Origin of the sequence: Pseudomonas sp. IT-P12 (assembly GCF_949767465.1) — a bacterium.
Taxonomy (GTDB): Bacteria; Pseudomonadota; Gammaproteobacteria; order Pseudomonadales; family Pseudomonadaceae; genus Aquipseudomonas.
Window position 1 is genome coordinate 499,505 of record NZ_CATKPY010000021.1, and the last position, 228,978, is coordinate 728,482.

The following is a 228,978-nucleotide window of genomic DNA, read 5'->3' on the forward strand; positions in this document are numbered from 1 at the left end:
CAGTGAACCCGACCCGGTTCATGCAATATGGCGAAAAGGCCTACCTGCTGCCGCGTGACGACATGACGTGGAAGCTGTATGTCGACCAATGGCTGCACCTGGCCAAGGTGACGGGCCATTATCAGAATGTGCTGGGGCAGTGGATTGCGACGCCGGAGTCCAAATAGACCGGAAGCGCTGAACTGAGCTCGTTATCCTAAACTTCCGGCTCACAGACACGATTAAATCTGTCAGGGTTACAGGTGTGGTTCAGGTGTCGAGGTTGTTCGATGTAAAAACAGAACAAAAATGCTCACCAAACACCGCCTGTTTATCCCTGATAAACTGCACGCCTCCGCCTTCCTGATTCAGATCCCCCAATGCCTCAACGCAAAGCTACACCCTCCCGCCGCTTCTCCGTCGCCCCCATGATGGACTGGACCGACCGCCACTGCCGCTATTTCCTGCGTCTGCTCTCCAGACACGCCCTGCTCTACACCGAGATGGTCACTACCGGGGCGCTGCTCAATGGTGATCACGAGCGGTTCCTGCGTCACGACGAAGCCGAGCACCCGCTGGCCCTGCAGCTCGGCGGCAGTGTGCCGCTGGACCTGGCCGCGTGCGCGCGCATGGCCCAGGCGCAGGGTTACGATGAGGTGAACCTGAATGTCGGCTGCCCGAGCGATCGGGTGCAGAACAATATGATTGGCGCGGTGTTGATGGGGCATCCGCAATTGGTCGCCGATTGCGTGAAGGCGATGCGCGACGCGGTGTCGATCCCGGTGACGGTGAAGCATCGGATCGGTATCAACGGGCGCGACAGTTACGAGCAGTTGTGTGATTTTGTCGGCACGGTTCGCGATGCCGGGTGCACGAGTTTTACCGTGCATGCGCGTATTGCGATTTTGGAAGGTTTGTCGCCGAAGGAGAACCGCGATATCCCGCCCCTGCGTTATGACGTGGCGGCGCGGCTGAAGGCGGATTTTCCGGAGCTGGAGATCATTCTGAACGGCGGGATCAAGACGCTTGAGGACTGTCGCGAACATTTGCAGACGTTCGACGGCGTGATGCTGGGCCGCGAGGCGTATCACAATCCTTACCTGATGGCCGAAGTGGATCAGCAATTGTTCGGCAGCACGGCACCGATGATCAGCCGCGCCGAAGCGCTGGCGCAGTTGCGGCCCTATATTGCGGCGCATCTCGAGGCGGGCGGCTCGATGCACCATATCACCCGGCATGTGCTGGGGTTGGGCACAGGTTTTCCGGGGGCCCGCAAGTTTCGGCAATTGCTCTCGGTGGACATTCACAAGACCAAAGAGCCTCTTGCCTTGCTGGATCAGGCGGCGCAGTTGCTGGAGGGGCGGTAACCGCACTCTCCCTGGTCATGGCTAACCGTCGCTCGCGTTGAACCTGTGCCCTGATTTGTCATCGTATCTATCGATACCGCGCCCCGCCAATCAGACAGCCGTTTCCAGGTTGTTGCCACCGGGGCCGTCGATACACACATGCGCCCTTGAGTGGCTGTCAGCGCTCGGGTAATGTCATTAGACCCACAGGACAGAGCACGCCCATGACTTCCAAGCTGGAACAACTCAAAAAATTTACCACCGTGGTTGCCGACACCGGCGACTTCGAAGCAATCGCTCGCGTCAAACCGGTGGACGCCACCACCAACCCTTCCCTGCTGCTCAAGGCGGCCGCCATTCCTGCTTACGCGGAATTGCTGAACGCCAGCGTCAGCGACTGCAAGGGTGACGTGGGCCTGGCCAGCGACCGCTTTGGCGTCGCCGTGGGCCAGGAAATCCTGAAAGTGATCCCTGGGCGCATTTCCACCGAAGTGGATGCACGCCTGTCGTTCGACACGGATGCCATGTTGAAGCGTGGGCACCGCCTGATCGAGCTGTACGAAAAAGCCGGCATCGGCCGCGACCGCGTGCTGATCAAGATTGCGTCCACCTGGGAAGGTATTCGCGCTGCCGAGATCCTGGAAAAGGAAGGCATCCAGACCAACCTGACCCTGCTGTTCTCGTTTGCCCAGGCGGCGGCGTGTGCCGATGCAGGTGTGTTCCTGATTTCGCCGTTCGTGGGCCGGATCTACGACTGGTACAAGAAGGCCAACGGCAACGACTACACCGGCGCGGACGATCCGGGCGTGCAGTCGGTAACGCGCATTTACAATTACTACAAGGCCAATGACTACAAGACCGTGGTCATGGGCGCCAGCTTCCGTAACCTGGGCCAGATCGAACACCTGGCCGGTTGCGACCGCCTGACCATCAGCCCGGACCTGATCGACAAACTGGCCGCCGACACCGGCAAGCTGGAACGCAAACTGGCGCCGGGCAATGCCGGCGAAGCGCGCTTGAGCCTGAATGAAGCGCAGTTCCGTTGGTTGTCCAACGAAGATGCCATGGCCACCGAGAAACTGGCCGAAGGCATTCGTCAGTTTGCCCGGGACCAGGAGAAACTCGAGGCACTGCTGCAGGCCAAGCTGTGATCTGATTTCCCGTCATGCAAAAAGGGCGAACCCTGGTGGGTTCGCCCTTTTTTGTGGGGATCAACTCTGTGGTGTTCTTGATACCGCCATCGCGGGCAGGTCAAGTCGTCGCACCGTCGCTCCCACACTTCATCCCCTCAGGAAATCAGTGCCGCTCCAGTGCATTGACCAGGTCATGGAACGCTTCGCGGTTGGAATCGTTCAGCCCCATCAGGATCTTGTGCGCTTCGAGCACCTTGATCCGCACCACTTCTTCGGATTGATCCTGATCCGGCAGGTCGTCCAGGCATTCCGGGCACGGCACAGGCTTGTCGACGATGTTGAACACCTGCTCGAAGCCCATGGACTGCAACAGACGGGTGATGTCTTCGTGGGTGGTGACCACGGTCGGCAGCAGGCCGACCTTTTGCCGCGACAGGATCGACAGCTTGGCCAGCAGGCCAAGGGTGGTGCTGTCGATGCTGCGGGTTTCGGTCAGGTCGATCACGATCGCGTTGAAATTCAACGCCGTGAAGATCCGCTCAATAGTCGCATCCAACGCCGAACACAGGGTCAGGCGAACTTCACCGACGAACTTCAGGACGAAGGTGCCGTCCTGCTCGGCGAACTGGATTCTACCGGTACTCATCAAAGATTCCTGCTCAACACCAACAGGGCGATATCATCCGGCATCTCCCCCAGCGTGGCCAATCCAAAAACCTGCCGCAGCCCATCCAGGGTGCCGCCCGCTGCCTTGACCCGCTGGGGCAAGGCCGCTTCTTTCTCTTTGAGTGTCGGTTCCGGCAAAAGGTCCAGAATGCCATCAGACATCAGCGTCAGGCTGAACGTCGGCGGCAGCTCCAGCACGTGGTCTTCGTAGGTGGCCTCATTGAAGAGGCCCACCGGCAGGCCACGCCCTTCCAGATAACGGACACTGTCTGGCGTGTACAACACAGGCAACGGCAAATGACCACCGATGCTATAGGTCAACAAACCTGTCTCCTCGTCGATGACTCCACCGACCATTGTGACGTGTTTACCCAGCTTACAACTGATCAGGCCTCGGTTGATATGACCAAGGACCTCGGAAGGCTTGAATTCCGGCAATGTGCCGTTGCGCTTGGACTCGAACAGCAAGCGCGTGGTCATGAACTTCAGCAGCACGGTGACAAAGGCTGAAGAAGCGCCATGCCCGGAAACGTCCGCCAGGTAGAACGCTACCCGACGCTCGTCGACCCGGAAGTAGTCGACGAAATCACCCGACAGGTACAGCGACGGGATGATCTGGTGTGCAAACTTGAATTCGTCGGTGGTCCATGGACTGACCGGCAACATGTTCATCTGCACCTGGCGACCGGCGTTCTGGTCCTCCTGGAGCAGGTTCAGGCTGGCTTCAAGCTCACGATTGGCCTTTTCCAGCTTCTCGCGGTAGCGCTGGTTTTCCAGCAGCAGGCGCGCACGATCCAGGGCCCGGCGTACGGAATGCTCGAGCACGGCCAGATCTTCGAGAGGCTTGATCAGGTAATCCGCCGCGCCCAGGCGCAGCGCCTCGACCGCGTCATTCATCACGCCGGCACCGGACACCACGATAACCGGTGTTTGCGGCGACCGCTCGGTGACCTGGCGGATGAGTTCGAGTCCGCCCATCTGTGGCATGCGCAGATCGCAGATGACCAAGTCGGGCTTGTCTTGCTCGAATACCTGAAGACCCTGCTGGCCATTGCCGGCCTGCAGGACGCTGAAACCACTGTCTTCCAAATAGGCGGCGAGGCTCGCGCGCACTACCTCGTCATCATCGATTATCAGCAGCGTGGCACTGGTTTTTGGCATGTGGGCAAACGGCGCCAGAATTAGGTTGGCGTAGCAGGCTGGGGTTGTCCCGGCTCACACTACTGGATTCGCTTTCTAGCCTCTCTGCCGCACCGCTTTCGGGCATTGACCCTACTCGCCGGCACACCAGAGGTGCCCTTCTAAGGCGCAGACGGTACTCCCATCCGCGGGGCGTTTCAAGCTCACGCCGATGGTCGCTTGACGTCTTTACTTGTCAAATCACCGGGAGTTATAAGAACAGGCAAAACCGTAACCCAATGGAAGGACGAAGCCCATGAGTCGAACCGATCGGGACTACAGCGAAAAGCGTGATTTCATCCGCATGCGAGTCGATGCCGATATCGCGCTGATTCATCAGGGAGACGAGATCGCAGCCGTCTGCGTCGACCTTTCCAGCAGTGGCATGCAGGTCGAGGCGCCTCGTTCATTTGCGGTCGGCGACCACCTCAGCGTGCGCATAGAGTCCGATCACGCTGCGCTCAAGGGCCTCGAAGCCGACACCGAGGTGGTGTGGGTAAAAGCACAGGACGGCGGTGCGCAGAAACTCGGGCTTACAATCCTGAAGATGAAATAAACAGGATCCAGAACGAAAAAGGCGGCCGATGGGCCGCCTTTCTCATGTTTACCGGTCGAAATCAGAAATCGTCTTCGACCTGGCCATCCTTCACTTTGAATTCGCGGTTCTGCAGGTACGCATTGCGAATGAAGGTGTACTTGTCGCCGCTGATCAGCTTCTCGCTGGACAGCAGACTGGCGCGGGTATCCACGATGTTCAGGGCGAAGATCGAATTACGCACCGGCACGTCGTTGATGTACCGGTAAGGGCCGGTGTAGCTGTCGACGAACCTGGCCGGCGCATCGCGCAGGGTGCTTGGGCCCAGCAGCGGCAACATGACGTAAGGACCGCTTCCTACACCCCAGTAGCCCAAGGTCTGACCGAAATCTTCGTCGCTGCGGTTCAGGCCCATGTGGGTGCCGACATCGAAGAAGCCGAGCAGGCCGAAGGTGGTGTTGAAGATCAGACGTGCAGTATCAACGCCTGCGGCAGCCGGTTTGGCTTGCAGGATGTTGTTGGCAAGGTTGGTGACATCACCCACGTTGCGATACATGTTGTGGATGCCGTCTTCGAGAAACTGCGGGGTCACGGCCTGGTAACCCTGGGCAAGCGGCTTGAGACCGTAGGTGTCGATGAAGTCGTTGAACTGGAAGATCGGACGGTTAACGCTTTCCCAAGGATCGTCTTCCGAAGCTGCCTGGGCAGCGAACGGAACCAGCATGACGCTGGCGCACACACAAAGCTGAGCTAGATGATTGCTCCAGCGCATAAAAAACTCCTTGGGGTTTGTACGGGGCGCAGGCCTCTTGGCCCGGGCATCAAGCTGCTTAGTATAAGACGGAAACGCCGCTTTAGGCAGCCTCGTGGGTGATGGCCTACGGACGATTCGCCATGACTGCCCGTGATTCACATCCCTGTCACTCAACTGTCATCGTTAACGCATAGCCTGTTTCGTTATTTCAGGGATGTTGACATGCCGCACGCCGAAGCCTTGCCTCTCGTCGCTCCGAACCTGACCGCCGTCCTGTTCGGCCTCAGCGGCTGCCTGGTGGATTTCGGCGCACGCACTCGCCAGCACGGCGTACGTGCCGAGCATGCCGAGGTGACACCGGGCGCGCTGGACAGTTTGCTCAGCCTGCAACGGCAACAGATTCCCTGTGCCTGGCTCGACGAACTCGCCCCTGCCGTCAGCCGGTCCCTGGCCGCCGCCCTGCCGGAATGGATCAAGCCATCGCAACACCCAGCAACAATCAATCCGTGGCCGGCGCCAAATGCCTGCTGGCAGGCGTTGATGGCATTGAATGTCGAGCGTCTGGATGGCTGCGTCCTGGTCAGCGGCGAACCGCGTCTGCTGCAGTCGGGCCTGAACGCCGGGCTGTGGACCATCGGGCTGGCGTCGTGCGGCTCGCTCTGTGGGCTGGCGCCCAACGAATGGCAAGCCCTGAGCCAGAAGGAGCGCGAACACCTGCGCGGCAAGGCCACGGTGCAACTTTTCAGCCTTGGGGTGCATTCGGTGATCGATCATCTGGGCGAGCTCGACACCTGCCTGGCGGACATCAGCCTGCGTCGCTGCAAAGGCGAAAAGCCCTGATCGAGATCATGCACGTTGCGCGCGAGTGGATTAATCTAAAGGTCAGCCATAGACCTTTGGCGCGCCGCTGCGGTCTATGCCAGTGCCTATCGATAAAAGGAAGAACGCCATGCCTGCCCGCGAATTGCAACAACAGCTCAACACTCTGCGCGAGCAACTGGAACAGAATCCCCCACTGACCGAAGTCGAGCGCGAAGATCTGCACGCGCTGATGCAGCAGATCGAACTTGAGCTTGAGCTCGAAACCAAAACCCAGGATTCCAGCGTTGCCGATAACGTGAACCTGGCCGTAGAACGCTTCGAAATCGAACACCCTACCCTCGCCGGCACCCTGCGCAACATCGTGCAGGCCCTGGGCAACATGGGTATCTGAAACCGCCGGATACAAAAAGCCCCGCCAATGGCGGGGCTTTTTCATGCCTGCAGGCTCGCTCCCCCAGGGTACGGTTATTGGCGAACCAGACGATGGTTTGGTAACCGTACGTCCTCGGTGCTGCGATATGGATTGATATCCAGCCCGCCACGCCGCACATAGCGCGCATACACCGTCAGCTTTTCCGGTTTCAGCAAGCGTTGCAGGTCGAGGAAAATCCGCTCCACGCATTGCTCATGGAAGTCCGAGTGCTGACGGAAACTGACGATGTACGCCAGCAGGCTTGCATGATCCAGTGCCGCACCGCGGTACTCGACCACCACGCTCCCCCAGTCGGGCTGGCTGGTGACCGGGCAATTGGATTTGAGCAGGTGACTGTGCACGCTTTCCTCGATCACGCGCGAATCATCGCAGCGCAACAACTCCGGACGCGGATGCTCATAATCGCTGACGCTGATGTCCAGGTCGTCGATGCAGGTGCCGGGCAACGCCACCACACCTTCGGCCTCGACCTCGCGCAAGCTGCGGACCCGCACGCCCACCGATTTGCCAGCAGCGGCGGACAAATCCTTGACCAGCGTCGCTTCCAGGCTGGCGGCATCGGCAAAGGGGGTCTGGTTCAAGGAGTTCAGGTACAGCTTGAACGACTTGGATTCGATGATGTTCGGTGAATCCGCAGGAATGCTGAATTCGCCAATCGCCACCACCGGTTTGCCGGAAGGCAACAGCCACGACAGCTCGAAGCAGTTCCAGAAGTCCACGCCCTTGTACGGCAGGGTTTCAGCCGTCAGTCCCAATTCCGCCCATTTTGCGGTGCGCGGGATCGGGAACAGCAAGGACGGCGTGTACGTGGCGATGTATTCGCTGGATTTGCCCAGCGGCGAGTGTTCGGCTGCGGGATGCATGGCGGAAACCTGACTGAAGAATCAGCGGATTCTACCAGCCTTTGCCCGCGCCTTAGAGTGCTTACTGACTGACAGTCAGCTTGCCGACCATGCCCGCCTGATAGTGACCCGGGATATTGCAGGCAAACTCCAGGCTGGTCGCCTGGGTGAACGTCCAGGTCAGCTCGGCAGTCTTGCCCGGCTCGACCAGCACGCTATTGGGGTCGTCGTGCTTCATTTCATGCCCCATGCCGGACATCGCACCGTGATCCATTTCCTTCATGCCGGTAGGCGTCAGCAGGCCGCTCTGCTGCATCTTGAGCATTTCCTGCTGATGTCGTGCATGCATCGCCGCGTCGCCAAGGTTGAATTCGTGCAACAACTTGCCTTTGTTCACCAGCACAAAACGAACGGTTTCACCGGCCTTGATATCTATCGCCTTGGGCGTGAACGACATGTCGCCCATCACCACTTCGACACTGCGGGTCGCCTTGGCGGCCGGGGCCGGTTGTCCGAAATCGAAACCGTGCCCCGGCGCTGCCCACAGCGGCGAACTCAACGCCAACAGACAGACCGCCATCGCTTTGCGTAAAAACATGGTCACACTCCAACAAGGTAAGGTTCAGCGTGGAAAAACCTTAGACTGCTGACGCTGCCCGCAACCTGACGAACAGATTACAACTTTGTCAGGTTGGCCTGCACCGACACCGCCCACGGTATAAAGCATCCGTCCCATTGATCCCGAGTCGCCCCATGAAACTGCTGATCGTCGAAGACCAGGCAAAAACCGGTCACTACCTGCGTCAGGGCCTGGCCGAGGCCGGATTCAACACCGAACTGGTCGCCGACGGCAGCACCGGCCAACAGTTGGCGCTGAGCGGTGACTACGCCCTGTTGATTCTCGATGTGATGCTGCCTGGCCGCGATGGCTGGCAAATCCTGCAGGCAGTGCGCAGTGCGGGCCTGGACACGCCAGTACTTTTTCTGACGGCCCGGGACGCCGTGGAGGACAGGGTCCACGGCCTGGAGCTCGGTGCCGACGATTATCTGGTCAAACCCTTCGCCTTCTCCGAACTGCTGGCCAGGGTCCGCAGCCTGTTGCGGCGCGGCAGCGCCCAACCCCAGGAAACCAGCCTGCAACTGGCGGACCTGCGCCTGGACCTGATCCGCCGCCGTGTCGAGCGCAATGGCCAGCGCATCGACCTGACCGCCAAAGAATTCTCCCTGCTGGAAATGCTCCTGCGCCGTCAGGGCGAGGTGCTGCCCAAATCGTTGATCGCCTCCCAGGTCTGGGACATGAATTTCGACAGCGACACCAATGTCATCGAGGTCGCCATCCGTCGTTTGCGTCTGAAGATCGACGACGAGTTCCCGAACAAGTTGATCCACACCGTGCGCGGCATGGGTTACGTCCTTGAAGAGCGCCCCGCCTGATGCGTCGACTGTCCTTGAGCAGCCGCCTGGCGCTGCTGTTCGCCGCCTGCACAGCCGTGGTGTCGCTGGTGGCCGGCGTGCTGTTCAGCCGCGCCAGCGAGGCGCACTTTGTCGAGCTCGACCAGCAATTGCTGGACGGCAAGCTGATGGCTTTGCGCCGGGCGCTGCCTGACCTGCAATCGAGCGGGAGCGAAGTCAGGCTGGCGGATGAACTGAGCCGTCAAGCCGACGTCTCCCTGCGCATCACCGGCAACGACGGCCAGCGCTGGTTCGACAGCTCGACGCGCCTGCCCGACAGGCTCCCGCAAACGCCAGGGTTATCCACGATCAGCCACGACGGCACCGACTACCGGGTGCTGAATGCGCCACTGTCTGTCGACCGGCCGGGCTCCCCGCAACTGACCCTGTTGCTGGACATCACCCATCACCAGCATTTCCTGCAACGCATGCAGCGCCTGATCTGGCTGACCGTCGGCCTGTCCGCCCTGGCCACCGCACTGCTCGGTGCCTGGGCGGCGCGCAGCGGGCTACGGCCGTTGCGCCGCATGAGTGCGGTCGCCCGTGGCGTTTCAGCGCAATCGCTCAATGCCCGCCTGCCCGCAGAAGACATGCCGCCAGAGCTCGCGGAAATGGCTCACCATTTCAACGCCATGCTCGGACGCCTCGACGACTCTTTTCAGCGGCTCTCGGCGTTCTCCGCCGACATCGCCCATGAACTGCGCACACCGCTGTCGAACCTGCTGACCCACACCCAGGTCACCCTCACCCGCCCTCGCCCCCTCGAAGATTATCGCGAAGCGTTGCACAGCAACCTCGAGGAGCTGCAGTGGATGGCGCAACTGGTCAACGACATGTTGTACCTGGCCAAGGCCGACCACGGTCTGTTGGCGCCCAGGCGCGAATCGCTGGAGCTGGCGGAAGAAGCGGATGTGCTGCTGGAGTTTTTTGCGCCACTGGCCGAGGACGCCCGGGTAACGGTCAGCCGTCATGGCAGTGCGCGCATCGACGGCGATCGCAGCATGTTGCGGCGGGCGCTTTCCAATCTGCTGGACAACGCCTTGCGCTTTACCCCGGCCGGGGGGGAGATTCGGGTACGCATCACCGATCAGGCCAAAGGCTTGAGCCTGACCGTCGAGAACAGCGGCGCCGGCATCGACGCAGCCAGGTTGCCGCGTTTGTTTGACCGGTTCTACCGGGCAGACCCGGCGCGACAGGAAGGCAGCAGCGAACATGCGGGACTGGGATTGGCGATCACCGAGTCGATCGTTCGAGCCCATGGCGGGCGGATTCATTGCGAATCGGAGCAGGGGTGGACCCGGTTTGTGATCACGCTACCCAGAATGGATTGACGTACACAGGACTGGCCCCTTCGTAGGCCAAGCCCGCTGCCCCATGGGGACCGAGTCGTTTACAAATGCGTATCTCGACTCGGTCAACCGTGGGAGCGGGCTTGGTCCGGCCGGCATTCCGACGAAAGCGGTCTGTCAGCTTACGAATATCGAAGGGCGTGAGCCGGTTCGACCTTCGCCGCCCGCCACGCCGGGTAAACCGTGGCCAGGAAACTCATGACGAACCCCGCCGTGCAGATCAGGGCCACATCGCCCCCCTGCAGCTGCGAAGGCAGATTGCTGACGAAGTACACATCGGAACTGAAGATGTGCTGCCCGCTCACCCGCTCGACCCAGCCAACCAGCTCACTGACGTTCAGCGCGGCGATCACGCCCAGCACGCCACCGATCAACGTGCCCACCACCCCGATCACCGTCCCCTGGACCATGAAGATCGCCATGATCTGCCGGGGCGTGGCGCCGATGGTGCGCAGGATCGCGATGTCGGCGCCCTTGTCGTTCACCACCATGATCAGCGTGGCAATGATGTTGAACGCCGCCACCGCAACGATCATCAGCAACAGCAGGCCGATCATGGTTTTTTCCATTTTCATCGCGCTGAACAGGCTGCCCTGGGTGTGCGTCCAGTCGTCAGCCTTGTAGGCCGTGCCCAAACCGCCAGCGATATCGCTGGAAACCTTCGGCGCCGCGTACAAGTCCTTCAATGCCAGGCGCACACTCTGCACCTGGTTCGGTTGCCAGTGCTGCATCTGCGCGGCGTCGGCGACGTGGATCAGTGCCATCGAGCCATCGAGCTCAGCCCCTACCTTGAATACGCCCACCACGTTCAAACGCTGCATGCGCGGGGTGATCCCGCCCGGCGCGGTGCTGACTTCCGGCACGATCAGGGTGATCTTGTCACCGACATTCAAGCGAAACCGTCGCGCCGTGATCTCGCCGATCACCACACCGAACTCGCCCGGCTTCAGGGCATCGAGACGACCCTGAACGATGTGCTGGGCAACGATCGACACCTTGCCTTCCAGCGCCGGATCCACGCCGCTGACCTGGATCGGCTGCATCGAACCTTTGTAGGACAGCATGCCTTCCAGTTCGGTGAACGGCACGGCGGCAGTCACTTCAGGGTTCTTCATCGCCGCCGCCGCCACCGGCTGCCAGTCGTCGATCGGGTTGACGCCGACGATCGTGGCGTGGGGCACCATGCCGAGGATGCGCGAACTCATTTCACGCTGGAAACCGTTCATGACCGACAACACCACGATCATCGACAGCACGCCGAGGGCGAGGCCGATCATCGAAGTCATCGAGATGAAGGAAACAAAGCGATTGCGTCGCTTGGCGCGGGTATAGCGCGTGCCGATAAAGATCGATAACGGTCTGAACATTCGCTGGGGCACCGTATAAAAATCAGCTTTAAAAAGCGGTCAGTCCCTTGAGCGCAGCAGCGCTCAAGGGATTGGGGTCAGGCAACCTTCCTGCAGGTGCAGGACACGATCCATCTGGCGCGCCAGGTTCATGTCGTGGGTCACCACCAGGAACGCCGTGCGCATCGACGTGCTGAGTTCCAGCATCAATTCCTGAATGCCTTCGGCCGTGTGGGAATCGAGGTTACCGGTCGGCTCGTCGAGCATCACCAGGCCGGGCTTGTTCACCAGCGCACGGGCGATGGCCACGCGCTGACGCTCGCCGCCGGACAACTCTGCAGGCTTGTGCTCCAGCCGATGGCCGAGCCCTACCCGCTCCAGCAACGCGGTCGCACGCTGGCGCGCCTCGGGGATTGCAGTCTTGCCGATCAGCAGCGGCATGCAGACGTTTTCCAGCGCGGTGAACTCAGGCAGCAAATGGTGGAACTGATACACGAAGCCCAGTGCACGGTTGCGCAGCAGGCCACGGTTTTTCTCGCTCAGGGCCGACAGCTCCTCACCGTCGAGCCAGACGCTGCCCTTGGTCGGCGTATCGAGGCCACCGAGCAGGTTGAGCAAGGTACTTTTGCCCGAACCCGACTTGCCGATGATCGCCACGCGCTCCCCCGGATGCAGTTCCAATTGCAAGCCACTGAGAACCTCCACCGATTCAGGGCCTTCCTCGTAGGACTTGCCCAGGTTGCGGCAGCTCAAGATTGCTTTATCACTCATGCCCGACTCACTCATAACGTAGCGCCTCCGCAGGCTGGGTGCGCGCGGCACGCCAGGCTGGATACAGGGTGGCGAGGAAACTCAGGACCAACGCGGCGGCGCAGACCATCAACACATCCTGGCTCTGCACTTGCGACGGCAGGTAATCGATGAAATACACGTCGGCGTTGAGGAATTTGTGGCCGATCAGACCTTCGAGCGCCGAGATCGCGGCGCTGACGTTCAGCGCGGCGAAGATCCCGAGGACGGCGCCGATCAACGTGCCGACCACGCCGATGACGGTGCCCTGCACCATGAAGGTCGCCATGATCGTGCGCGGCGTGGCGCCGAGGGTGCGCAGAATCGCGATGTCGCTCTTCTTATCGTTCACCACCATCACCAGCGTGGAAATGATGTTGAACGCGGCGACGGCGACGATCAGCAGCAACAGCAGGCCGATCATGGCTTTTTCCATGCGGATCGCCTGGTACAGGTTGCCGTGGGTACGCGTCCAGTCGCGGGCGTAGTAATGGTCTTCGCCCAGCTGCTGGGCGATGTTCCACGCGGTCCGTGGTGCCTGGAACAGGTCGTCGAACTTCAGGCGCAGGCCTTGCACCTGATCCGGCTTCCAGCGGTGCAGTTTCCCCAGGTCCTGCAGGTTGGTGACGCCCAGGTAACCATCGATCTCGCCGGCACCGACGTGGAAGATGCCCACCACGGTGAAGCGCTTCATGCGCGGGAACATCCCGGCCGGCGTCACGGTGACTTCCGGCGCGACGAAGGTCAGTTTGTCGCCAATGGCCGCACCGAGCTTGGCGGCCGCCTTGTCGCCGATGACGATGCCAAAGCTGCCGGGCTCGAGGTCGTCGAGCTTGCCCTGCAACATGAACTTGTCAATGATCGACACCTGCCGCTCCAGTGCCGGGTCGATGGCATTGAGCAGTACCTTGGACACCTTGCCGTTGTTGGTCAGCAGGCCCTGCATCTGGGTGAAGGGCGCCACGGCCGTCACCTGCCGGTTCTGCCGGACCTTGTCGGCCAGACCCTGCCAGTTGCTGATCGGCTCGCCGGACTCGATGGTCGCGTGGGGCACCATGCCCAGCACGCGGGTACGCATCTCATGATCGAAGCCGTTCATGACCGACAGCACCACGATCATCACGATGACGCCAAGGGCGAGACCGATCATGGAAGTCAGGGAAATGAACGACACAAAGTGATTGCGACGCTTTGCACGGGTGTAACGCGTGCCAATGAATACGAAGAGAGGTCTGAACATGTCGGGGCTTGTTCGGAGGGAAAAGGAACGTCCTTGTGGCGGGGGTCGATAACCAGCTTTACACTCAGACCACCGCCGCTACCATGGGTTCGCCATGTCGACATTAGATGAAGAAGATCGCCGCGAATACTACCGTATCGAGGACACGATCGCACTGGAAATTCGGCCCCTGTCCGCTCCCGAAGCCGCAGGCCAGGAAGTGTTGCAGGATGCTTCCCCACTCTTCAACGTGCTCAGCGAACTGCACCTGAGCGAATTCGAGTCGCAGCACCTGTTGCGCCAGATCAGCGAGCGCGATCGCAACCTCGCGGCGTTCCTCAAAGTCCAGAACAAACGCATCGATCTGCTCAGCCAGGTGATCGCCCTCACCGTGCTGGGCCAGATCGGCGAGCCACAGCCGGTGATCATCTCCGAGGGCGGCATCGACTTCCAGCACCCGACGCCGATTGCCACCGGCGCGCACCTGTCGATAAAACTGGTGCTGATGCCGCAGGCCCTCGGGTTGTTGCTGCGCGCTCGCGTGACCCATTGCGACCCCAAGGGCGACGGTTTCGACATCGGCACCGAGTTCGAGCGTCCGACCGACGCCCAGCGCCAGTTGCTCGCCCGCTACATTTTGCAGAAGCAGGCCCAGGAACGACGTCTGGCCCGCGAACAAGAATCAGGCATTTAACGTAAGGAAGAACCGTGACCCTCATCTACGGCCATCGCGGCGCCAAGGGCGAAGCACCGGAAAACACCCTGACCAGCTTTCAGGAATGCCTCAAGCACGGCGTGCGCCGCTGCGAACTGGACCTGCATCTGTCCATGGACAACGAGCTGATGGTCATCCACGACCCGACGCTCAAACGCACCACCGACCGGCGCGGCAAGGTGGTCGAGCACAGCGCCGCCGAGCTGGTGACCTACGACGCGCGCAAGGGCGGCCCGGGCTGGATCAAGCCGTGCCCGATCCCGACGCTGGAGGAATTGTTCGAGAAATGCGCCTTCGATCACTGGCAGCTGGAGGTCAAGAGCGCTTCACGTACCCGCGCCGCGACCACGGTGCTGGCGATTCGCGAGATGGCCCAGCGTTTCAACCTGCTCGACAAGGTGACGATCACCTCGAGCTCGCGGGAAGTGCTGAAAGCCGCACTGGACCTGGTGCCGGACGTATCGCGTGGGCTGGTGGCCGAGTACGCCTGGCTCGACCCGTTGAAGGTGGCGGCCAGCTATGGCTGTGAATACCTGGCGTTGAACTGGACCCTGTGTACGCCGGAACGCCTGCAAAAGGCGCAGCGTCAGGGGCTGCATGTGTCGGTGTGGACAGTCAACGAACCTGCGCTGATGCGCAGGCTCGCCGACTTCGGCGTTGACAGCCTGATTACAGACTTTCCCGGTTTGGCCACTGCCACGCTCGGGAATTGCTGAAATCGGTCTCCCCGGCCGGCTCAGGCCACCGGCCGGAGCCGCTCAAAAAAGCCGGTTGAGGCCGTCGTAAGCGGCGACCCGATAGGCTTCGGCCATGGTCGGGTAGTTGAACGTCGTGTTGACGAAGTACTTCAGCGTGTTCAGTTCGCCCGGCTGGTTCATGATCGCCTGGCCGATGTGCACGATCTCCGACGCCTGATATCCGAAGCAGTGCACGCCCAGCACTTCCAGGGTTTCGCGATGGAACAGGATCTTCAGCATGCCTTGCGGCTCGCCGGCGATCTGCGCACGCGCCATGCCCTTGAAGAACGCCTTGCCCACTTCGTACGGCACCTTGGCCTGGGTCAGTTCCTGCTCGTTCTTGCCGATCGAGCTGATCTCCGGAATGGTGTAGATGCCGGTCGGCACGTCGTTGACGAAACGCCAGCTGCCGTTCTCGACGATGCTGCCAGCAGCCGAACGGCCCTGGTCGTGGGCGGCACTGGCCAGGCTCGGCCAGCCGATCACGTCACCGGCACCGTAGATGTTCGGCACACAGGTGCGGTAGGCCTCGTCGACTTCGATCTGGCCACGGCTGTTGACCTTGACGCCGATGTTCTCCAGCCCCAGCTGATCGGTGTTACCGGTACGGCCGTTGCACCAGAGCAAGGCATCGGCCTTGATCTTCTTGCCGGACTTCAGGTGCAGGATCACGCCGTTGTCCACGCCTTCGACACGGTCGTAGTCTTCATTGTGACGAACCGTGATGTTGTTGTTGCTGAAGTGATAGCTCAGCGCCTGGGAAATTTCCGAGTCGAGGAAGCTCAGCAACTGTCCACGGTTGTCCACCAACTCCACCAGCACGCCCAGGCCGCTGAAGATCGACGCGTATTCGCAACCGATCACGCCGGCACCGTAAACGATGAGTTTGCGCGGGGTGTGGCCGAGGCTGAGGATGGTGTCGCTATCGTAGATACGCGGGTGATGGAAATCGATGTCCGCCGGGCGATAAGGACGCGATCCGGTGGCGATGATGATGTGCTTGGCCACCAGTTTTTCCACCACGCCGTTGGCGCAGACCACTTCGATGGTCTGCTCGTCGGCGAAGCTGCCGGTGCCGAAGAACACGTCGACGCGGTTGCGGGCGTAGTAGCCGGTGCGGGAAGCGACCTGTTTGGAAATGACTTTCTCGGCGCTTTTCAGCACGTCCGGGAAAGAGAACCAGCGCGGCTCGCCAATCGCCCGGAACATCGGGTTGGTGTTGAACTGCATGATCTGCCGGACCGAGTGACGCAGTGCCTTGGACGGGATGGTGCCCAAGTGGGTGCAGTTGCCGCCGACCTGGCGACGGCTGTCGACCATGGCCACCTTGCGCCCTGCCTTGGCGGCGTTCATTGCCGCGCCTTCTCCCGCCGGGCCGGAACCCAGTACCACCACGTCGTAGTTGTAGACAGCCATGCGTACTCCTCAGAACAGGCCGCGGCGCCCTCGGCACCTGCGGCTAAATCACGCCGGTCGGCGGCGTGAAGGAACAATTTGGGGCCAGTGCAGAACCCGGACACAGTCTATAGAAGCGTCATCGCCGCGCACATTAACCCTTGGTCGCGTCGTAGGCTAGTTTTGCCTGCACTACAACGCCAGTCTTCAATACGCCAATCACCCTCATCACTCGGTTTTCCCGCCACTGAGGCGATCAAAAGCGTGACTGGTGCGTGTGACGAAACCTGTATCGGCACGAATCACAAAAAATGCGCCGATATCGTGTTTTTCCGCGTAATCCCAGCCACGTTCCGGGCCGAGAATCAGCAACAGCGTCGACAGGCCATCGGCCAATAAGGCAGAAGGATTAATCACCGTGACTGCCGCGAGGGTATGTGAGACCGGTGTGCCGGTGCGGGCATCGAAGGTGTGGGAATAACGCCGACCGTCCTGCTCGAAATAGTTACGGTAGTCACCGGACGTCGAGACGCCAAAACCATCGACGGCAATGATCCGCTGCGCCACCTGCTGATCGTCCCGAGGCTCCTCCAGAGCGACATGCCAGGGTGAGCCATCGAGTTTCCTGCCCGAGGCCTTGAGCTCGCCCGTGGCTTCGGCGAGGTAGTTGCGGATGCCCATGGCTTCGAGCCTGGCAGCGATACGGTCCACCGCGTACCCCGCCGCGATGCTGTTGAAGTCGACTTCGACGGCCGCATCCTTGCACAGCTGGTCGCCTTCGATGCGCAAGTGCTGATAACCCACTCGCTGTCGTACGTCCGCCAGCGCCTGGGCGGACGGAACATTGTCCCCTCGCGCCTGGGGACCAAAGCCCCAGAGATTGAGCAATGGCTCGACCGTCAGATCGAAGGAGCCTTCGCTCTGTTCCGACAGTTGCCGACCGACACGCACCAATTCCAGGACCGGCGCGGGCATGCTCTGACAGCGATGGGCAGGCAGATCGTTGAAACGCTCGATGTCTGAATCGCTGCGGTAGGTCGACATCTGCCGATCCACCTGCGCAAGAATTTTTTCGACCTCGGCCTGGACCTCCGCCGGCTTGGGAAGATTGGCATGGCGCAGGTACTTGATCGAATACGTACTGCCCATGGTCGGGCCACCGAAAACCTCCATGGAATCACCGTTACCGCAGCCTGACAGCGCGCCAAGCAGTAAAAAGACAATGCCCTTGCACCCTTTCAACAATTCCTGCGCTCCCCACGTCGATGCCTGACACACACCCAGGCCGGGCATTATGCGACAAGACCGATCACCGCGCCTTGATCCGACAAACAACTGAAACGCTTAAGCAGCAAGCTAACTAGTTGTTGCCTAACGATCTACATACACATATTGTTACAACTCTGCTCGCCGAGGGAATTTGCCTCTGGGGTGATGGCGAGGATGCGTCTAATCCATGGACTTCCGACCAGACAGCCAAAAGTGAGTGTGTACCCATGTCCTCGAATACGGGCAAAGGCAAAGCGATTTTTCGCGTTGTCAGCGGCAATTTTCTCGAGATGTTCGACTTTATGGTCTATGGCTTCTACGCCACGGCCATTGCCAAGACCTTCTTCCCTGCCGACAGCGCTTTCGCCTCCCTGATGTTATCGCTGGCGACCTTTGGCGCCGGTTTCCTGATGCGTCCCTTGGGCGCGATTTTCCTCGGTGCCTACATCGACCGTCATGGTCGCCGGCAAGGGTTGATCATTACCCTGGCGATGATGGCGGCCGGCACCGTGCTGATTGCCTGTGTGCCGGGATACGCCACGCTGGGCGTCGCCGCGCCGCTGATCGTGCTGTTTGGCCGATTGCTGCAGGGCTTTTCCGCCGGCGTGGAACTGGGGGGTGTGTCGGTGTACCTCGCCGAGATTTCCACCCCCGGCCGCAAAGGCTTCTTTGTCAGTTGGCAGTCCGCCAGCCAGCAGGCCGCCGTGGTCTTCGCCGGGCTGCTCGGGGTCGCGCTGAACCATTGGCTCAGCCCGCAAGAGATGGGTGAATGGGGCTGGCGCGTGCCGTTCCTGATCGGCTGCATGATCGTGCCGGTGATCTTCGTGATTCGCCGTTCCCTGGAGGAAACGCCGGAATTCCAGGCGCGGAAACATCGCCCTACCCTGCGGGAAATCATCCGTTCGATCGGTCAGAACTTCGGCATTGTCATCGCCGGCATGGCCCTGGTCGTGATGACCACGGTGTCGTTCTACCTGATCACCGCCTACACGCCGACCTTTGGCAAGGCGGAACTGCACCTGTCGGACATGGACGCCTTGCTGGTGACCGTGTGCATCGGCCTGTCGAACTTCTTCTGGCTGCCGGTGATGGGTGCCGTGTCCGACAAGGTCGGACGTAAACCCCTGCTGCTGGCGGCGACCCTTCTGGCGATCCTCACCGCCTATCCGGCCCTGTCGTGGCTGGTGGCGAACCCGAGCTTCAGCCATTTGCTGATTGTCGAATTGTGGCTGTCCTTCCTGTATGGCTCGTACAACGGCGCCATGGTCGTGGCGCTGACGGAAATCATGCCAGTGGAAGTGCGGACAACCGGTTTCTCTTTGGCCTACAGCCTGGCGACCGCGACGTTCGGCGGCTTCACGCCGGCGGCCTGCACTTACCTGATCCATGTGCTAGACAACAAGGCCGCGCCGGGGATCTGGCTCAGTGGCGCGGCAGTGCTGGGATTGATTGCGACGCTGGTGCTGTTCCGGGGCAACCGCCATCAACTGCGCACAGCGCAGGCGGCAGTCGTCGGCGGCGCCTGATCGATCACGCAACCTCTGGGAGCGAGCCTGCTCGCGATGGCGCCGTCCGAATCAACGTCCGAGCCCCCTGACACGCGGCAATCGCGAGCAAGCCCCTTCCCACAGCCAAGAGTGGGAGTGGGCGTGCCCGCGAAGAGGCCTCACACACAGCGAAACTCAGCGTTCGGCCACTTTCAATGAACCACTCCACCCGCCACCCAACGCCTTGTACAACGTCACCTGATTGATCTCCCGCGCCAACTCCAGTTGCGCCCATTTCTGCTGCGCATCAAACAGCGAACGTTGCGCATCCATGGTGGAAAAATAGCTGTCCAGGCCCGCTTCGAACCGCAAGCGCGACTGGCGATAGGCTTCCTGATAATCCCCCACCAGTTTCTTCTGATACTCCACCTGGGTCAGCATCTCCTGCCGGGCATTCAAGGCATCCGCCGCCTCGCGAAAAGCGTTCTGCACGGTCGCTTCATACGCCGCCGCCTGCCCGTCGAACCGCGCATGGCTGGCATCCACCTGCGCCCGCCGCGCACCGCCGTCGATCAAGGGCAACGTCCCCGCCAACGCCACCGACCAGAACTCCGCCGGGCCACTGAGCAAACGGGAGAAATCACCGGTCAGGCTACCCAGCGCCGAGGTCAGGGAAAACGTCGGAAAGTAAGCGGTACGCGCAGCGCCGATATCGGCGTTGGCTGCCCGCAACTGCGCCTCAGCGGACATGATGTCCGGACGACGCTCCACCAGCGACGATGGCAATCCGGCCGGCACATCGAGCGTGGCCAATTGGGCACCGAGCGCACCGGTCGGCAGCAGATCGGCCGGCACCGGCTGCCCCACCAGCACACGCAAGGCATTGCGGTTCTGCGCCACCTGCATGCGATAGGTGTTGACCTGCACCGCCGCCGTATTGGTTTGCGCATCGGCCTGGTGAACGTCGATTCGCGCGCTGGAGCCGAGGTTGAAACTCTTGCGCAGCAGTTGCCCGTAACGGTACTGGGACTCGAAGGTGTTCTGCGCCAGGTCAAGCAAATGCTGATTGGCCTTGAGACTCAGCCAGGTGCTGGCCACTTCACCGATCAGCGCCAGCCGCGCCGTCTGATAGTCCGCCTCGGACGCCTCGAAGCGCGCCCCGGCGGCATTGCGCTGACTACGGATACGGCCAAACAGATCCAGTTCGTAGGACGTGAACCCGCCGGTTGCCTGAAACGTATTGGCGATACTGCCCGCACTGTCGCCGCCGTTCGGCGTCCGTACCAGCGCTGGCAATTTGCTGCGACCGGCGTAGGTGTCGATGCCAATCGTAGGAAAAAGGCCGGAGCGCGCGCTGTCGTACCCGGCCCGGGCCTCTTCGACGCTGGCGGCGAACTGCCGCAGACTGCGGTTGTTGACCAGTGCCATATCGATCAACCGGCGCAGGCGCTCATCGACCACAAAGCCGCGCCAGTCCTTGTCGAACGCCTGCTTGCCGGCACAACACTGCCCCGCTGTATCCGCGGGCCATTGCTGGTCGATCGGCGCCTCGGGTTTCTCGTAGGTCGGCTCCAGCGAACAGCCGCCGAGCAGCAGCAAAGACATGAAAAAGGAAGTCGATAAGCAACGATTCATGGCGCGCACCTAAAAGCGTTGGCCGAGCAAAGCTCGCAAGGGAGAAAGCAGTACGGACCACAGACCTGAGCGCTCGACACCCAGGTGCGGCAGAGCCTGTTTATGCGCTCGCACACTGACGGGTCGCCATCGGCGCTGGGGCACGTAGGACAATGCCTTGATGCGTGCAGGCAAACGCGGGGCCGTGCGTTTCTCACCCAGCAACGAACGTCGCAGCAAGGTGCCGAACGCCAGCGCCGGCTCGGCCTTGCTGACCACGTTGATCGTCGCGTCACTGAACAGCCGCGCGATCAGGCGCCGCCGCAAGGCTTCATCGAGCTCGGCAAACCTCAGGCCCAACCGGTCCGAACCGTGGTTGCGCATGACTTCGACCTCGAGCCAGCCCAGCTTGTCGATCCACATCTCGCCACACAGACCCGGCTTGATCGACGAGGCGAAGGCGCAACTGAACGATGCCCCGCTGAGGGAAATGTCCACCAGACGACCGGGAAGGACCTTGCCGCCAAAACGCAAGCCGGTGGCTTTGTCGAACGGAAAGCGCTCTTCGCCATGCAACCGCGGGCGATCGACACAGGCCACCAGCGTCGCGAGGTTGTAGATCAGCGCCACCACCGTCCAGAACAGGTTGAACACCATGTTGCCGTCGAACGCTGCAGCCGTACTGATGGCGATGTAGGCGCCGATCTGGGAGAACAGTGTCAGCGCGAAAAAGAACCCGAACAACTTCCAGTGAACCATGGTTTTCGTCCGGTCCAACCCCTTGGCAGTGACTTTGAAGGGACGTCCGAAAGGCCGGATCAACGCGCTGGCAAGGGTTGCGGTGACGGCCAGCGACGCAACGATCTGTGTGACTTCAGTGAAAATCGGCAAGGTGCGCCGGTCCGTGACCCACGTCCCATAACCCCAGAATGCGATCAGCGCCGGCATGCCGAACGCGAGGAAGTCCACCGGATTGGCGTAAAAACCGGCAATGCCGAAATACCAATACAACACCGGCGACACCAGCATCATCAAAATGAACGGTTTGGAAAACCAGTGCATCAGCCCGTGGATGTAGTGCAGGCGGTCATTGAACGTGTAACCGCCGCCGCGCAAGGGGCCGTCCTTGAGCAGCGCCACCTGAAGGGTGCCCAGGCACCAACGCCCGCGCTGGTTGATGTATTCGGTCAGGCCCTCGGCCGATAGGCCAATCGACAAGCGCTCGTTCAGCCAGCGTGTGACGTAGCCTTTTTGCAGCAGCCGATAGGTGGTGTAGATGTCTTCGCAGACAGAGCCTGTAGGAAAACCGCCGATTTCGTTGATCAAATCCCGCCGCACCACGAAGGATGTACCGACGCAAAATGCCGCATCCCAGCCGTCCTTTGCCGGTTGAAACACGTCGAAGAACACCCGTTGCTCATCCACCCAGCAAGCCGATGTCCCCAGGTTGTGCTGGATCGGATCGGGGTTGTAGTAAAACTGCGGCGTCTGCACCAGGCCGACTTTGGGATCGTCGAACAGGCCCAGTGTGCGCATCAGGATCGGCTGCTGCGGCGCAAAGTCGGCGTCGAGCACGAGGATGTACGGCGCATTGCTGCCCGCCGCCGACTGACGCAATCCGTTGTTCAGGTTACCCGCCTTGGCGTGGGCATTGTCCGGGCGCCGCGCATATTGCACACCGACCTCGGCACAGTAATCGCGCAGCCAGTCGCGACGCGTATCGTCGAGCACCCAGATGGTGAAGTTGGGATAGTCGATGGCCTGGGCCGCGATGATGGTCTTTTCGAGGATCTCCAGGCCTTCGTTGTAAGTAGCGATAAACACGTCTACCGCCGGTACGTCAGCCCCCTGGGCACGCAGGCGTCGCTCGCCCGCATCGGCCTGCTTGCTGTGATCGGAACGGCAGAGCATGACGACAATGGAAAACAGCGTGTAGCCGATCGCCAACATTTCGAAAAACAGGAAGGCATAGGCCCAGACCGTGGCAAACCCGGAGTGATCGTCAGGCAACGTCTCGCGAATGCGCCACGCCGCATAGTTGACCAGCAACAACGCGGTAACGGCGCCAAAACCGGCACGCGCAGCCCATTGATCCCGGTGCGTCAGGCAGGTGAACAGCACCACCACCGCCAGCGTCCAGAAGTTGATTTGCAGCAGTTGCATCGAGTCCAGTGCCTGCATGTCAGTCAGCCTCCATCGAACCGGTAAAGGGATTGACGCCCGTGGCCGCAATTGCCGCCCACGCCGTGGCGCCCAAGTGAGGCAAGTGGTAATAGAAAAAATCGTTGGTGATGGAGTCCGGGCCAATGGCCAGGCCTGTGCTGATGCGCGGTGCCGGTGTCGCGAACAGCCAGCCTTCGCTCGCTTGCTGGTCGAGCAACACGCCCCACAGCGGTCGCGCCTTGTCACTCAGGCCGTTCAATTGCGCCACCGCAGCCGCCTGCGCGGTGCCTTCGGTCCATAGACCGTCAGGGTCGCGGTTGAAGCCGTAACCGTCACCGGCGCGGTGCGCGCGATCGATAAACGAGAAGACTCGGCGCCAGTCCTTGGGGGGATCCTGCAGGGCAATCAGCGGCCAGATCTGGGCGTCCAGCCCTGAACGCACGCGATCGGAGGTCTGGCCATCCGCCCCGGTGCCGATCAGGAACCGCCCTTCCCCGGCATCCCACTGGCTGGACACGAATTGCCGGGCGATTCGCGCCTGTTGTGCTGACCCCGCATCAGGCGCCACCGCATCGAGCGCCGACCACGCCGCGGCCAGATCGACGTTATGCTCCGTGGACTTCCAGCTCTGCTGCACCTGCTGGGAGAAATACCCGTAATAGCCGCCGCTGAAGCCGGCGGGCGATTGGTCGTCGTAGGTGTGCTTCTGCGACCAGTGCAGGACTTTTCTGGTTGCCTCAAGGTAAGACGCCTCGCCGCTCTGGCGAAAAGCCTCCAGCAAGGCCAATGCCGCCCACGCCTGATTGCCGGTGGCGCTGCTGACCTGGTACGCGTCCTGGTTCCAGGCGTTCCGCTCGACGCTCCAGTAGCCCGGCAGTTTCATCGACGGCAGCCCCACCGGCCCTGCCGCGTAGGCGTTGCGCAAGCGACCGTCCTGATACTCGGGATCGTGCTGCGTGGCGAACACCAATGCGTCGGCGATCCGCCGCGCCGATTCGGCTTTGCCACAGGCAAACAATGCAATGCTGGCCAACGCGTTGTCGTACGTGAACGCCACGCCGCGCAACGCCAGGATCGGTGCAGGTTGACCGTTCAATGCCGGATAACTGGGCAACAGCACCGGCCCCGCCGGTTGCGATGTCACCGCCTGATCCAGTGCCGCGCACGTCATCGCCATCAGTTGCGGCCTGGCTTGCGCAGCCAATGCAGGAAAGGCGCCACCGATCAGCATCACGCCAGCGGCCACTCGCAAGATACCCTTCATGGTCGCGACACCTCGGCGCTGGCCCACAAGCCCGGATTGCAGGTCATGGCGCGCTGGCTCTGCGTCAGGTCCGTGGCGAACGTCCCGACCACGTACACCGAGTTCTGCTCGGCATACGGAAACGGCACGCTGTAGGTGTTGGCGCGAATGTCCGAAGTGCTGGACAGCAACTGCACCACACTGGCCTTGAGCGGTTCGGCGAGGCCGCGGATTTTCACGGTCAGCACACTGTCGCGGTCGATCTTGCTGGCCATCCGCTCCGGGAACACCGCGATCACATAGCTCTGCGCGCAATCGGTGGCGCGCAGCAAGGTCGACCCCGCCTGCACCAGCGTACCCTGCGGTGCCAACAACTCCTGCACGGTGCCGGGGGAATAGGCGACGACGTCATACCCGGACATCATGTTGACCCGGTTCTGTTCGGTTTCGATCAGTTGGTTGAGGTGGTCGAGCTCCTGTTGATAGGTCGCACGATTGCGCGCCTGATTGTCCAGGCTCAGCTTCAACGTGGTCATCTGCGCACTCAGGTCGAACATGCGCATTTGATCGGGATCCAGGTACACCTGCTGGTTGGCCGCACTGACATCACCGTCATTGATCCGCAATTGCGAACGCACCGACTCCGCCGCGCCTTGCAGCGATGCCAACTGGGCTTTGGACGAAGCGACCACCGCGCCACTCACCGCCCCCTGCACGAACAACTCGAGATTGCGTTCGACGGTTTCCCGGGCATCCATCAACCGTGCGCTGGCGGCGCTGTTTTCCGCTTTGAGTGCCCGCTGGATGAACAGTTGCCGAGTATGAAACGCGGTCTGGTATTGCTGACTGGTTTTCTCCAGTGCCTCGTAATACTGCTGATCATGTTCGGCCTGGCTGGCCGACGACGACAATTGTTGCTCCAGGGTCAGTCGACGGGTTTGCAGCGTCAGCAGGGTTTCCTGGTTCGCTCGCGGGTTCTGCACCACGGCGATCTTCTGCCCTTGAACGAAGGTCGCGCCAGGTTTGACCTCCAGTGTACTGACCACCCCGTCAATGGGCGTTGTCAGCAAAATCACCGGGGCATTCAAAATGGCCCGTGTGGCGGAAGCCGACACCAGAGGCATCAATAATGTCGACAACAACAGCCAGACGATAAACCCCAGGACGCCCAACCCCACCAGGCGCGGCAACAGTGATAACAGCCTTGAGCGTTCTTGCGCCATGTTCGACTCTCCCGATAAACCAACCGCGTAAAGCCAGGCAATAACAGGCCGTGACCGAAAGACACTTTTGGCAGGGTGAACAAAGCAAAATAACGCGCAGAGGCGGCAACTAAGCCGACACCAGTGATCTGAATTATTGTGATGTGAGCAGGAATGGGATTCCCGTCTTTTTGGAGAGTTGCTGTAACAGCGTTGCGAGCCCAAGGCAGAGCGGGCGGTGTTATTGGCGACACTAGTTTCAGGACTTTGACGTGTCAAGCGGATGTATCAAGCAATTAAATGGCGCCAAATATATAACGCAGCGTTGATTGGATCCACTTCAGTCATTGATTCGACATACATCGGCAACTGTTTATTTTAAATGGAAGTTTTTATTTTTTCAGACACCCTGAACTTTTTATTGGAATCGAGACAATGCTTAATAATTAATCGAACATATTAAAACGATATAAGTCCGAGGGTTTTGATTGCGCCATTGGGCGGGTCCGCGGCACAACCTGCTTCCGGGATCACTGGGCAGCTTGAACGAGAAAAATCGCCACCAACAAAAACGCCCCGACCGAAGTCGGGGCGTTCCTGGTGTGCAGCTAGGCGCTTAGCGTGGGAATGCAGGCGGGTTTACACCGGCCATGTCTTCCATCACGCGCACCACCTGGCAGCTGTAACCGAATTCGTTGTCGTACCAGACGTACAGTACAACGCGGTTATCCTGGGTGATGGTCGCCTCAGCATCCACTACGCCTGCGTGGCGCGAGCCAACGAAGTCGGTGGAAACCACTTCCTGGGAGCTGACGTAGTCGATCTGCTTGTGCAGGTCCGAGTGCATGGCCATCTGGCGCAGGTACTCGTTGATTTCGTCGCGAGTGGTGGCCTTTTCCAGGTTCAGGTTCAGGATGGCCATCGACACGTTCGGCGTAGGAACACGAATCGCGTTACCGGTCAGCTTGCCCTTGAGCACTGGCAGCGCCTTGGCGGCGGCGGTGGCGGCACCGGTTTCGGTGATGACCATGTTCAGCGGCGCGGCGCGGCCACGACGGCTGCCCTTGTGGAAGTTGTCGATCAGGTTCTGGTCGTTGGTGAACGAGTGAACGGTTTCGACGTGGCCGTTGACGATGCCGTACTTGTCGTTCACCGCCTTGAGCACCGGCACGATGGCGTTGGTGGTGCAGGAAGCCGCCGAGATGATCTTGTCGTCCGGGGTGATGTCGCCATGGTTGATGCCATGCACGATGTTCTTCAGCGCGCCCTTGCCAGGTGCAGTGAGGATCACGCGGGCAGCGCCCGGGCAGGCCAGGTGCTGACCCAGGCCGTCGGCGTCACGCCATACACCGGTGTTGTCGACGATCAGCGCGTTTTCGATGCCGTACTGGGTGTAGTCGACTTCGGTCGGGCTCTTGGCGTAGATCACCTGGATCAGGTTGCCGTTGGCGGTGATGGTGTTGTTGGCTTCATCAATGGTGATGGTGCCATCGAACGGGCCATGAACCGAGTCGCGGCGCAGCAGGCTGGCACGCTTGACCAGGTCATTCTCGGCACCCTTGCGGACCACGATGGCGCGCAGGCGCAGGCCGTCGCCACCACCGGTTTTCTCGATCAGGATGCGCGCCAGCAGACGGCCGATACGGCCGAAGCCGTAGAGGACAACGTCGGTGCCTTTGCGTGCGGAGGCGTTCTGCTGGCCAACCACGTCGGCCAGTTCTTCACGGACGAACTGCTCGGCCGTACGGCCATTGCCTTCGGCCTTGAACTTGGACGCCAGCTTGCCCAGGTCGACCGAAGCGGCGCCGAGCTTGAGCTCGCTCATCGCCTTGATCAGCGGGAATGTTTCGTGGACGGACAGTTCGGTGTCGTCGGACTGACGGTGACGAGCAAAGCGGTGAGCCTTGAGAATCGCGATCACCGAACGGTTGATCAGGCTGCGGCCATAGATCGAGCTCACCACGTTGTTATTGCGGTAGAGCTGACCGATAAGCGGAATCATCGCTTCTGCGAGTGCTTCACGGTCGATCCATTCACCAAGACACTGGTCGGGCTTCTGAGTCACGGGAACCTTCCACATGTAGGGGCAGAAAAAAGGGGCTACATTATGCCGCCGAGAGACCCGCGTAGCAATGCGCGCCTGTCGTGCGATCCGTAACAAATTTCCGACAGAAAAATATCAGTGCCGCCGAAGCCCAGTAAAACCGGGCCTTTCAGCGGGGTCAATTTTTTGAAGACATCGCTGTCTTGTCCGTAACCCTCCGTAACACTCGCTTGTTTTGCCACTACATAATCGGTGTTATTCATCAAAAAACCGGCGTTTTTTGTCTTTACCACTACATTTCGCCAAACCTGCGTAATAGACACAGTCAGCAACTGACAGGCGGCATCCGGGCCCGCTACAATTACCGACTTTGTCGCAACGCTTGGAGCTCAACCTTCCGTGCCCGTTCTGCGTCTACCGCATCTCCCTGCCGCCGCAGGTAAACAGCATTGGGGCAACCTGCCCGGTGCCGCCCTCAGCCTGGCCATTGCCGAGGCTGCCAGCGCCGCCAGGCGCTTTACCCTGCTGCTGACCGCCGACAGCCAAAGTGCCGAACGGCTGGAGCAGGAGCTGGGTTTCTTCGCCCCGGATTTGCCCGTGCTGCATTTCCCGGACTGGGAAACCCTGCCCTACGATCTGTTTTCACCCCACCAGGACATCATTTCCCAGCGCATCGCCGCCCTTTACCGGCTGCCTGAACTGAGCCATGGCGTGCTGGTGGTGCCGATCACTACCGCCCTGCATCGTCTGGCGCCGACCACCTTCCTGCTGGGCAGCAGCCTGGTACTGGACGTTGGCCAGAAGCTCGATGTCGAGCAGATGCGCACCCGCCTCGAAGCCACCGGCTACCGCTATGTCGATACCGTGTACGAACATGGCGAGTTCACGGTGCGCGGCTCGTTGATCGACCTGTTTCCGATGGGCAGCAAATTGCCTTATCGGATTGACCTGTTCGATGACGAAATCGAGACCTTGCGCACCTTCGACCCGGAAAACCAGCGTTCCATCGACAAGGTCGATTCGGTCAAGCTGCTGCCGGCGAAGGAGTTCCCGCTGCAAAAAGAAGCCGTGACCCGTTTCAAGGCGCGGTTTCGCGAGCGCTTCGATGTCGACTTCCGGCGCTGCCCGATCTTCCAGGACTTGAGCAGCGGGATTACCCCGGCCGGCATCGAGTACTACCTGCCGCTGTTTTTCGAGGAAACCTCGACCCTGTTCGATTACCTGCCCCAGGACACGCAAGTGTTTTCCCTGCCGGGCATCGAGCAGGCCGCGGAAAACTTCTGGAACGACGTGCGCAACCGCTATGAGGAACGTCGCGTCGATCCATCCCGTCCTTTATTGCCACCGGCCGAGTTGTTCCTGCCGGTGGAGGACTGCTTCGCGCGCCTGAAGAACTGGCCACGGGTAGTGGCCAGCCAGCAGGACGTGGAAAGCGGCGCCGGTCGCGAACGCTTCCCGGCACGGGAACTGCCAAACCTGGCGATCGAAGCCAAGGCCACCCAACCGCTGGCGGCACTGGCCGGGTTCCTCGATGAATTCCCCGGTCGCGTGCTGTTTACCGCCGAATCCGCGGGCCGTCGAGAAGTGCTGCTGGAACTGCTGGAACGCCTGAAGCTGCGACCCAAAACCGTCGACAGCTGGCCGGACTTCGTGGCGGGCAAGGAGCGCCTGGCCATTACCATTGCGCCGCTCGACGAAGGCCTGGTGCTCGAGGATCCGGCCCTGGCCTTGGTCGCCGAGAGCCCGCTGTTCGGCCAGCGCGTGATGCAGCGCCGGCGCCGCGAAAAACGCGCCGACGCCAACAACGACGCGGTGATCAAGAACCTCACCGAATTGCGCGAAGGCGCGCCGGTGGTGCATATCGATCACGGGGTCGGCCGCTACCTGGGCCTGGCAACCCTGGAGATCGACAACCAGGCTGCTGAATTCCTCGCCCTGGAATACGCCGAGGGCGCCAAGCTTTACGTGCCGGTGGCCAACCTGCACCTGATCGCGCGCTACACCGGCAGCGACGATGCCCTGGCCCCGTTGCACCGCCTCGGCTCCGAGACCTGGCAGAAAGCCAAGCGCAAGGCCGCCGAACAGGTGCGCGATGTGGCGGCGGAACTGCTCGACATCTATGCGCGCCGTGCGGCCCGCGAAGGGTATGCCTTCGCCGACCCGAAAGCCGACTACGCCACGTTCAGCGCCGGCTTCCCCTTCGAGGAGACCCCCGACCAGCAGGTCACCATCGAGGCCGTGCGTGAAGACATGCTCGCACCCAAGCCAATGGATCGCCTCGTCTGCGGCGACGTGGGCTTCGGCAAGACCGAAGTGGCGATGCGTGCGGCCTTTATCGCCGTGCACAGTGGCAAGCAAGTGGCGATCCTGGTGCCGACCACCCTGCTCGCCCAGCAACACTACAACAGCTTCCGCGACCGCTTCGCCGACTGGCCGGTGACCGTGGAGGTGATGAGCCGCTTCAAGTCGACCAAGGAAGTGAACGCGGCGGTCGCGGACCTGGCCGAAGGCAGGATCGACATTGTCATCGGCACCCACAAGCTGCTGCAGGACGACGTGAAGATCAAGAACCTGGGCCTGGTGATCATCGACGAAGAGCACCGCTTCGGTGTGCGCCAGAAAGAACAGCTCAAGGCCCTGCGCAGCGAGGTCGACATCCTCACCCTCACCGCCACGCCAATTCCGCGCACGCTGAACATGGCCGTATCGGGCATGCGTGACCTGTCGATCATTGCCACCCCACCGGCCCGGCGCCTGTCGGTGCGCACCTTCGTCATGGAGCAGAACAAGAGCACGGTCAAGGAGGCCCTGCTGCGCGAGCTGCTGCGTGGCGGTCAGGTCTACTACCTGCACAACGACGTGAAGACCATCGAGAAGTGTGCCGCCGACCTCGCCGAACTGGTGCCGGAAGCGCGGATCGGCATCGGCCACGGGCAGATGCGCGAGCGCGAGCTCGAACAGGTGATGAGCGACTTCTACCACAAGCGCTTCAACGTGCTGATCGCCTCGACCATCATCGAGACCGGCATCGACGTGCCGAGCGCCAACACCATCATCATCGAGCGCGCCGACAAATTCGGCCTGGCGCAGTTACACCAGTTGCGCGGACGGGTCGGCCGCAGCCACCACCAGGCGTATGCCTACCTGCTGACACCGCCGCGCCAGCAAATCACCCCGGACGCGGAAAAACGCCTGGAAGCGATTGCCAACACCCAGGACCTCGGCGCGGGCTTCGTGCTTGCCACCAACGACCTGGAAATCCGCGGTGCTGGCGAGTTGCTGGGCGACGGCCAAAGCGGACAGATTCAGGCCGTTGGTTTCACCCTGTACATGGAGATGCTCGAACGCGCGGTGAAGTCGATTCGCAAGGGCGAACAACCCAACCTCGATCAACCGCTGGGCGGTGGTCCCGAAGTCAATCTGCGCGTGCCCGCGTTGATTCCGGAGGACTACCTGCCTGACGTGCATGCGCGGCTGATCCTGTACAAGCGCATTGCTTCGGCCACCGATGAAGATGGCCTCAAGGACCTGCAAGTGGAAATGATCGACCGTTTCGGCCTGTTGCCGGAACCGACCAAGAACCTGATGCGCATCACCGCGTTGAAGTTGCAGGCCGAAGGGCTGGGCATCAAGAAAATCGACGGAGGCCCGCAAGGTGGCCGCATCGAGTTCGCGGCGCAGACGCCGGTCGATCCGCTGACCCTGATCAAGCTGATCCAGGGCCAGCCCAAACGCTATAAATTCGAAGGCGCCACGATGTTTAAATTCATGGTTCCGATGGAGCGCCCGGAAGAGCGCTTTAATACTGTAGAGGCGCTGCTTGAGTGCCTCATTCCGAAAACTGCTTGAAGGACGCCGCATGCGCCTGTTTCGCTCACTGACTTTGCTGCTGACCCTGGCCGCTCCGATGGCGAATGCCGATGACCTGTATCAGGTTGAAATGATTCTGGTGCGGCAGAACGCCGTGCCGGCCATTGTCAGCCGCGCAGCCCCCGAAGATTGGGATGCCGGAGCGCAGCGCATCAGCCCCGACAGCCTGCGCACGCCAAGCCTGAATGGCGAGGTTGAAAAGCTCACCGCCAGCAACGAGTACACCGTGTTGCTGCACAAGGCCTGGCAACAGACCCTTGGCGAGGAAGCGTCCAGGGTGGCGATCAGCGACGGCAAGGAACAGTTCGGCCAGTTCCCGATCGAGGGCACGTTGAGCATCAAGCAGGGGCGCTTCACCGACGTCGGCGCCGATTTCTGGGTCAACCAGTTCGACGCCGATGGCCTGGTCACCGCCAGTGAGCGCCTGAACACGGACAGCCACACCAAAAACGGACAACTGAACTTCCTCGATGCCGGGCACCTGGGCCTGCTGATCAAAATCACCTCCCTGACCGCGCCTGCGCCTCGGCCAGCCCCCGAAGAAATCCCGGACTGATTGTGCCCCTATGTCCGCGCCCCTGAGCAAACCCCTGGCACCCTCCTGGGTCAGCCGATTCAAGGAACAGAGCCTGGAGCGCGGCCGGCGATACGCGCTGGAAAATCGCGTCAGGATCATTGAGGCCGGTGATGCCACCATCACTGCCGTTTGCGAAGGTTCGGGCGGTAACGTTTACCGTCAGACCATCCACCTGCGCGAGTCGGCCAAAGCCACTCTGCTGATGGTCGATGCCACGTGCACCTGCCCGGTACGCAATAACTGCAAGCATTGCGCAGCGGTATTGCTCAAGGTGCAGGAAACCCTCGCCTACCCCGCCGCCGCGCAAGACGCCGAACTGCTGGAGAAACTCCAGGCAGTCCTGGAAAACCGCAGCCCGAAGGCGCCACCCCAGGTGCTGGTGGACAACGTGCAACCCGTTCCACGCCTGTGGCTGGCAAGCATCGAATTCAGCGCCTTCGAACCGCGCAACGGCAGGATGCAGCGCTACATCCAGCATCGTGCAGCGCTGTCCTTCAGCTACCTGGATGAATACGTCAGCGGGCAGAAAAACGCCGACGTGTTGATTCGCCAGGAAACCCAGACCTTACGGATAAAACGCCATCCGGAAGTCGAACAGGCCTACAGGGAGCAACTGCGAATCCTCGGCTTCAAAGTTGCCACCCGCCAAAGCAAGGCGCTGCCGGAAAGTGCCGGCGAACTGTATGAGATGGTCAACGACAGCGCCTGGCTGACGTTCACCCTCAATGAACTGCCGAAACTGCGCACCCAGGGTTGGGAGCTGCAGATAGACGAAGACTTCGGTTTCGACCTGACCGCGGTGGACGACTGGTACGCCACGGTCGAACAGACACCGGAGCGCGACTGGTTTGACCTGGAACTGGGAATCATCGTCAACGGCGAACGGCTGAGCCTGCTGCCGATCCTGCTGAACCTGATGCGTTCCCACACCGAAATCCTCAACCCGGAGCGCCTGGCCCGTCGACGCGATGACGAGCTGATTCTGGTGAACATTCCCCATCGCCCGAACTCCGAGCACGGCCCGCTGCAAGTCGCCCTGCCGTTCGGTCGCCTGAAGCCGGTGCTGGCGACCCTCGGTGAGTTCTACCTGCAGGAACCCGGTGAAACCACATTACGCTTGAGCAAGGCCGACGCCACACGCCTGAACCCGCTGGAGGACCTGCCGCTGCTGTGGGAAGGTGGCGAGCAGATCCGCACCTTTGCCCAGCGCCTGCGCGACGTTCGCGACTACAGCGCAACCGCCCCCGAAGGCTTGAACGCGACCTTGCGTCCCTACCAGCTGGAAGGCTTGAGCTGGATGCAGTCGCTGCGCCAACTGGAGGTCGGCGGCATACTTGCCGACGACATGGGCCTGGGCAAAACCCTGCAAACCCTGGCGCATGTGCTCAGCGAGAAAAACGCCGGACGCCTCGATCGGCCCTGCATGGTGGTGATGCCCACCAGCCTGATTCCCAACTGGCTCGACGAAGCGGCGCACTTCACGCCGCAGCTCAAGGTCCTGGCGCTGTACGGCGCCAGTCGCAAGAAGCATTTCGAGCACCTGGCCGATTACGACTTGATCCTCACCACCTACGCCCTGCTGCCCAAGGATGTCGAGCGCCTGGCCGCGCAGCCCCTGCATTTGCTGGTACTGGACGAAGCGCAGTACATCAAGAACCCGAACAGCAAGGCCGCTCACGCCGCACGAGAACTGAACGCACGCCAGCGCCTGTGCCTGAGCGGCACGCCACTGGAAAACCACCTGGGCGAGCTGTGGTCGCTGTTTCACTTCCTGTTGCCCGGCTGGCTCGGCGACGTCAAAAGCTTTAACCGCGATTACCGCGTACCCATTGAAAAACGCACCAGTGAAGTCCGACTCCAGCACCTGAACGGTCGGATCAAACCGTTCCTGCTGCGCAGGACCAAAGAGCAGGTCGCGACGGAATTGCCGCCCAAGACCGAAATCATCCACTGGGTCGAACTCAACGAAGCCCAGCGCGATGTGTACGAAACCATGCGCCTGGCGATGGACAGGAAAGTGCGCGACGAAATCACCCGCAAAGGTGTCGCGCGCAGCCAGATCATCATCCTCGAGGCCCTGCTGAAGCTGCGCCAGGTGTGTTGCGACCTGCGCCTGGTCAATGACGCCGCCCTGCCCGCGCGCGGCAGCACCTCGGGCAAGCTCGACAGCCTGATGGAAATGCTCGAGGAGTTGTTCGAGGAAGGCCGGCGGATCCTGCTGTTTTCGCAATTCACATCGATGCTGGCGTTGATCGAAGCCGAGCTGGTGAAACGCGGCATTGACTACGCACTACTGACGGGCCAGACCCGTGACCGCCGCTCCCCGGTAAAAGATTTCCAGAGCGGCAAGCGTCAGATCTTTCTGATCAGCCTGAAGGCCGGTGGTGTTGGCTTGAACCTGACCGAAGCGGACACGGTGATTCACTATGACCCTTGGTGGAACCCCGCGACGGAGAACCAGGCAACCGACCGCGCCTACCGGATTGGCCAGGAGAAACCGGTGTTCGTCTACAAGATGATTGCCCGCGGCACGGTCGAAGAGAAAATCCAGCACCTGCAAAAGGAAAAATCCGATCTCGCAGCGGGCGTGCTGGATGGGCGCAAGGCCGGGGACTGGAAGTTGCAGAGCGATGATATCGAGGCGCTGTTTGCGCCGTTACCGGACAAGCTGGAGAAACGCTGAGATTTGAGTGCTCTTCATCGCGAGCGGGCTCGCTCCCACCAGTGATCGCTGGCGCAACATCGATCCTGAGTGGGAGCGAGCCTGCTCGCGATGATCGCCACTCGGTATCAAGCCCGACTCACCCTTTGAGCACCCGCGCCAACGTCGACTTCACCTTGCCCATCCCGTCATGCAGCGCCTGCTCGATTTCGGCCATGGTGATCACCGCCGTCGATTTGCCCGCCGCCGGGTTCACCACCAGCGCCAGGCAGGCATAATCCAGTTCCAGCTCACGGGCCAATGCCGTTTCGGGCATGCCGGTCATGCCGACGATGTCGCAACCGTCGCGCTCCAGCCTGGCGATTTCAGCAACGGTTTCCAGGCGCGGCCCCTGGGTGCAGGCATAAACGCCTTGACTGCTGTAACCGACCCCCTCGGCCGCCAGTGCCGCGATCAGCTGCTGACGCAAGGGCTCGCTGTACGGGTAACTGAAATCGATGTGCGTGACCTGTTCCAGGTCATCAGCAAAATAGGTGTGCTGGCGACCGCTGGTGTAGTCGATCAACTGATGCGGCACGCAGAAATGACCGGTCCCCATTGCCGCGTGTATTCCACCGACTGCGTTGACGGCCAGAATGGCTTCGGCACCGGCCTGCTTCAGCGCCCAGAGATTGGCGCGGTAGTTGACCTGATGCGGGGGGAAACGGTGAGGATGACCGTGACGGGCGAGGAACAGCACTTCCTTGCCCGCGTACTCACCGATCTGCACCTCGGCCGACGGCGCACCGTAGGGCGTATCGACCGCCAGGGACTGGCGAATGCTCAGGCCTTCCAGTTGAGTCAGACCGGTGCCACCGATAATCGCGTAAACCGTCATAACGTACTGTCCTTATTCAATCAGTTGAGCGTCTTTGAGCGCGCCAATGGCAGCGAGCCAGCGCGGGTCTTGACGGTATTCGGTGCTGGCGTGCGATTGACCGCGCATCTGCGCAATACGCGTGGATGGCTTGACCTTCAAACGCTGGGCGGCACTCAGGGCGAGCTCGGCGGCAGCACGGTCATTGCACACCAGGCCCATGTCACAACCGGCGGTCAATGCCGCTTCGATGCGACTGGCGGCATCGCCGACCACGTGGGCACCGGCCATCGACAAGTCGTCACTGAAGATCACCCCTTCGAACTGCAACTCGCCGCGCAGGATGTCCTGCAACCAGCGACGGGAAAAACCGGCGGGCTGGGCATCGACCTGTGGATAAATCACATGAGCCGGCATGACTGCGGCCAGTTGCCGGCTCAATCGGGCAAACGGCACCAGGTCGTTGGCGCGAATCTCCTCGAGGCTGCGTTCGTCATTGGGGATCGCAACGTGGGAGTCCGCCTCGGCCCAGCCGTGGCCGGGAAAGTGCTTGCCAGTGGCGGCCATGCCCGCACTGTTCATGCCGCGGATAAACGCTCCCGCCAGCTGTGCCGCGCGCTCCGGGTTACCCTCGAACGCACGGGTGCCAACCACCGCGCTGCGCTGGTAATCCAGGTCCAGTACCGGGGCGAAACTCAGGTCGAGCCCCACGGCCAGCACTTCGGTGGCCATGATCCAGCCGCACTGTTCGGCCAGGTATTCGGCGTTCGGGTTGTCGGCGATGGCACGCATGGCCGGCAGCCGCACGAATCCCCGACGCAGGCGCTGCACCCGACCACCCTCCTGGTCCACCGCCAGCAGCAGATCAGGACGAACGGCACGGATCGCCGCGCTGAGCTCGCGCACCTGGCGTGGGTGTTCGATGTTGCGGGCAAAAATGATCAGGCCGCCCACTTCAGGCTGACGCAGTAATTGGCGATCTTCGGCCGTCAGCCAGGTACCGGCGACGTCCACCATCAACGAGCCTTGCAGGCCAGCAGTCATAGAGATTCCTTGATAACGATGAACCCGGCTCGCACGCGCCCGCTGCCTGGGGCTGTGCCCGGCAGGTCGGTGATATCAATGGGGAGCGGATTCGCAACGAGAGTCGGCATGGGCGGCTAGCTTAGCGGATGTCAGCTGCCGCGCCCACCCATGCGCGGTCAAACCTTGGCGGCGACCTGTGTCGACTTGCTACGGGGACGCAACTGCGCCGTGGCCATCGCCGCGTCGGTCACACCGGTTTCGGCACGCATGCCGGCGGCCAGGAACGGCACCATCAGGCGCATGACCTGCTCGATGGACGTGTTGACGCCGAAATCGGTCTCGGCAATGGCCCGCAAGGCCTTGATCCCCGACATGCTGAATGCTGCGGCCCCCAGCATGAAATGCACACGCCAGAACAGCTCGATTGGCGGAATGCGCGGCGCCGCTTCGTTCACCAGCATCATGTAGCGACGAAACACCTTGCCGTACATGTCCTCCAGATAACGGCGCAGGTGGCCCTGGCTCTGACTGAACGCCAGCCCCAGCAAACGCATGAAGATGGACAGGTCGTTGCCGCTGCGCGGTTGCACCACGAGGGCCTGCTCGACGAGGATTTCCAGCAATTCTTCGAGGGACGGCTTGTTTTCCGGCTTGGCCTGGCGCCGCTCCAGCTCTTTATCGAGGCTCAGGCAGAACGGCCCGAGAAACCGCGAGAATACAGCCTGGATCAGCGCTTTCTTCGAGCCGAAGTGGTAATTCACAGCCGCGAGATTGACACCGGCCTTGCTGGTGATCAAACGCAACGAGGTTTCAGCAAACCCTTTTTCCGCGAACAACTGCTCTGCAGCATCGAGAATGCGTTCAACGGTTTCCGACTGGGCCATGGCTACTCCGCCTGACAAACACTTGTTTGAAACATACGTTTCAGCCCAGGCCTTGTCAAGCCTGCCAGTTCGTTTTGGGAATGGTCAGTCAGCTATTTAATCACACATTCAGGCACGGTTAATCAGCACACGGATTGACCGTCTGGCGGCGGGCAAAAAAAGGGGCATTGCCAAGATGCTTTCACTGTATATAATCCCAGTCACTGTATAAAAAGACAGAGCGATCGATATGCTAAAGCTGACGCCACGCCAAGCAGAGATTCTGAGCTTCATCAAACGCTGTCTTGAAGACAACGGCTACCCGCCCACTCGTGCGGAAATCGCCCAGGAACTGGGCTTCAAGTCACCGAACGCGGCTGAAGAGCACCTCAAAGCGCTAGCCCGCAAGGGCGCCATCGAGATGACGCCAGGCGCTTCCCGCGGCATCCGCATCCCGGGCTTCGAAGCCAAGGCCGACGAATCCACCCTGCCGATCATTGGCCGGGTCGCGGCGGGCGCACCGATCCTCGCCCAGCAGCACGTCGAAGAGTCCTGCAACATCAATCCAGCGTTCTTCCACCCGCGAGCCGACTATCTGCTGCGGGTGCATGGCATGAGCATGAAGGACGTGGGCATCTTTGATGGCGACCTGCTGGCCGTCCACACCACCCGCGAAGCCCGCAACGGTCAGATCGTGGTGGCGCGCATCGGCGACGAAGTCACCGTCAAACGCTTCAAGCGCGACGGCAGCAAAGTCTGGCTGATTGCCGAGAACCCCGAATTCGCCCCTATCGAAGTGAACCTGAAAGATCAGGAACTGGTGATCGAAGGCTTGAGTGTCGGCGTCATTCGCCGCTAAAGGAGGCTTTATGCAGTTCCCACACACCTCACAGCAAGCCCAACTGCCGTTGTTCGAGGCATTCATGGTGCAGCCGATGGCGCCGATTCTGAAAGACGTGGTCGAGTCGCCCTGGGGCGCCGAACCCGAAGTCTTCAGCGAGCTGTCACTGCGTGGTGCGGCCGGGAGCTGCCTGAGTCTTCTGGCACCGATCCTCAGAGAGCTGAGCGAGGATCAGGATGCACGCTGGCTGACATTGATCGCCCCACCCGCCAGCCTGACACAGGCCTGGTTGCGGGACGCCGGGCTGAATCGCGAACGCATTCTGCTGCTGCAACCGCGTGGCAGCCAGAGCGCACAGCAGTTGACCTGCGAAGCCCTGCGCCTGGGTCGCAGCCATACCGTCGTCAGCTGGCTCAACCCGCTGAGCACCACGGCGCGGCAACAGCTGATCAGCGCCGCCCGAACCGGGGACGCACAAAGCCTGAATATTCGACTGGGCTAAACAAGACTGCGCCTAATGACGCATGGCTTCTCCAAGGACAGAGAAGCCGTAACGGGGCGACGAACGGGATCAGTGGAGAACCCGGGAGCCTTCATCCGTATTGAATTCACCTTCGACCAAACGACCGGCCATCTGAACGCCGACGCTCAACATCGCCTTGGCGACTTCAACATGCTGGCCTTGCAGGAACGCCTTGGCATCCTCTGAGAAATTCAAAGTAACCAGAGAACCCTCGTCCTCAGCCCTTCGCAGCTCGATTCGGCCGTCTGGTAACTCGACAATTTCTAGAAAGGACGTTGGCATAAAGGTCTGGTCTCCACGAAAGGCAGGCATTATATAGGCATCGGTCAGGCTTCGCTCAGGATCTTGACCAAATGCCACTTCGAAGAGAAATTTCTGACAGCAAGCCCTGAACGAACAGTCTCTAGCAACCGTCCTTCCCACCCTCACGCCATCAGCATTCGTTCAAACCTTCGCGAAACCGGATCGCCAGCCCCTTGAGGTTCTGCCGCCAGGTCTCCAACTCTTCACGACTGAGCTCTTCAGGCTCGTCCTCTTCATCCAGGTTAACGGCCAGAATCAACGGCTGCGTCACGTCCCCCTTGGGCTTGTGGGGAGCACGGGGTGGCTGAAACAGCGCCGCATGCGCCGACAGCAGCTTGGCCAGCCAGGTTTCCGGATTTTGCGCCAGCTCCACCATTTCGGCCATTTCAGGAATGGCGATGGTGTCCAGCACTTCCCGGGTCAACAGCATCTCGGCACGGGGCGCATTGGCCTGTGGCAAGCGATAGAAGCCGGCGATCTCATGACACAGGCCCAGCAAGGCTCCGTACAAATGGAACAACGCCGATTCGCGTCCGGCCTGGATCAGCGCGAGAGCGTTCATGGCCCGCCCCTCTTCGGCTCTGGCGAGGGCTTCAAGCGACAGGCCGGCAAAATAGATCTTCTGGTTGGTACGGGTATAGAGCTCGTGGGCCATGACGGCAGCCTCCACAACAAGGAATTGCTTCACGCAGGTCGGACAGTGTCGGGGATCAGGCAATCCCACCGCAAGCCCTTCCGCCTGCCCCGCAGGAGCGAGCGTGCAGGGCATAAAAAAGGCCCCATGCTTGCATGCGGCCTTTTCGTTACAGCGTCAATCAGGACTTCGCGGCAGGACGCTTGTCTTCAACGGTCCACTTGCCACCGTCGTAGTAGGCCTTCCAGCCAGTCGGCTTGCCGTCGACTTCGGTCTGCACATACTGCTCCTTGGTCTTGCGGCTGTAACGGATCACCGCAGGAAGACCATCCGGATCCTTCTTCGGCGCCTCACAGAGGAAATGGTACTTCGGATCGATCTCGTCCTTGTGCGGGATGATCTCGATCACCAGCGGAGCACGGGTCTCGCGGTTTTTCGGAAACTGGCTCGCTGCCAGGAACAGTCCGGAAGCACCGTCACGCAGGATATAGGTGTCGTTGACCTTTTCGCATTTCAGCTCAGGCATCTTCACCGGGTCCATTTTCGGCGGTGCCGCGTCGCCGCTCTTCAACAGCTTGCGAGTGTTCTTGCACGTCGGGTTGGTGCAGCCGAAGAACTTGCCGAAACGGCCGGTCTTGAGTTGCATCTCGCTGCCGCACTTGTCGCATTCCAGGCTCGGGCCTTCGTAGCCCTTGATGCGATAGACACCCTCTTCGATTTCGTAGCCCGCGCAATCCGGGTTGTTACCGCAGATGTGCAACTTGCGCTTCTCGTCGAGCAGATAGGCGTCCATCGCCGTGCTGCAGATCGGGCAGCGGTGCTTGCCACGCAACACCAGCGACTCCGACTCACCCTCGTCGTCCGCAGCGATTTCATCGCCCGGCACCAGGTTGACGGTGGCTTTGCAGCGTTCTTTGGGCGGCAGGCTGTAACCCGAGCAACCCAGGAATACGCCGGTCGAAGCCGTACGGATCTGCATCGGACGACCGCAGGTCGTGCACGGGATATCGGTCATCACCGGCTGGTTGGCACGCATGCCGTTTTCCGCGCTTTCGGCCACTTCGAGCTTCTTCTTGAAGTCGCCGTAGAACTCGTCCAGCACGTTTTTCCAGTCACGCTCGCCCTGGGCCACGTCATCGAGATTCTCTTCCATGCCGGCGGTAAAGCCGTAGTCCATGAGGTTGGAGAAACTCTCGGACAGACGCTCGGTGACGATGTCACCCATCTTTTCCGAATAGAAGCGACGGTTGTGCAGCGCCACGTAGCCGCGATCCTGGATGGTCGAAATGATCGCTGCGTAGGTCGAAGGACGACCGATGCCGCGCTTTTCCATTTCCTTGACCAGACTCGCTTCCGAGTAACGCGCCGGCGGCTTGGTGAAGTGTTGGGTCGGATCAAGCTTGATCAGCTTCATCACGTCGCCCTGGGCCATGTCTGGCAGCACGTCATCATCACCCGGCTTGGCGATTTGCGGCATGACGCGGGTATAACCGTCGAACTTCAGGATGCGGCCCTTGGCGCGCAATTCGAAGTCGCCGGCACCGACGGTCACCGTGGTCGACAGGTATTGGGCCGGCAGCATCTGGCAGGCGAGGAACTGGCGCCAGATCAGCTCGTAAAGACGCTCGGCGTCGCGCTCCATGCCCGACAGCTTGCTTGGCTCGGTATTGGCGTCGGACGGACGAATCGCTTCGTGAGCCTCCTGAGCGCCTTCCTTGCTGCTGTATACGTTCGGGGTTTCCGGCAGGTATTTCTTGCCGAATTCGCTTTCGATATAGGTCCGCGCCATGGCCACGGCATCGGCCGACAGGTTGGTGGAGTCGGTACGCATATACGTGATGTAGCCGGCTTCGTACAAACGCTGGGCCATCATCATGGTTTTCTTCACACCGAAGCCCAGGCGGTTGCTGGCAGCCTGTTGCAGGGTAGAAGTAATGAACGGTGCCGACGGCTTGCTGCTGGTCGGCTTGTCTTCGCGCTTGACGATGCTGTAGCTGGAGGCCTTGAGCTTTTCCAGTGCAGCCATGGCCTGGGCTTCGTTCAGCGGCTTGAACGCCTCGCCCTTCTCGCGAGCGACGTCGAAGCGCACCGTCGCGCCCTTGGCGGTACCCAGGTCAGCGTGAACTTCCCAGTACTCTTCCGGAATGAACGCGCGGATTTCACGTTCGCGCTCGACCACCAGCTTCACGGCAACCGACTGCACGCGACCGGCGGACAGACCACGGGCGATCTTGGCCCACAGCAGCGGCGACACCATGTAACCCACCACGCGGTCGAGGAAACGACGCGCCTGCTGAGCGTTGACACGGTCGATGTCCAGTTCGCCCGGCTCGGAGAAGGCTTCCTGGATCGCCTTCTTGGTGATTTCGTTGAACACCACGCGCTTGTAGCGGCTGTCATCACCACCGATGGCTTCGCGCAGGTGCCAGGCAATGGCTTCCCCCTCGCGATCCAAGTCGGTTGCGAGATAGATGGTGTCAGCATCCTTGGCGAGCCGGCGAAGCTCCTCGATGACCTTTTCCTTGCCCGGAAGGATCTCGTACTTGGCTTTCCAGCCATGATCGGGATCGACCCCCATGCGCGAAACCAGCTGATTGCGCGCTTTTTCTTTCGGCGTGAGCACCGGACCTTCACCCGCAGCCTTGCCGCGCTTGGCGGCCGGCTCTTTGCTGGCGCTAGCCGAACCGCTGGTGGGCAGGTCTCGGATATGGCCGATACTCGACTTCACCACGTATTGGTTGCCCAGATACTTGTTGATGGTCTTGGCCTTAGCCGGGGATTCCACAATGACCAGCGATTTGCCCATGGATCAGAAAATTCCTGAATTCTAGAAGTGAGAGGCGGTTGGCGCCTGACGCGGCACCGCTATATATAGTGGCTACAAGGTGAGGTCAAGCGCAGGGTTTTGCGCGCACTCAGCTCATGGCTTGGAAAAAACGCTCGGTTCGGCCTGTACCAAAGCAAAGCGTGGCACCTGTTCGCCGTCAACCTCGACCGACTCCAGGAACATGCTCAGGGGACGCACCCAAAAGCCGTAATCGCCATACAGGGCTTGGTAGAAGACCACTTCCTCTTCCGTTTCCGAATGCCGCGCAATACTGAATACACGGTACTGCGGACCTTTGTAATGTTGGTAGAGCCCTGGTTGTATCGGCATGTATTGGCCCTCACTCAAATCTTTTCAAAATAAAAACAAAATAAATTCAGAAAAACAAAAACCGGGGCACTTGGCCCCGGCTTCCATCAACGGAACGCTTAAACGCGTTCGAAGACGGTGGAGATGCCTTGGCCGAGACCAATGCACATGGTCGCTACCCCAAAGGTCCCGCCATTTTGCTTCATCACGTTCAGCAGGGTGCCGGAAATACGCGCACCGGAGCAACCGAACGGGTGACCCAGGGCGATCGCGCCGCCGTGCAGGTTAACCTTCTCATTCATCTTGTCGAGCACTTTCAAATCTTTCAGCACGGGCAGGGCCTGTGCGGCGAAAGCTTCGTTGAGTTCGAAGAAGTCGATATCGTTGATGCCAAGGCCTGCGCGCTTCAAGGCTTTTTGCGTGGCCGGTACTGGACCATAGCCCATGATCGCCGGGTCCACACCGGCCACAGCCATCGAGCGAATCACCGCCATTGGCTGGATGCCCAGGTCTTGCGCACGCTGTGCCGACATCACGATCATGCACGAAGCACCGTCGGTGATCTGCGACGAGGTACCGGCTGTCACGGTGCCGCCCTTTGGATTGAACGCCGGCTTCAACGTCGCCAGGCTTTCCAGGGTGGTTTCCGGACGAATGGTCTCGTCGTAGTCGAACAGTTTCAGGAAACCGTTCTCGTCATAGCCCTGCATCGGGATGATTTCGTCCTTGAACTTGCCTTCCACGGTCGCCTTGTGCGCGAGCTGGTGGGAACGCACGCCAAAGGCATCCTGTTGCTCGCGGGTGATGCCGTGCATCTTGCCCAGCATTTCCGCGGTCAGGCCCATCATGCCCGAGGCTTTTGCCGCGTACAGCGACATGTGCGGGTTCGGGTCGACACCGTGCATCATGCTGACGTGGCCCATGTGCTCGACGCCACCGACCACGAACACGTCACCGTTGCCGGTCATGATCGCCTGCGCAGCAGTGTGCAGCGCGCTCATCGACGAACCACACAGACGGCTGACGGTCTGGCCAGCCGAGGTGTGCGGGATCTGGGTCATCAGCGACGCCATGCGGGCGATGTTCCAGCCCTGCTCCAGGGTCTGGTTCACACAGCCCCAGATCACGTCTTCGACTTCGTTCGGGTCGACCTTGACGTTGCGTTCCAGCAATTTGCTGATCAGGTGTGCCGACATGTCTTCGGCACGGGTGTTGCGGTGCATGCCGCCCTTGGAGCGGCCCATCGGAGTACGACCGAAGTCGACAATCACGACGTCTCTAGGATTCAAGCTCATAAGTTCACTCTCACTCTAGTTGGGGGCGCTTAACCGAAGAAGCTCTGGCCGTTCTTGGCCATTTCGCGCAGCTTCGCGGTCGGGTGGTACAGCGCGCCCAAATCAGCGTACTGGTCAGCCAGGGCAACGAATGCTGCAACACCGATCGAATCGATGTAGCGCAGCGCGCCGCCACGGAATGGAGGGAAACCAATACCGTAGACCAGACCCATGTCGGCTTCGGCGGCGGTTTCGACGATGCCGTCTTCCAGGCAACGCACGGTTTCCAGGCACAGCGGGATCATCATCCAGTTGATGATGTCTTCGTCAGTGACTTCGCGCTGCTCGTAGACGATCGGCTTGAGCACTTCCAGCACCGACGGATCGGCGACCTTCTTCTGCTTGCCCTTCTTGTCGGTCTCGTAGGCGTAGAAACCCTTGCCGTTCTTCTGGCCCAGGCGTTTGGCTTCGTAGAGCACGTCGATGGCCGAACGGCGATCGTCCTTCATGCGGTCCGGGAAGCCTTCGGCCATCACGTCACGACCGTGGTGGCCGGTGTCGATGCCGACCACGTCCATCAGGTAGGCCGGGCCCATCGGCCAGCCGAACTTTTCCATGATCTTGTCGATACGGACGAAGTCCACACCGGCGCTGACCAGCTTGGCGAAACCGCCGAAGTACGGGAACAGGACGCGGTTGACCAGGAAGCCCGGGCAGTCGTTGACGACGATCGGGTTCTTGCCCATTTTCTTGGCGTAGGCAACGGTGGTGGCAATCGCCTGTTCGCTGGACTTCTCGCCACGAATCACTTCCACCAGCGGCATCATGTGCACCGGGTTGAAGAAGTGCATGCCGACGAAATTTTCCGGACGCTTGAGGGCCTTGGCCAGCAAGCTGATGGAAATGGTCGAGGTGTTGGACGCGAGGATGGTGTCCTCTTTGACCTGGCCTTCCACTTCAGCCAGTACGGCTTGCTTGACCTTCGGGTTCTCGACGACAGCCTCGACCACCAGGTCCACGTGACCGAAATCGCCGTAGGACAGGGTCGGGCGAATGCCGTTGAGCACTTCAGCCATTTTCGCGGCGGTCATGCGACCTTTATCAACGCGGCTGACCAGCAATTTGGCGGCTTCGGCCAGGCCTTGCTCGATACCGTGCTCGTTGATGTCCTTCATCAGGATCGGCGTCCCTTTGGAAGCCGACTGGTAGGCGATGCCGCCACCCATGATGCCGGCGCCCAAAACGGCAGCCTGCTTCACATCGCTGGCGATTTCGTCGTAGGCCTTGGCCTTTTTCTTCAGTTCCTGATCGTTGAGGAACAGGCCGATCAGGCTCTGCGCGGCAGAGGTCTTGGCCAGTTTGACGAAACCGGCCGCCTCGACTTCCAGTGCCTTGTCGCGACCGAAGTTCGCCGCTTTCTGGATGGTCTTGATCGCTTCGACCGGCGCCGGGTAGTTGGGACCTGCCTGGCCGGCCACAAAACCCTTGGCGGTTTCGAAAGCCATCATCTGTTCGATGGCGTTCAGTTTCAGCTTTTCCAGCTTCGGCTGACGCTTGGCCTTGTAGTCGAACTCGCCGGAAATGGCACGTTTGATCAGTTCCAGTGCAGCATCCTGCAGCTTGTCAGGCGCAACCACGGCATCGACGGCACCGACTTTCAGCGCGTCTTCGGCACGGTTTTCCTTACCGGCGGCAATCCATTCGATGGCGTTGTCGGCACCGATCAGGCGCGGCAGGCGAACGGTACCGCCAAAGCCCGGGTAGATGCCCAGCTTGACTTCCGGCAGGCCGATCTTGGCGCTGGCCGACATGACGCGGTAGTCCGCTGCCAGGCACATTTCCAGACCGCCACCCAGGGCGATGCCGTTGATCGCGGCGACGGTCGGGACGTTGAGGTCTTCGAAATCGCTGAAAATCCTGTTGGCTTCGAGGTTGCCAGCAACAAGCTCTGCATCCGGCAGCTTGAAGTTGTCGACAAATTCGGTGATGTCGGCGCCGACGATGAACACGTCCTTGCCGCTGCTGACGATCACACCCTTGATCGAAGCATCTGCCTTGATGGTGTCTACGGCCTGACGCAATTCGTTCAGGGTTAGACGATTGAACTTGTTGACGGACTCACCCTTGAGGTCGAACTTCAGTTCGACGATGCCACTTTCAAGAGCCTTAACCGTGATGGCTTTACCTTCGTAAATCATCAACTGATCTCCACGATATGGAAGCTGAACAGTACACGTCGGAAGCAGGCGAATGGCTGGGCAGGACGTTCTTCGTCGATGCTACGCCAATCCACCCGACACACCCGCCAACGCGATAGTCGGGATTCTGTAGGAGCGCTGTGCAATGCAAACGCTCAATTCATACGCCCGTTTGATTTGGGTACGCCACCTTCACGGAATTTCCGGCAATTGTCAATCGCCCAAAATGCGGGTTGAAACGCGACTTTGCAGTCATTTCTGTAGGATGAAGGCCGGCAACACGCCCCTGCATGCACACACATTCATAAGATCAATAGTTAGAAAAGTCGCCCTAATTCACCGCAGCCCGCTCCGGACAGGCTACGCTGGGGGAACCTGGAAAATTTTGAACGCTTTCGGCGAACGCCAAGCGTAAGATCAGCCCAACCGAATTACCGGCCTGCCTGGCCAACCCCGCCCGATGATGTTGTCGGGCTTTTTATTGCCTGTTCCCCGCAGACGTGGTCGCGTGGCAGGAATCAGGCTCAGGCGAGCGCCTTGAGGGTGGTATCAATGTGCTGCAAGACCTCGGCCTCGCCCTTCTCTCCCCAATACAAGGCGATCATTTGCGGGTCGGCTTCAACCTTGTAGACATTGGCAGGCAATCTTTCGAAATGATTGAGCAGCGCCTGATCGTCGCAGACCTCCTGCCACTGATTCACCCAGACCCCCGGCGCTTTCTGCCAGTAAGTCCAGCAGGCTGGCTGTTTGCCGCGGCGCGGCCGATGGTACTGCGCACAGGGGCTCGGCGGCTCCGGCTGCAGCCAATGCGGCCATTGCTGAGGCGCCAGTTGCATGGCCAATCCGATGCGGCGAGCCTCCATGCGCAGGGCGATACGCCCGCTCTGGCCACGGGAGGGTCGCAGCCATGCCAGAGGGCTCAACACCACCAACAGGATTGACACCACTATCCAGACCGTCATATGTGTACTCCCGATTCTTGATGAGCGCATTGAGTCACGTTGAAAACAATGTGCTTGAAACCAGCCATACTTACCCTTATTGCAGTTTTCAGGAGGAGCACCTTATGCCCTACTTCCACATTCTGGTCGCCGTCGACCTCACCGAAGAGTGCGATCCTGTCATCCACCGCGCTCGCGAATTGTCGGTGAACAGCGGCGCGAAACTGTCCCTGGTACACATCGTCGAACCCATGGCCATGGCCTTCGGCGGCGATGTGCCAATGGACCTTTCCCAGTTGCAACAGCAACAGTTCGATCAGGCCAAGGAACGCCTCGACCGGCTGATCCTGAAGTACCCGGAGATTTCCAAGGAGTACAGCCACCTGACCTACGGCCAACCACGCCAGGAAATCCATCACCTGGCCAAGGAGCAGGGTTGCGACCTCATTGTGGTGGGCAGCCATGGGCGACATGGCCTGGCACTGCTGCTCGGCTCTACCGCCAACGACGTGCTGCACGGGGCACCTTGCGATGTGCTGGCCGTGCGGCTGCAGAGCAAAAGCTGACACTCGCTTCCGCAAGGCCATCGGCCAGTGACCGGCACATGAAAAGCCCGGCATTCACATCAGTGAAGCCGGGCTTTTTTATCCCTGGATCAATCAGGCATCCAGTTCGGCCCAACGCTCGACCATCACGTCGAGTTCGGCTTGCAGCTGTTCAAGCTGGGCGATCACTGCAGCCGTCTCGGCAGCGGGACGCTGGTAGAAACCCGCATCGGCCATCTGGGCTTCAACGGCTGCGATCTGCTGCTCCATGGCCTCGATCTGACCGGGCAACATTTCCAGCTCACGCTGCAACTTGTAACTGAGCTTCTTCTTCGCCGCCGGCGCTTCGACCACGGCCGCCACTGGTGCCGGCTCGGCCTTGACCACCGCCGAGTTCAGGTCAGCCTTGCCGGATTTGCTTTCGGTGACGCCCAACAGACGCGGCGAGCCACCCTGACGCAGCCAGTCCTGATAACCACCGACGTATTCGCGCACCTTGCCTTCGCCTTCGAACACCAGGGTGCTGGTGACCACGTTGTCGAGGAATGCCCGGTCGTGGCTGACCATCAGCACGGTTCCGCTGAACGTCAGCAACACCTCTTCCAGCAATTCGAGCGTTTCCACATCGAGGTCGTTGGTCGGTTCGTCGAGGACCAGCAGGTTGGCCGGCTTGCTGAACAGTTTCGCCAGCAGCAGACGGGCGCGCTCGCCACCGGACAGCGCCTTGACCGGCGTACGGGCACGCTGCGGGCTGAACAGGAAGTCGCCGAGGTAGCTCAGGACGTGACGGCTCTGACCGTCGATGTCGATGAAGTCGCGACCTTCGGCGACGTTATCCACAACGGTTTTCTCCAGATCCAGCTGATGGCGCAACTGGTCGAAGTAGGCGACGTCGATCTTCGTGCCCTCTTCCACCTTGCCGCTGGTGGGTTGCAGGCCGCCGAGCATCAGTTTCAGCAGCGTGGTCTTGCCGGTGCCGTTGGCACCCAGCAGGCCGATACGGTCGCCGCGCTGCAACACCATGGAGAAATCGCGGACAAGGAACGGACCGTCCGGGTGCGCAAAACTGACGTTTTCCAGCACCATGACCTGCTTGCCGGATTTTTCCGCCGTTTCCAGCTGGATATTGGCCTTGCCGGTGCGCTCACGACGTTCGCTACGCTCGACACGCAGGGCCTTGAGGGCGCGCACACGACCTTCGTTACGGGTGCGTCGGGCCTTGATGCCCTGACGAATCCACACTTCTTCCTGGGCCAGGCGCTTGTCGAACAGCGCGTTGGCCGTGGCTTCGGCAGCCAGTTCGGCTTCCTTGTGCACGAGGAAGCTGGCGTAGTCGCCGTTCCAGTCGATCAGGCCACCGCGATCCAGTTCGAGGATGCGGGTCGCCAGGTTCTGCAGGAAGGAACGGTCGTGGGTGATGAACAGCACGGCTCCCTGGAAATCCTTCAGCGCATCTTCCAGCCAGGCGATCGCACCGATGTCCAGGTGGTTGGTCGGTTCGTCGAGCAGCAGCAGGTCCGGCTCGGACACCAGGGCCTGGGCCAGCAGGACGCGACGGCGCCACCCACCGGACAGTTCGGCGAGGGTCTTGTCGGCCGGCAGTTGCAGGCGACTGAGGGTGCTGTCGACCAGGGTCTGCAAGCGCCAGCCATCACGGGCTTCGAGGTCGTGCTGGACGTGCATGAGTTTTTCCAGATCGGCATCGGTGACGATGTTCTGGCTCAGGTGGTGGTATTCGGCGAGCAATGCACCGACACCGTCCAGACCTGCGGCCACGACATCGAAGACCGTCCGCTCGTCGGCTACCGGCAATTCCTGCGGCAATTCGCCGATCTTGAGGCCGGGTGCGCGCCAGACGGAGCCGTCATCGGGCTTCTGGTCGCCCTTGACGAGCTTCATCATGCTGGACTTGCCAGTGCCGTTGCGGCCGATGATGCACACCCGCTCACCACGGGCGATCTGCCAGGACACCTTGTCCAACAGCGGCATAGCGCCGAAAGCAAGGGACACATCGCTGAATTTGAGCAGGGTCATGAGCTTCTCCAAAAACCGGGCGCGCATTCTACCTGAATCGAGGCTTCAGAAGGCCGGCAATTTCACTTCACAGGCACTCTGCAACACAAATGTTGCGAACTGATGCCGACAGGGCCGCAAAGCTTTCGCCCGCTGCTGGCAAAAGGCTAAGCTACAGATTATTCAGTGCGGGCACGGCTCGCACTTGTCATGATTTCTCTGCCCGGATGTCTCATGCGCAGTCGCCTTTTCAGTCTTTTATCGTGCTTGCTCCTTTCTGCCACTGCCGTTCAAACAGCCCAGGCGGTGGACCTGTCCACCCAACGCCAGTATTACGATGAAGCCAAGCGCGCCCTGGCCAAGGGCGATACCGGTCCTTACATGCGCTACAGCCAGGCCCTGAGCACCTACCCGCTGGAACCCTACCTGGCCTATGACGAACTGACCGCACGCCTGAAAACGGCGAGCAACGCCGAGATCGAGAAATTCCTCGCCGAACACGGCGACCTGCCCCAGGCCAACTGGATGAAATTGCGCTGGTTGCGCTGGCTGGCCGAGCGCGGCGATTGGGCGACCTTCGTCAAGTACTACGACCCCAAGCTCAATTTCACTGAACTGGACTGCCTGAACGCCCAATACCAGATCAGCCACAACCTCAAGTCCGAAGGCTACGCCAACGCCAACAAGCTCTGGCTGACCGGTAAATCCCTACCGGCGGCCTGCGACGCCCTGTTCGGCATGTGGGCCGCCGAAGGTCAACTGACGGAACAGAAACGCTGGGAGCGCACCAAACTGGCGGCCCAGGCGCGCAACTATCCGCTGGCCAACAGCCTGGTCAACGGCCTGAGCACCCTAGCCCCACGCGGGCGCCTGCTGGTGGATGTGGCGCAAAAACCCGAACTGCTCAACCAGCCGTCGCGCTTCACCCCGGCCGACGAGCCGATGTCCGACATCGTCAGCCTCGGCCTGCGCCGCCTGGCCCGCCAGGACCCGGACAAGGCCATGGCACTGCTCGACGGTTATGCCAGCAGCATGCACTTCTCCCGCGATGAAAAGGTCGCGATCGCCCGGGAAATCGGCCTGACCCTCGCACGTCGCTTCGACAGCCGCGCCCTGGACGTGATGACCAAGTACGACCCGGAGTTGCGCGACAACACCGTGTCCGAATGGCGCTTGCGCCTGCTGTTGCGCCTGGCGCGCTGGGACGACGCCTATCAGTTGACCCGTCGCCTGCCACAGGACCTGGCCACCACCAACCGCTGGCGCTACTGGCAAGCCCGCAGCCTGGAACTGGCGCAACCGCAGAATCCGGAAGCGCTGACGCTGTACAAGAGCCTCGCCCGCGAACGTGATTTCTACGGTTTCCTCGCCGCCGACCGCTCGCAACTGCCTTACTCGCTGGTCAACAAACCGCTGGTGCTGAGCCAGGCCCTGATCAACAAGGTGCGCAATACGCCGGGCGTGCGACGCGCCCTGGAGTTCCACGCACGCGGGCAGATCGTCGACGGTCGTCGCGAGTGGTACCACGTCAGCCGGCACTTCAACCGGGACGAAATGGTCGCTCAGGCAAAACTGGCCTATGACTTGAAATGGTACTTCCCGGCGATCCGCACCATCAGCCAGGCGCAGTATTGGGACGACCTCGACATTCGCTTCCCGATGGCCCATCGCGACACCCTGGTGCGCGAGGCCAAGGTCCGTGGCCTGCACTCGAGCTGGGTGTTCGCCATTACCCGGCAGGAAAGCGCCTTCATGGACGACGCCCGCTCCAGCGTCGGCGCCAGCGGCCTGATGCAATTGATGCCAGGCACCGCCAAGGAAACCGCACGCAAGTTCAGCATTCCCCTGGCCTCGCCACAACAGGTGCTCGACCCGAACAAGAACATCCAGCTCGGCGCTGCGTACCTGAGCCAGGTGCACAGCCAGTTCAACGGCAACCGTGTCCTCGCTTCCGCCGCCTACAACGCCGGCCCGGGCCGCGTGCGCCAATGGCTGCGCGGCGCGGATCACCTGAGCTTCGACGTATGGGTCGAAAGCATCCCGTTCGACGAAACCCGCCAGTACGTACAGAACGTGCTGTCGTACTCGGTGATCTACGGCCAGAAGCTCAACTCACCGCAGCCGCTGGTGGATTGGCATGAGCGGTATTTTGATGATCAGTAAATCGGCTTGAGGCACTGACAAAAATGCCCGCATTGAGAAATGCGGGCATTTTTCATGGCGCTCAAGCTCTCACGCAGACCGAAGCGCTGCTGCGACATTCTGGCCATGCGGGGTGAGTCGGTATCGCTGAATCGGGCTACGGGGCGAGTCAGGGTCGGTCATCTCAATCAAACCCGAAACCAATGCAGGCTTGAGATAGTTGGCCCTAAAGGTCGCCTTGTGAGCCAATCCGAGCTCCGTCATCAGATCGTTAACCTTTAGCGGCGTAGCTCCATCGAGGGCACCCAGCAGCTTCGCTACTTGGTCGGTTACTTGGTCGGTTACTTGGTCGGTCAACAGTTCGCTTCTCGCCGCTTCCTGTAGCGCAAGACGCAATGCCTGCAACATGAACTCAACAAAAGGTGTCGCCTCGGCCAACTGATCAGCTGCAGACAACGCACCGTAATAGGCATCTTGCTGGTCTCGTATCACCGATTCAACTGGCAGATAAGCCAGCACCGGACGCCACTGACTGAGGATGAGCGTCTGCCATAAGCGCCCCATGCGGCCATTGCCGTCGGCGAACGGGTGGATAAACTCGAACTCATAGTGAAAGACGCAACTGATGATCAAGGGATGCCAATCAGAACTGCCAAGCCAAGCCAGCAGTTCCTCTACCAAATGAGCAACCCGACTCGGCGGCGGAGCCATATGAACCAGTTTGTCACCCCGATAGATACCCACACCGGCTTGGCGAAACCGCCCACTGTCGTCGATCAGCCCGCCCATCAGCATCTGATGCGCTGTGAGCAAGTGGGCTCGACTGTTTGGCTGCCACTCTGACATGGCCTCGTAAGCCGCGAAGGCATTACGCACTTCCTGGATTTCCCGAGGCAAACCCAGCACACGCTTCCCCGCCAGAACAGCGGTCACTTGCTGAATACTCAGTGTATTGTTCTCGATCGCCAGCGACGCCTGAATCGTGCGAATACGATTACCCCGTCGCAGCTGAGGTGTTTGCTTCCTGCTTTCTCCCGCCGACAGTTGACCAATCTGCTCACTGATCTCGGCAATCAAGGTCAACATTGCAGGGGTCAGCGTCAAAGGTGGTTGGTAACGACCCATATCCTCATCCATGTTCGCAGTGAGTTCGACATGATGCCCGAACCCGGCGTCATCGGCACCGCTGATCACGCCGCCTCATGCCCGTCATTGAACTGCAGCGCCGCCAGCCGGGCGTACAAGGCGTTGCTGGCAATCAACTCCTGGTGCGTACCCACCGCCACCAGTTTTCCCTGGTCCATCACGGCGATCCGGTCGGCGTTCTTTACCGTGGCCAGGCGGTGGGCGATGACCAGGGTGGTGCGATTTTTCATCAGGCTCGGCAGGGCTTGCTGGATCAGGTGTTCGCTCTGGGCATCGAGGGCACTGGTGGCTTCGTCGAGCAGCAGGATGGGCGCGTCAACCAGCAATGCCCGGGCAATGGCCAGGCGTTGGCGCTGACCGCCGGACAGGCCGAGGCCGGCATCACCCAGATGCGTCTGGTAGCCCTGGGGCATGGCTTCGATGAAGTCGTGGGCGTAAGCGATTTTCGCGGCGTCACGAACCTGCTCCAGGGTCGCCGTCGGGTTGCCGTAGCGAAGGTTCTCCTCGATGCTGCCGAAAAACAGCGCCGGGGATTGCGAAACCAGGGCGAAACAACGCCGCAGGTCGAGTGGGTCAAGTTGGGCCAGCGGCACACCGTCCAGCAGGATGCACCCTTCGGCCGGGTCGTAGAAACGCAGCAGCAGGTCGTAGACCGTAGACTTGCCCGCGCCGGAAGGGCCCACCAGCGCCAGGGTTTCACCGGCCTTGACGGTCAGACTCAAGCCATCGATGGCGAAGCTTTCAGGGCGCGACGGATAGGAAAAGCGCACGTCCTGCAGCACCAGATTGCCGGCGACCCGTTCGGGCAGTGTCACCAGCCCGGTCGACGGCGGCTGGATGATGTTTTCCGAACGCAGCAATTCGGCGATCCGCTCAGCGGCCCCGGCGGCGCGTTGCAGCTCGCCAATCACTTCGCTCAGGGTGCCGAACGCACTGCCGACGATCAGGCTGTAAAAGACGAACGCCGCCAGTTCGCCTGCGGAAATCCGCCCGGCCATCACGTCCATGCCGCCGACCCACAGCATCACGCCCACGGCCCCCAGCACCAGCACGATCACCAGGGTAATCAGCCAGGCGCGTTGGAAAATCCGCTTGCGGGCGGTGTTGAACGCTTCTTCCACGGTCGCGGCAAAGCGCTGCTCGTCCTGGACCTGATGGTTGTAGGCCTGCACGGTCTTGATCTGGCCCAGGGTTTCGGACACGTAGCTGCCGATGTCGGCAATTCGGTCCTGGCTCAGGCGCGAGAGGCTGCGGACCCGCCGACCGAAGATCAGGATCGGCGCGATCACCAGCGGCAAGGCAATGACGACGATGCTGGTCAGCTTGGGGTTGGTGATGAACAGCAACACGATCCCGCCGATCACCATCAACAGATTGCGCAGAAACAGCGACAACGACGAGCCGATCACCGATTGCAGCAACGTCGTGTCGGCCGTCAATCGCGACTGGATCTCGGAACTGCGATTGTTTTCGTAGAAGCCCGGATGCAGGTAAACCAGATGGTTGAACACCTGTCGGCGGATGTCGGCCACTACACGCTCACCGATCCACGACACCAGGTAAAAACGCACGAAGGTTCCGACCGCCAGGCCCAACACCAGAAGCATGAACAGGCCAATGGTCTGGTTCAGCAAATGCGCGGACTGCGTCATGAAACCCTGGTCTACCAGCAGCCGGATCCCCTGCCCCATGGACAGGGTGATGCCCGCCGTGACAATCAGCGCCAGCAAGGCTGCGAAGGATTGCCAGCGATACGGCAGGAGAAAACGACTGGCCAGGCGAATCGCGCGGCGGTGGCGGGCAGAAAGCATCAGGATGTTCCCGTTCGTGGATTATGGGACCGGCTCTACCCTGTAATGGGGGGAACTCTGTAAATCACAATGAGTCAGGTTAATTATGATCGCAATGACCACCCCCTAGGCGCTATTGGTCTAAGGCTCGGCTAGCCACACACGGTTATTTCTGGTGGACTGGCGTCGCCGCCCCGCAAAGATCGCAGGGAGTTGTCACAGCCCGGTCACCTGGCGGTTCTACAGTAAGCGCACAACCTGATGAGGAGACAGGCCATGTCCTTGCAAAACAGCAGCAGCGACAAGATTCAAGTGATCCGCACGCAACCGAACCAGTCTCTGGGTTGCTCGATCATTGACGAAAAAGGCCGCGAAGTACCAATCACCGAAGGCATGATCCAGGACGCCTGCCGCGAACTGGAAAAACGATTGGTCAAGCCTGCCAAACAAGATTGATATAGCCACCGTCTTCTGGACCCGGCCCTGATGGCCGGGTTTTTTGTGGGTGTTATCTGGAAAACACCTGGCGGGGCCGGGCCGCTCGCGACAGGCTCGCACGGTTTTCTAGATGACCGAAGCGCCCAGCGCCTCCACTATCCTGCGCAACTCAGGCGAATCCCCCTCGATCCGCACCTGCAACCCATCGATTTCCCGCCGCGATGGGTAGTGCTTGCGCAACGCGTCGAACGCCGCACGCTGTTCGCTCACGCTACCGACAAGGCTGCGGCGGAAATCCGCGTCGTCACGGCGCGGGTCGTACACGCCACGGCACACCATGGCCAGCGCCCAGGCCGGGTCGCAGTCGGCGTTCAATGTCACCTGTGACAGCCAGGGCGACGGCAACAGGTCGCTCAACTTGACCTGGGCAGGCAGTCCGAGGAAATCGCAGAACGCCTGATAGATCTGTGCCGTCCCGCGCTGTTTGCCATCGAGGCTGTAGCCGGCGATGTGCGGAGTGGCCAGTACACAGAGTTCAGCCAGCGCCACATCGACTTCGGGCTCGTTTTCCCAGACGTCCAGCACCGCTTGCAAGTCCTCGCGCTCGAGCAACACCTCACGCAGCGCAGCGTTATCCACCACCGGACCTCGGCTGGCGTTGATCAGCCAGGCGCCCGGCTTGAGCTGGTTCAGGCGGCGATCGTCAAACAGGTGCCAGGTCGATCCAGCGCCCGATCGGGTCAGCGGCGTGTGCAGACTGATGACATCGCATTGCTCGATGATGTGCTCGAGACTGACGAAATCGCCCCCCTGCGCGGCCTGCCGTGGCGGATCGCACACCAGCACATTCCAGCCCAGGCCCTGCAGCACCTTGACCAGCCGGCCACCGACTTCACCGGCACCGACCACACCGTAAGTGCGCTGGGTCAGGTCGGCGCCTTCGATGTCGGCGAGGGTCAGCAGACTGCCCAGTACATAGTCGACCACGCCACGGGCATTGCAGCCCGGAGCGCTGGACCAGGTGATGCCAGCCTGCTGGAAATAATCGAGGTCCAGGTGATCGGTGCCAATGGTGCAAGTACCGACGAAACGCACCTTGCTGCCTTCGAGAAGCGCGCGATCGACGCGGGTCACCGAACGCACCAGCAGGACATCGGCCTGCTCGACGGTGGCGCGGTCGATGGAACGCCCGGGTACCCGGCGGATTTCGCCGAAGCGGGCGAAGAACGCGTCGAGCAGCGGGATATTTTCGTCGGCAACAATCAGCATGGCAGGCTCCTTTGGCGGATCGGCAGTGTAGGCGCAGATGGCGGGTCACGCCTAGCGCGGCTCTCGGTTTTAACCGGTGGCTGCGCGCCCGACTGCTCCGACAACGGGTGAGTTCGATCCGGGGATTACAAATCGCTAACACAGGATTTTTCCTGACCGTTGCGTCAGGGCGTAGAATGCGCCGCCCAGCGCCTCAACTATTTGGACGTTTCGCCCTTGAATTCCGTGACCGACCGCCCCGCCGCTTCCCTTGCCCGCCTGGCCCGGGTCCGCCTGGAGCTGAAGAACCTGCTCGGCCTGGCGCTGCCCATCATGATTGCGCAACTGGCAACCACGGCGATGGGCTTCGTCGATGCGGTGATGGCCGGTCGTGTCGGCCCCAGAGACCTGGCGGCGGTGGCACTGGGCAACTCGATCTGGGTCCCGGTGTTCCTGTTGATGACCGGCACCCTGCTGGCCACCACGCCGAAAGTTGCCCAGCGTTTTGGCGCCGGCACCCACAGCGAAATCGGCCCGATCGTGCGCCAGGCTTTGTGGCTGGCAATTGTCGTGGGTTTGATCGCGACCACGCTGTTGCTGTGCGCCGAACCGGTACTGCACATCATGAAGGTCGACCCCGAGCTGATCGGGCCCTGCATGCAATACCTGCACGGCATCGCCAGCGGCTTACCGGCCGTCGCGCTCTACCACGTGCTGCGCTGTTTCAGCGATGGCCTGGGACGCACGCGCCCGGCCATGGTCATCGGCCTGTGTGCCCTGGCGCTGAATATCCCGCTGAACTACGTGTTCATTTATGGCCACTTCGGTGTGCCGGCCATGGGCGGTGTCGGGTGCGGCTGGGCCACGGCCATCGTGATGTGGATCATGGCGCTGGGCATGGCCGCCTGGGAACGCTGGGCGCCCGCCTATCGCTCGAGCCAGTTGTTCAGCCGTTTCGACTGGCCACAATGGTCGGTGATCAAACGCCTGCTGGCCATCGGCTTGCCGATCGGCATCGCGGTGTTCGCCGAGTCGAGCATCTTTGCCGTGATCGCGCTGTTGATCGGCAGCCTGGGCGCTACCGTGGTGGCGGGCCACCAGATCGCGCTGAACTTCAGCTCGCTGGTGTTCATGATCCCCTACTCCCTGGGCATGGCCGTGACCGTACGTGTCGGCCAGGCGCTTGGCCGCCAGGAGCCCCGTGAAGCGCGGTTCGCCGCCGGTGTCGGGATGGGCACCGCACTGGCCTATGCGTGTATTTCCGCGAGCCTGATGCTGCTGTTGCGCGAGCACATCGCGACGATCTACACCGCCGACCCGACGGTGATTCACGTGGCGGCGATGCTGATCGTGTATTCGGCGCTGTTCCAGTTTTCCGATGCGATCCAGGTCACGGCAGCCGGCGCACTGCGCGGGTACCAGGACACGCGGGTGACGATGGTCCTGACCCTGTTCGCCTACTGGGGCATCGGGTTGCCGGTAGGGTACACGCTGGGGTTGACCGACTGGTTCGGCGCGCCGAGCGGCCCGAGCGGGCTGTGGCAAGGCTTGATCGTAGGACTGAGCTGCGCGGCGCTGATGCTGACGATCCGCCTGACGCGCAGTGCGCGCCAGCGGATCCGCATCAGCCAGGGCGCGGGTCAGGCAAGTTTCTTGCGAATCCAGTAGAGGTAGGTGCCGGCCTCTTCATGCTGCGCGACCAATTCGTGGTCGAGGAATACGCAGAACTTGGGGATGTCGCGGCGGGTCGACGGGTCGGTGGCGATCACCTTGAGCAGGCCGCCGGGGGCCAGGTCACGGATGTGCTGGTGCAACATCATCACCGGCTCCGGGCAGTTGAGACCGGTGGCGTCGAGGGTGCCGTCTACCGGCGTATCAAGCAGTTCACTCATGATTTACTCCTGAAGCGGTGCGGCATTGTCGCGCAATGCCGATACATCGTCATCACTCAGCGGGCCTTGGGCTTCTTTACATCCAGCCGGCGCAAGTGGCAGGTGACCTCCTCGCGGTCGTGATACAGCTGCTTGCAGCCGATCTCGACCCGGATGCCGCGGGCCTTGAACCCATCGGCGATGCGCTCCAGCAAGCGCGTCACTTCGGCGTAGCGCTGTTTCATCGGCAACTTGAGGTTGACCACCGCTTCACGGCAATGACCTTCACCGATCCACTCTTCCAGCATCGCCGCATTGCGCGCGGGCTTCTCGACGATGTCGCAGACCATCCAGTCCACCGGTTGCCGGGGTTTGTAGGTGAAGCCATCGGCCATCAAATGTTGCACCAGGCCCGTGTCCATCAGGCTTTCGGCCATCGGGCCGTTATCGATGGCGGTCACCAGCATGCCGCGGTTGACCAGTTGCCAGGTCCAGCCACCCGGCGCGGCCCCGAGGTCGACACCGGTCATGTCGCTGTGCAGGCGCTCGTCCCACTGCTCCCGGGGGATGAAGTGGTGCCAGGCTTCTTCCAGCTTCAGGGTCGAGCGACTCGGCGCCTCACGGGGAAACTTCAGGCGTGGAATGCCCATCGGCCACATCGCCGAATTGTTCGGCTCGGCCAGGCCCAGGAACACTTCGCGACCGCTTTTGAAGGTCAGCAACAGACGTGGCTTGCTCGGGTCATCCACCAGTTTGCCCGCCGCCAACAGGGCCTTGCGCAGGTGCACCTCGAATTTCTTGCAAAAGTTCGACAGCGCCTTGCCGTCGTTGGTGTCGACCATTTCCAGCCACAGGCTGCCGCACGGGGCAACGTCCGCCAGATGCGCTAGGATCACGCTGATACGGTCGGTTTCCGGCAGATCGATGAACATCCCCCGGGCCCACTGGCGCGGGAAGATCAGATCGGCGAAACGCAGGCCGCGCATCAGGCGCTCGGCGCCCTCTTCTTCGGTACAGACGAACTCGGCATAGGCGCTGGCGGCTTTCGCCTTGGCGTAGCCGGCCACGTTGAGCCGAGCGGCGTGCTCGGAAATCTCCGAACAGACTTCACCTTCGAAGCCCGGTCGGCAATGCATGAAAAGGGTGTTCATCTTTACTCCTGGGCAGATGGCGAGACATTCAACCACTGCGCGATGCCCAGGCTTGCGTTGAAGCAAAGCCTGTCATGAAAACCGGCGCATGATAGCCGAGTTCGAGCCCCTGGACCCGGCGATTCAATGCAGCCCCCGGAATTTTGCCCGCCCATGCAAAGGACCCGGATGCAATATCCCTTGGTTTAGTGGCATCACACCATCTGACGATTGAGGCGATCCGGTCGAACCATCACGATGGTCACAGACTCTGAGTATCGTACCCACCGAGCTGCCAAAAAAAGGCAACCGGCCATTCGCCTTACGCAGCAAACAGGGCTAGGTTTAATGCTCTGCCCGTCCCCTCAGTCCGTAGCCGTGCGGACGCAAAGGAGTGATTGCAATGCCGTCCCTCGATAGCCTGAAAACCCTTAAAACCCTGCAAGTCGACGACAAGACGTACCACTATTTCAGCCTGCCCGACGCTGCAAAAAGCCTCGGTGACCTGGACAGGCTGCCGATGTCGCTGAAAGTCCTGCTGGAAAACCTGCTGCGGTGGGAGGACGAAAAAACCGTCACCGGCGCCGACCTGCGGGCAATTGCCGCCTGGCTCAAGGAACGCCGCTCGGATCGCGAAATCCAGTACCGCCCGGCGCGGGTGTTGATGCAGGACTTTACCGGCGTTCCCGCCGTGGTCGACCTGGCAGCCATGCGCGCTGCCATGGCCAAGGCCGGTGGCGATCCGCAGCGCATCAATCCGCTGTCGCCGGTGGACCTGGTGATCGACCACTCGGTGATGGTCGACAAATTTGCCAGTCCAAGCGCCTTCGAACAGAACGTCGACATCGAGATGCAGCGCAATGGCGAGCGTTATGCCTTTCTGCGCTGGGGCCAGAGTGCCTTCGACAACTTCAGCGTGGTGCCGCCGGGCACCGGCATCTGCCACCAGGTCAACCTTGAATACCTCGGCCGCACCGTCTGGACCAAGGACGAGGACGGTCGCACCTACGCCTTCCCCGATACCCTGGTGGGCACCGATTCCCACACCACCATGATCAACGGCCTCGGCGTACTGGGCTGGGGCGTCGGCGGTATCGAGGCGGAAGCGGCGATGCTCGGCCAACCGGTGTCGATGCTGATTCCGGAAGTGATCGGCTTCAAGCTCACCGGCAAGCTCAAGGAAGGCATCACCGCCACCGACCTGGTACTGACGGTCACGCAGATGCTGCGCAAGAAAGGTGTGGTCGGCAAATTCGTCGAGTTCTATGGCGATGGCCTGGCCGACCTGCCGCTGGCCGACCGCGCGACCATCGCCAACATGGCCCCGGAATACGGTGCCACCTGCGGCTTCTTCCCGGTGGATGACGTGACGCTGGACTACCTGCGCCTGTCGGGGCGCCCGCTCGACACCGTGAAGCTGGTCGAGGCCTACAGCAAGGCCCAGGGCCTGTGGCGCCTGCCGGGCCGGGAACCGGTGTTCACCGACAGTCTGGCACTGGACATGGCCAGCGTCGAAGCCAGCCTTGCCGGGCCCAAACGCCCACAGGACCGGGTCGCCCTGCCCAACGTTGCGCAGGCGTTCAGCGATTTCCTCGGCATCGCCCTCAAACCCACCAGCAAGGAAGAAGGCCGCCTCGAAAGCGAAGGCGGTGGCGGCGTGGCAGTGGGCAATGCCGACATGGCCGGCGAAGCGGATTACCAGTTCGAAGGCCAGACCCACCGGTTGAAAAACGGCGCTGTGGTGATCGCTGCCATCACCTCATGCACCAACACCTCCAACCCTAGCGTGATGATGGCCGCCGGCCTGGTGGCGAAAAAAGCCGTGGAGAAAGGCCTCAAGCGCAAACCCTGGGTGAAAAGCTCGCTGGCCCCCGGTTCCAAAGTGGTGACCGACTACTATAAGGCGGCCGGCCTGACGCCGTACCTGGATGAGCTCGGTTTCGACCTGGTGGGTTACGGCTGCACCACTTGCATCGGCAACTCCGGGCCGCTGCCCGAGCCGATCGAAAAAGCCATCCAGAGCGCCGACCTGACCGTCGCTTCGGTGCTGTCGGGCAACCGCAACTTCGAAGGCCGGGTGCACCCGCTGGTGAAAACCAACTGGCTGGCCTCCCCGCCGCTGGTCGTCGCCTACGCGCTGGCCGGCACGGTGCGCATCGATATCAGCAGCGAACCCTTGGGCGAAGACAAGGACGGCAACCTGGTCTACCTGCGGGACATCTGGCCAAGTACCCAGGAAATCGCCGACGCGGTGAACCAGGTCAACACAGCGATGTTCCACAAGGAATATGCCGAGGTGTTTGCCGGCGACGAACAATGGCAGGCGATCGAGGTACCCCAGGCGGCGACCTATGTCTGGCAGGATGATTCGACCTACATCCAGCACCCGCCGTTCTTCGACGACATCGGCGGCCCGCCGCCAGTGGTCAGGGACGTCACGGGTGCCCGGGTCCTCGCGCTGCTGGGCGACTCGGTGACCACCGACCACATCTCGCCCGCCGGCAACATCAAGTCCGACAGTCCGGCAGGGCACTACCTGCGGGAGAAAGGGGTGGAACCGCGCGACTTCAACTCCTATGGTTCCCGGCGCGGCAACCATGAAGTGATGATGCGCGGCACCTTCGCCAACATCCGCATTCGCAACGAGATGCTCGGCGGCGAGGAAGGTGGCAACACCCTTTACATCCCGACCGGGGAACGGATGGCGATCTACGACGCGGCCATGCGCTACCAGGCCAGCGGCACACCGCTGGTGGTCATTGCCGGTCAGGAATACGGGACCGGCTCCAGTCGCGACTGGGCTGCCAAGGGCACCAATCTGCTCGGGGTCAAGGCGGTCATCGCCGAAAGCTTCGAGCGCATCCACCGCTCCAACCTGGTGGGCATGGGCGTGCTGCCGCTGCAATTCAAGCTCGATCAAAACCGCAAGAGCCTGAACCTGACCGGCAAGGAAACCCTGGACATCCTTGGCCTGACCGGTGTCGAGCTGACCCCGCGCATGAACCTGACGCTGGTCATCACCCGAGAGAACGGCAGCCGCGAGAAGATCGAAGTGCTGTGCCGAATCGACACCTTGAATGAAGTCGAGTACTTCAAGTCAGGGGGGATCCTGCATTACGTACTGCGGCAATTGATTGCGTCTTGAGCAACGCCTGACGCCTGCACCGCCTTCGGGCGGTGTTTTTGTTTGCAGAGTCCCTATAATCGCCGCGCTTAACTGCCGAACGGTGATCCTCTGTGGGAGCGGGCTTGCTCGCGAAGGCGGATCGTCAGCCGACATCGACATTGACAGGAATACCGCTTTCGCGAGCAAGCCCGCTCCCACAATGTGGACTGCGCCGATTGCATCGCTACACCCACAAGGACACCCAATGCCCGCCCTGCCCTGGAGCTACCTTCTATTACTTTCCCTGGGTTACGGCCTGGCCCTGACGTATGGCCAGCTCGGCTGGCTGTCGGGGATTTCCTTGGCGTTGCTACTGATCGCCTGGTTCGCCGTACGCCAGCAACAACTGCGTTTGGGCCGCCAACTCGGGCACGCCCTGTTCATCTTCATGGCCCTCGCGCTGGCACTGCACTGGCTTCCCGGCTTCTACAACGGTCGCGGCATCAATCCGCAGCGCCTGACCGATGATGCGGTGCCGTTTTCCATGTACCTGAACCTGGACAAACCGCTGATCGGCTTCTGGCTGCTGCTGGTCTGCCCATGGATCGTTGGCCGGCGCTCACTGCGCCTGTCAGCGTACGCCACGGTGATGGGTCTGGCCGTGAGCGCCGTGCTGGCGCTGGGCGGTGCCGTGTCGCTGGGCGTGATCGAATGGGCCCCGAAATGGCCTGACCAGGCCTGGCTGTGGTTGTTCAACAACCTGTTGCTGGTGACGCTGGTGGAGGAAGCGCTGTTTCGCGGTTACATCCAGGGAGGGCTTGCCCGGGCGTTCAAACACCTGCCGCAAGGCGAACACCTGGCCCTGCTACTCGCGGCGTTGCTGTTTGGCCTGGCTCACTTGAGCGCGGGCTGGCAATGGGTGTTGCTGTCCGCCCTGGCGGGCATCGGCTACGGCCTGGCCTACCGCTTCGGCGGATTGGGGGCGGCCATTGCCACGCACTTCGGTTTGAACCTGCTGCATTTCGGCCTGTTCACCTACCCGATGCTGGCCGGCTGACGCAACGGTCACTTTGCGACGCACTGCCAAATATCAAAATATAATTTCAATTAATCGCTGGCGTTGCCGACAACCAGTGAAAGCCTTGCGGACAAAAAAAAAGCCATGCGTAACAACCAGCCCATTACTCAGAGCGAACGGACGTTCCCGGCTCAACAACGGTTGATTTCCACGACCGATACCAAGGGCGTCATCACCTACTGCAACGACGCGTTCGTCGACATCAGCGGGTATTCCCGTGATGAATTGATCCGTGCCCCCCACAACCTGGTCCGTCACCCCGACGTACCGGCCGCCGTGTTCGCCCACATGTGGGGCACGCTGAAACAGGGCCTGCCCTGGATGGGCATTGTCAAAAACCGCTGCAAAAGCGGTGACTACTACTGGGTCAACGCCTACGTCACGCCAGTCTATGAAGGCAATCAGGTCATCGGTTACGAGTCGGTACGGGTCAAACCCACCGCCGAACAGATCCAGCGCGCCAAAGCGCTTTACCAGCGCATCAACCAGGGCAAGTCGGCGATTCCATCCTCCGATAAATGGTTGCCGGTGCTGCAGGACTGGGTGCCGTTCATCCTGGTCAGCCAACTGAGCTTCATGATCGGCGCCTCGCTCAACTCCCAGTGGGGTTTTGCTCTGGCCGCCGGCCTTTCCGTGCCCCTGGGGCTGCTGGGGCTGAGCTGGCAACAGCGCGGCCTCAAGCGCTTGCTGCGCCTGGCCGAACAGACCACGTCCGATCCGCTGATCGCGCAGATGTACACCGACAGCCGTGGCGCACAGGCGCGCCTGGAGATGTCGATCCTCAGCCAGGAAGCACGCCTGCGAACCTGTCTGACCCGCCTGCAGGACACCGCCGAACACCTGACCGAGCAGGCCAGGCAATCCGACTCGCTGGCCCATGACAGTTCCACCGGCCTGGAGCGCCAGCGCGTCGAGACCGAGCAGGTGGCCACGGCGGTCAATCAGATGGCCGCCACCACTCAGGAAGTGGCCAGCCACGTACAGCGCACCGCCGACGCCACTCAGGAAGCCAATCGTCTGACCGGTCGTGGTCGCGACATTGCCGGGGAAACCCGCGATGCGATTCAGCGCCTGTCGGAGGTCGTGGGTGAAACCGGCCTGACCGTGACGCAACTGGCCAAGGACAGCGACGAAATCGGTGGCGTGGTCGATGTGATCAAGGGCATCGCCGACCAGACCAACCTGCTGGCGCTGAACGCGGCCATCGAAGCGGCGCGTGCGGGTGAGATGGGGCGCGGGTTCGCGGTGGTGGCAGACGAAGTCCGCCAACTGGCGCAGCGCACCAGCGAGTCCACCGGGCAGATCCACGCCCTGATCGCCAAGCTGCAACAAACCGCCAACTCCGCCGTGCAGACCATGGACGCTGGCCATCGTCAGGCCGAGGAAGGTGTGGCGCGGGTCCTGGAAGCAGATCAGGCACTGGTCGGGATCAGCGAGGCGGTGGCCAACATCACCGACATGACCACCCAGATCGCCGCCGCGACCGAAGAGCAAAGCTCGGTGGCCGAGGAAATCAGCCGCAACATCAGCAACATCTCACACCTGGCAGACCAGACCTCGGAACAGGCCCAGAACTCGGCGTTGCTCAGTGAAGAACTGATCAAGACCGCGAACACCCAGTATTCGCTGGTGGAGCGGTTCAACCGCTGAGGGTTGCTGTCAGTGACAAACCCGGACGGTGAAAACCTCCGGGTTTTTTATTGCCATTCTGAAAAGGTGAAGGCCTGAAGGTTGCCATCGCGAGCAGGCTCGCTCCCACAATGGTTCTGTGTTGACCGCAAATCCCCTGTGGGAGCGAGCCTGCTCGCGAAGAGGTGCCGGAAAGGCCTGCATGCCTCACCGCAGAAACGCAGCCACCCTCGCCGCCGCCGTCGCCAAATGCTGCTCATGGGTCAACCCGGAGGCCTTCAACGGCTTCAAATCATGGTCCCCCGCGGCCAGCCAGCCGATCTCGATGCCCGGTGACAGCGCATACCCCTCGACCCCCTCGCGATTGCCCAGCGCATCGCGCTCGCCCTGGACAATCAACGTGCGCGTCTTCAAGCCCGCCAGGTGATCGACCCGCGGCTTCTCGGGCTTGCCCACCGCGTAAAACGGATAACCCAGGCACACCAGCGCATCGGCTCCCAGCTCATCGGCCAAAAGACTGGCCATTCGACCGCCCATGGACTTGCCGCCGATGGCCAGGCGCCCGGCGACATGGCGTCGCACCACGGCATACACCTCACGCCAGCACTCCAGGAGTTTTGGCGCCGGGTTCGGCGGACGTTTACCGCCATCGACCCGACGCTGCGCCATGTAGGGAAACTCGAAGCGCACCACGTTGACGCCCCGTGCGGCGAGGCGCGCAGCCATGTCGTTCATCCAGTCGCTGTCCATCGGCGCACCGGCGCCATGGGCGAGTATCAGGGTCACCGGCTGCGCCGAATCCGTTGAAGAGGCCGCATTCCACAACCATCCATGTTCGTGCAGGCACCGCGCCCATTGATCCCCGTCAATACTGGCCTTGTGCTCTTTGTCCATGCTTGCCTCGCTTTTAGTCTGCCTATAACTCCAGTCGAAGGGTGCGTCTGCCTTGCGCGAACGTCTTTCCTTGGGCTGAACCGTGGATGGGGAACCATGAACACTTCTATCAGTACCGCCTACAACTACAAGGTGGTCCGCCAATTCGCCATTATGACGGTGGTGTGGGGCATCGTCGGCATGGGGCTCGGGGTTTTTCTCGCGGCTCAATTGGTCTGGCCCGAACTCAACTTCAACTTGCCGTGGACCAGTTTCGGGCGTTTGCGCCCACTGCACACCAACGCGGTGATCTTCGCCTTCGGCGGCTGCGCCCTGTTCGCCAGTTCGTTCTATTCGGTGCAGCGCACCTGCCAGACACAACTGTTTGCACCGAAAATCGCTGCATTCTGCTTTTGGGGCTGGCAACTGGTGATCCTGCTGGCGGCGATCAGCCTGCCACTGGGCTACACCAGTTCCAAGGAATACGCCGAACTGGAATGGCCGATCGACATCCTGATCACCATCGTCTGGGTTGCCTACGCCATCGTGTTCTTCGGCACGATCATGAAGCGCAACACCAAGCACATCTATGTCGGTAACTGGTTCTTCGGCGGGTTCATCCTCACCGTGGCCATCCTGCACATCGTCAACAACCTTGAGTTGCCGGTGAGCCTCACCAAGTCCTACTCGCTGTATGCCGGTGCAACCGACGCCATGGTCCAGTGGTGGTACGGCCACAACGCCGTGGGCTTCTTCCTGACCGCCGGCTTCCTGGGGATGATGTACTACTTCGTGCCGAAACAGGCCGAGCGTCCGGTGTATTCCTATCGCCTGTCGATCGTGCACTTCTGGGCACTGATCACCCTCTACATCTGGGCCGGTCCGCATCACCTGCACTACACCGCGCTGCCGGACTGGGCGCAGTCGCTGGGCATGGTGATGTCGCTGATTCTGCTGGCACCGAGCTGGGGCGGGATGATCAACGGCATGATGACCCTGTCGGGTGCCTGGCATAAGTTGCGAAGCGACCCGATCCTGCGCTTCCTCGTGGTGTCGCTGGCGTTCTACGGCATGTCGACCTTCGAAGGTCCGATGATGGCGATCAAGACCGTCAACGCCCTCTCCCACTACACCGACTGGACCATCGGCCACGTACACGCCGGGGCACTCGGCTGGGTGGCCATGATCTCCATCGGTGCGCTGTACCACATGATTCCCAAAGTCTTCGGTCGCGAGCAGATGCACAGCCTCGGCCTGATCAACGCGCACTTCTGGCTGGCGACCATCGGCACCGTGCTGTACATCGCCTCGATGTGGGTCAACGGCATTGCCCAAGGCCTGATGTGGCGCGCAGTCAACGAAGACGGCACGCTGACTTACTCCTTCGTCGAAACCCTGGTGGCCAGCCACCCAGGCTTCATCGTGCGACTGGTGGGCGGTGCGATCTTCCTCAGCGGCATGTTCCTGATGGCTTACAACACCTGGCGCACCGTGCGGGCCTCGCAGCCTGCTGACGTCGTTGCTGCCGCGCAAATGGCCTGAGGAGTCCACCATGAAACACGAAACGATTGAAAAGAACGTCGGCCTGCTGATGCTGCTGATGGTGTTCGCCGTGAGCATCGGCGGCCTGACCCAGATCGTCCCGCTGTTCTTCCAGGACGTGACCAACAAACCGGTCGAAGGCATGAAGCCCTACACCGCACTGCAACTGGAAGGCCGCGACATCTACATCCGCGAAGGTTGCGTCGGTTGCCACTCGCAGATGATCCGCCCGTTCCGCGCCGAAACCGAACGCTACGGTCACTACTCGGTCGCCGGTGAAAGCGTCTGGGACCACCCGTTCCTGTGGGGCTCCAAGCGTACCGGTCCGGACCTGGCCCGGGTCGGCGCCCGCTACTCCGATGACTGGCACCGCGCGCACCTGTACAACCCGCGCAACGTCGTGCCTGAGTCGAAGATGCCCGCCTACCCATGGCTGGTGGCCAATCAGCTCGACAGCAGCCACACCGAAGCGAAGATCAAGGCCATGCGCACCCTCGGCGTGCCTTACACCGACGCCGACATTGCCGGCGCGACCGAGTCGATCAAGGGCAAGTCGGAAATGGACGCGCTGGTCGCCTACCTGCAAGTGCTCGGCACTGCCATCAAGAGCAAGAGGTGAGCCATGGACCTGGAAATGAGTACTGGCCTGATCCGCGGCCTGGGCACGGTCGTGGTGTTCGTGGCCTTCGTCGGCCTGACGCTGTGGGTGTTCAACGGCAAGCGCAATCCGGAATTCGCCGAAGCGCGCCTGCTGCCGTTCGCCGATGAGCCACAACCTGATAGCACCCAAGAAACTGTCACAAGGAGTACCCGGTCATGACCACCTTCTGGAGTACGTGGATCTGCGTACTGACCATCGGCAGCCTGATCGGCCTGACCTGGCTGCTGATCGGCACCCGCAGGGGCGAAACCAAGGGCAGTGTCGACCAGACCATGGGCCACAGCTTCGACGGCATCGAGGAGTATGACAACCCGCTGCCGCAGTGGTGGTTCATGCTGTTCGCCGGCACGCTGGTGTTTTCCGTCGGCTACCTGATCCTTTACCCGGGCCTGGGCAACTGGAAAGGCATCCTGCCGGGCTATGAGAACGGTTGGACGGGCGCCAACGAGTGGGAAAAGGAGATGACCAAGGCAGACGCCAAGTTTGGGCCAATCTTCGCCAAATTCGCCGCCATGCCCGTGGAAGAAGTGGCCAAGGACCCGCAAGCGCTGAAAATGGGCGGCCGCCTGTTTGCCTCCAACTGCGCCGTGTGCCACGGCTCCGACGCCAAGGGCGCCTTCGGCTTCCCGAACCTGACCGACAGTGTCTGGCGCTGGGGCGGTAACGCCGACACCATCAAGACCACCATCCTCGGCGGACGCATCGCTGCGATGCCGGCCTGGGGTGAGATTCTCGGTGAAGCCGGCGTGAAAAACGTTGCCGCCTACGTGCGTCATGACCTGGCCGGCCTGCCATTGCCGGCTGACGACACCGCCGACCTGCAAGCCGGACAGCAAGCGTTCAGCACCACATGCGTAGCCTGTCACGGTGCGAACGGCCAGGGCACTGAAGCCATGGGCGCGCCGAACCTGACGCAACCGGCCGGTTTCATCTACGGCACCAGCCTGGCGCAACTGCAACAGACCATTCGCCACGGCCGCCAGGGCCACATGCCGGCGCAGAACGAACTGCTCGGCAACGACAAGGTGCAACTGCTGGCTGCCTACGTTTACAGCCTGTCCCACGGTGTGAATAAAGAGCGTTTGCAGGCTGAAGGCAAAAGCGAATAATTCCTGACCGCTCTACTGCCGCATTTTTCCGAATGCGGCAGTTCCCCGCCCCTTTTGCGACTCATTGTCGCACCCCTCCTCCCGTCCTCCTTTCGGTTACCCGGATTCGGGTCTAAGCTTCCTGCGACACGCGATGGCAAGTGCCGGCTCCAGGTCGACCCAACCGATGTGTGCGACGAATCCAGGCGATGACAGGCCGCAAAGGCTGGTAGATACCGGCTGTCGCGCCACCTGCCCCCGATCCCCTTTTCGTTGCGTTTGAACACACCTCGTTACACACGACCCGATCCCCGCCCCACTCTCGTTCGCAATGACATTTTGTCGTGGGGTATTTTTAACCCTACGTGGCGCATGGAAAGGCCGCAGAATCAGCGGTTGAAAGCATTGACCCAGGTCATGGCGCGTTGCAATGACCCCCCGCTTTCTCCATACTTGCGACCGATTTTTACTCCTAATAAAACACCCAAACCGTGGAACCTTAGAATGAGCACAGCAATCAGTCCGACTGCTTATAACTATAAGGTAGTCCGCCAGTTCGCCATCATGACGGTGGTCTGGGGGATCCTTGGCATGGGGCTCGGTGTCTTCATCGCCTCACAGCTCGTATGGCCGGAATTGAACTTCGGTCTGCCGTGGACGACTTTTGGACGCTTACGCCCGCTGCACACCAACCTGGTGATTTTTGCCTTCGGTGGTTGTGCATTGTTTGCCACTTCTTACTACGTCGTGCAGCGAACCTGCCAAACGCGACTGATTTCCGACAGCCTGGCTGCCTTCACCTTCTGGGGATGGCAAGCGGTGATCGTCGGCGCGATCATTACCTTGCCGCTGGGTTACACCACCACCAAGGAATACGCGGAACTGGAATGGCCTCTGGCTATTCTGCTGGCCATTGTCTGGGTGACCTACGGTCTGGTGTTCTTCGGCACCATCACCAAGCGCAACACCAAGCACATCTATGTGGGTAACTGGTTCTACGGTGCCTTCATCGTCGTGACGGCCATGCTGCACATCGTCAACCATGCCTCCCTGCCGGTCAGCTTCTTCAAGTCCTACTCGGCCTACTCCGGTGCGACCGACGCGATGATCCAGTGGTGGTACGGCCACAACGCCGTGGGCTTCTTCCTGACCACCGGCTTCCTGGGGATGATGTACTACTTCGTGCCGAAGCAGGCCGAACGTCCTATCTACTCCTATCGCCTGTCGATCGTGCACTTCTGGGCACTGATTACCCTGTACATCTGGGCCGGCCCGCACCACCTGCACTACACCGCGCTGCCGGACTGGGCACAATCGCTGGGCATGGCGATGTCGATCATCCTGCTGGCCCCGAGCTGGGGCGGCATGATCAACGGCATGATGACCCTGTCGGGCGCCTGGCATAAGTTGCGCACCGACCCGATCCTGCGCTTCCTCGTGGTGTCGCTGGCGTTCTACGGCATGTCGACCTTCGAAGGTCCGATGATGGCGATCAAGACCGTCAACTCGCTGTCGCACTACACCGACTGGACCATCGGCCACGTACACGCCGGGGCACTCGGCTGGGTAGCGATGATCTCGATCGGCGCCATCTACCACATGATTCCGAAACTGTTCGGCCGCACGCAGATGCACAGCGTTGGCCTGATCAACGCGCACTTCTGGCTCGCGACCATCGGCACCGTGCTGTACATCGCCTCGATGTGGGTCAACGGCATTACCCAGGGCCTGATGTGGCGTGCAATCAACGATGACGGCACCCTCACCTACTCGTTCGTCGAAGCGTTGCAAGCCAGCCACCCTGGTTTCATCGTTCGCGCCCTGGGTGGTGCGTTCTTCGCCACCGGCATGCTGTTCATGGCCTACAACGTTTTCCGTACCGTACGCGCCTCGAACCCGGTTGAAGCCAAAGCCGCCGAACAGATTGCTGTAGTTGGAGCTCACTGATGAAGCATGAAGCAGTCGAGAAGAATATTGGCCTGCTGGCCTTCTTCATGGTTATCGCCGTCAGCGTCGGCGGCCTGACCCAGATCGTTCCGCTGTTTTTCCAGGACGTCACCAACAAGCCGGTCGAAGGCATGAAGCCGCGCACCGCCCTTGAACTGGAAGGCCGCGACATCTACATCGCCAACGGTTGTGTCGGCTGCCACTCGCAGATGATCCGCCCGTTCCGTGCTGAAACCGAACGTTACGGCCACTACTCGGTCGCCGGTGAAAGCGTCTGGGACCACCCGTTCCTGTGGGGTTCCAAGCGTACCGGTCCGGACCTGGCCCGTGTCGGCGGTCGTTACTCCGATGACTGGCAACGTGCGCACCTGTACAACCCGCGCAACGTGGTGCCCGAGTCGAAAATGCCGGCCTACCCGTTCCTCGTGGAAAACAAGCTCGACGGCAAGGACACCGCGAAGAAAATGGAAGTCCTGCGTACGCTCGGCGTCCCTTACACCGACGAAGACATCGCCGGTGCCCAGGAGGCCGTGAAAGGCAAGACCGAAATGGACGCGCTGGTGGCCTATCTGCAAGGCCTGGGCACCATCATCAAAAGCAAACGGTGATCTAGATGGATATCGGGATGATTCGTGGCCTGGGCACCGTCGTCGTGATGGTGGCCTTCGTAGGTTTGGCCCTGTGGGTGTTCAGCCCCAAGCGCAAGTCGGAGTTTGAAGACGCGACCCTGCTGCCTTTCGCGGATGATCCCGAAGCCATCAAGCACGTCGAGCAAGCTTCTAGGAGTAACAAAGAATGACTACATTCTGGAGTCTGTATGTCACAGTCCTCAGTCTCGGCACGATCTTTTCCCTGACCTGGCTGCTGCTGTCCACCCGCAAGGGCCAGCGCGCCGAGCAGACCGAAGAGACCGTCGGCCACTCTTTCGACGGGATCGAGGAGTACGACAACCCGCTGCCGAAATGGTGGTTCATGCTGTTCGTGGGCACCATCGTTTTCGCACTGGGCTACCTGGTGCTGTACCCGGGCCTGGGTAACTGGAAAGGCCTGCTGCCGGGTTACAACTACCTGGATAACGAAAAGCAGACCGCGTTCGCCAACGGCCAGACCGGCTGGACCGGCGTTCACGAGTGGGAAAAGGAAATGGCCAAATCGGACGCCAAGTTTGGGCCGATCTTCGCCAAATTCGCCTCCATGCCGATCGAAGAAGTGGCCAAGGATCCGCAAGCCCTGAAGATGGGTGGCCGCCTGTTCGCCTCCAACTGCTCGGTTTGCCACGGTTCCGACGCCAAGGGCGCCTACGGTTTCCCGAACCTGACCGACGCCGACTGGCGCTGGGGCGGCGAACCGGAAACCATCAAGACCACCATCATGGGCGGACGTCACGCCGTGATGCCGGCCTGGGCTGAAGTGATCGGTGAGCAAGGCGTGGCGGATGTCGCGGCATTCGTGCTGACCAGCCTCGATGGCCGCAAGCTGCCGGAAGGCACCAAGGCTGACCCGGTTGCCGGCCAGAAACTGTTCGCTGCCAACTGCGTGGCCTGCCACGGCCCGCAAGGCAAAGGCACGCCAGCCATGGGCGCACCTGACCTGACCCACCCGGGCGCGTTCATCTACGGCTCGAGCTTCGCTCAACTGCAGCAGACCATCCGTTACGGCCGTCAGGGCCAGATGCCTGCGCAGGAACAGCTGCAAGGGAACGACAAGGTCCACCTGCTGGCCGCTTACGTCTACAGCCTGTCTCACGGCGAGAAGGCTCCGGCGCAAGACGCTCAGTAAGTCGAACGTCGGTTGTAAAAAAGGCCCCGCTATCCAGCGGGGCCTTTTTTTATCCGCTGAAAACAACCGGCGGTCGCGCACTGCTGCGGCAGTGTTGCGAGCCCCGGAGCCAGGTAGTAACGTTTCTACATAGACACTCGGGAGGCTTGCCCTTGATGGCCATTACTACTATTTCCAGCCGCGAATTCAACCAGGACACAAGTGGTGCCAAAAAAGCCACGCGCCAGGGTCCGGTTTTCATCACCGATCGAGGCAAACCGGCTCATGTACTGCTAAGCATTGAGGAGTACCAGAAACTGACCGGCCTCAACGCCGACATCGTCGATCTTCTGGTCATGCCGGAAGCGGCGGACATCGAGTTCGAAACCGAGCGCACCGTGATCTCTCACCGCCCCGTGGATTTGTCCTGATGTTCCTGCTCGACACCAACGTGATCTCTGAACTGCGCAAACCCCAGGCTGACGCCAATGTCGTCGCCTGGGCCAAAAGCATCGTCGCGCCGCGAATGTTCATCTCGGCGATTACCTTGAAGGAACTGGAGACCGGCGTTTTACGCATGGAGCGTCGCGATCCTGTACAGGGAAAGATCCTGCGCACCTGGCTCAAGCGCCGCGTCCTGCCTGCATTCGACACCCGAATTCTGCCGGTCGACGCCGCCGTGGCCCTTCGCTGTGCCAGCCTGCACGTACCCGACCGTGCCAACGAAGCCGATGCATTGATTGCCGCCACCGCACTGGTTCACGGCCTGACCGTGGTCACGCGCAACGTCGGCGACTTTCAATCCAGTGGCGTGGCATTGATCAACCCCTGGGCCGACTGACCGCCAACACTGGGAAAACCGTCCATAATTTCACCAGTCAATTGATTCAGGTCATTACACTGTCAGTTCATTTCCACCAACGTGACCAATGGTCGCACCCTTGTGATAGAGCTACAGGGGTATCATTGCGCCATTGCAACACCCCTATTTTGACCGCGGTCGGCACGTACTGACCGGGGCATTTCTCCACTGCCGTGGGATGCAACCGATGAGCAACCAGATTCCGGTACATGACGTTACGCCACCCGCAAAAGGGGACAAAAGCGTCGACCTTTATGCCTCTCGAGAAAAAATCTACAACCGCGCCTTTACCGGCCTGTTTCGCAACCTGCGCATCATCGGTGGCGCGTTCCTGTTCCTGCTTTACTTCGGCACGGTCTGGCTGAACTGGGCCGGTCACCAGGCGGTCTGGTGGAATTTGCCGGAACGCAAATTCTTCATCTTCGGCGCCACCTTCTGGCCCCAGGACTTCATCCTGCTGTCCGGCATCCTGATCGTCAGTGCCTTTGGCCTGTTCTTCATCACCGTCTATGCCGGTCGGGTCTGGTGCGGCTATTCCTGCCCGCAATTCGTCTGGACCTGGATTTTCATGTGGTGTGAAAAGGTCACCGAGGGCGACCGCAACCAGCGGATCAAACTCGACAAAATGCCCATGAGCACCAACAAGTTCCTGCGCAAGTTCACCAAGCATGCCCTGTGGATCCTGATCGGATTCGTCACCGGCATGACGTTCGTCGGCTACTTCTCGCCGATTCGCGAACTGGTCGTGGACTTCTTCACGGGCGAGGCCGATGGCTGGTCCTATTTCTGGGTCGGCTTCTTCACCCTCGCCACCTACGGCAACGCAGGTTGGCTGCGTGAACAGGTGTGCATCTACATGTGTCCGTATGCGCGCTTCCAGAGCGTGATGTTCGACAAGGACACCCTGATCATCTCCTACGACCCGCGCCGTGGCGAAAGCCGTGGACCGCGCAAGAAAGGCGCCGACTACAAGGCCCAGGGGCTGGGCGATTGCATCGACTGCACGATGTGCGTCCAGGTCTGCCCGACGGGTATCGACATCCGCGACGGCCTGCAGGTCGAATGCGTGGGCTGCGCTGCCTGCATCGATGCCTGCGACGCCATCATGGACAAAATGGACTACCCACGGGGCCTGATCAGCTACACCACCGAGCACAACCTGTCGGGGCAGAAAACCCACAAGCTGCGGCCACGCCTGATCGGCTATGCCACGGTGCTGCTGGTCATGATCGGCCTGCTGGTCGCCGCGTTCGCCACCCGTTCACTGGTGGGCTTCGACGTCAGCAAGGACCGCGTCCTCTACCGCGAGAACGCCGAGGGCCGGATCGAAAACGTCTACAGCCTGAAGATCATGAACAAGGACCAGCGTGACCACACCTACGTCCTCGAAGCCAGCGGCCTGCCGGATCTCAAGTTGCAGGGTCGGCGCGAGATCAAGGTGGTCGCGGGTGACATCGTCAGCCAGCCGGTGGAGCTGTCCATGGCCCCGGAAAAACTGCCATCGAGCACCAACGAGGTGAAATTCATCCTCAAGGACGCCGATGACGAGAGCATTCACGTTGAAGCCAAGAGCCGATTCATCGGCCCACAAATTCGTTGAGAGAAGTCATCATGCCTGCAGTAAACGCCGCAAGTCCCTGGTACAAGCACCTTTGGCCGTGGATCATCATTGCCATCCTCGCCTGCTCGGTGACGCTGACCCTGTCCATGGTGACGATTGCGGTGAACAACCCGGACAACCTGGTCAACGACAACTACTACGAGGCAGGCAAAGGCATCAACCGCTCACTGGACCGTGAACTGCTGGCGCAAACCCTGCAACTGCGCGCCAGTGTTCACCTGGACGAGGTGACCGGCGAAGTCGACCTGCGCCTGAGCGGCAACAGCCAGCCCAAATCCCTGGAACTGAACCTGATCTCGCCGACCCAGCCGGACAAGGACCGCAAGATCACCCTCACCCGCAGTGAAACCGAACAGGGCCGCTACATCGGCCAGTTGAGCGACAAGGTCGAAGGCCGTCGGTTCGTCGAATTGCTGGGTACCCAGGACGACCATATCTGGCGCATGTTCGAAGAAGAACTGGTCAGCCATGACAAGGACCTGTTGCTCGGTGACGAACCCTTGCAGGGTGCGGAAGACCTGAAGAAGTAAAAAACTGCGCTTCGCGCATCGCGAGCAGGCTCGCTCCCACAGGACTCCCATTGCACTGTGGGAGCGAGCCTGCTCGCGATGAGGCCCAACCGGACGATGTAGACTCCGCCCCATGACCACCCAACTCCCCTGCTACCACTGCGCCCTGCCCGTCCCGGCCGGCAGCCGTTTCACCGCCGTCGTGCTCGGTGAGACCCGCGAGTTCTGCTGCCCCGGTTGCCAGGCCGTGGCCCAGGCCATTGTGGCCGGGGGGCTGGAAAGCTATTACCAGCATCGCAGCGAAGCCTCGGCCAACCCCGAAGCCTTGCCGGTGCAACTGGTCGATGAACTGGCGCTGTACGACCGCGCCGACGTGCAAAAGCCGTTCGTTCGCCACGACGGTGAACTGGCCGAGACCACGCTGTTGATGGAAGGCATCAGTTGCGCGGCGTGCGGCTGGCTGATCGAGAAACACCTGCGCGGCTTGCCGGCGGTGGCGGAAGCGCGCCTGAACCTGTCCAATCATCGCCTGCACGTGCGCTGGGCCGATGGACAGTTGCCGCTGAGCCAGATGCTCGGCGAATTACGCCAGATCGGCTACGCCGCCCATCCTTACCAGCCAGACCGCGCCAGCGAACAACTGGCCAGCGAGAACCGCCTGGCCCTGCGCCAACTCGGTGTGGCCGGGTTGCTGTGGTTCCAGGCAATGATGGCGACCATGGCCACCTGGCCGGAATTCAATATCGACCTCAGCCCCGAGCTGCACACCATCCTGCGCTGGGTCGCGCTGTTCCTGACCACGCCCATCGTCTTCTACAGCTGTGCGCCGTTCTTCAAGGGGGCGATGCGCGATCTGCGCACGCGCCACCTGACCATGGACGTCTCGGTGTCGCTGGCGATTGGCTGTGCCTACATCGCTGGGATCTGGACCTCGATCACCGGTGTGGGCGAACTGTATTTCGATACCGTCGGCATGTTCGCCCTGTTCCTGCTGGCCGGGCGCTATCTGGAGCGACGCGCCCGGGAGCGCACCGCCGCCGCCACTGCACAGCTGGTCAACCTGCTGCCCGCCTCGTGCCTGCGCCTGGGTGCCGACGGGCAGAGCGAGCGCATCCTGCTCAACGAACTGCGTGTCGGCGATCAGGTGCTGGTGCACCCGGGCGCCGTTCTCCCGGCCGACGGCCGGATCCTCGACGGCCAGTCGAGCATCGACGAATCCCTGCTGACCGGTGAATACCTGCCGCAACCGCGCGCCCCGGGGGATGCGGTCACCGCCGGCACGTTGAACGTTGAAGGTGCGCTGACAGTGGAAGTCCTTGCGCTGGGCCATGACACCCGGCTGTCCGCAATCGTCCGCCTGCTGGACCGCGCCCAGTCGGAAAAACCGCGACTGGCGGAAATCGCCGACCGCGCCGCACAGTGGTTCCTGCTGGTGTCGCTGATTGCCTCGGCGATCATCGGCCTGGTCTGGTGGGAGCTGGATGCCTCGCGCGCCTTCTGGATCGTCCTGGCGATGGTCGTTGCGACGTGCCCCTGTGCCTTGTCCCTCGCCACCCCCACCGCACTCACCGCGGCCACCGGCACCTTGCACAAACTCGGCCTGCTGCTGACCCGTGGCCATGTGCTCGAAGGCCTGAACCAGATCGACACGGTGATCTTCGACAAGACCGGCACACTGACCGAAGGTCGTCTGGCACTGCGCTCGATTCGCCCGCTCGCCGCCGTGAGCAGCGATCAATGCCTGGGCCTCGCCGCTGCCCTGGAAAACCGCTCCGAACACCCGATTGCCCGTGCCTTCGGTCGCGCCCCACTGGCTGCCGAGGAAGTCCACAGCACCCCGGGACTGGGCCTGGAAGGCGTGGTCGCAGGGCAGCGACTGCGCATTGGCCAACCGGGTTTCGTCTGCGAACTCAGTGCCGCCATCACGCCGTCGATGCCCGAAGAAGCCGGCCAATGGCTGCTGTTGGGCGATGCCCGTGGACCGCTGGCGTGGTTCGTCCTCGACGACCGCTTGCGTGAAGACGCGCCGGCACTGATCAAGGCGTGCAAGGCTCGAGGTTGGCGCACGCTGCTGCTGTCCGGCGACAGCTCGCCGATGGTCGCCAGTGTCGCCGCCGAACTGGGCATCGACGAGGCCCGTGGCGGCTTGCGTCCGGACGACAAATTGCAGGTCCTGCAACAGCTGCACCAGGAAGGCCGCAAAGTGCTGATGCTCGGCGACGGGGTCAACGATGTTCCGGTGCTGGCCGCCGCCGACATCAGCGTGGCCATGGGGTCGGCCACCGACCTGGCGAAAACCAGTGCCGACGCCGTGTTGCTCTCGAACCGCCTCGACGCCCTGGTGCAAGCCTTCGGTCTGGCCCGCCGCACCCGGAAGATCATCGTCGAGAACCTGGCCTGGGCCACGCTGTACAATGGCCTCATGTTGCCGTTCGCTGCCGTCGGCTGGATCACGCCCGTGTGGGCGGCGGTCGGCATGTCCATCAGTTCGTTGGTCGTGGTGCTGAACGCCCTGCGCCTGACCCGCCTGCCACGTACGGCGGCCGTCAGCGCCACCCCAGAAACCCGCCCGCTGCCGGCCTGAGCCGCGCGGGCATGGAGCCTCACCATGCCAGCTCTCTACGTGATGATCCCGGCGGCGCTGCTGATCGTCGCCATCGCGATCTACATCTTCTTCTGGGCGGTCGACAGCGGTCAGTACGACGACCTCGACGGCCCGGCCCACAGCATCCTGTTCGATGACCAGGACCCGAACCACACCGCAGCGGTCGACGAAGCCAGCCGCCAGTCCGGCAAGCCGGACGACAAGGCGCCACCGCATGCTTGAACTGGCCCCCCTGCTGGTGTCGGCGGTGATTCTTGGCCTGTTGGGCGGCGGTCATTGCCTGGGCATGTGCGGCGGCCTGATGGGCGCGTTGACCCTGGCCATTCCAAGGGAACAACGCAGCCGGCGCTTTCGCCTGCTGCTGGCGTACAACCTCGGGCGAATCCTCAGCTACGCAACAGCCGGCCTGCTGATCGGCCTCGCGGGCTGGGCGCTGGCGAACAGCCCGGCCGCCACGTTCATGCGGGTCCTCGCCGGGTTGTTGCTGATCGCCATGGGCCTGTACCTGGCCGGCTGGTGGAGCGGCCTGACCCGCATCGAGAGCCTCGGGCGCGGCCTGTGGCGGCATATCCAGCCCGTGGCGAACAAACTGCTGCCGGTGTCGAGCCTGCCCCGCGCCCTGCTGCTGGGCGCCCTGTGGGGCTGGCTGCCGTGCGGGCTGGTTTACAGCACGCTGCTGTGGTCGGCGAGCCAGGGCAACGCGCTGGACAGCGCGCTGCTGATGCTCGCGTTCGGCCTCGGCACCTGGCCGGTGCTGCTGGCCACCGGGCTGGCCGCGGAACGGGTCACGGCGCTGCTGCGCAAGCGCAGCGTACGCATGACCGGTGGTCTGCTGGTGATCCTGTTCGGCGTCTGGACCCTGCCGGGGCCGCATCAGCATTGGCTGATGGGACACTAGCCTGCTCCCGCAGACGGCTCTGATCCTGAGCGTTGATGCAAATCAAGATGCCCCAACGCCGCACCCCATAGACTCGCAACACCGCTAGCCTATCCGGGGAATGCCCGCATGATGCTCGACGATATTCGTTGGGACACCGACCTGATCCGCCGTTACGACCTGGCGGGACCGCGCTACACCTCCTACCCAACCGCTGTACAGTTCGACGGGAACGTCGGCACCTTCGACCTGTTCCACGCGCTGCGCGAAAGCCGCAAGGCCCTGCGCCCGTTGTCGCTGTACGTGCACATCCCGTTCTGCGCAAACATTTGCTACTACTGCGCCTGCAACAAGGTCATCACCAAGGATCGCGGTCGCGCCCTGTCCTATCTGCAACGCCTGGAGCAGGAAATCCAGTTGATCGCCTGCCACCTCGACCCCGCACAGAACGTCGAGCAACTGCACTTCGGCGGCGGTACGCCGACCTTCCTCAGCCACGACGAATTGCGCCAACTGATGGCCCAACTGCGCAAGAGCTTCAATTTGCTGGACGACGACAGCGGCGACTACGGCATCGAGATCGACCCACGGGAGGCCGACTGGTCGACCATGGGCCTGCTGCGTGAACTGGGGTTCAATCGGGTCAGCATCGGCTTGCAGGACCTGGATCCCGACGTGCAACGGGCGGTCAATCGCCTGCAAAGCCTGGATGAAACCCGTGCGGTGATCGAGGCGGCGCGCACCCTGCAATTTCGCTCGATCAACATCGACCTGATCTACGGACTGCCCAGGCAGACGCCCGAACATTTCGCCCGCACGGTCGAGGAAGTCATCCACCTGCAGCCGGATCGGTTGTCGGTGTTCAACTACGCGCACCTGCCAGAGCGCTTCATGCCGCAACGCCGGATCAACGGCGATGAGTTGCCCACCCCGGCCCAGAAGCTGGAAATGCTCCAGCAGACCATCGAACAACTGACGCAAGCCGGTTACCGCTACATCGGCATGGACCACTTCGCCCTGCCCGACGACGAACTGGCGATTGCCCAGGAAGAGTCGACCCTGCAGCGCAATTTCCAGGGCTACACCACCCACGGCCATTGCGACCTGATTGGCCTCGGGGTGTCGGCGATCAGCCAGATCGGTGATCTGTACTGCCAGAACAGCAGCGACCTGAACCAGTACCAGAGCAGCCTGGCCTCTGCGCAACTGGCCACCAATCGCGGCCTGCTGTGCACCCGCGATGACCGGGTGCGCCGCGCCGTGATCCAGCAGCTGATTTGCAGTTTCGAACTGGAGTTCGCTGCGATCGAACAGGCGTTCAACCTCGACTTCCGCGGTTACTTCGGCCCGTTGTGGCCGCAATTGCAGGGTATGGCCCGGGACGGGCTGATTGAATTGAGCGATGAACGCATCACGGTACTGCCCGCCGGACGCTTACTGGTGCGTTCAGTGTGCATGGTCTTCGACGCGTACCTGGATCAGCAGAATCGTCAGCGCTTTTCCCGGGTGATCTAACGCTTGATCGCCAGGGCGGCGGTTTCAACACGTGTTCAGGGGGCGGGCTGACCTGGCTCATGGTCTTGGACAGGGACAGGTTGTCGGTGATCAACCCGCCATCGAGCGCGGAGATGGCGGCTTGCAGCGCGCTGAGTTTGGCCTGATGCCTGTTTATCCGGCACCACCGGCCACCCTTGACCGCGATGTGACAATTCGGCACACCGCTGGCCTCAATGAGTTCCGTTGGGTTACCCTTACGTCCTATGTGTGATTTCCCACAAGGATTCAAGAAATGTCCGAGCCAGTAAAACTGCGCGCTCACAACCAGGCCCATTGCAAGGATTGCAGCCTGGCTCCCCTCTGTTTACCACTTTCTCTGAATCTGGAAGACATGGATGCGCTGGACGAAATCGTTAAACGTGGCCGCCCGCTGAAAAAAGGCGAATTCCTGTTCCGCCAGGGCGACAACTTCGATTGCGTTTATGCAGTTCGCTCCGGCGCGTTGAAAACGTTCAGCCTGAGCGATGGCGGTGAAGAACAGCTCACCGGTTTCCACCTGCCGAGCGAGCTGGTCGGACTGTCGGGCATGGACACGGAAAAGCACCCGGTGTCGGCGCAGGCGCTGGAAACCACCTCGGTCTGCGAAATTCCGTTCGAACGCCTGGACGAACTGGCGCTGCAACTGCCGCAACTGCGCCGTCAACTGATGCGGGTGATGAGCCGCGAGATTCGCGACGATCAACAGATGATGTTGCTGCTGTCGAAAAAAACCGCCGACGAACGCATCGCCACCTTCCTCGTCAACCTGTCGGCGCGCTTCCGGGCCCGTGGCTTCTCGGCCAACCAGTTCCGCCTGAGCATGTCGCGCAACGAAATCGGCAACTACCTGGGCCTGGCGGTGGAAACCGTGTCGCGGGTGTTCACGCGCTTCCAGGCGAACGAACTGATCGCCGCCGAAGGCAAGGAAATCCATATCCTTGACCCGATCCAGCTCTGCGCACTCGCTGGCGGCTCGCTCGAAGGCTGATGCAACAAGGCGGCTGAGCCAAACGGTTCAGCCGTCGTTATACTGCGACGTTTGCAGCCTGCCAGGACACCTCGACGATGGTCTTCGACTCCTTCGACATCAAATCCCTGATCCGCCCGGTCATCGACTTCCCGAAACCGGGCGTCATTTTTCGCGACATCACCCCGCTGTTCCAGTCCCCCACCGCCCTGCGCATGGTGATGGACACCTTCGCCCACCGATACGTCGAGGCCGACTTCACCCACATCGGCGCCATGGACGCCCGTGGTTTCCTGATCGGTTCGGTATTGGCCTACCAGTTGAACAAGCCGCTGGTGCTGTTTCGCAAACAAGGCAAGCTGCCGGCGGACGTACTGGCGGAAGGTTACGCGACCGAATACGGCGAAGCCTTCCTGGAAGTGCACGCCGACAGCCTGTGCGAGGGCGATTCGGTGGTGATGTTCGATGACCTCATCGCCACCGGTGGCACCCTGATCGCGGCAGCCAGCCTGATTCGGCGCATGGGCGCACGGGTTCACGAAGCGGCGGCGATCATCGACCTGCCGGAGCTGGGTGGGTCCCAGCGCCTGGAAGACATGGGGATTGCGACGTTTTGCCTGACGCAGTTTGCGTTGACTGACAAGTAACGCGGCGCCCGCCTTCGCGGACAAGCCCGCTCCCACAGAAACGGTGTAAACACCACACATCCATGGGGGAGCGAGCCTGCTCGCGATTGCAACACCCCAAGCCTACAGCCCCATCTGCTTGCTGATGATCTCGTTCATCACTTCCCGTGTCCCCCCGCCAATCGAAAGAATCCGGTTGTCCCGGTACAGCCGCTCTACCAGGCTCTCGCGCATGTAACCCAGGCCACCGAGGATCTGCACGGCATCACTGGTGATGCGATCGGCCGTGTCGGTGGCAAAATTCTTGGCCATGGAAATTTCCTTGATCACACTCTGCCCCGCTGCCATTTTTGCCGCCTGCCGGTAGGTAAATTCCCTTGAGACCTCCAGGGCCGTGGCCATTTCCGCGAGGCGGTGCTTGATCACCTGGAACTTGCCGATGGGTTTGCCGAACGCTTCGCGCTGACGCGCCCATTTCAGGCTTTCCTCCAGCGCCAGCTGAGCGGTCATGTTGGCCATCAGCGCGAGGGCCAGGCGCTCGCTCTGGAAGTTACCCATGATGCAGGCAAAGCCCATGTTCTCGCCGCCGATCAGGTGGCCCACGGGCACTCGGCAATCGTCGAAGAACAACTCTGCCGTGTCCGAGGCCCACCAGCCCATTTTTTTCAGTGATCGCCCCACGGTGAAGCCGGGGGTGCCCTTCTCGATCAACAACAGGCTGATGCCGGCGAAACCTGGCTCACCGGTGCGCACCGCCACCGTGTAGACGTCGGCACGCACGCCACTGGTGATGAACGTCTTGCTGCCGCTGACCCGGTAGACATCGCCGTCACGCACGGCGCGGGTGTGCAGGTTGGCAACGTCGGACCCACCGCCGGGTTCGGTGACGGCCAGGGCGCTGATCTTTTCGCCGGACAACACCTGCGGCACGATCCGGTCGCGGAGCTCGGGTCGAGCCCATTTGAGAATCGGCGGCAGGCCGATGTCCAGCGAACCCAGCCCCGCCACCAGGCCACCCGAGCCGCAGCGCATCAACTCTTCACTGGCGGCGACCTTGGCAAACAGGTCGCCTTCATGGCTGCCACCGAAACGTTCCGGGTAGCCGATACCGAGAATCCCCGCCGCACCGGCCTTGAGGTACAGCTCACGGGGGAAACTTTCGGCTTCTTCCCATTGATCAATGTCTGGAAGAATCTCGCGCTCGACGAAACGTCTGACGCTGTCACGGACCAATTGGTGGCTGGGGTCGAAGTATTCCTGGAAGGCAGGCATCGGCAAACTCCGCGGGAGAGGTCCAGCGAAGTTAACCGAGCGCTTGCTTGGTTTTCAACAGGATTGTGTGGATCAGATGAATCGGGTTGCCCGCATCGCGAGCAGGCTCGCTCCCACAAGGGACTACACACCAGACCAATGTGGGAGCGAGCCTGCTCGCGATGACGTCAACAGCAACACCACAGAACTACAGGGAGATCGGCTTACGCCCCGCAAACGAATGCGCCAGCGTTCCGCCATCCACCAGCTCCAGCTCGCCCCCGAGCGGCACGCCATGGGCGATGCGCGAAGCGATCAGGCCTTTGCTGGAGAGCAACTGGGCGATGTAATGCGCGGTGGCTTCACCCTCGACGGTCGGATTGGTCGCGAGGATGACTTCGGTGAACGTACCCGCCTCGTCGATTCGCGCCAGTAACTGCGGAATCCCGATGGCTTCCGGACCGAGCCCATCAAGCGGCGACAGGTGGCCCTTGAGCACGAAATAACGACCACGGAAACCGGTCTGCTCCACCGCGTAAACGTCCATCGGGCCTTCCACCACGCACAGCAGGGTATCGTCGCGACGGGTGTCGGCACACTGCGGGCACAGGTCGTCTTCGGTCAGCGTGCGACACAACCGGCAGTGCCCCACCCCTTCCATGGCCTGGCTCAAGGCCGACGCCAGGCGCGCGCCGCCGCTGCGATCACGCTCGAGCAACTGCAACGCCATGCGCTGGGCGGTTTTCTGACCCACGCCAGGCAAAATTCGCAGGGCATCGATCAGTTGGCGAATCAAAGGGCTGAAGCTCATGAAGAAAAGTCCGACAAAACGACGAGACGCGGTTTATACCCGCGCCTCTGGCCAGCGTCAAATGCTCAGTCCCGTGCGACCCGTACCACCAGTTTGCCGAAGTTGCGCCCTTCCAGCAGACCGATGAACGCCTCGGGGGCATTCTCGAGACCGTCGACCACATCCTCACGGAATTTCACCTTGCCGTCGCGCACCCAGGGTGCCATGGCGCTGATGAATTCCGGCTGACGGTCACCGTAGTCATCGAACACGATGAAGCCCTGGATACGCACCCGCTTGGTCAACAGCGTGCGCTGCAGCAACGGCAAGCGATCCGGGCCCGACGGCGCTTCACTGGCGTTGTAGGAGGCGATCAGGCCGCACAGAGGAATACGCGCCTTTGGGTTGAGCAACGGCACAACCGCATCGAACACCTTGCCCCCCACATTCTCGTAATAGATGTCGACACCCTTTGGGCACGCCAGCGCCAGTTCACTGGCGAAATCCGCGCTCCGGTGATCGATGCAGGCGTCGAACCCCAGCTCCTCGACCACGTAGCGGCACTTGTCCGCGCCACCCGCGACGCCGACCACGCGCAAGCCCTTGATTTTCGCCACCTGGCCGACCACCGAACCGACCGCACCGGAGGCTGCCGCCACCACCAGGGTTTCGCCGGATTGGGGTTGACCGATGTCCATCAGGCCCATGTAGGCGGTCATGCCCGGCATGCCCAGCACACCCAATGCCATCGACGGGCTCGGCAAGCCGGACGGCACCGGGATGATGTTGCGCCCGTCGCTGATGCTGTGGCTCTGCCAGCCGGTCGCACCGACCACCAGATCGCCTTCGTGGAACTTGGGGTTCAACGAACGCTCAACCCGACTGACAGCCCCACCGGTCATCACCTCGTCGATTTCCACCGGCGCGGCGTAGGACGGCGCATCGCTCATGCGGCCACGCATGTAGGGGTCCAGCGACAGAAAAAGGGTCTTGAGCAACACCTGACCATCGGCCAGGTCTGGCAACGCTTCCCGTTCCAGGCGGAAATTCTCGGGCGTCGGCGCGCCCACCGGACGGGACGCCAGGACGATACGTTGGTTGAGGGTCAATGCTTCTGGCATGTGAGCGTCTCCTGTGATCGATGAGTTTGGCGGTATTAGTTGAGCAGACCTTCGCGGCGGTTGGGTGTTCGATGTTTCTGCCGCAGGAGCCGGGCGAGTTCATCGCGAGCAGGCTCGTTCCTGGCGGTGACAGCGTACGGATGTGGGGCGAGCCCGCTCGCGAAAGCGCTGTCGCTGTCAGCCGTTCGCCAACAGGCAAAAACAAAAATGCCAGGCGTAATGCCTGGCATTTTCTTGTCGCTCATCCAATGCGCCTCGGCGAATCAGAACGGCAGTTTCATGCCCGGTGGCAATTGCATCCCAGCGGTCATGCTGCCCATTTTTTCCTGGCTGTTGGCCTCGATTTTGCGCACGGCGTCGTTGACGGCGGCAGCGACAACCGCTTCCAGCATCTCCTTGTCGTCTTCGCTCAGGCCTTCGACCAGGCTCGGGTCGATGCTCACGCTCTTCACGTCGTGACGACCGGTCATCACCACGGTGACCATATCGCCACCGGCCTTACCGGTGACTTCGGCGTTGGCCAGTTCTTCCTGCATCTTGGCCATTTTTTCCTGCATCTGCTGCGCCTGCTTCATCAGGCCGGCCATGCCACCTTTCATCATGGTAATCACCTCAAAAGTACTTGGATAAAAACGGTGCCCGGCCACCCGGCCGAACACCTTCAGTTACTAGCCCTGACTGACCAGGGCTTCGACAGGTTCAATAGTATCGTTACGGATCACCGCGCCGAACTGCGCCATCATCTGCTGGATGAACGGATCACCGTGGATCGACTCCTCGGCCTCGCGCTGACGATCGGCACGACGTCGGGACGCCGCCTGGGCCGGGGTCTCCTGTTCGGGTTTGATCAGCTCCATGTTCAGGGTCAGCGTGCGACCGTGGAACTGGTTCAAGGCATCGTTGAGGCGGCGTTGCTGGGTCGCATTGAACAGCGCGCTGTGGGCCGGATCGAGATGCAGCAGCCAATTGTCGCCATCGATGGCGATCAGCGTGCAGTTGGCGGCGATGCTGCCGGTCATGCCGGAAATCGGCAGTTTCGGGAACAGCTCCAGCCACTGCAGGGCCAGCCCCGTGGCGGGCATCGCCGCCGGTTCGGGCTCAGGCTCGGGTGCAGGCTCGGCTGTGTGCTCGCTGGCCAGGTCGTCGAGGTAGCTGTAGGCCGAGTCCATGTCCGGTTCGATGTAGTCCTCGTCCAGCGGCGGCTCATCATCGAGGTCAAAGCCCGGTGTGGCGGCATCCACTTCAGCGGCTGTCGGTTCGGCAATCGTTGCAGCGGGCGGCTCGGCAGCATCCGGAACGACGCTGTCCGGGGTCGACGACAGGACCGGCGGCAATTCGGGTTGTTCAGCGATGGTTTCCAGAACCGGCTCGACCGCAGGCTGCTGGACGACTTCGGGCTCTACCGGGTCGTTCCACGGCAGGTCGACGACTTCCTCGACCGCGACAGGCTCAGGCTCGGCAACCGGCTCGGGCGCAGCCACCGGCGCAACCGGGACCGGGACCGGGACCGGCTCAAGTTCCGGGGCAGGAACGGCTGGGACCACCGAGGCCGACGGTGCAACTGCCGCAGCCACTACCGGCGCAACCACGGGCGCGGCAGCCACTGACTTGGCGGAATCAACTGTGGCCTGGCTGATCCCCACTGGCTTTAGCGGCTGCCTCGGCGCGTCCTCGGTATCGGCGGGCCGGAACGCCAGCATGCGCAACAGGACCATTTCAAAACCGCCCCGCGGATCCGGTGCCAGCGGCAGGTCGCGACGGCCGATCAAGCCCATCTGGTAGTAGAACTGAACGTCTTCGGCCGGCAGGGCCTGGGCCAGCGCCAGCACCCGGTCGCGGTCGCCATGGCCGTTGTCGACACCCTCGGGCAAGGCCTGGGCGATGGCGACACGGTGCAGCACGTTGAGTATTTCCGAGAGCACGCCGTTCCAGTCCGGGCCTTGTTCGGCCAGGTGGCGCACGCCTTCGAGCAGCGCCTTGGCGTCGCCCTGGATCAGCGCATGCAATACGTCGTAGACCTGGCCATGATCGAGCGTGCCGAGCATGGCCCGCACGTCGGCGGCCATGACCTTGCCTTCACCGAAGGCAATGGCCTGGTCGGTCAGGCTCATGGCGTCGCGCATCGAACCGTCGGCGGCACGACCGAGCAGCCACAGCGCATCGTCTTCGAACGGTACGTTCTCCACGCCCAGCACATGGGTCAGGTGCTCGACCACGCGTTCCGGGGTCATGTTCTTCAGGGAGAACTGCAAGCAGCGCGACAAAATCGTTGCAGGAAGTTTCTGCGGGTCGGTGGTCGCCAGGATGAACTTGACGTAGGGCGGCGGCTCTTCGAGGGTTTTCAGCAGCGCATTGAAGGAATGGCTGGACAGCATGTGCACTTCGTCGATCAGGTAGACCTTGAAGCGCCCGCGGCTCGGCGCGTACTGCACGTTATCCAGCAGTTCGCGGGTGTCCTCGACCTTGGTGCGGCTCGCGGCGTCGATCTCGATCAGGTCAACGAAGCGCCCTTCGTCGATCTCCCGGCAAACCGAACACTCGCCACACGGGCTGGAAGTGATACCGGTTTCACAGTTCAGGCACTTGGCGATAATCCGCGCAATGGTGGTCTTGCCGACCCCGCGCGTGCCGGTGAAGAGGTAGGCGTGGTGCAGCCGCTGGCTGTCCAAGGCATTGATCAGAGCCTTGAGCACATGGGTCTGGCCGACCATTTCGCGGAACGAGCGCGGACGCCATTTACGTGCAAGAACCTGATAACTCATCGAAAACCGTCGCAACCAAGGAACAGAAGCGGCTAATGCTAGCGGAGCAAGGCCAAAATTGCATCCGGCATGCTCGTCTAATCTGGCTAAGATGCACTCTTTGGGGCTTTTATCGGCTTGGGTTTCATCAGTACCGGAGCGTCTATGCGGCTGGCCTTGGGGGCACTGCTGTTGATCAGTCTGAGTAGCGCCGCCACAGAGGCGCCGTTGCGCTTCGTGGTGCCCGACAGCTGGTCCATGCCGATGGTGCAACTGGAACGCGGCCAGCCGACCCAGGGCATCCTGTATGACGCGATGCTCAGCCTCGCCACCCAGGTCGGCCTGCCAGCCGAGTTTCACGTACTGCCCAGGGCGCGGGTGCAAGGCGCGATGGAGCGTGGTGAGGTCGATGTGCGCTGTTATGCCGCGCAGACCTGGCTGCCCAATCAGTCCGGCGACTATATCTGGAGCATCCCGCTGTGGACCCAACCGGACGTGCTGGTCAGCCGGCAGGAGCCGCCGGGTGTCGTGGTCCCGGAAAACCTGCCCCACCAGACCATCGGCACGGTGCTGGGTTACAGCTACCCGACCCTGCAGCCGTTGTTCGACAGCGGTCACCTGCTGCGCGAAGACGCGCGCAGCCAGGATCAAACCCTGGAAAAGCTGCTGGCCGGGCGCTATCGCTACGCCGTGACCAACCAGTGGACGCTCGACTGGTTCAATCAACGGCAACAAGCCGAACGGCAACTGCAAGGCGTGGCGGTGTTGCAGGAGCAGAGTGTTGGCTGCTTCGTGCGCAACGACCCGGGCGTACCGGTGCAGCGCATCCTGCGTACCCTGCTGAGGATGAAGATGTCCGGGGAGATCGACGACATCATCCGGCTGTATGTCGGTAAAGCGGAAGCCCCCTAGCCATCCGTTTCACCGGTTGACCTCGCCAACTGCCATTGCGGCGGCACCACGAAGCGTTCGACCCAGCCAGGCACGTCAGCCGCCGGCATGGGGCGAGCGATGAAATAGCCCTGGGCGACATCGCACCCCAATTGCAACAGCAGCTCACCGTGCTCGATGCTCTCCAGCCCCTCGGCAATCACCTGCCGGCCAAACGCCCGGGCCAGGCCAATCACCGCCGTCGTCAAGGCCAGATCGTCATGGTCGTGCAGAATGTCGCGGATGAACGACCTGTCGATCTTGATCGTCTGCGTGCGCAGGCGCTTGAGGTAGCTCAGCGACGAGTAACCGGTGCCGAAGTCGCCCAGTGAAAACCGCACCCCGAGTGCTTGGCAGGCTTGCAGGCAAGCGCTGACGTGCTGGATGTTTTCGATGGCCACCGATTCGACGATTTCCAGGTCCAGCCTCTGCGGCGCCACCTGCGCATGCCTAGCGAGCAACTGCCCGAGGCGCTCGACGAAATCCGCGCGCTGGAAGTGCCGGGCGGCAATGTTGACGCTGATCGGCCACCGCTTGCCGGCGGCTTGCCAGCGGTCCAACTGCAGCAACACCTGATCGATCACCCACTCGCCGATGTCGATGATCAGGTCCGTCTCCTGCACCAGCGGCAAGAACTCCCGGGCCCGGACCGTACCGTTTTGCGGATGCTCCCAGCGCAGCAGCGCCTCGAAGCCTACGACTTCGCCGCTGCGCATATGGACTTTGGGCTGGTAATACAAATGCAGCTCACCGGCGAGCAACGCCTGGCGCACCCGCTCGACGGTCTGGTGCGTCGCCTTGACCTCCTGGTCGCGACCGACATCGAACAAATGAAAACGATTGCGCCCGCTCTGCTTGGCCACGTACATCGCCTGATCGGCATGGCGCAGCAAGGTTTCGGCATCCTCGTCGTCGTGTGGGAACAGCGTGACACCGATGCTGGCGCAGACCGTCAGCACCTTGTCCTGCAGCGCATAGGGCGCGGACAGGGCACCCAGGACACGATTCAGTGCGGCGCGCAGTTCCGGCAGATCGCGCACATAACGCAACACAAGCACGAACTCGTCACCCGCCAGCCGCGCCACCACATCTTCGCCGCGAACGATATCGCGCAGACGCCTGGCCACCTCGACCAGCAACAGGTCGCCACTGGCATGTCCGTAGCCATCGTTGACGGCCTTGAAGCCGTCGAGGTCGAGCATGCAAACGGCCAGCGGGATGTTTTCCTGACGGGAGAACGCCAGCGCCTGATCAAGCAGATCCGAGAGAAAGGCGCGATTGGGCAGCCCGGTCAGCACGTCATGCCCGACCCGCCACTGCAGGGAATGCAGCAGCTGGCGCTTTTCACTGATGTCGAAACGAATCGCCAGGTACCGGTGAATCCGCCCGGTAACGTCATCCAGAACCGGCACCAGGGTGCTCTCGACCCAGAACAGGCTGCCATCCTTGGCGCGATTGCAGATTTCACCCTTCCAGACATTGCCCAACGCAATGGTGCGCCACATGCCCAGGAAGAATTCGGCCGGGTGAAAACCCGAGTTGAGCACACGATGATTTTGCCCGATCAGTTCATCGCGGCTGTAGCCGGACAATGCGCAGAACTGATCGTTGACGTAAGTGATTCGGCCGGTCAGATCGGTTTCGGAAAAAATCGCGGCGGCATCCACGGCTCTGCGGTATTTCTCATCCATGAGTCAGGCTCACTGCCGACAGCGGCGATTCCGCTCGACCAGCGCACAATGGCCGGTAGAGGTGAGTTGAATCCTGTTGCGCAGCGCCACGTGATCACTCCATGAACAGCATTTGATGGCCCATTGGCAGCCGAAGATCCACTAGTCTCAAAGACCCGGACATCCGGCGACAACAGCCATTTCGGTAACTTTTTGCAAGGCTTCAAGGCAACTTGAGTCCACCGCACGCCTGTGGGAAGGAGCGCGCTTCTTGCCCTGCGCCACCAGGCCAACTTCAGAGAACCGGACACCCAATATCCCCTTGGGAGCGCCGATTCTACGAAACACATCACATTTTGCAAAGCAAGGTGATGAATCGCGCGGTTGCCTAATGCGAAAATCTATCGTTAAGTTCTTGATTCTAAATGGGAATTGAGCGATGCAAATTTTAAGTTTGGGTTCAGCCATTCGCCGTCACCGCAAGGTCGCGGGGCTTACTCAGGCTGAGCTCGGCGAAAGGACCGGTTTTGACCCCAAAACCATCAGCCGCTTCGAAACCGGCACCTACACGCCCAGCGTGGAAGCTCTGTTCCTGCTTGCCAATGTGCTGGGGGTCAAGCTCAAGGTTTTTTTCACCGACCTGGATGACGAAGACGAACAACGGGCGTACCTGTTCTCCGTCATCCATAAAGCACCCCCGAAGGACCTCGGCAAACTGATCGCCGCAGTTGACCAGGCCCTGTCCAAGTCATAGTCGCAGACATGAAAAAAGGAGGCCGACCTGTCGAATCAGGTCGGCCTCCTTTTTTCATGCGCCGCGTTTCAGATCGCAAACGACAAAATCCGCCGATGGAAACGATCCAGGGCAGAGCAAAAACGGTGTCGGGAATGATGATGAACGCGAGAGAGGGCTCGCGGGGCGTTATGGAGGCAACCCCACCAGCCACACCCCGGCACACAATGTTCCCGCTGTGGCTGCTGCCTTCCGGCTCTGACCAGGTTCACGGGTAATCGTTGCGGGGGGACCGATGGGGTCACCATAACGACGCCCGCCTGACGGCGAGCCGCGCCATTGTACCTGTCTGCGGCGAAGTTACAACCGTTCGCTGGCATTAAAAAACATGAGTCGCTTCAAGGACATGCAAAAGCGCTCGCTACGCGTCCCTGACCACCTCGTCCGCCCTGCCGCCCTCCTGCTGGATCACCAGGTGGATAAAGTGCAGCTTGGCAATCGCCTCTGGCGGCAGGACGAATGGGTAGAAATCCGGCTGGCCCATGCTGCGCGACAGTTCGTTGAGCATGCCCGCCAGTTCGATCCACGCGTTGACGAAGGACAGGAACGCTGCGCCGCCCGGATGTTGCGGGTCGTAGAGAGTGCTGGCGGGGAACGGCTGGTAGTCGAGGTCCATCTCCCGCGCGCTCATGCCGAAACCGAGGGCGGTGTCCACGGCGTCCATCATGTGCAGGTAGTGCGCCCAGGTTTCCGCCCAGTCTTCCCACGGGTGCATGGTGGCGTAGGCGCTGACGAACCGCTGCTGCCAGTCGGTCGGCGCGCCCTGCTGGTAGTGCCGGTCGAGGGCGTCGGCGTAACTCGCGCGCTCATCACCGAACACGCGGCGAAACGGCTCCAGCCACAGGCTGTCGGCGATCAATCGATCCCAGTAGTAATGACCCACTTCATGGCGAAAATGCCCGAGCAGGGTGCGATACGGCTCGTGCATGTGCACCCGGACCTGCTCGCGGTGGGCATCGTCGGCTTCCTGGATGTCGAGGGTGATCAGGCCGTTGGCGTGGCCGGTGGTCGGCAGGTTGCCTTCGAGGTCGACGCCGATGAAATCGAACGCCAGGCCGCTCTCCTCGTCCACGGTCTTGGGAATCACTGGCAAGCCCAGGCTGACCAATTGGGCGATCAGCCGCCGCTTGGCGGTCTCGACCTTGAGCCAGCGTTCGTGGTTTTGCGCAATGGATAAATCGGGAATGGTGCGGTTCAAACGACAGGCCATGCACAACGCCTCATGATCGCCGGTCGGCAACAGCCAGTTGCAGGCGGCCGGGGAATCAAGGTTGGCGCAGCGGCGAAAGGCGCCCGCCTCAGGGGCGGCGTCCAGCGTCCAGGTATCGGCCTGCGCGCCTGGCTGCAGGGAGGACAAGCGGCCGCGCTCGGGCTCATAGCCCAGTGCTGCGGAACACGCCAGGCACTGGCTGTTGCGAAAGAACAGCGATTGACCGCAGCGGCACTGCCAGATTTTGCTGTTGCGCGAGCTTTCACCCATGAAGGGCGCAGCAATGCGTGAACTGAGCTGCTCGAAAAAGCGGTACATGGCGATCTCTCCCTGGGGCTTGCCAAGACTAGATCATGATTGGCTGTGCATCGTTCCCGCTTTTTGCGTTGTGGCGAAAATCGTCTTCGCGAGCAAGCCCGCTCCCACATGAGAACCCGCCGCCTGGGCCGACTCAGTCACTGTGGGAGCGGGCTTGCTCGCGAAAGCCATCACACGGAAATATCGTGCTCACTCAGGAAAGCCACAAACGCCTCTTCATCCAGCACCTTCAACCCCAACTCATTGGCCTTGGCCAGTTTCGAACCGGCGCCCGGCCCGGCCACCACGCAATGGGTCTTGGCCGATACCGAACCGGCGACCTTGGCGCCGAGGCTTTCGAGTTTGTCCTTGGCCACGTCGCGGCTCATCAACTCCAGCGATCCGGTCAGGACCCAGGTCTGCCCTGCCAGCGGCAAACCTTCGACGACCTTCTTCTCGCTCAGCCAGTGCATGCCGAAATCGCGCAGTTGCTGCTCGGCCGCCTGGGCCTGCCGGCGATGCTCGGCCACTGCAAAAAACTCACGCACCGCGTTGGCCTGCTTTTCCGGCAAGGCCTGGCGCATGTCCAGCCAATCGGCGTTGAACACCCCTTCCAGCGAGCCGAACCGGTCCGCCAGTTTCTGCGCCCCGCCCGGTCCCACCGACGGGATGTGCAATTTGTCGAGGAACCCGCCGAGGGTGGTGCTCGCGGCAAATTCGGCGCCCAGCTCGCCCTGGTCCTGAATCTGCAAGCCATGCTTGAGCAGGTCGGCGATCACCTGGCGGTTGTGGCTGTCTTCGAAAAAGCTGTGGATCTCGTGGGCCACTTCCAGCCCCACGTCCGGCAAGTACGTGAGCACCTGCGGCAATGCCTGCTGCACCCGCTCCAGCGAGCCGAGGGAGCGCGCCAGGACCTTGGCCGTCTCCTCGCCGACATCGGGAATGCCGAGGGCGTAGATGAAGCGGGCCAGGCTCGGCCGCTTGCTGTTCTCGATGGCGCTGAGCAGCTTGTTGCTCGACACTTCGGCGAACCCCTCCAGTTCGACAATGTCTTCGAACTTCAGGGCGTACAGATCGGCCGGCGAACTCACCAGCCCTTCATCGACCAGTTGTTCGACGCTCTTGTCGCCCAGGCCTTCGATGTCCATCGCACGGCGCGAAACGAAGTGAATGATTGCCTGCTTGAGTTGCGCTCCGCAGGCCAGACGACCGACGCAGCGGTACACCGCGCCTTCGCTGACGGTCTCACGGCCCTTGCTGCGCTTGACCAGTTGCGTGCGCTCGACATGGGAACCGCAGACCGGGCAGTTTTGCGGAATCTGCACCGCCCGCGCATCCTGCGGACGACGCTCGAGGACAACCTGCACCACTTGCGGAATCACATCGCCGGCGCGGCGGATGATCACTGTGTCACCGATCATCAGGCCCAGGCGCGCCACTTCATCCATGTTGTGCAGCGTCGCATTGGCCACGGTGACGCCGGCGACCTTGACCGGTTTCAAGCGCGCCACGGGTGTCACGGCCCCGGTACGACCGACCTGGAACTCCACGTCGAGCAACTCGGTGAGTTCTTCCATGGCCGGAAATTTATGGGCAATCGCCCAACGCGGCTCGCGCGCGCGGAAACCCAGCTCACGCTGGGACGCAATGCTGTTGACCTTGAACACCACGCCGTCGATTTCATAGGCCAAAGCGTTGCGGCGCTCGCCGATGTCGCGGTAGTAATCGAGGCACTCGTCGATGCCATGCGCCAGTTTCAGCTCGCGGCTGATCGGCAGGCCCCAGGTTTGCAACTGTTTCAGGTTGCCAATGTGGGTGTCGGCGATGTCGGCCGACACCTGGCCGATGCCGTAGCAGCAGAACTCCAGGGGGCGATTGGCGGTGATCTTCGAATCCAGCTGGCGCAGGCTGCCCGCCGCCGCGTTGCGCGGGTTGGCGAAGGTCTTGCCACCGACTTCCAGCTGCGTGGCGTTCAGGCGTTCGAAACCGGCCTTGGACATGAACACTTCACCGCGCACTTCCAGGGTGGCCGGCCAGCCGCTGCCCTGCAGTTTCAGCGGGATGTTGCGCACGGTGCGCACGTTGACGCTGATGTCTTCGCCAGTGGTGCCGTCGCCGCGCGTCGCCCCGCGCACCAGCACGCCGTCCTGATACAGCAGGCTGACCGCCAGGCCATCGAGCTTCGGTTCGCAGCTGTATTCCACCGCGGCACCACCGCCGAACAGATCGCCGGCCGGCAAATCGAGGCCTTCGGTCACCCGCCGATCGAACTCGCGCATGTCGGTTTCTTCGAAGGCGTTGCCAAGGCTGAGCATCGGCACTTCATGGCGCACCTGGGTGAACGCCGACAACGCCGCACTGCCCACGCGCTGCGTCGGCGAGTCGCTGGTGATCAGCTCGGGGTTGGCCGCTTCAAGGGCCTTGAGTTCGTGGAACAGACGGTCGTATTCGGCGTCCGGAATGCTCGGCTCGTCCAGCACGTGGTAACGGTAGTTGTGCTGATCCAGCTCGGCACGCAGCTCTAGAATGCGGTTTTTGGCGGCGGTCATGGGTGTTCTCTCATAAAGCAAAAGAGCAGCCGAAGCTGCTCAATGTCATTGCGGCGTGGCAGGAGCACCGGTGGCTCCTGCCGATCAACGCTTCTGGGTCAGTGCGCGACGCTCGAACTCGACGATGCGCTGACGGTAATGCTCGATGGTCTGAGCGGTCAGCACGCTGCGCTGGTCGTCCTTCAGTTCGCCGTTGAGCTCCTGGGACAGTTTGCGCGCCGCCGCCACCATCACGTCAAAGGCCTGCTTCGGATGACGCGGGCCCGGCAGGCCGAGGAAGAAGCTCACGGCCGGGGTGCTGAAGTGATCGATGTCGTCCAGGTCGAAGACGCCCGGCTTGACCGCATTGGCCATGGAGAACAGCACTTCGCCATTACCGGCCATGCTTTCGTGGCGATGGAAGATGTCCATTTCGCCGAAGCGCAGACCGCTTTCGAGGATGTTCTGCAGCAGCGCAGGCCCCTTGAAGCCGGCCGCATCGCGGCAGATCACGCTGATCACCAGCACTTCCTCGGCTTGCGGCTGTTCCTTGTCGCCCAACGCCGGCGAGGCCTTGCCGTCATCCGGGAAATCGTCGTCACGGCTGTTGAAGCTCGGGCCGCCATCGAGGTCGAGGCTGAGGTTCATATCGCCCTGGGAGGGTTCACCATGGCTACGCTTGCCGCGCTTGGAACCCGTTTCACGAGGTTCACGGGCGGGCATGCTGACCGACGGCAGATCGTGCTCGTCCAGTTGCGGTTCTTTATGGGTGTCCAGAACGCGGGGCGGGCCCAGCAGTTCGGCGTTACCGTCGTCGTCCGGCAAATTGGACAGACTTCGATCAAGACGGAATTTCAGTTTTCCCTTGCCGCCGCGCATCCGGCGCCAGCCATCAAAAAGAATACCGGCAATGACAATGATGCCGATGACGATCAGCCACTCGCGCAGACCGATTTCCATGTAATCCCGTGCCTCTATAAAAAATGCTGAAAAATAAGGGGTTTACAACTGGTAAACCGCTTTAAAACGTGGCGCCAACTCTATGTTCTGACAGGCGTTTTGCCCACGTATACGAAAAATTGACATTAAACTAGCACGACCAAAGACAACTTTACACCGTCTGTCACCATGGCTTGCGCGATTATGTCGATTTGCCAGCAAGTCGGAGCATTCAGAAAAGCCCTACGGACCGAAAATACCCCTCCCGCCAACGCCGACTCAGGCGTCCACCATCGCCATGGCCTCCTCGACATCCACCGCCACGAGACGCGAACATCCCGGTTCGTGCATCGTCACCCCCATCAACTGATCGGCCATTTCCATGGCGATCTTGTTGTGGGTGATATAGATGAACTGCACCGTCTGCGACATCTCTTTCACCAGGCGTGCATAGCGTCCAACGTTCGCGTCATCCAGTGGCGCGTCCACTTCATCGAGCATGCAGAACGGCGCCGGATTCAACTTGAAGATCGCAAAAACCAGGGCCAATGCGGTCAGGGCTTTTTCGCCACCGGAGAGCAAATGGATGGTGCTGTTCTTCTTTCCTGGCGGTCGCGCCATGATCGTTACCCCTGTATCGAGTAGATCTTCGCCCGTCAGTTCCAAATAGGCGCTGCCTCCACCGAAAACTTTTGGGAAAAGCGCCTGTAAACCGCCATTGATCTGATCAAAGGTATCCTTGAAGCGGTTGCGGGTTTCCTTGTCGATCTTGCGAATCACGTTCTCGAGGGTGTCCAGCGCCTCCACCAGATCGTCGTTCTGCGCATCCAGATAACGTTTACGCTCCGATTGTTGCTGGTATTCGTCGATGGCCGCGAGGTTGATCGCGCCCAGGCGCTGAATCCGTGCGGCAATGCGTTCGAGTTCTTCCTCGGCGTCCTTTTCGTTAGCCTCGGCCGCCAGGGTGGCGAGCACGGCGTGCAGGTCGTAGCCGTCTTCGAGCAACTGGTCCTCGAGGGCCTTGCGACGCACGGTCAGGGCTTGCCATTCCATGCGCTGGGATTCCATCTGGCCACGGATCAGCTGCGATTGCTGTTCGGCCTGGTTGCGGCGTTTTTCGGCGTCGCGCAATTCACGGTCGGCATCTTCCAGGGCGATCTGCGCGGTCTTGAGTTCCTCATCGACGGTCATGCGCTTGTCGAGCAGCTCTTCGAGTTTCAGGCGCAGCTCTTCCAGCGGCGCCTCGCCCTCCTCCAGATTGAGGCTCAGCTGTTCGCGTTTTTCAGTCAGGCGCTCGGACTGCATTTCCAGGCGTTCCAGCGCCTGGCGCGTCGAGTCGTGCTGTGCCCGCAGGGAACCCAGGCGCACCGCCAGTTGATGGGCGTGATCCTTGTGTTGCCGTGCTTCCTGACGCACCCGGTCAAGGCGTTCGCGCAAGCTGTCGCGCTGAGCCAGCAGCAGCTCGCGCTGCTCGGTGTCGAGTGCCATGGCATCGAGCGCTTCCTGCAACTGCAGGCGCGCTTCGCCGATGTTTTCGTGTTCCAGCGCGCGCTGTTCGGCCAGTTCGGCCAGCTCTTCGTCGAGTCGCGTACGGCGTAGCGTCAGCTGCTCGGCCTTGGCCTTGCCCGCAGACAATTGAGCCTTGAGTTCACCCTGCTGGCGCGCTTCGTCCTGCAGCAGTCGACGCAAATGTTCGCGACCGTTTTCCTGCTGGCGCTGTTGCGCCCGCAGGTTCTGCAGTTGCGTTTCGAGGGTTTCGACCGTGGCTTCGCGCGCTTCGCGCTCAAGGCCCAGTTGCTGGATTTCCTGGCCCCGGGCCAGGACGCCGCTTTCCGCCTCGCTGGCCCGGCGCACGCGCAGGAAGTGCCGGCCCACCCAGTAGCCGTCACGGCTGATCAGGCTTTGCCCGGTCGCCAATTGCCCGCGCAGGGCCAGGGCCTGTTCAAGGCTGTCGACCGGCTTGACCTGCCCCAGCCACGGCGACAGGTCGATCTGTGCTTCGACCTTGTCGAGCAGGCTGCCGGGCACGCGCACGCCATCACTGGCGGGGCTCAACAAGCGCAAATCGCCCTGGGTGAAACCGGCAAGGTCGACGCCCGCGAAATCGTCCACCAGCACCGCCTGCAGGTCGGCGCCCAGTACGGTTTCCACCGCCAGCTCCCAGCCGGCGTCCACTTTCAGGCCTTCGGCCAGTCGCGGACGCTCCGCCAGGTGTTGTTCGCGCAGCCACTGGGCCGTACCGGTGCCGGGATCGAGCGCGGCCTGCTGCAAGGCCTCGAGCGACGCCAGTCGCCCGTTGAGGCGCTGCAAATCACCCTGCGCCTGTTGCTGCGCCGCCAAGGCCTGCTGCAATTGCTGGCGCAGTTGCTCAAGCCGTTCGACCTGCGCCTCTTCACTGGCCTGCAGGTCTTCCAGCGTCGCCTCGCTCGCCGCCAGTTGCTCGTTGAGTTCCATGATCGCCGCGTCTTCCGGGTCCGCCGACAGCAAGTCGCGCTCCTCGGCGAGGCGCTTCTGACGGTCGGCCAGGCGCTCCAGGCTGGTTTCCAGCTGCTGGATCCGCGCCTGCTGGACTTCGGATTGGCGGCGCGGCTCAGCCGCCGTGAGGTTGAACGCGTCCCACTGTTCCTGCCAGCCGTGCATGGTGGTTTCGGATTCTTCCAGCGCGGCGGCGGCTTCTTCCGCGGCGGCGCTGGTGACTTCCTGCTCCGGGGTGAGCATGTCCAGCTCTTCGCCCAGGGTCAGCAGCAAGGTCCGGTCGTGGCCCAGGTGCGACTCGGTCTCCAGGCGCGCGCGCTCGGCTTCCTTCAGGTCGTCCTGCAATTGGCGCAGGCGTTGCTGGCCATGCTGGATGCTCTGCTCGACCCGGGCAATGTCGCCGCCGACCGAATAGAAGCGCCCCTGTACCAGATTGAATCGCTCGGACAGGTCATGGTGACCGTCGCGCAGGCGTTCGATGCTAGCGTCGGCGTTGCGCTGCTCAGCCACCAGCGCTTCGAAGGTGACTTCCTGGTTGCCGATGACCGCTTCGCGCTGTCCGACCTGTTCGTTCAGTGCCTGCCAGCGCAGCGCCGACAACTGGGCCTTGAGCTGGCGCTCTTCGCCCTTGTATTCCTGATATTTCTTCGCGGACTCGGCCTGACGGTGCAGACGCTCGAGCTGACGTTCCAGTTCTTCGCGCAGGTCGGTCAGGCGGGCGAGGTTTTCGTGGGTGCGACGGATGCGGTTTTCGGTTTCGCGCCGGCGCTCCTTGTATTTGGAGATCCCCGCCGCTTCCTCGATGAAATTGCGCAGGTCTTCCGGCTTGGCTTCGATCAGCTTGGAAATCATCCCCTGCTCAATGATCGAATAGCTGCGCGGGCCCAGGCCGGTGCCGAGGAAAATATCGGTGATGTCACGACGGCGGCATTTGGCGCCGTTGAGGAAATAACTGTTCTGACTGTCGCGGGTGACTTTGCGACGAATGGAAATTTCCGCGTACGCGGCGTACTCGCCGATCAAGGTGCCGTCGGAGTTGTCGAACACCAGTTCGATGCTCGCCTGGCTCACCGGCTTGCGGCTGGTCGAGCCATTGAAGATGACGTCGGTCATCGACTCGCCACGCAGGTTCTTGGCCGAGCTCTCGCCCATCACCCAGCGGACGGCGTCGATGATATTCGACTTGCCGCATCCATTGGGTCCGACCACCGCCGCCATGTTACTGGGGAAGTTCACCGTGGTCGGATCGACGAAGGATTTGAACCCCGCCAGTTTGATGCACTTGAGCCGCACGCTCAGGCGTCCGTCAGGGCGGAAACCACCAGATCGCAACTGCGCTGGCCATAAGCCGTCAGTACTTCGCGGATCTGTGGAAAATCGCGGGCGATCACCGCCGCGAGCAGTTGTTCGAACAATGCCAGGTATTCGCTCATCGACGCCTTGCGTTGATCCAGGGCGAGAAAGTACGCACGGCTCATGGCCGGCTGCAGATTCTCGACGGTTTCCTGCAAATACGGATTGTTGGCGAAGGGATACGCCGCCCGCATCACATTGAAGCTGTCATCGACGAAGGCGCGGATGTCCTGGCGTTCGTAGCTGCTGTGCAAGCGCTGCTGGATCTGCAGGAACGGCGCAAGGTCGGCCTGGACCTGCCAGCCATTGGCCACGGCATTGCCGAGCAGGATGTACAGCTCGCCCATCAGGGTGCACAGGCTGCGCACTTTGTGAGCAGTGAGTTCGGTTACGTGCGCGCCACGTCGCGGCAAAATCGCAATCAGGTGACGACGCTCGAGGATCAGCAAGGCTTCGCGGACCGATCCGCGGCTGACATTGAGGGCCAGCGTGACCTTCTGTTCCTGGATGCGCTCTCCGGGCTTCATTTCGCCACGAATGATGCGTTCGGCGAGGTGGTGAGCGATTTGCTCGGCGAGGCTGTCCGGCGCCTTGAACGTCATGGTTGTCCCTTCAAACTCTTCGATCTGCACAAGCGGCGCAGTGTAGCGCACATGATGGGTCATGGCGGAGTGCCCACGCAGCGGTTTTTGGCATGAAACCCGCAAAAAGCAGACAGGTGCTTCAGGGTCAATACTGAAGAAACGTGCTGTTGATCGACAAAATGATTTTTCCTGACCCTTAAGTCAGAAAATCATTGACCCAAAAGTCAGAACTGATAAATTCAGTCCCAGTCGCTTAACAACAATAATGAATCTGCGAGGCCTTCCGTGATCCAGTTTTTACTCAACCAGGAACTCCGAAGCGAGCACGCCCTGGACCCGAACCTGACCGTCCTCAACTACCTGCGCGAGCATGTGGGCAAACCCGGCACCAAGGAAGGCTGCGCCAGCGGTGACTGTGGCGCCTGCACTGTGGTGGTCGGCGAGTTGCAGACGGATGCGGCGGGCCGCGAGCACATTCGCTATCGCAGCCTCAATTCCTGCCTGACCTTCGTTTCGTCCCTGCACGGCAAGCAACTGATCAGCGTCGAAGACCTCAAGCACCAGGGCGAACTGCACAGCGTGCAAAAAGCCATGGTCGAGTGCCACGGCTCGCAGTGCGGCTTCTGCACCCCCGGTTTCGTCATGTCGCTTTTTGCCCTGCAAAAGAACAGCGATGCGCCGGATCAGCACAAGGCCCACGAAGCCCTGGCCGGCAACCTGTGCCGCTGCACCGGCTATCGGCCGATCCTGCAAGCCGCCGAGCAGTCCTGCTGCGGCAAACAACCCGATCAGTTCGATGCCCGGGAAGCCGAGACCATCGCGCGCCTGAAAGCCATCGCCCCCACGGACATCGGCGAACTCAACAGTGGCGACAAACGCTGCCTGGTGCCACTCACCGTGGCCGACCTGGCGGACCTCTACGACGCCTATCCGCAGGCCCGCCTGCTGGCCGGCGGCACCGACCTGGCACTGGAAGTCACGCAGTTCCACCGCACCCTGCCGGTGATGATCTACGTGGGCAACGTCGCCGAGATGAAGCGCATCGAACGCTTTGACGATCGCCTGGAAATCGGTGCCGCCACCGCCCTCTCCGACTGCTACGCAGCACTGAAGGCCGAGTACCCGGATTTTGGCGAATTGCTGCAACGCTTCGCCTCCCTGCAGATCCGCAACCAGGGCACCCTTGGCGGCAACATCGGCAACGCCTCGCCCATCGGCGACTCGCCACCGCTGCTGATTGCCCTTGGCGCGCAAATAGTCCTGTGCAAGGGCGAAACCCGCCGCACCATCGCCCTGGAGGACTACTTCATCGATTACCGGGTCACGGCGCGCCAGGAAAGCGAGTTCATCGAGAAGATCATCGTGCCGCGAGCCAGTGCCGAGCAGTCGTTCCGCGCCTACAAGGTGTCCAAGCGCCTGGACGATGACATTTCCGCTGTCTGCGCCGCCTTCAACCTGCGCCTGGAAAACGGCGTGATCGGCGACGCCCGCGTCGCGTTCGGCGGCATGGCCGCCATCCCGAAACGCGCCAGCGCCTGTGAAGCCGTGCTGCGCAACGCGCCCTTCGACAACGCCACCGTGGAACGTGCCTGCGCCGCGCTGGCCGAGGATTTCACGCCGCTCTCGGACTTCCGCGCCAGCAAGGAATATCGCTTGCTCAGCGCACAGAACCTGCTGCGCAAATACTTCATCGAACTGCAAACGCCGCACATCGAGACCCGGGTGACCGCTTATGTCTAACCATCACGCCGTAGAGAAGACCCAGGCCGAACTGGCTGAACTGTTCGCCAAGGACCTGACCACCGGTGTCGGCCGCAGCGTCAGGCACGACAGCGCCGCCAAGCATGTGTCCGGGGAAGCGCAGTACATCGACGACCGCCTGGAGTTTCCCAATCAACTGCACGTTTACGCGCGCCTGTCGGACCGTGCCCACGCCAGGATCCTGCGCATCGACACCGCGCCGTGCTACGCCTTCGAGGGCGTGCGCATCGCCATTACCCACGAAGACGTGCCCGGCCTGAAAGACATCGGCCCCTTGCTGCCGGGCGATCCCTTGCTGGCCATCGATACCGTGCAATTCGTCGGGCAGCCGGTGGTGGCCGTCGCCGCCAGGGACCTGGAAACCGCACGCCAGGCCGCCATGGCCGCGATCATCGAATACGAAGACCTCGAACCGGTGCTCGATGTGATCCAAGCCCTGCGCAAACGCCATTTCGTGCTCGACAGCCATACCCATCAACGTGGCGATTCGGCTGCCGCGCTGGCGACCGCAGAACATCGCATCCAGGGCACGTTGCACATCGGTGGCCAGGAGCATTTCTACCTCGAAACCCAGATTTCTTCGGTGATGCCCACCGAAGACGGCGGCATGATCGTCTACTGCTCCACGCAAAACCCCACCGAAGTGCAGAAACTGGTGGCCGAAGTGCTCGACGTGTCGATGAACAGGATCGTCGTCGACATGCGCCGCATGGGCGGCGGTTTCGGTGGCAAGGAAACCCAGGCCGCAAGTCCGGCCTGCCTGTGCGCGGTCATCGCCCACCTCACCGGCCAGCCGACCAAGATGCGCCTGCCGCGCGTCGAAGACATGCTGATGACCGGCAAGCGCCACCCGTTCTATGTCGAATACGACGTCGGCTTCGACAGCACCGGCCGGCTGCACGGCATCGCCCTGGAACTGGCGGGAAACTGCGGTTGCTCACCGGACCTCTCGGCCTCGATTGTCGACCGGGCGATGTTCCACTCGGACAATTCGTACTACCTGGGCGATGCCACCATCAACGGCCATCGCTGCAAGACCAACACCGCGTCGAACACCGCCTACCGGGGTTTCGGCGGCCCGCAAGGGATGGTCGCCATCGAGGAAGTGATGGACGCCATCGCCCGGCACCTGGCCCTCGACCCGCTGGCGGTGCGCAAAGCCAACTACTACGGCAAGACCGAGCGCAACGTCACCCACTATTACCAGACCGTCGAGCACAACATGCTCGAGGAAATGACCGCGGAACTGGAACAAAGCAGCCAGTACGCCGAGCGTCGCGAAGCGATTCGTCGCTACAACGCCAACAGCCCGATCCTGAAAAAAGGCCTGGCGCTGACCCCGGTGAAATTCGGCATTTCCTTCACCGCCAGCTTCCTTAACCAGGCCGGTGCGCTGGTGCATGTCTACACCGACGGCAGCATCCACCTCAACCACGGCGGCACCGAGATGGGCCAGGGCCTGAACACCAAGGTCGCGCAGGTGGTGGCCGAAGTGTTCCAGGTGGAAATGGACCGGGTGCAGATCACGGCGACCAACACCGACAAGGTGCCGAACACCTCCCCCACCGCCGCGTCCAGCGGTGCCGATCTGAACGGCAAGGCCGCACAGAACGCCGCCGAAACCATCAAGCAACGGTTGGTGGAATTTGCCGCGCGCCAGTACAAGGTCAGTGAAGAGGACGTGGAATTCCACAACGGACACGTGCGGGTACGCGATCACATCCTGACGTTCGAGGCACTGATCCAGCAGGCGTATTTCGCCCAGGTGTCGCTGTCGAGCACCGGCTTCTACAAGACCCCGAAAATCTACTACGACCGCAGCCAGGCCCGGGGCCGTCCGTTCTACTACTTCGCTTTCGGTGCGGCGTGCTGCGAAGTGCTGGTCGACACCCTGACCGGCGAATACAAAATGCTCCGTACCGACATCCTCCACGACGTCGGCGCCTCGTTGAACCCGGCCATCGACATCGGCCAGGTCGAGGGCGGGTTCATCCAGGGCATGGGCTGGCTGACCATGGAAGAGCTGGTGTGGAACAACAAGGGCAAGCTGATGACCAACGGCCCGGCCAGCTACAAGATCCCGGCCGTGGCGGACATGCCCCTGGACCTGCGGGTGAAGCTGGTGGAAAACCGCAAGAACCCGGAAGACACGGTGTTCCATTCCAAGGCCGTGGGCGAACCGCCGTTCATGCTCGGTATTGCCGCGTGGTGCGCCATCAAGGACGCCGTGGCGAGCCTGGGTGACTACCGGCATCAACCGAAGATCGACGCGCCGGCGACGCCGGAGCGGGTGTTGTGGGGGTGCGAGCAGATGCGCCAGTTGAAGGCGGTGAAGGCTGTAGATGCTGAAGCCGAGTTGGCTCCGCTCTGAGACCGAGGTGAGGCCTTCGCGAGCAAGCCCGCTCCCACAGGGGAATGCATTCCAAATGTGGGAGCGGGCTTGCTCGCGAAGAGGCCGGTACAAACAACAACGATGTCGAGGTGAACATGTACAACTGGATCGACGCCCTCGCCGACCTGCAAAACCGCAGTGAGCCCTGCGTGTTGGTGACCATCATCGAAGAGCTCGGCTCGACGCCGCGCAATGCCGGCTCGAAGATGGTCATCAGCGCCAGCCAGGCTTTCGACACCATCGGTGGCGGGCACCTTGAATACAAGGCCATGCAGATCGCCCGCGAAATGCTTGCCAGCGGCCGCCAGGACACCCACCTGGAGCGCTTCAGCCTCGGCGCCAGCCTCGGTCAGTGTTGCGGCGGCGCGACCGTGCTGCTGTTCGAACCCATGGGTCAGGTGCAGGCGCAGATCGCCGTGTTCGGCGCCGGGCATGTCGGCCGCGCGTTGGTGCCCCTGCTCGCCAGCCTGCCCTGCCGCGTGCGCTGGATCGACTCGCGGGACGCCGAGTTCCCCGGGCAGATCCCCCCTGGCGTGCGCAAGATCGTCAGCGAGGAGCCTGTGGATGAAATCGACGACCTGCCCCCCGGCAGCTATTGCATCGTCATGACCCACAACCACCAGCTCGACCTCGAATTGACTGCCGCGATGCTCAAACGCAACGACTTCACCTATTTCGGCCTGATCGGCTCCAGGACCAAACGGGTCAAGTTCGAACACCGCCTGCGCGAGCGTGGTTTCGACAGCGACGTGCTGCAACGCATGCGTTGCCCGATGGGGCTTGGCGAGGTCAAGGGCAAGCTGCCGGTGGAAATCGCCATCTCCATCGCCGGTGAAATCATCGCCACCTACAACGCGAATTTCGGCCAGCAAACCTCGCGTGCCGAACCGATCGCCAAACTGCTGCCCGTGTCACGCCGCAGCCCTACCGCACACTTGAAAGCCTCGAACTGAGAACCTTATGCCTCTGACTCGCAAAGCCTACCGCGCCGCCATCCTGCACAGCATCGCCGACCCTGCCGACGTGGGGACCGAAGCGTCCTACGAGTATTTCGAGGACGGCTTGCTGGTGGTCGATAACGGCCGGATCAGCGCCCTTGGTCACGCCAGCGACCTGTTGCCCACCCTGCCCGCCGATATCGAGATCACCCATTACCAGGACGCGTTGATCACTCCCGGGTTCATCGACACCCATATCCACCTGCCGCAAACCGGCATGGTCGGCGCCTACGGCGAGCAACTGCTGGACTGGCTCAACACCTACACCTTCCCCTGCGAAAGCCAGTTCGCCGACAAGGCCCATGCCGATGAAGTCGCGGACATCTTCATCAAGGAACTGCTGCGCAACGGCACCACCACCGCCCTGGTGTTCGGCAGCGTGCACCCGCAGTCGGTGAACTCGTTCTTCGAAGTCGCCGAACGCCTGGACCTGCGGATGATCGCCGGCAAGGTGATGATGGACCGCAACGCCCCGGATTACCTGACCGACACCGCTGAATCCAGCTATGTCGAAAGCAAGGCGCTGATCGAGCGCTGGCACGGCAAGGGCCGCCTGCACTACGCCGTCACCCCGCGTTTCGCCCCGACCAGCACCCCGGAACAGTTGACCCTTGCGGGTCAGTTGCTGAGCGAATACCCAGACCTGTACATGCAGACCCACATCAGCGAAAACCTCAAGGAAGTCGAGTGGGTCAAAGCGCTGTTCCCCGAGCGCAAGGGCTACCTCGACGTCTACGATCACTATCGGTTGCTCGGCGAGCGCTCGGTGTTTGCCCACGGTGTGCACCTGTGCGACGACGAATGCGCGCGCCTGGCGCAAACCGGTTCTGCGGTTGCCTTCTGTCCGACGTCGAACTTCTTCCTCGGCAGCGGCTTGTTCAACCTGCCGATGGCCGAGAAGCACAAACTGAATGTCGGCCTGGGAACCGATGTCGGTGGCGGCACCAGTTTCTCGCTGCTGCAAACCCTGAACGAAGCGTACAAGGTCATGCAGTTGCAGGGCGCGCGCCTGAGCCCGTTCAAGTCGCTGTACCTGGCCACCCTCGGCGGCGCCCGCGCACTGCGCCTGGAAGACCGGATCGGCAACCTGCAACCGGGTAGCGACGCCGACTTCCTGGTGCTGGACTACAACGCCACGCCGCTGCTCGGCTATCGCCTGAAGCAGGCCAACAACATCGCCGAGACGTTGTTCGTGTTGATGACGCTGGGCGATGACCGGACGGTGGCGCAGACATATGCGGCGGGCAACCTGGTGCATCAGCGCTAAGCAATCGCGAGCAGGCTCGCTCCCACAAGGATCACACTATCCCTGTGGGAGCGAGCCTGCTCGCGATGAAGGCAACTCAGCTCACAGCTTGGCCGAACGCCCCGGCTTCTTGCTCTGCAGCAAATGCGAGAACACCGCATGCAGGTCATCGGACGCGCCTTCCTCGTCGAGGTTGAGCTTGCTGTCGATGTGGTTCATGTGGTGCATCATCAGGTCCACCGCCAGCTCGCTGTTGCGCGCTTCGATGGCATCGATCAGTTGGGTGTGCTCGTCGTAGGAACAGTGGGAGCGGTTGCCGCTTTCGTACTGGGCGATGATCAGCGAAGTCTGGGACACCAGGCTGCGCTGGAAGCTGATCAATGGCGCATTCTTCGCGGCCTCGGCCAGTTTCAGGTGAAATTCGCCCGACAGGCGGATGCCGGCACCGCGATCACCACGGGAGAAGCTGTCGCGCTCGTCATTGACCATCTGCCGCAATTCGGCGATGTCCTCGGCGCTGGCGTGCTGCACCGCCAGCTCGGTGATCGCGCGTTCGACCAGGCGACGGGCGAAGAACACCTGGCGCGCTTCATCGACACTCGGGCTGGCCACCACGGCGCCGCGATTCGGTCGCAGCAGTACGACGCCTTCATGGGCCAGGCGCGACAATGCGCGGCGGATGATGGTACGACTGACCCCGAAAATTTCCCCCAGCGCTTCTTCGCTCAACTTGGTGCCGGGCGCCAGGCGCTGTTCGAGGATGGCCTCGAAGATATGCGCATAGACAATATCGTCCTGGGTTCCGCTGCGGCCGGCTTTAGCGGCTCGCGGTTGTTTCTTGAGGGGCTGCAACTGTTCGTTCATGGGTACTCGGGTCGGAAGAACTGCGGCGAATTGACCGTGACTGTAATACGGCACAGCGGGTCGCTGGCAAGTATCGCGTAGAAATCACGGCGATTGTACACAATGGGTGGTGGCAACACGACTGTACGGCTGTTTGTCCCTTCCGCTGTATGGCAACGCCTGCTTACATTTGAGTTTAGGCTTGAACACAGAATCCGCGATTTCTGTGGGAGCGGGCTTGCTCGCGATAGCGGTGTGCCAGCCGATGTCGATGCCGAATGTACAGACGCCTTCGCGGGCAAGCCCGCTCCCACAGGGTTCAGCGGGGATTTCCCCACCGACGCTCATCATCAGGAACACCGCTGTCATGACCGACGCCACACACGCCCCACTGCGCCCACTGGCCGACACATCGCCTTCGGCCATCGTCGCCGGTTTCATCGCGATGATGACCGGCTACACCAGTTCGCTGGTGCTGATGTTCCAGGCCGGGCAAGCGGCAGGCCTGAACAGCGGGCAGATTTCCTCGTGGATCTGGGCCATCTCGATCGGCATGGCGGTGTGTTCGATCGGCCTGTCCCTGCGTTATCGCACACCGATCACCATTGCCTGGTCGACTCCCGGCGCGGCACTGCTGATCACCAGCCTCGGCGGGGTGACCTACGGCGAAGCCATTGGTGCCTACGTGACCTGTGCGGTGCTGGTGACGATCTGCGGGTTGACCGGCAGTTTCGAACGCCTGGTGAAAAAGATCCCGGCGTCGTTGGCCGCAGCGTTGCTGGCGGGAATCCTGTTCAAGATCGGCAGTGAGATCTTTGTCGCTGCGCAGCATCGCACCGCCCTGGTACTGGGGATGTTTTTCTCGTACCTGGTGGTCAAGCGCCTGTCGCCGCGCTACGCGGTACTCGCCGCGCTGCTGATCGGCACCGCGCTCTCCGGGCTCATGGGTTTGCTGGATTTCAGCGCCTTTCATCTGGAGGTGGCGACGCCGGTCTGGACCACGCCGCATTTCTCCCTGGCCGCGACCATCAGCATTGGCATCCCGTTGTTCGTCGTGGCGATGACCTCGCAGAACATGCCGGGCATTGCGGTCCTGCGCGCCGACGGTTACCACGTCCCGGCGTCGCCCTTGATCATCACCACCGGCATCGCCTCGCTGCTGTTGGCGCCATTCGGTTCCCACGGGATCAACCTGGCCGCCATCAGCGCGGCCATCTGCACCGGGCCGCACGCCCACGAAGATCGCCACAAGCGTTATACGGCAGCGGTCTGGTGCGGGATTTTCTACGGGATCGCCGGGGTGTTCGGCGCGACGCTGGCAGCGTTGTTCGCTGCGTTGCCCAAGGAACTGGTGCTGTCGATTGCCGCTCTGGCGTTGTTCGGCTCGATCATCAATGGCCTGAGCATCGCCATGAGCGAAATGAAGGAACGAGAAGCGGCGCTGATCACCTTCATGGTCACGGCGTCGGGGCTGACGCTGTTCTCCATCGGTTCGGCCTTCTGGGGGATTGTGGCGGGGGTGGTGACGCTGGTGATTCTGAATTGGCGCAAGGCCTGAGCGTCCAGCCAGACAAAAAAACGGCGACCCTTGGGTCGCCGTTTTTCATGACATCAGGCTTTCGGATTGATCGGCTTTTCCGGGTACCAGACGTCGAGCAGCGGGCTGACGGTGACTTCGGTCAGTTCGCTGCGGCCCTTGAGCCAGGCTTCCACAGCGGCACGCTGCTCTTCGGACACCGAGCCACGCTTCTGCAGGCACACCAGACCGAAGTCGTCGCCGCCCACGTAGCCCAGACCGTTGGCTTCCATGGCTTCTTTGAGGAATGCGTCGAGGAAAGCATCAATGGCTTCATCAGCCAAATCGTCCTTGAAATCCAGGTTCAGTTCGAAACCCAGCTCTTGAAATTCATCGACGCACAGTTTTTTGCGCAGACGCTGGGAACGGTTAGTCGCCATTGGAACAATCCTCATAAGTAATAACGGGCCGCACTTTAGCAGTTTAAGCGGCCAATTGCCCGGCTCTCTGGACGCGAACGGCAACCGCCTGTAAAAAAATAGCGGTTCGGTCCCCCCGCGTACGGCACAAGGGGTTGCACCTTGGGGCATAATGCCGACACTTTCATGTCACCGAGGGTTTTTATTTTCATGCCCTCCTCTTTTCCCCCTCGGCTGTAGGGTTTTATTTCACATGATCAAATCTTTGCGTCCATTGTTGCTGGCCAGTCTTCTTGTGCCCCTGGCCCTCCCTGTATCCGCCGCCACCATTAACACCGCGCTGACGCCCAACGTCGAAAAGGCCCTGAAGGCCAGCAAGCTGCCGGACAACGCCCTGTCGCTGGTGATGATCCCGCTCAACGGCCCGGGCACCCCGACCATTTACAACGCGGATGTCTCGGTCAACCCCGCTTCCACCATGAAGCTGGTGACCACCTACGCGGCCCTGGAAATGCTCGGCCCCAACCACCAGTGGAAAACCGAGTTCTACACCGACGGCACCCTCAGTGGTGGCATTCTCAACGGTAACCTGTACCTCAAGGGTGGCGGCGATCCGAAGCTGAACATGGAAAAACTCTGGCTGTTGATGCGCGACCTGCGCGCCAACGGCGTCACCCAGGTCACCGGCAACCTGGTGCTGGATCGCGGCTTCTTCCTGCAACCTCAATTGCCCGAGTTCAACGATGACGGCAATGACGAGAACAAACCGTTCCTGGTCAAGCCCGACTCGCTGCTGGTCAACCTCAAGGCCCTGCGCTTCGTGGCGCGCAACGACAACGGTCGGGTGCTGGTGTCGGTCGAACCGCCGATTGCGAGCATCCGCATCGAAAACCAGGTCAAGGCCATCAACTCCAAACAATGTACCGGCGGCGTGCGCTACAACCCGGTGACCCAGCCGGATGGCTCCGTCACCGTGACCGTCGGCGGCCAGTTGGGCGACGGCTGCAGCTCGCAGACCTACCTGTCGCTGCTTGACCACGCCACCTACACCGCCGGTGCCGTGCGCGCGATCTGGAAGGAACTGGGCGGCAGCATCCAGGGCAAGGACGTACTGGCGTCTACGCCCAAGGACGCCAAGGTCGTGGCTCGTGCCTTCTCCCCGGACCTGGCGGAAATCATCCGCGACATCAATAAATACAGTAACAACACCATGGCCCAGCAGCTGTTCCTGAGCCTGGGCCAGAAATTCCGCACCGACGCCGACGGCGACGACGCCAAGGCCGCCCAGCGCGTGGTGCGTCAGTGGTTGGCGAAAAAAGGCATCACCGCGCCGCACCTGGTGATGGAGAACGGTTCCGGCCTGTCGCGATCCGAGCGTGTGAGCGCACGGGAAATGGCAGCGATGCTGCAAGCCGCATGGCGCAGCCCGTACGCTGCCGAGTTCATCAGTTCGATGCCGATTGCCGGGACCGACGGCACCATGCGTAAACGCTTGAAAACCACCGCCATGCGCGGTGAGGCCCACGTCAAGACCGGCACGCTGAACACCGTGCGCGCGATCTCCGGTTACAGCCGCGACGTCAACGGCAACACCTGGGCGGTGGTGGCGATTCTCAACGACAAGGCGCCGTTTGGCGCGTCGTCGGTGCTCGACCAGGTGCTGCTGGACCTGTATCGCCAGCCAAAACTGCCTGAGACGGCTTCGGTGCTGTAACCCGATTTTCGATACACCGGAATCAAATGTGGGAGCGGGCTTGCTCGCGATGGCGTTGGATCAGTCGACATATGTATTGACTGATCCACCGCCATCGCGAGCAAGCCCGCTCCCACAGGGTTCTGCGTGCGCCCTTAGTTCATCTCGCCTTCAACCCGATCCCGACCGGCCTGCTTCGCCACGTAGACCCCGGAGTCGGCCCGCAGCAGCAGCGCGTCCGCGCCTTCGCCCACCCGCCAACTGGCGATGCCGAAACTCGCGGTGACGATGCCGACGTCGTCGATCGGCGTGCTGCGCAGCCCTTGCCACAACTCCAGTGCCAGTCGATAGGCCTTCTCGCCGTCGATGTCCGGGCAAAGCACCATGAACTCTTCGCCGCCCAGGCGACAGAACACGTCGGTGCGCCGCAGCCGATGGCCGATGCGCTCGCACACCGCCTGCAACACCCGGTCGCCCACCGCATGGCCGTGCTGGTCATTGATGCGTTTGAAGTGGTCGATGTCGAGCATGATCACTGACAACTCGCCACCGCCCCGCTCGACCCTCGCCATTTCGGTGGTCAGGCGCTCCTGGAAGTAGCGACGGTTGTGGATCCCCGTCAGCGAATCGGTGATCGACAACGCCCGCAACTCTTCTTCCACCCGTTTCAGGTCGGAGATGTCAGAAATGTAGCCGTGCCAGAGCACGCCGCCGCCCGGCAGTTCTTCCGGCGTCGCCTCGCCACGCACCCAGCGCAGGCCGCGGGTGGGCAGCAGCACGCGGTATTCCTCGCGCCACGGGCTGAGCGTGTCCGCCGATGCCCGGATCGAGGAGCGGACCCGCGAAGTGTCCTGGGGATGAATCCGGGTGAAGATCGCTTCGGCGTCGAGCAGCAACACCTCCGGCTCGAGTTCGTAGATCTCGCGGATGCCATCGCTGGCGTAGATCACACTGAAACGCCCGTCGAACTCCATCTTGAACTGGTAGATCCCGCCAGGCAGATGGGCACTGAGCTTCTTCAGCAACAGGTCCCGCGCCGCCAGCGCCTCATGCACCCGCTTGCGTTCGGTGACGTCGATGCAGATCGCCAGGTGCCCGACCCACAAGCCTTGTTCGTCGAGCACCGGTGTCGCCAGCATGTTCACCGTCAGGTGGCTGCCGTCGCTGCGCACCAGGGTCCACTCCCGCGCCTCGTGTCCGCCCTCCTCGCCGCCTTCCACCAGCATCGCCTGACACGTCGGGATCGGTTTGCCGTAACGCGCGCTCAACTCCGCCGAACGCGCTTCCAGCTCCCGGGGCAGAAGCAGGTTCTCCAGTGTCATGTGCCCCACCACGTTGAGGCTGGAGTAGTCGAGCATCTGTTCCGCCCCGGCATTGAAGGTGCTGATCACACCGCGCAGGTCGGTGGCGATGATCGCGACCTGGGTCGCGGCGTTCAGCACACCCCGCAACTGGCCATGGGTGCCGCGCAGCTCCTGCTCCCGGGCACGCAGCTCCTGGGTTCGTTGCTCGACCATTTTCAAGGCACGCTGGCGCTGGCTGACCAGCACATAGAGCAGCGCGCTGAGCAACAGACTGAGCAGGCCGCCGAGGATCACCAGGCTGCTCACCGAAGAATGGTTGGCCTTCAGGAATGCCTCGCTGGGCTGGATATCGACCTGATAATCGTGGTCGGCCAGCCGCAGTTCCCGGGTCGCGCCCAACTCGCTGTCGGCAGGCCCGCTGGGGGATTCGTAGAGCACTTCGTGCTGATCGTCGGTGGACAGGTCGAGTATGCGCACCGACAGGTAATCGCGGCTGGGTTCCGGCAGGTCGTCCGCCAGCAACTGGCGCATGCTGATCACCGCCATCACGTAGCCGAAGGGTTTGCTGCCGGGACTGCTGTTACGCAGGATCACCGGCGCCACCAGCAGCACGCCCCGTGCATAAGCCGGCTCGATACTGACCAGGTGCATCGGTTGCGACACCGCCATCTGCCCATGCTCGTCGGCCCGGTCGAGGGTGGCGCGACGCAGGGGCTGGGCCAGCAGATCGTAACCCAGCGGTGCGCCGAGCTTGCTTTGGGTCTCGCTGTAGAGCACCGGCACGTACTCGTCGCGTTCAGCCGCCAGTTGCAACTGGCCATCGGCATTGAGTTCGCGAACGGTGAAGTCCGGCAACCCCTCGGCCTGTACCCGGCGCTCGAACTCGGTACGATCGGCCCCCTTCACCCTCAGGGCAAACGAATACGCCTGGGTCCGGCGCAACAGGGGTTGGGTGTAGCCGTTGAATTCGTCGCGTTGAATCGAATCGGAGTTGATGAAAAAACGCCGCAGCCCGTCCAGGCGCTGTTCCTGATCTTCGAAACGCTCGGTGATACGGCTGTAACGTTCGCTGGCCAGCAGTTGAAAACGCTGGTGCAATTGTTGGTCGAACAGATTCAGGGTCGACCAGGCGAGCAAACCGGTGAGGAGCCCGCCGACGACCAATACCAGCAGCGCGACCAGCCAGGCCGAAGCGTCTTCACTGATAAAGCCCAGAATCTTGGGGCGTACGGAGTACAACGACATAAAGGCCACTCAAAACGCCAGGTGCTGAAAATGCGCATTGGCCATGTCTGAGTTATAGCTATTAGCCACTAATTTGGCCAGCCCCACATCGAAGGCTTAAAGGGCCGACGGAAAGGGGAACTGCAAGGGTGGCAGCGAGCCTGCTCGCGATGGAGCATGACGATAACGCTGGATGCCTGACACCCGGCAGCGTTATCGGGTTCATCGTCGCAACGCCGCCCGGAGACGGCTCGCTCCCACAGGGGGTTATCCATTAACGCGCGGTGATTTTCCAGGCACGGTGGATCTTGGCATTACGGGCAAAATCCGGATCAATGGTCTGGGCCGTGATCTCCTCGACCGCATAACGCTCGCTGAGGTTGGGCTCCAGTTCGAACTTGCGGAAGTTGTTGGAGAAATACAGCACGCCGCCCGGTGCCAGTCGGGCCATGGCCAGGTCGATCAACTGCACCTGGTCACGCTGCACGTCGAATACCCCTTCCATGCGCTTGGAGTTGGAGAAGGTCGGCGGGTCGATGAAGATCAGGTCGTACTCGTCACGGCTGGCCTCGAGCCAGGCCATGACATCGCCCTGCTCCAGGCGGTTCTTGTCGGAAAAACCGTTCAGCGACAGGTTGCGACGCGCCCAGTCGAGGTAGGTCTTCGACAGGTCGACACTGGTGGTGCTGCGCGCGCCGCCCTTGGCCGCGTGAACACTGGCGGTCGCGGTGTAGCAGAACAGATTGAGGAAGCGCTTGCCTGCAGCCTCTTTCTGAATGCGCATGCGCATGGGCCGATGGTCGAGGAACAACCCGGTGTCGAGGTAGTCGGTGAGGTTGACCAACAGCTTGATGCCGCCTTCGCTGACCTCGACGAACTTGCCCTGGGCGGCCTGGCGTTCGTACTGCCGGGTGCCGCTCTGACGCTCGCGACGCTTGACCACCACGCGGCTCTTGTCGACGTTCAATGCCTGCGGAATCGCCGCCAGTGCGTCGAACATGCGCGCCGAGGCTTTTTCCGGGTCGATGGATTTCGGCGCGGCGTATTCCTGGACGTGGACCCAGTCCTGATACAGATCGATGGCCATCGAGTATTCCGGCATGTCGGCATCGTAGACGCGGTAGCAGTCGATGCCTTCACGCTTGACCCACTTGCCCAGCGCCTTGAGGTTTTTCTGCAGGCGGTTGGCGAACATCTGCCCGCCTTCGCTCAAGCGCGGCTGTTCGATGACTACCGGGGCCGGTTTGATCGGGTTGCCGTTCTTGTTGTACTGGCGCTCCTGCGGTGCGTCCGGGGTCTGATCGTACGCGGCCTGCTCACGCTCGACCTGACGCTGCTCCGGGGTACGACGCTCGCCGGTGACGAACTGGTCCGGCGTGACCTTGATCAGCAACAGCTTGCACGGCAACGCGCCGTTCCAGAACGAATACTGCTTGTGGCTGCGAATGCCCATGCGCTTGCCCAGGTCCGGGGCGCCGGTGAACACCGCGGCTTCCCAGTTCAGGCAGGCCTGGCGCAGACGTTCGCCGAGGTTCTGGTAGAGATACAGCAGGCTGGCCTCGTCGCCCAGGCGCTCGCCGTACGGCGGGTTGCAGATGACCAGGCCTTTCTGGTTCTGGTCAGGGCGCGGTTCGAACGTGCCGACTTCACCCTGGTAGATCTTGATCCAGTCGCTCAGGCCGGCACGCTCGACGTTGTTGCGGCCCGGTTGAATCAGGCGCGGGTCGGCTTCGTAACCGCGAATCCACAGCGGTGGCCGGGCCATGCCGGCCGCGGCACGTTCGAGTGCCTCTTCGTGCAGTTTTTTCCACAGCGCCGGCACATGGCCGAGCCAGGCGGAGAAGCCCCACTGTTCACGGCGCAGGTTCGGCGCCATGTCGGTGGCAATCATCGCCGCTTCGACGAGGAACGTACCGACACCGCACATCGGGTCGGCCAGCGCGCCGCCCTCGGCCGCAATGCGCGGCCAGCCGGAACGGATCAGTACGGCCGCCGCGAGGTTTTCCTTCAGCGGCGCCGCGCCTTGCTGCAGGCGATAACCGCGCTGGTGCAGGCTGTGGCCCGAGAGATCGAGGGAAAGGATCGCTTCGCCACGGTCAAGGCGCAGGTGAATGCGCAGGTCCGGGTTGAGTTTGTCGATGGACGGACGATCGCCTTGCGGGGTACGCAGTTTGTCGACAATGGCGTCCTTGACCTTCAAGGCGCCGAAGTGAGTGTTGTCGATACCCGAGCCGTGGCCGCTGAACTCGACGGCCAGGGTGCCGTCGCTGAGCATGTGATCCTGCCAGTCGATATCGAGCACGCCGTGGTACAGGTCTTCGGCGTTTTTCATCGGGAAACGCTTGAGCACCAGCAGCACCCGGTTCGCCAGGCGCGACCACAGGCACAGACGGTAAGCGGTTTCCATGGAGGCCATGCCGCGAACGGCAGAGGTGTGTTCGCGCGCGTCTTCAAGGCCAAGCCCGACGGCTTCCTCGATGAGCAGGCCTTCAAGGCCTTTGGGGCAAGTGAGGAAGAGTTCGAAACGATCGGACATGGTAATGACAGAGCCTTTGGCTAGTGGACCGACAACGCATTGCCGGCCCGGTTTTCAATCAGGCGCTTTTCTGAAAGAGCGCCCGCGTGGCACGAAGGTGTGCCGCCCCATCCGTGCTGCTCGGGTTAGAAGAGCTTAGATGCACGGACAGATAAAAAAGTTGATGCAACAAAATGTCATAACGCGACCCTTCGTCGCATAGCGCCCTGGTTAACGGGAGCCATTCTCAGCAGAGGATTAGCGTCATCATCTTGTGGAGGGCTGATCATACAGGGGTTTGCGCCATGAACAGGCAATAAACATTGAGTTACTTATGGCCATAGCATCTTTCTGGTTACGTCCTTATGACAAAACGATCATTCCCTCGATGTGACGCATTGGTTAGAACTCAACACAGGTTGACGCCGCGAGTGACGTCAACACCTTGGCTCGCCACGCCGGCAGCGAGCCCCAACGGCAGACTTTCTGCCAGACCTCGATCGAGGTCAACGCGATAAAAACAGTCAACAAGTGAGGGCAACACCCTATGAGAAGACTTAAGCGTGATCCGTTGGAAAGAGCATTTTTGCGCGGATATCAATATGGCGTTGGTGGCAAATCCCGTGAGCTTTGCCCATTTACTCTACCGTCGGTACGCCAAGCCTGGATCAACGGCTGGCGAGAAGGACGCGGCGACAACTGGGACGGTATGACCGGCACTGCGGGAATCCACAGACTCAACGAACTTCACGCCGTCGGCTAACACAAGGCACACACTCCGACACGACAATCTGATTACGTACCGACTTACCACGCACGCCCCATCCGGGCGGCGGGCTTCGGCCCAGGGGCTCCTTCGAGGAGCCCTTTTTTATGCCTGAATGTTCATCGCGAGCAGGCTCGCTCCCACAGAGTCAGTGTGGGCCTGTGGGCGCAGGCCCGCTCCCCGTGATCAGCGCAGGGCTGCGATCGCGTCGACGGACTCGCGAATCAACGCCGGCCCCTTGTAGATGAAACCGGAATAGAGCTGCACCAGGCTTGCCCCGGCGGCGATTTTCTCGGCCGCGTGCCTGCCTTCGGTAATGCCGCCCACCGCGATGATCGGCAAACGACCGGCCAGTTCCGCCGCCAGCACCTTGACGGTGTGGGTGCTCTTGTCGCGGACCGGCGCGCCGGACAAACCGCCCGCCTCATCGCCGTGTTCCATGCCTTCGACGCCGACGCGGCTCAGGGTGGTGTTGGTGGCGATCACCGCGTCCATCCCGGTGTCGATCAGGGCCTGGGCGACTTGAGCGGTTTCCTCGTCCGACATGTCCGGGGCGATCTTGATCGCCAGGGGCACGTGCTTGCCGTGACGCAGCGCCAGTTCCGCCCGCCGCGTGGCCAGGTCGCTGAGCAGTTGCTTGAGCGAATCACCGAACTGCAGGCTGCGCAGGCCCGGGGTGTTCGGCGAGCTGACGTTGACCGTCACATAGCTGGCATGGGCGTAGACCTTGTCCAGGCAAATCAGGTAGTCGTCGACGGCGCGCTCCACCGGGGTGTCGAAGTTCTTGCCGATGTTGATGCCGAGCACGCCTTTGTATTTGGCCGCTGCCACGCGGGACAGCAGGTGATCGACGCCGAGGTTGTTGAACCCCATGCGATTGATGATCGCCTCGGCTTCCGGGAGGCGGAAGATCCGCGGTTTCGGGTTGCCCGGCTGCGGACGCGGCGTGACGGTGCCGATTTCGACGAAGCCGAAACCCAATTGGGAAAAACCGTCGATGGCCGCGCCATTCTTGTCCAGGCCGGCCGCCAGGCCGACCGGATTCGGGAAATCCAGGCCCATGACGCTTACCGGCGTGCTTGCCGGCGCCTTGCACAGCAAGCTGTTGAGGCCCAAACGTCCACCCGCGCCGATCAGGTCGAGGGACAGATCGTGGGAGGTTTCCGGGGAAAGTTTGAACAGCAGCTGACGGGCCAGGGTGTACATGGGCTGATTCGGACTCTGGGCGATGAAAGTGTCGGCGATTATAGCCGGGCTGCCTGACTCAAGGAACCACAGTCTCCCGCGGCAGGACGTAGACGTTATCGGTGCGCTTGGCACAGCCAAAGACAAAGGGAAAGTAGAAGATCATCCCCATCAGGGCGACACACCCGGCGATGATGTGGGCCTGATAGCCTTCGCCGACCTCTGCACTGTCGAGCAGGATGGCGACCGCTCCGAGGACCAGCGCGAACGAATGCCCCGCCGAGAGGCTGAATGTACCGAAGTCAAACGTCGTATCGGCCAGTTCGCTGCGTGTCGGTCGCTGAAGCCCCGCTCGCACTTGCAACACTTCGTGCTGCACGGCCTGCGGATCGGAGAACACCGAATCGCGCCCCGGGTCCGGGGACAACAACTGGCAACTCCTGCAAAAGATGGAAATCATGTCATCCAGCACCATGCCGGCGCCATTCAACATGCCTTCCACCAGGTCCGCGCCAACGCTGTAACCCAATCCTTGCGCCGCACGGGCCGCACCGCTCAATGGCAGTACTTGCCCCAATTCAGCCAGCAGGAACTGCGCCACGCCGTTGACCACCGTCGTGGCTCCGGTGTTGGCCGCGTTGGGCGCCCCGGCGTTGCTCTGCAAGGACAGGAACAGATTGGGCAAGCTTCGGGCCAGCGTGTAGATCGATCCGCCGATCATCGCCGGGAGCACCCGCTGCGAGGCGCCCGTGAGGTGCCCGGCAATCAACGACCCCAGCAGGACGGCCGCCATGCTCACACGCCCCAGGCGCGACGGTACATTGGCGGTGCCGTTCACCTCATTTCGAATGGCACCGCCGATCAGCAAACCCAGGTCGACGAGGGTCAACGCCAGCGCCACCCATGCACGCCCGGCCGGCGTCGAGTCGCCCTCGCGCAAGGCTAGCTCGACGTGATAGCTCACGGCCTGGCGCACGGCGGTCGCGAGCGCCACGACCAACCCGGTGCGTCCCGCGATATGCAGCAGGTTCAACCCGGGGCCTCTGGTCGACTCCAGCCACGCCCTGCCCGCCTCCAGCAGCGTGCTGACCCGGCTGTCACGGGACTGTTCGCTGTCGGCGGCATTCAACTCCCTGACGCGCGCGAACAGCGACGGATCGACCGGCACCGCCGGCAGGCGTCCCTCGGCAATGAAGGCATCGACCTGGGCGACCCCCTCCAGATCACTGGCGCCCAACGCTGCGCGACAGGCCTCGAGCTGCAGGCTCACCTCGCGGTTCATCAGCGCGATGCCAGTGCCGATTTGCCGGGGTGTGCCCATGTCGAGCACGCGAAAGTCAGGCGATACGGCAAGCTCCGAGGGCTCAGTCGATAACCGCGCGGTGGCGGGCGTTTGCGCAACCGTGGTGACGGCGCGGTTGTACACGGGTAGTCCATTGATCAAGTTCATTCTCCTCACTGCTTGTTCGTAGAGTGGTTGTCGGGCGTGGCCTCACCACTCACTCTTTTCCCAGGCGTCGTCGTCCGTCACCTGGAACACCTCGCGGGTGTAACTCATGACAAACACCTTCATGGCGAAGGCCATGCCATTGACGCCTTTGATTTCCTGGTAGAGCAGCGTTTTGTCCAAGCCCTCGTCTTTCAAATGACTCATGAGCCGCAGCGCCACGTTGCTCAGGGCTTGCGAGGTGGGATACATCGCAGTTCCTGCGTCCGCGCCAGGCAGCGTCTTGAGGAATTCGTAGTGCGTCTTCCAACCCTTGCCCTCCAGCGCCGACAGCCTTTGATGAAGCGCTTCGATGCCCGGATCGACCCCGGACGATTTGCCCGTCGCCTTCAACAATCGCGACTCAAGGGACTCGACCCTGGATACCGGCTCAGCGCGCTGCACAGTCGTCACGGTTTCAATCTTCATGGCGCACCTGCTCGAATTCCGCACACAGCGCCCGCAACCGTCTGATCGAGGCGTCATCCAGCTGTCGAGCCGATTCGGGCAGATTCGCCAACTGCGCCAACAGCAGTGGCTGCAACCGCTCACAGGTCGTACCGATATCGAATTCGAGCAATTGGTCGGCCAAACGAAACACGTAGCGCTCCTCGGGCTGATAGTCGATGACCAGCGCACCCGGCCAGAAGCCCTGCAGTCGCTGGCGCAAGGCCGGGTGCCGGGATTGACAACGCATCGGCAGCAAGACCTGCAACGGCGCGCCGACATCGGCCTGCTCCGCCAGCCAACGCCCGAGCATTTCGTCCAGCCACTCGACCCGCGTCAGTGCCTCACCCAATAGCTGCCGGGCGGCCTGCGTCAGGTCGTGGCGCAACTGCATGCCGAGCGCCTGCGATTCGAGCAAGCCGCCGGCCAGGTCCTCCACAGCCCGGAGCATGCCGCTGGCGTAGCCCTCCTGATACGCCTGTGCGCGAATCGCGGCGGCTTCGGATCGGGCCTGCCCGACACAATCCCGCGCCCAATGTCTGGCCTGTTGCTGCAGGGTGCCTCGCTGGCGCGCGGCGCGAAGGTCTTCGCCTGCCACCCGGGCATCGCTCGAGGCCGGTACGTCATTCAGGGTTCGGATGGAGTCGAGCATGCTGCACCGCCAGAAAGAAAAGCGTGGGATCGGCCGCTGCGACAGGCCACTGTGCATGTCGGTCGACAACGTCGGGAGAGAATTGCAGGGGCAGCCGTTCGCACAGCGGTGCAGGCACGAGCCCGGACAAACCCGACAATGCGTTCAAACCCACGGCTTGCACCTGCTGCATCAGCTCCCCTGCCGGTTCCAGCGGCGGGCTGGTGCGGCCACCCGGCCGGCAACCGGCAAACAGGCGCAAAGACCTGGGCAATCGCTGCAAGGCCCCGCCTTGCGCCAACCGTGGAAACAGTCGCCAGGCCCCCATCAGCCTCGCGATGTGCGGCAGTTGTTGCCATTGCCCAACCCACTGCCGGGCCACGGCCGTCAGTGGCATCGGCAGCCATGGGCCCGGCGGCCCCAGCCCGTCGAGCAGGATCCGGTTGAGTGCACGCCGTGCCTCGGGGCTGTCGAACCCGACCGGCAAATCCAGGCGCTGCGGGTGCAGGTAATCCAGCGGTTCAGTGAGGATCCACCGCAGACGCTCAGCGCACGCCATCGCGTCGTCCTCCTTTCAACAGTCGGTAGCCGAACGCGGCGCCGCCGGCCAACAGCGCGAGCATTGGCACCAGCAGCCAGGCCCAGGGCGAATCACCCGGCCTCGCCATCGCGGATGGCGTGACGTGCTGAGTGGGAGAACGCACCGACAGGACAATTGAAATGTTGTCGTAGTCGACGTCGGCAAAGGTGTTTTTGAGAAATCGCTTGATGTCACCGATCAGCAACTGCGGCTCGACACCTCGCTCGTGCAGGGCCACGGCCGCCAAGTGAATGGGCGCGGCCTTGCGCCCGCCTTCACCGGCGTCCAGGTCATAGCTGACGTGTACCCGCGCCGAGACCACGCCCTCGAGCATGCCGATGGATTGTTCCAGACGCTGCTCCAGCGCCGAATACAACCGGGCTTTCTCTGCCCTGGGAGAAGCGACCAATGCATCGGCGGGAAACATCTCGGCGACGTGCAGCCGTGGTCTGGAAGGCAACGAATAGAGGTTGAGCAAATCCACCGCGGCAGCAAAATCCACCGGGTCGATCTTCACCGCATACCCGGCCTTGCCTGCGTCGACCTTCGTCGCCGCGATATTGTTGCGCTGCAGCACCGCCAGCACTTCGTTGGCCTGCTGCTGGTCCAGCCCTTCCAGCAGGTTGGGCTGGCGACAACCCACCAGCGCCAAACACAACACCACCGGCAACACAGCCGCTTTCATGAGGCGCGCAACAAGGTTTCAGCGGCGCTCACGCTCTTGCGAACCAACACATTGAGCAAATTGATATCGACGTTGTACTGCCCCATCCGCTCCTGCAGTTGCGCCAGCACCTCGGGGTTGGTGAGATCAGGCCGTTGCGTCATTCGCTCGATCGCCGCCACGTCCTGTGCGCTGTCGACCGCCGAACCGGCGAACGCCTCGATCAGCCGGCGCTCAAGGGACACCACCGGGCCTTGCTGCGCACTGCGCAAGTCAGTGAAGGTCGCCGCCCCGACGAGTGAAGGGGAAATACTCTGGATAGTCATGCCGTGCCCCTTGGAAAGAACCATCGCCAGGCAGCGATGGCCCGTCCGGTTGAATGAGTCAGCGAGCCGCCTGGATGATCGCCATGTCGATGTCCTTGAAGCCCTTGACCGTACTGGTCTGGGCATTGCGGAACACGGTGTAGGACGAGAACGCCGCCTGGTAGGCGGCCAACTTTTCCGGGTTGGAGGCATCCCCCTTGAGGGCCGTCAGTGCGTTTTTCAATGCGGTGTTGAGCGCACTCGCTCCGCTTTCGAACGTTGACGCCTGCTGGCCGAGAAAATCATTGTGAAATTTTGCCGCGCTAATGCCTTCAGACATGTGTCACCTCCAGATTTGCTTGGGGAAATGCCAGGACGACGACGTCGTCTTGATGTAGCCCTGAGGGCCGGTTTGAAATGACTTGCCCTTGAGCAGGTCATCCTTGAGCTCGACAGCGAAGTGCACGTAGCGATCGCCCCACTGCCGATGAAACTCGCCGACGTATTGGCGGGCCGCCGCCAGCTCGGCATCGCGCAGGTCCCCGCCGAGGGCAAAGGTCACGCTGCCGGCGTACCCGACCCGGTCGAACGCCAGTGCCAGGCGACGCAAGCCTTGTTCGGCGAGGTCGGCCAACAGGTTGTCGTCCTGTAGCTGCACGGCCACATCCCGGGCATAGGGAGCGGCCTCGAGCAACATGTCGAGCAATCGTGCCTGGCGCTGCGGCGTCAGCGCATTGCGCTGTGCGCTGAGCAGCAGCCGTGGCTGGGTGGGGTCCTTTAAATCGAGGGCATGCCAGGCCAATTGCGGATCGTGCTCGATCAGCAGGTTTTCCAGGCGACGGCGTTCCTGGTCGATCACCAGCACGTTGGCCACGGTGGCGTTGCGCGTCAGCACTTGCCGACTCCAGCCGGCATCCCGTTCGGACGCCACAAAGACGTACACCTTGCGGTCTCGCCCGAGCACGACCTCGATATCGCCGCTGGCGCCGCCGATCAAACTGCGCACATGGGTTTGCGGGGCCGGATCGGGCAGCGGCCAGAGGCCTGTCGAGGCCACCAGCAAGGCCAGTAACAGCCCACCGCCCGCCCACTTCGCGGCGACAGGCAACGGCCAGCGTCCAGCGGTCGATAGCGTCGGCTGCAACGTTTGACTGCCCGGCAGCGCGTGCACCCAGGCCTGCCCGGCTTCCCGCACAACGACCGACAGGCCGCCGATCTGCACGGGCTGCAGGAAGGGGCAATGCCGGGTTTGCGTGGGCTCGTCGAGCAGGTGCAGGGTCACGCCCTTCTGGTCGCTGTCCCTCGGCAACACTTCAAAGTTGCAACCACCCTGCTCCAGAGGAATGAAGATCGCGTCCTCAGGCACACTCACGACGTGAGCGTCCAACAACTCGAGCGGCGCGACGACGAACAAGGTTCGCGACTCGGCGAGCGGGAACTCGCAGCCCTGCAGCGGACCGTTGAGTATCCGCAGGATGCAGGGCCGTGGAGAGAGGGCTGAAATATCCGTCACCGTTCAGGCTCCGGCCAGTGAATGAGCGCTCATCCTAAAAGCCCCGCCCGCGAGGTTCCTGATCGAATTATCGTGGTCATCCACGGGCATCATCAGAATCGCGCTGGCGAACCGCAACTAACCCAGCAGCACCGCCGGATGCCCGACCGGCTCCATGTTCATGGCCTGTTCCCGGTCACTCGACTGGACGATACGTACTCGCAGCATCTTCGCCCGTACGCAGTTCGGATCATGGCGCAGGCACCTGTCGATGCTCTGGGCGGCCTGCCCGTGGCGTTGCCAGAACCAGTAATGCCACGCATGAAAGAAATGCACCTCCGCCAGGTCGGCGTTGAGCATGCAGCGTCGAAACAATACCTGCGCCGCTTCCTCGCAACCGCGCAGGCTGGTCAGCAAGGCAAGGCGCGCGATGGCCGGCGGGCTGCCGGGGTCCAGGGACAAGGCCCTGGCGACCGCCGAATGCGCCAGATCGATGGCATCCTGCAAGTCGCACAGCCCGAGCATCGCCTGCCCCAGCCAGACATCCACCAGGCCACACCAGGCCGGGGCATAGCGCTCGTCCAGTTGCAGGCCATGGCGAAATTGCACCAGGGCATCGCGCAGGCTCTGCGCCGTATGACGCTGGACGCTGCACAAACCATTGAGGTAAGCCACCAGGGCCGGGTAGGACGAACAAGTCGTGGCGCACGGGCGCAAACCCGGCAAGCGTTGCGCAACCAGGCAAGTCAGCTCACCGAGCGCCTCCCCCAGGTCTTCGCCGCGCACCACCTGGGCATGCAACAGCGCATGATCGATACCCCTTATCAACTCGACCGACCATTGCTGCTCGACAGCCTGCGGGACATGGCGTCCGGTCAGGTAAAAGTCCGGCATCAGGCCTTCGACCAGGCAGCGCGCGTCGATGGGTGGGGCGTAGGCGGCCATCAACCCTGAAGGCACGACATGCAGCGCCTCGCCGAATGCCGTGGTCAACTGGCGGATCATGGCGTCCTGCCAATCCAGTGCCTGCGACTCGCTCACCCCGCGAAACGGCAGGATGGCCAGCGACGAGACCCTCACGGCTGCCTGCTCGTTGAGACCCAGCGCCACCACCGGGCAGGTGAATCGGTAACCCTGACCGTACACCGTCGCGATAAAGTCCTTGTTGTCCTTGAGCAGCTTGCGCAGGGCGTAGATGCAGCGGGTCAACGACTCTTCGCCCGCATCGGTCGCGGGCCATACACAGTCCAGCAGATGATCCTTGGTGATCACCTTGCCCGCCGATGCCAGCAGCAGGCGCAACACACTCAATTCCTTGGGGGGGACGTGGACTCCGTGTCCATCTCGCATCAGCGTTCCATCGCTTTGCAGTAGCCAGTGGTCAAAAACGAACGACTGCACCGGCGCTTTATCAGTTGCACTGTCCATACTTTGAAACTTCTCTATAGGAAGGTACTGAAACGCAATTGAGCCCGTCGCGGGACGGGCTCAAGATGACAAGCTGCGTGACTATAGGAAGTTGGGTGAGAGGATTCCGCAGGGCGATCTCACTTCTGAGCGATGAAAATGCGATTTTTGCCGTAGGACAAAAACTGCTGCGTCCGCTCAGAAATTCAGCATCGCCTTGAGCATGTCCGTGTACTGACTCAAGTGCGAAGACAGGATCTTGTTGAAGTTGTCGTGATAGGCGTTGGCATTGGAATACTTCTGCGTGAACGATTGCAGCCGGTTCTTCAGACAGTCTTCCTGGGCGGTGAAGCCGGTTTGCCAGGACTGGAACCTGGCGGTATCCCAGTCGACACTGGCGCCATTGGGCGGCAGTTGGCCGATCATGATGGTCAACGGGCTGAGGTCCATCACGACGCTGTAGCCACCGTTGGCGTTTTTCCTCAGGCAGTCGTCAGGCAACCCGAGCGCCTTCAGCCACTTCCCGGCTTCTTCCCGGGTGGCACCGCCCATGCCCGGAGCCGGGAACAGGACAGCGGCAGCGCGAGGGGGTGAGTACCGGCTCACCAATGCCAGCAGCGCGGACCGCAGCTCAGCGACGTTCAACCTGACTTCCTTGCCGTCCTTCACCCCCTTGATCCAACCCTCCAGTTTGGCGGTGATGTCCTTGTTGAACGCGTCGAAGAACCCGGTGAAGACATCGATGATGTGTTGATAACCCGCCAGGTAGGTGTTCTTGATCAGGCCGATCAGTTCCTGCAGCTTGTCAAAGAAGTCGCTGGAGCCGTTGCGGTGCTGCGTGAGCTCGCCGGCGATGCCGTCGGGAGGTGAGGGATTGTGTTGCACCTGCGACAGCACGCCCTGCTGAGCGGCGCTCAGGCGTTGTTGCTGCTCCGGACGCAGGGATTGCTGAATATGCGACATCACCGCGCCGGACTGACGCACTTGCTGCGCCCACATCTGCGCGCGAGTGCGCTTGCCCTGGAGCTGCTCGCCAAACTCGGCCATGGTCGCGTCCGCGCCGCTGCCCGCCAGCAACTGCTCAGCCAGTTTCTGCGCTGGCGGCTGGACCTTGAGCAGGTTGTCGAGCTGGCGTTGGATCCCCTTGTTCGAGCGGTCCAGCAACTGCACGAGTGGCTGGACAACCTGAGGCGTGCGCGGCAATTCATCGGGCAGAGGCCTGGCGTCGGCCCGACGGGCGTCGACGGCCTGGTGAGTCGGTGGCGCTGTGAAATCGGCAATTCTCATGGAGGGCTCCCGATCAAGTCGCTTTTCCGATGACTTCAATCCGTGACTGGAACAGCTGCATCACGATCTCCATGAGTTTTTGCAACAGTGCCGCATCCGACGAGTCCTTTTGCCCGACTTCATCGCCCAGGCTTTTCTGCGTGTTGTGCGCGCTTTGCTGCAGGACCTCCTTTTCCCGCGCGGCGTGTTCGCCGATGCGCACCATGCTGGTCACCACCTGGCTCAGGCTCATCGACATCGCGTTGAGTACGCGGCCGATCTCCAGTCGCTTCTCGATGCCCTTGCCGCTCGTCTGGCTCAGCCAGTCGGAGGTGCGGCCGACGTTCTGCGCCTTGATGATTTCACTGTCGAACCAGGCTTGTTCCCGGGCGTTCAGCGTCGAACCCTGGGGTTTGAAATCGACGGTTTGCATTCGGGCAAAATCATCGAATACCGTGATTTTGTAGGCAGTGTCCGGATTCCAGTCATCGCGAACACGCGCCTGCTGCAAGTCACGCTCGACGATGCCGGCGTCGAGGGCATTGCGCTGGTGCAGGTCGATATCGGCTTGCTTGAGCCCTTGCCCCTGGAACGTCTTGAGCAGCGCAAATCCGGCGATGGTACCGGAGACCACGGCGGCGGTGATGGCGCTGAACATCGCCGCCTTGCCCGACTCGACGATGGCCGCGCCCTGGGCCTTGGCGGCATCGGCGGCCATCACGCTGAAATGCCCGCGCAGTTGGGCGTTGGCGACCCGCGCGACATTTAACGCGATGATCGCGGCGACCAGCACGTTCGCGTGTTTTTCCCAGGCACCGGGATCGAACAGCAGATTGTTGCGCACCTCCTCACCCACCGTCAGCGTGGCCGCGAGCAAGTCCTGCTGATCGGACCCGGTGGGTTGATAGCCGTCGATGCCACGTTCAAGCTCCGCTGCCGAAACGCCAGGAACGGGCGGGTTGGCCAGCACCTGGCCCTGCCCCACCACACCCTTCAAGGACGAGTCGCCGGGCGACAGCCAGACCTTTTCGGCGCCTGCCGTGCTTCGCGACGGCATGACGACACCCAACGCAGGCACTGCATTTGTACTCATGAGCAACTCCTTCTATCGGTGAATTCAAACCTGCCGGGCCATTTGCACGCTGACGGCATGGCTGCGTTGCAGGTCGGCAAAGACCTGTTCGATCTGCCGGCCACGATCCTGCATCGCCTTGCCGTAGTCCTCGACGATGCGTGTCAGGTAACGGGTGAGCTCGTCGTTGACCGCCATGTGCACCCGGACATCGGCCAGGTGCCTGGCGGCCTGGGCCTGATGCACGCCACTCTGTGTACCCATCACGCCCTGCGCGCCGACGCCGCCGAATTCGGTGACCGCCTGGGCCACCTCGACCCTGGCGACGTAGCGGGCCAGTGCCACGGGGTCCGCGCCCCGGCTGACGAAATGGCGTAGTTGACTGAGCATCTGGGTCAGCGTGTTGCCCATCGACGACGCCAACTGCCGCGCGGCCTGCACTGCCGCCGGTGCGGCCTGGGCCACCACCGAGCCGATTTTCGAAGCAACGGCACTGAGCAGCGGCCCGATCACCTTGATCCCGACCATGACCGTGAGCACGATGGCGGCCAGTGTGGCGGCGATGCCCGCAATCATCCCGGCGATTTGCCCGATGTCTTCGGCTGTCTTGGCGTCGACGCCAAACGCCATCAACGTCTTGGTGTACAGGTCGGTAAACAGCTTCACGGCTTCCTGCATCACCGTGGTCAGCGGTTTCATCACCTCGGCCATGAACGATGCGCCGGTGAGTTCCCGGGTCACCTCGTCCGCAATCATGATGGCGGCGCCGATGACCCCGACGGCGATCAATACCGGGTTGACCGTCAGGACGCCCGCCACAATGGTGGCGATGGACACCAGGGCACCCACGACTTTACCGACGCAGCCCATGGTCTTTTGCAACGCTTCGGCCTTGCGCACTTCCTCCAGGTACTGCTGCGATTCAAGCTGCATTTTTTCCTGCAATCTGGCCTGCAGTTGCAGCAACAGCTCCTGATTGAGCGCTTCCTTGTTCTGCGCGGAATCGCCCAGCAGCTCGATGAGTTTCAAGCGGTTCAGCAGCGCCAGCGCACTGGCGCTCAACGCCTTTTCATCGGCCTGCTTGAGCGGAGCGCCCGCGACACCTGCCTCCACCACCTGGCCAGTCAGGAGCAGCAGGTTTTTCGCGGCGGCATTGGCGGTCTCGATCAGCTTCAAGTGGGCATCGGTGGCCGTTTGAACAGACTGGGTCGCGGTCGTCAGCTCACCCTTGAGCCGGTCGCGCCGCGCCAACTCGCTCGCATACTCCGGTGATTCGGCGGCCAGGCTGGCCAGACGGGTTTCGCTGGCATCCCGCTGGCCCTGAACGCTCTGCAGGCGCTCACGTTGTTTCTCCAGTTGCTGCAGACTGTTTCCCACCGCGCCCTCGGCAGTTTCCAGCGCCGTCACGGCCAAAGTGTATTGAGTGGCGAGTTTTTCCTGGCCCTGCTGCCGGGCGCCAGCCAGGCTTTGGGCCATCGCCAGCCGACTCTTCAGCTTGTTGATGTCGACCTCGCCGATCAGTTCGCTGATCATCGCCATCAGCAGCGTGAACAGATCGCCCTGCGCGGCTTTTCCAATGTCCCGTGCCATGGGCGGGTGCAATTGCGGTCGTCCCGGGGCCGGCGCGGACTGACCGGGTTCGGCGTGGTAATTCACCGACATCAGGGCGCCCAGCGCCTCCTGGCCCGCCTTGCGATAATCCACCCGGGCGGCGATTGCATCGCCCGTGAAAGTGTCGGAACGGCCAGACCCAAACACAGAGGCCGGATTCATTGTGCGGCTGATGTCACTCATGTTCAGTCCTCCGAACAGTCCTTTTCGAGGGGGCCCAATGTGTCCAGATACACCTGGGCCTGGTGGCGCAGGTCCTCCTGCGTCGCCTGGTCGAGTACGTACTCGAAACACAACCTGGCCTTGGCGATCCGGCCCAGGGCAAGCTGACACTGGCCGGTGTACAGCATCGGTCGGTAGTCGTTGCGGCCCTGGGCGAAGGCGATGGCATAGAGGTCGATGGCTTTCTGGTGGTTGCACTTGAGTTGATGCACCGCCGCCAACCCCATCCAGTAATGGCTGTTGTAAAAATCGTAGATGCACAGGAAATGAAAGAACTTCTCGGCATCGTCCAGGCGCCCCTGCTCATAGAACTTGAACGCGAAGGCGTACAGGTCATCCATGTGCTCGTCGCTCAAGCCCTGAACCTGCTTCAACGATGCTCCGGCGAGGACGGCATCGACGATGCCCAGGGCGACCTGCTCGTCTTGTTGGTTGTCACCACTCATCGGCCACACTCCTGAAAAAGTGCCAGCGTCGCCGGCCCGTGCATTGAGCCAAAGCACCGGCAGGGGCGCTGCCAAATTGCGCTCAAAACGCCCGCCGGATTGCCTGTGGGAGCACGCCTGCTCGCGAAACACGGCCAGACAACCCGCGTCATCGTTGACGACCGTCGCCAGCGGGCTCACGCCCGCAGCGATCCGCCATCACGCCTGTTCGACCTGCTCCAGCCAGATCAACAGGCGCAGGACTTCCTCGACTTCCTGCACCTGCAGGAAGCTGTAGCGCTGATGAGTCTTGAAAATGCGGCGGGCCAGGGCCGGGTCGTTGATCACCGGGACGCCGACTTCCCGGGCGTAGGCCCGGACGGCCAGGGCGCGCTGGTTGGTTTCCATCAGGGAGATGAAAGGCAGCACGATGATGTCCGGGCGGAAATACACGCCGATGGCGATATGGGTGGGGTTGGCGATGATCATCCGCGAGCTGCGCACATCGGACCTGACCTGCTCCGACAGCAGCTCCAGGTGCAGGTCGCGGCGACGCCCCTTGAGGTGCGGGTCGCCGTCCAGTTCCTTGTGTTCGCGCTTGACCGCATGCTTGTCCATCCTCAGCTCGCGCATGAACAGCCAGTATTCGCTCAGCGCATCGAGCACCACGATTAACAGCACACAGAGCAGAAACGCCAACACCAGCACCAGCAGCAAGTGGCCCCAGATCGCGAACAGATCCGGGGCGCGGGCAAACAGTTGGGCAAACAGCAAATGCCGCTGAGTGATCCAGACCATCCACAGCGCCAGGGCAAAACTGCCCAGGTACAGCAGCGCCTTCACCGTGTCCTTGAGCGTGCGCAGGCTGAACAGTTTTTTCAGGCCATTGATCGGGTTCAGCGCGCCGAAATTCAGCTTCAAGGCTTCGCTGGCCAGGGCAAAGCCGCTTTGCAGCAACGCCGGTACGGCGCTGGTCAGGACGCACACCACCAGCAGCGGCAGCAGCGCCTTGAGCCCCACGAGCACCAGCGTCGCCGAATACTGTTGCAGGTCGGCGTCGAAATCCCGGGCGATGATGCGTCGATAGACCTCCATGATCTCCAGCAACGAGCTGTTGAATACCATGTAGGCGATGCCGCACAGCGTCAGGCAGGTGACGACCAGATCCCTGGCCTTGAACGTCTGCCCCTTGCGCGAGGCATCGCGCAGGCGCTTGGGCGTGGGTTTTTCAGTCTTCGAGGCGCTGGACGACATCACCCGCCTCCCCGTCAGCGGACAAATAGTGCGCCACCCCTCGGGAGCCGGCGCCCATGCGCAGGACTTCATCGGGCACGTGCGCGCCGAAGTACAGCATCAGCACCATCACCGCCACCAGGCTCTTGACCGTCAGCGACACCGAAAACGCGTTCATCTGCGGCGCATACCGCGACAACAGACCCAGCAGCGCCTCGCTGATCAACAGCGTCGCCACCACCGGCGCGCTGATCACCAGCATCTTGCCCACCAGGGCATCGAGCAGGCCGAACAGCGCGTGCACATTGATCTCGCAGGCATCGACCGGGGCGCACAGGCGATAGCTGTGGCCGACGGTTTCAAGCATCAACCGCATGCCGCCCCCTTCGAGGTACACCACGGCGGCAAACAGTTGCAGGAAGTTCGCCAGCTCCGAGGTATCGACGCCGTTGGCCGGGTCCACGGTGCTGCTGAGCAGGGCCCCACGCTGGTTGTCGATCAGGTTGCCCATGGCGTGCAGGACCCAGAACGGCCAGCACAGCAGGACGCCGAGCAACACGCCAATGCCAGCCTCGCGCAGCAGCCAGCCGAAGAATGCCAGGCTGTCGAGACGCGGCAGCGGCACGCCGACACTGGCCCAGAACCCCGCCGCCACCAGCAGGATCACTGCCTGGCGCGGTGCCCCGGTCAACACGCCGCCGTTGAGAAACGGCAGCATGAAAAAAATCGGCGCCAGGCGTGCAAACCCCAGCAGCGCAACGGCAAACCAGGCATACAGGTCGAAAAACAGGGTCGCTGTCATTCGGCTAGGCCAACGCCAGGCGCATGACTTCACGACTGAAATCGAGCAGGGTTTCACCGTACCAGCCCGAGAGCAAAAACAGGCACGCCGCCACCGCCAGCAACTTGAAACCGAACGGCAGCGTCTGCTCCTGCAACTGGGTCACGGTCTGGATCAGCCCCACGACCAGGCCGACCACCGTGGCGACAATGATCGGCCAGGCGACCATCAGCAGGATCAGGTACAGAGTCTTGTTGCCGGCATACACCAGGTCGTTCATCGGCGCCCCTAGGCCAGCAGCGTCAGGTATTGCCTGACCAGCCCGGTCGACAGCAGCGCCCAGCCATCCAGCGCGACAAACAGCACCAGTTTGATCGGCACCGAGATGATCACCGGACTCATCATCATCATGCCCAGCGCCAGCAGGATGCTGGAAATCACCAGGTCGACGATCACGAAGGGCAGGTACAGGTAAAAACCGATCTTGAATGCGCTTTTGATTTCACTCAGCGCATAGGCCGGCAACAGTGCGAACAACGACGGCGCGGGGGCTTCCTCGACGACTGCACCGGTCTCGTCATCGTCCTGCGCCGCCTGCGCACGCTCGAAGAACCGGGCCAGTTCCGGATCGGTGTACTTGCGCAGATAGTCCTTGTAGCCACCCAGCCCGTTCTCCGCGAAGTTCACCACCGACTCGATGTCGGTGAAGGCCACCGCCTCTTCCTTGTAATAGCCGTAACCCTGTTTCATCACCGGGGTCATGACGAAGATCGCCAGCATCAGGGCAATCGCATTGAGCGTCATGTTCGAGGGCACCTGTTGCAAGCCCAGGGCGTTGCGCACGATGACAAACACGATGGAAAACTTGATGTAGCAGGTGCCGGCGGCCACCAGGAACGGCAACAGCGAGGCGAACGCCAGCAGCGCGATCAACGAAACGTCATTCATCGCGGCGGTTCCGGGCGATACAGCTCCAGCACCTCGACGCCCAACTGTCCGTCCAGTTGCACCAGTTCGCCACGGGCCACGGGCTTGCCATTGGCGCGCACCTCGATCTGCCGCGCGGCGTCGCTCGGCAAGGGAATGAGTTGCCCCTCGATGATCTGCGACAGCGTGCCCAGGTCGATCTCATGGCTGGCCAGCAGAAACTCCAGGCGCACCGGCAAACTCGCCAGTTCGACCGGTGTGGCGATGGGTTCTTCGTCGTGCGTTGATTGCATGTGTAATCCCCCTTGGGTAAACGTGAAAACGCCAATGCATCGACTGGCCAGCCGGCAGTGGTCGGTTCGATGGGTGATGCGCAGAACGTCGCCCGGCCCCAGCCGCGCCCGGTTGCCATGGCTCAGTTGGCTGCTGCCGAGCAGCAGCTCCAGGCGCAGCGGCAGATCCCGCAGCCAGGGCGCCGCTCCCGGCGTGACGGCGCGTACCGTCGGCACCTGCGTCACCCACACCCGGCCCCGTGCGGTGTCGAGCCACGGCAGGTCTTCGCTGGGCAATGCCGACGGGGCGATCAGTTCGATGTCGCGCAACTCGCGGTAAGGCAATGCCGCCTCCGGCAGCAACAAGGGTTGGGGCACGGCCTGGAACAAACAGGCGATGCTGGAGGCCGGGCATTCGTGAGGCAGCCACCCGCGCAGTGATGGCCATGCGTGATGCAGCCAGTCAACGGCGTTGATCAGGCCGCGCCATTCGCCCGCGCGGCCACTGGCGCAAAATCCCAGATAGCCCGGTTGTCGGGTGGGCCGCCCGAGGCCTGCGTGGTGACCGGCGTGGCGCCAGCGTTGCACCACCTGCGCCCTGGCGTGGGCCACCGCCTCGACCCGACGCAACGTCAACGCGCTCATGTGCTGGACTCTTGCGGCTCTTCATCCGGCGATTGCCGGGAGCCCTGGCGTTGCTGCTCGCCACGCTGATCGACCAGCCGCCATCCGGGCTCTCGCAGCTGTTCGAACGGTGCCTTGAGCTGTTCGAAAACCAGCGGGTTGCTCGGACTGAGCAGCAACGGTCGAGCGGGTTCGTCGGGCTCTCGACTGATCGTCACCTGCCCGCTGGCCGCGCCTTTGTTGAAGGGCACCTGCAACAGGCCGGGACCTGGGCCGGGTGGTGTTTCGATCCTCGGCTCGATGGTGGGCCGGGGGACGGGTGCCGGGGGTAACGGGAGCGCGAGTGCTGGGGTGACCGGCGCGGGGCGCGTGCCGTACAGGTTCATTGAGGCGTCGGCAACGACTGTGCCCGCAAGATCATCTGGCGCCCGTGCGGCCGCCTTCGCGAGCAGGCTCGCTCCCACCCGGGATTGCGCTTGCCGGTGAAATCGAGCCTGCTCTCCCCCGCTGGCATGCGACGCCCTGTGAGATTGAGCCTGCTCTCCCACATGGGCATGCCACTCCCCGTGGGCGCGAGCCTGCTCGCGAAAACGCCCGTCCAGTCCCCCCGCATCGCCCACCTCGGAACCCGATCCCCTGTGGGAGCGAGCCTGCTCGCGAATACGCCCGTCCAGCCCTCCCGCATCGCCCACCTCGGAACCCGATCCCCTGTGGGAGCGAGCCTGCTCGCGAAGACGCCCGTCCAGCCCTCCCGCATCGCCCACATGGGCATGCGACTCGCCGTGGAAGCGAGCCTGCTCGCGAATACGCCCGTCCAGTCCCCCCGCATCGCCCACATCGGAACCCGATCCCCCGTGGGAGCGAGCCTGCTCGCGAATACGCCCGTCCAGTCCCCCCGCATCGCCCACATCGGAACCCGATCCCCCGTGGGAGCGAGCCTGCTCGCGAAGACGCCCGTCCAGTCCCCCCGACTCGCCAGCCGATCGAGTTCGCACGATCAGCGCCGCCAACAAATCCAGCACACCTTGCGGTAATTCCTCCACCTGCACCGGGACCCGCCGGTCGTGCAGCCCATCGGCAATGCCTGCGTCATCGGGCACCACGCTGTGAGCCGGGCCGGGTGAAACGGTGGTTATGTCTTTCATCGCCGCGCTCCACTCATCTCTTCCGTCTCCCGTTCTTCACGGCGAAGCTGTTCCAGCCGTTGCACCCGCAGCCGTTGCTGCAGCGAACGAACGCAGCTGTCATGTTTGCGCCGCGCCTCACGTAAGTGTTCGCGTTGCCGGAGCAACGACTGCTCAAGTTGTCTGCACTGCCCGGCCACGTGGTCACGCTCCAGGTGCAGCAGGTCAAGCTGCCGCCGGAGCAGCGCCTGGTGGCGCAACAGCGCCAGCAACTGCGCGTAATCGAGGGTGATGTCGCTGGCCTGATGGCTGGCCAGCAGGCTGCGCAGTGAGACCTCCTGTTCCGCGAAATCGCTGAGTTCGCGCAGCAACGGCTGCAACTCTCGTTGTGTCTGCAACAGCGCCCGCTCGGCACGTTGCCAGCGCGACTGCTGGAGCGACAGCAGGCGTCGCAGCTCAGGCCAGCAGTTCATTGAGGCTCCGCAGGGTGTCGTCAGGCGTGCACCGCTCAGCCGTCGGCTGACGCAGCCAGTGCATCAGGGCTTCGCGGCGCTGCAACGCCTGATCGCTGGCGGCATCCGCGCCCGGGGTGTACTCGCCCAGGTCGAGGAATACCTGCAACTGCTCCAGGCGGGCCAGGGTGTCCCGGGCCGAAGCCGCCGACGCCTGCACCTGGGCGCTGCTGACTTGGCTGGCGACGCGGCTGACGCTGCGCAAGACGTCGATCGCCGGGTAGTGCCCTTTGGCGGCCAGGGTTCGGCTGAGGCAGACATGACCGTCGAGAATCGAGCGGATCTCTTCGGCGATCGGGTCCGGCTCGTCGTCACTTTCCAGCAGCACCGTATACCAGGCGGTGATGCTGCCCGTGGCGGTCACACCCGGGCGTTCCAACAGGCGCGGCAGTGCGTCGAACACCGACGCCGGGTAACCGCGACGGGCCGGCGCTTCACCTGCGGCCAGGGCCAGGTCGCGGCGCGCGCGGACGTAGCGGGTCAACGAGTCCAGCAACAACACCACGCGCCGGCCCTGGTCGCGAAAATACTCGGCAATGGTCGTGGCCAGCAGCGCCGAATTGCAGCGATCCACCGAGGAAAAATCCGAGGTGGCAAACACCACCACGCAGCTCGAGCGTCGGGGCGACTGGCGCAGGTGTTCGATGAACTCGGTCACCTCGCGCCCGCGCTCGCCTATCAGGCCGACGACAAACACGTCGGCATCGCTGTGGCCGATCAGCATGTTGATCAACGTGGTCTTGCCCGACCCGGCCGCCGCGAACACGCCGATGCGCTGACCGACCCCGCAGGTCAGCAAGCCATCGATGACCCGGATGCCGGTGTCCATCGCCTGTACCACCGGCCGCCGCTGGTGGTACGCCGGTGGGTCGGCGTCCACCAGGTAGTCTTGAGGCGCAACGTCTGCCGACGGCGCCAGTCGCTCCACCACTTGCCCCTGGGGGTCGACCACGCTGCCGAGCAGGGCCTCGCTGCAACGCAGGTGCAAGGTCGAGCCCGTCGGCACGATCATCGATGCCCTGGACAACCCCCGGCCATCACCCAGCAGGCTGAGCAACACCGTACCGGGTTTGAAACCGATCACCTGCGCCCGCGCCGCCACCTGCGGCGAACGCCAGTGGCGGCGCACCTCGCAGACTTCACCGATCACCACATCGTCCAGCGCCGCTTCGAGCAAGGCGCCGCTCAAGCGCAGCGGGTGCGCCGCCCGCCGCTCCAGCCGCGGGTGGCTCGGTGTTCGCCAGGTGTCATCAGGCAGCAAGTCGTTCATGGGTCGAGTGGGCTCAGAGGGTCTTGAGGACGTTGACCGAAACGGTCTCGGATATTTCGCCGAACGACATCACGTCCAGCTCGCGGAACCGCCCTTCGATCAGCTTCTTGATATAGCGCCGCACATCCACCGAACACAGCAGCACCATGTCCTTGTGCGCGATGTGCAGGCTGTCCAGGCCGACGCTCAGGCGGTCCATCAACTCTTGCGCTTCCGCCGGCTCCAGGTTGATGAAACTGCCGCCCGAGGTCTGCCGGATTCCCCGGCGCACCACCTCTTCGAAGTCCGGCGACAGCAGCAGGACGCGCAGGTCATTGCCATGGGCGAACTTGTTGCTGATGTAGCGCGCCATCGTCCCGCGAACGTGTTCGACCAACGCCAGCACGTCCTTTTCCCGCGAGGCCCAGTAGGCCAGCGACTCGAGGACCAGCTTCAGGTTGCGCACGGAGATGCGTTCGCCGACCAGGCGTTGCAGCACTTCGGCGATCTTCTGCACGGTGACGTGGCGATACACTTCCTTGAGCAGGTCGGGATAGCGACTCTCCATTTCGTCGAGCAGGTGCTTGGTCTCCTGCACTCCGAAAAACTCCTGGATGTTGCGTGCCAGTAACGTCACCAGGCAGCGATAACACTCCTCGTCGGCCGCTCGCAGCTGATAGCCCAATTGCTGCACCTGCGCCCGGTCGACGGCGCCGACCCACACGCCGCCCTGGCGATTGCTGTCCTGGCCGCGCACCAGGGAGAACCCCAGGGGTTCAAGGTCCGGCGAGTAGTCCAGCAGGCGCCAGTGGTCGAAATGGATGTCGAACTGCTCGGCCCGCACTTCATTGATCAGCACCGCCACCTGGTGCGCCGGCAAGCCGTCGTTGCCACGCAGTTGCGGCTCGGGGATGCGCAAGCCGTAATCGACGAAGAACTGACTGCGAAATCGCGCGGCCCAACGGGCCCGGGTCAACACCTCCAGTTGCGCGGTGGGCACCAGCAGCATCAGGGCGACGGTTTCAGTGGCGAGGGTGTCGATGTTCTCAAGCAACCCCGACCCGACGTGCAGCGCGTCCTGCTCGCTGGCGCCGACACGCGGGGCGCCCTGCCCGCCGACCGGCCGCAGGCGGAAAAACACCACCAGCGCCAACAACGCGGCGATGGGCACGAAGGTCAGCAGCGGAAAGCCCGGCAGCAGGCCGACGCCCAACGCCAGCAACGCAGTCACGCCGATGACGAACGGGTTGCCCAGGGTCTGCGCGAGCATGTTGCGCCCCAGGTTGCTGTCGTCACCGTTGACGCGGGTGACGATGAAGCCGGCGCCGATGGCGATCAACAGGGCCGGAATCTGCGCCACCAGGCCATCGCCGATGGTCAGCAGGGTGTAGGTCGACAGGGCGGTGGACGTGTCCATGCCCAACTGCCCGACACCGATGGCCATGCCCCCGATGAAGTTGACGAAGATGATGACGATGCCGGCGATCGCGTCGCCCTTGATGAATTTCATGGCGCCGTCGAAGGCACCGTACAACTGGCTTTCGCGCTCCAGCACGTTGCGCTTGTCCCTGGCCTCTTCGGCGCTGATGGCGCCCGCCTTGAGGTCGCCGTCGATGCTCATCTGCTTGCCCGGCATGCCATCCAGCGAGAAGCGCGCCGCGACTTCGGCGACCCGCTCCGAGCCTTTGGTGATCACGATGAACTGGACGATGGTGACGATGGAAAAAATCACGAACCCCACCACCAGGCTTTCGCCAATCACGAACGTCCCGAACGAGGCGATGATCTCGCCGGCGTCGGCCTGGCTGAGGATCAGGCGGCTGGTACTGATCGACAGCGCCAGGCGAAACAGCGTGGTCAACAGCAGCAGCGCCGGAAACGTCGAAAAGGCGAGGATGCGTTCGATGTAGAACGAGCCCATGAACACCAGCAGCGAAATGACGATGTTCAGGCCGATGAGAAAATCCACCAGCGCCGTCGGCAAGGGAATGATCAGCATGGCGATGATCATCACCATCAGTGTCAGGATCAGCAGCTCCGGGCGCGCGCCAACGTTGCGCAGGAACCCGTTGAGCAGGCCGCTCATGCGTCACCGCCAGCAGGTCGTCGCAGACCTTCATGGCCGAAGGCGATGTCAGCCAGATGGGTGAATTGCTGCGCCAGGCGTTGCGGCGCGTCTGCCTCGGCGAACAGCGACAAAGGCAATTGCAGGCTGAACCGCCGCACGGTGTTCAACAGTGTCGAGCGCTCAGGGTGCGGGCTCAACCGCAGGCTGTCGCCGAGCACGCCGAACAGCAACGGGTCGAGTTCATCCGGGCAGGTCAGCAGGCCCAGCAGGAACACCAGCCAGTCGGCTTCCTCGGAGTTGTGCCGGCGGATCAACGAATCGCCGAGCAGACCACCGATGAACTGCGCCTCGGCTGAACGCAGGCGCTTGAGTTCGCTCAGCCGGGCCAGCAACCGGCCAAACTCCAGGCGTGAACAGCTCGGGTCCTGGGCGCCGATATCAGTGAGCAGCGCCGCCTCGATGAACGCCAGCACCTGCAAGCGCCGGGCCGGGCCGTAAAGCGCGATCCAGTGCTGATAACTGTCGAGCGGCCCGTCATCGCACTCGAGAAAATCCCGATACGTTTCACGCAGCAACGCGGCCCGCACGGCCAGGCTCGCGCCGAACAACCGGGCCTTGAGCGCGGCATTGATCCCGGCCTTCAGGCGCTTGGGTGGCGCCTGGGCGACCACTGCCTGCAACAGGGTCTCCAACCGTTGCCGACTGACCCCGTCCAGCGTCTTGCGGCGCAGCAGCTCACGCAGCACCCATGTCAGGTCGCTGTCATCGGCAAACAGCTTGCGCGCTGTCGTCAACAAACGGGCGACGGAGGCGTCGGCGAGTGGCGCCAGCCTGAGCAGTTGCTGCACCTTGGGCAGCGGATCGTCGTCCAGGACCCGCTCGAAATTGTCCGGCAGGCTGTCGGGTTTCAACTCGAACTGCCGTCGGCCTCGAAACTGGGTGAGCGCGGCGGACATTTCATCGCTGATCTGCACCAGACGCTGGACCCAGGCGGTGGCCGCAGCGTCGTCGAGTTCGGTCTCGACCGACGCCTGGGGCGGCGGTTGCTCGGCGGCCTTCTCGGCGTTGAGCCGCGCCTGGGCCGCCCGGCCAGCGCTGGAAATCGTCGGCAGGATCATGGCTGGGGCCCCCGCAGGTAGCTGCGTCGCACCCGCTCGTGCTGTTGCGGGGTGAGCAAACGCGCAGCCGGCTCGACGACATTCGGCTCCAGCGCATCGCGGATTTCCCTGGGCTGAATCAGGAACACTCGCACGGTGTTGGCCGAGCGGCTCTGCCGATAGCTGAACAAGCGACCGATCCATGGGATCGAACCGAGCACCGGTATCCGGCCGATCTGTTCGCTGTGATCATCGCGGGTGAAGCCACCCACCAGCAGGCTCTTGCCCGGTGGAACCCGCGCCACCGTGCTGATCCGGGTGCGACCGACGGTGGGCAATGCACTCGGTTGCTCGCCGCGGTCGGGGTTGTCGATCTGGCTGCCGTCCTCGATGGTGAGCGACATTTCGATCTCGTCGGTCTGGGCGAAACGCGGCAGCACGTTCACCAGCGTGCCGTAGGTCACGTGTTGCAGATCGACACTGCGCTCCCCCACCAGCGGCGCATAAAAGGTGCGATTGTTGTCGAAAATCGCCGGCACGTTCTCCTGCGTCAGGATCATCGGCCGCGACACCACGTTCGCCCGGTCGGTGCGTTCCAGGGCCAGGATCCGCGCCACGAACGACGCACCGTTGAGGGTGGTGGTCGAGCCGGTGTTGAGCGATACACCGAACTTGCCGCCCACCTTCGACGCCCCTTGCCAGTTGATGCCCAACTGATTGAGCTCGTCCTTGTGCAGGTCGATGATCCACAGCGAAAGCTCGACGTGACGCTTGGGCGTGTCCAGCGCACTCACCAGGTTCTCGATAAAGCGCACCTGCTCTGGCAGGCCCTTGACCAACAGGCTGTTGGTGTCGGGGTAGGCCACGACCCGGATATTGCCGGCCGCCATGTCGCGGGCAAGGATGCGCGGTGCGGACGGGTCCTGTTCCGACAGCGTGGTCGCCAGGCCGAGCAGCGGAAACTCCGGCGCAACCGCCTGGCGTTCAGGCTGGGCCTGGGCGACGGTGGATTCGACGCCATTGCGCTCGCCGCGCAGCAAATCTTCGATCACGGTCGCCAGGCCCGGGATGGTGATCTTGTCGTCGCGTAAATCGTACTGGCGGTTGCCGACAAAGGTGTTGCGCACCTGGATCACGCCGATCTGCTGTTTGCCCAGCATCAGTTCCGAGCGCTGGTTGTCCATCATCCCGGCGGCCTGGATCACCAGATCGACATACATCGGCGGCCCGGACACATGGAACGTGCGCAGGCCATCGTGGCGTAACGGGTAGCGCCGATCGTACAACCCGGAGCGTTCGAGGAACGCCTTCAGGTTCGCCACGGTCAGGGTCTGCAGCGCCATCATCGAGCTTTTGAACTCGCCGGCGTCGTACAGGTAGATCGCCTGGCCGTCGCTGTACCAGATCAAGCCCATCTGCGCGCTGACCCGTTCGAACACCTGTTGCGGCGCGCGCAGGTCGAAGGTGCCCGAGATGCGCTTGGCCGCCGCGCTCTTGCTGACGATGACCGGCTTGCCCAACGGGCCGGACAGCGCACTGAAAAAGCTGCGCACGCTCTGTTCCCGGGCTTCGAAATTGTCTTCGCTGGCCTGGGCGCACCATGGCGCGAGCAGCCAGCCCATCGACAGGCAGACGGACAGCAGCGCGATGATTCGGCGGTTCATCGGCTCACTTTCCCGGCAGGTAGGTGATGTCGCACAGACTGCTGGGCGTGAACCCCACCAGCTGGCGAATTTCTCTCGAGAAATGCGAAGACGAGGCGAAGCCCAGTTCCAGCGCGACATCGGTCAGCGAACCGCCCTGCAGACTCATGTTGAGCAACGCCCGGGCCGTGCGCCAGCCGCGCAATTCAGGCTTGGCGGCCTTGCCCAGCGCCTGGCGGCACAGGCGCCGGAAGTGCGACACCGAAACGCCGTAACGCTGCGCCAGGTCCGCGAGTTTTTCGCTGCGGGTGCCCTGCTCCAAGAGGAATCGCACCAGCTCGTAACTCTCGGTGTGCCGCAACACGTTGGCGAAGGCCTGGAAGGCCGGGCTACCGCCCAGTGCCTGCGCGATGTACCAGTGCTCCAGGGCACGGTCCGAGCGAACGGTGTCCAGGCTCACCGGCAACGACGCCCATGAAGCGGGGTTTTGCCGTTGGCCGATCAACGCATCGCTCAGGTCGATGAACACCTGCAATTTCACCAGCCGCGCCGGCGACAACGGCAGCACCTGCACCTCGCCACCGTGCAGGTGCAGTTCGTCGTTGACCGCGACCAACCCTTCCCAACCACCGGGCAAGCGACTGCACGGCGTCGTCCCCAGGAGCAGGTTCGACCTGCCGACACGCAAATGCATCACGCGTTCGCCACAGCGACCGCCGGGGATGGGTGTGAGGTGAAGGGGTTCGGGGGGCATGCCCATCTGCTGTTCGGCCTGACGAGGAAGGTTCGGCAGGATGAAAGACCGGGCCCGGGAAGTCCTGATGAAAAACTGATGAACGCCGCTCTGGCATATGCCTTGCACCCCCACATACATCAGCACTCATGGCAACGGCGCGATGAGTGTCAGGACAACGGCGTCGTCACCCGGCCTTGCATGCGAGGACGCGGGACGACGCTTTTTTTTGCAAGGTGAAGACGCGATGAACGAACCATCAGCCGGCCCATTGGCCTGGGTCAACGGCAGCGATGCCCCGGAAAAGACCGAAATCAATCTCGGTTTCATGGCCCTGAGCGACTGCGCCTCGGTGGTGGTCGCCGCCACCCAGGGTTTCGCCCAGCCTTACGGGCTGACCTTGAACCTCAAGCGCCAGTCATCCTGGGCCAACCTGCGGGACAAACTGGTCAGTGGCGAACTGGATGCCGCCCACAGCCTCTATGGCCTGATCTATGCGGTGCACCTGGGCATCGGCGGCGTGGCCGCCACCGACATGGCGGTGCTCATGGGGCTGAACCAGAACGGCCAGAGCATCAACCTGTCCCAGGGGTTGCAGGCGCTGGGCGTGACCGGTCCTGAGGCACTGGACCGCCACGTGCACCAAACTCGACCAAAACTCACCTTTGCCCAGACCTTCCCGACCGGCACCCACGCCATGTGGCTGTATTACTGGCTGGCGAGCCAGGGCATCCATCCCTTGCACGACGTCGACAGCGTGGTGGTGCCTCCGCCGCAAATGGTCGCGCACCTGCAAGCGGGACGGATCGACGGTTTCTGCGTCGGTGAGCCCTGGTCCGCCAGCGCGGTGAAGCAGAACCTCGGCTTCACGCTGGCCACCACCCAGACCATCTGGCCCGACCACCCGGAGAAAGTCCTGGGCTGCACCCGCGCCTTCGTCGAACAATACCCCAACACCGCCCGGGCACTGGTGATGGCGATCCTGCAAGCCAGTCGCTTCATCGAGCAAAGCAGTGAAAACCGCCGCAGTACCGCGCAGCTGCTGAGCGCCCCGCAGTACCTCGACGCGCCGCTCGACTGCATCGAGCCGCGATTGCTCGGCGATTACGTCGACGGCCTCGGCAATCGCTGGCAGGACCCGCACGCCCTGCGCCTGCATGGCAATGGCGAAGTGAACCTGCCGTACCTGTCCGACGGCATGTGGTTCATGACTCAGTTCCGCCGCTGGGGCTTGCTGCGGGACGACCCGGACTACCTCGCGGTGGCCCGGCAGGTCCAGCAACTGGACGTGTACAAAGAGGCCGCCAGCGCCGTCGGCATCGCGGCGTCGAGCCTGGAAATGCGCAGCAGCCAGTTGATCGACGGCAAGATCTGGGATGGCTCGGACCCTGTCGGCTACGCCCGTGGTTTCAAGCTGCATGCCATGAGCGACAGCTCGCCCCTACTCGCCAGCCGCTGACAGGAGACTGCGAACATGTTGCGTATCCTGCTGATCAATGACACCGCGAAGAAAGTCGGCCGGCTGAAGGCCGCCCTGACCGAAGCCGGATTCGAAGTGATCGACGAATCCGGCCTGACCATCGACCTGCCCGCACGCGTCGAAACGGTGCGCCCGGACGTGATCCTGATCGATACCGAGTCACCGAGCCGCGATGTGATGGAACAAGTGGTCTTGGTCAGCCGCGACCAACCGCGCCCGATCGTGATGTTCACCGACGAGCATGACCCCGATGTGATGCGCCAGGCGATCAAGTCCGGGGTCAGCGCCTACATCGTCGAAGGCATTCACGCCCAGCGCCTGCAGCCGATTCTGGACGTGGCCATGGCCCGCTTCGAAAGCGACCAGGCCCTGCGCGCCCAGCTCCATGCCCGCGACCTGCAACTGGCCGAGCGCAAGCGCATCGAGCTGGCCAAGGGGCTGCTGATGAAAATGAAGGACTGCAACGAGGAAGAGGCCTACACCCTCATGCGCCGCCAGGCCATGAGCCGGCAGCAGAAGCTGATCCAGGTGGCGGAGCAGATTATCGCGATGAGTGAGTTGCTCGGCTGAGGTTCTGTATCGCCCTTTCTGGCCCCATCGCGAGCAGGCTCGCTCCCACAGGGATCTTTTGAGCACCGAAAACCCAGTGTGGGAGCGAGCCTGCTCGCGATAGGGGCGACTCGGTTTCGAAGTGTTGGCACAGATCTCGCTAAGTAATCGGCACAGGTAACCAACGGCGGTTGCCCCACCTACGACAAAGACGTCGCTCACCTGATTGGCCCATGGCGAATCCGGTGGCGGCGTTTTTTTGTTTTGGCCCCACAGCCCGGGGCCGGTGGTGCGGCCGTTGCGGCCTCCCACCTGCAAGCTCATGACTCCTTCTCGAGACGACTCACAGCTGAGGTGCGCGATGAATTCAAGCTTCTGGAAATCCGGCCATACCCCGACCCTGTTCGCGGCCTTTCTCTATTTCGACCTGAGCTTCATGGTCTGGTACCTGCTGGGCCCACTGGCAGTGCAAATTGCCGGCGATCTGCACCTGACCACGCAACAACGGGGCATGGTCGTCGCCACGCCGATCCTGGCCGGCGCCATCCTGCGTTTCATCATGGGCATGCTCGCCGATCGCCTGTCGCCCAAGACCGCCGGGCTGATTGGCCAGGTGATCGTCATTTGCGCGCTGTTCGGCGCCTGGAAACTGGGTATCCACAGCTACGAACAGGCGCTGGTGCTGGGTCTGTTCCTCGGCATGGCCGGTGCTTCCTTCGCCGTGGCCCTGCCGCTGGCCTCGCAATGGTATCCGCCGCAGCACCAAGGCAAGGCCATGGGCATCGCCGGGGCCGGTAACTCGGGCACCGTGCTGGCGGCGTTGATCGCTCCGGTGCTGGCGGCTGCGTTCGGCTGGAGCAACGTGTTCGGTTTCGCCGTGATCCCGCTGGTCCTGACCCTGATCGTCTTTGCCTGCCTGGCGAAAAACGCGCCCGAGCGGCCCAAGGCCAAGTCGATGGCCGACTACTTCAAGGCCCTGGGCGACCGCGACAGCTGGTGGTTCATGTTCTTCTACTGCGTGACCTTCGGTGGCTTCATCGGCCTGGCCAGCGCCCTGCCCGGCTACTTCAACGACCAATATGGCCTGAGCCCGGTCACCGCCGGTTACTACACTGCGGCCTGCGTGTTCGGTGGCAGCCTGATGCGCCCGTTGGGCGGTGCCCTGGCCGACCGTTTCGGCGGCATTCGCACCTTGCTGGGCATGTACACGGTGGCGGCGATCTGCATCGCGGCGGTGGGTTTCAACTTGCCAAGTTCCTATGCGGCCCTGGCCCTGTTCGTCTGCACCATGCTCGGTTTGGGTGCGGGTAACGGCGCGGTGTTCCAATTGGTGCCTCAGCGCTTCCGCCGCGAAATCGGTGTGATGACCGGGTTGATCGGCATGGCCGGCGGCATCGGCGGCTTCGCCCTCGCGGCCGGGATGGGCGCGATCAAGCAGAGCACCGGCAGCTATCAACTGGCCTTGTGGTTGTTCGCCAGCCTCGGCGTCCTCGCCTGGTTCGGCCTGCATGCCGTCAAGCGTCGCTGGAGGACCACCTGGGGTTCGGCCGCTGTCACCGCCGCACGGGTCTGAGGCCTGAATGAGCCTGCAGCTGAGTTTCGCCGAAGCCAGCGCCATCGGCCCCCGCGAGGAGAACCAGGACGCCCTGCGCCTGGTCACGCCGGCACCGGCGCTGGCGGCGAGCAAGGGTTACCTGTTCGCCATCGCCGACGGCGTCAGCCAGTGCGCCGATGGCGGGCTGGCTGCCCGCTCGACCTTGCAGGCATTGGCCCTGGACTATTACGCCACCCCGGAAACCTGGGGCGTCGCCCAGGCGCTGGACCGCCTGTTGCTGGCGCAGAATCGCTGGTTGCAGGCCAACGGCGGCGGGCAACCGCTGCTGACCACGGTCAGTGCCCTGGTCATGCGTGGCCGGCGGTTCACCCTGGCCCATGTCGGCGACTGCCGGGTGTACCGCTGGCACGCCGATCAGTTGCAACGGATCAGCGAAGACCATGTCTGGGACCAGCCGGGCATGCAGCATGTGCTGAAACGCGCCCTGGGTCTCGACCAGCATCTGGTGCTGGATTTCCTCGACGGCGAGTTGCGCCTCGATGAGCGTTTCGTGCTGCTCAGCGACGGCATCTGGGCCGTGCTGGGCGACACCGCCATCGCCGCCATCCTGCGCGATCAACCGGACCTGCAGAGCGCCGCGCAAACCCTGGTGAATGCGGCGCATCTGGCCGGCAGCCAGGACAATGCCAGCGCCCTGTTGGTGCGGGTCGATGCCCTCGGCGAAACCAGCATCGGCGATGCGCTGATTCATTTGCAGCAATGGCCCTTGCCGCCTGCGCTGAAACCGGGCCAGGTCTTCGAGGGCTGGCAGGTCGAAGGGATCGTCGGGCAGAGCCAGCAGTCGCGGCTCTATCGGGTCCGCGACGCCCAGCAACAACCCTGGCTGTTGAAAACCCTGCCGGCGGCCCTGCACGACGATCACCTGGCCGGGCAGGCGTTGCTGTCCGAGGAATGGTTTCTCAAACGGGTCGCCGGGCGGCATTTCCCCGAAGTGCACGCCAGCAGTCAACGCCAGCATTTGTATTACGTGATGCGCGAATACGCCGGTTCGACCCTGGCGCAACGGGTTGAAGGCAATGCAACGCTGCCGCTGGCGCAATGGCTGGACCTGGCAGAGCGCCTGCTGCGCGCGGTGGGCATGCTGCATCGCCGGCAGATCCTGCACCGCGATATCAAGCCGGAGAACCTGCTGCTGGGGGACGACGGCGAGCTGCGCCTGCTGGACTTCGGCCTGGCCTACTGCCCCGGCCTGTCCGAGGATCAGCCTTCGGCGTTGCCCGGAACGCCCAGCTACATCGCACCGGAGGCCTTTCGCGGTGATCCACCCACGCCGCAACAGGACTTGTACGCGGTGGGCGTGACCTTATATTTCCTCCTGACCGGGCACTACCCCTACGGCGAAATCGAAGCCTTCCAGCGTCCACGGTTTGGCGTGCCGGTCAGTGCCAGTCGCTACCGCCCCGACTTGCCGGAATGGGTCGCACACAGCCTGGAACGTGCGGTGGCGGCGGACCCGGGGCAACGTTTCGAGACGGCAGAGGAATGGCTGCTGGTATTGGAACAGGGTGAACGGCGAAGCCTGAGCGTGAGACCCAGACCGCTGCTGGAGCGCGAGCCGTTGAAGGTGTGGCGGACGTTGGCGTTGTTTTCGTTGGTGGGGAATTTGGTGTTGTTGGTTTTGTTGGTTCATGGGTAGGGGGGCGTTGAGTTGGGTTTGGTGAATATCCGTTTTATGGGTGATGGCTTATTACGGTTCCGCTCTTACAGCGGGTTACTTGGAAGAGCGCCAAGTAACCAAGCGCTTTTATCCCCTGACGTACGGTGCCTCGCCTAGGCTCGGCATACCCTCGCTCCGGTCCTGCTCCGTGGGCCCGCCGCCATCGGCCATCCATGGCCGGCGGCGGCTAAACCGGCATCCATGCCGGTTTGCCCACTGCGCAGAACCTGCGCTCGGCCTTCCGATGGGGCAGATCAAGATCAAAAGCCAGATCAAAAGCAACGCCAAATGCATAACAGGTCGGCTTTTCTGTGGGAGCGAGCCTGCTCGCGATGGTCGTGAACGATGACACCGGAGCCTGAATGCCTGCGGTGTCTGAACGTTCTCGCGAGCATGCTCGCTCCTACACGGTCCGCGTCCATCTGACGACGCAGATCAAAAGCCGACGCACTCCACTGTAGGAGCGAGCTTGCTCGCGATGTTCGTGAACGATAACGCGGGTCGTCTGAATGCCCGCGGTGTCTGGACATTCTTCGCGAGCAAGCTCGCTCCTACAGGGTCCGCAACTCGAGAGCCAGGCCGGCCGGTAGGCCGCCTCGGGTGCTGTGGCGGTGCACGCCCCCTCGAGAGGCCGAGTGGAGGTTCTGCGCAGTGGGCACCGCGGCAAGGATGCCGCGGTAGCCGCCCCCGGCCATGGATGGCCGATGGCGGCGGGCCCACGGAGCAGGACCGGAGCGAGGGGATGCCGAGCCTAGGCGAGGCACCGAACGTCAGGGGCAGAGCCTTTTGGTTACTTTGGGGCCCCAAAGTGACCCGCCGTAAGGGCGGAACCTTAAGTCGCCGTTACCCCAACAATGGATATTCACCCTGTCCATGAACCGCGATAACAGCCGACCAGCCCATCACCTCTCGCTCCATTACCGGGCAACCCGCTTCGATTCGGTGCACCGCCCAACCCCTGCCCAGACGAAATCCCCAATAAAATCAACGCAGGAACAACTTGGCACAACCGCTGCATTACCTCTTTCATCAAACATAAAGCCCAGCCTTCAACGATGAAGGGTGCGCTTCCCGAGAGAACGGGATCCGGACAAAGGCGTCCTCGCTAGATTACTGGCGGGACGCCTTTTTTGTTTGCGCGCGATTTGTCGAACACGCGGGAGAAGCTGATGAAAAAACTCAAACTGGTGATGATCGGCAACGGCATGGCCGGCGTTCGTACCCTCGAAGAGTTGCTCAAGCTGAGTGACGAGCTGTACGACATCACTGTCTTTGGCGCCGAGCCCCACGCCAACTACAACCGCATCCTGCTGTCGCCAGTGCTGGCGGGTGAGCAAAGCTTCGAAGACATCGTGCTCAACGACCTGAACTGGTATCAGGACCACGGCATCAAGCTGCTGCTCAACCGCAAAGTGGTACAGATCGATCGGATCAAGCGCCGGGTCATCGCCGAAGACGGCACCGAAGCCGAATACGATCGCCTGCTGATCGCCACCGGTTCGACCCCTTTCATATTGCCGATTCCGGGCAACACCCTGCACGGCGTGATCGGCTACCGCGACATCGCCGACACCCGACTGATGATCGACACCGCCAGGACCCACCGCCACGCGGTGGTGATCGGCGGCGGCCTGCTCGGCCTGGAAGCGGCGAACGGTCTGATGCTGCGCGGCATGCACGTCACCGTGGTGCACAACGGCGAGTGGCTGCTGGAGCGGCAACTGGATAACGTCAGCGGCCGTATGCTGCAAACTGCGCTCGAAGCGCGTGGCCTGCATTTTCGTCTACGCGAGCAAACCAGAGCGTTGCACGATGCCGGCAATGGCCGGGTCGGTTCAGTGGAATTCAGCAACGGCGACCTCATCCCCGCCGACCTGGTGGTCATGGCCGCCGGCATCCGTCCGGCGACAGAGCTCGCGGAGGCATCCGGCCTGCCCTGCCATCGCGGGATTCTGGTCAATGACACGATGCAAACCTATGACCCAAGGGTCTATGCCATCGGCGAATGCGCCAGTCATCGGGGTACGGCCTATGGCCTGGTCGCGCCACTGTTCGAACAGGCCAAGGTCTGCGCCAACCACCTGGCCCGCCTGGGCTTCGCCACCTACAAGGGCTCGGTGACTTCGACCAAACTGAAAGTGACCGGCATCGACCTGTTTTCCGCCGGCGACTTCATGGGGGGCGAAGGCACCGAAACCATCACCCTCAGCGACCCGATCAGCGGCATCTACAAGAAGCTGGTGATCAAGGACGACGTGCTGGTCGGCGCCTGCCTGTACGGCGACACGGTGGATGGCGGCGAGTATTTCCAGCAGATCCGCGAGAACCTCGACATTGCCGCCATCCGCGATCGCCTGATGTTCGGCCGCCTGCAACCGAATGACGATGTGCAGCACCACCTGCGGGAAGCCAGCTGATGAACCGCCAGACCACCGCGTCCACCTGCTGCTACTGCGGCGTCGGCTGTGGCGTGCTGATCGAACATGACGGCGAGCACATCCTCGGTGTCAGTGGCGATCCGGCACACCCGGCCAACCTCGGCAAACTGTGCAGCAAGGGCTCGACCCTGCACCTGACCGGCGACCTCACGGCCCGCGCGTTGTACCCGGAACTGCGCCTGGGCAAAGGCCTGGCGCGCAGCCGCACCGATTGGGACAGCGCCCTCGATCACGCCGCCAGCGTGTTCGCCAGCACCCTCGCCGAACACGGCCCGGACAGCGTCGCGTTCTACATCTCCGGGCAATTGCTGACCGAGGATTACTACAGCTTCAACAAACTGGCGCGGGCACTGGTCGGCACCAACAACATCGACAGCAATTCGCGGCTGTGCATGTCATCGGCGGTGGTCGGCTACAAGCGCAGCCTGGGCGCCGATGCCCCCCCGTGCAGCTACGAGGACCTGGAATCGAGCGACTGCGTGATGATTGTCGGCAGCAACATGGCCTACGCCCACCCGGTCCTGTTTCGTCGCCTGGAAGAGGCCAAGGCGCGCCGCCCCGAGATGAAAGTCATCGTCATCGACCCTCGCCGCACCGACACCTGCGATCTGGCCGACCTGCACCTGGCGATTCTGCCGGGCACCGATGTCGCCCTGTTCCATGGGATCCTTTACCTGTTGCTGTGGGAAGACTGGATCGACCGCGACTTCATCGAGGCCCATACCGAAGGGCTCGCGGAACTGAAGGAGCTGGTACGCGACTACACCCCGCAGGTGGTGTCGCAGTTGTGCGCCATCGACGTTGAGCAACTGCAGCAATGTGCACGCTGGATCGGCACCTCCCCCAGCTTCCTGTCACTGTGGTGCATGGGCCTGAACCAGTCCACTGCCGGCAGCGCGAAAAACAGCGCACTGATCAACCTACACCTGGCCACCGGACAAATCGGTCGTCCGGGTGCGGGACCTTTCTCCCTGACCGGTCAGCCGAATGCCATGGGCGGTCGCGAAACCGGCAGCCTTTCCAACCTGCTGCCCGGGCACCGCGAAGCCGCCAATGCCGAACATCGCGCCGAGGTGGCGGCTTACTGGGGCGTCGATCAACTGCCCGAGAACACTGGCCTGCCGGCTGTCGAATTGTTCGAGCAGGTGCGCAACGGCACCATCAAGGCGTTATGGATCGCCTGTACCAATCCCGCGCAATCGATGCCGGACCAGAATGCCGTGCGCGCCGCACTGCAAGCCTGCCCGTTCGTGGTATTGCAGGAAGCCTTTCGGACCACCGAAACCGCCGGGTTTGCCGACCTGCTGTTACCCGCCGCCAGTTGGGGGGAAAAGGAAGGCACGGTGACCAACTCGGAGCGGCGCATTTCCCACGTGCGCCGGGCAGTGGCCGCACCCGGTGAAGCACGTCCCGACTGGGCAATCACCGTGGATTTCGCACAGCGTCTGGAAAAACTGTTACGCCCCGGGCAGCCATCCCTGTTTGCCTTCGACGCCCCGGCGCAGCTCTTCGATGAATACAAACAACTGACCCGTGGGCGTGACCTGGATCTGTCGGGCATCAGCCATGCACTGATCGATCGCCTCGGTCCGCAGCAGTGGCCCTTCCCCGCTGGCGCGAGTGAAGGCACGCCACGGCTTTATACCGACGGGGTGTTCCCCACCGCCAGCGGACGCGCGCGGTTCATCGCCGATCCGTATTGCGCCGCCAAGGAACAACGCGACGGCGACTTCCCGCTGACGCTGATCACCGGTCGCCTGCGCGATCAATGGCACGGCATGAGCCGCACCGGCACCGCCGCGCAATTGTTCGGGCATGTCAGTGAAGCCGTGCTGAGCCTGCACCCGGACGATTTGCAGCAGCATGGACTGCAACCCGGCGAACTGGTCAGCCTGAAAAGCCGTCGTGGCGCAGTGATCGTCGCCGTCGGGGGCGACGACAGCGTGCGCCCCGGCCAGGCATTCCTGCCCATGCACTGGGGGGATCGCTTTCTCAAAGGCGGGGTCAACGCCATCACCCAACCGGCGTTCGACCCGCTGTCCAAACAACCGGAGCTCAAGCACACCGGGGTAAGACTCGACCCCGCAGACTTGCCGTGGACGTTCTTCGCCCTGATCGAAGGCAATGTGCAACACCACTTCGAGACCCTGCGACCGCTCTGTGAGGCGTTTTCCTACGCCAGCCTCAGTCTGACCGGCCGCGAGCGCCCTGCACTGCTGATCCGCGCTGCCAACGCCGCTGCGCCCGATGCACAAGTGCTGCGCGACATCGACCGCTGCCTGGGGCTCGACGAGGGCCCGGTCCTGGCCTACGACGATCCTCGGCGCGCCATCGGCAAACGGGTACGCATCGACAACGGTCGCATCACGGCGATTCGCCTGGCCGGCGAAACCCTTGCCCAACACTGGCTGCAGGACTTGTGGCTGCAAGGCCGTGTCGACGAACCACTGCGTCGCTGGTTGCTCGCACCGCTGAGCGCGCCGCCAGGCAACGCCAGCGCAGCGACCAGCGGCAACAAAACCCTGTGCAACTGCAAGAACGTCAGCCAGGACGCGGTCTGTGCCGGCATCCGCCGTGGCCTGGATCTGCAAGGTTTGAAACAGACGCTGGGCTGCGGCACGCAATGCGGCTCCTGTGTTCCGGAAATCAAGCGTTTGCTGGCCGCCACTGCGCAGCCGGTCGCCGTCACCTCGTGAGGAAAACACTATGAGCGCAAAAGTCTGGCTGGTGGGTGCGGGTCCCGGCGATCCGGAATTGCTGACCCTCAAGGCTGTCCGCGCCTTGAACGAAGCGGACGTGGTACTGATCGACGATCTGGTGAACGAAGCCGTTCTTGAGCATTGCCCTCGCGCGCGGATCATTGCCGTGGGAAAACGCGGTGGCTGCCGCTCCACGCCACAGGCATTCATCCATCGGTTGATGCTGCGTTACGCCCGCCAGGGCAAATGCGTGGTGCGGCTCAAGGGTGGCGATCCGTGCATTTTTGGCCGGGGCGGTGAAGAGGCGCAGTGGCTGCGCGAGCGCGGCGTGGAGGTCGAGCTGGTCAATGGCATCACGGCCGGACTGGCGGGCGCGACACAGTGCGATATTCCGCTGACCCTGAGGGGCGTCGCCCGAGGCGTGACGCTGGTGACGGCGCACACTCAGGATGGCAGCAGCCTGAACTGGAAGGCCTTGGCCCAGGGCGGTACGACCCTGGTGGTCTACATGGGCGTGGCCAAGCTGAGTGAAATACGCGAGCAATTGCTGCTGGGAGGCCTGGCGGCGGATACGCCCGTGGCCATGATCGAAAACGCTTCTTTGGCGCATCAGCGAGAATGCCGCAGCGACCTGAGCGCCATGGAAGAAGACGCCCGTCACTTCGAGCTGAAAAGCCCTGCCATCCTGGTGATCGGCGCCGTCGCCGCTGCAACCAGCCTGTCCTGTGGGAGCGAGCCTGCTGGCGATGAACAGACGCGCGCCATGGGCTAAATTCCACCCAAGCCATCAGCCGGCGCTCTTCAAAACCCAAATCGCAGACAAAGAAAAGCCCGGCCTGAGCCGGGCTTTTCTCAGAGCTGCGAGCTAATTACTTAGCTTGAGCTTCAACCTGCGCTTCTACGCGACGGTTAACAGCGCGACCAGCGTCAGTGGCGTTGTCAGCAACTGGGCGGGATTCGCCGTAGCCAACGGACTGAACGCGGGACGACTCAACACCGTACTGGTTGGTCAGAACCTGCTTAACGGCGTTTGCACGACGCTCGGACAGTTTCTGGTTGTAAGCGTCAGGACCGACGGAGTCAGTGTGACCTTCAACAGTAGTGGTGGTGGATGGGTACTGCTTCATGAAGTCAGCCAGGTTCTTGATGTCGCCGTAGCTGTTGGTTTTAACAACAGATTTGTCGAAATCGAACTTGACGTCCAGCTCTACGCGGACAACTTCAGCAACGGCTGGGCAGCCATCAGCGTCAACAGTGACGTTGGCTGGGGTGTCAGGGCACTTGTCAACGTTGTCGCAAACGCCATCGTTGTCGCTGTCGGAGCAGACTTCAGCCGGTGCTGGAACTGGAGCAGCAGCAGGCTTGGAGCCGCCACCGAAGTTCACACCGATACCGACGCTAGGAGCCCACTCGGTGTCGCCCTTGTCGATGTTGTACTGAGCTTCAACGCCGGCACGGGCGTAGAAGTTGTCAGTGAAGTACAGCTTGGCACCGCCGCCAACGTTGGCGAAGGTGGAACCGTCACGACCACCGCGGTCGTTCTGGCCGATGCTCTGGTCAGAGAAACCAGCGGAGACGTACGGACGCAGCATGTCGCCTGGGTTGTTGAAGTGGTACAGAGCGTCCAGGGCAGTGTTGGAGCCCTTGATGTTCTTGCCAGAGTCGCTACGCACGTTGTGCACTTCGTCGTAGCCCAGACGCAGTTCAACGTCGTCGGTCAGGAAGTAACCAACCGAACCACCGAACAGGTTGCCGTCGTTTTTGAAATCGCGTTGGCTGTCGTAGTACTCTTTCTTCGCGAAACCTTCGATTTCAACTGCGCCTTGGCCTTGTGCCAGTGCGCCGACCGAAGTGGCCGCAATCAAAGAACCAATGGCCAAGCCCAAGGTGTTTTTCAGTTTCATCCGTTAAATCCCCATCTGGTGATTGTGAATCAGTCCCGCAAACCGGGGGACAACTCGGCGGCAATTCTATCAGAACTTGCCTACACGTAAGAGATAATTTGCGCCGAACTAAGTTTCAGCAATACCTGCAAATTTCTCACGCAATTTATCTAGAGCACGTTTGTAACGCATTTTTGTTGCACTCAAGCCCATATGCATGATGTCTGCGATCTCCTGAAACTCCAGCTCTGCGACAAATCGTAGCACCAGAATTTCACGGTCAATCGGGTTCACATGCACCAACCAGCGATCAAGTCCACCCTTTTCCTCGGGTTTCGGCGCCTTTTCTTCAGACGCTTCCTCGAGGGGGTCCAGACTCAAAGCATCCATCAAGCGACGCTTTCGCCGTTCTTTCCGATACTGCGTGATGCATTCGTTGTACGTGATGCTATATAGCCATGTCTTGAACTTCGATTTCCCCTCGAAATTCTTCAGCCCATACAGCACCTTCAACATCACTTCCTGACAGACATCGTCCGCGTCGCGATCGTTCCCAAGATATCGTGCACAGACGTTAAATAATGTTCGCTGGTAACGCCGCATCAATTCTTCATAGGCGCGCGTCACGTGAAACAGCTCGGTATGCGAGCGCGCGACCAACTCCTCATCAGAGAGCTCGCGGGGGTCGTAGCGCGTGGAGAGCGGTTGAGCTTTATTCAAAACAAGTCAGGCCGACAGTCAGGTCAATGTCCGCCGCAGCCCTTCAGGGCATTTCGCGGCGGCATACATTAGCAGGGTTTGCCGGGTTAGCGGCTACTCACATGCTGCTCCAGGAGAATCCGATTGGAGAGAGAGACTAGCTCACCCTCATCGGTCAGCAATGTGGTTTTAACCGTGCCGATCTCCTCGATCTGCCCTTCGACCTCGCCAACACGCACTTGTTGCCCAACCTGATACAACTCACGCACATAGATTCCCGCAAGAATCTGACCGGCAATTTCCCGGCTTCCCAACCCCATGGCCAGCGCGACAGCCAGACCAACGGTAATCAAAACGATCACGATCACATGGTTGAGCAGGTCAGTCTTGACCTCCAACTGGCTGATCGCGACCGAAATACTGATGATGATCACCAGGCCCTGGGCAATCCGCCCCAGGCCCGCCGCGTAGTCCAGGCCCACGCCTTCGGCGGCGCCACGCACCAGGCCGTTGGCCAATTGTGCCAGCAGGACACCTACCAGCAGCACCAGCGCGGCGCCGAATACTTTCGGCAAATACAGCGCCAGCATGTCGAGCGTAGCTGAAACCCGCTCAAGTCCAAGGGATTCTGCGGCAGAAACCAGAAAAATCAGCAGAACGAACCAATAGACGATTTTACCGATCAGCGTCGAGATCGGCACCTGCAGGCCGGCCCGGGACATCAGTTTTGTCAGACCGGTACCGCCCATCAGGCGATCGAGGCCCAGCTTGGCGAGCAACTTGGACAGCAAAGTGTCCAGAAGTTTCGCCACGACGAAACCCAGCAGCAGCACGACCAGTGCGCCAAACAGGTTCGGAATGAAGTTGGCGACCTTGGTCCATAACGCAGTCATTGCAGTGACGAGGCTCTGTGTCCAGAGATCAAGTTCCATATTCAATCAGCCTTATCAGCAGTGCGAGCGGTAGGTTTGCGGAGACGGGAAACCGGCGAGACATGGGCCGATCCATTGTTCAAGGCGATCATCAGCGCGGGCAACCAGCGCCCCAGCAGGCTGAACAGATCGCCGGCGCCAACCTGGCGGTTGGCGGTTTTCAGGACGCGGCCCAGGCACGCATCGTCGTCACGGGTGGACGGTGAAGCGTTCAGCATGTCGCGCAAAGACTGTTCAAACGGATCGTGCATACGCACCTCTCGTGATGTCTGTGAAAGACGCGGCCAGATTTGCACGGGTCACATGACGCATCGTCAGACCCAGCGCAAACGTCGGAACAACCACCATTGGCCCAGCGCCACCAATGCCATCAACAGACAGGCAACCATGAAGCCGTAGGGACTGGCAGAAAACGGAATGCCCCCCACATTGATCCCCAACAGACCGGTCAGAAAACTCATCGGCAAAAAGATCCCGGTGATGATTCCGAAGCGGTACATCGTGCGATTCATGCGCACGCTCAAACGCCGGTCTTCGGCCTCCAGGACCAGCCCCACCCGCTCGCGCGTCAATTCCAGCTCCTCGAGATAACGGGTCAGGCTGTTGTTCAATTCGTTCCAGTAGTCGCCATCGTCCTCGACGAACCACGGCAGTTTTATCCGGGTCAGTTGACCGAAAATGTCCCGCTGCGGCGCCAGGAAACGCTTAAGCCCGGCAGCCCTGCGACGGATCTGCAAAATGGAGCCGTGCTCCGGGGTATACCGTTCGTCGGCATCCAGTTTTTCTTCTTCCTCATCGACCACTTCCGAGAGGCAACTGACCAGATCCTGCACTTTATGGGTGAGGTACTGAGCCATATAAAGGATGAGTTCGGAGGCGGTTTTCGGCCCCTTGCCTTCGGCCAGTTGCACCAGCAATTCATCGGTGGCACGCAGCGGACGCAGACGCAGGGAAATCACCCGTTGCGCCGAAGCGAAGATCCGCACCGAGACCATGTCTTCCGGCTCGGCCCCGGGATTGAGGTTCACCCCACGCAAAAATAGCAGCAGTTCGCTGTCAGTCAGCTGTAAAAGACGCGGACGGGTGTTTTCTTCCAGCAACAGGTCACAGGTAAACTCGCTCAGACCGCTGGATTTGCGCAGCCAGGTCTGTGTTTGCGGGTGACTGCGGTCCCAGTGCAGCCACAGGCTTTCATGCGTCTGCAACTGCAAGTCATCGAGTTCAGTCCGGGCTATCGAACGCGCACCGCCCTTGCCATCCAGCACCAGGGCATGCACCAGCCCCCACTGCGCGTTGTCTTCCTCGAACATCCGCATTCCTTGGGTCAAATCTTATGCTGGCATCTGCAGCGGGCTGGGCGAGACGATCACGCCGTTGTTGTCCGCATAGAGGTAGTGGCCTGGGTGGAAAGTCACACCGGCAAAGGTCACCGCGACGTTGAGGTCGCCGAGGCCGCGCTTTTCGGTTTTCATCGGGTGGCTGGCCAGGGCCTGGACGCCCAGATCCGTTTGCGCGATGACATCGACGTCGCGGATGCAACCGTAGATCACCAGGCCTTCCCAACCATTCTTTGCCGCTTTCTCGGCGATCATGTCGCCCAGCAATGCACGGCGCAGGGAACCACCGCCATCGACCACCAGCACCTTGCCGTTGCCCTTGAGCTCGGCCTGCTCCTTGACCAGCGAATTGTCTTCGAAGCACTTGATGGTCACGATTTCACCACCGAAGGAATCGCGGCCACCGAAATTGCTGAACATCGGCTCCAGCACCTGAACCAGCTCCGGATAGGCGTCGCACAGGTCAGGTGTAAGGTAATGGTTCATCGAGAAACTCCTGTAAAGAGGAAGACAATCGAGGATGTCGCAAAGTGACCGGAAAAGCGCAATGCGTCATATCTTAGCCGCAAGCCGGTCAGAGCGAAATGCCCTTGATAGAGCATCGGGCTCAGACCGCCGCGGCCAAATCCACCTTGTCGCCCAGCAACGGCGTGTGCGGGTCGTTCAACCAGCGCACCACCAATGGCCACACTTCGGCCTGTGCGACTTTGCTGATGAGCATTTCCACGTGACCGAAATTGTCGCCAAAACCCTGCTCTCGCCCCAGGTTGATGAACTGCTTGTGCTCGGAACCCAGTTGATCGAACAGCTTGCGACAGGCCCACGCCGGATCCTGATGATCGCCCGCCGCACTCACGGCCAGCACCGGCACCTGGACGTTGGCCAGCCCCGCCCACCAATCCTTGTCGCGATCGCCAAAGCGCCCGAACAGCCCGTACCAGCGCATGCTTTCCAGGGCCAGGCCAATCGGCTCGTCCTCCGGGCCGCGCTTGAGCCGTGAACCGGAGAGCTGGGCAAAGCGCTTGAGAATGAAGCGCCCACCCCACTCCACCGGCGGAATCTTCAAAGGCCAGTAGGTGCGGCTGACTTGCGTCCCGAAAAACGCCGCCGAAGCCACCACTGGCTCGCCGATGTATTCGCCGCCCAGCGCCGCCGCCAGGGTAATGCCGCCCAGGGAATGACCGATCCAGTGGGGAATCTGGCCACTCTGCTCACGCACGAATGCGCCAATGGCCGGCAGATCGTAACGCGCATAGTCGGCGACACGATTCTTGCGGTAGTCCTGGTTGCGCTGGGACAGGCCGTGGCCTCGCATCTCCGCGATCCACACATCGAACCCCAGGCGCGCCAGGTGAGCCCCCAGACCCACGCCCTTGGGCGAGAACCAGAAACGGCGGTTGGAAAAACTGCCGTGCAACAGAATCACCGGCACACCGCGCACCGCTGGCTCATCGGCCATGCCCAGGCGCGTGACGGCCAGTTCGACCGTGCCGTCAGGGCTGTTGCCCGGTTTCAATCGATAGACATCTTCGCTCAGATCGCCGCGCCGCTCGGCGCTGATCAGGGCGACAGGAAACAGGTTGCTGCTGCTTTGCATAATGCTCTTGCACAAAAAAGGGCGGCATCCTTGAAGAGCCCGCCCTACTTGAAAATCCAGACAGGCCGATCAATGTGGGAGCGAGCCTGCTCGCGATGGAGGCGCGAACAACGCAGGCATCCAGGCTGCCCGAGTCATCGTTTACGTCCATCGCGAGCAGGCTCGCTCCCACCCAAGAGCGACTGTCCGTGCCTGTCAGGCCGAAGCTTGACCTTCCGCCAGGAAGAACCAGGTTTCCAGCACGGAATCCGGGTTCAACGAAACGCTTTCGATGCCCTGCTCCATCAGCCACTTGGCCAGGTCAGGGTGGTCCGAAGGGCCCTGGCCGCAGATGCCGATGTATTTGCCAGCCTTGTTGCACGCGGCAATGGCATTGGCCAGCAGCTTCTTGACCGCCGGGTTACGCTCGTCGAACAGGTGCGCGATGATCCCGGAGTCACGGTCCAGGCCCAGGGTCAGCTGGGTCAGGTCGTTGGAACCAATGGAGAAGCCGTCGAAGTATTCGAGGAATTCTTCGGCGAGGATGGCGTTGGACGGCAACTCGCACATCATGATGATGCGCAGGCCGTTTTCACCACGGGCCAGGCCTTTCTCCGCCAGCAGGTCCACGACCTGGCTCGCTTCACCCAGGGTACGGACGAACGGCACCATGATTTCGACGTTGGTCAGGCCCATCTCGTTGCGCACGCGCTTGAGGGCGCGGCATTCGAGTTCGAAGCAGTCACGGAACGATTCGCTGATGTAACGCGAAGCCCCGCGGAAGCCCAGCATCGGGTTTTCTTCTTCCGGCTCGTAGAGCTTGCCGCCGATCAGGTTGGCGTATTCGTTGGACTTGAAGTCCGACAGGCGCACGATGACCTTTTTCGGCCAGAACGCTGCGGCCAGGGTGCTGATGCCCTCGACCAGTTTCTCGACGTAGAAGCCGACCGGGTCGTTGTAGCCGGCAATGCGCTTGTCGACGCTGTCCTTGATGTCCTGTGGCAGGCCGTCGTAGTTCAACAGCGCCTTGGGGTGCACGCCGATCATGCGGTTGATGATGAACTCCAGGCGGGCCAGGCCCACACCGGCGTTCGGCAGTTGCGCGAAGTCAAAGGCGCGGTCCGGGTTGCCGACGTTCATCATGATCTTGAACGGCAGGTCCGGCATCGCATCGACGGAGTTCTTCTTGATGTCGAAGCCCAGCTCGCCTTCGAAGATGTAGCCGGTGTCGCCTTCGGCGCAGGAAACTGTGACGCCCTGGCCTTCCTTCAGCAGTTCGGTGGCATTGCCGCAACCGACCACGGCCGGAATCCCCAGTTCACGGGCGATGATCGCCGCGTGGCAGGTACGACCGCCACGGTTGGTGACGATGGCGCTGGCGCGCTTCATGACCGGTTCCCAATCCGGGTCGGTCATGTCGGAGACCAGGACGTCGCCGACCTGGACCTTGTCCATCTCGGACACGTCCTTGATGATGCGAACCTTGCCGGCGCCGATGCGCTGCCCAATGGCGCGGCCTTCCACCAGCACGGTGCCGGTTTCCTTCAGCAGGTAACGCTCCATGACGTTGGCCTGGGTGCGGCTCTTCACGGTTTCCGGACGGGCCTGCACGATGTACAGCTTGCCGTCGTCACCGTCCTTGGCCCATTCGATGTCCATCGGGCACTGGTAGTGCTTCTCGATGATCATCGCCTGCTTGGCCAGCTCGCTGACTTCGGCGTCGGTCAGGCAGAAACGCGCGCGATCAGCCTTGTCGACATCGACGGTCTTGACCGAACGACCGGCCTTGGCCTCGTCGCCGTAGATCATCTTGATGGCCTTGCTGCCCAGGTTGCGGCGCAGGATCGCCGGACGACCGGCGGTCAGGGTGTTCTTGTGGACGTAGAATTCATCCGGGTTCACCGCGCCTTGCACGACGGTTTCACCCAGGCCGTAGGCGCCGGTGATGAACACCACGTCACGGAAACCCGACTCGGTATCGAGGGTGAACATCACGCCGGCGGTGCCGGTTTCGGAGCGGACCATGCGCTGCACGCCGGCCGACAGGGCGACCAGCTTGTGGTCGAAGCCCTGGTGCACGCGATAGGAAATGGCGCGGTCGTTGAAAAGAGAGGCAAACACTTCCTTGACGGCGCGAATGACGTTGTCGACACCACGGATGTTCAGGAAGGTTTCCTGCTGGCCGGCGAAGGAAGCGTCCGGCAAGTCTTCGGCGGTAGCGGAAGAGCGCACGGCCACGGCCACGTCGGGGTTACCGGCCGACAGCGCGGCGAATGCGGTACGGATCTCGGTGTTCAGCTTTTCCGGGAACTCGGCGTCCATGATCCACTGACGGATCTGTGCGCCGGTCTTGGCCAGGGCGTTCACATCGTCGACGTCCAGTGCATCGAGGGCGTCGTGAATCTGCTGGTTCAGGCCGCTCAGTTCCAGGAAATCACGATAAGCCTGGGCGGTCGTGGCGAAGCCACCGGGTACCGATACACCGGCACCTGCGAGGTTACTGATCATCTCGCCCAGGGATGCGTTCTTGCCCCCCACATGCTCAACATCGTGTTTGCCGAGCTTATCGAGGGAAACTACGTACTCTACCAAGGTGATCTCTCCACTGACTGTGTTGGAAAAGCTCAGAAGCTGGCGACTCTGAAGGAGCATTTGCCAGCTATATGGCCTGGACCTGGAAAATAAGTGAGAATGCGGGCCATCGGCGGCCGGCAAATCGCGCCTATCATATCCAAGAATGCTCATTAGCTTAAGGCCCAAGGTGCAAATGAAACGATCTGCTTTCTTTATCTCCGATGGCACCGGCATCACCGCCGAAACCCTGGGTCAAAGCCTCCTGGCGCAGTTCGAAAACATTACCTTCAGCAAATTCACCCGGCCGTACATCGACAGCGCGGACAAAGCGCGGGCCATGGTACAACAAATCAACAAGGCCGCCGAAACCGACGGCTTCCGGCCGATCATCTTCGACACCATCGTCAATCAGGACATCCGTGAGATCCTCGCGACGTCCAATGGTTTCATGATCGACATTTTCTCGACGTTCCTGGCGCCGCTCGAACAGGAACTGACCGAGCATTCTTCCTATACCGTCGGCAAGTCCCATTCCATCGGCACCAACTCCAACTACATGGAGCGCATCGAGGCGGTGAACTTCGCCCTCGACAACGACGACGGCGCCCGCACGCACTACTACGACAAGGCCGACCTGATCCTGGTTGGCGTGTCGCGCTGCGGCAAGACGCCCACCTGCCTGTACATGGCCATGCAATTCGGTATCCGTGCGGCCAACTACCCGCTGACCGAAGACGACATGGAACGCCTGACCCTGCCCAGCGCCCTGCGCGCCCACCAGCACAAGCTGTTCGGCCTGACCATCGACCCGGACCGCCTCACCGCGATCCGCAACGAACGCAAGCCCAACAGTCGCTACTCCAGCTACGCGCAATGCGAGTTCGAAGTGCGCGAAGTGGAGAATCTGTTCCGCCGCGAGAACATTCCGAACATCAACTCCACGCATTTTTCCGTTGAAGAGATTTCCGCGAAGATCCTTGTGGAAAAAGGCGTGGAGCGGCGGTTCAAGTAGTCATGTGGCGTCTGATCTGACGCCTTCGCGAGCAAGCCCGCTCCCACAGGGTTCTGTTGTGAATGCAATACCTGAGTGCACCACAAACCCTGTGGGAGCGGGCTTGCTCGCGAAGAACGATAACGCGGTTCCTCAGATCACAAACAAATCCACAAACCGGTTGACCGGCGTCGCCTCAAGCCGCGCCTGATCCTTGCACAGCGCCAGGATCTCCTCGCTCCGCTGGCCGGTGAATCGTGTCAGCAGGTTCGCCCGAAACTTCTCCTCCAGCAACGGAATACCTTCGGCACGCCGCCGACGATGGCCGATCGGGTATTCCACCAGCACGTTTTCGGTGCTGGAACCGTCCTTGAAGAGCACCTGCAGCGCATTGGCAATGGAACGCTTGTCCGGCTCCAGGTATTCACGGCTGAAGCGCGGCTCTTCGACGATGACCATTTTCTCGCGCATCACATCGATGATCGGGTGCGCCTTGTGGAAATCGTCTTCGTACTGCTCGGCCACCAGATTGCCGAAGACCAGCGGCACGGCGGTCATGTACTGGATGCAGTGGTCGCGATCCGCCGCATTGGCCAGCGGTCCGACCTTGGAAATGATGCGAATCGCCGATTCGTGGGTGGTGATGACGATTCGGTCGATCTCATGCAGGCGATTGCGCACCTGGGGGTGCAATGTCACGGCGGCTTCGCAGGCCGTTTGCGCATGGAATTCGGCTGGGAAGCTGATCTTGAACAGCACGTGCTCCATCACGTAAGTACCGTAGGGGCGGGAAAAGCTGAACGCCCGCTGGTCTTCGGGTTTGAGCGCCAGATCGTTGTTGGTGTGGCTGAACAGCACGTCGTAGAAGCCCCACTGCCGGGCGCTCAGTACGCCAGGAATGCCCATTTCGCCGCGCAGGGCGATGTCTGCCAGGCGCACGCCGCGGCTGGACGCATCGCCCGCCGCCCAGGATTTGCGCGAGCCGGCGTTCGGCGCATGCCGATAAGTGCGCAGCGCCTGCCCGTCGGCGAAGGCATGGGACAACGCCGACAGCAATTGCTCGCGATTGGCGCCCATCAACTTCGCGGTGACGGCGGTCGAGGCGACTTTCACCAGAATGACGTGATCGAGGCCGACACGATTGAAGGCGTTTTCCAGCGCGATCACGCCCTGTATCTCGTGGGCCATGATCATGGCGTCGAGCACCGCGCGAACGGTCAGCGGGGCTTCGCCCTGGGCCAGGCGCTTTTGCGACAGGTGGTCGGCCACCGCGAGAATGCCGCCCAGATTATCCGACGGATGTCCCCATTCGGCAGCGAGCCAGGTGTCGTTGTAGTCCAGCCAGCGCACGATGCAGCCGATGTCCCAGGCGGCCTTGACCGGATCCAGCCGGAACGAGGTCCCCGGTACACGAGCGCCATGGGGCACCACCGTCCCCTCGACAACCGGCCCCAGGTGCTTGGTGCATTCGGGAAACCGCAGCGCCAGCAGGCCGCAGCCCAGGGTGTCCATCAGGCAGTTGCGGGCAGTGTCCAGGGCTTCCGGTGACTGGATCTTGAAGTTGAGGACGTAATCGGCAATGTCCTGCAGGACCTGGTCGTAGTCCGGGCGATTGTTCAGATCAACGTTGGCGCTCATGTTCGATTCACTCGTGAAGTGGTTCGTTGATGGGACCTCGGTTCAGGGCTGTCTCGGTTTGTCGCGTTGTTATTGTGAAAACGGTCAACCCCTGTGGGAGCGGGCTTGCTCGCGAAAGCGGTTTGACAGGCAATATTGAGTCGACTGATACACCGCTTTCGCGAGCAAGCCCGCTCCCACAGGGGATCAGTGGCCGGTTAGAACGAATCCCCCGGCACCCGCACGAAACCTTCCATCAATACCCGCGCACTGCGACTCATGATGGCTTTCTTGACGGTCCATTCGCCGTTGACCTGGCTCGCTTCGGCACCGACGCGCAAGGTGCCGGACGGATGCCCGAAACGCACCGCGTTACGCTCGATACCGCCCGCCGCAAGGTTGACCAGGGTGCCGGAGATCGCTGCTGCCGTGCCGATGGCCACCGCAGCGGTGCCCATCATCGCGTGGTGCAACTTGCCCATGGACAGCGCCCGCACCAGCAAGTCGACATCAGTGGCGGCTATCGCTTTACCGCTGGAAGCGACGTAGTCCGCCGGTTTGGCGACGAATGCCACTTTCGGCGTGTGCTGGCGCTTGGCGGCTTCGTCGACATTGGCGATCAGCCCCATGCGCACAGCGCCGTAGGCGCGGATGGTCTCGAACATCTGCAGCGCTTTCGGGTCGCCGTTGATCGCGCCCTGCAACTCGGTGCCGGTGTAGCCGATGTCCGCCGCATTGACGAAAATCGTCGGGATGCCGGCGTTGATCAGCGTCGCCTTGAAGGTGCCGACACCCGGTACTTCCAGGTCATCGACCAGGTTGCCGGTGGGGAACATCGAACCGCCGCCGCCCTCTTCTTCCGCCGCCGGGTCGAGAAACTCGACCTGCACTTCAGCCGCCGGAAAGGTCACGCCGTCGAGTTCGAAATCGCCGGTTTCCTGCACCTCACCGTTGGTGATCGGCACATGGGCAATGATGGTCTTGCCGATGTTGGCCTGCCACACGCGCACCACCGCCACGCCGTTGTGCGGAATGCGGCTGGCGTCCACCAGGCCGTTGCTGATGGCAAACGAACCGACCGCCGCCGACAGGTTGCCGCAGTTGCCACTCCAGTCGACGAACGGCTTGTCGATGGACACCTGACCGAACAGGTAATCGACATCGTGATCAGCCTTGATGCTTTTCGACAGGATCACGGTTTTGCTGGTGCTGGACGTCGCGCCGCCCATGCCGTCGATTTGCTTGTCGTACGGGTCGGGACTGCCGATCACCCGCAACAGCAACGCATCGCGGGCCGGACCTGGAATCTGCGCCGCCTCCGGCAGATCCTGCAGGCTGAAAAACACGCCCTTGCTGGTGCCGCCGCGCATGTAGGTGGCGGGTATCTTGATTTGAGGTACGTGAGCCATGGTGCTCCTTACTCCTGACCGTGCATCAGGCAGGGGATGTGCCCCTGCCTGAACAGCTTGTGTTAGACGGCGACCGCCGATTCTTCGAGGAAGTCCTGGGCGAAGCGCTGCAACACGCCGCCGGCCTCGTAGATCGACACCTCCTCGGCGGTGTCGAGGCGGCAGGTCACCGGCACCTCGACGCGCTCGCCGTCCTTGCGATGGATCACCAGCGTCAGCTCGGCGCGCGGGGTGCGCTCGCCCAGCACGTCATAGGTTTCGCTGCCGTCGATGGCCAGGGTGTGACGGTTGGTGCCCGGCTTGAACTCCAGCGGCAACACGCCCATGCCCACCAGGTTGGTGCGGTGGATACGCTCGAAACCTTCGGCGGCAATCGCTTCCACACCCGCCAGGCGCACGCCTTTGGCCGCCCAGTCGCGGGACGAGCCCTGGCCGTAGTCGGCACCGGCGATGATGATCAGCGGCTGCTTGCGGTCCATGTAGGTCTCGATGGCTTCCCACATGCGCATCACCTTGCCTTCTGGCTCGACGCGGGCCAGCGAGCCCTGCTTGACCTTGCCGTTTTCCTTGACCATTTCATTGAACAGTTTCGGGTTGGCGAACGTCGCGCGCTGGGCTGTCAGGTGGTCGCCACGGTGGGTCGCGTAGGAGTTGAAGTCCTCTTCCGGCAGGCCCATTTTCGCCAGGTATTCGCCAGCGGCACTGTCGAGCATGATGGCGTTGGACGGCGACAGGTGATCGGTGGTGATGTTGTCCGGCAGCACGGCCAGGGGACGCATGCCCTTGAGCGGACGCGCGCCGGCCAGTGCGCCTTCCCAGTACGGCGGACGGCGGATGTAGGTGCTCATCTCGCGCCAGTCGTACAGTGGCGTGACTTTCGGGCCGGTGTCTTCATGAATGGCGAACATCGGGATGTAGACCTGGCGGAACTGCTCGGGCTTGACCGAAGCCTTGACCACGGCGTCGATTTCCTCGTCGCTCGGCCAGATGTCCTTCAGGCGGATTTCCTGGCCATCGACCACGCCCAGCACATCTTTTTCGATGTCGAAACGGATGGTCCCGGCGATGGCGTAAGCGACCACCAGCGGCGGCGAGGCAAGAAACGCCTGCTTGGCGTACGGGTGAATCCGCCCGTCGAAGTTGCGGTTGCCGGACAGCACGGCGGTGGCGTACAGGTCACGGTCGATGATTTCCTGCTGGATCACCGGGTCCAGCGCACCGGACATGCCGTTGCAGGTGGTGCAGGCAAACGCCACCACACCGAAGCCGAGTTGTTCCAGCTCATCGGTCAGGCCGGCTTCGTCGAGGTACAGCGCCACGGTTTTCGAGCCCGGCGCCAGGGACGATTTGACCCAAGGCTTGCGGGTCAGCCCAAGCTTGTTGGCATTGCGCGCCAGCAGGCCGGCGGCGATCACATTGCGCGGGTTGCTGGTGTTGGTGCAGCTGGTGATGGCGGCAATGATCACCGCGCCGTCCGGCATCTGGCCCGGTACGTCTTGCCACGGGCCGGAAATGCCTTTCGCCGCCAGATCCGCCACCGCGACCCGGGCGTGCGGATTGCTCGGGCCCGCCATGTTGCGCACCACCGAGGACAGGTCGAAGGTCAGGCCACGCTCGTATTGCGCGCCCTTGAGGCTGTCCGCCCACAGGCCGATTGTTCTGGCATAGTTTTCGACCAACTGCACCTGATCGTCTTCACGGCCGGTGAGCTTGAGGTAATCGATGGTCTGCTGGTCGATGTAGAACATCGCGGCGGTGGCGCCGTATTCCGGAGCCATGTTGGAGATGGTGGCCCGGTCGCCCAGGGTCAGCCTCGAGGCACCTTCACCGAAGAACTCCAGCCAGGCACCGACGACTTTCTGCTGGCGCAGGAACTCGGTCAGCGCCAGCACCATGTCGGTGGCGGTGATGCCCGGTTGCAGCTTGCCGGTCAGCTCGACGCCGACGCTTTCCGGCAGGCGCATCCACGATGCGCGGCCGAGCATCACGCTTTCCGCTTCCAGGCCACCGACGCCGATGGCGATCACGCCCAGCGCATCGACGTGCGGGGTGTGGCTGTCGGTGCCGACGCAGGTGTCGGGGAACGCGACGCCGTCACGCACCTGGATCACCGGGGACATTTTCTCCAGGTTGATCTGGTGCATGATGCCGTTGCCCGGCGGAATCACATCGACGTTCTTGAACGCCTTCTTGGTCCAGTTGATGAAATGGAAACGGTCTTCGTTGCGCCGGTCTTCGATGGCGCGGTTCTTCTCGAACGCCTGCGGATCGAAGCCGCCGCGCTCGACGGCCAGGGAGTGGTCGACGATCAGTTGCGTCGGCACCACCGGGTTCACCTGCGCCGGATCACCGCCTTGCTGGGCGATGGCGTCACGCAGGCCGGCGAGGTCCACCAGAGCGGTCTGGCCGAGGATGTCGTGGCACACCACGCGGGCCGGGAACCACGGGAAGTCGAGGTCGCGCTTGCGCTCGATGAATTGCTTGAGGGATTCGGTGAGCGTGGCCGGATCGCAACGACGCACCAGGTTTTCCGCCAGCACGCGGGAGGTGTACGGCAGGGTGTCGTAGGCGCCGGGCTGGATGGCCTCGACCGCCGCACGGACATCGAAGTAATCCAGGGAGCTGCCGGGCAGCGGTTTACGGAATTGAGTGTTCATCGTCAGGACTCGGTCACGGTAAATACAAAAGGCGGGGCGTTGCGCCGATCCTGAAAACTTGCACCGTCCACTGTGGGAGCGGGCTTGCTCGCGAATGCGATCTGACATCCAACATTGATGTCGACTGATACACCGCTTTCGCGAGCAAGCCCGCTCCCACATTGGTTACCGGTTCATTCAGCAATCAGCGCATTAGCCCCCACCATTCAGCGTTGTTCGATTGGCACGAACTTGCGCTGGTCGACGCCGGTGTATTCGGCGCTCGGGCGGATGATGCGGTTGTTGGCGCGTTGTTCGTACACGTGGCCCGCCCAGCCGGTCAGGCGCGAGCAGACGAAAATCGGCGTGAACAATTTGGTCGGGATGCCCATGAAGTGGTACGCCGAGGCATGGTAGAAATCGGCGTTCGGAAACAGTTTCTTCTGTTCCCACATGGTCTTGTCGATGGCTTCGGAGACCGGGAACAGCACCTTGTCGCCCACTTCGTCAGCGAGTTTTTTCGACCAGCCCTTGATCACTTCATTGCGCGGATCGTTGTCTTTGTAGATCGCGTGGCCGAACCCCATGATCTTGTCCTTGCGCTCGAGCATGCCGAGGGTGCCCTTGATCGCCTCCTCCGGCGACGAGAAACGCTCGATCATTTCCATCGCCGCTTCGTTGGCGCCACCATGCAGCGGGCCGCGCAGCGAGCCGATGGCCGCGGTGATGCAGGAGAACAGGTCGGACAAGGTCGAGGCGCACACCCGGGCGGTGAAGGTCGAGGCGTTGAATTCATGCTCCGCGTAGAGGATCAGCGAAACGTTCATCACCTTGACGTGCAGATCGCTTGGCTTCTTGCCGTGCAGCAGGTACAGGAAGTGGCCGCCGATGGACGGCTCGTCGCTCACGCATTCGATGCGTTTGCCTTCATGACTGAAGCGATACCAGTAGGTCATGATCGCCGGGAAGGCGGCCAGCAGACGGTCGGTCTTGTCCCGTTGCTCGGAGAAATCATGTTCCGGCTCGAGGTTGCCCAGGAACGAGCACCCGGTGCGCATCACGTCCATCGGATGGGCATCGGCCGGGATGCGTTCCAGCACTTCCTTCAGGGCTTGCGGCAGGTCGCGCAGCTTGCCCAGCTTGGCGATGTAGGCCGCCAGTTGCGCCTTGTCCGGCAACTCGCCGTACAGCAGCAGGTAAGCGACTTCTTCGAATTGCGCGTCAGCCGCCAGGTCGCGAACGTCGTAGCCGCGATAGGTCAGGCCAGCGCCGGACTGGCCCACGGTGGACAGTGCGGTCTGCCCGGCCACCTGGCCACGGAGCCCGGCGCCACTGAGTACTTTTGCTTCGGCCATTGCTGTCTCCAGTTTTCTTGAATTTGTTGGGGAATCGGCAAATCAATCACGGTCATATCGCTCTCTGTAGGAGCGAGCTTGCTCCTACAGGTGCAGCGAGTTACTTCTTCGCGGCAAACAACGCGTCGAGCTTCTGTTCGAAAGTGTGGTAGTCGATGCGATCGTAAAGCTCCATGCGGGTCTGCATGGTGTCGATCACGTTCTGTTGTGTGCCGTCGCGGCGGATGGCGGTGTAGACATTTTCCGCCGCTTTGTTCATCGCGCGGAACGCCGACAGCGGGTACAGCACCAGCGAGACATCGGCACCGGCCAGTTGCTCGGTGGTGTACAGCGGGGTTGCACCGAATTCGGTGATGTTGGCCAGGATCGGCGCTTTCACCCGGTTGGCGAACAGTTTGTACATGTCCAGCTCGGTGATGGCTTCCGGGAACACCATGTCGGCGCCGGCCTCGATGCACGCGGCGGCGCGGTCCAGGGCGGACTCCAGGCCTTCCACCGCCAGGGCGTCGGTGCGGGCCATGATCACGAAGCTGTCATCGGTGCGCGCATCGACGGCCGCCTTGATGCGGTCGACCATTTCCTGCTGCGAAACGATTTCCTTGTTGGGACGATGGCCACAACGCTTGGCGCCGACCTGGTCCTCGATGTGGATCGCCGCCGCGCCGAACTTGATCATCGACTTGACGGTACGGGCCACGTTGAACGCCGAGGAACCGAAACCGGTGTCCACGTCCACCAGCAGCGGCAGGTCGCAGACGTCGGTGATACGACGCACGTCGGTCAGCACGTCATCCAGGCCGGTAATGCCCAGGTCCGGCACGCCGAGGGAGCCGGCAGCGACCCCGCCGCCAGACAGGTAAATTGCCTTGAAACCGGCACGCTTGGCCAGCAGCGCGTGGTTGGCGTTGATCGCGCCGACCACTTGCAATGGATGCTCGCTGGCGACCGCATCGCGGAAACGCTGGCCTGGAGTGCTCTTGTTGGAACTCATGACTCACCTCGTTTGGCTGTCGGGTTGGCGCCGTCCTGATAATGACGGGCGATATTGCGTTTGGAAGCGCCGATGTGACGGCGCATCAACAACTCGGCCAGTTCACCGTCACGGTCGGCGATGGCATCGAGAATCCGGTGGTGTTCGGCAAAGGCCTGGTGCGGACGGTTGGGCGTGGTGGAAAACTGGATGCGGTACATGCGCACCAACTGATAGAGCTCGCCGCAGAGCATTTGCGTGAGGGTGCGGTTGCCGCTGCCCTGGATGATCCGGTAATGGAAGTCGAAATCGCCTTCCTGCTGGTAATAGCCGACCCCGGCCTGAAACGCGGCATCGCGCTCGTGGGTTTCAAGAACCTGGCGCAGCTCGTCGATTTCTTCGAGGGTCATGCGTTCGGCTGCCAGACGGCAGGCCATGCCTTCGAGGGATTCGCGGATCTCGTAGAGTTCCACCAGTTCGGCGTGGCTCAACGACACCACTCGCGCGCCGACATGCGGCACACGCACCAGCAGGCGCTGGCCTTCCAGGCGATGGATGGCTTCGCGCAACGGACCCCGGCTGATGCCATAGGTGCGCGCCAGCTCCGGCTCGGAAATCTTGCTGCCCGGAGCGATCTCGCCCTTGACGATGGCCGCCTGAATGCGCCGGAAGACATTCTCGGAAAGTGTTTCCGAATCGTCCTGAGCAATGGCCGGGGGATCGAGTTGATCCAGCATATTGTCGACACCTTGAAAGCTGATGCGGCAAAAAGTAGCGAATCAAGCCATGGCAGTCAAAGGATAAATGGATATTGTCGACAATCGTCTAATAACCGCTTGCACCATTACGAAGCAGCCCTACTGTTTATAGCCACCTCCCGGCGCTGGCGCCACATGACCACCGTGCTAGAATGCCGCCCGCAATTGCTTGTGACATCTGCACTGATTGTCATAAAGAGCTGATAGGCATACGAAGGAGCTTGCGCAGCGATGCCAGGGCCTTGAATCGAAACACGGACCGCTGTGCACCAGGATTTATGAGACTCAAGCCCTTCCCTACCTTCCTTTATCTGCTCTGCCTGCCCGGTGTCGCCGCGGCGGGGGAAAAGACTGTCTATGGCCTCAACGAGTACGCTTCGCTCGACGGCATCAATCTGGAAGTCGCGGCCAAACTCGACACGGGGGCGAAAACCGCCTCGCTGAGTGCCCGCGACATCAAACGCTTCAAACGCAACGGCGAGTCCTGGGTGCGCTTCTACCTGGCGATCGATGCCGCGCATTCGCACCCCATCGAGCGTCCGCTGGCCCGCGTCAGCAAGATCAAGCGCCGTGCCGGCGACTACGATCCTGAAGAAGGCAAGAAGTACACCGCTCGTCCGGTGATCGAGCTCGATATCTGCATGGGGTCGGCTTTACGCAGCATCGAAGTGAACTTGACCGACCGAAGTGCATTCCAATACCCGCTCCTGATCGGCTCCGAAGCCCTGAAGCGCTTTGATGCGCTGGTCGACCCCAGTCTTAAATACGCTGCTGGCAAACCCGCCTGCGCCACCGACGTACATACCGCAGAGTAATTCCAATGCGCGCTCTTACCCTTCATCTGAAAATGCTGATCGCCATCCTGGTGGTGCTGGGCATTTCAGTCACGGCCTACCAGATCTTCGTGCTCGGCATTCCCGTCACCGAGGACGCCACCGACGACCTGTGGAACATCGACGCCAAGGTCGAGTTCGTCGCCAGCGCCAAGGACCCGGTCAAGATCCAGATGTTCGTGCCGCCACTGAGCCGCGATTACGTCAGCCTCAATGAAAGCTTCATTTCCAACAATTACGGCGTGGCCGTGAACCGTGTCGACGGCAACCGCAAGGTGACCTGGTCGGCACGCCGGGCCAAGGGCAACCAGACCCTGTATTACCGCTTGGTGCTGACCAAACGCTACAGCGCTGAAAAAACCAAGATCAAAGGCCCGACCTTCCGCGACAGCATCGCCGTGGAAGGCCCGGAAAAAGTCGCCGCCGAAGCATTGCTCGCACCGATCCGCCAGCACTCGGCCGACGTCGAGACCTTCATTGGCGAAGCGATCAAGCGCGTCAACAACGTCAATGACGACAACGTGAAACTGTTGCTCGCCGGTGATCCGTCCAGCGGTCACAAGGCGAAGATCGTCGAACTGGTGCTGTCCATCGCCCACGTGCCGGTGGAAAAGGTCCACACCATCCGCCTGGTGGCCGACCAACCGCAAACGCCGGAACTGTGGCTGCGCAGTTTCAACGGCACCGACTGGCTGTACTTCAACCCGGAAACCGGCGAACAGGGCCTGCCCACCGACCGCCTGCTGTGGTGGACCGGTGACGAAAACCTGATCACCGTCGATGGCGGCAAAAAGGCCAACGTGACGTTCAGCCTGAACAACAGCGAAATGAACGCCATTCGCCTGGCCAAGCTGACCGACGAGAACACCGACGCCAACTTCCTCGAGTACTCGTTGTACGGCCTGCCGCTGCAAACCCAGCAGACCTTCATGATCATGGTGATGATCCCGATCGGCGTGCTGGTGATCCTGATCCTGCGCAACCTGGTCGGCCTGCAGACCCTGGGCACCTTCACCCCGGTACTGATCGCCCTGGCCTTCCGCGAAACCCAGCTGGGCTTTGGCATCGTGCTGTTCACCGTCATCACCGCGCTGGGGCTGTCGCTGCGCTCCTACCTCGAACACCTGAAGCTGCAAATGCTGCCGAGGCTGTCGGTGGTGCTGACCTTCGTGGTGGTGCTGATCGCGGCGATCAGCCTGTTCAGCCACAAGCTCGGCCTGGAGCGCGGCTTGTCCGTGGCGCTGTTCCCGATGGTGATCCTGACCATGACCATCGAACGCCTGTCGATCACCTGGGAAGAGCGCGGGTCCGGGCATGCCATGAAAGTGGCCATCGGCACCCTGTTCGCCGCTTCCCTGGCACACCTGATCATGAGCGTGCCGGAGCTGGTGTACTTCGTGTTCACCTTCCCGGCGGTGCTGCTGATCCTGGTGGGCTTCATGCTGGCCATGGGTCGCTATCGCGGCTACCGCCTGACCGAACTGGTGCGCTTCAAGGCGTTCCTGAAAAAGGCTGACGCCTGATGTTCGGTTTCTGGAAGACCTGGAAAGCCCTGGAAGCCCGGGGCATCATGGGGATCAATCGGCGCAACGCGGACTACGTGCTCAAGTACAACAAGCGCAGTCTGTACCCGATCGTCGACGACAAGATCATCACCAAGGAACGTGCAATCGCCGCCGGCATCCACGTGCCGGAGCTGTACGGCATCATTTCCACCGAGAAGGAAATCGACAACCTCGACGACATCATCGGCGGCCGCAGCGACTTCGTGATCAAACCGGCCCAGGGCGCGGGCGGTGACGGCATCATCGTGATCGCCGACCGCTTCGAGGGCCGCTATCGCACGGTATCCGGCAAGATCATCAGCCATGAGGAGATCGAGCACCACGTCTCCAGCATCCTCACCGGCCTTTATTCATTGGGCGGACACCGGGATCGGGCGCTGATCGAATACCGGGTGACCCCCGACCAGATCTTCAAGAGCATCAGCTACGAAGGCGTGCCGGATATCCGCATCATCGTGCTGATGGGCTACCCCGTGATGGCGATGCTGCGCCTGCCAACGCGCCAGTCCGGTGGCAAGGCCAACCTGCACCAGGGTGCCATCGGCGTCGGGGTCGACCTCGCCACGGGCCTGACCCTGCGCGGCACCTGGCTGAACAACATCATCACCAAACACCCGGACACCACCAACGCGGTGGACGGCGTGCAACTGCCCTACTGGGACGGTTTCATGAAACTCGCGGCCGGCTGCTATGAGCTGTGCGGGCTGGGTTACATCGGTGTCGACATGGTGCTGGACCAGGAAAAAGGCCCCTTGATCCTCGAGCTCAACGCCCGGCCAGGGCTGAACATCCAGATCGCCAACGACTGCGGGCTGACGTTGCGCACCCATGCGGTCGAAGCGCGGCTGGAGGAATTGAAGGCCCGCGGCGTGACGGAAACCGTCGAGGAACGCGTGGCGTTCGTGCAGGAAATATTCGGCCATATTCCGCCGGTCGAGGGTTGATCCGGGACTCAATTGACACCATCGCGAGCAGGCTCGCTCCCACACGTTTTGCGGTGTTGCGCAGATTGCGTTCACACCATGATTACGGTGGGAGCGAGCCTGCTCGCGAAGACAATCGAACAGGCACCACCCCATCATCCCAGCCCCCAACCTGCCAGTCCCCGACATCCCCTCTAGGAGCAATCTCGCCAGAGGACTACAATCGCCACCCCGCCTCGATGGCTGATCCGCCCCGCCCATGTTGACCTGTTCCGTACACCCGCTGCCCTATTGCGCCGACCCCGCCCGGTACTTCGCGGCGATCCGCCATGCGCCCGGTGCCGTGCTGCTCGACAGCGGCCGTCCCAGCGCCGACCGAGGTCGGTTTGACCTGCTCAGCGCCTGGCCGCTGGAAACGCTGACGGTGGCCCCCGAGGAAAGCGGCAACGATTTCCTGCAACGCCTGCGCGAAAACCTGACGCGACTCGGTGAAGCCAGCGTCCCCTTCGAACTGCCCTTTGCCGGCGGCCTGATCGGCTACCTGAGTTACGACTTCGGTCGGCACCTGGAACACCTGCCCAGTCGGGCGCAAGACGATCTGCAATTGCCCGATGCGCGCTTCGGGCTCTACAACTGGGCGTTGATCAGCGATCACCAACGGATGACCAGTCAGTTGGTCTTCCACCCTTCGCTGGACGACAGCGAACGTCAGCGCCTGATCGCGCTGTTCGGCCAGCCGTCGGCTGATCCGGTGGAAGCCTTCGCACTCAAAGCGCCCATGCGGGCCGACCTCAGCGCCGATGACTATCGTCAGGCACTGCAACGCATCCAGCAGTACATCCAGGCCGGCGACTGCTACCAGGTGAATTTCGCCCAGCGCTTCCGCGCTGACTGCGCGGGTGATCCCTGGGCCGCCTACTGTGCGCTGCGGGCGGCCTGCCCGACGCCCTTCTCCGGTTTCCAGAGCCTGCCCGACGGCGGCGCGGTACTGAGCCTGTCGCCGGAACGCTTCGTCAGGGTCAGCGAGCGCCAGGTTGAAACCCGGCCGATCAAAGGCACGCGCCCTCGCGGCCTGAGCGCCGAACAGGATGCCGCGAACGCCGCCGAACTGCTGGCCAGCCCGAAGGATCGCGCGGAAAACCTGATGATTGTCGATTTGCTGCGCAACGACCTCGGTCGCACCTGCCGCATCGGTTCGGTGCGGGTGCCGGAGCTGTTCAGCCTGGAAAGCTATCCCAACGTGCATCATCTGGTGAGCAGCGTGACCGGGGAACTGGCGGATGACCGGGATGCCCTGGACTTGATCGCCGGCAGCTTCCCTGGCGGCTCGATCACCGGCGCGCCGAAGATCCGGGCAATGCAGATCATCGATGAACTGGAGCCGACCCGCCGCGGATTGTATTGCGGCTCATTGCTGTACCTGGACGTGCGCGGTGAGATGGACAGCTCCATCGCCATTCGCAGCCTGCTGGTCAAGGATGGGCAGGTGTGTTGCTGGGGCGGCGGCGGGATCGTCGCGGATTCGCAGTGGCAGGCCGAGTATCAGGAATCGATCACCAAGGTGAAAGTGCTGCTCGATACCCTGCAGAACCTGTAGGCGCGAGCATGCTCGCGCCTACAGGCCTGGAGTTTACAGGGTCAAGGCCCGGTTCGACGCCTTGATGAACGCCTGCTTCAAATCCTCAAACGTGTGCACCGCCGGGAACTGCGGGAACTCGCGAATCACGTTGTCTGGCGCGTGGAAAAGAATCCCCGCGTCCGCCTCGCCCAGCATCGTGGTGTCGTTGTAGGAGTCCCCGGCGGCGATCACCCGGTAGTAAAGGCTCTTGAACGCCAAAACCGACTGACGCTTCGGATCTTTCTGACGCAACTGATAGCTCGTCACCCGCCCGGTGTCGTCAGTGATCAGACGATGGCAAAGCAACGTCGGAAACCCCAGCTGGCGCATCAGCGGCTGCGAGAATTCGTAGAAGGTGTCCGACAGGATCACCACCTGAAAGCGTTCGCGCAGCCAGTCGACGAACTCGATGGCGCCGTCGAGGGGCTTGAGCGTGGCGATCACTTCCTGGATATCGGTCAGTTTCAGGCCATGTTCGTCGAGAATCCGCAGGCGCTGTTTCATCAACACGTCGTAGTCGGGAATGTCTCGGGTGGTGGCCCTGAGGGATTCGATCCCGGTTTTTTCGGCGAAGGCGATCCAGATTTCCGGGACCAGCACACCTTCAAGATCCAGACAGGCAATTTCCACAAGACACCCCATTGGTATTGATTATTGAGTCGAGCGAACAAAAAGACCGCCGAACTCTAGCTGCTCGAACCGACCTGCGCAACGCAGAGGGCGCGCCAGCCGCGGCAGGATTTTGTTACCATCAGCCCCATATAGAGCGCCCAGCGCCACCGACCTGTAGGAAGCCGCCCTGATGAGCCCAACGTTCGACGTCGTGGAACTCGCCACGACTTATGCCAACAAATCCGCCCAGGACATCCTGAAGCTGGCGTTCGCCGAGTTCGGCGACGACCTGTGGATATCTTTCAGCGGTGCCGAAGACGTGGTGCTGGTGGACATGGCCTGGAAGTTGAACAAGAACGTCAAAGTGTTCAGCCTCGATACCGGCCGCCTGCACCCCGAGACCTACCGCTTCATCGACCAGGTGCGCGAGCACTACAAGATCGACATCGAACTGGTGTCGCCGGACTACACGAAACTTGAACCCTTCGTGAAGGAAAAAGGCCTGTTCAGCTTCTACAAGGATGGCCATGGCGAATGCTGCGGCATCCGCAAGATCGAGCCGCTGCGTCGCAAGCTGTCCGGCGTGAAGGCCTGGGCCACCGGCCAGCGCCGGGACCAGAGCCCGGGCACCCGCAGCGCCGTCGCGGTGATGGAAATCGACACCGCGTTCTCCACCCCGGAGCGCACCCTGTACAAATTCAACCCGCTGGCACAAATGACCAGCGAAGAGATCTGGGGCTATATCCGCATGCTCGAACTGCCCTACAACAGCCTGCATGAGCGCGGCTTCATCAGCATTGGCTGCGAACCCTGCACCCGCCCGGTGCTGCCAAACCAGCACGAGCGCGAAGGTCGCTGGTGGTGGGAAGAAGCCACGCAGAAAGAGTGCGGGCTGCATGCCGGGAATATCATCAGCAAGTCCAAGGCGTAACCCGGTTCAGACGCCCCGTGGGACCAGGCCTGCTTCGGGTTCTTCGCGAGCAGGCTCGCTCCCACGACAAGCGAGCTCAAACCGCGCTGAACCTCGCGCCCAGCCCCTGTTGTGCAAACTGTTCGATCACGAAATCCACGAACGCGCGGGTCTTGCCCGGCAGCAGCTTGTGTTCGGCGTAGTAAATGGAAATGTTGCCATCGTCGACATACCAGTCCGGCAACACCCGCTGCAGGCTCCCCGCGTCCAGATAACCGACGGCAAACGGCATGCTCACCAGGGCAATGCCCAGGCCTTGCGCGGCCGTGGCGCAAGCCGCCTCGGAATCGCTCATGGTCATCCGCACTTCCAGCGTCAGGGGGCTGTGTTGCTGGGTGCGACTGGTCAATTGCCACGACCTGACGCGTCCCGTTTGCGGCGAGCGAATCAGGATGCCGTCGTGGTGCCTGAGGTCATCCGGCGTGGCAATCGCTGCATGGCTGGCCAGATAGTCCGCTGACGCCACCAGTACCCGATGCGCAGGCGTCAACTTGCGCGCCACCACCCCTTGCGGCAGCTCGAAACCGCCGCCAATCGCCGCATCGAACCCCTGGGCAATCAGGTCGACCTGCCGGTTATCGAAATGCCAGTCCGGGTTGATCGCAGGAAACCGCCGCAGGAACTCGCCCAGCAGCGGCACGATATACAGACGCCCGAACACCGTGCCCATGCTGACTTTCAGGGTTCCCGCCGGCCGCCCTTCCGCACTCGCGAGGTTGGCCACTGCATTCTGGATGGTGAGCAGGCTGGAACTGACTTCGCCGAGAAACAGCTGACCGGCCTCGGTCAACGTCAGGCTGCGGGTGCTGCGCTGGAACAGACGCACACCGAGCCGCGCCTCGAGTTTGGCCACGCTCTTGCCGACCGCTGCCGGTGTCAGGCTCAACCGCCGCGCCGCCTCGGCAAAACTGCCGACCTCGGCACTGCGCACAAAGCATTCGATACTGCTGAAGGTTTCCATAGGCGCCACTATAAACTTCTGGTTTACACAGACTATCGCAATTACCGGCTACTCAGCCGCTAATACGCAATCGATACTAGGCTCCATCAACCGAGACATTTCGCCTCGGGACTTTGGAGATCGATATGAGTACCCAGAACCTCAGCGGCAAAGTGGCTTTGATCCAGGGCGGTTCGCGCGGCATCGGCGCCGCCATCGTCAAGCGGCTGGCCGCTGAAGGCGCGACCGTGGCCTTCACCTACGTCAGCTCCACGGCCAAAGCCGAAGCCCTGCAAAACAGCATCACCGGCAATGGCGGCAAGGCGCTGGCGATCAAGGCTGACAGCGCCGACGCCGAAGCGATTCGCAACGCCGTCAATACCACGGTCGAAGCCTTCGGCCGCCTGGACATCCTGGTCAACAACGCTGGCGTGCTGGCCATCGCTCCCCTGGAAGACTTCAAACTCGAAGATTTCGACCAGACCCTGGCCATCAACGTGCGCAGCGTCTTCATCGCCACCCAGGCCGCCGCGAAACACATGACCGAAGGCGGTCGTGTCATCAACATCGGCAGCACCAACGCCGACCGCATGCCCTTCGGCGGTGGTGGCCCGTACGCCATGAGCAAAGCGGCGCTCGTTGGTCTGACCAAAGGCCTGTCCCGCGATCTCGGCCCGCGCGGCATCACCATCAACAACGTGCAGCCAGGCCCGGTCGACACCGACATGAACCCGGCCAGCGGTGAGTTCGCCGACAGCCTGATTCCCCTGATGGCGGTAGGCCGTTACGGCACGGCAGATGAAATCGCCAGCTTCGTCGCCTACCTGGCGGGCCCGGAAGCCGGCTACATCACCGGCGCGAGCCTGACCATCGACGGTGGCTTCGGCGCCTGATCAAAGCAGTCCAAAATGTGGGAGCGGGCTTGCTCGCGAAGGCGGTGGTTCAGACAACAATTATTGTGTCTGACACGACGCTTTCGCGAGCAAGCCCGCTCCCACAGGGTCTATGCCCAGTCGAGCGCCGGCAATCCATAAGCACCGGGGGTAAAGGCTTTCAGCGTACGAAGAATGCCATCGGCGTGTGCGTATTTTTCGTCAGCCATCGCGGCATCGGGAATCGCAATCGCAGTCATGCCTGCCGCTTTCGCCGCCGTGACACCGAACGGCGAATCCTCGAACACCAGGCAATCCTCAGGCGCCACACCCAGGCGCCGCGCCGCCGTGAGAAAGATGTCCGGCGCCGGTTTGGCCGCGCCGACCTCCGGGTCATCGGCCGTCACGATGAAATCGAACAGCGCGAACCAGTCACGGTGCAACGTGGTTTTCTGGCCGAACGATTGACGCGAAGAGCTGGTGCCCACTGCAATCGGAACCTGGTTGGCCTTCAAGTGCCGGACCAGCTCCTGGGCGCCGGGCATGGCCAGTGCGGTCGGAAAACGTTCGCGCATCAGCGGTTCGCGAATCTCCAGGAACTCCTCGGCGCTGATGGGCAACGCCAGCGCCTCGACCACGTACCGCGCCAGATCGCCCGCACCCCGGCCGATGATGTTCTGTTTGTGGCTCCAATCGAAGGTTCGGCCGTAACGCCCGGCAATAATGGACGTGACCTCGGTGTAAATGCCTTCGGTGTCCAGCAGCAAGCCATCCATGTCAAAAATAACGGCCTTGATCGGGCCGAACTCTTTCAGTGGTGCATTCATCGCATCTGATCCGTTTTCAATGGCGCCCTGACCGGCCCGGGCAGACCGGTTCGCGATTGGATTAAAGGTTTCAGCAGCATAACGAGCGCAGCCGACCAGGGGCAACGGACAATCTGCCGACGGCGCAAAAAACCGCGTCCAGCCACTGACCACGATTTAGCGATTCGGCCTACACCAAACACCTCCTTTCCCGACTTCTTTCCCTTTTGATCCCCCTCACAGTCTCGCGATCCAAATCGATCCGTGCGAGGGACTGCGAATGTTCAACCCTGACAAGGTCCTGGCCTTGAACAACGCCATCGGTCTGCTCGTGGTCGCCGCCATGGACCCCGAGCAGCCGGACGTCGACACCTTGATCGGGGATTTCCGCCTCTGTCTCAACGATTACGACGCCTGGGCAGAAAACTTCTGGACCGGCTGGGCGCTGGACGTCGAGCAGGTGTTCAAGGTCGGCAACGATGTTCGCCTGAGCGCACCGATGGACTCCAGCGCACCGGTCAACTCGACACTGGCCACCTGCCCGGCCAGCGGTCCCCTGACCCTGGTGCATATGTTCGAAGCCGCGCGTTTCGTGCCGATCGGCGACACCCCGGTGATGCTCGAACCCCTGCTCGCGCAAGACGGCGGCGAACCGACCTTTGGCAAGCCGGTCCACAAAATCATCGGCCCCAGCGGCATTCTGGAAATCCCCGATTGCTGGCGTGGCCAGCGTTATCGCATCACCTTCTTTCCCAACGTAACCAACGCTCACATCAAAGCGCTTTACGCCTCATATCAAGGCGTGGTCAACGACCTCGAGCGTTGGTTACGCAACGAATGGGCCACCGAGTTCCAAGGGTTGTGGGACGGTTTTTCCGAGGCGGGCTTCAGTGAGCGCTACGGCCTGCTGCAACAGGCCGATTGGCGTGGCCTCGAAAACGCATTGCACGGCTTATGGGATGACGTAAAGCAGGTGTTCGCGTTGATGGCAGACCTGCAGGCCAACAGCGAAAAACTCCTCGAATACCTGACCGAAGCCGAGCTGCAGATGCTGCTCGACGCGTCGACCGAAGCCATCGCCAACCTGCTGCTGTTGCTCAGCGACGAGCCGCTGATGTTCATTCATCTCGCGGCCTTCACCACCTGGCTGCGCCTGCTGCCGCCGCAGTACGCCGCCGAAGTCGTGGCGGAAATTCGCACCCAGGTACTGATCGGCTTCCTGCTGGCCTGCCTCACCGGGCCTGCAGGCCTGAAGGTCGGAGTGAGCGCCAGGGTACTGGGCCGGATCAAGTCCGAACGCGCCCGCCGATGGCTGGCGGCGGCGAGCCTGCGCCTGGGCGACCTGGCGCATCACTCCGCGCTGGACTCGCACGCCAGCGCACTCAAACCGCTGATGATCAATGCCCGCAACGCGTCGCTCAAACCGGCGCCGGCGGTTGCGATGCACATCACCACGCCGGCATCAGCGCCACTGCTGGTCAACAACCCACTGGCGATCGCGCGCAACAAGGCCGAAGCCCGCACTCGCCTGAGTCGCCAGGAACACCGCGACGACGCCCCGGCCCCGGCGACAAACCCGAACGGCGCCCCTGTCGACTCAGCAGACAACACTCTGACCAACGGCTGCCCGGTGTCGATGGTCACCGGCGAAGAACTGTTGACCCTGACCGATGGTGCGCTGGATGGGTTGTTGTGGTTCGAATTCATCCGCGTGTACCGCACCAGCGCCGTCGAGCTCGATAACGGCCTTGGATTTGGCTGGAGCCACTCCCTGGCGCATCGGTTGGAAATCGACGGCGACACGGTCATCTGGGTCGATCATGAAAACCGCCGCATTCCTTTTCCGCTGCCGGACCGGACGCGGCCGGTCATTCACAACAGCCTGTCGCGGGCGGCAATTTATCTGGGGGATGAGCCTGAGGAACTGGTCCTTTCCCTGGCGGGTGAAACCCCGCGTTTCTACCACTTCAAGACAGGACGCCTGACAGCCATCAGCGATGCCTACGGCAATCGCCTGACGGTGCAACGCGACAGATCCGACAGGATCATGCGCCTCGACAACGGCGCCGGGCGTTCGCTGCGCTTGCGCTATGAACGCCGCCACCTCGCCGCCGTCGAGTACCAGAGCTTTTATCCCGCCGACACGCTGGAGCAAGCCTGGCGCACCGAGCAGACACTGGTCGTCTACCGCTACGACGCCTGCCACCGCCTGATCGAAGCGACCAACGCCCTGGGCGAAAGCGAGCGCTACGACTACGACGACCAGCACGTCATCCTGCAACGGCAATTGGCGGGCGGTGCGAGTTTTTTCTGGGAGTGGGAAAAGTCCGGCAAGGCTGTGCGCTGCATCCGGCACTGGGCGTCGTTCACGCAAATGGACACGCGCTATGCCTGGGATGACAACGGCGGTGTGCAGGTCAGGAGCATCGACGGCAGCGAGGCGGAGTACCGGCACGATCATCAGGCACGGTTGGTGCGACGCGTTGAGCCGGACGGCGCTGAACACCTCAAGGCCTATGACGACCAGGGCCGGTTGGTGGCCGAGAAGAACCCGCTGGGGGCGATCACCCGATACAGCCATGACGAAATGGGTCGGCTGGTTGCCCTGATCCCGCCTGAGGGCGAGCCAACATCCTACGAATACCGTAACGGCTTCCTGCACGCACGAACCCAAGGCAATGCGCGGTGGACGTACCAGCGCAATGCCCAGGGCGATGTCATCCGGGCGACCGATCCCGACGGGCATGTCACCCGCCATTACTACGACGCCAAGGGTCGGCTGCTGTCGAGCCGATTTCCGGATAACAGCCGGCATACCTACATCCGCAATGCCCTTGGGCAATTGATCGAGGAGACGCTGCCGAACGGTGGTCAACGGAGTTTTTCCTACGATGCATTGGGCCGGCGGACGACCCGGCAGGATGAACACGGCGCCGTCACCCATTACACATGGGACGCCACTGGACGACTGCTGCAGACAACCTTGCCCACAGGCGCCAGTCGCGCCTTCAGCTACAACGCCTACGGCAAAGTCACCGCCGAACGCGACGAACTGGGCCGCGTCACGCGCTACGAATACCTCGACGACCTGCACCTGATCAGCCGGCGGATCAATCCCGACGGTACCCAGCTGCGTTATCGCTACGACAACGCGCGGTTGTTACTCACGGAAATCGAAAATGAATCCGGGGAACAGTATCGGCTGGATTACACGCCAGGCGGATTGATCCGTCAGGAAACCGGATTCGATGGTCGCCGCACTGCATATGCCTATGACCTCAATGGTCACCTGCTGGAGAAGACCGAGTTCGGTGACGACGACACGACACTCGTCACCACTTATCAGCGCGATGCCACCGGACGGCTTCTGGTCAAGACACTGCCCGATGGCGTCAAGGTCGAGTACCGCTATGACAGCCTGGGCCGGCTGGTCAGCGTCGATGACGGTCACGATCATCCGCTGGAATTCGAGTATGACCAACAGGACCGGCTCGTCACCGAACACCAGGGTTGGGGCACGTTGCGCTATGGCTACGATGCCTGTGGACAACTCAATCGCCTGCGCCTTCCCGACGGCAGCCAGCTGGACTATCACCATGCCCGGGGCGGCACGCTGACGGCCATTGACCTCAATGGCGCGCGCCTGACGACACACACCTTCCTTGCCGACCGCGAGCAGACCCGCCGACAGGGCCTGTTGCTCAGCGAGTACCAGTTCGACGAGCAGGGGCGCCTGAAAGCCCACGCCGTGAAACAGCAGCAATCGCTGTATCGCCGCAATTATGCCTACCACGCCAATGGCAATCTCGACAGCATTCACGATACCCGTCACGGTCTGCGCACCTATCGCTACGACGCGCTCGATCGCCTGATCGGGGTCCGCCACTCCCGCGACCAGCAGCCGGAAAGCTTCGTCCACGACCCGGCTGGCAGCCTGATCATGCAGGACCGCCCGGGCGTGGCAAAAATCGCGGGCAATCGCCTGTTGATGCAGGGTGACCGCCACTACGACTACGACGCCTTCGGCAATCTTGTCCGCGAACGCCGTGGCACCGGGCAAAAGCTCGTCACCGAGTACCAGTACGACTGCCAGCATCGGCTCATTGGCGCCACACTGCCCAACGGTAGCCAGGCCACCTATCGCTACGATGCATTTGGCCGCCGGATCAGCAAGACCGTCGACGGCAAGACCACCGAGTTTTTCTGGAAAGGTGACCACCTCGTCGCCGAAAGCAGCCGCGACCACTACCGCAGCTACGTATACGAACCGGGCACATTCCGCCCCCTGGCCCTGCTCGACGGCAAAGGCCCACGCGACGCGTGCCCGTTTTACTACCAACTCGACCACCTCGGCACCCCCCAGGAACTCACCGACTACAGCGGCGACATCGTCTGGGCCGCCCGCTATACCGCCTACGGCCGCCTCACCCGCCTCAACCGCGACACCCACCAGGTCCTCGACCAACCGCTGCGTTTCCAGGGCCAGTACTTCGACCCGGAAACCGGGCTGCACTACAACCGGCATCGCTATTACCAGCCCGATATCGGGCGCTACCTGACACCGGACCCGAGCGGGTTGGCTGGCGGATTGAACCCGTATCGGTACACCCGAAATCCTACGGGTTGGGTTGATCCGTTGGGGTTGAATGAGTGTCCGGGGAAGGGGAAATGTGGGGCAACCAAGCACAGCGACAATCCGCTTGGCAGAGCTAAAATTGACGAGGCGCTGCCTGAAGTACCGAGACCCAAGCAGAAGAATCACTATCTGTACCGAGGTGACGAGCGTGAGCCGTGGGAAATTTTTGAGGCTGGGTTCGAACCGTGGGGAGAAAGTACAGATTTATATCTTCATGCTCTGGATAACAGAAATCCTCCCAGCGCATTTGTCAGTGCATCAACGAAAGAAAGTGAGGCCGCGCGATTCGCAACAGGTCACGGGTTGGAGGATGGATACATATATATCCTTAAGAATATTCGTGGTATCGATGTCAACAAGAACCTTGGAATAATGTCTCCACATAAACGAGAAGCAGAAATTGCTTTCCTTGGTGGAATTGACAATCGCGACATTGTTGGCGCCACACCTGTAAATGACGATGGTAGCTACAAGGGCTATTCAGTACCTAATCCACATAGGAGAAAACAATGAAACCAATCGAAATTTCAATCAGACGAAACGGCATCGTCGAAACAGCCATCATTGAATGCGACAGAAGAAATAAGACGCTAACTTTTACAATGCTGTGCGGCCTTAAAAAAACCTACACATCCTATGACTTTTATGAGTGTTTTGGCATTCTTCGGGCTGAATTCCCTGAAATACAATTTCTGTGTAAAGGAGCCAGGTTAGACGTTCATACCTCCCGAATGTCGTCCCAGATGTCCAGCGGATTAGTGGCATACCAAGTCAGAACAGGCCATTCGACTGAAGAAGAGGATATAGTAAGAATTTTTGACTATGATGATGAAAATATAACCAACAGCATTCAGGATCAGAGAAAACACTACAAAAACTGGATTGAATCCCTGAGAAACAACTCGCCGCCTCAAAATGACGAATAAGGAAATAAGGGAGCGCCATTAAATTTTTCAGACTTCGAACATTGCACATCAATAATATCGGAAAATCATATTGGATTATCCTCTCTCACATCACCCTCATCATCCGGGGGACGTTGATCAGACCCCAGGGAATCCGTCGGTAAAGTTGAGGATCCGGCGAATAAAGTAAAAATCCCTGAAGGGGGAATTTATCTTCCGTCATATCCAGAGGAAAAATATTTGTACCGTGGGGACCACCTTCACCCCGATGAGGTTTTTGTCGATTTGATTCATTCCCGGAATGAGATTTAGCGAAACAACCAGGTTCAAAATATAAATTCTCTAGTGAGCACAAAATAGCAATTCAAGGAGGTATCAGAAAGGAAGATATTCTTGGAGCCACGCCAATTGGAGCGAATGGTCGCGCCACTAGCCATACCACTTTAAACCCAACCAGGAGGTAGTAATGGAACGGGTCGAAATAGTAATCATCAGAAATGGAGAACGCCAATCGGCAGAGTTTTTTTGTGACACGAAAAACGTAACTATCACATTCGTTATGCTAGACGGGTATACCAAATCATATTCAGGCAGCGACTTCTACAATTGCTTTGGCCACGTACGTCAAGAGCATCAGAACATCTCTTTTTTGTGCAAAGGAGCGATGATCAATGTCCATCCTTCCAGCATGTCCTCACAAATGACACAGGGTGTGAAAGCTTACGAACTCACGCTTGGCAAATGTGCAACGAGAGATGATATTGTTAGTATTTTTGACTACGAGGAAAAAAACTTAACGAACGATCCAGAAGTGCAAAAAGAATTCTTCATGCGATGGATCGAATCAGACATTATCGAGAGTTAACCCTCCCGATTTTCAGGACCATCAATTTCTTTGGTTTTGGAAGTTTTGTTCACATTATCGTCGCTCTCCGGTTCCACATCATCGTCATCGTCCGGTGGACGCTGGTCTCGTCTCAACGAGTCTGTGGGTGAAGGCAGTGGATACTCGGGAGTCTCATCAATATCAGTTTCCTTCGGATCATTGCTCATCTTCGTCAATCTCCTCATCTTCCAACTCTGTCAGCCCTACATCCCCCGCATCATCGGCATCGTTAAGCGGCACGGTCGCATCGTCCATCACTGACCCCGGATCTTCATTGCCCGGGTCGTTGATAAACGGCAGGCCGCTTGGACCTTTCTCTTCCTTGCCTTCGGTTTCCGGTGTCATGGCAGACCTCTCACAAATCGGGTGTATATAAAGTGAGAGGCAGCCAGGAGCCAAACGTTCCGAAACGCAGGAATGAAAAAGCCCGGCATCGTGCCGGGCTTGCGCAAACGCTTCGTTCTGAATCAGTGACGCTTGTGGCCCTTGCCCAGGTTACTGCCTACGCCGCCGCCAATGGCGCCGCCCAGGCCTGCACCGATGGTGGAGCCGGTCTTGCCACCCAGGCTGTTGCCGATCACCGAGCCGCCTGCAGCACCCACGCCGCCGCCGATGGCCGCTTTGGTGCGGCTGCCCTTGCGTGCAGCCACGGCACTGCCGGCCGCGCCCGCAACACCGGCACCAATCGCTGCCCCGGTGCTGCCGCCCATGCTTTGGCCGACGACATTACCCAGCGCGCCGCCCAGGCCGCCACCCAGCGCGGCGGTGCCGTCGCCAGCAGCCATTGCACCTTGAGCAACCAGAAGCCCCAGAACCAGGGCCGGCAGAGTTAAACGCATGACAAGAACCTCAAAAATAGGGGAAATCAAAAAGGGTCGAGATTGAATGCCTTAGCGGCGAGAAAGTCCAGACGCACGAACGCAACCTCAGCATCGGCGACGGTTGGACAGCGTTTACGGAAAAGGTTTTATGACAGGCAAAAAAAAGCCCGCTGGGGAGACGGGCCAGGTGCTGCTTTCTAACGGATGAGTTCAGCCTACGTAAGACCTTGTGAAAAGTTTGTGAAAAGAAGCGGTAGAGATAAACGTCGACAAACAAGCCAGCACGTCATCCCTCGATCCCGGATCAATGACGGGGTCCATGGATGATCTGCTCCCGCTTGGCGGGAGCAGCCACCTTGGGCAGGAATTTCGCCTTCGGCCCCTGGGGCCCCCTGGCCTTCATCTTGCCGAGCGTGGCCTCATCGTCACCAAAAGCCACCCCATATTCGGTTTGGCCGCATTGCACACAGTTATTGATGGGAAACTCTGCCCCGTCGTCCTCGATATACGGATCAGCCATTTTTTCACCCCTCTCAAAAATGGGGTCGACACCGGCAAGCCCTGTTTGCCTGAAACATATCGACCACCAAACCGTTGAGACTAGCTGGTCATTTATGGACTTTCCGTTCAGACATGCTGACGCCCGACGAATGGATTATTTCGCGTCCTGCAAACCTGAACGCTGACCCCGGCGACCATCACCTCAGCTTGACGGCCGTCCCGGTGACAAACACCACCACCATTCCACCCTTCCCGGCCGGCATGCTGATCTCGTAATCGAGCCCTACCACGGCGTCAGCCTGCAGCGCCCGCGCCCGATCCTTGATCTCGTCAGTCGCCTGCATACGCGCTTCTTTCAATGCGCGTTCCAATGTCTGTGAGCGACCACCAAAAAAGTCGCGCATCCCGGCGAACATATCGCGAATAACGTTGACTCCCTGCACCGACTCGGCGCTCACAACATCCAGGTAGGCGGTGATTTGTCGACCTTCGATGGCATGGGTGGTGGTGACGATCATGGGATTTCCTTTTCATGGCCCTGGCATTCAAGGCGAGCGGGACAATGTTATACACAGCTGCTCGAATATTTCGATTCCGTTCGCTTCCTGCATCCTATTCAGAAGGGCCCTTTCGGCTGGGCACGCCGCCTCAACAAAAGCAGACGCCAGAAACCACAAAACCCCTGACTTCTTTCGAAATCAGGGGTTCTGGTTACATCGAATTTGGCGGTGAAGGAGAGATTCGAACTCTCGATACAATTTCTTGTATACACACTTTCCAGGCGTGCTCCTTAAGCCACTCGGACACTTCACCGTATCTCTTCAAACATGTTCTGTCTGTCGAGGCGCGCTAATGTAGTCGAAAGCATTTCCGATGGCAATTTTTTTTTGCAGAATTTTCATGTGCTTAGCGATTTAGACGTTCCGCGGCTTCCTGGACATGGCAAACCCGCCAATCTCCGGCTTCGTGTCCCTGTTCTCCAGGGAATAGAGCGCACGGTGGGCATGACGGAGCCGGCCTGGCCGGTGGGAAAACGGTGACCGGTGAGTCAGTCACGGCGCTTTACCTCGCCTACGGCGGTGGGTAACGTCATCCTCAACTTTCATACAAGGAATAGCGTCATGAGTGAGTTGATTTCCTACCACCTCGAAGACGGTATCGCGACCCTGACCTTGAGCAACGGCAAGGTCAATGCCATTTCGCCGGACGTGATTGCCGCGTTCAATACGGCGCTGGATCAGGCGGTGACTGATCGCGCCGTGGTGATCATTACCGGCACGCCAGGGATTCTGTCGGGCGGGTATGACTTGAAGGTGATGACCGCCGGGCCGAAGGAAGCCGTATCGCTGGTGACGGCCGGTTCCACCCTGGCCCGTCGCCTGTTGTCGCACCCGTTCCCGGTGATCGTCGCCTGCCCTGGGCACGCCGTGGCCAAGGGTGCGTTCCTGCTGTTGTCGGCCGATTACCGCATCGGTGTCGACGGCCCGTTCAGCATCGGCCTGAACGAAGTGCAGATCGGTATGACCATGCACCACGCCGGTATCGAGTTGGCCCGTGACCGCCTGCGCAAATCGGCATTCCATCGCTCGGTGATCAACGGCGAGATGTTCACCCCGCAGAGCGCCGTGGATGCCGGCTTCCTCGATGTGGTGGTGTCGGCCGAGGAGCTGCAAGGCGCGGCGTTGGCGGCGGCTCGCCAGTTGAAGAAGATCAACATGAGTGCGCACAAGAACACCAAGTTGAAGGTACGCAAGGCGCTGCTGGACACGCTGGATAACGCGATCATCCAGGATCAGGAGCATCTGGTTTAATCCCGTCAGTTCAACCCGGAGCCTGTGTCGTTGTTCAAGTCCATCGCGAGCAGGCTCGCTCTCAAGACAGTGTGGGGCTTTTCATGTGTAATTTATGGAAAAGCCCTACAACCGCTCTAGAACAAGTCTGACCAACGAGTCGGAAACTTTTACTTAAACATCGCCTATCTCCTGTCTCTTCCGGGCAATTGCCGAATACAGTGCACATCCGTACACTGCGCCACCTTTTGTCCCGGTGGGGCCTGCAAATGCTGTTTTTGTTTCGTATGTTGTTGATGGGGCTGCACTTTATTCTGGCGGGCATCCTTGGGGTGATCCTTGGACTGTGCCGGCCATTCAATCCGGACAACAGCCGCCTCTGCGCCCGTCTTTATGCCTGGCCGGCGATGTGCATTTTGCGTTTGCGGGTCAAGGCCGACGTCGGCCCGCTGATGGACAAACCGCAAAGCTGTGTGATCGTCGCCAACCACCAATCCAACTACGATCTGTTCGTGTTCGGCAACGTGGTGCCGCGCCGCACCGTGTGCATCGGCAAAAAGAGCCTGAAGTGGGTGCCGTTGTTCGGCCAGTTGTTCTGGCTGGCAGGCAATGTGCTGATCGATCGTGGCAATGCACACAAGGCACGCCGCTCGATGCTGACCACGACGCACACCCTGCAGCATGAGGACACCTCGATCTGGGTGTTCCCGGAAGGTACGCGCAACCTCGGTGAAGAGCTGCTGCCGTTCAAGAAAGGCGCGTTCCAGATGGCCATCGCCGCCGGTGTACCGATTGTCCCGGTGTGTGTCAGCACTTACGTCAAGCACATGCGATTGAACCGCTGGCGCAGTGGGAAAATTCTGATCCGCTCGCTGCCGGCGATTCCGACCGCCGGCCTGAGCCTGGACGACATGCCAATGCTGATCGCCCAGTGCCGCGAACAGATGCGCGACTGCATCGCCTCGATGGATCGGCAACTGCAAGCCGCGTGACAGGAAACCCGCTCTGTGCGGGTTTTCTTTTGCCCGGGATTTGCCGCGAACTCTGCAGATTTCACTGACTCTCAAGCAACAGACAAGGCTAAGCTGAAGATTGCCTGCCATCTGCCAACCAGAAGTGAACGTGAATCATGGGTCGAGTTGTTGCTGCTGCGGTTTACAGCGCCGGTAAAAAAGTCACCAATATTACCCTCGATGAAGGCGCTGCCTGGGCTGCCAAGCCCGATCACTTTGTCTGGATCGGCCTCGAAGAACCGGACGCGCAGGAGTTGGCCAACCTGCAACGCCAGTTCAACCTGCACGAACTGGCCATCGAAGATGCCCTGGAAAAACACAGCCGACCGAAGCTGGAAACCTTCGGCGATGCACTGTTTATCGTCACCTACTCGCCGATCCGCCATGACGGCAACTTGCAGTTCATCGAGACGCATATCTTTGCCGGTAACGGCTACATCATCACCGCACGCAACGGTCACTCGGCGTCCTACGCCCATGTCCGACAACGTTGCGAGGCGCGTCCGCTGCTGCTTGAGCATGGGGAAGATTTCGTCCTCTACGCCCTCCTCGACTTCGTGATCGAAAACTACCAGCCGGTGGGCGAAGCCATTCATGCCGAAATCGACGAGCTGGAACGCAACGTGTTGTGCAGCGCCCTGAATGAGCACGACATCCAGAAATTGCATGGCCTGCGCCGCGACGTCGTGCGCTTGCGCCGTTACGCGGCGCCGATGGTGGAGATCAGCGAGGAGTTGCAGAAACTCAGCTTTCCGTTCATCGACAAGAACATGCGTCCGTATTTTCGCGACGTGCAGATCCATGTGACGCGGCAAATGGAAGACCTGACGACCCTCGCGGAGATTGCCAGCCAGACCATTGAAGTCGGGGTGCTGCTGGAGGCGTCACGGCAAAGCGTGGTACAGCGCAAGTTTGCCGCATGGGCGGCGATCCTGGCGTTCCCGACGGCGGTCGCCGGTATCTACGGGATGAACTTCCAGAACATGCCGGAACTGACCTGGCACTACGGGTATTTCGCGGTGCTGGGGTTCATTGCGGTGGGGTGCGTGGGGTTGTGGGGGAGTTTCAAGAAGTCGGGATGGTTGTAGCGTCTGCAACAGCAATCGCCAGCAGGCCCGCTTGCATATCCCACTTCGGATAAGGCAGCGAACCTGCTCGCGATGGTTTAGACCGTTTCGGGTTTGTGCGCGACAAACCGCATCATCCACTCCGCAACGGTCGTGCCGTGATGTTCCTGCTCCAGGCTGTTGATGCCTTTCGAGTAGACCTGTTCGCCCAGCGCTTCCTGACGAATATCCAACAAGGCCCGCGAATAATCGTGAATGAATTCCGGATGGCCCTGGAAGCACAGCACCTGGTCATTGATGTGGTAAGCGGCGAACGGACAGAAATCGCTGGACGCGATCACCGTGGCGTTTTCCGGCAGCGTGGTCACCTGGTCCTGGTGGCTGATCAGCAAGGTCAGCTCTTCACGCACCGGGCTCATCCAGGGCGCCTTGGCCGCCAGTTTGTAGTTGTGCGTGCCAACGCCCCAACCCTGGGTGGCGCGCTCGCTCTTGCCACCCAGCAGCAACGCCAGCAACTGATGGCCGAAGCACACGCCGAGCAATTTGTCGCCGCGCTCGTAGCGAGTCAGCAGGTAGGCCTTGAGGGTTTGAATCCAAGGATCGGTGCCGAAGGAGTCGGCCTTGCTGCCGGTGACGAGGTAGGCGTCGAAGGTTTCGTCATCACGCGGATAATCGCCCTGCATCACGTTGTACACGGTGAACTCGGCGGCGATGGGCTGTTGCGAAAACAGGCGCTGGAACATCTGCCCGTAACCCTGATATTGATCGACCAGTTCCGGACGCAGGATGTCGGTTTCAAGAATGCAGATGCGTAACGACATAAAAAATACCTGACACGTGATGGGAATAATGCACACCCCAGAGCCTGCCTCGAAACACGGTGACAAGGCAAGCCCGGCGTGCGTCATCGGTCCCTTAGAACGCCTCCTCCCTGGCGGCTTTTTCCAGCAGCAGGGCCGGCGGCGCGAACCGTTCGCCGTACTGCTCGGCCAGGTATTGCGCGCGGGCGACGAAGTCCTTCACGCCATACTGGTTGATGAACTGCAACGCGCCACCGGTCCAGGCCGCAAAACCGATACCGAAGATCGAACCGACATTGGCGTCTGCCGTGGAGGTCAGGACGCCTTCCTCCACGCACCGCACAGTCTCGATGGCTTGCACGAACAGCAGGCGATCGCGCACATCCTGCGGCGATATCTGCCCATCGGCTTTCTCGAATCGGGTTTTCAATGCCGACCATAAATGCTTCTGGCCAGCGGCGGGGTATTCGTAGAAACCACCACCAGCGGCCCTCCCCCCACGCTTGTACTCGTTGAGCATCAGCTCGATCACGGCGAACGCCGGGTGCTCGACCAGCGCTCTGCCTTCCGCTTGCAGGTCCCTGGCCGTTTGCTGGCGGATATGGCTCATCAGGCTCAGGGACACTTCATCGGAAATGGCCAGGGGTCCGACAGGCATCCCGGCCTTGCGTGCCTCGGTCTCGATCATTGGGGCACTCACGCCCTCGCCGAGCATGGCGATGCCTTCGTTGGTGAACGTGCCGAACACACGGGAGGTGAAGAAACCGCGACTGTCGTTGACCACAATCGGTGTTTTTTTGATTTGCAGGACGAAATCGAAAGCGCGAGCCAGGGTTTCGTCACGGGTGTGCGCGCCCTTGATGATTTCCACCAGGGGCATTTTGTCCACGGGGCTGAAGAAATGCAAACCAATGAATTTGCCGGGGTCCGGCACCGCCCTGGCCAGGCCGGTGATCGGCAAGGTCGAGGTGTTGGACGCGATCACGGCGTCCGCCCCGACCATCTGCTGTGCGGCGGATGACACCCTGGCTTTCAGCTCTCGGTCTTCGAACACGGCTTCGATGATCAGGTCGCAACCGGCCAGATCGGCATCGCTGGCGGTGGGATGGATGCGCGCCAGAATCGACTCGCGCTGCCCGGGCGTCATGTGGCCACGGGCAACCTTCTTGTCCAGCAACGCCGCCGAATGCGCCTTGCCCTTCTCTGCCGACGCCGTGTCGATGTCCTTGAGTACCACCTCGATACCGGCCGAGGCGCTGACGTAGGCAATGCCGGCCCCCATCATCCCCGCGCCCAGTACACCGACACGACGCGTCACGTAGGGTGCGAACCCTTGGGGACGCGAGCCGCCAGCGTTGATTTCATTGAGTTGGAACCAGAAGGTGCCGATCAGGTTTTTCGAGATCTGGCCGGTAGTCAGTTCCGTGAAGTAACGGGTTTCGATCAGATGGGCCGTGTCGAAATCCACCTGTGCGCCCTCCACCGCGGCACACAGAATCTTCTCCGGCGCGGGCAGGCAGCCCTGGGTTTTGGCGCGCAGGATCGACGGCGCAATGGCCAGCATCTGCGCGACCTTGGGGTTCGAAGGCGTACCGCCCGGGATCTGGTAGCCCTTCACATCCCACGGCTGCGTCGCCACGGGATGAGCCAGGATCCAGGCCCGGGCCTTGGCCAGCAATTCATCGTTGTCGGTGACCAGCTCATCGATCAGACCGGCCTGCAAGGCTTGCTGCGGGCGCACCTTCTTGCCCTCCAGCAGATACGGCAAGGCCTTTTCCAGGCCCAGCATACGCACCATGCGCACCACCCCGCCGCCGCCCGGCAGCAAGCCGAGGGTGACTTCCGGCAAGCCGAGCTGTACAGAAGGATGGTCCAGCGCCACCCGGTGATGACAGGCCAGGCAGATTTCCCAGCCGCCACCCAGCGCGGCGCCGTTGATCGCGGCGACCACCGGCTTGCCCAGGGTTTCCAGGGTGCGCAACTGGCTCTTGAGCGTCAGCACCATGTCGTAGAAAGCTTTGGCTTGCGGTTTGCCGACCTTGATCAGTTCGTTCAGGTCGCCGCCGGCGAAGAAGGTTTTCTTGGCCGAGGTGATGATCACACCGGCAATCCGGTCTTGCTCGGCCGCCAGGCGAGCGACGCAGGCAGCCATGGCCTCGCGGTAGACCGCGTTCATGGTGTTGGCGCTCTGGCCCGGCATGTCGATGGTCAGGACGACGATCCGGTCCTGGCCTTGTTCGTAACGAATGGCTTCAGTCATTAAGAGGCTTCCTTGAAAGGCTCAGAGGCGTTCGATAATGGTGGCAATGCCCATGCCGCCGCCGACACACAGGGTCGCCAGGCCAAAGCGCAGGCGTCGGGCTTCCAGTTCGTCGAGCAAGGTGCCGAGGATCGCGCAACCGGTGGCGCCCAGCGGATGGCCCATGGCGATGGAACCGCCGTTGACGTTGACCTTGTCCGGGTCGATGGCCATGTCCTTGATGAACTTCAGCACGACCGAGGCAAACGCCTCGTTGACCTCGAACAGATCGATGTCTTCGACTCGCAGCCCGGCCTTGGCCAGCGCCTTGCGCGTCGCCGGCGCCGGGCCGGTGAGCATGATGGTCGGGTCGGTACTGGTGACCGCCGTGGCGACGATCCGCGCCCGCGGCTGCAGGCCCAGCTCGCGGCCCTTGGCTTCGGAGCCGATCAACATCAGCGCCGCACCGTCGACGATCCCGGAACTGTTGCCCGGCGTGTGCACGTGGTTGATCCGCTCGACGTGGCTGTAGACCCGTAGCGCCGTGGCGTCGAAACCCATTTGCCCCATCATCTCGAAACTCGGCTTGAGCTTGCCCAGGCCGTCGAGGGTGGAGTCGGCGCGGATGAACTCGTCATGGTCGAGCAGCAGGATGCCGTTCTGGTCCCGTACCGGCACCAGCGATTTGCCGAACGCACCCTCGGCCCGGGCCCGTGCAGCTTTCTGCTGGGAATGCAACGCGTAGGCATCGACATCCTCGCGACTGAAGCCTTCCAGGGTCGCGATCAGGTCGGCGCCCACCCCTTGCGGTGTGAAGTGACTGTGCAGGTTGGTTTCCGGGTCCAGCGCCCACGCGCCACCGTCACTGCCCATCGGCACCCGGGACATCGACTCGACGCCGCCCACCACCACCAGTTCTTCGAAGCCGGAACGCACTTTCATCGCCCCGAGGTTCACCGCCTCCAGCCCCGACGCGCAGAAGCGGTTGATCTGCACCCCCGCTACGCTGACGTCCCAGTCGGCCGTCTGGGCCGCGGTCTTGGCGATGTCGGCACCCTGATCGCCCACCGGCGTCACGCAGCCCAGCACCACGTCGTCGACCTGGCGGGTGTCCAGCGCGGTGCGCTGTTGCAACGCGGTGAGCAACCCTGCCACCAGGTTGACCGGTTTGACACTGTGCAACGCGCCATCGGCCTTGCCTTTGCCGCGGGGCGTACGTAACGCATCGAAAATCAGAGCTTGGGTCATGACGTCCTCGAACCTGGCGATGAAAATACCGAGCCTCCACCTTATGCCTAGTCACCGCCGATTCAATGACCGCAATGCTCACAGGCGTTGACGGACACGCTCAGACGGACGGTAGTGTGCTATCGGATTAACCGCTTCAGTACACCGAGCTGTCTAGCAAAAGGCCGGCAAAGAAGCTGGCAATAGGCCTCATGCCATTTTTATAGCTTTTTATGAGGCCTCCATATGAAAGGGATCTAAGCCACGGCTGACGCGGGCCCTAAGGTGAACATGTGCGAAGTTGTCGTCGGGTTTTGCCGAGCGCTCGCCGTACAGGAAGTGCAACGCTCTGCCGTCATGGAGAAATGCAGGCAGGCATCAGGAAATAACAAAAAAGGCGGTCAAGCCATGTTCAAACATTCGAAAGTACGTCAAGCCGGGCTCATTCTCTTTGCCACTACGCTGTTGTTGATTGTGCCGAACCTGACCAAGGTGATTGGCTGAATCTGTAGAAGTACGGCGCCACCCATTTTCATCGCCTCGTTAAAAATGTGACGGGCCCGCTACCCGGGCCTGCATGGCTGTGCCAACCTTTGCGGCACTTCCACGACATGGACGGCGATCATTTGAAAATGCTCATTCTGCTCGGGGCCTTGCTGCTTGGCTCGCCCCTGTATGCCGCACAGCTGAACCTGGAGCTGGGCGCGAACAGCCGCACCTGGCAGACCGAGGACTTGCTCGAGCATCCTCAGGCCCAGACCATCACGATCGACAACGACGTTTCCTATAAAAAGGACATGAGCTATCGCGCCGTGCCCCTGGCAGCGTTGCTGACGGGCATCAAGCCGGGCGATCACCTTCAGGCCGTGGCGCTGGATGGCTTTGCCGCCGAACTGGCGGCCGCGCCGTTGCTCAATGCCAAGGGCGCGCGGGCCTGGCTGGCCATCGAGGAGCCCGCCAACCCCTGGCCGGCACTGTCGTCCGGCAAGCCGAGTGCAGGACCGTTTTACCTGGTCTGGACGGATCCGCAGGCCGGCAACATCAGCCCGGAGCAGTGGCCCTTTCAGGTGGCCGCCATCAAGCGCCTGGCGCCGGTGGCCGAGCGTTTCCCGGCGCTGCTGCCCGATCCGGCGCTGAAAGCGGACGACCCGGTCAACCAGGGCTTCGCCCTCTTTCAGAAGAACTGTCTGGCGTGCCATCGCCTCAATGGCGCGGGCGATGCTCAGTTTGGGCCGGACCTGAATATCCCGTTCAATCCGACCGAGTATTTCGGCGCGGACTTCCTTAAACGGTACATCCGTGATCCACAGAGTTTGCGCCAGTGGCCACAGGCGAAGATGCCGGGGTTCGCCCCGTCGGTGTTGCCGGACGCGGAGCTGGAGAGTCTGGTGGGGTATTTGCAGCACATGGCGGGGCGCAAGGTCAGCCCCTGAATCGCTTTGCCCTGTGAAAGCGGGCTTGCCCGCTCTCACAGGGTTCGAGGGATGTTGGCGATTATTGCTGCTGGACGGAAATGACCGGCGTCGGCGTCGGCGACACCAGCACCTTGGCGTGCATCTGCTCACAGCCCCCGCCCCGGCGCATTCCGCGTACCGGGCAGGCGTCCAGGTAATCCAGGCCCACCGCCAGCTTCAGATGGCGCTCCGGCCGCGCCAGTTCGTTGGTCACATCAAAGCTGTACCAGGCGTCATCCAGCCAGGCTTCCGCCCAGGCGTGGCTGGCCAGGTGCTCGGAGTTCTCGCTGTACAGATAGCCCGACACGTAGCGCGACGGCACACCCAGGCTGCGGGCACAGGCCAGGAAGGCATGGGTGTGGTCCTGGCACACCCCGGAGCGCCCGGCGAACGCCTGGGCCGCGCTGGTATCCACCTCGGTGGAACCCGGCGTGTAGGTCATTTGTGAGTTCAGGCCATGCATCAGGTCGATCAGTGCCGTGCGATCCCGACGGGTCTTGCAGGTCTTTTCGGCGAAAGCCCGCAATGCCTCGTCGGCTTCGGTCAGGCGCGTGAAGCGCAGAAAAGGCAGCGCCGACTGGCTCTCGTGCTCGGCTTCGCGCAGCTCGTCGATATCGACCTGGCCCCGGGCGCCGATGATGATCGCTTCGTGCGGCTCGTCCATGGTCAGCACATGCAGGATGTTGCCGAACGGATCGAGTTGCGCACGCACCGGGCGCGGCAGGTCGAGCTGCCAGCTGAGCACGTGCTGGCGCTCGCTGTCGTGGGGCGTCAGGCGCAGGTATTGGATGCTGGCTCGGACCTGATCTTCGTAGTGATAGGTGGTCTCGTGACTAATGGAAAGTCTCATGCAGCCTCCAGGTAGGAACTGTGTATGGCGTTACCCAACTGGCGCACCAGCGGGATGAACTCGGTCAGCCAGGCGTGCAGGCCTTCGTCGAGGATTTCGTTGATGCCGGTGTAGCGCAGGCGGGCGTCCATTTCCGCTGCCAGGCGTTGCGCGGGACGACCGTTGGCACCCGGCAGTTGCGCGAGGATCTGGTCGATTTCCTCGGTGCAGGCGCGCAGGGAGCGCGGTACGTCGACGCGCAGCAACAGCAACTCGGCGACATGCCGGGCGCCGGGTGCGTCGCGGTAGATCTCGGTGTAGGCCTCGAACGACGACAGCGCCCGCAACAATGCACTCCACTGGTAATACGCGTGAGCCGTGCCGTCGCTGACCGCTTCGGCCTGGTCGCCGGCCATCTCGTAGCGGGCGTCGAGCAGGCGCAACGTGTTGTCGGCGCGCTCGATGAAGGTGCCCAGGCGAATGAAGCGGAAGGCGTCGTTGCGCATGATCGTGCCGTAGGACGCGCCGCGAAACAGGTGCGAACGTTCCTTGATCCATTCGCAGAAACGGCTCATGCCATAACGACTCAAGCCCTGTTCGGCGATGCCGCGAATTTCCAGCCAGGTGGCGTTGATGTTTTCCCACATGTCGGCGGTGATTCGCCCACGTACCGCATGGGCGCTGGCCCGCGCCGCACCCAGGCAGCTGTAGATGCTCGCCGGGTTGGCCGCGTCCAGCGCAAAAAAATGCAGCAGGCGTTCGGCATGCAACTCGCCGTGACGCTCCAGGTAGTCGTCCAGGGTGCCGGTGATCAGCAGCGGCATCGCCAGTTCATGCAGGCCATCACCGCGGCCATCCTGTGGCATCAGCGACAGCGAATAACTGATGTCGAGCATCCGGGCGAGGTTTTCCGCCCGCTCCAGGTAGCGCGACATCCAATACAAATCCGAGGCAGTTCTACTTAACATGGCAGGCTTCCTTCAATCCTCGACCACCCAGGTGTCCTTGGTTCCGCCGCCCTGGGAGGAGTTCACCACCAGGGAACCTTCACGCAAGGCGACACGGGTCAGACCACCGGGCACAACCCGGGTTTCGCGGCCAGACAATACAAACGGACGCAGGTCGATATGGCGCGGGGCAATGCCGTTTTCGACAAAGGTCGGGCAGGTCGACAGGGACAACGTCGGTTGCGCGATGTACGCGTGGGGCTTGGCCTTGATGCGCGCGCGGAACGATTCGATTTCCGCCGCCGTCGCCGCTGGCCCCACCAGCATCCCGTAACCGCCGGAGCCCTGGGTTTCCTTGACCACCAGGTCCGGGAGGTTGGCCAGGACATGGGAAAGCTCGGAAGGATTGCGACACTGGAACGTCGGGACGTTCTTCAGGATCGGCTCTTCGTCGAGGTAGAAACGGATCATGTCGGTGACAAACGGATACACCGACTTGTCGTCGGCCACGCCGGTGCCGATGGCGTTCGCCAGCACCACGTTGCCGGAACGGTAGGACGACAGCAGTCCCGGGACGCCGAGCATGGAGTCGGGGTTGAACGCCAGCGGATCGAGGAACGCGTCGTCGAGCCGACGGTAGATCACATCGACCGCCTTGGGCCCGTCCGTGGTGCGCATGAACACCTTGTCATCACGCACGAACAGGTCCGCGCCCTCCACCAGCTCAACCCCCATTTCCCGGGCCAGAAACGCGTGCTCGAAAAAGGCACTGTTGAAGCGGCCCGGCGTCAGCACCACCACGCTCGGGTTATCGATCGGGCTGGAGCTTTTCAGGGTGTCGAGCAACAGGTTCGGGTAGTGGTCGATCGGCGCGATGCGCTGGGTCGAGAACAACTCGGGGAACAGGCGCATCATCATCTTGCGGTCTTCGAGCATGTAGCTCACACCGCTGGGGGTGCGCAGGTTGTCCTCGAGCACGTAGTAGGTGCCGTCGCCATCGCGCACCAGATCGACCCCGGAAATATGGGAGTAGATATCCCGGTGCAGATCCAGGCCTTGCATCGCCAACTGGTACTGTTCGTTGGCCAGCACCTGTTCCGCCGGAATGATGCCGGCCCGGATGATGCGCTGCTCGTGGTACAGGTCGGCGAGGAACATGTTCAACGCCTTGACTCGCTGGATGCAGCCGCGCTCGACAATCCGCCATTCGCTGGCCGGGATGCTGCGCGGAATGGTGTCGAAGGGAATCAGGCGCTCGGTGCCCTGCTCGTCCCCATAGAGCGTGAAGGTAATTCCGGCGCGATGAAACAGCAGATCGGCCTCGCGTCGCCGTTGAGCCAGCAGCTCGTCAGGCGTTTCAGCCAGCCAACGGGCAAACTCCCGGTAATGCGGGCGGACCTGGCCGCCGGCATCGTACATCTCATCGTAATAGGTGCGGATCATGCCGTACTCCTTGTCACCCGGACTGACAGGCCTTCGCAAGGCCCGTGCCATCGGCATAAACGCTTTCATATCAATCGGTTGGAAAACCGCCCCGGCTACGCCGCACCATTCCTGTGCGCCAAATGCCCCAACCTGATCATCCCCGCTTCATTGCAAAGCAATGCTGTCGTCTATCAGCAGCATAGCCAGAGTTGATTTCACTGCCCGGCCGTGGATGCGGATAATCCACTCATTCGCTGGAAATGCTCACCGAACTTCCCTTTTAGCCGCCTGCCCAGGCGGCTTTTTTTTGTTCGGCATTCTTGTTTCAGGATTTTGCCAATACGCTTTTGCGCCGCGCACGAACGAAAACGGCCAACCCGAAGGTCAGCCGTTGTTGGCTACTGTTCATGATGTCAGGCGAGTCGCCCTCGTACCTCCTGCTTGACGCCCCATCCTTCGATAATGCCGCCCAACGGCTCGACCACAGCCTCGAAATCCTGCTCAAAGTCGCCAATGCCGTCATAGGTGGCGTACATCACCTTGCTCAGCTCCAGGGACCACGCACCGTCGTCCCGAGCGCTGACCTGTGCATTCAAGGATTCACCACAGTAATGCCCCGCCGCCCTGCGTGCCCGCTCCTCGTCCGGGAAAATGGCGTAGAACTCGATGGGATGGAATCGGGAAAAATCGAAACCGCCTTCTTTCATGCGGCGCAGCACCGAGCTGCTGATGTCTTCTTGATAGGCTTCTGTGCTCATGAAACGTCCTCCTCAAACCGATGGATAGACTTTCCGTACTCCCGACGCCCGCATCCTGAAAACGCGAGCACTGCGATGGGAAACAAGCATGTAGCTGACAAGACCAGACCTTAGCGATCCATTCGCTGATCTCGCTTGCAGATTAGCCCTTTGTCAGCGGCGCTGCCAAGGTCTGGTTGTGACACAGGTGTGCCTGGAGGTGTATCAGACGGGAGTGATGCCGAGGATTTGTATGCTGTTCTGGGTCTTGAGATCTTTTACGCTCGCATCCGCCGTTCGCCCTTCCAGATCGTTCAGATCCAGCTCGGCGGCGACGGGCAGGAGCCGGGCCTTGATGAGCTTGGCGGCTTGCTCGTTATCCGGGCATTCGCTGCACTCAAAGGTTTCATCGACTGTTTCGCCGTGATCATCCACGAAAGTGATCTTCCACTTTTGCATCAAAGCCTCCTCGAACAAACCCGTATGTGGGTTCACCTTCATCTGGACTGGTGCTCTGGATGATCGTTCACAAAAAAAGCGGTGGGAGCGAGCCTGCTCGCGATAGCGGTGTCCATTCAGAATCAATGGGACAGAAAGGTCGCTATCGCGAGCAGGCTCGCTCCCACAGGGAATTGCCCGTAAAGCCTTAGTCGTTGCTCGGCTTGTTCACCGCCTGCAGGACGTATTGCGGCAGCGCAAAGGCGCCGAGGTGGATTTCCGGGTTGTAGTAGCGGGTGACGATGCCGCTGCCGGCGAAGCGCTGTTGCAGGGTTTCGCGGGACAATTTGCGGTAGGCGGTGTTGGTCGCCCCCCAGGCGAAGGTCATGGAACCGCCGATGTAGGTCGGTACCGCCGCCTGGTAGAAGTGCCAGTCAGGGAACAGGCTGCGCAGGCGGCCGGCGGTGGTTTTGACTTCCTCGATCTGCATGAACGGCGTGCCGTTCTGGGTCACCAGGATGCCGCCTTCGTTCAGGCAGCGATGGCAGGCCTGGTAGAAGTTTTCCGAGAACAGCACTTCGCCCGGGCCGATCGGGTCGGTGGAATCGGAAATGATCACGTCGAACTTTTCGGTGGTGGTGGCGACGAAACGCATGCCGTCGTCGATCACCAGGTTCAGCCGTGGATCCTCGAAGGCGCCTTTGGAGTGGTTCGGCAGGAATTCCTTGCACATGTCGACCACGGTGCCGTCGATCTCGACCATGGTGATGTGCTCGACGCTGCCATGCTTGGCCACTTCACGCAGCATGCCGCCGTCGCCGCCGCCGATGATCAGCACGCGCTTGGCGCGGCCGTGCGCCAGGATCGGCACGTGGGTGAGCATTTCGTGATAAATGAATTCGTCGGCTTCGGTGGTCTGGATCACGCCATCCAGCGCCATGACCCGGCCCATGCGCGGGTTTTCGAAGATCACCAGGTGCTGGTGTTCGGTGCGCACTTCGTGCAGCAGTTTTTCCATGCGAAAACGCTGGCCGTAGCCTTCGTAAAGGGTTTCCAGGTACTCGCCGGTCGGGGTGGTGCTCATGGGAAGTGCTCCGATGAATGCGGGTGGCAACGGACGGTTACCCGCCCATGATGGCCAATCGATCCGCTCGATTGGCCGGGAAAGGCGCGCATTCTACGTTGCGGAAGATGACAGGTCGAACCTTCCTCAATCAGTTTTACGCAGAACAATGTGGGAGCGGGCTTGCTCGCGAATGCGGTAGATCAGCGAACTTCCGTAGCGACTGTCATGCCGTATTCGCGAGCAAGCCCGCTCCCACAGGTTCAGTGTTTACACGGGGCTAGCGTGAGCGAATCAGATCCGCACATTCCCACGTGGCCCGGCGATGGCCCAGATGATCAGGCCCAGGACCGGCAGGAGCAGGATCAACAGCACCCAGACGATTTTCATCCCGGTACTGGCGCCACTTTTCAGCACGTTGATGATTGCCCAGATGTCCAGGGCAAGAATGATCAGGCCGATCAGGCCATTGAACGTGGAACCCATGGTGTCGCTCCCTAAGAGTGATATGCCCTCTTAGGATAGTCGGCCCTTGCCAGGGTTCCGTTTTATTCGATTAAACGTGGATCGCGACTTTCAAGGCTTCCAGGGCAGGCGCGGCGGCAATACCGACCTCGGCGCACAGCTCGAGCACCCGTGGGACATCGTTGCCATAGACCAGCACCACTTGCAGTTCGTCGTCGAGCAGCTGGCTGAAGTTCATCAGCGTGTAGCCGCCGTTTTCCTTGTTCAGGCTGTCCATCTGCACCTGGATGCGATTGAGCGCGGTGAGCGCCTCGGTCTTCGCCAGTTGCCGGGGCTTGATATTGAACGTCACGTCCGGGCCGAACGAGGCGACGATCTGCGCGAACAGGTCCATATAGGTGTCGGCCTGGAACAGCACGGTTTCCGGCAGGCTGCCGACCACCACCCACTCGCCCAAAGGAATCGGGAAAGTGTCGTCGTAGTTGATGTCGGGATTGGCTGTCAGAAAAGCCTGCGGGTCGGCGTAGGCCTGGGCAGCTTCATCAGCCACCTTGAGGATTTCGTCTTCGCCCATGCACCCGGAGCTGATTTTGCTGATGAGTTCGACGAGTGCGGCTTTCATGGGGCGGAGTCCTGTAGCAAGGGAATTTTGAAGCCGCAAAGGATAACGCATAACGCCTGCAAAGGCTGTGCGGGTGCGTCGATGGGAAGGTTGACCCATATCAAGATCCACGGCACGGTATAGGGCAAAATGCTGGCACCTTGCCAATGCTGTTTCCGCTATCAGAGAAAACCTCCATGGGTGCCTGGATTAGCAATATCTCGCTGAAATACAAATTCTGGGCGGTCAACGCCGTCGCCTTTGTCACCACCCTGTTGTTGGTGCTGTACGCCGTGCAGCTCGAACAGCAGTCGCGCAGCCATGCGGCGCAAACGTCCGCACAGGCGCAGGCGCGCTTGCTCGGCGCCTGGCCCGCCGGGCAGCCACTGCCCAAGAATGACAACTTGCTGACTTTCAATCGCGGGCAGGCCCCGGTGTTGAACGACCAGCCCCTGCAGGAACTGGCGGAGGCCAATGGCTGGGTCGAATTCCATTCGATGCCACTGTTCGGCGACAACCCGTTACTGGGCGCTGAAGTGCTCACCCGCACCGACGGTCAGCGCGTCGCGGTGATCGCTCATGGGCCGAGCCTGGCCCAGGTGTTCAGCGAGCGTTTCGTCAACTACGCGGCGGCGGTGTTCATCCTGATGCTGGCGATGCTCGGGGCCTCGCAATTGTTGATCCGCTTCCTGCTGAGCCAACTCAATACGTTGAAGGACGTGATGCTGCACGTTGAGAAAACCGGCGACCTGGCGGCGCGCGTGCCGCTGTCCTGCTCGGACGAAGTCGGGCAGATGGCAGGCGCATTCAACGCCATGCAGGCCGGTTATCAACGCGTGGTCAACACCGTCGCCAACACCGCCCGGCAACTCGACGTCGGCGCCGCACGCCTGGCATCGAGCATGAACGAGGTGCAACACGGCATGCTCGGCCAGCAAAGTGAAACCGACCAGGCTGCCACGGCGATCAACGAGATGACCGCCACGGTCCACCACATTGCCCAGCACGCCGGCGCCACACGCGACCTCTCGCAATCGGCCGATACCCTGGCCGGCAGCGGCCAGGAAGTGGTCATGCGTGTGCAGAAGTCCATCGCCGGGCTATCCACCGGCGTGCAGCAGACGGCCGAGATGATCCAGCGCCTGGCCGAAGACAGCCAGAAGATCAACGGCGTGGTCAACGTGATTCACAGCATCGCCGAGCAAACCAACCTGCTGGCGCTGAACGCGGCCATCGAGGCGGCGCGGGCCGGGGAAATGGGCCGCGGCTTTGCGGTGGTCGCCGATGAAGTGCGCAACCTGGCCAAGCGCGTGCAGATCTCCACCGACGAAATCACCTTGATGGTGTCGGCGCTGCAGGCCGGGACCCGGGATGCGGTGGATTTCATGCAGGAAAGCTCCTTCAAGGCCGACGATTGCGTGCAACAGGCGCAGGAAGCCGGTGCCGCGCTCGCGGAAATCACCGGCGCCGTGGCGCAGATGCGTGAAAGCAACACGCAGATCGCGGTGGCCGCACAGCAGCAGAGCCAGGTTGCTGAAGAGATGAACCGCGCGGTGGTGGGCATTCGCGACGTGACCGAGAACACGGTGCAGCAGACCGTGAATTCGGCGACCACCAGTAACGAGCTGGCGGCGTTGGCCGGGGAACTGAGCAGGGCGATCGGGCAGTTGAAGCTCTGATGGCTCATTGGCGAGCAAGCCCGCTTCCAAATTGGATGGGGGAGCGGCTCGCCAAGGCATCAGATTGAGCACCATCAAGATTGCCCATGAATGCCTATCGCTCCCATAGCCAACCACGATTCGCCGCCCGCCCCGACCGGGCCTATCCTTAAACCCAGTGTTCAACATGGATTGAGGATCGTCATCATGGGCAAACGTCACCCCAACCTTCCCACCTGGCAATGGCGCGCCTACCCCGGCAACCACCAGCACCCGACCAATCTGGTGCTGCACCTGATTGCCGTGCCACTGTTCATCGTCGCATTCCTGTTGATGGTATCCGGGGTGTTCAGCCTGAGCTTCGCGAACTTCGCGATTGGCGTCATTGGCCTGCTGGCGGCATTGGGCCTGCAACGTCACGGTCACAGCCTGGAGGCGCAGGCCTCCGAGCCGTTCAGTGATCGCAAGGATGCAGTGTCGCGGTTACTGGTCGAGCAGTTTCTGACTTTCCCGCGCTTTTTCCTCAGCGGTGGCTGGTGGCGCGCCTGGCGTGAGCGCCACCGTCGCCACTGATCAGGCGAAAATCGTCACGGTCTGCCGGCTCATGGCGATCAAGCGACCGTCCGCACTCCACAGGTTCGCCGCCGCGTGACCGTAGCCGTCAGCGGCATGCTCGATTTCAACCAGGTATTTGCACCAGTCCAGCGTGCTCAGTGCGAGCAACGGCTGGACGAATTCGATGGTCCAGGTCAGCGTGCTGCCCATCGCCGGCCTGTTCAGGTGCGGCAACAACGAAGGCGGCCAGGCATCCACCAGCGCCAGAAGATGCGACTCACTCACCGCCTCTTCCTTCACATCCCCGCGCAAGCGCACCCACCCTCCCATCTCACGGGACTTGTTGCCGGTGAACGGCAAGCCGCCAACGCTCCAGCGCATCGCCAGGTGGCGCATGAACTCCGGCGTCACGCCTTTGATGTAGGGCAGTTCCTGACAGTCGTCCCAGTGTTTCATTTCGGGCGCAGGCTTGGCCGCCACCGCCACTTCGGACGGCCGCGAGGCCCCGAAGCTTCCCTGCACCAACGTGACCACCTGGCCCTTTTGCACGGCCCGCCCCAGCACCTGGCTGACCGCCTTGCCTTCACGCAGCACGTCGACTTCGAAACTGACCGGCACGTCGGGCTCAACCGGCCCGACGAAGGTAATCGCCAGCGAACGCACGGGGCGATCCGCCGGCACGCTGGCGCGCATGGCTTCGAATTGCAAGGCCGCCACCAGGCCGCCGAAACTGGCCCGGCCCTGCGCCCATTCGGCCGGAATGGACAGCTCCAGCGGCTGGTTGCGGATAGCGTCGAGCAGATCGGAAAAGCGCATGAAAACCTCGAGGTGCAGGAAAAGGATCGAGGGATATTAACCAGCACCGAAGATCGGTACAGCGCTTATTCCGGCCAAAGACGCGGACAGATAGGCCGTGATTCCAAACCCCATGCGGGAGCGAGCCTGCTCGCTCCCGCATGGGGTCAGGATTTGAAACAGGCGCCACTGAGTTTGTCGAGCACCCGGTCGGCGCGGGACTCGGCCTTGACCATGGTGGTTTTCCACACGGCCACGCAAGGTTGCAGATCGGCTTCTTCCTCGGCCCGGGCCAGCCATTGCCAGGCATCGTGCCAATCCCCCAGGGCTGCCTGGGCTGATTTCAGCCTGGGCAGCGCCGGCTCCGGCAGGCGATCGAGTTCGGGATAGGCCTCGATACCATAGCGCACACGCTTGATCAGCAGCCGCAGGCGGTGCCGATCATGGGCGGGATCGTGCAATGCCTGATCGAGTTTCTTCCACTGTTTGGCCAGCCGCTTCTCGATGCGTTTGCGCAAGCCCTTGAGCAAGCCATGGTACTGAGCCGCCCGCAAGAAACGTGGAAAGGCGTCGAGCACCATCAGCAATTGCGCCAGCTCGGCACTGGCCGCCACGGCCGGGTAGGCCACCTCCATCTGCGCCATGCGCCGCTGCGCGGCTTCGGGCTGGTTGTGCTGGAGCAGATACGCTGCCAGCACTTCGCGATCGCGCAGCGGTGTGGTCAGGTCACCGACCCGCGACGCCGCCGCTTCCAGTTGTTCGACCCCGGGCAAGCCGCGCAATGGCCGCAGCAGGCTGCGCAAGCGGCGAACGGTGGTCCGCAGGTCGTGCAACGCTTCCGGGTCGGTGCGGGCCTGCAGACGTGCCTGACAGGCCAACAAGCGGACTTCTAGACCCAGCACATGGGCCACCAACCGATCAACCAAAGCGGACATCGTTTTTTCCCCGAATCGAATGCGGATGCCTACATCATGCCTCAACGGCCAGCGCGGGACTCACGAATGTAGAAACGGGCCTTTTCCGCCTTGCTGGTGCAGCCCTCATAAGCTTCGAACTGCTGTTGCGTCTTGGCGCCGGTCAGCAGCGACAGCGCCTTGGAGTAGCTGACCGTACCGGCGAAACCTTCGGCCTTGGCCAGGTCCAGTTCATGCCAGGCCGCATCGATCTGGCTGCCGCAACTTTCACGATAGGCCGTTTTACCGGCGCAACCGGCAAGGGCCAGGGCAATCAAAGGCACACAGATCCAGGCTTTCATCACTCACACCTCAACATTAGGTAAACAGTCGTGCAGGTAAGACGGTGCGGCGCGTGAAAAGTGCCTTGGCCCCGTCGTGGAAACTCTAGCGTTGGCAAGAATACCCATCTGCCACCCTGACCTGTCGAAAAAACGACGCGTTCAGCCCGTGGAACGACTTCAGCGATTGAAGCGGGTCCCTCGATGGGTGCATTGTTGAACCTTGTCAGACGAGGTCGATTCATGAAAAAGCGCGTCGCACTGGTACTGGGCTCGGGGGGAGCGCGAGGCTACGCCCACATCGGAGTCATCGAGGAGATCGAGCGACGCGGCTACGACATCGCCTGTGTCGCCGGTTGCTCGATGGGGGCGGTGGTCGGCGGGATTTACTGCGCCGGCAAACTGGACGATTACCGCAACTGGATCGAGAGCCTGGACTACCTGGATGTGTTGCGCCTGGTGGACGTCAGTTTTCGCCTCGGCGCGATACGCGGGGAGAAAGTGTTCGGCCAGATCCGCAAGATCGTCGGCGATATCAATATCGAAGACCTGCGCATTCCCTACACGGCGGTGGCCACCGACCTGACCAACCAGCAGGAAATCTGGTTCCAGGAAGGTTGCCTGCACCAGGCGATGCGCGCCTCCGCCGCGATTCCGAGCCTGTTCACCCCGGTCATGCAGGGCAACCGCATGCTGGTGGATGGCGGCATTCTCAACCCCTTGCCGATCGTGCCGGTGGTGTCGAGCCATTGCGACCTGATCATCGCGGTCAACCTCAACTCCACCAACCAGCGTCACTATCGACTGCCGGTGATCCAGCGCCCGGCGGCGTTCAGGTCGCGCTTCGACAGCCTGATCAGCTCGATGGGTTCCAAGCTGCCCTTCCGCCGCAAACAGGCGGAAAAATTGCTGCAGCTGGAAAAGGAAGCCCTGATCGCGGAGGCCGCCGAGATCAACCCGTGGATCGAATCCGCCGAACCCGAAGCCCAGCAGCCATCCGCCGCCCCCGAACGCGACGGCGCACCGAAGTCGGCCACGGGATCGTTCATCATCGACAACGTCGGGCCGGCGTCCCTGCTGGACTTGATCAACCAGAGTTTCGAGGTGATGCAGACGTCGTTGGCGCAGTACAAGATCGCCGGTTATCCGCCGGATATCCTGATCAACGTGCCGAAGCGGGTGTGCCGTTTTTTCGAGTTCTACAAGGCGCCGGAGTTGATCGCGCTGGGGCGCGAGATTGCGCGCGATACGCTGGATCGGTATGAGAGTGAGCGCGAGTCCTGATCCTGTGTGAGTAATCCAGCCCCATCGCGAGCAGGCTCGCTCCCACATAGGCTCCTCGCGGGCAACCCTGTGGGAGCGAGCCTGCTCGCGATGGAGCCGTTACCCGTCACTCGCGACTCGCGCCTGCGTCACTCAACAACCGATACCCCACCCCCGCCTCGGTCACGATGAACCGTGGACGGGTCGGATCGTCGACCAGCTTCTGCCGCAAATGCCCGACCACGATCCGCAGGTAATGGCTGTCTTCGGTGTGGGTCGGCCCCCAGATGTCCTTGAGCAACTGTTGCTGGGTGATCACCCGTCCCGGGTGCCGTGCCAGTTGCGCCAGCACCGCGTATTCCTTGCGGGTCAGCGCCACTTCCACGCCGTCGAGCAGCACCCGGCGATAGGCCAGGTCCACGGTCAGCGGGCCGAAGCTCAGCGCCGCCTGCTGGGTCTCGCCTGTCGGTGCCTGACGCAACAACGCCCGCACCCGGGCGAGAAACTCCTGGATACCGAACGGCTTGGTCACGTAGTCATTCGCGCCGCCGTCGAGCGCTTCGACTTTCTGCCCCTCGCTGGCGCGTACCGACAGCACCAGCACCGGCACGGTCGACCATTCACGAAACTCGCGCAGCACCTGCTGGCCGTCCATGTCCGGCAGACCGAGGTCGAGCACCAGCAAATCAGGCTTGCTCAGCGCAGCTTGCGCCAGGCCTTCAGTCCCCGTACCGGCCTCCAGCACTTTGTAGCCTTGGGAAGTCAGGCTGATGCGCAGGAATTTGCGGATCTGCGGTTCGTCGTCGATGACCAGGATGGTCGTGGTCTGGCTCATGGTCTGCGGTCGCGGGATGGAGAATGGCCAAGGGTATCAGGCTTCACGTTCATTGCTCAGCTCTCGCTTTCTTCGGCAGGCTGTTCCTGCAAAGGCAAGTGCAGTGTGATGCAGGTGCCACGCCCGTCGATGCCGTCGCCGACACTGATGCGTCCGCCATGGGCGCCGACCATGCCCTGACAGATCGCCAGCCCCAGCCCGGTGCCCTGCCCGCCCCGATCACCACGTGCGGCGGTGTAGAACATGTCGAAAATCTTCGACCGTTCCGCCTCGGGAATCCCCGGCCCTTCATCACTGACCGCAAAAAACAGCTCGTTGCGATCCACGCCGGCGCGCAATTGCAGCCGTCCATGAAGGGGGGAAAAGCGCGCGGCGTTTTCCAGCACATTGACCAGTGCCTGCTCGATCAGCGCCGCATGGACGAACAGCAGGGGCAATTGCGCCGGGACTTCGGTGCTGACCTGCAACGGCGCCAGCACCGCACGCAGGCGATTGAGCGAACTGCCGACAATGTCGGCCGGTGACACCCAATCGCGCGCCAGCTTCAATGCGCCATGACCGAGGCGGGTCATGTCCAGCAGGTTCTGGATGTAGCGATCCAGTCGTTCAGCCTCATCGCGCGTGCCTTCGAGCAGCTCACGGCGGTCTTCCAGCGGGATCGCTTCGCCCAGCGCCAACAGGCTGTCGATACTGCCGCGCATGGCGGTCAGCGGCGTGCGCAGGTCGTGGGACACCGAGGCCAGCAAGGCGCTGCGCAGTTGTTCGGTTTCACCGTGCAGACGTGCCGCCTCAAGGTCCTCAGCCAATTGTGCACGGGCCAAAGCCTGGGCCAGGGGCTGGCTCAGCGCGGTCAGCAGGCGCCGACGCTGACCGCTCAAGACCTGGCCCTCTCTGGCGCAGACACCGAGCAGCGCCAGCGGCCCGTCGTCCACGGACAGCGGCCACCACCACCAACGCCCGAACGGCAGGGTGCCGGTGCCGGCGCCCGCCGGTTGGTCGTGTTGCCAGGCCCAGTCGGCGGCGGCACGCTCGGCCTCGGTGAATTCCAGCGGCCCACCGGTCTCGACTTTCCAACCGGCCTGACCGTCACGATTGAGCAGGCACACCTGCAAATCGCTCCAGCCGTCGAGGTGTTGCGCTGCGGCGCTGACCACCGCCTGGCGGTCAGTGGCGGCGGTGAGTTTGCGCGACAGGTCGAGCAGTTCGCTGGTCTCTTCCTGGGTGTCGCGTAACGCCTGCAACTGCCGGCGTTGACGTGCCGCGAGGTTGCCCGTGAGTGCCGCCATCAGCAGGAAAAACAGCAAGGTCAGCACGTCTTCTTCGCGCTGGATGCTGAAGGAAAAATTCGGCGGTATGAACAGGAAATCGTAGGTCAGAAACGACAGTGCCGCGCAGACCAGCGCCGGGCCGAGGCTGCTGCGCACCGCCACCAGCAACACGGCCGCGAGGAACACCAGCGAAATGTTCGGCAACGGCAGGACACTCGCCACGGCCCAGGCCAGGGCACTGGCCAACAGCGTTGCGACCACCGCCAGCGCATAGTCGAACCACACCAGCGAGCGGGTCGAGCGCTGGCGGGGTTGATGCTGGGGGTGATCGCTGTCCAGGACGTTGATTTCCAGTCCGCGTGCATCGCGCAGCAAGCGTGACGCCAGCCCCCCGCCGAACACCCGTCGCCGCCAGCGCTGCCGCGACTGCCCGACCAGCACCAGGCTGGCGCGGCGTTCGGCGGCGTGTTGAATCAGGGTTTTCGCCACTTCGCCGGCGCGCAACAACACCACTTCGCCGCCCAGGCGCTCAGCCAGTTGCTGGGCACTTTGCAGGCGCAGGCGCGATTGCTCGTCGCGCACACTGCCGTTATCCACATGCACCAAGCTCCACGGCAGATGCCGACGCTGGGCAACGCGACTGGCATGGCGCACCAGGCGCTCGGCCTGGTCATCGCCATCGACGCCCACCAGCAAGCGACCGCGCACCGCAGGGGCCGCCTGGCCAAGCTGTCGATAGCCCTGGGCCAGATCGTTATCGACCTGGGCCGCTGCCGTCTGCATCGCCAATTCACGCAGCGCGGTGAGGTTGGTCTGGGTGAAGAAAGCATCAATGGCCGCCCGCGCCTGCTCCGGCACGTAGACCTTGCCGTCGCGCAGACGCTCGAGCAGTTCTCGCGGCGGCAGGTCGATCAGCAGCAGTTCGTAGGCTTCCTGCAGCACCCAGTCCGGCAGGGTTTCGCGGACCTGCACACCGGTGATGCCGCGCACCTGATCGTTGAGGCTTTCCAGGTGCTGGACGTTGACCGTGGTGAACACGTCGATGCCGGCGGCGAGCAGCTCCTGGATGTCCTGCCAGCGTTTGGCGTGGCGACTGCCGGGCGCGTTACTGTGGGCCAGCTCGTCCACCAGCACCAGTTTCGGTCGGGCGGCGAGCAGGCCGTCGAGGTCCATTTCCTCGAGCATCACGCCACGGTATTCGGAGCGCACCAATGGCTGTTGCGGCAAGCCACCGAGCAGCGCTTCGGTTTCCGCACGGCCGTGGGTCTCGACGACGCCGGCGATGACTTTCACACCCTGGCGCAACTGGGTATGCGCCGCTTGCAGCATGGCGTAGGTCTTGCCGACGCCGGGCGCGGCCCCCAGGAACACCTTGAGCCGACCACGGCCGTCGCGGGGAAGGTCTGCTAACAGGGCGTCGGCGCGGCCGGAGTTGCTCATGCTTGAAACTCTCTTTTTCCAGGTAGTGATGGGGTGTTCCAGAGGCCGTCATCGCAAGCAAGCTCGCTCCCACGAGGAATCACGTTCCAACAGGTGGGAGCGAGCCTGCTCGCGATGGCGCGCGCCACCGATCTACAGCTTTTCCAGCGCGATGTTCAGCGCCAACACATTCACGACCGGTGGCCCCACCAGCGGCTGCTCGATATGCGCTTCCAACAGCTGCTGCAGGGTCGACACCGGCACATTCCGCGCCGCCGCGACACGCGCCAGTTGATAGGCAATCGCCGCCGGTGGCAAGTGTGGATCGAGGCCACTGCCCGAAGTGGTCAGCATCGCCAGTGGCACCGGCCCCTGCCCCGGCACCTGCAGTTTGTTGGCATCGTCGAATACCCGGGTGGCCAGCGCCGGGTTGCTCGGGGACAGGTTGCTCGCGCTGCTCGACACGGTGGCAAACGCACCGGCGGACGGCCGCGGATGGAACCAGGCATCACCGACAAAATCCTGAGCAATCAGCGATGAGCCACGCACCTTGCCATCGGCGTCGCGCACCAGGCTGCCGTTGGCCTGATCGGGGAACGCGACCTGGGCGACGCCGGTGACCACCAGGGGGTAGGCAACACCGGTCATCAGGGTCATCAGCACCAGCAGGCTCAAGGCCGGACGTATCATTGTGGACATTTCAAAATCCTCGAATCGCAGGAAAACACAGCACGTTGTGGGAGCGAGCCTGCCCGACGGGTTGACATCCTGAAGAGAGGTCGATCATGGACCGCTTTCGCGAGCGGGCCGCTCCCACATGGGTAAGGTCGGTCGTTAAACCAGGTGCAAGGCCGTGAGCAGCATGTCGATCGCCTTGATGCCCACGAACGGCACCAGAATCCCGCCCAGGCCATAGATCAGCAGATTGCGTCGCAACAGCGCCGCCGCGCTCGCCGCCTGCACGCGCACTCCGCGCAAGGCCAGTGGAATCAGCACCACGATGATCAGGGCGTTGAACACGATGGCCGACAGAATCGCGCTCTGCGGGCTGCTCAAATGCATGATGTTGAGCACGCCCAGTTGCGGATAGATCGAGGCGAACAAGGCCGGCAGGATCGCGAAGTACTTGGCCACGTCGTTGGCGATGGAGAACGTCGTCAGCGCACCTCGGGTCACCAGCAACTCCTTGCCGATCTGCACCACGTCCAGCAGCTTGGTCGGGTCGCTGTCGAGGTCGACCATGTTCGCCGCCTCGCGTGCCGCTTGCGTACCGTCGTTCATGGCCATGCCGACATCCGCCTGCGCCAGGGCCGGGGCGTCGTTGGCACCGTCGCCGCACATGGCGACCAGCCGACCGTCATTCTGCTCATGGCGAATGCGCGCCAGTTTTTTCTCCGGTGTGGCTTCGGCCAGCACGTCATCGACGCCCGCTTCAGCGGCGATTGCCGCTGCGGTCAACGGGTTGTCGCCGGTGACCATGACCGTACGGATCCCCAGCTTGCGCAGCTCGGCGAAACGTTCACGAATGCCGGGCTTGACCACGTCCTTGAGGTGGATCGCCCCCAGCAGTTTGCCGTCTGCGCACACCAGCAACGGCGTGCCGCCGCTCTGGGCAATCTTGTCGATTTCACGGGACAGGGCTGGCGCGAGGTCAGTGCGTTTCTGGCCGACGAACGCCAGCAACGAATCCACGGCCCCCTTGCGATAGACGCGACCCTGATAGTCGACCCCGGACAGGCGGGTTTCGGCGCTGAATGGAACGGCTGTCAGCATGTCGCTGGCCGGCTCGGCCTGCGGGTGCAGCCCACGCAGGTATTCGACGATGGATTTGCCTTCTGCCGTTTCATCGGCCAGCGACGCGAACAGCGCACCTTCGGCCAGCTCCCGGGGGGTCACGCCAGGCGCCGCATAAATCGCGGAGCAACGACGGTTACCGAAGGTGATGGTGCCGGTCTTGTCCAGCAGCAGGACATGCACGTCCCCTGCTGCTTCCACGGCGCGGCCGGATTTGGCGATCACGTTCAGGCGCACCAGACGGTCCATCCCGGCAATCCCGATGGCGGACAGCAGGCCACCAATGGTAGTCGGAATCAGCGTGACCAATAACGCCACCAGGAACACCAGCGGCAAGCTGCCGTTGGCGAAGTGGGCGTACGGTTGCAGGGTCACGACCACCAGCAGGAAGATCAGGGTCAAGCCGATCAGCAGGATATCGAGTGCCACTTCATTCGGGGTCTTCTGGCGCTTGGCACCTTCGACCAACGCGATCATGCGGTCCAGGGTCGACTCGCCAGGGTTGGCGGTGATGCGCACCAGCAGCCAGTCGGAGACCAGCCGGGTGTTGCCGGTCACCGCGGAGCGGTCGCCGCCGGATTCGCGGATCACGGGCGCGGACTCACCGGTAATCGCCGCCTCGTTGACCGCCGCGATCCCTTCGATGACCTCGCCATCACCGGGGATCATTTCCCCGGCCTCGACACGCACCACGTCACCCTTGCGCAAACGGGCGGCGGGGATCACTTCAAAGGCGCCATTGGCGGTCTTGCGACGGGCGCTCAAGCCTTCGCTACCAGCCTTGAGGCTGTCGGCGCGGGCCTTGCCGCGCCCCTCTGCCAAGGCTTCGGCAAAGTTGGCGAAGAGCACGGTGAACCACAGCCACAGCGCGATCTGTGCAGCGACGAAGGTCGGCACCACGCTGTCGGGAATGAAGCACAGCACGGTGGTCAGTACGGCGGTCAACTCAACCACCAGCATCACCGGTGCGCGCTGCAATTGCCGTGGGTCGAGCTTGACGAAGGCTTGCACCAGCGCCGGACGCCACAAAGCGGAGATCGCGGTTTTCGGTTGTTCCGGGGCTTTGACGGCGACCGGTTTGGTTGCGGGCATATTCATCGATAACTCCTTAGAAGCCCATGCTCAGATGTTCAGCGATAGGACCCAGCGCCAGCGTCGGCAGGAAAGTCAGGCCGCCCACCAGCAAGATGGTCACGGTCAACAAGGTCACGAACAGCGCGCCGTGGGTCGGGAAGCTGTTCTGGCCGATCGGCGCGGTTTTCTTCATCGCCAGGCTACCGGCGAGTGCCAGTACCGGCAGGATGTAACCGAAGCGACCGATCAACATGCCCAGGCCCAGCATCAGGTTGTGGAACGCGGTGTTGGCGCCAAAGCCACCGAACGCCGAGCCGTTGTTGGCACTGGCCGAGGTGTAGGCGTAAAGCAGCTGGCTGAAACCGTGCGCCCCCGGGTTGCTCACCGATGCCACAGGTCCAGGCAGGCTCGCGGCTATCGCGCCCAGTACCAGCACGCCCACCGGCATCACCAGCAGGGTCACGACCAGCAATTGCACTTCCCTGGCTTGCAGCTTCTTGCCGAGGTATTCCGGGGTGCGGCCGATCATCAGGCCGGCGAGAAACACCGCGATCAACACGTTGAGCAACATGCCGTAGAGCCCGGCGCCGACACCGCCGAAGATCACTTCGCCGACCATCATGTTGACCAGCGCGACCATGCCGCTCAGCGGGTTGAGACTGTCATGCATGGCGTTGACCGAACCGTTGGAGGCCGCCGTCGTCGTCACCGACCACAGCACGGTGGCGGTGGTGCCGAAGCGCGCTTCCTTGCCTTCCAGCGGTGCGGTCTGTTCGACGGCAACGTTGTTGAGGGCCGGGTTCGGCTGGTACTCGGCCCACAGCGCCGTCGCGCCGCCGATCAGGAACAGCGCGAGCATGCAGGCAATGATTGCGCGGCTCTGGCGCAGGTCCTTGACGTAGTGGCCGAAGGTGAACACCAGGGCCACCGGGATCAGGATGATCGACGCCACCTCGAACAGGTTGCTCCACGCCGTCGGGTTCTCGAACGGATGCGCCGAGTTGACCCCGAAGAAGCCGCCGCCATTGGTCCCCAATTGCTTGATCGCAATCTGGCTGGCCGCCGGGCCGAGCGGGATGACCTGGTCGACACCCTGCATCGTCACGGCATTGACGTACTGGGCGAAGGTTTGTGGCACGCCCTGCCAGACCAGGTACAAGGCCAGCAACAAGCACAGCGGCAGCAGGCCGTAGAGCGTGGCGCGGGTCATGTCGACCCAGAAATTGCCCAGGGTCTGGGCCGATTTGCGCCCGATCCCGCGACACAAGGCAACCAGCACCGCCAGGCCGGTGGCGGCACTGACGAAGTTCTGCACGGTAAGCCCGGCCATCTGACTGAGGTAGCTCAGCGAGGCTTCGCCGCTGTAGGCCTGCCAGTTGGTGTTGGTCATGAAGCTGATGGCGGTGTTGAACGCCAGCGTCCACTCCTGTCCCGGCAGGTTCTGCGGGTTGAGCGGCAAGTGATCCTGGAACAACAGGATCGCGAACAACAACAGGAAGCCCGCCAGGTTGAAGGCGAGCAAGGCCAGCGTGTACTTCTGCCAACTCTGTTCAGCCTGCGGATCGACGCCGGCCACCCGATAGCAGCCCCGTTCGACCGGACCGAGGATCGGCGTCAGCCAGGTGCGCTGGCCTTCCATGACCTTGTAATAGAAGCGCCCGAGAAACGGTGCTGGAATCAGCACCACGGCGAAGAAGGCCAGGATCAGCCAATAATCATAACTGTGCATAGCCGCTCCTAGTTCCGGTCCGCGCGCAACAGCGCAACCAACAGATAAATGAACAGCCCCACTGCCAGCAGCAGTGACACTCCGTCCAGAACGCTCATGGAAGTTCTCCGTGTAACGGCGTATTGCCGCGTGTGGAGTCATTGTCGGAAGGAAGGCTGTAAAGGAACGAGATCGAGGGGGATGGCAGGGCATAAAGAAAGTGTAAAGAGTGGGTTTATGCCTTTGTTACAGGGGGGTTGGCGGTCCTCTTCGCCAGCAGGCTCGCACCCACTGTGGAATGCGTCCCTCTGTCAGAGAGAACTTGCTCGCGAAGGCGGCATGACAGACAACAACGCCCTCAACTGATGCACAAAACGCTGACATCGAGCAGCGAACATCCCCGATACGACATTGTTTCAAGACTTTACGACATGCTTCTGAACAATGGCACGTCCACTGCACACGCCCTCTGCCGAGCTTTCCAACCGTCCAGGGAGAAACGCATGAACACACAACTCAAACCCACGCTGGGCACGCTGCACCTGTGGGGCATCGCGGTCGGGCTGGTAATTTCCGGCGAGTATTTCGGCTGGAGTTACGGCTGGGGCGTGGCGGGCACGCTCGGGTTTCTGGTGACGTCCCTGATGGTCGCCACGATGTACACCTGCTTCATCTTCAGTTTCACCGAACTGACCACCGCCATTCCCCACGCCGGCGGCCCGTTTGCCTACAGCCGCCGGGCCTTCGGCGAGAAAGGCGGGTTGATCGCCGGGCTGGCGACGCTGATCGAATTCGTCTTCGCCCCGCCGGCCATCGCCCTGGCCATCGGCGCCTACCTGAACGTGCAGTTTCCGGCGCTCGACCCCAAACACGCAGCGGTCGGCGCCTACATCGTGTTCATGGGCCTGAACATTCTCGGGGTCAAACTCGCCGCCACCTTCGAACTGGTGGTCTGTGTCCTCGCCGTAGCCGAACTGCTGGTGTTCATGGGCGTGGTCGCCCCGGCTTTCAGTTTCAGCAACTTCGCCCTCAATGGCTGGGCGGGCTCCGATGTGTTCGGCGCGCCGGCGATTGCCGGGATGTTTGCGGCGATTCCGTTCGCGATCTGGTTCTTCCTCGCCATCGAAGGCGCCGCCATGGCCGCCGAAGAAGCCAAGGACCCCAAACGCACGATTCCCAAGGCTTACATCAGCGGCATCCTGACCCTGGTGCTGCTCGCCATGGGAGTGATGTTCTTTGCCGGCGGCGTCGGCGACTGGCGCACCCTGTCGAACATCAACGACCCGCTGCCGCAAGCGATGAAAACCGTGGTCGGCGATAACTCCGGCTGGCTGCACATGCTGGTGTGGATCGGCCTGTTCGGCCTGGTGGCCAGTTTCCACGGGATCATCCTCGGCTACTCACGCCAGTTCTTCGCCCTCGCCCGCGCCGGTTACCTGCCCGCGTCCCTGGCCAAGCTGTCACGGTTCCAGACGCCGCATCGGGCAATCATCGCCGGTGGCGTGGTGGGTATCGCCGCCATCTACAGCGACGGCCTGATCAACCTGGGCGGCATGACGCTGACCGCAGCGATGATCACCATGGCGGTGTTCGGCGCCATCGTGATGTACATCATGAGCATGCTCAGCCTGTTCAAGCTGCGCAAAACCGAACCCAACCTGGAGCGCACCTTCCGCGCGCCCTGCTACCCCCTGCTGCCGTTCATTGCCCTGTTGCTGGCGGTGGTGTGCCTGGTGGCGATGGCCTGGTTCAATGCGCTGATCGGCCTGATTTTCCTGGGTTTCATGGCCGTGGGTTTCCTGTACTTCATGCTGACCGGGCAATTGCGGGCGGATGCGCCGGCGGATGCGATGTTGACCGGACTCTGACAGGCATCAGGTGTTGCAGGCAGAACAGGCATAGAATGGAACCACTGCGAAGATGAATCGCTCAAAGTGGTAAGCACGATGGGTTGGCAAAACCTGCCAACCCGCCTGCTCTCAAGGAGATTCCCATGCCCTGGTATGCCTGGTTGATTCTGGTCGTTGCAATTGGCTCGATCGTCGGCGGTTTGATGATGCTGCGCGACACCGCCAACAAGGTCGAACTGACCGATGAGCAACGCAAGCGAGTGGCCGAACGTAATGCGCAGGCGGACGCCAAGGATGCGCAGGATCAGTGAATGGCTTCACTCCCGCACAATCTGCGGGAGCGAGCCTGCTCTCGATGGTTATCCAGAATAACGCGTGTCCCTCCCGCCCAGCGCTTGCCTGCTGGCTCAAGCCTGCGCACGACCTTCCCTCGAGCCGATAGAACGCCACCCTGACCAGGCGACGGCGCGTCCTGCGTATCGGGCCACTTTCGTGTCGGTTCATTCAACGCGTTGGACGCATCTGCATGCTTTTCAGCTGTAGAAGTACAGTCACCATCTCATTTTCAATGGTTAATATGGTTCACCGTTGCGGAGATTACAGATGCGTTACTCGCAGAACCATAAAGCCCAGACTCATCAACGCATTATCAAGGAAGCCTCAGCACGATTTCGCCGTGACGGAATTGGCGCGACAGGCCTGCAACCCCTGATGAAAGCCCTGGGCCTGACCCACGGTGGCTTCTATTCGCACTTCAAGTCCAAGGACGAACTGGTGGAAAAGGCACTGCAGGCGGCCGGAGACGAAGTGAACGTCGTCTGTGCCGAACTGTTCGCTGGAGATCGCCCACTTGAGGCGTTTATCGACACTTATCTGTCCGAATGGCACCAGGCATCACCCCATAAAGGATGCCCACTGCCGACCATGTCATCGGAGCTTGGCCTGCGTGGGCAGCCCAGTCCGACCTCTGATGCGGTGCTCAGGGCTCGACTTGAGCAGATAGAAAGCACCCTTGAAGGTGAGAACGCCGCCGACCAGAGCATCTTTATCATGTCTGCGCTGGTCGGAGCGTTATTGTTGTCGCGCAGTGTCGAGTGTCCCGAGCTGGCTCGACGGATGCTCGATGTCACTCGCGAGCGGCTCAAGCAACACGAGGGCTGAAACCACGGGACTAACCCTGCCAGCGCTTGAACAACACACTGGCATTCACCCCACCGAAACCGAAGCCGTTGGACAGCGCATACTCGATCGCCAGCGGTCGCGCCTGACCATGGACAATGTCCACGCCCTGTGCGGCCGGGTCCGGGTTTTCCAGGTTGAGCGTGGCCGGCACGATCTGGTCACGAATCGCCAACAGCGTGAAAATCGCCTCGATCCCCCCGGCTGCCCCCAGCAAGTGACCGGTAGCCGACTTGGTGGATGTCACCGCAATGCCGTTGTCTGTACCGAACAACGACTTGATCGCCGCCAACTCCCCCAGATCCCCGACCGGCGTCGATGTGGCGTGAGCGTTGAGGTGCTGAACCTGCTTCGCCTCGATCCCGGCCTGCGCCAATGCCAGCGACATCGCCCGCCGTGCACCGCTGCCATCCTCGGGGCCGGCAGTCAGATGATAGGCGTCGGCGCTGGTGCCGTAACCGACCAACTCCGCCAAAGGCTTCGCCCCACGGGCCAAGGCATGCTCCAGCGATTCGATCACCAGAAGGCCCGCGCCCTCGCCCATGACGAAACCATCACGGTCGCGGTCGAACGGGCGAGAGGCGCGCTCCGGCGTGTCATTGAAACCGCTGGACAAGGCGCGAGCAGCGGCAAACCCGGCGAGGCTGACACGATCGATCGCCGCTTCCGCGCCGCCGCACAGCGCGATATCCGCTTCGCCACACCGAATCAAGCGCGCCGCATCGCCAATTGCCTGCACTCCCGCTGCGCACGCCGTGACCGGAGCGCCCAGCGGTCCCTTGAAACCGTGCTGGATCGATACATGACCGGCAGCCAGATTGACCAGGAACGAAGGGATGGTGAACGGCGACAATCGCCGAGGCCCGCGACTGTCCGTGGTGCGCACCGCATCGGCAATCGCGCCAAACCCACCCACCCCCGAACCGATGATGGTGGCCGTGCGTTGCTGCGCCTCAGGCGTTGGCGCGTGCCAGCCGGCCTGTTCGATGGCCTGGCGAGCCGCTTCCATCGCAAACATGATGAAGCGGTCCATCTTCTTCTGTTCCTTCGGCGGCGTTGCCAGGTCCGGGTCGAAACCTGCTTCGGCGTCATCGGCCACCGTGGGCACCGAACCGCCGACCTTCGCCGCCAGATCGGCCACGACGTCATCCGGCAGGTTCCTGATACCGGACTGCCCAGCCAACAGGCGCGACCACACCGCTTCGACACCACTGCCTAACGGCGACACCAGGCCCATGCCCGTAACTACTATTCGACGGTCATTCATACCGCAACATCCTCCGTTTCTGAATACATCACTTATAGCGCGCCGCGGCCCGGCTTTTGGAAAGGTTGGGCGCCATCACATGGCGTGCCGCAACAAAGGCATTCCAGTCACCGGCATCAGGCAACGAAGGAATGGTGACCAACTCACCCTGGTCCAGACCCGACATGGCAGCATCGACCATCTCCCCTGCCTCCATGACCATGTCCGCCGGAATCTGGCTCGCGTCGATGCCGGAACGCTCCCAGATCTCGGTGCGCGTCACCCCCGGCAGCACCGCCTGCACCTTGACCCCGGTGCCCTCCAGTTCTGCGCTCAACGATTGGGTCAGGCTCAAAACGTAAGCCTTACTCGCGCTGTAAGTGGCGTTGAAGCGTTCGGGGAACAGCGCCACCACCGAGGCAATGTTGATGATCGTTCCCCGCCCCGCCTTGGCAAAACCGGCAGCCGCCGCCGAGGCAAGGCGCGTAACCGTGGTGACATTGAGCTGGATGAGCTTCTCGAGTTGATCCAGGTCAGCATTGGCCAGCAGGCCATCGGCAGCCACACCAGCGTTATTCACCAGCAAGCTGAGACTGGAGTCGCTGCGCAAACGCTGCTCAAGTTTCAATACGTCGTCTTTTTGAGTCAGGTCGGCCTTGAGCACCTCGACCTGAATGCCGTGCGCAGTGCGCAGCTTTGCCGCTGCCGCCTCCAGCCGCTCCAGATCCCGAGCAACCAGCAACAAATCGAAACCGCGCGCAGCCAGACGGTCGGCATAGATGGCGCCGATGCCTGAGGAGGCGCCGGTGATGAGGGCTGTGCCTTGGGGTTGAGTGGTGGTCATGACGATGCTCCGTAGATGATTGAAAGCGTGTTGGCGTGCCACAGGAAAATCAGCTGATCTAAAAATTATACGCATAATCTATTGCGATATTACAAGCATAATTTTCCGCGACGACAAATGGGCCGCTCAATGCGTTTGCGGTCGACACCGTTTCCGCCCTGTGGCCGCCAGAAATACACGGCTCACCCAACGAAAACCTATCGGAAAGAGCGTAGTCGATGGATGCGTGCAGAGCGTATTGGATGCGTGCCTGGCCCGCGCGTAGCGATGAGACCCACCTTGTTCTTATTAAAAAGATCGTTGCAATAACTGTTAAAAACCCCACAAGACATTCATTAAGTTATTCACGCTTGCAGAGAAATACCAAATAAGTAAAAATCAAATTGCAAGTTAATTTTTTAGTTTTAACCATTATAGCGAATATTCCTACAACACTTAGAGATATTCCCTGCATACAGAGCCAGCGATGAGTACTCCCGCACCAACACCGCATGACAGTAAATTCGAAGAAATAGAAATCACTGAAATATTAAGATGTGTCTGGAAACAGCGAGTCACCGTACTCCTGTTTTCCAGCATTGGACTTTTTTCAGCACTGACCTATGTATTGCTCGCCAGTCCGGTGTATCAAATCAGCACATCCATCAGACCCGTCGGCATAGCGGATCTCGACGAACTGAATGGATCCGGACTCTATAAAATGAGTCCACTGGAATCATTGCAGAGCGTTGGCTCAGCCATGGAATCATATGACGCGCAACTGAAATTTCTTATGGGGCACACGAAATACCTTGCGCCATTTGAAGCTGTCGATGCACCCATCGAAAAGGCTTTTGAAACTTTCAAAGAAAATAGCGCCTTTACTCTAAAACAAATCGATTCCACAAAAAGCTCAAGCCTGACAGATTCCATTGAGCTTACCTTTACGTACCCGAAAGGCATTGATGGCGTCGGAATCGTAAACAGTTTTACAAGCTTCATTATTGAAAACGAAAAAAACAAGATAGAAGAAAACCTGAAAACCTTGATTAGCAATAGAATTGAAAAGATAGAAAAAGACATCGACTTCTATAAAGTATCTTATGAAGTCAATACAAATGCGGACATCGCCAAACTTCTTGAACAGGACGAAATCAAAAAAAGAAACCTGCAAGACGAAATGGAGGCGCTGCGCAAGCAGGTACAGACTCGAAGACAAAATCGTATCAAGGAACTCGATGAGGCCATCACCATTGCGAAGCAGTTGGGGATCTCCAAACCCTCTACTCCCTCATCCTTAGCCCAATTCGATAACAACCAGGCAGGCAACACGATTCGCACCGAAGTCAACAACCAGCACATTCCGCTTTACTTCATGGGACAACTGGCTCTACAAGCGGAACGTTCCGCTTTGGCTGCCCGTCGCTCCGATGACTTTACTGAGCCCCGTATCGATCAGATCCAGAAAGAACTCAACCTTCTGGCCAGCAACCGCGAAGTCGGCGCATTGAAAAATCGAGAAGCCCCGGAATTATTCATCAAGGGCATTAGAGATAGCCGTGCTGACCTTGCAAGGTTGAAAAATCTGGCGATTAATTTTGAACAATTGCAATTGGTCCGGGTGGATAAACCTGCGTCTGAGCCTCTGGCGCCTATAAGGCCAAGGAAAGGTCTCATCGTTAGTCTTGGCCTTTTTTTAGGGTTCGTTCTAGGTGGTGCGCTAGCGTTGAGTCGGGGACTTTCTGACCGATATAGAAAAGACTAGTTAACATCCAGATAAGAGGCCGGAAACTCCGGCCCTCTATCATGCTCTTCGGCTTAATTAGCCTCAATTTTCTCGCGATTTTTATCCAATATCGCCTTGCCGATTCCCTTGACTTCTAGCAACTCGTCCACCGAAGCAAAAGGCCCGTTAGTCTCCCGATAAGCAATAATGGCTTTGGCCTTAGATTCCCCTATTCCGGACAATTCACGCTGCAAGGTAGATGCATCTGCCGTATTCAAATCGACTTTGTCGGGTTGAGTCTTAGGTGCGATTTCCAGGACAAGAGGCGCATTGCTACCCTCTGCGTTGAGCGCAGGCACCGCATTTGCGGCAAAAGACGTGGTGGTGAGCAGGGCAAAAACCAGAGAGTAAAAGTAGCCAGTACGCATGATGAAGCTCCATGACAGCGATTGAGAAAGCAGCTTTCCGAAGCTGCTTTCTCAAATTTAGGTGATGGAGCGCATTTGTCAAAAGGGAGGGTATTGCAGAATATTAAACAAAAGCGGCCAAATTCCAAATGCTCATTCGCTCCTCTGACGCAACGACCAAAATTTAGCCGTAGAAAAGTTGAATACCACGATAAACGGAATAAGTGCAATCTGAACATAGAAAGGGTCGAAACCCGTTTTTGACACCAGAAAATGAAGTGCCAAAACATTCAAACCAATCGATAAAAATCCAGAAAATATATACTTGAAAAACCTCACCTTGAAATCAAATTTATCCCGTGGTTTAAACACCCATAGATAATTAAGAGAATAAGTAAGAACCATTCCAATCAATGAGACGAGAATTAGCGAGATAAGATAATTTATCTTCCACACCCTAACACTCAGATAAAACAAAACAAAGGTAAAAACGAAATTTACTCCCCCTACGAGAGTAAATTTCGAAAATTCAAGTTTAAGGAGCTTCACCAAAATTACTGCCTACTTAAGACTATTAAAATTTATCCCTGATCACATAATTAGGACGTTTCCTGACCTCTTCGTTAATACGCCAAATATACTCACCAATAACACCAAGCATCAGCATTATTAAACCACCCACCAACAAAATAGCTATCATAATCGGCGCCCAACCCGAAAACGGCGTCTCACCGCGCGCCCAACTTATAACAATACTTACACTATAAAGCATACCAAGAAACGACGTAAAGATACCCGCTAGCGATATAAATCTTATTGGAAGATAAGAAGCATCTAAAACAGCATCAAGGAAATTTTTCAACTTCTTGGAGAAATTATATTGGGACTTACCGATCGTACGTTTCAGTCTGACATAAGGAATGAAACTGGTACGATATCCCGTCCACAACAAATCACCCTGGAAAAATCTGTGCCGTACATCAATGGCGTTGAAAACATCCATGACTTTTCTGTCCATCAGTACGAAGTCGAACCCTCCTGGTGGAATCTGTGGAAGTGCCATCCGCAGGACACCATATGCCAACCGAGAGTAAATTTTAGAAAGAAAGGAATCAGATCGATCGGTTCGATGACAAATAACAATCTCAGAACCGGTCTGCCATTTTTCTATCATCTGAGGAATCAATTCGACCGGATCTTGCATATCCGCCGATATATTGATAATTGCATCCCCGGAAGCCTCTTTGAATCCCGCTAACATCGCCGCCATTTGGCCAAAATTACGTGTAAACGTAACACCTTTGACTTGGGGGTCTCTGTCTCTTAACTCCAAAATCTCACGTAACGATCCATCTTTTGAGCCATCGTCGACAAACACTACTTCATACTCATGTTCCGGTAGATCCCTCGCGAACATGGAAGTAAGTTTTTCATAGGTTTTGGAGATAGCGCCCTCATTGTGGTAGACCGGAATCACAAAAGAAATTTTCATTCAAACATGCCTCTAATATTAACGAAAAGCCCTAGCGCAGTCTGCTTAAGCTTTAAAAACCTTATATACTATTTGGCTTATAAAGTGTAAAGCTTTTCCCAAGGCCATCCACTCTAGTCAAAACCACATAGTCTTGTGGAAAATTAATTCCAACACTACCCAAGATTGACTGTATATCAACCAGAGAATCTAGGTCTAGTAGAACAAACGACTTTTTTACACGATCAGCATTAGAAAACGTCCGCAACCAGCATGGGGAGAGCAGTGGGAAACTTAAAAAAGAGTCAGCCCGAAAACTACACCTGCCGAAAAAAAAGCAGCTAATTAAACTCGACGCAGAGTAACTTCCTGATGTGATAGACCTAAAAAAAATCAGCCCGGAAAACAAACTTACTACAATTGCGGTTAACGTATAGTAAATTGAATTAAGATAAGAGCACTGATAGTGTAGAATCGCGCCGACCAACAAAAAAAAAAGCGAGTAAAGTCTAAAATATTTAACACCCAATAGCTCAGGAACTAGCTTAATCAACAGCCTTTGGAATCCGTTCCAAAAAATGATCGTTGACAACAAAACCAGAACAACGCCAATGATTCTATACGTAACAGGATTATCGTTGGCGATGGCAAATAGGTACCCAGTAAAAACAGATATAGCCGAGACATTCTGTTGAATTCCTTCAGGATATCTCGATGCTAGAAGATAAATACCTTCATCTCCAAATCCAAAGCCTTTACTGGCGCCCCATAGCACGACAGAAAGTGCAAAAAAGAACATATTCTCCAATACGTATAAAGGAAAAGATCGCACAAGATTTCCGTACATCATTTAATTAGCCTTCCTTAGGCCCAGCATGCTGTCCTGCCTTTGGCTTGGAAGGGAAGTGCATATATTATTTTTATAATGAACTGTCCGACTGACGAGAATCTCCTTTTTCGCACATCAAAAAGATGCTGGAGCATAAATCAGGGTAATGCTGACCAAGCGCATAACAACCTTCTAAATATTCTTTTGAGATGATATCTGTATTGAGCAATTTGTCCCATTGGAAGT

Annotated in this window: 201 protein-coding genes, 1 tRNA gene, 1 other RNA gene and 1 pseudogene (2 of these 204 only partly in view); 79 read left to right on the forward strand and 125 right to left on the reverse strand. The window is 61.4% G+C overall.

All coding sequences use genetic code 11. The annotated features are described in order from the left end of the window. From ACM6IM_RS11330 to tal, 3 genes are all read left to right on the forward strand, one after another. On the forward strand, nt 1-167 hold the final stretch of the coding sequence (locus tag ACM6IM_RS11330) for a transporter substrate-binding domain-containing protein (protein WP_414865166.1). The gene continues 619 nt to the left of window position 1, outside the view; 167 of the gene's 786 nt are visible here — the last part of the coding sequence; the start codon falls outside the window, past its left edge; it ends in the stop codon at nt 165-167. Nucleotides 168-359: 192 nt separating this feature from the next. After that, complete coding sequence (dusA, locus tag ACM6IM_RS11335) at nt 360-1,346, forward strand: tRNA dihydrouridine(20/20a) synthase DusA (protein WP_414865167.1); 987 nt, start codon at nt 360-362, stop codon at nt 1,344-1,346. A gap of 203 nt (nt 1,347-1,549) precedes the next feature. After that, nucleotides 1,550-2,476 carry a transaldolase gene (gene tal / locus ACM6IM_RS11340; RefSeq protein WP_414865168.1) on the forward strand — a complete coding sequence of 309 codons (927 nt, stop codon included), beginning with the start codon at nt 1,550-1,552 and terminating at the stop codon, nt 2,474-2,476. Nucleotides 2,477-2,621: 145 nt separating this feature from the next. On the opposite strand, the gene rssC is transcribed toward tal, so the two are convergent. Next, nucleotides 2,622-3,104: an anti-sigma factor antagonist RssC gene (gene rssC, locus ACM6IM_RS11345; protein WP_192301801.1), complete on the reverse strand. Its 483-nt coding sequence runs from the start codon at nt 3,102-3,104 to the stop codon at nt 2,622-2,624. Further along, the gene (gene rssB / locus ACM6IM_RS11350; RefSeq protein WP_192301802.1) at nt 3,104-4,285 is read right to left on the reverse strand and encodes a two-component system response regulator RssB; all 1,182 of its coding nucleotides are present in this window, start codon (nt 4,283-4,285) and stop codon (nt 3,104-3,106) included. Before rssB ends, rssC begins: the two co-directional genes overlap by 1 nt. Nucleotides 4,286-4,559: 274 nt before the next feature. Between rssB and ACM6IM_RS11355 the strand changes: the two genes are divergently transcribed. Next, entirely contained in the window at nt 4,560-4,859 is a 300-nt protein-coding gene (locus tag ACM6IM_RS11355) for a PilZ domain-containing protein (protein ID WP_414865169.1), read from the forward strand. A gap of 61 nt (nt 4,860-4,920) precedes the next feature. On the opposite strand, the gene ACM6IM_RS11360 is transcribed toward ACM6IM_RS11355, so the two are convergent. Beyond that, nucleotides 4,921-5,610, reverse strand: coding sequence for a VacJ family lipoprotein (locus tag ACM6IM_RS11360; protein ID WP_192301804.1), 690 nt, complete (start codon nt 5,608-5,610; stop codon nt 4,921-4,923). Nucleotides 5,611-5,814: 204 nt separating this feature from the next. Between ACM6IM_RS11360 and ACM6IM_RS11365 the strand changes: the two genes are divergently transcribed. Together ACM6IM_RS11365 and ACM6IM_RS11370 are read left to right on the forward strand one after the other, a co-directional pair. Further along, the gene (locus ACM6IM_RS11365; RefSeq protein ID WP_414865170.1) at nt 5,815-6,432 is read left to right on the forward strand and encodes an HAD family phosphatase; all 618 of its coding nucleotides are present in this window, start codon (nt 5,815-5,817) and stop codon (nt 6,430-6,432) included. Nucleotides 6,433-6,541: 109 nt separating this feature from the next. Further along, nucleotides 6,542-6,805, forward strand: coding sequence for a DUF4404 family protein (locus tag ACM6IM_RS11370; protein ID WP_192301806.1), 264 nt, complete (start codon nt 6,542-6,544; stop codon nt 6,803-6,805). A 74-nt stretch (nt 6,806-6,879) separates the two neighbouring features. Here ACM6IM_RS11370 and queF read toward each other — a convergent pair whose 3' ends face one another. Then, nucleotides 6,880-7,710, reverse strand: a complete 831-nt coding sequence (queF, locus tag ACM6IM_RS11375; RefSeq protein ID WP_414865171.1) for an NADPH-dependent 7-cyano-7-deazaguanine reductase QueF — start codon at nt 7,708-7,710, stop codon at nt 6,880-6,882. A gap of 61 nt (nt 7,711-7,771) precedes the next feature. Next, on the reverse strand, nt 7,772-8,287 hold the full coding sequence (locus ACM6IM_RS11380; protein ID WP_414865172.1) for a plastocyanin/azurin family copper-binding protein: 516 nt from the start codon (nt 8,285-8,287) through the stop codon (nt 7,772-7,774). Nucleotides 8,288-8,442: 155 nt separating this feature from the next. Here ACM6IM_RS11380 and ACM6IM_RS11385 point away from each other — a divergent pair, with 155 nt between their 5' ends. Continuing rightward, entirely contained in the window at nt 8,443-9,123 is a 681-nt protein-coding gene (locus ACM6IM_RS11385; RefSeq protein WP_192301809.1) for a heavy metal response regulator transcription factor, read from the forward strand. Next, a complete protein-coding gene (locus ACM6IM_RS11390) occupies nt 9,123-10,472 on the forward strand; it encodes a heavy metal sensor histidine kinase (RefSeq protein ID WP_414865173.1) in 1,350 nt (449 codons plus the stop codon). The genes ACM6IM_RS11385 and ACM6IM_RS11390 overlap by 1 nt, the downstream gene beginning before the upstream one ends. A 140-nt stretch (nt 10,473-10,612) precedes the next feature. Here the strand turns inward: ACM6IM_RS11390 and ACM6IM_RS11395 are convergent, their stop codons facing one another. The 3 genes from ACM6IM_RS11395 to ACM6IM_RS11405 all read right to left on the reverse strand — a co-directional run bounded on the left by ACM6IM_RS11395 (nt 10,613) and on the right by ACM6IM_RS11405 (nt 13,865). Continuing rightward, nucleotides 10,613-11,857: a lipoprotein-releasing ABC transporter permease subunit gene (locus tag ACM6IM_RS11395; RefSeq protein ID WP_192301811.1), complete on the reverse strand. Its 1,245-nt coding sequence runs from the start codon at nt 11,855-11,857 to the stop codon at nt 10,613-10,615. A gap of 63 nt (nt 11,858-11,920) precedes the next feature. Then, nucleotides 11,921-12,607: a lipoprotein-releasing ABC transporter ATP-binding protein LolD gene (gene lolD, locus ACM6IM_RS11400; protein ID WP_192301812.1), complete on the reverse strand. Its 687-nt coding sequence runs from the start codon at nt 12,605-12,607 to the stop codon at nt 11,921-11,923. Between the two features lie 7 nt (nt 12,608-12,614). Beyond that, a complete protein-coding gene (locus ACM6IM_RS11405; protein ID WP_192301813.1) occupies nt 12,615-13,865 on the reverse strand; it encodes a lipoprotein-releasing ABC transporter permease subunit in 1,251 nt (416 codons plus the stop codon). A 94-nt stretch (nt 13,866-13,959) separates the two neighbouring features. Between ACM6IM_RS11405 and ACM6IM_RS11410 the strand changes: the two genes are divergently transcribed. Continuing rightward, the gene (locus ACM6IM_RS11410; protein WP_192301814.1) at nt 13,960-14,538 is read left to right on the forward strand and encodes a PilZ domain-containing protein; all 579 of its coding nucleotides are present in this window, start codon (nt 13,960-13,962) and stop codon (nt 14,536-14,538) included. Between the two features lie 14 nt (nt 14,539-14,552). Continuing rightward, on the forward strand, nt 14,553-15,275 hold the full coding sequence (locus tag ACM6IM_RS11415; protein WP_192301815.1) for a glycerophosphodiester phosphodiesterase: 723 nt from the start codon (nt 14,553-14,555) through the stop codon (nt 15,273-15,275). 42 nt (nt 15,276-15,317) lie between these two features. On the opposite strand, the gene sthA is transcribed toward ACM6IM_RS11415, so the two are convergent. After that, on the reverse strand, nt 15,318-16,712 hold the full coding sequence (gene sthA, locus ACM6IM_RS11420) for a Si-specific NAD(P)(+) transhydrogenase (protein WP_085723066.1): 1,395 nt from the start codon (nt 16,710-16,712) through the stop codon (nt 15,318-15,320). 207 nt (nt 16,713-16,919) lie between these two features. Continuing rightward, on the reverse strand, nt 16,920-17,864 hold the full coding sequence (locus ACM6IM_RS11425) for an FAD:protein FMN transferase (RefSeq protein WP_414865174.1): 945 nt from the start codon (nt 17,862-17,864) through the stop codon (nt 16,920-16,922). A gap of 323 nt (nt 17,865-18,187) precedes the next feature. On the opposite strand from ACM6IM_RS11425, the gene ACM6IM_RS11430 reads away from it, so the two are divergent. After that, the gene (locus tag ACM6IM_RS11430; RefSeq protein WP_192301817.1) at nt 18,188-19,486 is read left to right on the forward strand and encodes an MFS transporter; all 1,299 of its coding nucleotides are present in this window, start codon (nt 18,188-18,190) and stop codon (nt 19,484-19,486) included. Between the two features lie 156 nt (nt 19,487-19,642). On the opposite strand, the gene ACM6IM_RS11435 is transcribed toward ACM6IM_RS11430, so the two are convergent. The 6 genes from ACM6IM_RS11435 to ACM6IM_RS11460 all read right to left on the reverse strand — a co-directional run bounded on the left by ACM6IM_RS11435 (nt 19,643) and on the right by ACM6IM_RS11460 (nt 27,976). After that, nucleotides 19,643-21,082, reverse strand: coding sequence for an efflux transporter outer membrane subunit (locus ACM6IM_RS11435; RefSeq protein ID WP_414865175.1), 1,440 nt, complete (start codon nt 21,080-21,082; stop codon nt 19,643-19,645). A 9-nt stretch (nt 21,083-21,091) separates the two neighbouring features. Continuing rightward, nucleotides 21,092-23,242 (reverse strand): glycosyltransferase family 2 protein, encoded by a 2,151-nt coding sequence (locus ACM6IM_RS11440; RefSeq protein WP_414865176.1) that lies wholly within the window; start codon nt 23,240-23,242, stop codon nt 21,092-21,094. A 1-nt stretch (nt 23,243) separates the two neighbouring features. Next, on the reverse strand, nt 23,244-24,488 hold the full coding sequence (locus ACM6IM_RS11445) for a hypothetical protein (RefSeq protein ID WP_414865177.1): 1,245 nt from the start codon (nt 24,486-24,488) through the stop codon (nt 23,244-23,246). Then, nucleotides 24,485-25,690: an HlyD family efflux transporter periplasmic adaptor subunit gene (locus ACM6IM_RS11450; protein WP_192301821.1), complete on the reverse strand. Its 1,206-nt coding sequence runs from the start codon at nt 25,688-25,690 to the stop codon at nt 24,485-24,487. Before ACM6IM_RS11450 ends, ACM6IM_RS11445 begins: the two co-directional genes overlap by 4 nt. Nucleotides 25,691-26,285: 595 nt before the next feature. Further along, nucleotides 26,286-27,749 carry a glyceraldehyde-3-phosphate dehydrogenase gene (locus tag ACM6IM_RS11455; RefSeq protein WP_192301822.1) on the reverse strand — a complete coding sequence of 488 codons (1,464 nt, stop codon included), beginning with the start codon at nt 27,747-27,749 and terminating at the stop codon, nt 26,286-26,288. Between the two features lie 20 nt (nt 27,750-27,769). Beyond that, nucleotides 27,770-27,976: a hypothetical protein gene (locus tag ACM6IM_RS11460; protein WP_414865178.1), complete on the reverse strand. Its 207-nt coding sequence runs from the start codon at nt 27,974-27,976 to the stop codon at nt 27,770-27,772. A gap of 136 nt (nt 27,977-28,112) precedes the next feature. Here ACM6IM_RS11460 and mfd point away from each other — a divergent pair, with 136 nt between their 5' ends. Genes mfd through ACM6IM_RS11475 form a run of 3 tightly spaced genes read left to right on the forward strand, consistent with a single transcriptional unit; the run spans nt 28,113 to nt 34,843 of the window. Further along, nucleotides 28,113-31,562, forward strand: a complete 3,450-nt coding sequence (mfd, locus tag ACM6IM_RS11465) for a transcription-repair coupling factor (protein WP_414865179.1) — start codon at nt 28,113-28,115, stop codon at nt 31,560-31,562. Between the two features lie 10 nt (nt 31,563-31,572). Next, nucleotides 31,573-32,139: a CsiV family protein gene (locus tag ACM6IM_RS11470; RefSeq protein ID WP_192301825.1), complete on the forward strand. Its 567-nt coding sequence runs from the start codon at nt 31,573-31,575 to the stop codon at nt 32,137-32,139. A 10-nt stretch (nt 32,140-32,149) separates the two neighbouring features. Next, entirely contained in the window at nt 32,150-34,843 is a 2,694-nt protein-coding gene (locus tag ACM6IM_RS11475) for an SNF2-related protein (RefSeq protein ID WP_414865180.1), read from the forward strand. Between the two features lie 118 nt (nt 34,844-34,961). Here the strand turns inward: ACM6IM_RS11475 and ACM6IM_RS11480 are convergent, their stop codons facing one another. From ACM6IM_RS11480 to psrA, 3 genes are all read right to left on the reverse strand, one after another. After that, the gene (locus ACM6IM_RS11480; RefSeq protein ID WP_414865181.1) at nt 34,962-35,699 is read right to left on the reverse strand and encodes an S-methyl-5'-thioinosine phosphorylase; all 738 of its coding nucleotides are present in this window, start codon (nt 35,697-35,699) and stop codon (nt 34,962-34,964) included. 12 nt (nt 35,700-35,711) lie between these two features. After that, nucleotides 35,712-36,722 (reverse strand): beta-N-acetylhexosaminidase, encoded by a 1,011-nt coding sequence (nagZ, locus tag ACM6IM_RS11485; protein ID WP_414865182.1) that lies wholly within the window; start codon nt 36,720-36,722, stop codon nt 35,712-35,714. A 158-nt stretch (nt 36,723-36,880) separates the two neighbouring features. After that, nucleotides 36,881-37,588 (reverse strand): transcriptional regulator PsrA, encoded by a 708-nt coding sequence (gene psrA / locus ACM6IM_RS11490; protein WP_192301829.1) that lies wholly within the window; start codon nt 37,586-37,588, stop codon nt 36,881-36,883. A 229-nt stretch (nt 37,589-37,817) separates the two neighbouring features. Here psrA and lexA point away from each other — a divergent pair, with 229 nt between their 5' ends. Both lexA and sulA read left to right on the forward strand, forming a co-directional pair. Then, a complete protein-coding gene (gene lexA, locus ACM6IM_RS11495; protein ID WP_192301830.1) occupies nt 37,818-38,426 on the forward strand; it encodes a transcriptional repressor LexA in 609 nt (202 codons plus the stop codon). Between the two features lie 10 nt (nt 38,427-38,436). Further along, nucleotides 38,437-38,910: an SOS-induced cell division inhibitor SulA gene (gene sulA, locus ACM6IM_RS11500; protein ID WP_192301831.1), complete on the forward strand. Its 474-nt coding sequence runs from the start codon at nt 38,437-38,439 to the stop codon at nt 38,908-38,910. A gap of 69 nt (nt 38,911-38,979) precedes the next feature. Here the strand turns inward: sulA and ACM6IM_RS11505 are convergent, their stop codons facing one another. From ACM6IM_RS11505 to ACM6IM_RS11535, 7 genes are all read right to left on the reverse strand, one after another. Next, the gene (locus tag ACM6IM_RS11505; RefSeq protein WP_192302801.1) at nt 38,980-39,213 is read right to left on the reverse strand and encodes a hypothetical protein; all 234 of its coding nucleotides are present in this window, start codon (nt 39,211-39,213) and stop codon (nt 38,980-38,982) included. A 151-nt stretch (nt 39,214-39,364) separates the two neighbouring features. Next, the gene (locus ACM6IM_RS11510; protein WP_201189363.1) at nt 39,365-39,889 is read right to left on the reverse strand and encodes a DUF6586 family protein; all 525 of its coding nucleotides are present in this window, start codon (nt 39,887-39,889) and stop codon (nt 39,365-39,367) included. Between the two features lie 160 nt (nt 39,890-40,049). Next, on the reverse strand, nt 40,050-42,674 hold the full coding sequence (topA, locus tag ACM6IM_RS11515) for a type I DNA topoisomerase (RefSeq protein WP_192301833.1): 2,625 nt from the start codon (nt 42,672-42,674) through the stop codon (nt 40,050-40,052). A gap of 114 nt (nt 42,675-42,788) precedes the next feature. Further along, entirely contained in the window at nt 42,789-43,025 is a 237-nt protein-coding gene (locus ACM6IM_RS11520; RefSeq protein ID WP_123365569.1) for a DUF1653 domain-containing protein, read from the reverse strand. Nucleotides 43,026-43,123: 98 nt separating this feature from the next. Continuing rightward, a complete protein-coding gene (gene fadA / locus ACM6IM_RS11525) occupies nt 43,124-44,299 on the reverse strand; it encodes an acetyl-CoA C-acyltransferase FadA (RefSeq protein WP_077047137.1) in 1,176 nt (391 codons plus the stop codon). Nucleotides 44,300-44,328: 29 nt separating this feature from the next. After that, complete coding sequence (gene fadB, locus ACM6IM_RS11530) at nt 44,329-46,476, reverse strand: fatty acid oxidation complex subunit alpha FadB (RefSeq protein WP_201189369.1); 2,148 nt, start codon at nt 46,474-46,476, stop codon at nt 44,329-44,331. Between the two features lie 524 nt (nt 46,477-47,000). After that, nucleotides 47,001-47,438, reverse strand: a complete 438-nt coding sequence (locus tag ACM6IM_RS11535) for a hypothetical protein (RefSeq protein WP_414865183.1) — start codon at nt 47,436-47,438, stop codon at nt 47,001-47,003. 104 nt (nt 47,439-47,542) lie between these two features. Here ACM6IM_RS11535 and ACM6IM_RS11540 point away from each other — a divergent pair, with 104 nt between their 5' ends. Next, on the forward strand, nt 47,543-47,983 hold the full coding sequence (locus ACM6IM_RS11540; RefSeq protein ID WP_192301836.1) for a universal stress protein: 441 nt from the start codon (nt 47,543-47,545) through the stop codon (nt 47,981-47,983). Between the two features lie 93 nt (nt 47,984-48,076). On the opposite strand, the gene ACM6IM_RS11545 is transcribed toward ACM6IM_RS11540, so the two are convergent. Further along, nucleotides 48,077-49,996 (reverse strand): ATP-binding cassette domain-containing protein, encoded by a 1,920-nt coding sequence (locus ACM6IM_RS11545; RefSeq protein ID WP_201189374.1) that lies wholly within the window; start codon nt 49,994-49,996, stop codon nt 48,077-48,079. Between the two features lie 213 nt (nt 49,997-50,209). On the opposite strand from ACM6IM_RS11545, the gene ACM6IM_RS11550 reads away from it, so the two are divergent. Then, complete coding sequence (locus tag ACM6IM_RS11550) at nt 50,210-52,138, forward strand: transglycosylase SLT domain-containing protein (protein WP_192301838.1); 1,929 nt, start codon at nt 50,210-50,212, stop codon at nt 52,136-52,138. A 69-nt stretch (nt 52,139-52,207) separates the two neighbouring features. On the opposite strand, the gene ACM6IM_RS11555 is transcribed toward ACM6IM_RS11550, so the two are convergent. Then, nucleotides 52,208-53,242 (reverse strand): Fic family protein, encoded by a 1,035-nt coding sequence (locus tag ACM6IM_RS11555; RefSeq protein ID WP_414865493.1) that lies wholly within the window; start codon nt 53,240-53,242, stop codon nt 52,208-52,210. A 65-nt stretch (nt 53,243-53,307) separates the two neighbouring features. Further along, a complete protein-coding gene (locus tag ACM6IM_RS11560; RefSeq protein ID WP_192301839.1) occupies nt 53,308-55,074 on the reverse strand; it encodes an ABC transporter transmembrane domain-containing protein in 1,767 nt (588 codons plus the stop codon). A gap of 255 nt (nt 55,075-55,329) precedes the next feature. Between ACM6IM_RS11560 and ACM6IM_RS11565 the strand changes: the two genes are divergently transcribed. Beyond that, nucleotides 55,330-55,509, forward strand: a complete 180-nt coding sequence (locus ACM6IM_RS11565) for a PA1571 family protein (RefSeq protein ID WP_192301840.1) — start codon at nt 55,330-55,332, stop codon at nt 55,507-55,509. A 108-nt stretch (nt 55,510-55,617) separates the two neighbouring features. On the opposite strand, the gene pdxB is transcribed toward ACM6IM_RS11565, so the two are convergent. Further along, entirely contained in the window at nt 55,618-56,760 is a 1,143-nt protein-coding gene (pdxB, locus tag ACM6IM_RS11570) for a 4-phosphoerythronate dehydrogenase PdxB (protein WP_414865184.1), read from the reverse strand. A 216-nt stretch (nt 56,761-56,976) separates the two neighbouring features. Here pdxB and ACM6IM_RS11575 point away from each other — a divergent pair, with 216 nt between their 5' ends. Beyond that, on the forward strand, nt 56,977-58,407 hold the full coding sequence (locus ACM6IM_RS11575) for an MATE family efflux transporter (RefSeq protein WP_414865185.1): 1,431 nt from the start codon (nt 56,977-56,979) through the stop codon (nt 58,405-58,407). On the opposite strand, the gene tusA is transcribed toward ACM6IM_RS11575, so the two are convergent. Continuing rightward, the gene (gene tusA / locus ACM6IM_RS11580) at nt 58,380-58,631 is read right to left on the reverse strand and encodes a sulfurtransferase TusA (RefSeq protein ID WP_192301843.1); all 252 of its coding nucleotides are present in this window, start codon (nt 58,629-58,631) and stop codon (nt 58,380-58,382) included. The two genes, ACM6IM_RS11575 and tusA, sit on opposite strands and share 28 nt — an antisense overlap. A 56-nt stretch (nt 58,632-58,687) precedes the next feature. After that, the gene (gene rlmM / locus ACM6IM_RS11585; protein WP_201189383.1) at nt 58,688-59,761 is read right to left on the reverse strand and encodes a 23S rRNA (cytidine(2498)-2'-O)-methyltransferase RlmM; all 1,074 of its coding nucleotides are present in this window, start codon (nt 59,759-59,761) and stop codon (nt 58,688-58,690) included. A gap of 382 nt (nt 59,762-60,143) precedes the next feature. Here rlmM and acnA point away from each other — a divergent pair, with 382 nt between their 5' ends. The 3 genes from acnA (at nt 60,144) to ACM6IM_RS11600 (ending at nt 65,574) form a co-directional block, all read left to right on the forward strand. Then, complete coding sequence (acnA, locus tag ACM6IM_RS11590; RefSeq protein WP_201189385.1) at nt 60,144-62,885, forward strand: aconitate hydratase AcnA; 2,742 nt, start codon at nt 60,144-60,146, stop codon at nt 62,883-62,885. 226 nt (nt 62,886-63,111) lie between these two features. Next, nucleotides 63,112-63,903, forward strand: coding sequence for a type II CAAX prenyl endopeptidase Rce1 family protein (locus ACM6IM_RS11595; RefSeq protein WP_414865186.1), 792 nt, complete (start codon nt 63,112-63,114; stop codon nt 63,901-63,903). Between the two features lie 105 nt (nt 63,904-64,008). Continuing rightward, entirely contained in the window at nt 64,009-65,574 is a 1,566-nt protein-coding gene (locus tag ACM6IM_RS11600) for a methyl-accepting chemotaxis protein (RefSeq protein WP_192301847.1), read from the forward strand. A gap of 186 nt (nt 65,575-65,760) precedes the next feature. Here ACM6IM_RS11600 and ACM6IM_RS11605 read toward each other — a convergent pair whose 3' ends face one another. Then, entirely contained in the window at nt 65,761-66,447 is a 687-nt protein-coding gene (locus ACM6IM_RS11605) for an alpha/beta family hydrolase (protein ID WP_414865187.1), read from the reverse strand. A gap of 96 nt (nt 66,448-66,543) precedes the next feature. Here ACM6IM_RS11605 and ccoN (ACM6IM_RS11610) point away from each other — a divergent pair, with 96 nt between their 5' ends. The 18 genes from ccoN (ACM6IM_RS11610) to ACM6IM_RS11695 all read left to right on the forward strand — a co-directional run bounded on the left by ccoN (ACM6IM_RS11610) (nt 66,544) and on the right by ACM6IM_RS11695 (nt 83,046). After that, the gene (gene ccoN / locus ACM6IM_RS11610; protein WP_192301848.1) at nt 66,544-67,968 is read left to right on the forward strand and encodes a cytochrome-c oxidase, cbb3-type subunit I; all 1,425 of its coding nucleotides are present in this window, start codon (nt 66,544-66,546) and stop codon (nt 67,966-67,968) included. A gap of 10 nt (nt 67,969-67,978) precedes the next feature. Next, on the forward strand, nt 67,979-68,587 hold the full coding sequence (ccoO, locus tag ACM6IM_RS11615) for a cytochrome-c oxidase, cbb3-type subunit II (RefSeq protein WP_414865188.1): 609 nt from the start codon (nt 67,979-67,981) through the stop codon (nt 68,585-68,587). Nucleotides 68,588-68,590: 3 nt separating this feature from the next. After that, complete coding sequence (locus ACM6IM_RS11620) at nt 68,591-68,788, forward strand: cbb3-type cytochrome oxidase subunit 3 (RefSeq protein ID WP_192301850.1); 198 nt, start codon at nt 68,591-68,593, stop codon at nt 68,786-68,788. After that, a complete protein-coding gene (ccoP, locus tag ACM6IM_RS11625) occupies nt 68,785-69,738 on the forward strand; it encodes a cytochrome-c oxidase, cbb3-type subunit III (protein ID WP_192301851.1) in 954 nt (317 codons plus the stop codon). The genes ACM6IM_RS11620 and ccoP (ACM6IM_RS11625) overlap by 4 nt, the downstream gene beginning before the upstream one ends. A 483-nt stretch (nt 69,739-70,221) precedes the next feature. Beyond that, the gene (ccoN, locus tag ACM6IM_RS11630) at nt 70,222-71,664 is read left to right on the forward strand and encodes a cytochrome-c oxidase, cbb3-type subunit I (RefSeq protein WP_192301852.1); all 1,443 of its coding nucleotides are present in this window, start codon (nt 70,222-70,224) and stop codon (nt 71,662-71,664) included. Next, entirely contained in the window at nt 71,664-72,272 is a 609-nt protein-coding gene (gene ccoO / locus ACM6IM_RS11635) for a cytochrome-c oxidase, cbb3-type subunit II (RefSeq protein ID WP_192301853.1), read from the forward strand. The genes ccoN (ACM6IM_RS11630) and ccoO (ACM6IM_RS11635) overlap by 1 nt, the downstream gene beginning before the upstream one ends. Before the next feature lie 5 nt (nt 72,273-72,277). Further along, entirely contained in the window at nt 72,278-72,463 is a 186-nt protein-coding gene (locus ACM6IM_RS11640; RefSeq protein WP_032831505.1) for a CcoQ/FixQ family Cbb3-type cytochrome c oxidase assembly chaperone, read from the forward strand. Next, entirely contained in the window at nt 72,460-73,443 is a 984-nt protein-coding gene (ccoP, locus tag ACM6IM_RS11645; RefSeq protein WP_192301854.1) for a cytochrome-c oxidase, cbb3-type subunit III, read from the forward strand. The genes ACM6IM_RS11640 and ccoP (ACM6IM_RS11645) overlap by 4 nt, the downstream gene beginning before the upstream one ends. Nucleotides 73,444-73,598: 155 nt before the next feature. Next, nucleotides 73,599-73,853, forward strand: coding sequence for a type II toxin-antitoxin system Phd/YefM family antitoxin (locus ACM6IM_RS11650; protein ID WP_192301855.1), 255 nt, complete (start codon nt 73,599-73,601; stop codon nt 73,851-73,853). Further along, nucleotides 73,853-74,263 carry a type II toxin-antitoxin system VapC family toxin gene (locus ACM6IM_RS11655; protein WP_414865189.1) on the forward strand — a complete coding sequence of 137 codons (411 nt, stop codon included), beginning with the start codon at nt 73,853-73,855 and terminating at the stop codon, nt 74,261-74,263. Before ACM6IM_RS11650 ends, ACM6IM_RS11655 begins: the two co-directional genes overlap by 1 nt. A 208-nt stretch (nt 74,264-74,471) precedes the next feature. Beyond that, entirely contained in the window at nt 74,472-75,884 is a 1,413-nt protein-coding gene (gene ccoG / locus ACM6IM_RS11660) for a cytochrome c oxidase accessory protein CcoG (protein WP_414865190.1), read from the forward strand. A gap of 11 nt (nt 75,885-75,895) precedes the next feature. Next, a complete protein-coding gene (locus ACM6IM_RS11665; protein WP_192301858.1) occupies nt 75,896-76,435 on the forward strand; it encodes a FixH family protein in 540 nt (179 codons plus the stop codon). 112 nt (nt 76,436-76,547) lie between these two features. After that, the gene (locus ACM6IM_RS11670; protein ID WP_414865191.1) at nt 76,548-78,998 is read left to right on the forward strand and encodes a heavy metal translocating P-type ATPase; all 2,451 of its coding nucleotides are present in this window, start codon (nt 76,548-76,550) and stop codon (nt 78,996-78,998) included. Nucleotides 78,999-79,022: 24 nt separating this feature from the next. Beyond that, nucleotides 79,023-79,241: a cbb3-type cytochrome oxidase assembly protein CcoS gene (gene ccoS, locus ACM6IM_RS11675; RefSeq protein WP_192301860.1), complete on the forward strand. Its 219-nt coding sequence runs from the start codon at nt 79,023-79,025 to the stop codon at nt 79,239-79,241. Beyond that, nucleotides 79,234-79,917 carry a sulfite exporter TauE/SafE family protein gene (locus ACM6IM_RS11680; RefSeq protein WP_414865192.1) on the forward strand — a complete coding sequence of 228 codons (684 nt, stop codon included), beginning with the start codon at nt 79,234-79,236 and terminating at the stop codon, nt 79,915-79,917. Before ccoS ends, ACM6IM_RS11680 begins: the two co-directional genes overlap by 8 nt. A 111-nt stretch (nt 79,918-80,028) precedes the next feature. After that, nucleotides 80,029-81,411 (forward strand): oxygen-independent coproporphyrinogen III oxidase, encoded by a 1,383-nt coding sequence (hemN, locus tag ACM6IM_RS11685; RefSeq protein ID WP_414865494.1) that lies wholly within the window; start codon nt 80,029-80,031, stop codon nt 81,409-81,411. A gap of 274 nt (nt 81,412-81,685) precedes the next feature. Then, on the forward strand, nt 81,686-82,420 hold the full coding sequence (gene fnr, locus ACM6IM_RS11690; protein ID WP_192301862.1) for a fumarate/nitrate reduction transcriptional regulator Fnr: 735 nt from the start codon (nt 81,686-81,688) through the stop codon (nt 82,418-82,420). 77 nt (nt 82,421-82,497) lie between these two features. Continuing rightward, nucleotides 82,498-83,046, forward strand: a complete 549-nt coding sequence (locus ACM6IM_RS11695) for an adenine phosphoribosyltransferase (protein WP_192301863.1) — start codon at nt 82,498-82,500, stop codon at nt 83,044-83,046. A gap of 102 nt (nt 83,047-83,148) precedes the next feature. Here ACM6IM_RS11695 and ACM6IM_RS11700 read toward each other — a convergent pair whose 3' ends face one another. The 6 genes from ACM6IM_RS11700 to dnaX all read right to left on the reverse strand — a co-directional run bounded on the left by ACM6IM_RS11700 (nt 83,149) and on the right by dnaX (nt 88,949). Next, a complete protein-coding gene (locus ACM6IM_RS11700; RefSeq protein WP_414865193.1) occupies nt 83,149-84,297 on the reverse strand; it encodes an acyl-CoA dehydrogenase family protein in 1,149 nt (382 codons plus the stop codon). A 187-nt stretch (nt 84,298-84,484) separates the two neighbouring features. After that, a complete protein-coding gene (gene recR / locus ACM6IM_RS11705; RefSeq protein ID WP_192301865.1) occupies nt 84,485-85,087 on the reverse strand; it encodes a recombination mediator RecR in 603 nt (200 codons plus the stop codon). 65 nt (nt 85,088-85,152) lie between these two features. Beyond that, nucleotides 85,153-86,187 carry an NADP-dependent oxidoreductase gene (locus ACM6IM_RS11710; protein ID WP_192301866.1) on the reverse strand — a complete coding sequence of 345 codons (1,035 nt, stop codon included), beginning with the start codon at nt 86,185-86,187 and terminating at the stop codon, nt 85,153-85,155. A 35-nt stretch (nt 86,188-86,222) separates the two neighbouring features. Then, nucleotides 86,223-86,432, reverse strand: a complete 210-nt coding sequence (locus ACM6IM_RS11715) for a hypothetical protein (protein ID WP_414865194.1) — start codon at nt 86,430-86,432, stop codon at nt 86,223-86,225. 18 nt (nt 86,433-86,450) lie between these two features. Beyond that, entirely contained in the window at nt 86,451-86,789 is a 339-nt protein-coding gene (locus ACM6IM_RS11720; RefSeq protein ID WP_060539784.1) for a YbaB/EbfC family nucleoid-associated protein, read from the reverse strand. A gap of 66 nt (nt 86,790-86,855) precedes the next feature. Continuing rightward, a complete protein-coding gene (gene dnaX, locus ACM6IM_RS11725; protein ID WP_414865195.1) occupies nt 86,856-88,949 on the reverse strand; it encodes a DNA polymerase III subunit gamma/tau in 2,094 nt (697 codons plus the stop codon). A 144-nt stretch (nt 88,950-89,093) separates the two neighbouring features. On the opposite strand from dnaX, the gene ACM6IM_RS11730 reads away from it, so the two are divergent. Next, nucleotides 89,094-89,840, forward strand: coding sequence for a substrate-binding periplasmic protein (locus tag ACM6IM_RS11730; RefSeq protein ID WP_192301868.1), 747 nt, complete (start codon nt 89,094-89,096; stop codon nt 89,838-89,840). Here ACM6IM_RS11730 and ACM6IM_RS11735 read toward each other — a convergent pair. Beyond that, on the reverse strand, nt 89,837-91,549 hold the full coding sequence (locus tag ACM6IM_RS11735; RefSeq protein WP_414865196.1) for a putative bifunctional diguanylate cyclase/phosphodiesterase: 1,713 nt from the start codon (nt 91,547-91,549) through the stop codon (nt 89,837-89,839). The genes ACM6IM_RS11730 and ACM6IM_RS11735 overlap by 4 nt on opposite strands. A gap of 418 nt (nt 91,550-91,967) precedes the next feature. On the opposite strand from ACM6IM_RS11735, the gene ACM6IM_RS11740 reads away from it, so the two are divergent. After that, nucleotides 91,968-92,282 (forward strand): helix-turn-helix domain-containing protein, encoded by a 315-nt coding sequence (locus tag ACM6IM_RS11740; protein ID WP_192301870.1) that lies wholly within the window; start codon nt 91,968-91,970, stop codon nt 92,280-92,282. 180 nt (nt 92,283-92,462) lie between these two features. Here ACM6IM_RS11740 and ffs read toward each other — a convergent pair. From ffs to ACM6IM_RS11770, 6 genes are all read right to left on the reverse strand, one after another. Beyond that, an RNA gene (gene ffs, locus ACM6IM_RS11745) (signal recognition particle sRNA small type) lies at nt 92,463-92,559 on the reverse strand. A 123-nt stretch (nt 92,560-92,682) separates the two neighbouring features. Further along, on the reverse strand, nt 92,683-93,849 hold the full coding sequence (locus ACM6IM_RS11750) for a putative zinc-binding metallopeptidase (protein ID WP_414865197.1): 1,167 nt from the start codon (nt 93,847-93,849) through the stop codon (nt 92,683-92,685). 170 nt (nt 93,850-94,019) lie between these two features. Then, a complete protein-coding gene (gene ligA / locus ACM6IM_RS11755) occupies nt 94,020-96,377 on the reverse strand; it encodes an NAD-dependent DNA ligase LigA (RefSeq protein ID WP_414865198.1) in 2,358 nt (785 codons plus the stop codon). A gap of 84 nt (nt 96,378-96,461) precedes the next feature. Continuing rightward, nucleotides 96,462-97,316: a cell division protein ZipA gene (gene zipA / locus ACM6IM_RS11760; protein ID WP_192301873.1), complete on the reverse strand. Its 855-nt coding sequence runs from the start codon at nt 97,314-97,316 to the stop codon at nt 96,462-96,464. Nucleotides 97,317-97,574: 258 nt separating this feature from the next. Continuing rightward, nucleotides 97,575-101,063 (reverse strand): chromosome segregation protein SMC, encoded by a 3,489-nt coding sequence (gene smc, locus ACM6IM_RS11765; RefSeq protein WP_414865199.1) that lies wholly within the window; start codon nt 101,061-101,063, stop codon nt 97,575-97,577. 2 nt (nt 101,064-101,065) lie between these two features. Next, on the reverse strand, nt 101,066-101,725 hold the full coding sequence (locus tag ACM6IM_RS11770) for a GntR family transcriptional regulator (protein ID WP_201189850.1): 660 nt from the start codon (nt 101,723-101,725) through the stop codon (nt 101,066-101,068). A 267-nt stretch (nt 101,726-101,992) separates the two neighbouring features. Here ACM6IM_RS11770 and xdhA point away from each other — a divergent pair, with 267 nt between their 5' ends. The 4 genes from xdhA to guaD all read left to right on the forward strand — a co-directional run bounded on the left by xdhA (nt 101,993) and on the right by guaD (nt 108,125). Next, nucleotides 101,993-103,447, forward strand: coding sequence for a xanthine dehydrogenase small subunit (gene xdhA, locus ACM6IM_RS11775; protein WP_414865200.1), 1,455 nt, complete (start codon nt 101,993-101,995; stop codon nt 103,445-103,447). After that, nucleotides 103,440-105,839 carry a xanthine dehydrogenase molybdopterin binding subunit gene (gene xdhB / locus ACM6IM_RS11780; protein ID WP_414865201.1) on the forward strand — a complete coding sequence of 800 codons (2,400 nt, stop codon included), beginning with the start codon at nt 103,440-103,442 and terminating at the stop codon, nt 105,837-105,839. The genes xdhA and xdhB overlap by 8 nt, the downstream gene beginning before the upstream one ends. A gap of 116 nt (nt 105,840-105,955) precedes the next feature. Further along, complete coding sequence (gene xdhC / locus ACM6IM_RS11785; protein WP_201189424.1) at nt 105,956-106,813, forward strand: xanthine dehydrogenase accessory protein XdhC; 858 nt, start codon at nt 105,956-105,958, stop codon at nt 106,811-106,813. A 7-nt stretch (nt 106,814-106,820) separates the two neighbouring features. Continuing rightward, nucleotides 106,821-108,125, forward strand: coding sequence for a guanine deaminase (guaD, locus tag ACM6IM_RS11790; RefSeq protein ID WP_414865202.1), 1,305 nt, complete (start codon nt 106,821-106,823; stop codon nt 108,123-108,125). An 81-nt stretch (nt 108,126-108,206) separates the two neighbouring features. On the opposite strand, the gene ACM6IM_RS11795 is transcribed toward guaD, so the two are convergent. Continuing rightward, nucleotides 108,207-108,968 (reverse strand): GntR family transcriptional regulator, encoded by a 762-nt coding sequence (locus tag ACM6IM_RS11795; RefSeq protein ID WP_192301879.1) that lies wholly within the window; start codon nt 108,966-108,968, stop codon nt 108,207-108,209. A 346-nt stretch (nt 108,969-109,314) separates the two neighbouring features. Here ACM6IM_RS11795 and ACM6IM_RS11800 point away from each other — a divergent pair, with 346 nt between their 5' ends. After that, entirely contained in the window at nt 109,315-110,505 is a 1,191-nt protein-coding gene (locus tag ACM6IM_RS11800) for a benzoate/H(+) symporter BenE family transporter (RefSeq protein WP_414865203.1), read from the forward strand. 53 nt (nt 110,506-110,558) lie between these two features. On the opposite strand, the gene ACM6IM_RS11805 is transcribed toward ACM6IM_RS11800, so the two are convergent. Next, nucleotides 110,559-110,903 (reverse strand): YggL family protein, encoded by a 345-nt coding sequence (locus ACM6IM_RS11805; protein WP_192301881.1) that lies wholly within the window; start codon nt 110,901-110,903, stop codon nt 110,559-110,561. Nucleotides 110,904-111,135: 232 nt separating this feature from the next. Between ACM6IM_RS11805 and dacB the strand changes: the two genes are divergently transcribed. Then, a complete protein-coding gene (dacB, locus tag ACM6IM_RS11810) occupies nt 111,136-112,596 on the forward strand; it encodes a D-alanyl-D-alanine carboxypeptidase/D-alanyl-D-alanine-endopeptidase (protein ID WP_414865204.1) in 1,461 nt (486 codons plus the stop codon). A gap of 134 nt (nt 112,597-112,730) precedes the next feature. Here the strand turns inward: dacB and ACM6IM_RS11815 are convergent, their stop codons facing one another. Both ACM6IM_RS11815 and rlmKL read right to left on the reverse strand, forming a co-directional pair. Further along, nucleotides 112,731-115,124 carry a diguanylate cyclase gene (locus ACM6IM_RS11815; RefSeq protein WP_414865205.1) on the reverse strand — a complete coding sequence of 798 codons (2,394 nt, stop codon included), beginning with the start codon at nt 115,122-115,124 and terminating at the stop codon, nt 112,731-112,733. A gap of 253 nt (nt 115,125-115,377) precedes the next feature. Next, complete coding sequence (gene rlmKL / locus ACM6IM_RS11820) at nt 115,378-117,639, reverse strand: bifunctional 23S rRNA (guanine(2069)-N(7))-methyltransferase RlmK/23S rRNA (guanine(2445)-N(2))-methyltransferase RlmL (protein ID WP_414865206.1); 2,262 nt, start codon at nt 117,637-117,639, stop codon at nt 115,378-115,380. Between the two features lie 526 nt (nt 117,640-118,165). Here rlmKL and rmf point away from each other — a divergent pair. Continuing rightward, a complete protein-coding gene (rmf, locus tag ACM6IM_RS11825) occupies nt 118,166-118,381 on the forward strand; it encodes a ribosome modulation factor (protein ID WP_003223300.1) in 216 nt (71 codons plus the stop codon). Between the two features lie 189 nt (nt 118,382-118,570). Here rmf and ACM6IM_RS11830 read toward each other — a convergent pair whose 3' ends face one another. The 26 genes from ACM6IM_RS11830 to ACM6IM_RS11955 all read right to left on the reverse strand — a co-directional run bounded on the left by ACM6IM_RS11830 (nt 118,571) and on the right by ACM6IM_RS11955 (nt 143,461). Beyond that, nucleotides 118,571-119,590 (reverse strand): quinone-dependent dihydroorotate dehydrogenase, encoded by a 1,020-nt coding sequence (locus ACM6IM_RS11830; RefSeq protein ID WP_414865207.1) that lies wholly within the window; start codon nt 119,588-119,590, stop codon nt 118,571-118,573. A 58-nt stretch (nt 119,591-119,648) separates the two neighbouring features. Continuing rightward, complete coding sequence (locus ACM6IM_RS11835; protein ID WP_414865208.1) at nt 119,649-121,013, reverse strand: hypothetical protein; 1,365 nt, start codon at nt 121,011-121,013, stop codon at nt 119,649-119,651. Nucleotides 121,014-121,061: 48 nt separating this feature from the next. Beyond that, nucleotides 121,062-121,484, reverse strand: coding sequence for a hypothetical protein (locus ACM6IM_RS11840; RefSeq protein ID WP_414865209.1), 423 nt, complete (start codon nt 121,482-121,484; stop codon nt 121,062-121,064). Continuing rightward, nucleotides 121,474-122,154, reverse strand: coding sequence for an oxygen-regulated invasion protein OrgB (locus tag ACM6IM_RS11845; RefSeq protein WP_414865210.1), 681 nt, complete (start codon nt 122,152-122,154; stop codon nt 121,474-121,476). Before ACM6IM_RS11845 ends, ACM6IM_RS11840 begins: the two co-directional genes overlap by 11 nt. After that, a complete protein-coding gene (locus ACM6IM_RS11850) occupies nt 122,126-122,692 on the reverse strand; it encodes a secretion system protein (RefSeq protein ID WP_414865211.1) in 567 nt (188 codons plus the stop codon). The genes ACM6IM_RS11845 and ACM6IM_RS11850 overlap by 29 nt, the downstream gene beginning before the upstream one ends. After that, nucleotides 122,679-123,398, reverse strand: coding sequence for an EscJ/YscJ/HrcJ family type III secretion inner membrane ring protein (locus ACM6IM_RS11855; RefSeq protein WP_414865212.1), 720 nt, complete (start codon nt 123,396-123,398; stop codon nt 122,679-122,681). The genes ACM6IM_RS11850 and ACM6IM_RS11855 overlap by 14 nt, the downstream gene beginning before the upstream one ends. Continuing rightward, the gene (gene sctI / locus ACM6IM_RS11860) at nt 123,395-123,703 is read right to left on the reverse strand and encodes a type III secretion system inner rod subunit SctI (protein WP_201189443.1); all 309 of its coding nucleotides are present in this window, start codon (nt 123,701-123,703) and stop codon (nt 123,395-123,397) included. Before sctI ends, ACM6IM_RS11855 begins: the two co-directional genes overlap by 4 nt. 58 nt (nt 123,704-123,761) lie before the next feature. Next, the gene (gene sctF / locus ACM6IM_RS11865; protein WP_414865213.1) at nt 123,762-124,022 is read right to left on the reverse strand and encodes a type III secretion system needle filament subunit SctF; all 261 of its coding nucleotides are present in this window, start codon (nt 124,020-124,022) and stop codon (nt 123,762-123,764) included. Between the two features lie 3 nt (nt 124,023-124,025). After that, a complete protein-coding gene (locus ACM6IM_RS11870) occupies nt 124,026-125,195 on the reverse strand; it encodes a PrgH/EprH family type III secretion apparatus protein (protein WP_414865214.1) in 1,170 nt (389 codons plus the stop codon). A gap of 117 nt (nt 125,196-125,312) precedes the next feature. Beyond that, a complete protein-coding gene (locus tag ACM6IM_RS11875) occupies nt 125,313-126,602 on the reverse strand; it encodes a winged helix-turn-helix domain-containing protein (RefSeq protein ID WP_414865215.1) in 1,290 nt (429 codons plus the stop codon). A 177-nt stretch (nt 126,603-126,779) separates the two neighbouring features. Then, nucleotides 126,780-127,868 (reverse strand): IpaD/SipD/SspD family type III secretion system needle tip protein, encoded by a 1,089-nt coding sequence (locus tag ACM6IM_RS11880; protein WP_414865216.1) that lies wholly within the window; start codon nt 127,866-127,868, stop codon nt 126,780-126,782. Nucleotides 127,869-127,881: 13 nt separating this feature from the next. Then, nucleotides 127,882-128,940: an IpaC/SipC family type III secretion system effector gene (locus ACM6IM_RS11885; RefSeq protein ID WP_414865217.1), complete on the reverse strand. Its 1,059-nt coding sequence runs from the start codon at nt 128,938-128,940 to the stop codon at nt 127,882-127,884. Nucleotides 128,941-128,964: 24 nt separating this feature from the next. Continuing rightward, nucleotides 128,965-130,713, reverse strand: a complete 1,749-nt coding sequence (gene sctE / locus ACM6IM_RS11890; protein ID WP_414865218.1) for a type III secretion system translocon subunit SctE — start codon at nt 130,711-130,713, stop codon at nt 128,965-128,967. A gap of 2 nt (nt 130,714-130,715) precedes the next feature. Further along, complete coding sequence (sicA, locus tag ACM6IM_RS11895; RefSeq protein WP_414865219.1) at nt 130,716-131,198, reverse strand: type III secretion system translocator chaperone SicA; 483 nt, start codon at nt 131,196-131,198, stop codon at nt 130,716-130,718. A gap of 198 nt (nt 131,199-131,396) precedes the next feature. Next, nucleotides 131,397-132,431, reverse strand: coding sequence for an EscU/YscU/HrcU family type III secretion system export apparatus switch protein (locus ACM6IM_RS11900; RefSeq protein WP_414865220.1), 1,035 nt, complete (start codon nt 132,429-132,431; stop codon nt 131,397-131,399). Further along, on the reverse strand, nt 132,406-133,212 hold the full coding sequence (sctT, locus tag ACM6IM_RS11905) for a type III secretion system export apparatus subunit SctT (RefSeq protein WP_414865221.1): 807 nt from the start codon (nt 133,210-133,212) through the stop codon (nt 132,406-132,408). The genes ACM6IM_RS11900 and sctT overlap by 26 nt, the downstream gene beginning before the upstream one ends. Nucleotides 133,213-133,216: 4 nt before the next feature. Then, nucleotides 133,217-133,471 carry an EscS/YscS/HrcS family type III secretion system export apparatus protein gene (locus ACM6IM_RS11910; RefSeq protein ID WP_192301900.1) on the reverse strand — a complete coding sequence of 85 codons (255 nt, stop codon included), beginning with the start codon at nt 133,469-133,471 and terminating at the stop codon, nt 133,217-133,219. Nucleotides 133,472-133,479: 8 nt separating this feature from the next. Further along, nucleotides 133,480-134,139 (reverse strand): EscR/YscR/HrcR family type III secretion system export apparatus protein, encoded by a 660-nt coding sequence (locus tag ACM6IM_RS11915; RefSeq protein WP_414865222.1) that lies wholly within the window; start codon nt 134,137-134,139, stop codon nt 133,480-133,482. Next, nucleotides 134,136-135,035, reverse strand: coding sequence for a FliM/FliN family flagellar motor switch protein (locus ACM6IM_RS11920; protein ID WP_414865223.1), 900 nt, complete (start codon nt 135,033-135,035; stop codon nt 134,136-134,138). The genes ACM6IM_RS11915 and ACM6IM_RS11920 overlap by 4 nt, the downstream gene beginning before the upstream one ends. Then, nucleotides 135,032-136,159: a hypothetical protein gene (locus ACM6IM_RS11925; RefSeq protein ID WP_414865224.1), complete on the reverse strand. Its 1,128-nt coding sequence runs from the start codon at nt 136,157-136,159 to the stop codon at nt 135,032-135,034. Before ACM6IM_RS11925 ends, ACM6IM_RS11920 begins: the two co-directional genes overlap by 4 nt. Next, entirely contained in the window at nt 136,156-136,611 is a 456-nt protein-coding gene (locus ACM6IM_RS11930; protein ID WP_414865225.1) for a type III secretion protein, read from the reverse strand. The genes ACM6IM_RS11925 and ACM6IM_RS11930 overlap by 4 nt, the downstream gene beginning before the upstream one ends. Next, the gene (gene sctN, locus ACM6IM_RS11935) at nt 136,595-137,920 is read right to left on the reverse strand and encodes a type III secretion system ATPase SctN (RefSeq protein WP_414865226.1); all 1,326 of its coding nucleotides are present in this window, start codon (nt 137,918-137,920) and stop codon (nt 136,595-136,597) included. The genes ACM6IM_RS11930 and sctN overlap by 17 nt, the downstream gene beginning before the upstream one ends. A gap of 13 nt (nt 137,921-137,933) precedes the next feature. Next, nucleotides 137,934-139,976 carry an EscV/YscV/HrcV family type III secretion system export apparatus protein gene (locus ACM6IM_RS11940; RefSeq protein WP_414865495.1) on the reverse strand — a complete coding sequence of 681 codons (2,043 nt, stop codon included), beginning with the start codon at nt 139,974-139,976 and terminating at the stop codon, nt 137,934-137,936. Nucleotides 139,977-139,981: 5 nt separating this feature from the next. Next, a complete protein-coding gene (gene sctW / locus ACM6IM_RS11945) occupies nt 139,982-141,085 on the reverse strand; it encodes a type III secretion system gatekeeper subunit SctW (protein ID WP_414865227.1) in 1,104 nt (367 codons plus the stop codon). Beyond that, nucleotides 141,082-142,728 carry a type III secretion system outer membrane ring subunit SctC gene (gene sctC, locus ACM6IM_RS11950; RefSeq protein ID WP_414865228.1) on the reverse strand — a complete coding sequence of 549 codons (1,647 nt, stop codon included), beginning with the start codon at nt 142,726-142,728 and terminating at the stop codon, nt 141,082-141,084. The genes sctW and sctC overlap by 4 nt, the downstream gene beginning before the upstream one ends. Before the next feature lie 4 nt (nt 142,729-142,732). Then, on the reverse strand, nt 142,733-143,461 hold the full coding sequence (locus ACM6IM_RS11955; protein WP_414865229.1) for an AraC family transcriptional regulator: 729 nt from the start codon (nt 143,459-143,461) through the stop codon (nt 142,733-142,735). Nucleotides 143,462-143,687: 226 nt separating this feature from the next. Here ACM6IM_RS11955 and ACM6IM_RS11960 point away from each other — a divergent pair, with 226 nt between their 5' ends. The 7 genes and pseudogenes from ACM6IM_RS11960 (at nt 143,688) to cobA (ending at nt 154,650) form a co-directional block, all read left to right on the forward strand. Beyond that, on the forward strand, nt 143,688-144,899 hold the full coding sequence (locus ACM6IM_RS11960) for a CmpA/NrtA family ABC transporter substrate-binding protein (RefSeq protein ID WP_414865230.1): 1,212 nt from the start codon (nt 143,688-143,690) through the stop codon (nt 144,897-144,899). Nucleotides 144,900-144,914: 15 nt separating this feature from the next. Then, complete coding sequence (locus ACM6IM_RS11965; protein ID WP_084318725.1) at nt 144,915-145,490, forward strand: ANTAR domain-containing response regulator; 576 nt, start codon at nt 144,915-144,917, stop codon at nt 145,488-145,490. A gap of 340 nt (nt 145,491-145,830) precedes the next feature. Next, entirely contained in the window at nt 145,831-147,042 is a 1,212-nt protein-coding gene (locus ACM6IM_RS11970) for a nitrate/nitrite transporter (RefSeq protein WP_414865231.1), read from the forward strand. A gap of 7 nt (nt 147,043-147,049) precedes the next feature. Further along, complete coding sequence (locus tag ACM6IM_RS11975; protein ID WP_414865232.1) at nt 147,050-148,720, forward strand: protein kinase domain-containing protein; 1,671 nt, start codon at nt 147,050-147,052, stop codon at nt 148,718-148,720. A gap of 1,190 nt (nt 148,721-149,910) precedes the next feature. Further along, nucleotides 149,911-151,110: pseudogene (locus ACM6IM_RS11980) on the forward strand (NAD(P)/FAD-dependent oxidoreductase); the annotation flags it as partial. Between the two features lie 47 nt (nt 151,111-151,157). Further along, nucleotides 151,158-153,875: a molybdopterin-dependent oxidoreductase gene (locus tag ACM6IM_RS11985; RefSeq protein WP_414865233.1), complete on the forward strand. Its 2,718-nt coding sequence runs from the start codon at nt 151,158-151,160 to the stop codon at nt 153,873-153,875. Between the two features lie 10 nt (nt 153,876-153,885). After that, nucleotides 153,886-154,650 carry a uroporphyrinogen-III C-methyltransferase gene (cobA, locus tag ACM6IM_RS11990; RefSeq protein ID WP_414865234.1) on the forward strand — a complete coding sequence of 255 codons (765 nt, stop codon included), beginning with the start codon at nt 153,886-153,888 and terminating at the stop codon, nt 154,648-154,650. A gap of 97 nt (nt 154,651-154,747) precedes the next feature. Here the strand turns inward: cobA and ACM6IM_RS11995 are convergent, their stop codons facing one another. The 8 genes from ACM6IM_RS11995 to ppsA form a co-directional block, all read right to left on the reverse strand. Continuing rightward, complete coding sequence (locus ACM6IM_RS11995) at nt 154,748-155,782, reverse strand: OmpA family protein (protein WP_414865235.1); 1,035 nt, start codon at nt 155,780-155,782, stop codon at nt 154,748-154,750. A 108-nt stretch (nt 155,783-155,890) separates the two neighbouring features. Beyond that, on the reverse strand, nt 155,891-156,481 hold the full coding sequence (gene sigX / locus ACM6IM_RS12000) for an RNA polymerase sigma factor SigX (protein WP_092303030.1): 591 nt from the start codon (nt 156,479-156,481) through the stop codon (nt 155,891-155,893). A gap of 86 nt (nt 156,482-156,567) precedes the next feature. Next, nucleotides 156,568-157,392 (reverse strand): mechanosensitive ion channel family protein, encoded by an 825-nt coding sequence (locus tag ACM6IM_RS12005; protein ID WP_095165479.1) that lies wholly within the window; start codon nt 157,390-157,392, stop codon nt 156,568-156,570. Between the two features lie 2 nt (nt 157,393-157,394). Next, nucleotides 157,395-157,643: a CrfX protein gene (locus ACM6IM_RS12010; protein WP_075949122.1), complete on the reverse strand. Its 249-nt coding sequence runs from the start codon at nt 157,641-157,643 to the stop codon at nt 157,395-157,397. A gap of 63 nt (nt 157,644-157,706) precedes the next feature. Beyond that, the gene (locus ACM6IM_RS12015) at nt 157,707-158,702 is read right to left on the reverse strand and encodes a zinc transporter ZntB (RefSeq protein WP_414865236.1); all 996 of its coding nucleotides are present in this window, start codon (nt 158,700-158,702) and stop codon (nt 157,707-157,709) included. Between the two features lie 21 nt (nt 158,703-158,723). Further along, nucleotides 158,724-159,215 carry a ribonuclease E activity regulator RraA gene (rraA, locus tag ACM6IM_RS12020; RefSeq protein WP_192301918.1) on the reverse strand — a complete coding sequence of 164 codons (492 nt, stop codon included), beginning with the start codon at nt 159,213-159,215 and terminating at the stop codon, nt 158,724-158,726. Between the two features lie 121 nt (nt 159,216-159,336). Continuing rightward, a complete protein-coding gene (locus ACM6IM_RS12025) occupies nt 159,337-160,326 on the reverse strand; it encodes an alpha/beta fold hydrolase (RefSeq protein WP_201189495.1) in 990 nt (329 codons plus the stop codon). A gap of 195 nt (nt 160,327-160,521) precedes the next feature. Further along, nucleotides 160,522-162,897: a phosphoenolpyruvate synthase gene (gene ppsA, locus ACM6IM_RS12030; protein WP_414865237.1), complete on the reverse strand. Its 2,376-nt coding sequence runs from the start codon at nt 162,895-162,897 to the stop codon at nt 160,522-160,524. A 175-nt stretch (nt 162,898-163,072) separates the two neighbouring features. Between ppsA and ACM6IM_RS12035 the strand changes: the two genes are divergently transcribed. Continuing rightward, nucleotides 163,073-163,891 carry a pyruvate, water dikinase regulatory protein gene (locus ACM6IM_RS12035; RefSeq protein ID WP_192301921.1) on the forward strand — a complete coding sequence of 273 codons (819 nt, stop codon included), beginning with the start codon at nt 163,073-163,075 and terminating at the stop codon, nt 163,889-163,891. A 132-nt stretch (nt 163,892-164,023) separates the two neighbouring features. Here ACM6IM_RS12035 and prpD read toward each other — a convergent pair whose 3' ends face one another. The 6 genes from prpD to ACM6IM_RS12065 form a co-directional block, all read right to left on the reverse strand. Then, nucleotides 164,024-165,508 carry a 2-methylcitrate dehydratase gene (gene prpD, locus ACM6IM_RS12040; protein ID WP_414865238.1) on the reverse strand — a complete coding sequence of 495 codons (1,485 nt, stop codon included), beginning with the start codon at nt 165,506-165,508 and terminating at the stop codon, nt 164,024-164,026. 197 nt (nt 165,509-165,705) lie between these two features. Further along, nucleotides 165,706-166,896: a 2-methylaconitate cis-trans isomerase PrpF gene (gene prpF / locus ACM6IM_RS12045; protein WP_414865239.1), complete on the reverse strand. Its 1,191-nt coding sequence runs from the start codon at nt 166,894-166,896 to the stop codon at nt 165,706-165,708. Between the two features lie 62 nt (nt 166,897-166,958). Next, nucleotides 166,959-169,553: a Fe/S-dependent 2-methylisocitrate dehydratase AcnD gene (gene acnD / locus ACM6IM_RS12050; protein WP_414865240.1), complete on the reverse strand. Its 2,595-nt coding sequence runs from the start codon at nt 169,551-169,553 to the stop codon at nt 166,959-166,961. Nucleotides 169,554-169,759: 206 nt separating this feature from the next. Next, nucleotides 169,760-170,887, reverse strand: a complete 1,128-nt coding sequence (prpC, locus tag ACM6IM_RS12055) for a 2-methylcitrate synthase (protein WP_414865241.1) — start codon at nt 170,885-170,887, stop codon at nt 169,760-169,762. Between the two features lie 100 nt (nt 170,888-170,987). Continuing rightward, nucleotides 170,988-171,878, reverse strand: a complete 891-nt coding sequence (prpB, locus tag ACM6IM_RS12060; protein ID WP_128606851.1) for a methylisocitrate lyase — start codon at nt 171,876-171,878, stop codon at nt 170,988-170,990. Next, nucleotides 171,875-172,591 carry a GntR family transcriptional regulator gene (locus tag ACM6IM_RS12065; RefSeq protein WP_414865496.1) on the reverse strand — a complete coding sequence of 239 codons (717 nt, stop codon included), beginning with the start codon at nt 172,589-172,591 and terminating at the stop codon, nt 171,875-171,877. The genes prpB and ACM6IM_RS12065 overlap by 4 nt, the downstream gene beginning before the upstream one ends. Before the next feature lie 302 nt (nt 172,592-172,893). Here ACM6IM_RS12065 and ACM6IM_RS12070 point away from each other — a divergent pair, with 302 nt between their 5' ends. The 4 genes from ACM6IM_RS12070 to pabB all read left to right on the forward strand — a co-directional run bounded on the left by ACM6IM_RS12070 (nt 172,894) and on the right by pabB (nt 177,533). After that, nucleotides 172,894-173,430, forward strand: coding sequence for an ATP-dependent zinc protease (locus tag ACM6IM_RS12070; RefSeq protein ID WP_192301927.1), 537 nt, complete (start codon nt 172,894-172,896; stop codon nt 173,428-173,430). Nucleotides 173,431-173,435: 5 nt separating this feature from the next. Then, nucleotides 173,436-174,971 carry an inactive transglutaminase family protein gene (locus ACM6IM_RS12075; protein WP_192301928.1) on the forward strand — a complete coding sequence of 512 codons (1,536 nt, stop codon included), beginning with the start codon at nt 173,436-173,438 and terminating at the stop codon, nt 174,969-174,971. Further along, complete coding sequence (locus tag ACM6IM_RS12080) at nt 174,971-175,957, forward strand: alpha-L-glutamate ligase-like protein (RefSeq protein WP_414865242.1); 987 nt, start codon at nt 174,971-174,973, stop codon at nt 175,955-175,957. The genes ACM6IM_RS12075 and ACM6IM_RS12080 overlap by 1 nt, the downstream gene beginning before the upstream one ends. 238 nt (nt 175,958-176,195) lie before the next feature. Further along, nucleotides 176,196-177,533: an aminodeoxychorismate synthase component I gene (gene pabB, locus ACM6IM_RS12085; protein WP_414865243.1), complete on the forward strand. Its 1,338-nt coding sequence runs from the start codon at nt 176,196-176,198 to the stop codon at nt 177,531-177,533. A gap of 33 nt (nt 177,534-177,566) precedes the next feature. Here the strand turns inward: pabB and thrH are convergent, their stop codons facing one another. After that, nucleotides 177,567-178,184, reverse strand: a complete 618-nt coding sequence (gene thrH, locus ACM6IM_RS12090) for a bifunctional phosphoserine phosphatase/homoserine phosphotransferase ThrH (RefSeq protein WP_192301931.1) — start codon at nt 178,182-178,184, stop codon at nt 177,567-177,569. A gap of 172 nt (nt 178,185-178,356) precedes the next feature. Between thrH and ACM6IM_RS12095 the strand changes: the two genes are divergently transcribed. Next, entirely contained in the window at nt 178,357-179,097 is a 741-nt protein-coding gene (locus tag ACM6IM_RS12095) for a phosphoadenylyl-sulfate reductase (RefSeq protein ID WP_007971943.1), read from the forward strand. Between the two features lie 76 nt (nt 179,098-179,173). Here the strand turns inward: ACM6IM_RS12095 and ACM6IM_RS12100 are convergent, their stop codons facing one another. Beyond that, nucleotides 179,174-180,097, reverse strand: coding sequence for a LysR family transcriptional regulator (locus ACM6IM_RS12100; protein ID WP_192301932.1), 924 nt, complete (start codon nt 180,095-180,097; stop codon nt 179,174-179,176). Nucleotides 180,098-180,222: 125 nt separating this feature from the next. Here ACM6IM_RS12100 and ACM6IM_RS12105 point away from each other — a divergent pair, with 125 nt between their 5' ends. Beyond that, nucleotides 180,223-180,969, forward strand: coding sequence for a 3-oxoacyl-ACP reductase family protein (locus ACM6IM_RS12105; protein ID WP_414865244.1), 747 nt, complete (start codon nt 180,223-180,225; stop codon nt 180,967-180,969). Nucleotides 180,970-181,079: 110 nt separating this feature from the next. Here the strand turns inward: ACM6IM_RS12105 and ACM6IM_RS12110 are convergent, their stop codons facing one another. Beyond that, nucleotides 181,080-181,775: an HAD-IA family hydrolase gene (locus ACM6IM_RS12110; protein WP_201189515.1), complete on the reverse strand. Its 696-nt coding sequence runs from the start codon at nt 181,773-181,775 to the stop codon at nt 181,080-181,082. Between the two features lie 259 nt (nt 181,776-182,034). Between ACM6IM_RS12110 and ACM6IM_RS12115 the strand changes: the two genes are divergently transcribed. The 3 genes from ACM6IM_RS12115 (at nt 182,035) to ACM6IM_RS12125 (ending at nt 188,160) form a co-directional block, all read left to right on the forward strand. Continuing rightward, nucleotides 182,035-186,903, forward strand: a complete 4,869-nt coding sequence (locus tag ACM6IM_RS12115; RefSeq protein ID WP_414865245.1) for an RHS repeat-associated core domain-containing protein — start codon at nt 182,035-182,037, stop codon at nt 186,901-186,903. Next, the gene (locus tag ACM6IM_RS12120; protein ID WP_414865246.1) at nt 186,900-187,316 is read left to right on the forward strand and encodes a hypothetical protein; all 417 of its coding nucleotides are present in this window, start codon (nt 186,900-186,902) and stop codon (nt 187,314-187,316) included. Before ACM6IM_RS12115 ends, ACM6IM_RS12120 begins: the two co-directional genes overlap by 4 nt. 445 nt (nt 187,317-187,761) lie before the next feature. After that, a complete protein-coding gene (locus ACM6IM_RS12125; RefSeq protein WP_414865247.1) occupies nt 187,762-188,160 on the forward strand; it encodes a hypothetical protein in 399 nt (132 codons plus the stop codon). On the opposite strand, the gene ACM6IM_RS12130 is transcribed toward ACM6IM_RS12125, so the two are convergent. The 6 genes from ACM6IM_RS12130 to ACM6IM_RS12155 form a co-directional block, all read right to left on the reverse strand. Further along, on the reverse strand, nt 188,157-188,348 hold the full coding sequence (locus tag ACM6IM_RS12130) for a hypothetical protein (RefSeq protein WP_414865248.1): 192 nt from the start codon (nt 188,346-188,348) through the stop codon (nt 188,157-188,159). The two genes, ACM6IM_RS12125 and ACM6IM_RS12130, sit on opposite strands and share 4 nt — an antisense overlap. Next, on the reverse strand, nt 188,338-188,526 hold the full coding sequence (locus ACM6IM_RS12135; protein WP_192301937.1) for a hypothetical protein: 189 nt from the start codon (nt 188,524-188,526) through the stop codon (nt 188,338-188,340). The genes ACM6IM_RS12130 and ACM6IM_RS12135 overlap by 11 nt, the downstream gene beginning before the upstream one ends. A gap of 122 nt (nt 188,527-188,648) precedes the next feature. Further along, nucleotides 188,649-189,020 carry a bacteriocin gene (locus ACM6IM_RS12140; protein WP_192301938.1) on the reverse strand — a complete coding sequence of 124 codons (372 nt, stop codon included), beginning with the start codon at nt 189,018-189,020 and terminating at the stop codon, nt 188,649-188,651. Nucleotides 189,021-189,306: 286 nt separating this feature from the next. After that, a complete protein-coding gene (locus tag ACM6IM_RS12145; protein WP_192301939.1) occupies nt 189,307-189,522 on the reverse strand; it encodes a hypothetical protein in 216 nt (71 codons plus the stop codon). Nucleotides 189,523-189,700: 178 nt separating this feature from the next. Continuing rightward, nucleotides 189,701-190,021: a YbjQ family protein gene (locus tag ACM6IM_RS12150; RefSeq protein WP_192301940.1), complete on the reverse strand. Its 321-nt coding sequence runs from the start codon at nt 190,019-190,021 to the stop codon at nt 189,701-189,703. 205 nt (nt 190,022-190,226) lie between these two features. Beyond that, nucleotides 190,227-190,316: transfer RNA gene (locus ACM6IM_RS12155), tRNA-Ser, on the reverse strand. A gap of 308 nt (nt 190,317-190,624) precedes the next feature. Here ACM6IM_RS12155 and ACM6IM_RS12160 point away from each other — a divergent pair. The 3 genes from ACM6IM_RS12160 to ACM6IM_RS12170 all read left to right on the forward strand — a co-directional run bounded on the left by ACM6IM_RS12160 (nt 190,625) and on the right by ACM6IM_RS12170 (nt 193,394). Then, on the forward strand, nt 190,625-191,314 hold the full coding sequence (locus ACM6IM_RS12160; protein ID WP_192301941.1) for a crotonase/enoyl-CoA hydratase family protein: 690 nt from the start codon (nt 190,625-190,627) through the stop codon (nt 191,312-191,314). Between the two features lie 248 nt (nt 191,315-191,562). Continuing rightward, on the forward strand, nt 191,563-192,285 hold the full coding sequence (locus tag ACM6IM_RS12165; RefSeq protein WP_201189522.1) for a 1-acylglycerol-3-phosphate O-acyltransferase: 723 nt from the start codon (nt 191,563-191,565) through the stop codon (nt 192,283-192,285). Between the two features lie 137 nt (nt 192,286-192,422). Then, a complete protein-coding gene (locus ACM6IM_RS12170; protein ID WP_192301943.1) occupies nt 192,423-193,394 on the forward strand; it encodes a magnesium and cobalt transport protein CorA in 972 nt (323 codons plus the stop codon). A gap of 77 nt (nt 193,395-193,471) precedes the next feature. Here the strand turns inward: ACM6IM_RS12170 and ACM6IM_RS12175 are convergent, their stop codons facing one another. From ACM6IM_RS12175 to ACM6IM_RS12185, 3 genes are all read right to left on the reverse strand, one after another. Next, nucleotides 193,472-194,194 (reverse strand): amidotransferase, encoded by a 723-nt coding sequence (locus ACM6IM_RS12175; protein WP_192301944.1) that lies wholly within the window; start codon nt 194,192-194,194, stop codon nt 193,472-193,474. 94 nt (nt 194,195-194,288) lie between these two features. Beyond that, nucleotides 194,289-196,433, reverse strand: a complete 2,145-nt coding sequence (locus tag ACM6IM_RS12180) for a 3-hydroxyacyl-CoA dehydrogenase NAD-binding domain-containing protein (RefSeq protein ID WP_414865249.1) — start codon at nt 196,431-196,433, stop codon at nt 194,289-194,291. A 21-nt stretch (nt 196,434-196,454) separates the two neighbouring features. Continuing rightward, nucleotides 196,455-197,660 carry an acetyl-CoA C-acetyltransferase gene (locus tag ACM6IM_RS12185; RefSeq protein WP_414865250.1) on the reverse strand — a complete coding sequence of 402 codons (1,206 nt, stop codon included), beginning with the start codon at nt 197,658-197,660 and terminating at the stop codon, nt 196,455-196,457. Nucleotides 197,661-197,930: 270 nt separating this feature from the next. Between ACM6IM_RS12185 and ACM6IM_RS12190 the strand changes: the two genes are divergently transcribed. Further along, on the forward strand, nt 197,931-198,143 hold the full coding sequence (locus ACM6IM_RS12190; RefSeq protein WP_192302887.1) for a hypothetical protein: 213 nt from the start codon (nt 197,931-197,933) through the stop codon (nt 198,141-198,143). 107 nt (nt 198,144-198,250) lie between these two features. Continuing rightward, nucleotides 198,251-199,072, forward strand: a complete 822-nt coding sequence (locus ACM6IM_RS12195; protein ID WP_414865251.1) for a c-type cytochrome — start codon at nt 198,251-198,253, stop codon at nt 199,070-199,072. A gap of 61 nt (nt 199,073-199,133) precedes the next feature. Here the strand turns inward: ACM6IM_RS12195 and ACM6IM_RS12200 are convergent, their stop codons facing one another. The 8 genes from ACM6IM_RS12200 to ACM6IM_RS12235 all read right to left on the reverse strand — a co-directional run bounded on the left by ACM6IM_RS12200 (nt 199,134) and on the right by ACM6IM_RS12235 (nt 205,619). After that, a complete protein-coding gene (locus tag ACM6IM_RS12200; RefSeq protein WP_192301948.1) occupies nt 199,134-199,943 on the reverse strand; it encodes a transglutaminase family protein in 810 nt (269 codons plus the stop codon). Next, nucleotides 199,940-200,890, reverse strand: a complete 951-nt coding sequence (locus tag ACM6IM_RS12205) for an alpha-E domain-containing protein (protein WP_192301949.1) — start codon at nt 200,888-200,890, stop codon at nt 199,940-199,942. The genes ACM6IM_RS12200 and ACM6IM_RS12205 overlap by 4 nt, the downstream gene beginning before the upstream one ends. Nucleotides 200,891-200,902: 12 nt before the next feature. Beyond that, on the reverse strand, nt 200,903-202,312 hold the full coding sequence (locus ACM6IM_RS12210; RefSeq protein WP_192301950.1) for a circularly permuted type 2 ATP-grasp protein: 1,410 nt from the start codon (nt 202,310-202,312) through the stop codon (nt 200,903-200,905). Between the two features lie 395 nt (nt 202,313-202,707). Then, nucleotides 202,708-203,052, reverse strand: a complete 345-nt coding sequence (locus tag ACM6IM_RS12215) for a ribonuclease E inhibitor RraB (protein ID WP_192301951.1) — start codon at nt 203,050-203,052, stop codon at nt 202,708-202,710. A 204-nt stretch (nt 203,053-203,256) separates the two neighbouring features. Next, nucleotides 203,257-203,490 carry a hypothetical protein gene (locus ACM6IM_RS12220; protein ID WP_192301952.1) on the reverse strand — a complete coding sequence of 78 codons (234 nt, stop codon included), beginning with the start codon at nt 203,488-203,490 and terminating at the stop codon, nt 203,257-203,259. Nucleotides 203,491-203,677: 187 nt separating this feature from the next. Then, nucleotides 203,678-204,553, reverse strand: a complete 876-nt coding sequence (gene speE / locus ACM6IM_RS12225; protein WP_192301953.1) for a polyamine aminopropyltransferase — start codon at nt 204,551-204,553, stop codon at nt 203,678-203,680. A 273-nt stretch (nt 204,554-204,826) separates the two neighbouring features. After that, a complete protein-coding gene (locus ACM6IM_RS12230) occupies nt 204,827-205,018 on the reverse strand; it encodes a PLDc N-terminal domain-containing protein (RefSeq protein ID WP_028622263.1) in 192 nt (63 codons plus the stop codon). 70 nt (nt 205,019-205,088) lie between these two features. Next, complete coding sequence (locus tag ACM6IM_RS12235; protein WP_414865252.1) at nt 205,089-205,619, reverse strand: hypothetical protein; 531 nt, start codon at nt 205,617-205,619, stop codon at nt 205,089-205,091. Between the two features lie 176 nt (nt 205,620-205,795). Between ACM6IM_RS12235 and ACM6IM_RS12240 the strand changes: the two genes are divergently transcribed. Both ACM6IM_RS12240 and ACM6IM_RS12245 read left to right on the forward strand, forming a co-directional pair. Continuing rightward, the gene (locus ACM6IM_RS12240) at nt 205,796-207,277 is read left to right on the forward strand and encodes a methyl-accepting chemotaxis protein (protein WP_192301955.1); all 1,482 of its coding nucleotides are present in this window, start codon (nt 205,796-205,798) and stop codon (nt 207,275-207,277) included. Between the two features lie 186 nt (nt 207,278-207,463). Continuing rightward, a complete protein-coding gene (locus tag ACM6IM_RS12245; RefSeq protein ID WP_192301956.1) occupies nt 207,464-207,829 on the forward strand; it encodes a terminase in 366 nt (121 codons plus the stop codon). Here ACM6IM_RS12245 and ACM6IM_RS12250 read toward each other — a convergent pair whose 3' ends face one another. From ACM6IM_RS12250 to ACM6IM_RS12260, 3 genes are all read right to left on the reverse strand, one after another. Further along, nucleotides 207,830-208,627, reverse strand: coding sequence for an acyl-CoA thioesterase (locus ACM6IM_RS12250; protein ID WP_414865253.1), 798 nt, complete (start codon nt 208,625-208,627; stop codon nt 207,830-207,832). It lies immediately after the preceding gene. Between the two features lie 146 nt (nt 208,628-208,773). After that, entirely contained in the window at nt 208,774-209,541 is a 768-nt protein-coding gene (locus ACM6IM_RS12255) for a CHAD domain-containing protein (RefSeq protein WP_414865254.1), read from the reverse strand. A 41-nt stretch (nt 209,542-209,582) separates the two neighbouring features. Next, complete coding sequence (locus tag ACM6IM_RS12260) at nt 209,583-209,861, reverse strand: hypothetical protein (protein ID WP_027925691.1); 279 nt, start codon at nt 209,859-209,861, stop codon at nt 209,583-209,585. Between the two features lie 222 nt (nt 209,862-210,083). On the opposite strand from ACM6IM_RS12260, the gene ACM6IM_RS12265 reads away from it, so the two are divergent. Further along, on the forward strand, nt 210,084-211,124 hold the full coding sequence (locus ACM6IM_RS12265; RefSeq protein ID WP_201189532.1) for a patatin-like phospholipase family protein: 1,041 nt from the start codon (nt 210,084-210,086) through the stop codon (nt 211,122-211,124). Between the two features lie 106 nt (nt 211,125-211,230). Here ACM6IM_RS12265 and ACM6IM_RS12270 read toward each other — a convergent pair whose 3' ends face one another. From ACM6IM_RS12270 to kdpF, 6 genes are all read right to left on the reverse strand, one after another. After that, entirely contained in the window at nt 211,231-211,938 is a 708-nt protein-coding gene (locus tag ACM6IM_RS12270; RefSeq protein WP_192301960.1) for a response regulator, read from the reverse strand. Between the two features lie 56 nt (nt 211,939-211,994). Further along, the gene (locus ACM6IM_RS12275) at nt 211,995-214,646 is read right to left on the reverse strand and encodes a DUF4118 domain-containing protein (RefSeq protein ID WP_414865255.1); all 2,652 of its coding nucleotides are present in this window, start codon (nt 214,644-214,646) and stop codon (nt 211,995-211,997) included. A 132-nt stretch (nt 214,647-214,778) separates the two neighbouring features. Continuing rightward, on the reverse strand, nt 214,779-215,324 hold the full coding sequence (kdpC, locus tag ACM6IM_RS12280) for a potassium-transporting ATPase subunit KdpC (RefSeq protein WP_192301962.1): 546 nt from the start codon (nt 215,322-215,324) through the stop codon (nt 214,779-214,781). Nucleotides 215,325-215,459: 135 nt separating this feature from the next. Next, nucleotides 215,460-217,517: a potassium-transporting ATPase subunit KdpB gene (gene kdpB / locus ACM6IM_RS12285; protein ID WP_414865256.1), complete on the reverse strand. Its 2,058-nt coding sequence runs from the start codon at nt 217,515-217,517 to the stop codon at nt 215,460-215,462. 10 nt (nt 217,518-217,527) lie between these two features. After that, nucleotides 217,528-219,222 carry a potassium-transporting ATPase subunit KdpA gene (gene kdpA, locus ACM6IM_RS12290; protein ID WP_201189541.1) on the reverse strand — a complete coding sequence of 565 codons (1,695 nt, stop codon included), beginning with the start codon at nt 219,220-219,222 and terminating at the stop codon, nt 217,528-217,530. Nucleotides 219,223-219,230: 8 nt separating this feature from the next. Continuing rightward, nucleotides 219,231-219,320, reverse strand: coding sequence for a K(+)-transporting ATPase subunit F (gene kdpF / locus ACM6IM_RS12295; RefSeq protein WP_007899818.1), 90 nt, complete (start codon nt 219,318-219,320; stop codon nt 219,231-219,233). Nucleotides 219,321-219,704: 384 nt separating this feature from the next. Here kdpF and eat point away from each other — a divergent pair, with 384 nt between their 5' ends. The 3 genes from eat (at nt 219,705) to ACM6IM_RS12310 (ending at nt 222,212) form a co-directional block, all read left to right on the forward strand. Continuing rightward, nucleotides 219,705-221,069: an ethanolamine permease gene (eat, locus tag ACM6IM_RS12300; protein WP_192301965.1), complete on the forward strand. Its 1,365-nt coding sequence runs from the start codon at nt 219,705-219,707 to the stop codon at nt 221,067-221,069. 125 nt (nt 221,070-221,194) lie between these two features. After that, nucleotides 221,195-221,362, forward strand: a complete 168-nt coding sequence (locus ACM6IM_RS12305) for a DUF2897 family protein (protein ID WP_192301969.1) — start codon at nt 221,195-221,197, stop codon at nt 221,360-221,362. Between the two features lie 292 nt (nt 221,363-221,654). After that, nucleotides 221,655-222,212 carry a TetR/AcrR family transcriptional regulator gene (locus ACM6IM_RS12310; RefSeq protein ID WP_414865257.1) on the forward strand — a complete coding sequence of 186 codons (558 nt, stop codon included), beginning with the start codon at nt 221,655-221,657 and terminating at the stop codon, nt 222,210-222,212. A gap of 10 nt (nt 222,213-222,222) precedes the next feature. Here the strand turns inward: ACM6IM_RS12310 and fabF are convergent, their stop codons facing one another. Together fabF and ACM6IM_RS12320 are read right to left on the reverse strand one after the other, a co-directional pair. After that, the gene (gene fabF, locus ACM6IM_RS12315) at nt 222,223-223,497 is read right to left on the reverse strand and encodes a beta-ketoacyl-ACP synthase II (protein WP_414865258.1); all 1,275 of its coding nucleotides are present in this window, start codon (nt 223,495-223,497) and stop codon (nt 222,223-222,225) included. A 28-nt stretch (nt 223,498-223,525) separates the two neighbouring features. Next, nucleotides 223,526-224,320 (reverse strand): SDR family NAD(P)-dependent oxidoreductase, encoded by a 795-nt coding sequence (locus ACM6IM_RS12320; protein ID WP_414865259.1) that lies wholly within the window; start codon nt 224,318-224,320, stop codon nt 223,526-223,528. Between the two features lie 466 nt (nt 224,321-224,786). Here ACM6IM_RS12320 and ACM6IM_RS12325 point away from each other — a divergent pair, with 466 nt between their 5' ends. Beyond that, nucleotides 224,787-226,064, forward strand: coding sequence for a Wzz/FepE/Etk N-terminal domain-containing protein (locus ACM6IM_RS12325; protein ID WP_414865260.1), 1,278 nt, complete (start codon nt 224,787-224,789; stop codon nt 226,062-226,064). A gap of 53 nt (nt 226,065-226,117) precedes the next feature. Here the strand turns inward: ACM6IM_RS12325 and ACM6IM_RS12330 are convergent, their stop codons facing one another. The 4 genes from ACM6IM_RS12330 to ACM6IM_RS12345 form a co-directional block, all read right to left on the reverse strand. Next, the gene (locus ACM6IM_RS12330) at nt 226,118-226,453 is read right to left on the reverse strand and encodes a ComEA family DNA-binding protein (RefSeq protein WP_414865261.1); all 336 of its coding nucleotides are present in this window, start codon (nt 226,451-226,453) and stop codon (nt 226,118-226,120) included. Nucleotides 226,454-226,585: 132 nt separating this feature from the next. Next, the gene (locus tag ACM6IM_RS12335; RefSeq protein ID WP_414865262.1) at nt 226,586-226,981 is read right to left on the reverse strand and encodes a GtrA family protein; all 396 of its coding nucleotides are present in this window, start codon (nt 226,979-226,981) and stop codon (nt 226,586-226,588) included. A 25-nt stretch (nt 226,982-227,006) separates the two neighbouring features. Beyond that, nucleotides 227,007-227,924 (reverse strand): glycosyltransferase family 2 protein, encoded by a 918-nt coding sequence (locus ACM6IM_RS12340; RefSeq protein WP_414865263.1) that lies wholly within the window; start codon nt 227,922-227,924, stop codon nt 227,007-227,009. Between the two features lie 899 nt (nt 227,925-228,823). Then, a protein-coding gene (locus ACM6IM_RS12345) for a GNAT family N-acetyltransferase (protein WP_414865264.1) crosses the window boundary here: on the reverse strand, nt 228,824-228,978 show its final stretch. Its footprint extends 1,069 nt past the window's final position; only the last 155 of its 1,224 coding nucleotides appear in the window; its start codon lies beyond the right edge, outside the window; the stop codon is at nt 228,824-228,826.

What these genes read in the sequence shown, in the direction of transcription:
- dusA (WP_414865167.1), top strand. Translation starts at nt 360, where the DNA reads ATGCCTCAACGCAAAGCTACACCCTCCCGCCGCTTCTCCGTCGCCCCC.
- tal (WP_414865168.1), top strand. Translation starts at nt 1,550, where the DNA reads ATGACTTCCAAGCTGGAACAACTCAAAAAATTTACCACCGTGGTTGCC.
- rssC (WP_192301801.1), bottom strand. Translation starts at nt 3,104, where the DNA reads ATGAGTACCGGTAGAATCCAGTTCGCCGAGCAGGACGGCACCTTCGTC.
- rssB (WP_192301802.1), bottom strand. Translation starts at nt 4,285, where the DNA reads ATGCCAAAAACCAGTGCCACGCTGCTGATAATCGATGATGACGAGGTA.
- ACM6IM_RS11355 (WP_414865169.1), top strand. Translation starts at nt 4,560, where the DNA reads ATGAGTCGAACCGATCGGGACTACAGCGAAAAGCGTGATTTCATCCGC.
- ACM6IM_RS11360 (WP_192301804.1), bottom strand. Translation starts at nt 5,610, where the DNA reads ATGCGCTGGAGCAATCATCTAGCTCAGCTTTGTGTGTGCGCCAGCGTC.
- ACM6IM_RS11365 (WP_414865170.1), top strand. Translation starts at nt 5,815, where the DNA reads ATGCCGCACGCCGAAGCCTTGCCTCTCGTCGCTCCGAACCTGACCGCC.
- ACM6IM_RS11370 (WP_192301806.1), top strand. Translation starts at nt 6,542, where the DNA reads ATGCCTGCCCGCGAATTGCAACAACAGCTCAACACTCTGCGCGAGCAA.
- queF (WP_414865171.1), bottom strand. Translation starts at nt 7,710, where the DNA reads ATGCATCCCGCAGCCGAACACTCGCCGCTGGGCAAATCCAGCGAATAC.
- ACM6IM_RS11380 (WP_414865172.1), bottom strand. Translation starts at nt 8,287, where the DNA reads ATGTTTTTACGCAAAGCGATGGCGGTCTGTCTGTTGGCGTTGAGTTCG.
- ACM6IM_RS11385 (WP_192301809.1), top strand. Translation starts at nt 8,443, where the DNA reads ATGAAACTGCTGATCGTCGAAGACCAGGCAAAAACCGGTCACTACCTG.
- ACM6IM_RS11390 (WP_414865173.1), top strand. Translation starts at nt 9,123, where the DNA reads ATGCGTCGACTGTCCTTGAGCAGCCGCCTGGCGCTGCTGTTCGCCGCC.
- ACM6IM_RS11395 (WP_192301811.1), bottom strand. Translation starts at nt 11,857, where the DNA reads ATGTTCAGACCGTTATCGATCTTTATCGGCACGCGCTATACCCGCGCC.
- lolD (WP_192301812.1), bottom strand. Translation starts at nt 12,607, where the DNA reads ATGAGTGATAAAGCAATCTTGAGCTGCCGCAACCTGGGCAAGTCCTAC.
- ACM6IM_RS11405 (WP_192301813.1), bottom strand. Translation starts at nt 13,865, where the DNA reads ATGTTCAGACCTCTCTTCGTATTCATTGGCACGCGTTACACCCGTGCA.
- ACM6IM_RS11410 (WP_192301814.1), top strand. Translation starts at nt 13,960, where the DNA reads ATGTCGACATTAGATGAAGAAGATCGCCGCGAATACTACCGTATCGAG.
- sthA (WP_085723066.1), bottom strand. Translation starts at nt 16,712, where the DNA reads ATGGCTGTCTACAACTACGACGTGGTGGTACTGGGTTCCGGCCCGGCG.
- ACM6IM_RS11425 (WP_414865174.1), bottom strand. Translation starts at nt 17,864, where the DNA reads ATGGAGGTTTTCGGTGGCCCGACCATGGGCAGTACGTATTCGATCAAG.
- ACM6IM_RS11430 (WP_192301817.1), top strand. Translation starts at nt 18,188, where the DNA reads ATGTCCTCGAATACGGGCAAAGGCAAAGCGATTTTTCGCGTTGTCAGC.
- ACM6IM_RS11435 (WP_414865175.1), bottom strand. Translation starts at nt 21,082, where the DNA reads ATGAATCGTTGCTTATCGACTTCCTTTTTCATGTCTTTGCTGCTGCTC.
- ACM6IM_RS11440 (WP_414865176.1), bottom strand. Translation starts at nt 23,242, where the DNA reads ATGCAGGCACTGGACTCGATGCAACTGCTGCAAATCAACTTCTGGACG.
- ACM6IM_RS11445 (WP_414865177.1), bottom strand. Translation starts at nt 24,488, where the DNA reads ATGAAGGGTATCTTGCGAGTGGCCGCTGGCGTGATGCTGATCGGTGGC.
- ACM6IM_RS11450 (WP_192301821.1), bottom strand. Translation starts at nt 25,690, where the DNA reads ATGGCGCAAGAACGCTCAAGGCTGTTATCACTGTTGCCGCGCCTGGTG.
- ACM6IM_RS11455 (WP_192301822.1), bottom strand. Translation starts at nt 27,749, where the DNA reads ATGTGGAAGGTTCCCGTGACTCAGAAGCCCGACCAGTGTCTTGGTGAA.
- ACM6IM_RS11460 (WP_414865178.1), bottom strand. Translation starts at nt 27,976, where the DNA reads ATGAATAACACCGATTATGTAGTGGCAAAACAAGCGAGTGTTACGGAG.
- ACM6IM_RS11470 (WP_192301825.1), top strand. Translation starts at nt 31,573, where the DNA reads ATGCGCCTGTTTCGCTCACTGACTTTGCTGCTGACCCTGGCCGCTCCG.
- ACM6IM_RS11475 (WP_414865180.1), top strand. Translation starts at nt 32,150, where the DNA reads ATGTCCGCGCCCCTGAGCAAACCCCTGGCACCCTCCTGGGTCAGCCGA.
- ACM6IM_RS11480 (WP_414865181.1), bottom strand. Translation starts at nt 35,699, where the DNA reads ATGACGGTTTACGCGATTATCGGTGGCACCGGTCTGACTCAACTGGAA.
- nagZ (WP_414865182.1), bottom strand. Translation starts at nt 36,722, where the DNA reads ATGACTGCTGGCCTGCAAGGCTCGTTGATGGTGGACGTCGCCGGTACC.
- psrA (WP_192301829.1), bottom strand. Translation starts at nt 37,588, where the DNA reads ATGGCCCAGTCGGAAACCGTTGAACGCATTCTCGATGCTGCAGAGCAG.
- lexA (WP_192301830.1), top strand. Translation starts at nt 37,818, where the DNA reads ATGCTAAAGCTGACGCCACGCCAAGCAGAGATTCTGAGCTTCATCAAA.
- sulA (WP_192301831.1), top strand. Translation starts at nt 38,437, where the DNA reads ATGCAGTTCCCACACACCTCACAGCAAGCCCAACTGCCGTTGTTCGAG.
- ACM6IM_RS11505 (WP_192302801.1), bottom strand. Translation starts at nt 39,213, where the DNA reads ATGCCAACGTCCTTTCTAGAAATTGTCGAGTTACCAGACGGCCGAATC.
- ACM6IM_RS11510 (WP_201189363.1), bottom strand. Translation starts at nt 39,889, where the DNA reads ATGGCCCACGAGCTCTATACCCGTACCAACCAGAAGATCTATTTTGCC.
- topA (WP_192301833.1), bottom strand. Translation starts at nt 42,674, where the DNA reads ATGGGCAAATCGCTGGTCATTGTGGAATCCCCGGCTAAGGCCAAGACC.
- ACM6IM_RS11520 (WP_123365569.1), bottom strand. Translation starts at nt 43,025, where the DNA reads ATGCCGATACAACCAGGGCTCTACCAACATTACAAAGGTCCGCAGTAC.
- fadA (WP_077047137.1), bottom strand. Translation starts at nt 44,299, where the DNA reads ATGAGCTTGAATCCTAGAGACGTCGTGATTGTCGACTTCGGTCGTACT.
- fadB (WP_201189369.1), bottom strand. Translation starts at nt 46,476, where the DNA reads ATGATTTACGAAGGTAAAGCCATCACGGTTAAGGCTCTTGAAAGTGGC.
- ACM6IM_RS11535 (WP_414865183.1), bottom strand. Translation starts at nt 47,438, where the DNA reads ATGACGGTCTGGATAGTGGTGTCAATCCTGTTGGTGGTGTTGAGCCCT.
- ACM6IM_RS11540 (WP_192301836.1), top strand. Translation starts at nt 47,543, where the DNA reads ATGCCCTACTTCCACATTCTGGTCGCCGTCGACCTCACCGAAGAGTGC.
- ACM6IM_RS11545 (WP_201189374.1), bottom strand. Translation starts at nt 49,996, where the DNA reads ATGACCCTGCTCAAATTCAGCGATGTGTCCCTTGCTTTCGGCGCTATG.
- ACM6IM_RS11550 (WP_192301838.1), top strand. Translation starts at nt 50,210, where the DNA reads ATGCGCAGTCGCCTTTTCAGTCTTTTATCGTGCTTGCTCCTTTCTGCC.
- ACM6IM_RS11555 (WP_414865493.1), bottom strand. Translation starts at nt 53,242, where the DNA reads ATGGGTCGTTACCAACCACCTTTGACGCTGACCCCTGCAATGTTGACC.
- ACM6IM_RS11560 (WP_192301839.1), bottom strand. Translation starts at nt 55,074, where the DNA reads ATGCTTTCTGCCCGCCACCGCCGCGCGATTCGCCTGGCCAGTCGTTTT.
- ACM6IM_RS11565 (WP_192301840.1), top strand. Translation starts at nt 55,330, where the DNA reads ATGTCCTTGCAAAACAGCAGCAGCGACAAGATTCAAGTGATCCGCACG.
- pdxB (WP_414865184.1), bottom strand. Translation starts at nt 56,760, where the DNA reads ATGCTGATTGTTGCCGACGAAAATATCCCGCTGCTCGACGCGTTCTTC.
- tusA (WP_192301843.1), bottom strand. Translation starts at nt 58,631, where the DNA reads ATGAGTGAACTGCTTGATACGCCGGTAGACGGCACCCTCGACGCCACC.
- rlmM (WP_201189383.1), bottom strand. Translation starts at nt 59,761, where the DNA reads ATGAACACCCTTTTCATGCATTGCCGACCGGGCTTCGAAGGTGAAGTC.
- acnA (WP_201189385.1), top strand. Translation starts at nt 60,144, where the DNA reads ATGCCGTCCCTCGATAGCCTGAAAACCCTTAAAACCCTGCAAGTCGAC.
- ACM6IM_RS11595 (WP_414865186.1), top strand. Translation starts at nt 63,112, where the DNA reads ATGCCCGCCCTGCCCTGGAGCTACCTTCTATTACTTTCCCTGGGTTAC.
- ACM6IM_RS11600 (WP_192301847.1), top strand. Translation starts at nt 64,009, where the DNA reads ATGCGTAACAACCAGCCCATTACTCAGAGCGAACGGACGTTCCCGGCT.
- ACM6IM_RS11605 (WP_414865187.1), bottom strand. Translation starts at nt 66,447, where the DNA reads ATGGACAAAGAGCACAAGGCCAGTATTGACGGGGATCAATGGGCGCGG.
- ccoN (WP_192301848.1), top strand. Translation starts at nt 66,544, where the DNA reads ATGAACACTTCTATCAGTACCGCCTACAACTACAAGGTGGTCCGCCAA.
- ccoO (WP_414865188.1), top strand. Translation starts at nt 67,979, where the DNA reads ATGAAACACGAAACGATTGAAAAGAACGTCGGCCTGCTGATGCTGCTG.
- ACM6IM_RS11620 (WP_192301850.1), top strand. Translation starts at nt 68,591, where the DNA reads ATGGACCTGGAAATGAGTACTGGCCTGATCCGCGGCCTGGGCACGGTC.
- ccoP (WP_192301851.1), top strand. Translation starts at nt 68,785, where the DNA reads ATGACCACCTTCTGGAGTACGTGGATCTGCGTACTGACCATCGGCAGC.
- ccoN (WP_192301852.1), top strand. Translation starts at nt 70,222, where the DNA reads ATGAGCACAGCAATCAGTCCGACTGCTTATAACTATAAGGTAGTCCGC.
- ccoO (WP_192301853.1), top strand. Translation starts at nt 71,664, where the DNA reads ATGAAGCATGAAGCAGTCGAGAAGAATATTGGCCTGCTGGCCTTCTTC.
- ACM6IM_RS11640 (WP_032831505.1), top strand. Translation starts at nt 72,278, where the DNA reads ATGGATATCGGGATGATTCGTGGCCTGGGCACCGTCGTCGTGATGGTG.
- ccoP (WP_192301854.1), top strand. Translation starts at nt 72,460, where the DNA reads ATGACTACATTCTGGAGTCTGTATGTCACAGTCCTCAGTCTCGGCACG.
- ACM6IM_RS11650 (WP_192301855.1), top strand. Translation starts at nt 73,599, where the DNA reads ATGGCCATTACTACTATTTCCAGCCGCGAATTCAACCAGGACACAAGT.
- ACM6IM_RS11655 (WP_414865189.1), top strand. Translation starts at nt 73,853, where the DNA reads ATGTTCCTGCTCGACACCAACGTGATCTCTGAACTGCGCAAACCCCAG.
- ccoG (WP_414865190.1), top strand. Translation starts at nt 74,472, where the DNA reads ATGAGCAACCAGATTCCGGTACATGACGTTACGCCACCCGCAAAAGGG.
- ACM6IM_RS11665 (WP_192301858.1), top strand. Translation starts at nt 75,896, where the DNA reads ATGCCTGCAGTAAACGCCGCAAGTCCCTGGTACAAGCACCTTTGGCCG.
- ACM6IM_RS11670 (WP_414865191.1), top strand. Translation starts at nt 76,548, where the DNA reads ATGACCACCCAACTCCCCTGCTACCACTGCGCCCTGCCCGTCCCGGCC.
- ccoS (WP_192301860.1), top strand. Translation starts at nt 79,023, where the DNA reads ATGCCAGCTCTCTACGTGATGATCCCGGCGGCGCTGCTGATCGTCGCC.
- ACM6IM_RS11680 (WP_414865192.1), top strand. Translation starts at nt 79,234, where the DNA reads ATGCTTGAACTGGCCCCCCTGCTGGTGTCGGCGGTGATTCTTGGCCTG.
- hemN (WP_414865494.1), top strand. Translation starts at nt 80,029, where the DNA reads ATGCTCGACGATATTCGTTGGGACACCGACCTGATCCGCCGTTACGAC.
- fnr (WP_192301862.1), top strand. Translation starts at nt 81,686, where the DNA reads ATGTCCGAGCCAGTAAAACTGCGCGCTCACAACCAGGCCCATTGCAAG.
- ACM6IM_RS11695 (WP_192301863.1), top strand. Translation starts at nt 82,498, where the DNA reads ATGGTCTTCGACTCCTTCGACATCAAATCCCTGATCCGCCCGGTCATC.
- ACM6IM_RS11700 (WP_414865193.1), bottom strand. Translation starts at nt 84,297, where the DNA reads ATGCCTGCCTTCCAGGAATACTTCGACCCCAGCCACCAATTGGTCCGT.
- recR (WP_192301865.1), bottom strand. Translation starts at nt 85,087, where the DNA reads ATGAGCTTCAGCCCTTTGATTCGCCAACTGATCGATGCCCTGCGAATT.
- ACM6IM_RS11710 (WP_192301866.1), bottom strand. Translation starts at nt 86,187, where the DNA reads ATGCCAGAAGCATTGACCCTCAACCAACGTATCGTCCTGGCGTCCCGT.
- ACM6IM_RS11715 (WP_414865194.1), bottom strand. Translation starts at nt 86,432, where the DNA reads ATGAGCGACAAGAAAATGCCAGGCATTACGCCTGGCATTTTTGTTTTT.
- ACM6IM_RS11720 (WP_060539784.1), bottom strand. Translation starts at nt 86,789, where the DNA reads ATGATGAAAGGTGGCATGGCCGGCCTGATGAAGCAGGCGCAGCAGATG.
- dnaX (WP_414865195.1), bottom strand. Translation starts at nt 88,949, where the DNA reads ATGAGTTATCAGGTTCTTGCACGTAAATGGCGTCCGCGCTCGTTCCGC.
- ACM6IM_RS11730 (WP_192301868.1), top strand. Translation starts at nt 89,094, where the DNA reads ATGCGGCTGGCCTTGGGGGCACTGCTGTTGATCAGTCTGAGTAGCGCC.
- ACM6IM_RS11735 (WP_414865196.1), bottom strand. Translation starts at nt 91,549, where the DNA reads ATGGATGAGAAATACCGCAGAGCCGTGGATGCCGCCGCGATTTTTTCC.
- ACM6IM_RS11740 (WP_192301870.1), top strand. Translation starts at nt 91,968, where the DNA reads ATGCAAATTTTAAGTTTGGGTTCAGCCATTCGCCGTCACCGCAAGGTC.
- ACM6IM_RS11750 (WP_414865197.1), bottom strand. Translation starts at nt 93,849, where the DNA reads ATGTACCGCTTTTTCGAGCAGCTCAGTTCACGCATTGCTGCGCCCTTC.
- ligA (WP_414865198.1), bottom strand. Translation starts at nt 96,377, where the DNA reads ATGACCGCCGCCAAAAACCGCATTCTAGAGCTGCGTGCCGAGCTGGAT.
- zipA (WP_192301873.1), bottom strand. Translation starts at nt 97,316, where the DNA reads ATGGAAATCGGTCTGCGCGAGTGGCTGATCGTCATCGGCATCATTGTC.
- ACM6IM_RS11770 (WP_201189850.1), bottom strand. Translation starts at nt 101,725, where the DNA reads ATGACGTTCAAGGCGCCGGACAGCCTCGCCGAGCAAATCGCTCACCAC.
- xdhB (WP_414865201.1), top strand. Translation starts at nt 103,440, where the DNA reads ATGTCTAACCATCACGCCGTAGAGAAGACCCAGGCCGAACTGGCTGAA.
- xdhC (WP_201189424.1), top strand. Translation starts at nt 105,956, where the DNA reads ATGTACAACTGGATCGACGCCCTCGCCGACCTGCAAAACCGCAGTGAG.
- guaD (WP_414865202.1), top strand. Translation starts at nt 106,821, where the DNA reads ATGCCTCTGACTCGCAAAGCCTACCGCGCCGCCATCCTGCACAGCATC.
- ACM6IM_RS11795 (WP_192301879.1), bottom strand. Translation starts at nt 108,968, where the DNA reads ATGAACGAACAGTTGCAGCCCCTCAAGAAACAACCGCGAGCCGCTAAA.
- ACM6IM_RS11800 (WP_414865203.1), top strand. Translation starts at nt 109,315, where the DNA reads ATGACCGACGCCACACACGCCCCACTGCGCCCACTGGCCGACACATCG.
- ACM6IM_RS11805 (WP_192301881.1), bottom strand. Translation starts at nt 110,903, where the DNA reads ATGGCGACTAACCGTTCCCAGCGTCTGCGCAAAAAACTGTGCGTCGAT.
- dacB (WP_414865204.1), top strand. Translation starts at nt 111,136, where the DNA reads ATGATCAAATCTTTGCGTCCATTGTTGCTGGCCAGTCTTCTTGTGCCC.
- ACM6IM_RS11815 (WP_414865205.1), bottom strand. Translation starts at nt 115,124, where the DNA reads ATGTCGTTGTACTCCGTACGCCCCAAGATTCTGGGCTTTATCAGTGAA.
- rlmKL (WP_414865206.1), bottom strand. Translation starts at nt 117,639, where the DNA reads ATGTCCGATCGTTTCGAACTCTTCCTCACTTGCCCCAAAGGCCTTGAA.
- rmf (WP_003223300.1), top strand. Translation starts at nt 118,166, where the DNA reads ATGAGAAGACTTAAGCGTGATCCGTTGGAAAGAGCATTTTTGCGCGGA.
- ACM6IM_RS11830 (WP_414865207.1), bottom strand. Translation starts at nt 119,590, where the DNA reads ATGTACACCCTGGCCCGTCAGCTGCTGTTCAAACTTTCCCCGGAAACC.
- ACM6IM_RS11840 (WP_414865209.1), bottom strand. Translation starts at nt 121,484, where the DNA reads ATGAAGATTGAAACCGTGACGACTGTGCAGCGCGCTGAGCCGGTATCC.
- ACM6IM_RS11845 (WP_414865210.1), bottom strand. Translation starts at nt 122,154, where the DNA reads ATGCTCGACTCCATCCGAACCCTGAATGACGTACCGGCCTCGAGCGAT.
- ACM6IM_RS11850 (WP_414865211.1), bottom strand. Translation starts at nt 122,692, where the DNA reads ATGGCGTGCGCTGAGCGTCTGCGGTGGATCCTCACTGAACCGCTGGAT.
- ACM6IM_RS11855 (WP_414865212.1), bottom strand. Translation starts at nt 123,398, where the DNA reads ATGAAAGCGGCTGTGTTGCCGGTGGTGTTGTGTTTGGCGCTGGTGGGT.
- sctI (WP_201189443.1), bottom strand. Translation starts at nt 123,703, where the DNA reads ATGACTATCCAGAGTATTTCCCCTTCACTCGTCGGGGCGGCGACCTTC.
- sctF (WP_414865213.1), bottom strand. Translation starts at nt 124,022, where the DNA reads ATGTCTGAAGGCATTAGCGCGGCAAAATTTCACAATGATTTTCTCGGC.
- ACM6IM_RS11875 (WP_414865215.1), bottom strand. Translation starts at nt 126,602, where the DNA reads ATGGACAGTGCAACTGATAAAGCGCCGGTGCAGTCGTTCGTTTTTGAC.
- ACM6IM_RS11880 (WP_414865216.1), bottom strand. Translation starts at nt 127,868, where the DNA reads ATGAGAATTGCCGATTTCACAGCGCCACCGACTCACCAGGCCGTCGAC.
- ACM6IM_RS11885 (WP_414865217.1), bottom strand. Translation starts at nt 128,940, where the DNA reads ATGAGTACAAATGCAGTGCCTGCGTTGGGTGTCGTCATGCCGTCGCGA.
- sctE (WP_414865218.1), bottom strand. Translation starts at nt 130,713, where the DNA reads ATGAGTGACATCAGCCGCACAATGAATCCGGCCTCTGTGTTTGGGTCT.
- sicA (WP_414865219.1), bottom strand. Translation starts at nt 131,198, where the DNA reads ATGAGTGGTGACAACCAACAAGACGAGCAGGTCGCCCTGGGCATCGTC.
- ACM6IM_RS11900 (WP_414865220.1), bottom strand. Translation starts at nt 132,431, where the DNA reads ATGTCGTCCAGCGCCTCGAAGACTGAAAAACCCACGCCCAAGCGCCTG.
- sctT (WP_414865221.1), bottom strand. Translation starts at nt 133,212, where the DNA reads ATGACAGCGACCCTGTTTTTCGACCTGTATGCCTGGTTTGCCGTTGCG.
- ACM6IM_RS11910 (WP_192301900.1), bottom strand. Translation starts at nt 133,471, where the DNA reads ATGAACGACCTGGTGTATGCCGGCAACAAGACTCTGTACCTGATCCTG.
- ACM6IM_RS11915 (WP_414865222.1), bottom strand. Translation starts at nt 134,139, where the DNA reads ATGAATGACGTTTCGTTGATCGCGCTGCTGGCGTTCGCCTCGCTGTTG.
- ACM6IM_RS11920 (WP_414865223.1), bottom strand. Translation starts at nt 135,035, where the DNA reads ATGAGCGCGTTGACGTTGCGTCGGGTCGAGGCGGTGGCCCACGCCAGG.
- ACM6IM_RS11925 (WP_414865224.1), bottom strand. Translation starts at nt 136,159, where the DNA reads ATGAAAGACATAACCACCGTTTCACCCGGCCCGGCTCACAGCGTGGTG.
- ACM6IM_RS11930 (WP_414865225.1), bottom strand. Translation starts at nt 136,611, where the DNA reads ATGAACTGCTGGCCTGAGCTGCGACGCCTGCTGTCGCTCCAGCAGTCG.
- sctN (WP_414865226.1), bottom strand. Translation starts at nt 137,920, where the DNA reads ATGAACGACTTGCTGCCTGATGACACCTGGCGAACACCGAGCCACCCG.
- sctW (WP_414865227.1), bottom strand. Translation starts at nt 141,085, where the DNA reads ATGATCCTGCCGACGATTTCCAGCGCTGGCCGGGCGGCCCAGGCGCGG.
- sctC (WP_414865228.1), bottom strand. Translation starts at nt 142,728, where the DNA reads ATGAACCGCCGAATCATCGCGCTGCTGTCCGTCTGCCTGTCGATGGGC.
- ACM6IM_RS11955 (WP_414865229.1), bottom strand. Translation starts at nt 143,461, where the DNA reads ATGCCCCCCGAACCCCTTCACCTCACACCCATCCCCGGCGGTCGCTGT.
- ACM6IM_RS11960 (WP_414865230.1), top strand. Translation starts at nt 143,688, where the DNA reads ATGAACGAACCATCAGCCGGCCCATTGGCCTGGGTCAACGGCAGCGAT.
- ACM6IM_RS11965 (WP_084318725.1), top strand. Translation starts at nt 144,915, where the DNA reads ATGTTGCGTATCCTGCTGATCAATGACACCGCGAAGAAAGTCGGCCGG.
- ACM6IM_RS11970 (WP_414865231.1), top strand. Translation starts at nt 145,831, where the DNA reads ATGAATTCAAGCTTCTGGAAATCCGGCCATACCCCGACCCTGTTCGCG.
- ACM6IM_RS11975 (WP_414865232.1), top strand. Translation starts at nt 147,050, where the DNA reads ATGAGCCTGCAGCTGAGTTTCGCCGAAGCCAGCGCCATCGGCCCCCGC.
- ACM6IM_RS11985 (WP_414865233.1), top strand. Translation starts at nt 151,158, where the DNA reads ATGAACCGCCAGACCACCGCGTCCACCTGCTGCTACTGCGGCGTCGGC.
- cobA (WP_414865234.1), top strand. Translation starts at nt 153,886, where the DNA reads ATGAGCGCAAAAGTCTGGCTGGTGGGTGCGGGTCCCGGCGATCCGGAA.
- ACM6IM_RS11995 (WP_414865235.1), bottom strand. Translation starts at nt 155,782, where the DNA reads ATGAAACTGAAAAACACCTTGGGCTTGGCCATTGGTTCTTTGATTGCG.
- ACM6IM_RS12005 (WP_095165479.1), bottom strand. Translation starts at nt 157,392, where the DNA reads ATGGAACTTGATCTCTGGACACAGAGCCTCGTCACTGCAATGACTGCG.
- ACM6IM_RS12010 (WP_075949122.1), bottom strand. Translation starts at nt 157,643, where the DNA reads ATGCACGATCCGTTTGAACAGTCTTTGCGCGACATGCTGAACGCTTCA.
- ACM6IM_RS12015 (WP_414865236.1), bottom strand. Translation starts at nt 158,702, where the DNA reads ATGTTCGAGGAAGACAACGCGCAGTGGGGGCTGGTGCATGCCCTGGTG.
- rraA (WP_192301918.1), bottom strand. Translation starts at nt 159,215, where the DNA reads ATGAACCATTACCTTACACCTGACCTGTGCGACGCCTATCCGGAGCTG.
- ACM6IM_RS12025 (WP_201189495.1), bottom strand. Translation starts at nt 160,326, where the DNA reads ATGCAAAGCAGCAGCAACCTGTTTCCTGTCGCCCTGATCAGCGCCGAG.
- ACM6IM_RS12035 (WP_192301921.1), top strand. Translation starts at nt 163,073, where the DNA reads ATGAAACGATCTGCTTTCTTTATCTCCGATGGCACCGGCATCACCGCC.
- prpD (WP_414865238.1), bottom strand. Translation starts at nt 165,508, where the DNA reads ATGAGCGCCAACGTTGATCTGAACAATCGCCCGGACTACGACCAGGTC.
- prpF (WP_414865239.1), bottom strand. Translation starts at nt 166,896, where the DNA reads ATGGCTCACGTACCTCAAATCAAGATACCCGCCACCTACATGCGCGGC.
- acnD (WP_414865240.1), bottom strand. Translation starts at nt 169,553, where the DNA reads ATGAACACTCAATTCCGTAAACCGCTGCCCGGCAGCTCCCTGGATTAC.
- prpC (WP_414865241.1), bottom strand. Translation starts at nt 170,887, where the DNA reads ATGGCCGAAGCAAAAGTACTCAGTGGCGCCGGGCTCCGTGGCCAGGTG.
- prpB (WP_128606851.1), bottom strand. Translation starts at nt 171,878, where the DNA reads ATGAGTTCCAACAAGAGCACTCCAGGCCAGCGTTTCCGCGATGCGGTC.
- ACM6IM_RS12070 (WP_192301927.1), top strand. Translation starts at nt 172,894, where the DNA reads ATGAGACTCAAGCCCTTCCCTACCTTCCTTTATCTGCTCTGCCTGCCC.
- ACM6IM_RS12075 (WP_192301928.1), top strand. Translation starts at nt 173,436, where the DNA reads ATGCGCGCTCTTACCCTTCATCTGAAAATGCTGATCGCCATCCTGGTG.
- ACM6IM_RS12080 (WP_414865242.1), top strand. Translation starts at nt 174,971, where the DNA reads ATGTTCGGTTTCTGGAAGACCTGGAAAGCCCTGGAAGCCCGGGGCATC.
- pabB (WP_414865243.1), top strand. Translation starts at nt 176,196, where the DNA reads ATGTTGACCTGTTCCGTACACCCGCTGCCCTATTGCGCCGACCCCGCC.
- ACM6IM_RS12095 (WP_007971943.1), top strand. Translation starts at nt 178,357, where the DNA reads ATGAGCCCAACGTTCGACGTCGTGGAACTCGCCACGACTTATGCCAAC.
- ACM6IM_RS12100 (WP_192301932.1), bottom strand. Translation starts at nt 180,097, where the DNA reads ATGGAAACCTTCAGCAGTATCGAATGCTTTGTGCGCAGTGCCGAGGTC.
- ACM6IM_RS12105 (WP_414865244.1), top strand. Translation starts at nt 180,223, where the DNA reads ATGAGTACCCAGAACCTCAGCGGCAAAGTGGCTTTGATCCAGGGCGGT.
- ACM6IM_RS12110 (WP_201189515.1), bottom strand. Translation starts at nt 181,775, where the DNA reads ATGAATGCACCACTGAAAGAGTTCGGCCCGATCAAGGCCGTTATTTTT.
- ACM6IM_RS12115 (WP_414865245.1), top strand. Translation starts at nt 182,035, where the DNA reads ATGTTCAACCCTGACAAGGTCCTGGCCTTGAACAACGCCATCGGTCTG.
- ACM6IM_RS12120 (WP_414865246.1), top strand. Translation starts at nt 186,900, where the DNA reads ATGAAACCAATCGAAATTTCAATCAGACGAAACGGCATCGTCGAAACA.
- ACM6IM_RS12125 (WP_414865247.1), top strand. Translation starts at nt 187,762, where the DNA reads ATGGAACGGGTCGAAATAGTAATCATCAGAAATGGAGAACGCCAATCG.
- ACM6IM_RS12130 (WP_414865248.1), bottom strand. Translation starts at nt 188,348, where the DNA reads ATGAGCAATGATCCGAAGGAAACTGATATTGATGAGACTCCCGAGTAT.
- ACM6IM_RS12135 (WP_192301937.1), bottom strand. Translation starts at nt 188,526, where the DNA reads ATGACACCGGAAACCGAAGGCAAGGAAGAGAAAGGTCCAAGCGGCCTG.
- ACM6IM_RS12140 (WP_192301938.1), bottom strand. Translation starts at nt 189,020, where the DNA reads ATGCGTTTAACTCTGCCGGCCCTGGTTCTGGGGCTTCTGGTTGCTCAA.
- ACM6IM_RS12145 (WP_192301939.1), bottom strand. Translation starts at nt 189,522, where the DNA reads ATGGCTGATCCGTATATCGAGGACGACGGGGCAGAGTTTCCCATCAAT.
- ACM6IM_RS12150 (WP_192301940.1), bottom strand. Translation starts at nt 190,021, where the DNA reads ATGATCGTCACCACCACCCATGCCATCGAAGGTCGACAAATCACCGCC.
- ACM6IM_RS12160 (WP_192301941.1), top strand. Translation starts at nt 190,625, where the DNA reads ATGAGTGAGTTGATTTCCTACCACCTCGAAGACGGTATCGCGACCCTG.
- ACM6IM_RS12165 (WP_201189522.1), top strand. Translation starts at nt 191,563, where the DNA reads ATGCTGTTTTTGTTTCGTATGTTGTTGATGGGGCTGCACTTTATTCTG.
- ACM6IM_RS12170 (WP_192301943.1), top strand. Translation starts at nt 192,423, where the DNA reads ATGGGTCGAGTTGTTGCTGCTGCGGTTTACAGCGCCGGTAAAAAAGTC.
- ACM6IM_RS12175 (WP_192301944.1), bottom strand. Translation starts at nt 194,194, where the DNA reads ATGTCGTTACGCATCTGCATTCTTGAAACCGACATCCTGCGTCCGGAA.
- ACM6IM_RS12180 (WP_414865249.1), bottom strand. Translation starts at nt 196,433, where the DNA reads ATGACTGAAGCCATTCGTTACGAACAAGGCCAGGACCGGATCGTCGTC.
- ACM6IM_RS12185 (WP_414865250.1), bottom strand. Translation starts at nt 197,660, where the DNA reads ATGACCCAAGCTCTGATTTTCGATGCGTTACGTACGCCCCGCGGCAAA.
- ACM6IM_RS12190 (WP_192302887.1), top strand. Translation starts at nt 197,931, where the DNA reads ATGTGCGAAGTTGTCGTCGGGTTTTGCCGAGCGCTCGCCGTACAGGAA.
- ACM6IM_RS12195 (WP_414865251.1), top strand. Translation starts at nt 198,251, where the DNA reads ATGGACGGCGATCATTTGAAAATGCTCATTCTGCTCGGGGCCTTGCTG.
- ACM6IM_RS12200 (WP_192301948.1), bottom strand. Translation starts at nt 199,943, where the DNA reads ATGAGACTTTCCATTAGTCACGAGACCACCTATCACTACGAAGATCAG.
- ACM6IM_RS12205 (WP_192301949.1), bottom strand. Translation starts at nt 200,890, where the DNA reads ATGTTAAGTAGAACTGCCTCGGATTTGTATTGGATGTCGCGCTACCTG.
- ACM6IM_RS12210 (WP_192301950.1), bottom strand. Translation starts at nt 202,312, where the DNA reads ATGATCCGCACCTATTACGATGAGATGTACGATGCCGGCGGCCAGGTC.
- ACM6IM_RS12215 (WP_192301951.1), bottom strand. Translation starts at nt 203,052, where the DNA reads ATGAGCACAGAAGCCTATCAAGAAGACATCAGCAGCTCGGTGCTGCGC.
- ACM6IM_RS12220 (WP_192301952.1), bottom strand. Translation starts at nt 203,490, where the DNA reads ATGCAAAAGTGGAAGATCACTTTCGTGGATGATCACGGCGAAACAGTC.
- speE (WP_192301953.1), bottom strand. Translation starts at nt 204,553, where the DNA reads ATGAGCACCACCCCGACCGGCGAGTACCTGGAAACCCTTTACGAAGGC.
- ACM6IM_RS12230 (WP_028622263.1), bottom strand. Translation starts at nt 205,018, where the DNA reads ATGGGTTCCACGTTCAATGGCCTGATCGGCCTGATCATTCTTGCCCTG.
- ACM6IM_RS12235 (WP_414865252.1), bottom strand. Translation starts at nt 205,619, where the DNA reads ATGAAAGCCGCACTCGTCGAACTCATCAGCAAAATCAGCTCCGGGTGC.
- ACM6IM_RS12240 (WP_192301955.1), top strand. Translation starts at nt 205,796, where the DNA reads ATGGGTGCCTGGATTAGCAATATCTCGCTGAAATACAAATTCTGGGCG.
- ACM6IM_RS12245 (WP_192301956.1), top strand. Translation starts at nt 207,464, where the DNA reads ATGGGCAAACGTCACCCCAACCTTCCCACCTGGCAATGGCGCGCCTAC.
- ACM6IM_RS12250 (WP_414865253.1), bottom strand. Translation starts at nt 208,627, where the DNA reads ATGCGCTTTTCCGATCTGCTCGACGCTATCCGCAACCAGCCGCTGGAG.
- ACM6IM_RS12255 (WP_414865254.1), bottom strand. Translation starts at nt 209,541, where the DNA reads ATGTCCGCTTTGGTTGATCGGTTGGTGGCCCATGTGCTGGGTCTAGAA.
- ACM6IM_RS12260 (WP_027925691.1), bottom strand. Translation starts at nt 209,861, where the DNA reads ATGAAAGCCTGGATCTGTGTGCCTTTGATTGCCCTGGCCCTTGCCGGT.
- ACM6IM_RS12265 (WP_201189532.1), top strand. Translation starts at nt 210,084, where the DNA reads ATGAAAAAGCGCGTCGCACTGGTACTGGGCTCGGGGGGAGCGCGAGGC.
- ACM6IM_RS12270 (WP_192301960.1), bottom strand. Translation starts at nt 211,938, where the DNA reads ATGAGCCAGACCACGACCATCCTGGTCATCGACGACGAACCGCAGATC.
- ACM6IM_RS12275 (WP_414865255.1), bottom strand. Translation starts at nt 214,646, where the DNA reads ATGAGCAACTCCGGCCGCGCCGACGCCCTGTTAGCAGACCTTCCCCGC.
- kdpC (WP_192301962.1), bottom strand. Translation starts at nt 215,324, where the DNA reads ATGTCCACAATGATACGTCCGGCCTTGAGCCTGCTGGTGCTGATGACC.
- kdpB (WP_414865256.1), bottom strand. Translation starts at nt 217,517, where the DNA reads ATGAATATGCCCGCAACCAAACCGGTCGCCGTCAAAGCCCCGGAACAA.
- kdpA (WP_201189541.1), bottom strand. Translation starts at nt 219,222, where the DNA reads ATGCACAGTTATGATTATTGGCTGATCCTGGCCTTCTTCGCCGTGGTG.
- kdpF (WP_007899818.1), bottom strand. Translation starts at nt 219,320, where the DNA reads ATGAGCGTTCTGGACGGAGTGTCACTGCTGCTGGCAGTGGGGCTGTTC.
- eat (WP_192301965.1), top strand. Translation starts at nt 219,705, where the DNA reads ATGAACACACAACTCAAACCCACGCTGGGCACGCTGCACCTGTGGGGC.
- ACM6IM_RS12305 (WP_192301969.1), top strand. Translation starts at nt 221,195, where the DNA reads ATGCCCTGGTATGCCTGGTTGATTCTGGTCGTTGCAATTGGCTCGATC.
- ACM6IM_RS12310 (WP_414865257.1), top strand. Translation starts at nt 221,655, where the DNA reads ATGCGTTACTCGCAGAACCATAAAGCCCAGACTCATCAACGCATTATC.
- fabF (WP_414865258.1), bottom strand. Translation starts at nt 223,497, where the DNA reads ATGAATGACCGTCGAATAGTAGTTACGGGCATGGGCCTGGTGTCGCCG.
- ACM6IM_RS12320 (WP_414865259.1), bottom strand. Translation starts at nt 224,320, where the DNA reads ATGACCACCACTCAACCCCAAGGCACAGCCCTCATCACCGGCGCCTCC.
- ACM6IM_RS12325 (WP_414865260.1), top strand. Translation starts at nt 224,787, where the DNA reads ATGAGTACTCCCGCACCAACACCGCATGACAGTAAATTCGAAGAAATA.
- ACM6IM_RS12330 (WP_414865261.1), bottom strand. Translation starts at nt 226,453, where the DNA reads ATGCGTACTGGCTACTTTTACTCTCTGGTTTTTGCCCTGCTCACCACC.
- ACM6IM_RS12340 (WP_414865263.1), bottom strand. Translation starts at nt 227,924, where the DNA reads ATGAAAATTTCTTTTGTGATTCCGGTCTACCACAATGAGGGCGCTATC.